We start from the raw sequence: 167,157 nt of genomic DNA, 5'->3' as shown, positions 1-167,157 counted from the left end.
GTTTTTTTGCCTCATCGTTCAGTTTTCAAAGTCCGATATGAAAAATAATGGTCGGGAAGACAGGATTCGAACCTGCGACCCCTTGGTCCCAAACCAAGTGCTCTACCAAGCTGAGCTACTTCCCGAAAAGTGCACCCTGAGAGATTCGAACTCCCGACCCCTTGATTCGTAGTCAAGTACTCTATCCAGCTGAGCTAAGGGTGCATAATAAGTGCGGTCGAGAGGACTTGAACCTCCACAGTGTTGCCACCACTAGGCCCTCAACCTAGCGCGTCTACCATTCCGCCACGACCGCAAATTATGCTATTTGATGTTTCTTATATGAAAAAATTGGAGCGGAAGACGGGATTCGAACCCGCGACCCCGACCTTGGCAAGGTCGTATTCTACCACTGAACTACTTCCGCATAAATATAAATGGTACGGGTGAAGGGACTTGAACCCCCACGTCAAAGACACTAGATCCTAAATCTAGCGCGTCTACCAATTCCGCCACACCCGCATAAAAAAATGGTGTGTCATGCAGGATTCGAACCTGCGACCCTCTGATTAAAAGTCAGATGCTCTACCAACTGAGCTAATGACACAAATAGTATGAAGTTAAAAATAAAATGGGGCGACTGATGGGAATTGAACCCACGAATGCCGGAATCACAATCCGGTGCGTTAACCACTTCGCCACAACCGCCATATTAAGATGGTGCCGGCAACAGGAGTCGAACCCGCGACCTACTGATTACAAGTCAGTTGCTCTACCAGCTGAGCTACACCGGCAGGTGTAATGGTGGCTTTGGACGGAATCGAACCGCCGACACGAGGATTTTCAGTCCTCTGCTCTACCGACTGAGCTACAAAGCCATACTAAAAAGTTTCGGTAAATAAAAATGGCGGTCCTGACGGGATTCGAACCCGCGATCTCCTGCGTGACAGGCAGGCATGTTAACCGCTACACCACAGGACCGTGGTAACTTGACGACTTCTATAATACTATATCAATCAGTCAAAATTGTCAAATACTTTATTAAAAAAGTATGCCTGGCAACGTCCTATCCTCACAGGGGGAAGCCCCCAACTACTTTCGGCGTTCAAGTGCTTAACTTCCGTGTTCGGCATGGGAACGGGTGTGACCACTTGGCTATCGTCACCAGACGACGGGCTCGCGCCCTCAAAACTGAAGTCATCAACAAGATCATCTGCTAGAACAAGGCCTCGACCGATTAGTATCACTCAGCTCCGCATGTCGCCATGCTTCCACCCGTGACCTATCTACCTCATCGTCTCTGAGGGGTCTTTCTTGATTACTCAAAGGGAAATCTCATCTTGGAGGGGGCTTCATGCTTAGATGCTTTCAGCATTTATCCCGTCCGCACGTAGCTACCCAGCGATGCTCCTGGCGGAACAACTGGTACACCAGCGGTGCGTCCATCCCGGTCCTCTCGTACTAAGGACAGCTCTCCTCAAATTTCCTGCGCCCACGACGGATAGGGACCGAACTGTCTCACGACGTTCTGAACCCAGCTCGCGTACCGCTTTAATGGGCGAACAGCCCAACCCTTGGGACCTACTCCAGCCCCAGGATGCGATGAGCCGACATCGAGGTGCCAAACCTCCCCGTCGATGTGGACTCTTGGGGGAGATCAGCCTGTTATCCCCAGGGTAGCTTTTATCCGTTGAGCGATGGCCCTTCCATGCGGAACCACCGGATCACTAAGCCCGACTTTCGTCCCTGCTCGACTTGTAGGTCTCGCAGTCAAGCTCCCTTCTGCCTTTGCGCTCTACGAATGATTTCCAACCATTCTGAGGGAACCTTTGGGCGCCTCCGTTACTGTTTAGGAGGCGACCGCCCCAGTCAAACTACCCGCCTGACACGGTCCTCCAGCCGGATGACGGCTGCGAGTTAGAGACTCTATGCATGAAGGGCGGTATCCCAAGGGTGACTCCTCCGAAGCTGGCGCTCCGGTCTCGACGTCTCCCGCCTATCCTGTACATCATGCACAAAGCCTCAATATCAGGCTGTAGTAAAGCTCCATGGGGTCTTTCCGTCCTGTCGCGGGTAACCTGCATCTTCACAGGTACTATGATTTCACCGGGTCTCTCGTTGAGACAGTGCCCAAATCGTTACGCCTTTCGTGCGGGTCGGAACTTACCCGACAAGGAATTTCGCTACCTTAGGACCGTTATAGTTACGGCCGCCGTTTACTGGGGCTTCGGTTCAAAGCTTCGCTTGCGCTAACCCATCCCCTTAACCTTCCAGCACCGGGCAGGCGTCAGCCCCTATACGTCATCTTGCGATTTAGCAGAGACCTGTGTTTTTGCTAAACAGTCGTTTGGGCCTATTCACTGCGGCTCTACTCATGTAGAGCGTCCCTTCTCCCGAAGTTACGGGACCATTTTGCCGAGTTCCTTAACGAGAGTTATCCCGCGCGTCTTAGAATTCTCATCCCGCCTACCTGTGTCGGTTTACGGTACTGGCACCTTCCACCTCACTAGAGGCTTTTCTTGGCAGTGTGAAATCGTGACCTTCGTCCCTACGGGACTCCGCATCGTTCCTCGACTTTGGTGCCTGACGGATTTGCCAATCAGACGGTCTCGAAACTTACACATGCACTTCCATCCGCATGCGTCACTATCCTCCTGCGTCCCCCCATTGTTCAAACGGTGGATCGGTGGTACAGGAATATCAACCTGTTATCCATCGCCTACGCCTTTCGGCCTCGGCTTAGGTCCAGACTAACCCTGAGCGGACGAGCCTTCCTCAGGAAACCTTGGGCTTTCGACGGAGGGGATTCTCACCCCTCTTTTCGCTACTCACACCGGCATTCTCACTTCCAAACGCTCCACTGCTCCTTACGGTACAGCTTCACAGCGGTTTGGAACGCTCCCCTACCATTCCTTACGGAATCCGCAGCTTCGGTGGTATGTTTAGCCCCGTTACATTTTCGGCGCGGCGCCACTCGACTAGTGAGCTATTACGCACTCTTTGAATGGTGGCTGCTTCTAAGCCAACATCCTAGCTGTCTAGGCAGCGCCACATCCTTTTCCACTTAACATACACTTTGGGACCTTAGCTGGCGGTCTGGGCTGTTTCCCTCTTGACTACGGATCTTATCACTCGCAGTCTGACTCCCGAGTATAAGTTGCCGGCATTCGGAGTTTAACTGAATTCGGTAACCCTGTGGGGGCCCCTAGTCCAATCAGTGCTCTACCTCCGGAACTCTCAACCTCGAGGCTAGCCCTAAAGCTATTTCGGGGAGAACCAGCTATCTCCAGGTTCGATTGGCATTTCACCGCTACCCACACCTCATCCCCGCACTTTTCAACGTGCGTGGGTTCGGACCTCCAGTCAGTGTTACCTGACCTTCATCCTGGACATGGGTAGATCACCTGGTTTCGGGTCTACGACAACGCACTATGGCGCCCTATTCAGACTCGCTTTCGCTACGGCTCCGCCTCATCAGCTTAACCTCGCGCGCTATCGTAACTCGCCGGTTCATTCTACAAAAGGCACGCCATCACCCATTAACGGGCTCTGACTACTTGTAGGCATACGGTTTCAGGATCTATTTCACTCCCCTTCCGGGGTGCTTTTCACCTTTCCCTCACGGTACTGGTTCACTATCGGTCACTAGGGAGTATTTAGCCTTGGGAGATGGTCCTCCCGGATTCCGACGGGGTTTCACGTGTCCCGCCGTACTCAGGATCCACTCTGGAGGGAAAACAGTTTCAGCTACAGGGCTGTCACCTTCTTCGGCCGACCTTTCCAGGTCGTTCACCTACTGTCTTCCTTTTTGACTCCGTATAGAGTGTCCTACAACCCCGGAGAGCATGCTCTCCGGTTTGGGCTGTTCCCGTTTCGCTCGCCGCTACTCAGGGAATCGCATTTGCTTTCTCTTCCTCCGGGTACTTAGATGTTTCAGTTCCCCGGGTCTGCCTCACGCTACACTATGTATTCATGTAACATGTCCCATCCCATTACGGATGGTGGGTTCCCCCATTCGGAAATCCTCGGATCAAAGCATACTTACTGCTCCCCGAAGCATATCGCTGTTCGTCGCGTCCTTCATCGGCTCCTAGTGCCAAGGCATCCACCGTACGCCCTTCATACCTTGATCTAGCATTTTGGTATTCTAAGAACACACGTCTAATGACATGGTTATAAAAATTTGATGTCTTGTTGATGTCTTCAGTTTTCAAGGTGCGAGTGTCTCTTGCGAGACTGAGAGACGAGCTCTCAAAACTGAACGATGGGCATGTCCCGTAAGGGACGTTTTCCTTAGAAAGGAGGTGATCCAGCCGCACCTTCCGATACGGCTACCTTGTTACGACTTCACCCCAATCATCTACCCCACCTTCGACGGCTGGCTCCTTGCGGTTACCTCACCGGCTTCGGGTGTTGCAAACTCTCGTGGTGTGACGGGCGGTGTGTACAAGACCCGGGAACGTATTCACCGCAGTATGCTGACCTGCGATTACTAGCGATTCCGACTTCATGCAGGCGAGTTGCAGCCTGCAATCCGAACTGGGAACGGCTTTCTGGGATTGGCTCCACCTCGCGGTCTCGCTGCCCTTTGTACCGTCCATTGTAGCACGTGTGTAGCCCAACTCATAAGGGGCATGATGATTTGACGTCATCCCCACCTTCCTCCGGTTTGTCACCGGCAGTCTCCCTAGAGTGCCCAACTGAATGCTGGCAACTAAGGATAGGGGTTGCGCTCGTTGCGGGACTTAACCCAACATCTCACGACACGAGCTGACGACAACCATGCACCACCTGTCACCCTTGTCCCCGAAGGGAAAACTTGATCTCTCAAGCGGTCAAGGGGATGTCAAGAGTTGGTAAGGTTCTTCGCGTTGCTTCGAATTAAACCACATGCTCCACCGCTTGTGCGGGTCCCCGTCAATTCCTTTGAGTTTCAGCCTTGCGGCCGTACTCCCCAGGCGGAGTGCTTAATGCGTTAGCTTCAGCACTGAGGGGCGGAAACCCCCCAACACCTAGCACTCATCGTTTACGGCGTGGACTACCAGGGTATCTAATCCTGTTTGCTCCCCACGCTTTCGCGCCTCAGCGTCAGTTACAGACCAAAGAGTCGCCTTCGCCACTGGTGTTCCTCCACATCTCTACGCATTTCACCGCTACACATGGAATTCCACTCTTCTCTTCTGTACTCAAGCCTTCCAGTTTCCAATGACCCTCCCCGGTTGAGCCGGGGGCTTTCACATCAGACTTAAAAGGCCGCCTGCGCGCGCTTTACGCCCAATAATTCCGGACAACGCTTGCCACCTACGTATTACCGCGGCTGCTGGCACGTAGTTAGCCGTGGCTTTCTCGCAAGGTACCGTCAAGGTACGAGCATTACCTCTCGTACTTGTTCTTCCCTTACAACAGAGTTTTACGATCCGAAAACCTTCATCACTCACGCGGCGTTGCTCCATCAGACTTTCGTCCATTGTGGAAGATTCCCTACTGCTGCCTCCCGTAGGAGTCTGGGCCGTGTCTCAGTCCCAGTGTGGCCGATCACCCTCTCAGGTCGGCTATGCATCGTCGCCTTGGTGGGCCATTACCCCACCAACTAGCTAATGCACCGCAAGGCCATCCCAAGGTGACGCCGGAGCGCCTTTCATCATCAGACCATGCGGTCTGAAGAACTATTCGGTATTAGCTCCGATTTCTCGGAGTTATCCCAATCCTTGGGGCAGGTTCCTTACGTGTTACTCACCCGTCCGCCGCTCATTCCCTTCACTTCCCTCCGAAGAGTTCCGTGAGCTTCCTGCGCTCGACTTGCATGTATTAGGCACGCCGCCAGCGTTCGTCCTGAGCCAGGATCAAACTCTCCATAAAGTGTTTGACTTGCTCGTTGTGTGACCGAAGTCACGTTGACGAAGCTTGCGCTTCATTCATTGTTTGTATCCGAAGATACGTTTTTTTGCCTCATCGTTCAGTTTTCAAAGTTCGTCCGCGCCTGTTTTGGCGACTCAATTAGAATACCAAGTCTGAAACAATAAGTCAACAACTTTTTGAAAGAAGTTTTTTCTTGTTTCCGGCAGTGCGCTCATCCTCTTAAGGACAAGAATTAATATACCACGATAATTACAACCTGACAACTCTTTTATTAAATTAATTTTAAAAAGAAGATAAAAGAAGGCTACCTCCCCATTACTAGGCGGTAGCCTTCCTCTTTTTTCATTATAAGCGAACAGTCGGTAGCGAGACACGTCGTTTCTTCGCTTCTCTAATATAGAAGTAATAAACGGATTCAGCCAGCTTCATTTGAGCTTCGAGATCACCGTAGTCATCGTAACTGATTTCAAGCAAACGGCGTTTCATCAAGTAGTTTTCTTGTGCCTGCGCCAGTTCCCGAAGAAAACGTTCATCATATTCGCTCCGGATTTTTTTCCGAAACCAATTCATAACTCGCGTCTTCCCTCCATGGCACGGGATAACGTTACTTCATCCGCGTACTCTAAATCACCACCGACCGGAAGACCATGGGCAATCCGGGTAACACGAATACCCGTCGGTTTCAGCAGTCGGGAAAGATACATGGCTGTCGCTTCCCCTTCAATGTTCGGATTCGTTGCCAAAATGATTTCTGTAATGGCTTCATCCGCCTGCAAGCGCGTCAATAAGCTCGATACATTGATATCTTCAGGACCGATTCCTTCCATTGGACTGATTGCCCCGTGTAAGACATGGTACAACCCTTGATAGTCCCGCATCTTTTCCATCGCGATGACATCCCGTGAATCTTGAACGACACAAACGATTGTCCGGTTACGGTGTTTATCAGAACAGACGTAACATGGATCTTTATCTGTGATATTCCCACAGATGCTGCAGTACGAAATATCACGCTTTGCGCTTACAAGGGCCTTTCCGAACATCAGCACATCGTCTTCTTCCATATCAAGGACATGGAACGCAAGACGGACAGCCGTTTTCGGACCGATTCCTGGTAACTTCGTAAAACTTTCGATTAAGCGGCTGATTGCTTCAGGATATTGCAATTCGTTTCCCCCTACAGTTTAAAACATTCCCGGCATGTTCATTCCTTGTGTAAATTTACCCATCTTACTCGAAACGAGTTCATCCACTTTTTTCAAAGCATCATTCGTAGCCGCTAGAACGAGATCTTGAATCATCTCAACATCGTCCGGATCAACGACTTCTTCTTTAATGATGACATCGATGATATTTTTATGACCATCTGCTACGACTGAGACCATTTCGCCACCGGCCGTTCCTGTCACCGTCAAGTCCTTTAACTCTTCTTGCGCTTTCGCCATATCTTTTTGCATCTTTTGCATTTGTTTCATCATATTGTTCATATTCCCCATACCACGCATAATTCTTCCTCCTCTAACTGAAATTAGTCTTCGAATTCTACGATATCACCAAATCGTCCGAGCGTCTCGGACAACAATCGATCTTCTTCCGATTCGACTGCCACTTCTTTCTCTTCTATATTACTACTATTTCGTTTCGCAACAAACTCTGCTTTTAGTTCTTTCCAGTCACTATCGAGAATCGCAAGAATTTGACGTTTGACGCCACAGACCTCAAACAACGCTTCTTCAATGACGAAACGCGTCCGTTCGTTGGTCATGACCTGTTCAAAGTGCCATCCTTTTCCGTTATCGAATTCAATCAGCAACGTATCCTCTGAGCACAAGACCGGTTTACTTTCGTGTACCAAAGAATAAATCGGACCATCTTGTTTCAGAATCAATTTCAAAATGGCATCCCAACGTTCTTGAATCTCAAGAAGCTGCGTCTTCTCTGCACGACTCAACATTTGCCGAATTCTTTCCTTCGCAATCCGTACTGTCGGTCGGGCTTGTTTTCGCTTAGCGGGCTGTTGGGCAGGGGCTCCTTCGGCAGCCGGGACTCCGGTCACTTTTAACTGATGCATCTGTTCCTTCAGTTCCCGTACCTCTTGTTGCAAACTTTGCATGATTTGTCCTGTCGTCCGTCCTTGTTCCGCGATCTGAATGAACGCAATCTCGACTAGAACACGGGGATGGTTCGTCAAACGCATCTGCTGCTGGCAGTCATGTAACTGTTCAATGACATGGAAACATGTTTCTGTCTCGATCGTCTCGACGAATGTCTTGAACGCTTCCGTCGGTCGAGCCCGTTCCAGTAAATCAACTGCTGTCGGAGACGTTTTGAGTAGCAATGTATCACGATAGAAAAACACCAAGTCTTCAACGAAACGCTTTAAGTCTTTTCCTGCACGTTGCATTTTTTCAAGCGTCTGCAACAACTGGTCGACTTGATGAGCTTGCAGGGCATTGGCGACCGCGAGCAATGCTTCATCCTCGACCGCACCCGTCACTTCTAATACGGCATCATCATTTAAGTCTCCATTTGAAAAGGCAACTGCTTGATCGAGCAGACTTAATGCATCCCGCATTCCGCCATCCGCAGCCCGGGCAATCAATCGTAACGCCGTTTCCGTGTAGCCGATCGTTTGATCCGACAAGATGTACTGCATCCGTTCCATTAATTGATCCACTTCATGACGTTTCACATCAAAACGTTGGCAACGTGAAATAATCGTCGCCGGAATTTTATGCGGTTCTGTCGTTGCCAGGATGAAAATCGCATGTGCCGGCGGTTCTTCCAATGTTTTTAATAACGCATTGAAGGCACCGGTCGATAACATATGGACTTCATCGATGATATATACTTTGTACGCTGCTTCCGATGGCGGATATTTGACCTTATCCCGGATTTCACGGATTTCATCAACACCGTTGTTGGACGCGGCATCGATTTCAAATACATCAGGACTTGATCCTTCTGTAATCGCCCGACATGTCGGACATTCGTTGCATGGTTCATTTACAGGCGCTTTTTCACAGTTGATTGCCTTCGCAATGATTTTTGCCAGACTTGTTTTCCCCGTCCCCCGTGGTCCAGAGAACAGATAGGCATGTGACATCCGTTCTTCCATCAAGGCGTTTTGAATCGTCCGGGTAATGTGGGCCTGTCCGACGACTTCATCAAAACGTTGCGGCCGGTACACCCGATATAATGCTTGATAGGCCAAGTTTGCGCCTCCTCTATTTATAATCCTCTTTCTATTCTACCTAAAAAAGTCTACAACCGGAACCGGCTGTAGACTTGTTATCTAAAATTAAACTGCCGCGCACCATATTCTGAAATAGGTTCAACATGCGTTACTCACGCAGCCTGCTCAGTCCAAGCACTCCTGCGGCACACAGAGAGCACCACTTAAGGCTGCTTCCTTCCGGACCTGACCTGGTTCATGGGTATCTGTTGCGCAGGACTCAAACGTCAACGCTACTTACGTAAGGCAGACCACACCAATCCTATCCCTCGATATGGAATTCAGTCTCGCTATAGCGGATTGCGAGTGACAGGGAACCGCTACATCCCCACCTAGCACGGCAAATGGTTTATCGTATTTTAGTGGCACTTGTTTCGAGTGCTTTTTCATTATACTGTTTCATCGGTCCCGTTGCAACCCATTGCCCGTTTCTGTTGTTTCTTTTTCGCCCGAAGCTCCCGGAAAAATGTAGTCAGCATCTCGCCACACTCCTGTTCAAGGACACCACCTGTCAATTGTGACACATGATTGAACCGGTCATCCTGAACCAGATTCATCAACGTTCCGCAACAGCCGCCTTTCGGATCGACCGCTCCGAAGATGACGTGTTCGATCCGCGACAGCATGATGGCTCCGGCACACATCGGACAAGGTTCGAGTGTCACATAGAGTTCGCATCCTTCGAGACGCCAGTTGGCGAGCTTCCTGCAGGCTTCTTCGATCGCTAACAGCTCTGCATGCGCCGTCGCCTGATGATTCGTTTCCCGGTGGTTATAACCGGTCGCGATCACCTCATCCCCTTTAACAATGACACAACCAATCGGGACTTCTCCGATGGCTTTTGCTTTTTTTGCTTCCTCAATGGCAAGGTGCATATAGTGTTCATGCCGTTCCATCATCACACTTCCTATCTTTACAAAAATTCTCTCCGGGAAACTTCGGCAGGTGCCCCTGCTTTGTGCTAAAATATGAATTGCACTTTGCTGAACGGAGGGTAATTGAATATGTTCATAACGGTTGAAGGACCCATTGGTGTTGGAAAAACTTCACTTGCTAACGCCATCAGTCACCATTTCTCATTTTCTATGTTACGCGAAATCGTCGAAGAAAATCCCTTTCTTGGAAAGTTCTATGAAGACATTGAAGAATGGAGTTTCCAAACGGAAATGTTCTTCCTGTGTAATCGCTTTAAGCAACTCGATGATATCGAACGTCACTATCTCAGTAAGCAACGCTCTGTCGTCGCTGATTATCATATCTTTAAAAATCTTATTTTTGCCCATCGTTCTCTGAAAGTCGAGCACCTCGATAAGTACGAACAAATCTATTCGATCCTGACAACGGATATGCCTAAACCGGATGCCGTCATTTATTTAGATGCAAGCATCGACACATTGATGAAACGTGTTGCTTTACGAGGACGTGAGATTGAAGAAAACATGTCACGTGCTTACCTCGAACAACTGGCAGCTGATTACGAAACGTTCGTCACGGATTATCAATTCAAACATCCGGAAGTGAAAGTCATCCGTTTCAACGGAGATGAACTCGACTTCGTCAAACGTCCGGAAGATTTAGAATATGTCCTGACAAAGATCCGCAATGAATTATATGAAGGAGCGAACCACGCATGAACTCGAAGTTACGCGAAAAGTACAACATCCCGGCAGACGCCGTCATCACGATCGGCGGAATGGTCGGTATCGGTAAATCGACGATTACAAACGGTCTAGCAGACTCACTTGGTTTCCGGACATCTCTTGAAAAAGTCGATACGAACCCTTACCTCGACAAATTTTATCATGATTTCGAGCGGTGGAGCTTCCACTTACAAATTTACTTCCTTGCTGAACGCTTTAAGGAACAAAAGAAAATCTTCCAATACGGTGGCGGCTTTATTCAAGACCGTTCGATTTACGAAGATACAGGTATCTTTGCGAAGATGCATTTTGAAAAAGGAACGATGTCGCCAACAGACTATGAAACGTACTCGAGTTTATTTGACGCGATGGTCATGACACCGTTCTTCCCGCATCCGGATCTCCTGATTTATCTCGAAGGATCGTTTGAACAAGTTTTAGAGCGGATTCGTTTACGCGGACGCGAAATGGAACAACAAACGCCAATCGAGTATTGGGAAGAAATGTACGAACGCTATACGAACTGGATCAATAACTTCACGATCTGCCCTGTCCTTCGTCTATCGATTGACGAATACGATTTGTTGAACGAACCGGAATCCATCGAACGGATTTTATCAAAAATCGACAAACAACTTGAAGTTGCCCGCACAGCTAAAATCCGCTAATCCAAAAGCCCGTCGACGGTTAGGTCGACGGGCTTTTTTTCATGCTACGGTTACTTGTTCAATTTGAGCCCGGTGATGCAAATCGTGTTGCATCATGGCACCTAAAAAGTCGAGAAGCGAAATCGTTTTTCCTTTTGACGTGAATGTATCCGTCAACCGGTCTTCCGGAATCAGTTCAACGGCACGGTGCAACCGGTCACGGCTGACTAAAAATTCATCAATCGTCAAAATCCGTTGTTGTTCCCGGCTCATTTTTGCAGCCTCTTCGTTAACAGCCTCGCTGTCCGGTTTCACACGGAACGGCTCATTGGCCAAAATATATGGCAAGCGTTCCGCGACAAGGAACCGGTCCCACGGCGATAAATGACCAATGATTTCAGCGACTGTCCATTTCCCTTCCGCATAAGGTGTCCGCCATGCTTCTTCCGGTATATGTTCAAGACCACGAACAAAATCCATCGTGTCCTGATAATGCGTGAGTAACGTTTGTTTAGTGAGTGTCATAGTTGCTGCTCCTTTTTCTGTCTAAGATGTAGGAAAACATAGCATGCCACTCTCGATGGAAGCAATAAAAAAGCACCTCACCATGAATGGGAGATGCTTATATAAGCGGAGTCGGTGGGATTCGAACCCACGCGGGCCTTGCGACCCCTAACGGATTTCGAGTCCGTCCCCTTCAGCCGGGCTTGGGTACGACTCCATGTTACATGTAATTTTAGGTAAAAAAAAAGAAGTGGAGGAGGCGGTGGGATTCGAACCCACGCACGGCTTTCGCCGCCTGACGGTTTTCAAGACCGTTCTCTTAAACCACTTGAGTACGCCTCCAAGTTATATGTAGTTTTCAGGTAAAAAAAAAGAAATGGAGGAGGCGGTGGGATTCGAACCCACGCACGGCTTTCGCCGCCTGACGGTTTTCAAGACCGTTCTCTTAAACCACTTGAGTACGCCTCCGTACTTATAATTGCGCGTCGTGTTGTACGAGCGCCTTCCTGACATAAATTATGATAGCATCTTGGTTTTATTGTGTAAAGCCTTTTTCTAAAAAAACTTTTTAAAAAATCAGAAGGGGGAAATCTCCCCCTTCCTACTTATTCTTGAATGACTTCAAGACCACCCATGTATGGACGAAGTACTTCTGGAATAACAACTGATCCATCTGCTTGTTGATAGTTCTCAAGAATTGCCGCTACCGTCCGTCCGACTGCAAGTGCAGATCCGTTTAACGTATGGACGAATTCCGGTTTGGCATTCGCTTCCCGACGGAAACGGATTTGTGCCCGGCGCGCTTGGAAATCTTCAAAGTTTGAGCAAGAAGAAATCTCACGGTACACACCTTGGCTCGGCATCCAAACTTCGATGTCATATTTCTTCGCAGCTGTGAAACCAAGATCTGCTGTACACATGCTTAAAACTTGATACGGAAGTTTGAGTAATTTCAGCACGTCTTCTGCTTGTCCTGTCAATAACTCAAGCTGTTCGTATGATTCTTCCGGTTTGACGAAGCGGACCAGTTCCACTTTGTTGAATTGGTGCTGACGGATCAAACCGCGGGTATCACGGCCGGCAGAACCTGCTTCAGACCGGAAACATTGGCTGTAGGCTGCATAACCGATTGGTAATTGATCGGCTGACAGGATTTCTTCCCGGTGCATGTTCGTCACCGGTACTTCTGCTGTCGGGACAAGGAAATAGTTGGTGTCTTCGACTTTGAACGCATCTTCTTCAAATTTCGGAAGCTGTCCTGTTCCTGTCATAGAATCGCGGTTGACCATGAGTGGCGGAAGAATTTCCGTATAGCCGTTTTTATCCTGGTGTAAATCCATCATGAAGTTGATCAATGCCCGCTCGAGACGTGCACCGGCACCGCGGTAAAAGACGAATCGGCTGCCCGTTACTTTTCCGGCACGCTCGACATCAACGATTTTTAATTGCTCCATCAAATCCCAGTGCGGTACAGCTTCAAAATCAAATGCCGGTTTATCGCCGACTTCGCGGATGACGACATTATCGTCTTCCGTAGAACCGATTGGGACACTGTCATGGGGAATGTTCGGAATCCCAAGCAACAACAGGTTTAGTGTCGCTTCGACTTCACGCAATTCTTCATCAAGCGCTTTGACTTCATCGCCGACTTGACGCATCGCCGCAATCGCCTCATCCGCATTTTCTTTGTTGCGTTTCAGTTCTGCGATTTTTTTTGTTGCTTCATTGCGTTCTGCTTTTAGAACTTCTGTTTTCGCAATCAGTTCCCGGCGCTTTTCATCAAGTGCGAGGAACCGGTTCATGTCCGTCAAATCTTCCCCCCGGTGTGCTAGTTTTTCTTGGATTGCGTCAAAATCCTGACGCAGACGTTTAATATCAATCATCTTATTTCCTCCTTTTTTTCAATAAAAAAAGGCAATCCATCCCTCTCCGGTTCTAAAAAACCGAAGAGGGACGAATCACCTGGATCCGCGTTGCCACCCTCATTGCTAGTCGTACTAGCCAACTCTAAAGACGCGATAACGGGCGTACCCGCACCTTGTTCGCAAGGTGTGTGATCCGGCTCGATTCAAAGTATCCTTCTGACTAGTTCGCACCACCCACTAGCTCTCTTAACAGAATAAATGCTTCTACTTGGTCCGTTCATGACATCATTATGAGATTAGCTTTACTTTACACTATCCCCTTTAAGGTTGACAAGGGTTGGTTGATGAATCGCTTGACTGATTTTTTTGGACCAGGCCGAAACTGCACGGAACAAACGTGTCTGGAAGCTCGCCAGTTCAACTTTTTCAGCACTGGTTACGACAGCCTGAGGAACGGAAAAGCCGGGCAAGTACCGTCCGGCGTCCTCCACTTGGACCGTTCCGATGGCTTCACCCCGCTTTAAAGGGGCTTCGGCTTTTGAAAATTGAAAGACGGGCGTCTGGGGTTTCGGCTGATTTTTTAATACCGTCACGTATAAAGCTGTTTTCGTCACAACATCATAACGGGCTTGTTTTGCCCCTCGGATCGGTAAGGCGCCTTTAATTTGTTCTCCTTTTCCGTAATACGTCAACGGTTCAAAAGAAGAAAAACCATAATCGAGCAATTTTTTCGTTTCGGCGAATCGGGCTTTATCCGATTTGGTGCGCATGACGACCGAAACGAGCGTTAAATTCCCACGGGTTGCGACACTCGCAAAACAGTAACCGGCAAGATCCGTCGTTCCAGTCTTCATTCCCCGCATTCCGCTGTATACATACGGTTGACGCGGCAACATCTTATTGGAGTTTTCCACCTTCGCTCCATTGATTGTAATGAATGAACGTTTCGTCACATCTAATACATCCGGATAGTCTTGAATGTAACGGATGATCAAAAGCGAAATATCCATCGCCGTCATCAAGTTCGTTCCCGGTAATGTCGCATCGACAGCATCCAGTCCGGATGCATTTGCATATTCCGTGTCTTTCATTCCCAGTGCGGCCGCCGTTTCATTCATCCGTTCGACGAATTGTTTTTCCGTTCCAGCCATGACTTCTGCCAACAGGACGGCAGCATCGTTAGCCGATTTAATGAAGGCCGCATCATACAGTTCCCGAATCGTATACGTTGTTTTCCGAATCGGTAACCGGGCAATTCCTTGTGTTTTCGCAAGTTTCAACACTTTTCCACTTGGTCGAACCGTTTGATTCCACGACAGTTTTTTCTGCTCAATTTGCTGACGCACTAGATAAAGTGTCATCAATTTTGTCATCGAAGCCGGCGGTAACGACAACTCAGCCTGTTCAGCCAATAAGATCTTACCTGTCACAGCATCGACCATTATGTAAGATTCCGCCTGAATGTCCGGTGTTTCCGCATAGCCTGTCATCGGTGACAAATCAGCTGTCAGTATAAGTACACTCAGGAAGAGTGTGAAAAGACGTTTCATCGGTCCTCTCCTTCAAATGATGTTCTATCTTTTCAGTGTAGCACAAAAAAAGAAACCGACAGCCGGAAACTGACGGTTTCTCTGTTGCTTTTGATCAAACAGAAACAGCATTACGCTGTCTGATTTTTTGAATGAAATAGTCATGAAGACGTCGGTCTGACGTTAACTCCGGATGGAAGGAGCAGGCGAGATGGAGGTCCGTCTCGACGGCAACGGCCGCTGTTCCCAGCGTAGATAAGACGCGTACGCCTTCTCCGACCTGTTCGACAAAAGGAGCTCGGATGAAAACAGCTTCGATATCCTGCCCTACGCCTTCGACAATCAAAGATGTCTCAAAACTGTCGACTTGTCGCCCAAACGCATTTCGCTTTACTGTCATCGGGATGGCTCGTAAATGGGCAGGACTTTCACTCAATTCACTTGCCAGTAAAATCATTCCGGCACATGTACCGAACATCGGTAACGTATCAATTTGAAGCCGCAAGACATCGAGCAATCCATAGCGATCAATCAACCGGCGTATCGTCGTTGATTCCCCGCCCGGTAAGATTAAACCGTCGATCCCGTCCAAGTCCGCAGCCGACTTGACGATCATCGTTTTGACTCCGAGTGTATGAAGCATCTCCTGATGTTCCCGGACCGCGCCTTGGACACCTAATACACCAATTACCATCCGCGTGGTGCCATCCGTTCTTCAAACGGCATCGACGTCACATCGATTCCTTTCATCGCTGTGCCCAGTCCTCTCGAAAGATGGGCAATCCGTTCGAAATCATCTTTATACGTCACGGCTTCGACGATAGCTTTCGCCACGCGTTCCGGATGTTCCGATTTAAAGATACCAGAACCGACAAACACACCATCGGCTCCGAGATGCATCATCAAGGCGGCATCGGCCGGCGTCGCAATTCCACCCGCTGCAAAATTGACGACGGGAAGACGCCCTGCTGCTTGAATCTGTTGTAATACTTCGTAAGAGGCTCCCCACTCTTTACTGCGTGTCATCAATTCATCGGGTTGTGAATGAAGAATCTGCTGAAGTTGCGCTTGAATCTTCCGCATATGACGAACAGCTTCCACGACATTGCCCGTCCCCGGTTCCCCTTTTGTCCGGATCATGGCCGCTCCTTCTGCAATCCGTCGTGCTGCTTCCCCTAAATCACGTGCTCCACAGACAAAAGGGACTGTAAACGCCGATTTCAACAAATGATATTCTTCATCTGCCGGCGTCAGGACTTCACTTTCATCGATAAAATCAACACCTAATGATTCAAGAACCCGTGCTTCCACGATATGTCCGATACGGCATTTCGCCATCACCGGAATCGACACGGCCTGCAAGACGTCTTCTGTAATGAGTGGATCAGCCATCCGGGCCACTCCACCGTCACGCCGGATGTCCGATGGTACCCGTTCAAGTGCCATGACTGCCACCGCACCGGCAGCTTCTGCGATTTTAGCCTGCTCCGCATTCACGACGTCCATGATGACACCACCCTTTTGCATTTCGGCCATCCCTCGTTTGACACGATCTGATCCTTGTTGTCGCTCCATCATTTTGAACTCCCCCTAGACATTGATAGTATTTCCAATCGCTGATACTTTTTAGTATATTCTTCGTTGACTATTTTAAAAGTATCAGTTTATGATGAATTAACCAGGTCAGTGAAAAGGAGACAATCTATGGACATGTTATCGTTTGAGTTAGTACGGGAGGGAAACCGTCCGTTGTATGAACAGCTGTATCAACAAATACGTCAGGAAATCATTGAAGGACGCCTGGCCTACGGGACGAAATTACCGTCAAAACGAAAGCTTGGCCAGTTTTTAAATCTCAGCCAGACGACCATTGAACTGGCTTATCAACAATTGGTCGCAGAAGGATATGTCGAATCCGTTTCCCGGAAAGGTTACTTCGTCTTAGCGTATGAAGAGCTGGCGTATGTTAAAACAACACCTTTGCCGACAAGCCAACGGACAAATCAAAAACCGACCATGCGGTACGATTTTCACCCAAGTAAAATCGACGGCTCCTCTTTTCCTTTTTCACGTTGGCGAAAACATGCCAAGGATGTCATCGATGAACAACATCAATCACTCGTCTCCCTCGGACATCCGCAAGGTGATTTAGCGTTACGTCTTGAGATTGCGACGTATCTTTATCATTCACGAGGGGTCGTCTGTTCTCCAGAACAGATCATCATTGGTTCCGGCGTCGAACAACTTCTGCCGCAAATCATCTTTTTGTTAGGAAAATCGACGACTTATGGTATTGAAGATCCAGGGTATCATGCGACACGCTTAATCCTTGAAAGTCATGAACGAAAGACCATTCCGATTCCTGTCGACCAAAACGGTTTAACGATTCATTCTCTGATTCAAAGTCCAGCCGATGTGATGTATGTGACACCAGCCCACCAGTTTCCGTCCGGCAGTATTCTGTCTGTCAATCGACGCCGGCAGCTGCTAAACTGGGCAGCTGAATCGGATAGCCGTTATATCATTGAAGATGATTATGACAGTGAATTCCGATACAGTGGAAAATCAATTCCTTCCTTGCACAGTATGGACAGTGAGCGGGTGATTTACCTGAGTACATTTTCAAAATCGTTAATGCCGTCCCTTCGAATCGGATATATGGTGCTGCCCCGCCCTTTACTAGAAAGATATCAAACTGAATTTCCGTACTACACGTGCAGTGTCTCCCGATTTGATCAAACGATTTTGACACGCTTCATGAAAGAAGGCGACTTTGAGAAACATTTGAACCGGATGCGAAAAATCTACCGTCGGAAACTCGATGTCGTCGTTCACGCTCTCCGGGATGTTCCGTTTCTGCGATTGACGGGGGAAAGCGCCGGCCTTCATATCGTCCTTTCCGTCTCAAACGGAATGGACGAACAGGAGTTACTGCGACGGGCGAATGAATCTTCCATTCAAGTGTATGGTTTATCAGATTATGCCCAACTTCCGTTATCCACAGTTCATCCACAGATTGTTCTCGGATTTGCAAGTCTGACAGAACAACAGTTGAATCAAGGGCTTACTGAGCTCGTTTCAGCTTGGCAGTTACAGTAAGTTTATCCACAAGGTTATCCACAAAAAACCCTGCGACCTTCATTGGCCGCAGGGTTTTGAATTATTGACGCGTATAGTTTGAAGCTTCTTTTGTAATTTGAATGTCGTGAGGATGGCTTTCCTGTAAACCTGCACCTGTCATCCGGATAAACTGTGTTTCTTCACGTAATTCTTCAAGTGAAGCAGAACCACAGTATCCCATTCCTGAACGAATGCCTCCAACGAGTTGATAAACAGAGTCACCCAGTTTACCACGATATGCCACACGACCTTCGATTCCTTCTGGAACAAACTTCTTGTCGGCTTCTTGGAAATAACGATCTTGGCTACCGCGCTTCATTGAAGCTTCCGATCCCATACCACGATACGTCTTGAATTGACGACCTTGGTAAATTTCCATTTCTCCCGGACTTTCCTCTACACCAGCAAGCAAGCTACCCAACATGACAGCATGACCACCTGCTGCGAGTGCTTTGACGATATCCCCTGAATACTTGATTCCACCATCGGCGATAATCGAGACACCGTGCTTGCGGGCTTCTGTCGCACAATCAAAGACAGCTGTAATTTGCGGAACCCCGACTCCTGCAACGACACGTGTCGTACAAATTGATCCCGGTCCGATTCCGACTTTGATGACTGAAGCACCTGCTTCAATCAAATCACGTGTCGCTTCAGCTGTCGCCACGTTTCCTGCGATGATTGGCAATTTCGGATATTCATCACGAAGTTCACGTACCTTCACGAGAACCCCTTCTGAGTGACCGTGCGCCGTATCGACGACCAATGCGTCAACTCCTGCATCTACGAGGAACTTGGCACGAACCGATGCATCTTTTGTGACACCGACAGCTGCTGCAACGAGCAGACGTCCAAATGAATCTTTTGCTGCATGTGGATATTGCTCAACTTTTTCAATATCCTTTGTTGTAATCAATCCTTTTAAAACACCGTTCTCATCAACGAGTGGCAATTTTTCAATCCGATGTTTGTGGAGAATCTGTTCTGCTTCTTCTAAAGAAGTACCGACTTTTGCTGTAACCAGTTCTTCTGTCGTCATGACGGTTTCGATGACGGTAGAGTAATCTTTTACGAAACGAAGATCACGATTCGTTAAGATACCGACCAGTTTACGCTCCGTTTCATTATTGACGATCGGAACACCGGAAATTCGGTATTTGCTCATCAAATATTCAGCATCATAGACTTGTCGTTCTGGCGTGAGATAAAAAGGATTTGTAATGACACCATTCTCAGAACGCTTAACACGATCCACATGCTCGGCTTGATCTTCCATCGACATATTCTTATGAATGACGCCGAGACCCCCTTGACGTGCCATTGCAATGGCCATTGGAGCTTCTGTTACAGTATCCATTCCAGCACTGATTAAAGGGATGTTTAATGTAATCCCTTCGCATAATGTTACTGACAAATCAACATCTCGCGGTAAGACACTTGAACGACGTGGTACGAGCAAGACGTCATCAAACGTCAAGCCTTCTTTAGCAAATTTGTTCTCCCACATGTTATCCACTCGCTTTCTCTTCTATAAAAGAATATTGATGTTATGGTAACAAGAGAGAGGTGTCATGTCAATGACTCCACCAATAATCAGAACAATCAGAAGTTTCACATAACACAAAAAGACCGACCTGCAAAATGCAGATCGGTCCTTCACTTGCCTGGCAACGTCCTATCCTCACAGGGGGAAGCCCCCAACTACTTTCGGCGTTCAAGTGCTTAACTTCCGTGTTCGGCATGGGAACGGGTGTGACCACTTGGCTATCGTCACCAGACGACGGGCTCGCGCCCTCAAAACTGAAGTCATCAACAAGATCATCTGCTAGAACAAGGCCTCGACCGATTAGTATCACTCAGCTCCGCATGTCGCCATGCTTCCACCCGTGACCTATCTACCTCATCGTCTCTGAGGGGTCTTTCTTGATTACTCAAAGGGAAATCTCATCTTGGAGGGGGCTTCATGCTTAGATGCTTTCAGCATTTATCCCGTCCGCACGTAGCTACCCAGCGATGCTCCTGGCGGAACAACTGGTACACCAGCGGTGCGTCCATCCCGGTCCTCTCGTACTAAGGACAGCTCTCCTCAAATTTCCTGCGCCCACGACGGATAGGGACCGAACTGTCTCACGACGTTCTGAACCCAGCTCGCGTACCGCTTTAATGGGCGAACAGCCCAACCCTTGGGACCTACTCCAGCCCCAGGATGCGATGAGCCGACATCGAGGTGCCAAACCTCCCCGTCGATGTGGACTCTTGGGGGAGATCAGCCTGTTATCCCCAGGGTAGCTTTTATCCGTTGAGCGATGGCCCTTCCATGCGGAACCACCGGATCACTAAGCCCGACTTTCGTCCCTGCTCGACTTGTAGGTCTCGCAGTCAAGCTCCCTTCTGCCTTTGCGCTCTACGAATGATTTCCAACCATTCTGAGGGAACCTTTGGGCGCCTCCGTTACTGTTTAGGAGGCGACCGCCCCAGTCAAACTACCCGCCTGACACGGTCCTCCAGCCGGATGACGGCTGCGAGTTAGAGACTCTATGCATGAAGGGCGGTATCCCAAGGGTGACTCCTCCGAAGCTGGCGCTCCGGTCTCGACGTCTCCCGCCTATCCTGTACATCATGCACAAAGCCTCAATATCAGGCTGTAGTAAAGCTCCATGGGGTCTTTCCGTCCTGTCGCGGGTAACCTGCATCTTCACAGGTACTATGATTTCACCGGGTCTCTCGTTGAGACAGTGCCCAAATCGTTACGCCTTTCGTGCGGGTCGGAACTTACCCGACAAGGAATTTCGCTACCTTAGGACCGTTATAGTTACGGCCGCCGTTTACTGGGGCTTCGGTTCAAAGCTTCGCTTGCGCTAACCCATCCCCTTAACCTTCCAGCACCGGGCAGGCGTCAGCCCCTATACGTCATCTTGCGATTTAGCAGAGACCTGTGTTTTTGCTAAACAGTCGTTTGGGCCTATTCACTGCGGCTCTACTCATGTAGAGCGTCCCTTCTCCCGAAGTTACGGGACCATTTTGCCGAGTTCCTTAACGAGAGTTATCCCGCGCGTCTTAGAATTCTCATCCCGCCTACCTGTGTCGGTTTACGGTACTGGCACCTTCCACCTCACTAGAGGCTTTTCTTGGCAGTGTGAAATCGTGACCTTCGTCCCTACGGGACTCCGCATCGTTCCTCGACTTTGGTGCCTGACGGATTTGCCAATCAGACGGTCTCGAAACTTACACATGCACTTCCATCCGCATGCGTCACTATCCTCCTGCGTCCCCCCATTGTTCAAACGGTGGATCGGTGGTACAGGAATATCAACCTGTTATCCATCGCCTACGCCTTTCGGCCTCGGCTTAGGTCCAGACTAACCCTGAGCGGACGAGCCTTCCTCAGGAAACCTTGGGCTTTCGACGGAGGGGATTCTCACCCCTCTTTTCGCTACTCACACCGGCATTCTCACTTCCAAACGCTCCACTGCTCCTTACGGTACAGCTTCACAGCGGTTTGGAACGCTCCCCTACCATTCCTTACGGAATCCGCAGCTTCGGTGGTATGTTTAGCCCCGTTACATTTTCGGCGCGGCGCCACTCGACTAGTGAGCTATTACGCACTCTTTGAATGGTGGCTGCTTCTAAGCCAACATCCTAGCTGTCTAGGCAGCGCCACATCCTTTTCCACTTAACATACACTTTGGGACCTTAGCTGGCGGTCTGGGCTGTTTCCCTCTTGACTACGGATCTTATCACTCGCAGTCTGACTCCCGAGTATAAGTTGCCGGCATTCGGAGTTTAACTGAATTCGGTAACCCTGTGGGGGCCCCTAGTCCAATCAGTGCTCTACCTCCGGAACTCTCAACCTCGAGGCTAGCCCTAAAGCTATTTCGGGGAGAACCAGCTATCTCCAGGTTCGATTGGCATTTCACCGCTACCCACACCTCATCCCCGCACTTTTCAACGTGCGTGGGTTCGGACCTCCAGTCAGTGTTACCTGACCTTCATCCTGGACATGGGTAGATCACCTGGTTTCGGGTCTACGACAACGCACTATGGCGCCCTATTCAGACTCGCTTTCGCTACGGCTCCGCCTCATCAGCTTAACCTCGCGCGCTATCGTAACTCGCCGGTTCATTCTACAAAAGGCACGCCATCACCCATTAACGGGCTCTGACTACTTGTAGGCATACGGTTTCAGGATCTATTTCACTCCCCTTCCGGGGTGCTTTTCACCTTTCCCTCACGGTACTGGTTCACTATCGGTCACTAGGGAGTATTTAGCCTTGGGAGATGGTCCTCCCGGATTCCGACGGGGTTTCACGTGTCCCGCCGTACTCAGGATCCACTCTGGAGGGAAAACAGTTTCAGCTACAGGGCTGTCACCTTCTTCGGCCGACCTTTCCAGGTCGTTCACCTACTGTCTTCCTTTTTGACTCCGTATAGAGTGTCCTACAACCCCGGAGAGCATGCTCTCCGGTTTGGGCTGTTCCCGTTTCGCTCGCCGCTACTCAGGGAATCGCATTTGCTTTCTCTTCCTCCGGGTACTTAGATGTTTCAGTTCCCCGGGTCTGCCTCACGCTACACTATGTATTCATGTAACATGTCCCATCCCATTACGGATGGTGGGTTCCCCCATTCGGAAATCCTCGGATCAAAGCATACTTACTGCTCCCCGAAGCATATCGCTGTTCGTCGCGTCCTTCATCGGCTCCTAGTGCCAAGGCATCCACCGTACGCCCTTCATACCTTGATCTAGCATTTTGGTATTCTAAGAACACACGTCTAATGACATGGTTATAAAAATTTGATGTCTTGTTGATGTCTTCAGTTTTCAAGGTGCGAGTGTCTCTTGCGAGACTGAGAGACGAGCTCTCAAAACTGAACGATGGGCATGTCCCGTAAGGGACGTTTTCCTTAGAAAGGAGGTGATCCAGCCGCACCTTCCGATACGGCTACCTTGTTACGACTTCACCCCAATCATCTACCCCACCTTCGACGGCTGGCTCCTTGCGGTTACCTCACCGGCTTCGGGTGTTGCAAACTCTCGTGGTGTGACGGGCGGTGTGTACAAGACCCGGGAACGTATTCACCGCAGTATGCTGACCTGCGATTACTAGCGATTCCGACTTCATGCAGGCGAGTTGCAGCCTGCAATCCGAACTGGGAACGGCTTTCTGGGATTGGCTCCACCTCGCGGTCTCGCTGCCCTTTGTACCGTCCATTGTAGCACGTGTGTAGCCCAACTCATAAGGGGCATGATGATTTGACGTCATCCCCACCTTCCTCCGGTTTGTCACCGGCAGTCTCCCTAGAGTGCCCAACTGAATGCTGGCAACTAAGGATAGGGGTTGCGCTCGTTGCGGGACTTAACCCAACATCTCACGACACGAGCTGACGACAACCATGCACCACCTGTCACCCTTGTCCCCGAAGGGAAAACTTGATCTCTCAAGCGGTCAAGGGGATGTCAAGAGTTGGTAAGGTTCTTCGCGTTGCTTCGAATTAAACCACATGCTCCACCGCTTGTGCGGGTCCCCGTCAATTCCTTTGAGTTTCAGCCTTGCGGCCGTACTCCCCAGGCGGAGTGCTTAATGCGTTAGCTTCAGCACTGAGGGGCGGAAACCCCCCAACACCTAGCACTCATCGTTTACGGCGTGGACTACCAGGGTATCTAATCCTGTTTGCTCCCCACGCTTTCGCGCCTCAGCGTCAGTTACAGACCAAAGAGTCGCCTTCGCCACTGGTGTTCCTCCACATCTCTACGCATTTCACCGCTACACATGGAATTCCACTCTTCTCTTCTGTACTCAAGCCTTCCAGTTTCCAATGACCCTCCCCGGTTGAGCCGGGGGCTTTCACATCAGACTTAAAAGGCCGCCTGCGCGCGCTTTACGCCCAATAATTCCGGACAACGCTTGCCACCTACGTATTACCGCGGCTGCTGGCACGTAGTTAGCCGTGGCTTTCTCGCAAGGTACCGTCAAGGTACGAGCATTACCTCTCGTACTTGTTCTTCCCTTACAACAGAGTTTTACGATCCGAAAACCTTCATCACTCACGCGGCGTTGCTCCATCAGACTTTCGTCCATTGTGGAAGATTCCCTACTGCTGCCTCCCGTAGGAGTCTGGGCCGTGTCTCAGTCCCAGTGTGGCCGATCACCCTCTCAGGTCGGCTATGCATCGTCGCCTTGGTGGGCCATTACCCCACCAACTAGCTAATGCACCGCAAGGCCATCCCAAGGTGACGCCGGAGCGCCTTTCATCATCAGACCATGCGGTCTGAAGAACTATTCGGTATTAGCTCCGATTTCTCGGAGTTATCCCAATCCTTGGGGCAGGTTCCTTACGTGTTACTCACCCGTCCGCCGCTCATTCCCTTCACTTCCCTCCGAAGAGTTCCGTGAGCTTCCTGCGCTCGACTTGCATGTATTAGGCACGCCGCCAGCGTTCGTCCTGAGCCAGGATCAAACTCTCCATAAAGTGTTTGACTTGCTCGTTGTGTGACCGAAGTCACATTGACGAAGCTTGCGCTTCATTTATTGTTTGTATCCGAAGATACGTTTTTTTGCCTCATCGTTCAGTTTTCAAAGTTCGTCCGCGCCTGTTTTGGCGACTCAATTAGAATACCAAGTCTGAAACAATAAGTCAACAACTTTTTGAAAGAAGTTTTTTCTTGTTTCCGGCAGTGCGCTCGTCCTCTTAAGGACAAGAAATAATATACCATGGGATTTATTATTGTACAAGTGTTTTTTTATAAAAAAAGAAAAACTCTTTTTTCCATCGAATTTATGACGAAAAAGAGAGCGTTTCTTCTATATATAGTACACATGAAGCTGGCCTTTAATCCATAAGCTGAATGATGTTCAGTTGCCGTTCCTCGATCAAGTCTTTAACAATACGCTGATTATGTTCTTCATACGTAATCACCGGGCGGTCAAATACACTATTTTTTCGGAGGACCGTTGCAATCTTCCCGTTACTCATCAAGACGCGATCACCTGATTCTATCGGTAATAATAACTGTCCAAGAAGCATGACATACTTCGAATCGTACTGCATAGGTCGCGCTTTTAAATGACAGTACGCATCATAGACCTTATAAGCTTCACGGTATGGGCGCCAACTGGTCATGGCTGCAAAGACATCCGCTACGATGAACAGTCTCGTATGATCCATGATTTTATCCCCTTTGACTTTCAAAGGATATCCGGAACCGTCCAGCCGCTCATGATGTTGAACGATCATCCGTTTCACTGTATCGGAGATGATGTTCTCTTTTTGTAAAGCTTGGAACGCCATCGCAGGATGACGGTGAAAGATTTCTTGTTGCATCGCTTCATACCGCTTTGTGTGACGCCATTCCATGATACGGGCCAATCCACAGTCCGCAAAATAGGACGCCACCCATAAATCATGAATCATCTTGCGCTCTTTTCCGGCTGCTTCCGCAAGCAATTGAGCAATCGCTCCCCGGTAAATTGCATGTCGCACGGTGTACGCTTCTGTTCCTCGCTCCAGGAAGTACGGTAAGATATCTTCCCGTCGCACCAGATCCGGCATGGATTCCTTCACCCATCTCAACGCATCATAGACATTTGGAACTAATCCTTGCTCCCAGGAAGTGAATACCTGATTGTAGGTTTCAATCAACGGATCAAATAGACTGTCTTCTGCTATCTCTTCCAGTTCCTGATCGGTCATCGATGCTTCCATCATCCCTTCAGGCCGTTCCTCGATATCTACTTCTTTAATCAAAAATCGTTTGATTCGTCGTAACTCATCTGCTCCAATCTTTTTTCCAGCTTCAACGATTGGAATATCCGTATGTAAAAACAGAGACTCGGTTATCCGGTCACCAAGAATAAGTCGCTCACTTGCCACGCGCATCGTTGTCTCGTTCCTTCCCTTGAGTGATTTTTTAGAAAAACAGCAGAGTAAAGACAAGATTGTCCCCACTCTGCTGTACATCGTTCTACTTCGTTTTATTCTTCTGTCGGCTCAGCATCGCTGTTCATCTCAGAAGTTGAAACGGTCTGTTCTTCCAAACTCGTTTCGCCTTCTTCTAATACAGCATTTTCTTCCTCGACAGCATCTTCTTTTTTCAGTTTTGCAACTGTCGCCACACGATCGCCTTCTTCGATTCGAATCACTTTGACCCCTTGTGCGTTACGTCCGACACTTGAGATGTTTTGTGAATCGGTCCGAATGACGATGCCGCTTTCCGTCATGATCATGATGTCATCATCGACATCAACAATCCGGAGCGCAACAATTTGTCCGACACGGTCTGTCACTTTACTGGCAATCAATCCTTTACCACCACGTGACTGGGTGCGGAACTCTGTCATTGGTGTCCGTTTCCCGAAACCTTTTTCCGTAATGACGAGTACATCCTGCTCATCACGGGCCAGTTCCATTCCGATGACGATAGCGTCTGCCGATAAGTTCATCGCTTTGACGCCTCGAGCACCACGTCCCATTGAGCGAACGTTCGTAATTGGGAAGCGGATAGCTTTTCCGGTATTCGAGACAGTAAAGACCTCATCTTCCGTCGAAGCAAGACGAACCGATGTCAATTCATCATCTTCAAACAGACGAATCGCAATCAATCCATTTTTATTGATCCGGGCGTAAGCAGATAACGGTGAACGTTTGACCCGACCTTTGCGTGTCATAAAGATCAACGATTTCTGTTCATCCTGCATCACTTCTTCTGCATCGAGCGCTTCTTCCGGTTCTTCAAGACTGTCCGGTGCCTCTTCCGAAGTGACTTCGACATCAATGATGTTCTCGGTCGCTTCCGCTGCCTCTTGTTCTTCAAGGTAACGTTTGAAGTTGACCGGAATCATCGTTTCGACCTTCTCATCGCGTTCGATTTGAATCAAGTTGATGATTGGTACACCTTTCGAAGTCCGGCTCATCTCCGGTACTTCATACCCGCGAATCCGGTAGACTTTTCCACGATTCGTAAAGAAGAGAATCGTATCATGTGTCGAACACGACAACAGACGGGTTACATAATCCGTATCGTTCGTGCCGATTCCTTGGACACCGCGTCCGCCACGGCGCTGCGCGCGGTACGAATCCGTCGTCAAGCGTTTGATGTAGCCGCTGCTCGTCAACGTAATGATGATATCTTTTTCCGGAATCAAATCTTCATCTTCGAATTCGATGTGGTCCATCCGAATTTCAGTCCGGCGTTGATCGTTGAAGCGTTCTTTCACTTCTTCGAGTTCTGTCCGGATTAATTCAAGCAAAACTTCATCGCTTTCGAGAATTGTTTTAAGTTCCGTAATCAATTGCATGATTTCGTCATACTCCGCATCAATCTTCTCACGTTCAAGTCCCGTTAACCGCTGCAGGCGCATATCAAGAATCGCCTGTGATTGTTTCTCGGATAAGGCAAACCGGTCCATCAACTGTTCCCGGGCAGCATCCGCTGTCCGATTGGCACGGATGATCTTGATGACTTCATCGAGATGATCAAGGGCAATCCGTAAACCAGCTAAGAGATGTTCCCGTGCTTCTGCTTTCTCGAGATCAAACTGCGTCCGGCGACGGACGATTTCTTTTTGGTGTTCGAGATAGTGATACAACATTTCTTTCAGCGTCAATGTACGCGGACGGCCACTGACGATTGCCAGCATGTTCACACCAAATGTCGTCTGCATCGACGTTTGTTTATAGAGGTTGTTAAGAATGACACTCGCGTTGGCATCACGGCGAATCTCCATGACGATACGCATACCGCGGCGATCGGATTCATCACGTAAATCAGTGATACCTTCGATTTTCTTCTCACGGACGAGATCGGCAATCTTTTCAACGAGACGGGCTTTGTTGACCTGGTACGGCAACTCCGTCACGATGATCCGTTCACGATCTTTTTTCGTCTGCTCGATTTCGGCTTTTGCCCGAACGATGATCGATCCGCGTCCGGTTTCATAAGCACGTCGGATTCCGCTGCGTCCCAAGATCTCACCGGCTGTCGGGAAATCTGGTCCTGGAATATGCTGCATCAGTTCGGAAATCGTGATGTCCGGATTATGCGACAAGGCAAGGACACCATCGATGACTTCACCGAGTTGGTGTGGCGGAATGTTCGTCGCCATCCCGACCGCAATCCCGCTCGAACCGTTGACGAGTAAGTTCGGGAAGCGGGATGGTAACACTTCCGGTTCCCGTTCCGATCCATCGTAGTTATCTTTGAAATTGACGGTATTTTTATTGATATCGCGAATGATTTCCATCGCGATTTTTGACATACGGGCTTCCGTATATCGCATGGCAGCGGCTGAATCGCCGTCGACAGAACCAAAGTTTCCGTGACCATCGACGAGTTCATACCGGTAACTGAAGTCCTGCGCCATCCGAACCATCGTGTCGTAAACAGCAGAATCACCGTGCGGGTGATACTTACCGATGACTTCACCGACGATACGGGCAGATTTCTTATGCGGTTTATCCGCGCGGATACCAAGGTCATTCATCGCATATAAAATACGACGATGACCCGGTTTTAAACCGTCACGGACATCCGGTAAAGCACGTGCGACGATAACGCTCATCGCATAATCCATGAAGGATGTACGCATTTCTTGACTGATGTTGATATCTTTAATGATCCCTTGTTGATCGGACATTCGTATGGCCACCCTCTCTATTCAACGTTAAATATCCAAGTTCTTCACATAGTGGGCGTGCGACTGGATAAAGTCACGACGTGGTTCTACCTGGTCTCCCATCAAAATGTCAAAGACCTCATCTGCTTCGATCGCGTCCTGTAATTCGACACGCAGCATTTGACGACCACTCGGATCCATCGTGGTTTCCCACAGTTGCTCCGGATCCATCTCACCGAGACCTTTATAACGCTGAATGTCGTATCGTGCGTTTTCCGGAAGTGCTGCTAATGCTTCGTTCAACTCACGTTCGTTGTGAACGTACGTGATGTTCTTGCCTTGTTTGATTCCGTAAAGCGGCGGTTGCGCAATATAGACATAACCGTGCTCGACAAGCGGACGCATGTAACGGTAGAAGAATGTCAATAACAGTGTCCGGATGTGGGCACCATCGACGTCGGCATCGGTCATGATGATGACTTTGTGATACCGGGCTTTTTCGATATTGAATTCAGAACCGATACTTGTTCCGAGCGCCGTAATGATCGTCCGGATTTCGTTACTGCCGAGAATCTTATCCAGGCGTGCTTTTTCGACGTTCAAGATTTTACCTCGAATCGGTAAGATGGCTTGGAAATGACGATCACGTCCAGATTTCGCTGAACCACCCGCCGAGTCACCCTCAACGATGTAGATTTCGGAAATCGTCGCATCACGTGATGAACAGTCGGCAAGTTTCCCTGGAAGTGAACTGACTTCAAGGACCCCTTTGCGTCGTGTTAATTCACGGGCACGTTTCGCAGCCATCCGGGCACGGGACGCCATCATTCCTTTTTCAACGATGGCACGGGCACTTGTCGGGTTCTCCATCATGAACTGTTCAAAGGCGGACGAGAACAACGTATCCGTTGCCGTCCGTGCATCCGAGTTCCCGAGTTTCGTTTTCGTCTGTCCTTCGAACTGTGGATTCGGGTGTTTGATCGAGACGATCGCTGTCATCCCTTCACGCACATCTTCCCCGGACAACGTACCGTCCGCCTCTTTCATCAGACCGAATTTTTTCGCATAGTCATTGATGACACGTGTCAAAGCCGTTTTAAAACCGGTTTCGTGTGTTCCACCTTCATGTGTCGGGATATTGTTCGTGAACGAGTAGATGTTGGCTGCAAAACCATCGTTATATTGCAATGCCACTTCGACTTCAATCCCGTCCCGGTTACCGTGAACATACACCGGTTCTTCGTGGACGACTTCTTTCGAACGGTTTAAATGCTCGACGTACGACTTGATTCCGCCTTCGTAATGGAAACTGCGCGTAATCGGTTCGTCCGCACGATCATCCGTAATCTCAATCGTCAGTCCTTTATTTAAGAATGCCAGCTCACGAAGTCGTGTCGCAAGCAGATCATAATCGTATTCGAGTGTTTCCTGGAAGATTTCATCATCCGGGAAGAAACGGATCATCGTCCCGGTTTCTTCCGACGTACCGATAATCTCTAAATCCGCAGCAGGTACACCGCGGTGATACGCCTGGTAATACAGTTTTTCATTCCGTTTGACGAAAACTTCAAGCTTCGTCGAGAGTGCGTTAACGACAGATGCCCCAACACCGTGAAGACCACCGGATACTTTGTATCCGCCGCCGCCGAATTTACCGCCGGCGTGAAGGACTGTCAGGATGACTTCGACTGCCGGACGTCCCATTTTTTCCTGGATATCGACCGGGATTCCCCGTCCGTTATCTTCAACCAGAATCGAATTACCCGGTTCAATCGTAACTTTGATCGTATCGCAATACCCTGCAAGTGCTTCATCGATCGAGTTATCGACGATTTCCCATACTAAATGGTGAAGCCCCTTCGATGCAGTCGATCCGATATACATACCCGGACGTTTCCGAACGGCTTCTAGACCTTCAAGCACCTGAATCTGATCGGCACCGTACCCTTGTTCTAATTCCATATCTTCATGATTACTCATCGGTTTTCTCACCTACTATTTCTTTGTATGATGTCTCTTCCAAAATGACGGCCCCCTGTTTCACGTGGAACAACTTCGCCTGTTTGATCGTTTCATGTGCGATTCCATCGACACTCGTGGTCGTCAGAATGGTTTGCACTTTTTGTTGCATCGTATCGAGCAAATGGGTTTGACGATGATCATCGAGCTCGGATAAGACATCGTCGAGAAGTAGCAACGGATATTCCCCCACTTCTTCATGAATCAATTCAATCTCTGCTAATTTCAAAGAGAGTGCTGCTGTCCGTTGTTGTCCTTGTGAACCATAGGTCTGGACATTCCGACCGTTGACTTCCATTTCGAAGTCATCCCGATGCGGACCGAACAGGGTCACACCTCTTCGGATTTCGTTTGTCTTTATTTTACCAAACTTCTGCACGTAAGAAGCAGTCATTCCTTCAACATCGAGCAAATCATTGCTAAATGTATCCGAACGGTAAATAAGGACGAGCTGTTCCTGTCCACGACTGATTCCTTCATGAATCGGACGTGCCCACTTTTCCAGCTGGGCAATGAAGTGATGACGGCGCTGAACGATTTTAACGGCAAGCGTAATCATCTGCTCCGTCAAGACATCGAGGAACGTCTCATCTCCACCTTTGATCGATAACTGTTTCAGCAATGCATTCCGCTGTTTGAGAACTTTTAAATACTGACTGAGTTCATGTAGATAGACCGGACTGACCTGACCAATTTCCATATCCAAAAAGCGACGTCTGATTTGTGGACTGCCTTTGACGATGTGTAAGTCTTCTGGTGCAAACAGCACGATATTCAACGCACCGACATAATCACTGAGCCGGCGCTGTTCGAGATGATTCAGCTTCGCTTTTTTACCGCGACTCGAAATCGCGATTTCCTGCGAGTGAGATCCTCTTTTTTTATGAATCCGTCCTTCGACACGAGCTGTCTCGGCATCCCACTGGATCAATTCTTTGTCATGCGTCGTCCGGTGAGACTTCGCAAGGGCAAGAACATAAATCGCTTCCAGGAGATTCGTCTTCCCTTGCGCATTCTCCCCAATCAGCACATTCGTCTTTTCGGAAAAAGATAATTCCAACGACTCATAGTTGCGATAGTGACTGAGCCGGACCGAATCTAGTCGCACGTTAGTTTCCCTCGTTCTTAATGATGAACTGACCGTAATCTTCTACGTCAATCACATCTCCATCCCGTAATTTACGACCACGTCGCTGATCGACTTCACCGTTGACAAGAATGGGTACCTCGGCGAGGAACGGTTTAGCTTGTCCACCGCTCGAGATGATATCAGAAAGTTTCAGGAACTGACCTAATGTGACATATTCTGTTGAAATCTTGATTTGATTCATGGTTTGACTCCTCCTACCTACATATTATAAATGACGTACTCTTTATTGTACTAAAAAACTTACGATTTGGCAAAATGAACGAACGTATATACGGATTTCAAAAAAAGCCCAAGGAACATAGAGGGTTCCTTGGGTATGAATCACGCTGTTCGAACAGGAAGAATCAGTTGCAGGACGTTGTCTTGGTCAACCGGATGCAGGATGAACGGTCGGATCGAACCGGTGAACTGGATTTCGATATCCGTTGCGTCGAGTGCCTTTAACGCATCCATCATATACTTCGAGTTGAACGAGATTTTCAGCTCTTCTCCTTCAAGCGATAAGATACTGACTTGTTCCGACACTTTACCGACTTCCGGTGAGTGCGAAGAAATTTCGACTGCCGTCGTGCCTTCTGCTGCGAACTTGATGACGTTGTTGCGGTCTTCCCGTGCAAGCAGTGACGCACGGTCGATTGCTTGAAGTAATTCCTTTGCATTCATGCGGACTGCTGTCCGGTACTCTTCCGGAATCAAACGGGATGTATCCGGATAGTTGCCGTCAAGCAGACGCGAGAAGAATAAGACGTGTTTCATCTTAAACAGGATCTGTTGATTCGTAATCGTAATGTCGACGTGACCATCACTAAGTAATTTGGATAATTCGTTTAAGCTTTTTCCCGGTACGATGACGTTTTGGAACGAAATCTCATTGTCCGTCTCAAACTGGGCCCGTCGTAACGCCAGTCGGTGACTGTCTGTCGAGACGCATGTCAGGATGTCCTTGTCCGCCGAGAAGTTAACACCCGTCAATACAGGACGTGTTTCCTGTACGGCGACGGCAAAGCTCGTTTGACGGATCATTGACCGTAACAAATCAGCCGGTAAACGGAACTGTTGTCCGCCGTCGACTTGCGGTAAGCGCGGGAATTCATCCGGATCAAGTCCGTTCAAGTGAAATTCTGCCGTACCTGATTGAATCCGTGTCATGAAGTTGGGTGAAACTTCAAGGATTACTTCGTCTGTGGGTAACTTCTTGACGATATCCCCAAAGAAGCGGGCATTCAAGACGACACTGCCTGCACGATGGACCGTAACATAGGAAGTACCGTTCTCTTCTGCATAGATGGTCCGTTCGATTGAGATTTCTGTATCGCTTCCTGTCAGCGTCATACCGTCTCCGTGGGCTTCGAGTTTGATTCCCGTTAAGATCGGAATCGTTGTCCGGGATGAAACAGCTTTTGCTACATCTTGAATTGCTTGGATTAAAGTATCCCGTTGAATTGTAATATGCATATTGTCGTTAAGCTCCTCTCAAAATGGGCGTTACATCATCATAACATAATAATATATTTTTTTAATAATAGTATTAGGGGCTGTGGATAGTGTGGATAAGTCGGTGGATAACTTGGTATAGAGCCAAAACGCGTGTGGATAACTTGTGGATAACTAGCCTCTTTTATCCACAGCTTATCCACAGGTTTACGAATGTTTCAATTCATGCTTAATTTGTTCGATGACTTTTCCCGTTTCTCCATCCGATTTGACAAGTGTACTGATTTTTTCGTGTGCATGAATGACGGTCGTGTGATCACGTCCCCCAAACTCCTCACCAATCTTCGGTAATGAGCTTTCTGTCATCTCCCGCGACAGGTACATGGCAATCTGGCGTGGAAAAGCAATCGACTTCGTCCGTTTTTTAGCTTTTAAGTCATCAAACGGCAGATTAAAGTGTTTACTGACCGATTCCTGAATATCACGAATCGTGACCTTGCGCGGTTCACTCGCCGGCATGATGTTATGCAACGCTTCAGCGGCAACATTCGGATCAATGGTGCGTCCGACCAGGTTGGCGTAAGCAATGACGCGGGTTAAGGCCCCTTCGAGTTCGCGAATGTTCGTATCGATCTGGCTCGCGATGTAGAGCATGACTTCATTGGAAACATCCAGTTGTTCCGCATTCGCTTTTTTACGAAGGATGGCAATTCGTGTTTCAAGATCCGGTGGTGTGATGTCTGTAATCAAACCCCACTCGAAACGGGAACGCAATCGGTCTTCAAGCGTCGGAATTTCTTTAGGTGGACGGTCACTCGAGATGATGATTTGTTTCTGATCGTTATGCAAGGCATTAAAGGTGTGGAAAAACTCTTCCTGCGTCTGTTCTTTTCCGGCGAGGAACTGAATATCATCGATTAACAGAACGTCGATGTTGCGGTATTTATTGCGGAACTGAACCGTTTTGTTATCCCGAATAGAGTTGATGAAGTCGTTCGTAAACTGTTCAGAGGAAACGTACGCGATTTTTGTCCCCAGCTTCTGGTCCTGAACATATTGACCAATCGCATGCATCAAGTGCGTTTTCCCCAGTCCGACGCCACCATAGATGAAAAGCGGATTATACGCTTTAGCCGGGGCTTCCGCTACAGCTAACGAAGCAGCGTGTGCAAAACGATTCCCCGATCCGATGACAAACGTATCGAACGTATATTTTTCATTCAACTGTCCGAGTTCACTCATGACCAAATCATCGGAGGACTTACGGGCCTTTTGTGTTTTAGTCTTCGCCGGTGCGACTTCGATCACTTCTTCTTCCTCATTTTGACGATCGAGCATATGTTTTGCCTGACCTTCCTCGATAAACTGAATATCAAGCCGGCTTCCTGTCACTTCTTCGACGGTATCTTCTAATAGAGATAAGTACTGACGTTCCAACCAGGTGACGGTAAATGCGGCTGGTGCCGAGACGATTAACGTCGTGCCGTTGAGCGTGACCCCTTCGGTAGACTTTAACCACATGTCGTAACTCGCTTTTGGGGTACGTTGTTCTTCCTCGATTACAGATAATACATTGTGCCAAAGTTCGGCAGCGTTTTTCATAAATACCCCCCTTTTTCTATCATGATATAAAAAACTATACACAGCTTTATGCACAGGACAAGGTTAATGAAGGAACACGACTTATCCCCAGAACATAAAAACTGTGGATAACGTTATCCACAGGGGCTGATTTCTGTGTATAAAGTTATCCACAGGTTGTGTATAACTTGAAGAATCAATTTGTCTTACGTTCTTGTTATGCACAATTAGTGTATCAAATGAAATGAGGTCTGGCAATGCTTAGAACGATTTATCCACAAGTAAATCCACATATACACAGGTAGTTACCCACAGGCTGTGGACAGTGTGGATAAACTGTGGATAAGGTGTGTATAACTTTTCGAAAGAGGAAGCGTTCAGAAATAGTTATGCACAAAATGAAAAAAGTGGCGTTAAAAATTATAAAAACAAACCTTGACGTTGATTTTAAAAAATACTATTGTAGACAAAGTGATGAGTTATCCACGGAAAGTGTGGATAGTGTGGATAAGTCTGTGGATAGTTTGAAAAAGGGATTGTTTGATTCGTTTTCCATTCCATCCGATCGACAAATCGTATCGTATGATATGAAACCGACTGGGGAATCCTATTTTCACGAATCCTGTCATTTTTTGCTGAAAATGCTTGTGATAATTCTTCTGAACTTTCATTGACAAGGTCACTTTTGCTTTATATAATATACAAGACTGCCTTAAAGTAGAAAACGATGATTTTTATAGAGTAATTTTTAAAGGAGGTGCAGACTAATGAAACCAACTTTCAACCCAAACAACCGTAAGCGCAAAAAAGTTCACGGATTCCGTGCGCGCATGGCAACGAAGAGTGGCCGCCGGATCTTGGCTGCTCGCCGTCTTAAAGGCCGCAAAGCCTTGACTGTATAATCGAGCGATGATGAGATCACTTCTGGCGCTGCCTGAAGTGATCTTTTTTTTGTAGTTTTAAGGGATGTTCGTGCTTTTGTCACAAGACCCCTCTCGCAGAGCGGGTTTGTTCTATGATATGATGAAAGACGACGAATTTTCGTGATGACAGGATGGAGTGTGATCAAGGTGAAGAAGGAATACCGCGTCAAGAAAGACAAGGAGTTCCAAGCGGTGTTTACTCGGGGAGCCTCTGTCGCAAATCGGCAATTTGTCGTATATGCACTAAAGAAAGAGCAGCAAACTCACTTTCGGATTGGTTTATCGGTGAGTAAGAAAATCGGGAATGCCGTTGTCCGTAACCAGGTTAAACGGTATGTACGTGAAGCATGCCAGCTTCATGAAGCCTCGCTGGCCCCGAATTATGATTTTGTGATCATCGCACGCAATCCGGCTGCGAAGATGACTGCTCAAGAAGTTGCTGACAGTTTACGCCATGTCTTTAAACGATCCGGTGTATGGAAGCGACAGGTAAAATAAACGTGTAGTATATCCTGTTGATTTGTAGCGGCCACTCGCCTGCTTCTATATATAGATAGAACTTCGAGGACCGACCACGTGTAAACATTACTAGGAGGAATTATGAACAAGAGAACTAAGATTTGGCTGACTCTCGGATTGATGTCCGTACTCGCGGTCGTTTTATCCGGTTGTACACCTGGGACATACGGAACAGGTGAACCGATTACTGGTGACACAGAAGGCTTCTGGAAACATTACTTTGTTTGGCCGATGGCTTGGCTCATTCGTGAAATTTCGCATTTCTTTAATGGGGATTACGGAATCGGAATCATCGTCACGACGTTACTTGTTCGTCTCGTCATCTTGCCGTTGATGATCAAACAAACGAAAAGTATGGGTGGTATGCAAGTTATCCAGCCAGAAATGATGAAGCTTCGTGAGAAGTACAGTTCGAAAGATCAGGAAACACAGCAGAAACTGCAACAGGAAATGATGAAGCTGTACCAAGAGCACAATGTCAATCCGCTTGCCGGCTGTTTACCGATCTTGATTCAAATGCCGATTTTGATTGCTTTCTATAACGCAATCATCTATACACCGGCAATTTTCCAACACACGTTCCTCTGGTTCGATCTTGGAAAACCGGATCCGTATTTCATCTTACCGATTTTGTCTGCTATCTTTACGTACTTGCAGCAAAAACTCTCGATGGCTGGACAAGATGATAATCCACAGATGAAAATCATGTTGTATGTCTTCCCGATCATGATCTTCGTCATGGGTGTAACGTTACCATCAGCCTTGTCGCTGTACTGGGTCGTCGGTTACATCTTCTCGATCATCGTCACGATTGCAATCATGAAGCCAATGCGTGAGAAAATCAAAGCGCAGACGGAAGCAACGATTGCTTCAAAACGCGAACAAGAAGCGGCGAACGCTGCTCCTGCTCCGAAAAAACCGAAAAAGAAACGTTAACAATAAGTGAGAGCGATACTCCGTTTTACAGAGTGTCGCTCTTTTTCTTTTGCGCTATTTCGTGTATAGTTGTCACGTTATACCCATTTAAATAGTCCTGAACATTAAATATAGAAAAGATTGCAGAAAACGAGGTGTGAATAACTGATGATGGAATTTGATACGATAGCCGCCATTTCGACGCCGATGGGTGAAGGCGCGATTGCGATTGTCCGTTTGTCCGGTCCTAAAGCAGTCGAAACAGCCGATCGCGTCTACCGTGGTGCCAACCGGTTGAAGGAAGTCCCGACACATACGATTCATTATGGAAAACTGGTTGAACGGACGACAGAACAAGTCGTCGATGAAGTCATGGTCAGTGTCATGCGGGCACCGAAAACCTTTACGCGGGAAGATGTCGTCGAACTGAATTGTCACGGCGGAATCGTTGCCGTCAATCGGGTGCTCGAACTGATCCTCGAACAACCGGACGTTCGTCTCGCAGAACCGGGTGAATTCACGAAACGGGCTTTCCTGAACGGTCGGATTGACTTGTCCCAAGCAGAAGCCGTCATGGACTTGATCCGGGCGAAAACGGACCGGGCGATGACGGTCGCGGTTGGTCAAATCGAAGGACGCTTGTCAAAACTGGTCCAGGATTTACGGGAACAATTGTTGCAGACGATTGCTTCGATTGAAGTCAACATCGACTATCCGGAATATGATGCCGAAGAAATGACGCAGCAAATCGTCCAAAAAGATGCGGGTGAAGTTCGCCGTATTCTAACGGAACTGTTGTCGACGGCGCGACAGGGAAAAATCCTGCGCGAAGGCTTGTCGACCGCGATCATCGGACGTCCGAATGTCGGGAAATCGTCTTTGCTCAACACATTGGTGCAAGAAGCAAAAGCCATTGTCACGGATATTGCCGGGACGACACGGGATACGATTGAAGAATACGTCAATGTCCGCGGTGTCCCGCTGAAATTAATTGATACGGCCGGTATCCGGGAAACAGAAGATATCGTCGAGCGGATGGGTGTCGAAAAATCGCGGCAAGCATTAAACTCAGCCGACTTGATTTTACTCGTCTTAAACGGAAATGATGCATTGACGGAAGAGGACGTCTTATTATTCGAAGCAATTCGGGGGATGAACGCCATCATCATCGTCAATAAAAGTGATTTGACACAAGCGATCGATTTGACGCGTGTCAATGAACTGGCAGAGGGCCGTCCCGTCGTCACGACATCACTGCTCGAAGAAGCAGGTGTTACCGATCTTGAGGCAGCCATTGCCTCGCTCTTCTTTGAACAAGGGGTCGAGGGTCAGGACATGACGTACGTCTCGAATGCCCGTCACATTCAACTCATTAAACAGGCGAGTCAGATGATTGAAGATGCACTCGGTGCGGCAGAAGCGTCGATGCCGATTGACATGGTCCAGATCGACTTACGCCGGGCGTGGGATACACTCGGTGAAATTAATGGAGATACAGCGCAAGACAGTTTACTCGATAAATTGTTCTCGCAATTTTGTTTAGGGAAATAAACGTTGTCAGGTTGTTGATTTTTAAAAGGAGGAACCACAGTTATGGCTTATCAAGCAGGCGAATTCGATGTCATCGTCATCGGAGCCGGTCATGCAGGGATTGAAGCATCTCTTGCAGCCGCTCGTATGGGTTCAAAAACCGTCATGTTGACGATGAACCCCGACATGGTCGGATTCATGTATTGTAATCCGTCAATCGGCGGTCCGGCAAAAGGAATCGTCGTCCGGGAAATCGATGCCCTCGGCGGAGAAATGGCACGGGCGATCGACGCGACGTACATTCAAATGAAAATGCTTAACACCTCAAAAGGTCCTGCTGTTCGTGCACTTCGGGCACAGGCAGATAAATTCGAGTATCAAAACCGGATGAAAAAAGCGCTCGAAGACGAACCGAATCTGTTATTACGCCAAGCACTCGTCGAGCGGTTAATCATCGAAGACGATACGTGTGTCGGCGTCGTCACGAATACAGGAGCCGAGTACCGGGCAAAAGCGGTCATCATTACGACCGGCACATTCATGCGCGGGAAAATCATCATCGGTGAACTGTCTTATGAGAGTGGTCCGAACAACCAGATGCCGTCGGTCAACTTGTCGAAACATCTAGAAGAACTCGGCTTCGAGCTCGCCCGTTTCAAAACGGGTACACCACCCCGAATCGACGGGAAAACGATCGATTATTCGAAAACGGAAATCCAACCTGGAGATGAAGTGGCGTTGCCGTTCAGTCATGAAACGACACAAATGATCACGGAACAGATTCCATGCTGGTTGACGTATACAACGGAATATACCCATCAGTTGATCGATGCGAATCTTCACCGTTCCCCGATGTTTTCCGGGATGATCAAAGGAACGGGTCCGCGTTACTGCCCGTCGATTGAAGATAAAGTCGTCCGGTTCAGTGATAAACCGCGTCACCAGATCTTCCTTGAGCCGGAAGGGCGTGACACGGAAGAAGTTTACGTCCAAGGACTTTCAACGAGTCTGCCGGAAGACGTTCAACATGATATTTTACGGTCGATTCCGGGTCTTGAAAAATCAGAAATGATGCGTCCCGGTTATGCGATCGAATATGATGCGGTCGTTCCGACACAACTTTGGCCGACGCTTGAAACAAAACGGATTGCCGGACTATTCACGGCCGGACAAATCAACGGGACAAGCGGCTACGAAGAAGCAGCCGGACAAGGCATCATGGCCGGCATCAACGCGGCACTGAAAGTTCAGGAAAGAGATCCGCTCATTCTGTCGCGTTCACAAGGATACATCGGTGTCATGATCGATGATCTCGTCACAAAAGGAACGAACGAACCGTACCGTCTCTTGACGTCACGTGCCGAATACCGGTTATTGTTGCGTCATGACAATGCGGATTTACGTTTATCCGATATCGGACATGAGCTCGGACTGATCAACGAAACAAGACACGCGAAACTGGCCGAGAAAAAAGAAGAAATCAAGCGGGAAATGAAACGACTCGAAAAAGTCGTCATCAAAGCAACGAGTGAGGTCAATGAACGGTTGACGGAAATCGGTGTTTCTCCGTTAAAAGAGGCATTACATGCCATCACGTTACTGAAACGTCCGGAAATCACGTATGCGATGATTGCAGAAATGACACCGGCGCCGGTCGCTCTTTCTCCGGAAGCAGCGGAACAGGTCGAAATCCAGGTCAAATATGCGGGATACATCGACAAACAGCTCGATCAAGTCGAACGGATGATGCGGATGGAGAAAAAACGGATTCCGGAACGTCTCGATTACGATGTCATCAGTGGTCTTGCGATTGAAGCAAAACAAAAACTAAACCAAGTGCGTCCGCTCTCGATCGGACAGGCATCACGGATTTCAGGTGTCAATCCATCTGATATTTCGATTTTGCTTGTCTATATCGAACAAGGCCAATACGCATTGACTGCGGAGTGAAGAGAATGAATCAACAGCAATTCGTAACCGCATTAGCGGAGCAAGGACTCGAAGTCTCAGATCATCAATTGCAACAGTTCCGTAAATACTATGAACTGCTTGTCGAATGGAATGAGAAAATGAATTTGACGGCCATCACGGATGAAGAAGGTGTTTATTTGAAACACTTTTATGATTCGATCACAGCCGCATTCTACTTTGACTTCACGGAAGTCGAAACCGTCTGTGACGTCGGTGCCGGTGCCGGTTTCCCGAGTCTGCCGATTAAAATCATGTTCCCGCATCTGAAAGTCACAATCATTGACTCACTCAATAAACGAATCGGGTTCTTGAACATGCTCGCGACGGAACTTGAACTCGAAGGAGTCGCCTTCCATCATGGTCGGGCGGAAGAATTCGGGAAAAATAAACAGTTCCGGGAACATTTTGATGTCGTGACAGCGCGTGCCGTTGCCCGGATGTCGGTTCTTGCGGAATACTGTTTACCACTTGCGAAAGTCGGCGGGCAATTCGTTGCCTTAAAAGCTGCGAAACTGGGTGAAGAACTGGAAGAGGGCGCGACAGCCTTGAAGGTGTTAGGTGGAAATTTGCGGGAAAGTTTCCAATTCCAATTGCCAGGAGAAGAAAGTGAGCGTAATATCGTAATTGTCGATAAAAAACGATTAACACCCGGGAAATATCCGCGTAAAGCAGGTACACCGGCAAAAGATCCACTGGGTTAAACACCGTTTCACGTGAAACGATGACTGATGAAGGCGAGGTACACCAACGTGAAGAATGCAATTGCCAAACTGCTCGGTAAGGGAGGACAAACCGTTTCCCTAGAGCTGGATCCACAAGATACCGTCCGTGAGCTCAAGTTAACGGAATTGGTCGCCAACCAGTTCCAACCGCGGACCGTCTTTGACGGGGAACGGATTACCGAACTAGCGACTACGATTGAAGAACATGGTTTACTGCAACCGATTGTCGTCCGAAAACAAGGCGAAGGATATGAAATCATCGCCGGCGAACGTCGTTTTCGGGCTGTTCAATCGCTCGGATGGGAGACGATTCCCGCTATCATTAAACAGATGACAGACGAGACGACGGCTGCCCTCGCACTCATCGAAAATCTACAACGTGAAGAATTGACACCAATCGAAGAAGCCGAAGCATACGCGCGGTTGCTTGCCATGCAAGAAATCACACAGGAAGTGTTGGCGCGCAGACTCGGACGGAGCCAGTCGACGATTGCGAATAAGCTTCGTTTGCTTCGGTTACCGGAAACGGTTCGTGAAGCTCTGAAACAACGGAAAATCACGGAACGTCATGCGCGGGCCCTCCTGCCGTTAAAAGCAGCTGACTTACAGCTTCAGGTTTTGATTGAAATCATTGAACGGGAATGGAACGTCAAAGAGACGGAACAACGGGTTGAACGGTTGTTGACACCAAAAGTTCCTAAAAAACGTCATAAAAGTTTTGCCCGGGATACACGAATTGCATTGAACACGATTCGTGATTCCGTCGATATGATTGAACGGACCGGTTTGACGGTCGAAAAAGAAGAAGTGGATTGTGAAGAATATGTCGAGGTGCGGATCCGCATCGTGAAGGCACGTCCGTAAACTAGCGGTCGTGCCTTCCGCTACGTTTAGGAGAGATTAGCATGAATGAAATACCGATTGGAGCAATCCGGCCGAATCCGGGGCAACCGCGGAAACAGTTCCACGAGAAAGCGTTGGCAGAACTCGCCAACTCCTTGACACGCCATGGAATGATTCAACCGATCGTCGTTCGTCCACGTGAGGGGTTTTACGAAATCATCGCCGGCGAACGACGTTATCAAGCTGCAAAACAAGCCGGATTTAATCGTGTTCCGGTCTTGATTATTGAAGCGAATGAAACCCGTGTCATGGAACTGGCATTGATCGAAAATATCCAACGTGCCGATTTGAGTGCGATTGAAGAAGCGATGGCGTACGCCGAGATGCTCGAAGAGTTTAACATCACACAGGCAGAGCTTGCGAACCGGGTCGGAAAAAGCCGTTCCCACATCACGAACAGTCTCCGTTTACTGCAGTTACCGGTTGAGGTCCAGCAAGCCGTCATGGAAGAACGGTTATCGATGGGACATGCACGGGCTTTATTATCCTTAAAGCATCCACTGAAGATCGAACGGATGGCGGAACGTGTCATGCGTGAAAATTGGAATGTCCGGCGCCTCGAACAGGAGTTGCGTGAAAAAAAACAGGTGCGTCCGGTAACTAAGCAGTCAACCGAACTGGATTTCATCGAAGAAACGTTACGGGAACGGATTGGGGCGACTGTCCGCATTAAGATGACGAAACAAGCTGGAAAACTCGAAATTGATTTTACGGACGAGGACGATTTAAACCGAATTCTCGAACTGCTTTTATCTGAAGAAGATTAACAGCAAAGGATCCATTCCAGTATGGTACTTGGAATGGATCCTTTTTTTGAAACTTACAGGATAAAGGAAAGGAGAAACACTGCCCTTAAATTGAACGTGGTGTGAAGGAGATGGTCGTACGTGTTGTCTCAGCTGCTAATTTCGTATCGAGCAAGGCAAAACTATCAGCGACGAGTTCAGCCAACGCATAAACAAGATGGAGGCGTGTATTTTGAAGGATCATCATTTCCATAAAGCCACTGACATTGACGACAGCTTTAATATTAAAATCACCGACAGCCGGTAATTCTTTTTGGACACCGGCACCAGGAGCAAGCGGACCTTCCGAGAAGAAGACATGACCGACACTTGAAAGGCGGCCGAGACAGGCATCGATGGCGATGACGAGCGGACGGTAATGTGTCGTTTGAATCGAATGAATGGTTTCGGCCAGATTCAATGCATGGACCGGTTTGGCTAATGTCCCATAGACATGCATGTTCGCAGGTCGGTTTTTTTCCAAAAAAGTACCGACGAGCGGTCCGAGAGAGTCACCTGTCGATCGGTCGGAACCGATACAAACGAGGACGACGGGACGGTTTTCCTTCATGGCATTGACCTGTTCATGTAATTGTTCCGCCAGTCGTTCCTTAGCGAATGGTTCCGTATATTCTAAAAAGAAAGAATAGGGCTTTTTTTCGTGAGAATGAAAACGGAAATTCATCTGGATCATCCTTTCTTCTCCTGATGTCAGCATCCTGGTGTCGTGGTGAGAGTGAAGGCGTTCTGTAATGATTTTCCTTTCCCGGTTTTTGTGAAAATCTAACGTCAAAATCGGTTCTTTGGTTGAAAGTCATTTAAAATCACGTATACTGTCGTAATAGAGAGAAGTCGAAAGGATGGAGAGAATGGCTACCAATAAAGACGTACAGGATTCAGTCGCCCAGGTTGACCGGATTCTAGACCAAGTCATGGACGCAGACATGTGGATCCGCTTTGGATTGAAGTTATTGATCGCCCTGATTATCATCGCCGGTTTTTATGTACTGATGCGTATTTTAACAGGTGCGGTTTCGCGATTATTTACGATTCGAAAAATCAATGAGCATGATTCATTGGCGCAACGCCAAAATGAAACGTTGTTGAAACTGCTCCAAAATGCTATCCGTTATGTTCTTGGAATCGTCATGCTCTTGACGGTCCTCAGTCAGTTCGGAATCAACATTACAGGTCTTGTCGCCAGTGCCGGTATCGCCGGTCTTGCCATTTCGTTTGGGGCAAAGAACCTGGTTCAGGATATCATTACCGGGGCCTTCATCATCTTTGAGCGACAGTTTAAAGTCGGTGACTTCGTCCGTGTCGGTTTGATTGAAGGGGTCGTCACAGAACTCGGAATCCGGACGACGAAGTTAAAAGGATTGAATGGAGAAATCCACATCATTCCGAACGGACAAATCTTACAGGTGACGAACTTTTCCGTCGACAACAGTTTTGCTTTAGTCGATGTGCAAGTATCGTATGAAGAAGATTTGGAACGGGTCGAACAGGTCTTGCATCAAATTGCTAACACGACGACGGAAAAATATACCGACATGTTTATCGAGCCGATCCAAATGCTTGGCGTCCAGACACTTGGACCGTCAGAAGTCGTCTACCGCCTGATGGCAGAAGTGCCACCGATGCAACATTTCCAGGCCGGTCGTTTGATCCGGAAAGAACTCAAGCAGGGACTCGAACTGGAAGGAATTAAGATTCCGTATCCACGGATGGTCATGATGAATACAGAACAAGGGAATGGTGGTCAAGCCGATGATGCCAAAAACGTACAATCTTCATGATTATGTCGAAATGAAAAAACAACATCCTTGCGGAACGAACCGTTGGCAAATCATTCGTGTCGGGATGGACATCCGCATTAAATGTCAAGGATGCGGAGCGAGTATCCTGATGCCGCGCCGCGACTTCGATAAGCGTTTGAAAAAAGTCTTACCTGAATGAATACGAGCAAACCCCTGGCGACCGGAAAAGGTCTTCAGGGGTTTGTTGCTGTTCCTTTAATCAAATACAAGACTGCTTTAAACTACAGCAAAACGTACATGAAACAATCTTGTCTTAAAAAAAGAAGACACATCTCCTTGCTTAAAAAAATTGAACTATCTATAATTGTGAAAGATGTGCTGACGTGGTGTAATCATTCTACCCACTGCGGCCGCTAGCACGGATTTCCTAGGAAATACCGAAAAGGAGGAATTCCAAGTGGGATTAACAGCCGGAATCGTTGGCTTACCAAACGTAGGAAAATCAACACTTTTTAACGCAATTACACAAGCAGGCGTCGAGGCGGCGAACTACCCGTTCGCAACCATCGATCCAAACGTCGGTGTCGTCGAGGTGCCTGATGCACGTCTTCGTAAATTGACAGAACTCGTCAATCCGAAGAAAACGATCCCAACCGCATTCGAATTCACGGATATCGCCGGAATCGTCAAAGGAGCTTCAAAAGGAGAAGGGCTGGGAAACAAATTCTTAGCCAACATTCGTGAAGTCGACGCCATCTGTCAGGTGGTCCGCTGTTTCATCGACGAGAACATTACACACGTTTCAGGAAAAGTCTCACCAATCGACGATATCGAAACAATCAATCTTGAATTGATCCTTGCCGATCTCGAATTGGTTGAAAAACGGATCCAGCGTGTCCAAAAACAAGTGAAGTCACGCGATAAAAATGCAGCGGGCGAACTGGAAGCACTTGAAATCGTCTTGGCGTTACTGGAAGACGAAAAACCGGCACGTCTTGCTGAGTTAAATGAAGATCAGGCAGCGATCGTCAAGCATTTCCAATTGTTGACGATGAAACCGATGCTTTATGTTGCAAACGTCGGTGAAGACGAAGTCGCAGACGCCGACAGCAATGAAAATGTGCGGTTAGTTCGTGAATTTGCAGCGAAAGAAGGCGCAGAAGTCATCATCATCTGTGCCCGGATCGAAGAAGAGATTGCTGAGCTTGAACCGGAAGAACGCCAAGAGTTCCTCGTTGACCTCGGAATCGAAGAATCCGGTCTGGATCAGTTGATTCACGCAGCGTACAACACGCTTGGTCTTGCGACGTACTTCACAGCCGGTGAAAAAGAAGTTCGTGCCTGGACGTTCAAAAAAGGCATGAAAGCACCACAATGTGCGGGTGTCATCCACTCGGACTTCGAACGCGGTTTCATCCGTGCGGAAGTTGTTGCTTACGAAGATTTAGCAGCTGCTGGAAACATGGCGACCGTGAAAGAACAAGGCCGTTACCGTTCTGAAGGGAAAGAATATGTCTTCCAAGACGGCGATGTCGTCACATTCCGCTTCAATGTTTAAGAGAAGCGAACGAATCGTTATTGCATAAACCAAAATACTTTGATAGTATTAACAAATGTGAGTAATGAATTATTGCTCCTTGCTCGATGAATCGAGCCGCCAGTCCAAGAGGAGGTGACAGATATGCGTAAATACGAAGTACTTTACATCATCCGTCCGGAAGTTGATGAGGAAGCACGAAAAGCTCTAGTTGAGCGTTTCAACAAAGTCCTCACTGACAACGGTGGTACAGTTGAAAAAACAACTGAAATGGGTAAACGTCGTTTTGCTTACGAAATCAATGATATGCGTGAAGGTTTCTACGTTCTTCTTAACGTGACTGCTGAACCAGCAGCTACAAAAGAACTTGACCGTCTCATGAAGATCAGTGACGATATCGTTCGCTTAATGATCACAAAAGACGAGAAATAAGCTGAAACAGGAGAGTGATTCTGATGATTAACCGCGTCGTTTTAGTCGGTCGGTTAACTCGTGACCCTGAAATGCGTTATACGCAGAGCGGGATTGCGGTAACGCGATTCACACTCGCTTGTGACCGTCCGTTTACAGGACAAGATGGGAAGCGAGAAGCTGACTTCATCGATTGCGTCGTTTGGCGCAAGCAGGCAGAGAACGTTGCTCAGTATTTGAAAAAAGGGAGCCTCGCAGGAGTTGAGGGTCGCCTTCAGATTAGTAGCTATGACGATAAAGATGGTCAACGTCGTTATCGTGCAGAAGTCGTCGCGGATAGTGTTCGATTCCTAGAATCACGCAATGCAAGCCGTTCTTCCGATAGTGATAGCTACTCTTCAAATTCAAATACAGGTGGAAACGGAAATGCTGCAGGATGGGGTTCACAGCAACAGCAGAACAACTCTTCCTCGCCAGCACCCGCTTCATCTTCATCGAATTCGGGCTTCGGCGCTGATCCGTTCAGCGGCGGCAGTTCGATCGATCTTTCAGACGACGACCTTCCATTCTAATGGGAGCGTCGGACTGAAAAATTTACTCTAAAAAGGAGGTTAATCACATGGCACGTCGTCCAGGTGGAAAACGTCGTCGTAAAGTATGTTACTTCACGTCGAACCACATCACTCATATCGATTATAAAGACGTAGAACTTCTAAAACGTTTCATTTCGGAACGCGGTAAGATTCTTCCACGTCGTGTGACTGGTACTTCAGCGAAATACCAACGTCCACTTACAATCGCAATCAAACGTTCACGTCAAATGGCTTTAATTCCATACGTAGCTGACTGATTACGGTCCAGCGCTTTTCCTTTTCGAAGGAAAGGCGCTTTTTTTCGCTTCGCTTTCAACCGGTCCGCCTTTTCGGTTATAATATACAAGTTACCGAATTTTTCATACGAGTATATTTAGTATACAAGGAGGACGCGATGGGGTTAGGTCAGCAAGTATCACCTGAACGAGAACAGCGCTTTTTTCGCTTCGTTCCGTATCTATTAATCGTGGCTCTACTTTTTGTCATTGCCGTCGATCACCCAATCATCGCAGCGGTTGGAGCCGTCTTGACGACGGCACTGTTTGTCCTTCATCTTTTGGAGGAACGACGTGGTCGGAAGTCATGGGAAAGCTACGTCGCCGGTATATCGATCCAGGTCGAAGACACCGGTCAAGATGCTTTGACGAACATGCCAATTGGAATTTTACTTTATGATGAAGAAGCACGTGTTACCTGGTTCAATGATCCGATGCGTGAGATTTTTGAGGACCTTGCCATGGGACACGTTCTGACGGATCTTGATCCCTTATTCGTTGAAATGATTGGCGTCGATGAGGATCAGGCGACGCTTGAAATCGGCGAATCAGTTTACCGTGTCTTTTCAAACAGCGAAAACCGGACTTTCTATTTGTTCGATATGACAGAAGAAGCCCAGGTCGAACAGCAACTGGTCGATAATCAGACGGTCATCGGTGTCATTTATCTTGATAACTATGATGAGATGACACAAGGGATTGAAGATCAGCTTCGCAGTGAATTGAACAGCCGGGTCACCCAGTTGTTAAATCACTGGGCCGCGGATCACGGCACTTACATTAAACGGACCGCTTCCGACCGTTATTTCATTGTGACGACGGAAGAGAATTTACGGATTTTGGAACGATCGAAATTTACGATTCTTGATACCGTCCGGGAAGAAACGAGTCAACGTGGTGTTCAGCTGACATTGTCGATTGGTATCGGATGTGGCAGTGATCCGATTCCGGCACTCGGTTTGATGGCTCAATCGAGTCTCGATCTGGCCTTAGGCCGCGGCGGTGATCAGGTCGTCATCAAGCGGGACGGGAAAGTTCGTTTTTATGGCGGGAAAACCAATCCGACAGAAAAACGGACACGCGTCCGGGCACGCGTCATTGCCAACTCGTTGCGTGATTTGATGCAGGAGTCGAGCCGCGTCCTCATCATGGGGCACCGGAATCCGGATATGGATTCCCTGGGCGCCTCAATCGGGATTTTAAAACTCGCCGAGATGAACGATAAAGAAGCCCATATCGTTCTTCCGGAAGCTGAAATCGGACAAGGAATCCGGCGGATGATGAATGAAATCAGCCAGGAACCGAAACTCGAGACCCGTTTCGTGAATGCGTTCCAAGCAGATCAATTGATTGATGATCAGGCGCTCTTGATTATCGTCGATACCCACAAACCTTCCCTGGTTGTCGTACCGGCCTTGCTGGAGCGTTTTGAACGGATGGTCGTCATCGACCACCATCGACGGGGAGAAGACTTTATTGAAGAACCGGTTCTCGTTTATCTTGAACCGTATGCGTCATCGACATCAGAACTGGTCACAGAGCTGATCGAGTATCAGCCGACGAATCAGAAACTGGCAATGCTTGAAGCGACAGCCTTGCTTGCCGGAATCATCGTCGATACGAAAGGCTTTACGCTACGGACCGGTTCCCGGACGTTTGACGCCGCTTCCTATCTGCGTTCGCAAGGAGCGGATACGGTTTTGGTTCAGGAGTTCCTCAGTCAGGACCTTGAGACATACGTCGAACAATCGCATATCCTCGAGCGGACGGAAGTTTACGCCGCCGGGATGGCGATTGCGACGGCTGAGCCCGGCGTCATCCATGATCAGGTCCTGATCGCCCAAACGGCGGATCAGCTGCTATCGCTCCAAGGAATCCGCGCGGCGTTCGTCATCGCGGAATTGCAGGACGGCAGAACTGCCATCAGTGCCCGTTCACTCGGTGAAGTGAACGTCCAGCTGATTATGGAGACACTTGGCGGTGGCGGTCATTTAACCAATGCAGCGACACAGATGACCGAATCGGTTCTGACCGTCGCAACCGAATTAAGAAAAGCGATTGACCACTATTTAGAAGATGAGACAAAAGGAGAGGAAACAGAATGAAAGTTATTTTCTTACAAGATGTAAAAGGCCAAGGTAAAACAGGAGACGTCAAGGACGTCGCTGACGCATATGCAAATAACGTATTGTTCAAAAAGAAATTGGCACGTCCGGCTACAACGGGAAACCTGAAGCAGCATGAAGCACATGAGCGTAAAGCGGCAGAAGAAGCGAAACAAGCGTTACAAGATGCGCAAGCATTGAAAGAAAAGATTGAAAAAGAAACGATCATCGTTTCAACAAAAACAGGTGAAGGCGGTCGTGTCTTCGGTTCTGTCACAAGCAAACAGATTGCAGATGAGTTGAAACAGATGGGGTACAAGATCGATAAACGTAAAATCGAACTCGAGCACCCGATCAAGACACTCGGCGTGACGAAAGTACCACTGAAACTGCACAATGAAGTCACAGCAACGTTAAATGTCCAGGTTAAAGAAGCGTGAGTAGAAAAGGGGACCGGTGATGAGTGATGTAATGCAAAATACGCCCCCCCAGAGCATTGAGGCGGAACAAGCCGTCCTTGGGGCGATCATGATCGATGCGGATCGACTGATCAGTGCGTCCGAACGATTATTGCCACAAGATTTTTATCGTGCGGCCCATCAACGGATTTTTGAAACGATGCTTGTGTTGTCGGATCGCGGAGAAGCCATCGATCTCGTAACCGTTACGGCGGAACTGAGTACGCTTGGCATCCTCGAGGAAGTCGGCGGTTTGCCGTACCTCGGTGAACTGGCGGAAGGGGTTCCGACTGCCGCAAACATCAATTATTACGTCAATGTCGTCGATCAAAAGTCGACCTTGCGCCGATTGATCCGGACCGCTAATGAAATCGTCACGGATGGTTATGAACGGCAAAATGAGGTCGACGTCCTGCTCAATGAAGCAGAACGGAAGATTCTCGAAGTATCACAAGGAAAAGGCAGTGCCAGCTTCATTCCGATCTCGGATGTTCTGACGAGTGCCTATGCGACGATTGATAAATTGCATAAACAGAGCGGTGAGACGACCGGGATTCCAACCGGCTTCCGTGATCTCGACAAAGTGACGGCCGGATTCCAGCGCAATGATTTAATCATCGTAGCCGCCCGTCCGTCTGTCGGGAAGACGGCTTTTGCCTTGAACATCTCGCAAAACGTCGCGACCCGTGCCGATGAGAATGTCGCCATCTTCAGTCTTGAGATGGGAGCGGAGCAGCTCGTCATGCGGATGCTCTGTGCAGAAGGCAATGTCGATGCCCAGCGTCTTCGGACCGGACAGCTTGAGGACGAGGACTGGGGCAAGTTATCGCTTGCGATGAGTAGTCTGTCACAAGCCGGCATCTACATCGACGATACACCGGGTATCCGTGTCAACGACATCCGGGCGAAATGCCGCCGTCTGAAGCAGGAACATGGTCTCGGGATGATCATGATTGATTACCTGCAGCTGATTCAAGGAAACGGCCGTTCAAGCGATAACCGGCAACAGGAAGTCTCTGAGATTTCCCGGTCCTTGAAGTCGCTCGCCCGTGAACTTGAAGTCCCCGTCATTGCGTTATCGCAGCTGTCACGGGGCGTTGAAAGCCGGCAGGATAAACGGCCGATGATGTCCGATATCCGGGAATCGGGAGCAATCGAGCAGGATGCGGATATCGTTGCCTTCTTATACCGCGACGATTACTACAATAAAGAAACGGAAGATGCGAACACGATCGAAATCATTATCGCGAAACAGCGGAATGGTCCGACCGGTACCGTCAAACTCGCTTTCCGGAAAGAATTTAATAAGTTCGTGGATCTCGAACCGAATAATTCCTATGCACCACCCGCCTAAATGGCTTAAAAACGCTTCCGTCTTCTGAGACAGAAGCGTTTTTTTAATCGTTATGTTTGAATATCTTGAAGAGAAAGGAAAAAAACGAATTAAAACCGTCTTTTAAACGAACGAAAAAGAATTGTAACATTTAATTGTTCGGTATTTGGTTGACTTCTGTTTTTTTCCGCGTTACACTTAGTCGTGGTTTTGAATCGTACGTGGAGGTGGATGAGAATATGTCATCAGTAGTAGTAGTCGGAACACAATGGGGCGACGAAGGAAAAGGAAAGATTACCGATTTTCTTTCGAAAAAAGCCGATGTCGTTGCTCGTTATCAAGGTGGAGACAATGCCGGACATACAATCGTATTTAATAATGAGACGTATAAGTTACACTTGATTCCATCAGGAATTTTTTACTCAGACAAGAAATGTGTCATCGGGAACGGCCTTGTCGTCAACCCGAAATCGCTCGTCAAGGAATTGAAGTATCTGCACGATCGTGGTGTTTCAACGGATAACTTACTGATTTCGAATCGGGCGCATGTCATCTTGCCGTATCATCAGTTGCAAGATCAACTCGAAGAAGAAGCAAAAGGCGACGCGAAAGTCGGAACGACACTTAAAGGAATCGGACCGTGCTACATGGATAAAGCAGCACGAATCGGAATCCGGATGGCTGATTTACTCGACAAAGAAACATTCGCCGAAAAACTAAAAATCGTTCTTGATCAGAAAAACCGGATGTTCACGAAGATGTATGATGCGGAAGCGATTGCTTTCGATGATATCTTCGAAGAATACTACGCATACGGTCAAGAGTTTGCGAAATATGTCTGCGATACATCAGTCGTCGTCAACGACAGCCTCGATAAGGGCGAAAAAGTCCTCTTCGAAGGGGCACAAGGTGTCTTACTCGACCTTGACCACGGGACGTATCCATTCGTTACATCATCTAACGCATCAGCCGGCGGTGTCGCTTCAGGTGTTGGTGTCGGTCCAGCCCGGATCGATCACGTCGTTGGTGTCTGTAAAGCATACACGTCACGTGTTGGTGATGGTCCGTTCCCGACAGAGCTGTTTGACGAAATCGGTCATCACATCCGGGAAGTCGGTCGTGAATACGGAACAACGACAGGCCGTCCACGCCGTGTCGGCTGGTTCGATTCAGTCGTCGTCCGTCACTCACGCCGGACAAGCGGTTTGACAGATCTTTCATTGAACTCAATCGATGTCCTGACAGGTATCGAGACGCTTAAAATCTGTACGTCGTATGAGTTTAACGGCAAACAGATCGATGAGTATCCGGCAAGTTTCCGCGATCTCGAAGCATGTGTCCCGGTTTATGAAGAGCTACCGGGCTGGAAAGAAGACATTACGCACATCCGCAAGTTTGAGGATTTGCCGATCAATGCGCAGAACTACGTTAAACGGATTGCAGATTTGACGAACATCTCCCTCGTGACATTCTCAGTTGGACCGGGTCGTGAACAAACGGTCGTTCTCCGTGATTTGTACGAAGAAGCTTAATGGTTGAAAAGTGGCAGTTCCGGATTTGAAATCTGGAGTTGCTTTTTTTATCTCTAATCAAGCGAAATCATTCACAAAATAAAGTGAACGAGCGTATACTAAAGGTAATGTTTCACGTGGAACGCACGATGTAAACGTATGATGAAGTCAACAGAGTGGCGTCGGGAGTTTCCGTCGCCACCTTTCTATATGCCTGAAAAACAGGTAAAATAGATTGAATAGAAATTATTAAGGGGGAACACCCAGTGACGGAACGTAAAATCCTCGTCGTCGATGACGAGCAACCGATTGCCGATATATTAAAATTTAAATTAGAAAAAGAAGGTTATAGTGTCGCCGTAGCAAATGATGGAGTGGAAGCACTCGAGAAAGTCGAAGAGTTTAAGCCCGATTTGATTTTGCTCGATATCATGTTGCCCTTGATGGATGGAATGGAAGTTTGCCGGGAAGTCCGGAAAACATCAAAAGTCCCGATCATCATGTTAACGGCAAAGGATTCTGAAATTGATACGGTCCTTGGCCTGGAGCTTGGTGCAAATGATTACGTGACGAAACCATTCAGCTCGCGCGAATTATTGGCACGGGTGAAGGCACACTTACGAAACGTCAATACGGTCGAAGCGACACCGGCAAATGCAGGACCGGGTCCATTGAAAGTAGGAGAACTGTATATCGATACGAATTCTCATACCGTCACACGACAGGATCAAAAAATCGAACTGACACAACGTGAGTTTGAACTGTTGCATTACTTGGCGAAAAACATCGGTCAAGTCATGACGCGTGAACACCTGCTCCAAACCGTGTGGGGATATGATTACTTCGGTGACGTCCGGACCGTTGACGTCACTGTGCGCCGTCTGCGAGAAAAAGTCGAAGATAACCCGAGTACACCAATCTATATCATGACCCGCCGTGGTGTCGGCTATTATCTCCAAGACGGGGAGAATGAATAACGATGTTAAAAGGAACGAACTTCTTCAAATCGATCCAGTGGAAACTTGTCGTCATTTATGCGTTGTTGATCTTAGTCGCGATGCAAGTCATTGGGGTTTACTTCGTTCGTTCTCTTGAAAAACAGTACATTACGAACTTCTCAAAATCTGTTGAAGACCGGGCCGGACTTGTTGCGTACAATGTCGGGAAGGAATTCGATAAGACAGGCGATGATGAGGCCTCCAAACGGCAGTTGTCTGAATCTCTTGGACAACTGCTGTCTGAGTTTAGTAGTGGCTCGACGTCAAGGAACGATATTCTCGAAGTACAAATCATTGATCAGGACTCGATCATTCAAGCGACGTCCGACGAGGACAATCAGTCAGCGGTCGGACAACGGGCGACGAATTCACTGATTAAAAAAGCACAAGCTACGAGTTCCTCCCGTGTCGATACCGTCCTCGATCCGACGACGGAAGACAAGATTCGGATCTTTGCAGTCCCCGTTACCTCGGAACGGACAGGTGCAACGACCGGGATGATTTACGTCCGGGCTTCGATGGAGTCGATTTATTCTCAGATGCAGCAAGTCACACGCATCTTAGCAACGGGGACAGTGATTGCACTTGTCATCACCTCGATTCTCGGTGTCCTGTTATCAAGGACGATTACACGGCCTATTTCGGATATGCGGCGCCAGGCAATCGAGATGCGGCGCGGGAACTTCTCGCGGAAGGTTAAAGTCTATTCCGATGACGAAATTGGTCAGTTGGCACGTTCCTTTAATGAACTGACGGATGAATTACTCGAAGCGAATGCGACGACGGAAGCCGAAAGGCGGAAATTGACGAGTGTCCTTGAAAATATGACGGATGGTGTGATTGCGACGGACCGGACGCTACGTGTCATCCTGATGAACGACCAGGCGAAGGATATCGTCGGTGTCGATGAATCCGGTATCGTCGGGACGAATTTAAAGGATCTACTCGCGCTCGGAGACGACTTTATGATTCCGGAAGACGGCACGATGCCGCCCCGTTTGCTTGATTTTAGCAGCGAGGACGAACTGTTCCTTGTCCGGGCCTTCTTCTCACCGGTCAAAAAACACAGTGGACCGATTACCGGTATGATTATCGTCCTGCATGACGTCACGGAGCAGGAACAAGTCGAGCAGGACCGCCGTGAGTTCGTCGCGAACGTCAGTCATGAACTCCGGACACCGCTGACGACGATGCGGAGTTATCTCGAAGCCTTAGCGGAAGGTGCGTACCAGGATGAAGAACTGGCGCCACGGTTCCTGGAGACGACACAAAACGAAACGGAGCGGATGATCCGCCTCGTGACCGATCTGTTGCAACTGTCGAAAATGGACAGCAAGGAATACAAGATGAACAAAGTCCGGTTTGATTATATTCAATTCTTAAATGATATTCTCGATCGCCACGATATGACGAAACCGGAACGGATTCAGTTCCGCCGCAAGATCATGAAACGGAAAGTCTACATCCGCGGGGACCAGGATAAGTTGATTCAGGTCGCGGATAATATCTTAACGAACGCGATCAAGTATTCACCGGAAGGCGGTACGATCACCGTCCGGACGATGTTACGGGCGAAACGGATCGTCATCAGCATCAAAGACGAAGGAGTCGGGATTCCAAAAGCGAACCTGCAGAAAATCTTTGAACGCTTCTACCGGGTCGATAAAGCACGGGCACGGAAGATTGGTGGAACCGGACTCGGTCTTTCGATTGCCAAAGACGTCGTTTCGGCACACGGTGGTGACATTTGGGCAGAAAGCGAATGGGGACGCGGGACAACGATTTACTTTACGCTTCCATACGAGGTGATCGAAGAGGTGGATATCGGATGACGAAACAGCGACTGAAATCCATCGCTTTGATTCTTCTGGTCAGTGCCTCAATCGTGCAAACCGCCATGTTATGGACGTATCATCCGAGCAGCGAGTCGATTGAACAGGAACAGGTATCGTTTAATGAAATCGATACCTCAAAGACGGTCGAAGGAAATCAGCTGATTAATCCGGAGTTGGTCATCTATTCGAACGGTGAAAGTGCCTATCAGACCCAAATCATCGGTCGGACGATTCTGAACCGGATTGGCGCCTCGTTTGATGTCGGTGTCCTGGTTTTGACCGATAAGGCGTCAGATATTCCGGTCAGCAAACGGAGTGTCGAGATGATTTTCCCGACGCCGATCAGTTCAAAGATGCTCGAGGAGTTGCTCGGGGAAAAACAAATTGCGATGTCAGAGCCGATCAAACGGCTCTATCTGCTCGATTATGAAGGACCGATCCTTCGACTGGAGTCGACGACGGGACGATTTAAGGATTTTAAATTAATCGGGGATGAGACGGTCTTAAAACGTCTATTCGCCTATGATAAGAAAAAACCGATGACGAAAGTCGAGCTCAAGGGCGGTGACTACACGTATGTCCCAAGCGGCGCGACGAAACTGGAAGAAGTATTCGTCTACGATGATGTTTCACAGGATCCGAAGCCGCTCAGCCGGATCGAGAGCGCGTTCTTTACGGAAAACTCGAACGTCCAACAAATCAAGAGCCGGGATGACCTGGACGTTTTGACGGACGGTGTCAGTGTTTCGACCTACGACCGGGATTATAATGCGTTCCGTTTTAATACATTGTCTCCGAACACCCAAACCTCGTCCGTCGATTACAGTACAATCGTCAGTTACATCAACATCCATGGCGGATGGCTCGATCCTGTGACACAACGCAGCGGTTTCCGCTATTACTTTGATCAGATGTCGAAAGCGGAAGAGGAACAGGCGGCGACGTTCCGATTGTATTTGAACCGATACCCGATTTTTGGTGAAACAGGACCGTTACTTGAACAACCGGACTTTGATCTCGCGACCATCAAAGTAACGTTCGAAGAAAATCAAATCCGTTCGCTCAGCCGCAGTATGATTCGGGCGGATCGGAAGCTGTTGCTCCGGGAAACGACATTGCCATCCATCGATCAGATTGAAAAACAGCTTCAATCCGCCGACATGTTGGATGAGATTTCCGGTATTCGGATGGGATATGAAATGACGTACGAAATTGAAACGAGTCGTTATGCCTTGTTTAAGCCAAATTGGTTCGTCAAACGAAACGGAAAATGGACCACGGTTGATCAAGCTATCGGAAAAGAGGGATAATGTTTCATGGATTGGAGTAAAGCAAAAACGTTACTGATTTTGACGTTCCTGATCCTGAACGCCTATCTTGCCGTTCAGTTGATGGACCGAATGATTGATCCCCGAATCGTCACGACGAATGCGGACGGGAAAACTGTTTTGAAAGAACGAAAAATTGATGAAAAGAAACTGCAGACCGTCTCGAAAGAAATTGGTTATTTGACGGCGGAAGTCGATACGAGTTCATTGGCTCCTAAACCAGGCTCTTCGATCCAAGATGCCGTCACATCCGTCAAAAATCAAATCGAGTGGTCGGTTCGTCTGACGAAGCCGTTCCCGCTCGAAGCGAAAGCAATGCGGGATTCGGCAACATCGTTTGTCCAATCGTCGGCTGCATACGGGACCGACTACACGTTTTGGAAGTATGACAGCAAACACAATGAGATGACGTTCGTTCAGACGTATAAGGAACAACCGTTATACTCGACACCGCAACAGTCGCGAGAGGATGACGCGATGATTGGTCCGTCGTTACTTGTGCTCCAGTTGAACGAGCAGAAGGAAGTCGTCAGCTACAAACAACGTCACTTAAACAAAGTCGTCCGTCAGGCACAGGATGTCACGTTATTATCGGCGAGTGAGTCCGTCATTCAACTGTCGGAGCAGGGATTATTCCCTGCTTCGAAACGAATGACGAGCCAAAAGCTCGGTTATTTCTGTCTTGTGACAGAAGGAACAAAATCGGTGCAGATTTTACCGCCGACGTGGCAGATTGAACTGAACGGAGAAGAACTGTATTTCGTCAATGCGATCGACGGCGGAGTCCAGACCATCGAACGGCTTGATACCGTTTCAGAGAAATGAGGAATGCACGATGAGCCTACACTACAGCGTCCTTGCCAGTGGCTCGACGGGGAATGCCCTCTATATCGAAAGTGAACAGACCCGCCTGCTCGTCGACGCCGGCCTGACCGGAAAAGCGATGCTCGCCCTGTTCGACCAGATTCACCGGTCGCCGGATCAGATTGACGGTTTGTTCGTCACCCATGAACATTCGGATCATATCAAAGGCGTCGGCATCATGGCGCGGAAGTACAACATCCCGCTTTATGCGAACGAAAAGACGTGGGCGGCGATGGAAGCGAAGATCGGCAAAATCGATCCGGCGCTGAAGTTCCTCTGGGAAGTCGGTGAGGTCAAACAGTTTGGCGACATCGAAGTCGAATCGTTTAACGTCAGCCATGACGCGGCCGACCCGATGTTCTTCCAGTTCGCCCATGAAGGAAAACGACTCGCCCACATCACGGATACGGGTTACGTCTCGGACCGGATGAAAGGTGTTATCCGCGGAGCCGATGCCTATATCTTTGAAGCGAACCATGATATCGGGATGCTTCAGATGGGGCATTACCCGTGGAGCGTTAAACGGCGGATCCTCGGTGATTATGGACACGTCTCGAACGAAGACGCGGCGATCGCGATGAGCGAAGTGCTCGACGACCGGACGAAACGGATCCACATGGCCCACCTGAGTAAGGACAACAACATGAAGGAACTCGCCCGGATGAGTGTCTCGCAGACGCTCGCGAGCCGCGACGTCGACCTCAGCAAAATCCAGTTGCTCGACACGGATCCGGTCATTCCGACACCGCTTTTGAAGCTTTGATTATGGGAAATTACTGAATATGCTCAAAAGACCCCCACATTTGGCTAACTCGCCACGTGATGGGGGTATACTTGTGTAAAGAGAGTCTAGAAGGAGGCATGTGTCGATGGATCGACCAGAAGAACCACGGAACGAATCAGATCAGCCTTACGCATCGACCGATGAGACAAGCAGCTTTCTGCCGCGGCGACCAAATGAAGACGAGCCGGTCAGTCCCTATCGTGAATCATATGAAGAAGAACCACCTGCACCAAAACGCCGCGGCGGCGGGAAGGCCTTTTTTGTCGGCCTGATCGGCGGGATCATCGGTGCTCTGTTGATTGCCTTGATCGCCTGGCCGTTTGTCCGTGATGAGATGACGAGTCCGGCACCGGTCTCGACGGCAACACCGGAACAAGCCGCATCAAACGCGACGGAATCGGAAAACGATATCGTCAGTGCCGTCGGTCAGACGAAGGAAGCGGTCGTCAGCGTGACGAATCTGCAAAGTTCGTTCCAAGGTGCCGATCAGGAGACCGGTGCCGGATCGGGTGTCATCTACAAAAAAGACGGCAACAAAGCCTATGTCGTCACGAACTATCACGTCGTCGAAGGTGCGAGCCGTCTGTCGGTTACGTTGTCCGACGGAACGGCACTCGAAGCGAAAGTGCTCGGGGAAGATCCGACATATGATTTAGCCGTGTTATCGATTGATGCATCAAAAGTGACACAAGTCGTGAAGCTCGGAGATTCGGATACGTTACGTGCCGGGGAGACGGTTCTTGCAATCGGGAATCCGCTCGGGATTTTTGCGAACTCGGTCACACGTGGTGTAATCAGTGCCCAGGAGCGGACGGTGCCGGTCGATACGAACAAGGACGGACAGCAGGACTTCAACACCGAAGTCATCCAGACCGATGCCGCGATCAATCCGGGTAACTCGGGCGGCGCGCTCATCAATACGTCCGGTCAATTAATCGGAATCAACTCAATGAAGATTGCCGAAGCAAGCGTCGAAGGGGTCGGTTTTGCGATTCCAATCAACGAAGCATTGCCGATTATGCGTGATCTCGAACAAAACGGTGAAGTGATTCGTCCGCAACTCGGGATTCAGATCCGGGACGTTCAGGAATTCCCAAGCGGGTTCCGGGAAGATCGTCTGAAACTGCCGAGTGACGTCAACCGCGGGATTGTTGTTGTCGGTTTGACGAAAAACAGCGGAGCAGCAAAAGCGGGGATGAAAGAAAATGATGTCATCGTTGAGATCAACGGAAAAGACATCAGATCATTTGCTGATTTGAAAAGTGTCCTCTATCGTGACGCTAAAGTCGGCGACAACGTCAAAGTGACGTTCTACCGGGGCGGCGAGAAGCAGACACTCGATGTCAAACTGTCGGCGCAAGCGGCGACGGTACAATAACAGATTCAGATCAACTACTCGTATGCGTGCGGGTAGTTTTTTTGTGCACAGAAAAGATGGTGTCTCCGGTTCTCATCGTGATTCGCGGTCACGCGCTTTCCTCAGGCGAGGAACAAGCCGCGGGCTTCTTGCCTGTCGGTGTCGATGCCCGGTTCTCGTTTTCCTCTGACAGCGCGGGCGAGCCGCGCTTTTTCCTGTAGGAGTCGTGTGCAGCGGACACGATGAAGTGATTGGTGGTAAGGGAGGAAGCAGATCAAGGAAGTAATTCCAAAGAAGAGGTGTGGATAACTTTTTTCGGCCGGGGGAAGTCAATTTTTGTTATACTGGTAGCGGATAAATGTGGATAACTTAAAAGGAGGAAAAGACCTGTGGATAAATATGTCTGTTTAGAACACGTCGAGTTAGCGCTCGACGAAGTAGTCGATGAAACGGAAGAGTACCCGATTTTAGAAGAGGTACCGGCAGAGAAAAACGTCACGTGCGAGTACTGTGACCAACCCGCGACATATCTTGTGTCAAGCAAAAAATAATTATCAACATGTGGACATGTGGATAACTCTGTGGATAACTCCTGAATTTTCTGTCAGAAAGCGAGAAAAATGATGCAAATTACCATTATCACGGTCGGAAAGCTGAAAGAGAAGTACTTGAAGCAAGGGATTGCCGAATATATGAAACGGCTTGGCGCCTATTGTTCGATTCAAGAAATCGAGGTGCCGGATGAAAAAGCACCGGAACAATTAAGTGACGCCGAGATGCAGCAAGTGAAGAAAAAAGAGGGCGAACGGATTTTAGCGAAGATCGGACCTGATGTTCATGTCTATGCACTTGCTATTGAAGGAAAGCAACGGACGAGTGAACAGTTTGCGACAGAACTCGATCGACTGGCGACGTACGGCAAAAGTAAAATCGCGTTTGTTATCGGCGGATCGCTTGGTCTGGCACCGGAAGTCATGCAGCGGGCGAACGATACGATTTCCTTCTCGAAGATGACATTTCCCCATCAATTGATGAAGATGATTCTGTGTGAGCAGATTTACCGGGCATATCGGATTAATCGAAATGAGCCGTATCATAAGTAAAAATCAGGTCGCAAATCTTTAATATGGTTTGTGGCCTTATTTTTAAGTACGGAAATGTTTACATAGCCATCAATATAAATCGCAAGAAAAACATGGCTTATGATGCAACAGTAAATTAACTATTAAAGGAGTGATTGAAATGAAAGAAAAACGCAATAATACTAATGAAAGTTCAAAATTGCAGGAGGATAATGACCAAGAGGTTCTTACAGGAATGGAAATGTTTCTTCAAAGAGCCAAACTACCGAAAGCAAAAATAGCTGAGTTTGATGAAGTATTTAGAATGAAGTTAATGGCTACTCCAGAACTCGGAAAAGACATATTGAATTTTATCGTCAATCTCTCTGATCAGAATCAGAAAGTACATGATAAGGTGATTTCTGTTCATCAAACTACGATAGATCATTTGTTTAAAAGATTAGATAAAGAGCATATAACTGAAGAAGAAATCGGAATGATTTATGGGGAGCTACGATTTTTAACAGAACAGGTCGATAAAGCGAGAAAAGAGTGGAAAGATACTGTAGAAAAAATTGCTGCTGGCACTTTAATGTTAGTTACTAGTGCTTTTGGAACCTATATTGTTAATAAATTAAGTAATAAAGGTAAGAATTAAAGTACTGAACTTCAAAGACTTAAATGTCGAATTATCGTTAGATCAGAATTGAAAGGATTATATATTTGGATAAATTTGTATTGATAATAATGTAGTAATTCTGAATACTATATCTAAAAATGAGGAGTTTGCAAGATGCAAAAATTGGTTCTAAAAATGTTTACAGTTTTATTGATGATTGGTGTATTAGTCGTATGTGGCATTCTGTTCTTTAAACCGTCTATAATCTCTACCAGTAAAAGTTCTGATACCGCATTGGTAAAAGAACAATTAGTTGAGTTATCTGAATGGACTACTTTGAAATATGAGTACAGCAAGGTAATAATCAGTCGAAGCAGTAAAAATGTACCTTTGATTGATCTTAAATTAGCTGAAGCAATCAAGTTAATTGAATACGATGGTTATTTGAAAGCAGGTACAGACTTATCTAAGCTACAGCTGTCTTATAACGAGACAACAAAGCAATTATTAGTTAAGGTACCGAATTCAAAGATACTTGATAACGTAGCAGATACAGACACAGCAAAGGTAACGGATGTTAAAGGTGATCTATTTTCAGATTATCAATCGCAACAAATTTTTGATGATATCAACAAAGAAAAAAATAAAATTGAAAAGAAAAAAATCGAGCAAGGATTTTTAGAAGAGGCAGATGTAAGAATTCAAAAATTATTAACGTCTTTCCTCAAGACAAATGGATATAGTAAAGTAACAATTGAATTTTATTAAATGAATTACACAAGACGATCATGTGTTAGATGATCGTCTTTTTTAAACGATGAATAGAAATAACGCAACAAGAGGAATCTCTTATTCATAATCAATAAGGTTAGTAGAAAATTTCTCATCCTTGGAGAAAATCCTTCGGTGGTACAATCAGTCCTCCAGTATATTTTTGCTTTCAAAGAAGCATCTAGTACCATTCCCTGAGCGAGAAAAATTGCGCAACTTCAATATAATCTGTCTGCTTCAAAAGGAGAGTTGCCAATGAATGCCTCGAATGGACTCCACAAACTCTGGAGAGAAGAAATAGATAATTCGAAACTACCGGAGGTAATAAAAGGAGTAGTTTTCTCAGCAAAAAACTATTAAAAACAAAACAAACACTGTACTGGAGGTCGCTCATGAACTGGATTGAACTAAAAGAGGAATCAGAAATCAGGGAATTACTTGAGGACTTTGGTTATTTTCATGATGGCTGTTTGAAGGAGATGCATATGTGGACCGAAACGTATGTTGATGAGGGTCTGACGATGGCTGTTCCAAGCGAATTAGATACAAACGTCAAACTGTTATTTCAGCGCCAGTTTAAAAACCCGTCCGCGATTGAATTATGGTTTGAAGGTGTAACAGGAATTCATATCCTTCCGACACCAGAAAATTTCGCCTCGATACTTTTTGAGGCTATCATTTTAAAACAGAACGATACTTATTACTGGTCAGATGATATTGATTTCGATCCGAGCACTATCGAACAGAACGTAAGCTGGATATCAGCTAAAAAACTTAGATGGAGAGAAAGAAATGATTGGATGGGAAAACAGCATCGATATGGGAGTAAGGAATAAAAATGAAGCACCTTTTGTTTTAGGATTTCATCAATTAAATTTAGGTCATATTCAAAATCAATACTAAATAAAAAGTGCGCTTGAAAAAATAACCGGTGAGGTGAGAAGGCATCATGTCATGGAAACACCAGATGTATTTACATATTTATGCTCAGCATACCAATCATCAAGAATCCTTTATTGTTGGCAATAAACAAGCATTATTGAAATTAAGAGATCTGATCGATGAAGCGCTGGTTGAAACTACGGCTGCTGAAGGCGGCTTTTTCTCATCAGATGATGAAGGGTACGAAGTTTACATTGGTCTGGTCAAAAATCAGGAAGTGTTTCAGTCATTGGAAATGCCCTATACGGAGCAGTTTGGGGATCGGAATGATCAAAGACATTTTATCAATTTGAAAAATGATCCTAATGCACCTTATGATCCGATCATTCTTTTCAAAGAAACGAAGCCATCAGAAGAATGACGTGTATTCTTCTGCTTTTTTATATTCTTATTTCTTAACTAAAATGGACTTAATAGGTACAAATCATCAAATGATTGCCGTCGAGATCTTTAAGATTGAACCAGTGACCGTGTTCAATTTCTGTCGTCAATTCGATGCCTTTATTCTTCATATATGTATAAGATTGTTCGATATTGTTTGTATTAAAATGAAAAAGTGGCGTATTGAGAATGTTGTCTGGTGAAAAAATTTTGCTGTCTAACATGATGTCTACACCATTCATCGGAATGACGTACAGGTGACCACACAAAATCTCACTGTCGGATGTAAGCCGAGCAGATCACAGTACCAATCTCGGGATTTTTCGATGTTACTGACGGGAATGAAGATGGTCCCGACCTGAGTTAAAATCGGATTCATAGGCAACCTCCTTATTTTGAAAGCACTATACCATCTAAGTAGTCCCGCTCATTTGAAAAATATTTGTTTGCGATCAAATCATTCGAAACTAGATATGTTCCGTGTAATTCGCCCCGCTTGATGCCGAAGTAACACGTATTTGGAGCTAGCAGACTGGTTTGTTTCTTGATGTTTTCCGGTGAGAGTTCAATCCAGTTCAATTCGTTTTCTGCAAGAGGAATGCGCGCCGCAAAAATGGAATGATCTTTGTGAATGGAGACAATCAAATCTTTGGTCTTTAGTTGCGCTGGATTGACATGGGCTAAAATCGGGTCAGCACACGTTGCAATAAATCCACCAATCGTAGTAGATTCAGATGCTTGAATGAATTCATAAATCATGACGTTGCCTCCTTATACATAATGGTCAATCTACCTTCTTTTTTTTTGTTAACATTGCTATAACTACACCAAAAGTGACCGTAATCAAACCGATAAAACCCTGTGGGATGTTCCCATACAACAACATGAAAATACCGGCACTGCTTATCGCTACACCTGATCCAATCAAAACTTCTCTCATACAGAACTCCCTTAAATAAATTATTTGATAAATAATTCTCATCATGAATCAAATATATTCGATAAATAGGAGCAACATCAATCGACGTATTTTTAATATTTAGTAACGAGTAAGTGAAAAACGTATAACGACCTGTAGATTATTTAGGATAGCGTATGTATTTTCGCTGCCCTTCAATTATTGGTTTATTTTCTTCTATCATTTTATTGTAATTCAAGGTGATCATCGTTTCAAAATCGTCATCTATGATAAGGTTCAGATTGTCCATACTCTTACGCATTTTCCTAGGGTTACCACTAATACCTTGAACGAATTTTTTAGATTGTCGATCAAGTTTTCTCCATTGTTTTGTTGTCTTTAAAAAAGAAGAGAAGGCATGTATTTCATCATTGTTATCAAGTAAAATTTTTAAATTTAAATATTGATAAAGTGTCAATAAATTTGCTGCTTCCTGTGTTTTAATAATGTCTTTCATAAAGATTTCCCGACGTATTAATACATCAGTCTCATAATATTGCTTATATTCAGTTACTAATGAAAATATTTTTTGTTGATTTTTCCAAAGCTCTGAAAATGCTTCTTTTCCAGTCAATACAGATAAATTAGAGTCATCAACAGGTATACTGAGCGGTTGTGTAAAATAGTTTGCATTAATTTTTAAAAAATCTTTGCCGATATCAAGTACATTATGATTTAAGTCGGCAAAAATCGACAAGTGTCTTTGAGCCTCTAGTGCCTCGTCGAGCTTTTCATCACCAATTGTCAAATATGCTGTTGCCACAGGAGCATTATTCTTAGTAAATCCAGCCATATAATAAGGCGTTCCATTTACCATCCAATAAACCGGATTAACAAACGCTCCCTCTGTCCATTTCTTATACTTTTTTACTTTTTTCATGAGCAGTTTAGTAACTGAATCATCCATTTCTATATCGCCTCCTTTGAATATTATTACCAAATAATAGCACTATCTAAACTATGGGTATGTGAATTCCGTGTTTAAGAACTGAGATAGTATTTTTAAAATATGTTGTAATAAAAAATCCCTTTATAAAGATAAGCAGATTCATTTAACTGCTCGTTTTATAAAGGGAGATATCAAAAGAATTATATTATTTTATACTTTTTATGTCCGTTCCAGCACTGTCGCGAGCATCCGGTGAACGACTTCGTGATCGCGGATATCATGCAGCTGATAATCCTTGCCGGGTAACGTGTAAACGTCGGTTGAGCCGACATATGAGATGGCGAGTTCGAGTTTGCCATCTTCCTGGCAGGTCGTCCGCAGTTCCAGTTCGCCGCTGATGACGCCGACTTCATTCGTCATCACACCATGCGTGGCGGTAAAAGTAGAGGTTTTCGTTTCCATCGAATCGACTCCTTCTTAGTATGTACAGGTGTTCAGCATCGTTTGCAGTGCTGTTTTTTCAGAGGATTGGAGACTTAAGCCCCAACGACTTTTCGTATTGATCCACATCTTCGAGTACGCACAGCTTGCGCCGGCACGGGTTGGTTTCCATGTCGATGGATCCTGGTCACCTTTTGAACGGTTCGAGCTTGCAGAGACGGCAATCAATTGCGGACCGTTGAGGTCGTTTGCGAATGCCTGACGTGTCGTTGTCGTCCAGCTGCTTGCACCCGAACGCCATGCTTCCGCGAGCGGCACGACATGATCGATGTCGAGATCGGACGGGTTCGTGAATGTCAGTCCATCATAATAACTGTACCATGAGCCGGACGTAACCGGACAGCTTCCGACGTAAGAATCCGCATCGCGTTTCAAGACGACTTGACGCGTATCACAACCGCTTCCTTGGCTGCTCCAATGTGGGAAGAGATCACGGGAGTAACCGGTCATCGTACTTTCGGTTTTGACTGTCAGTGCGTTGAGCTCAGATTGAGCCGTCGCTTTTGACGGGATGCCGGACGGGAGTGCGGAAACGGGTGAGAGATCGAACTGAAACGCAGTGAGAAACAAAACAAACGATACGGCGAGTAGCTTGATTTTCTGGAACATGAATTGCCTCCTCTTATGTAAGTATGATGAGAGAATCCTCTCAACTCACTCAGTATGCCACCGAATATTTTGGATAGGGTTAAAATAATGTAAACATTACAAAAGTTGAATACTTTTGATTAAAAATATTTTTTTAAAAATAAGACTAAAGTAATATAAAAAAGAAGTTACTTGGAAAAATTAAAATTGCGGAGACTTTCAACATAAAAAAATTCAACTCTTGTATAGTAAAGGGGTACCTCTGTTCGATTTGGACAGGAGGCACTCCTTTTTTAGGAGCCACGAGGAATTCAAACGCCAAGGAGCTGAAACGTTATCATGAACAAACAAGACATCAGTGATATCCGTCGCCATTTTAAGGTCGATTCGGAACTACTTAAAATCAACGAAATTTACAATGTATATATCCGCAAGGAAACGAGTGAAATCTTCTATGAAGAAAGCCGTCCGTTCGCCTTTCTCGAACTCGAACAACAGGAGCTGTTCCTAGCGAACTTCAAGAAAGTCCTGACCGGGAAACTCGACATCAAGTTGTTTGAAGTTAAGTTCCAGCAGCCAGAAGAAGGCGCGACCGGACATACGCAACAACTGTTGTACGAAGGACTCTACACGGAAGAGACGGAAGACTGGACGGAACAGATGCAACAAATTGCGCTGAAGATGGTCCAGGACGTGCAGTACGACAATGATATTGTCGTCACGTTCATCCGCGGACAGTACTACAAGACGACAAAACGGCAGGAAGACGAGACGGAGGTCAACAAAAACGATGAAGTTTATACGACTCCGTTCATTCTCAGCAGTCTCAATCAGACGGAACTGCCGAAACAATCGCTTGTCTTCGACTACGTCGATCTCGAGTTCAAGTCGAATCTGCTGATCAACCCGGTCATCAAACTTGCGTCACCAATCGGTGGCTTTTTATTCCCCTGCTTCACGGATAATGCGGCGGACGTCAACCGTGTCCTTTATACGGCAAGCAAGCCGAATAAACCGGACGTTTTGTTCATCGAAAACGTCCTGAACGGCGAACAAATCGTGACGGCAGAAGAAGACAAAGCGGTATTTGAAGAAATCGTCAAACTGGTCATCGGCGAATCAGTCGATTCAAAAACGCTTGCGGGTGTCTATGAGGAAGTCAATCATCTGCTCGTCGTTGAGGACGAAAAGGAAGACGAGCCGGAAGACATCCCGATGCTGGACGTCAAAGAAGTCGAACGGGTCTTAAAGGCGAGCGGAATCGAAGACGTCAGTACGGAACAGGTCGAACGGGCCTTCAAAACAGTCATCGATGATACGACATACGAAATGAAGGCGAGTAACATCGTCCCGAACTATGAAGCGAAATCAATTAAGATCAATACGAAAGTCGCGAACATCTCGGTCAGTGCGCAGGATTTGAAGTACATCAAGCAGGTCAATTACAACGGCAAACAATGTCTGCTGATCGAAGTCGAGGAAGATACCGTCATTGACGGCTTTACACTCGTTTCGGAAGAAAATATTTTAAGTTAAGTCAAAAAAGCCACTCGTTTCACGTCATTCCGACAAGGAAAACACGTGAAAGACAAGTGGCTTTTTTTGAATCATCCAGAATGATTGATTAATCGGATAAAGATGCGTATGATTGGTTTTGTAAGCGGTATCTTTTAACGAAAAGAGATATCCGATATTTTTTAATTATTTACGAAAGCGGTTTCGATACTTATTTTTACAAATGAATGATCTCTTATAAGCACGTCAGGAATTCGATAAAAGGAGGAAGAAACATGGGACAGAAGTATCAGCAATTGGTCGACCGGTTAGCGCAAAAAAAGACCGGCGAACGGCAGGATGGTGTCGAAGTCGTCATCAAACCGGTGCCGGACCGGCCGGAAAGCGGCGTACTTGATCCGCGCGTTTTAGAAGTCATGATGCAGCAACAGCAGGACAGTTCACCGGCCGGTCCTTTTTCACTCGAAGCAGCGCGGGCCGGGATGGGGTGGGTCAACACCGACCTGACAACGACAGACATCACGACGGAAGACATCATAATTCCAAGTGCGGAACAACCGATTCCGGCACGAATCTATCGTCCCCGGTCGACGGAACCATTACCGGTGGTTGTCTATTTCCACGGCGGCGGCTTTTTCGGCGGAACGCTTGAACCGGTTGAACATCCTTGCCGGTTGTTGGCGGAACAAGCGAATGTCGTCGTGATTTCGATCGATTACCGACTCGCACCGGAACATCCATTTCCAGCCGGTCTGAACGACTGTTTTACGGCCGTCAAATGGGTTTATGAACAGGCGGAAGAGCTCGGAATCAGCCGTACACAACTGGCTGTAGCCGGCGACAGTGCCGGCGGGAACTTAGCGACGGTCTGTGCCCTGCTTGACCGCGAACAACAGACTGAGATGATCCAGTACCAAATCCTGCTCTATCCGGTCGTCAATCTCGCGGCTCTGCCGACGGATGATTTCAACTGGCGTCTTGACGCATACGAGATGAATGAAAACCGGAAACTCCTTGAAGGAATCGTCACAGCCCTTGAAGACACGGATGGACTGTTGAACCGGTTGTACCTGCAAGGGACGACGGACGTCCAGGATCCACATGTCTCTCCGCTCTTCAGCGACAAGTTGGCAGGACTGCCTGACGCATTGATCATCACGGCGGAATACGATTACCTCCGTCTCGAAGGCGAAGCCTATGGGCGGAAACTCGCGCGGTCAGGCGTCAAAACAAAACGCATTCAATACAACGGCATGGATCATGCCTTTATCGAAAAGCTCGGGCAGTATCCGCAAGCGGAAGACTGCATCACGGAAATTGCAAACGGTCTGAAGAAACGGTTTGCGACTACACAACCAACAGGAGGATAAATCGATGACGACATATACATTAGATTGGAACGCCTATACGGCACTGGCAAGGCAGACGGTCGCAGAAGGAGCGGTCCTGCTGAAAAATGACAAGCAGACGTTGCCGCTGCCTGCGGGAACAACAGTCTCGGTGTTCGGACGCAATCAGTTCAACTATTACAAAAGCGGAACGGGGTCCGGCGGAATGGTCAACGTCACGCACGTGACAAGTCCGCTCGAAGCGTTGCAACAACATCCGGATGTGACGGTAAACCAGTCGTTGCTCGACGTCTATGAAGTCTGGCTGAAAGATCATCCGTTTGATAAAGGCGAAGGCTGGGCGGCGGAACCATGGTCACAGGAAGAAATGCCGGTTACGGATGAAGTCGTCGCAGACGCAGCGTCGCAATCGGACGTTGCCATCATCATGATTGGCCGGACGGCCGGTGAAGACCGCGATAATACAGCGAATCCCGGCAGTTACCTGCTGACGGACGTCGAGTTGACACTGATTGAGAAAGTCTCCGGAGCATTTTCGAAGACGGTTGTCCTGTTAAACGTCGGCAATGTCATCGACATGCAGTGGGCGTTTGATTTTAACCCGAGTGCAATCCTGTACGGATGGCAAGGCGGAATGGAAGGCGGCAACGCCTTGATCGATCTTTTGACGGGAGCGGTCACACCATCCGGAAAACTGCCGGATACGATTGTCCGTTCGCTCGATGCCTATCCGTCGACGCCATACTTCGGTCATGAAGACCGGGCGATTTACAAAGAAGACATCTATGTCGGATACCGTTACTTCGAGACGTTTGCGAAAGACGACGTCCTCTATCCGTTCGGGTTTGGTTTATCCTATACGACGTTTGATGTCGTAACGGATACGGTCGACATGACGGAGCAACAAGTCACGTTAACGGTCACCGTCACGAACACAGGGACGTGTAGCGGGAAAGAAGTCGTCCAGGTGTATCTTGAAAAACCACAGGGACAACTGGGTAACCCGGCACGGGGACTCGTAGCCTTTACGAAGACGCAACAGCTCGAACCGGGGCAACAGGAGACGGCAACGTTGACGGTGCCTCTGACGGAATATGCAAGTTACGATGATGCCGGCGTGACCGGACATAAATCGTCTTACGTCATCGAAGCGGGTGCTTATCATCTGTACGCCGGAACGGACGTCCGGACAGCGGCGCATGTGGCAACACAAACGATTGAGACGTTACGTGTCGTTGAGACGTTAAGTGAAAACATGGCACCGGTCACGGCATTCGACCGGTTAAAGCCGCAACAGACAGAGACCGGATATGACGTGACGTATGAAGCGACACCACTTCGGACGATTGATCCGGAAGCCCGCCGTTTAGCCGAACGACCGGCAGCACGCACGTATTCGGACAACCAGGGACTGACCCTGAAGGATGTCTACGAAGAGAAGACGTCGCTCGACGTGTTCCTCGATCAGTTGATGGATGAGGATCTTGCGGCGATCGTCCGCGGTGAAGGAATGAACTCCCCACGCGTTACTCCGGGAACGGCAGCGGCGTTTGGTGGCGTGACCGACCGGCTGACAGCGTTCGGGATTCCGGCAGCCTGCTGTGCCGACGGTCCGTCCGGCATCCGGATGGATATCGGAACAAAAGCTTTCTCACTGCCGAACGGAACGCTCGTCGCCTCAACGTTCAACGTCGATTTAGTCGCGGATTTATTTGAGATGACAGGGCTTGAACTCCGGAAAAACGGCATCGATACGTTGCTTGGACCGGGGATGAACATTCACCGTCATCCACTCAACGGCCGGAACTTCGAATACTTCTCGGAAGATCCACATTTAACGGGGATGATGGCTGTCGCCCAGCTCGACGGGATGCACCGGGTTGGCGTGACCGGAACGCTGAAGCATTTAAGTGCCAACAATCAGGAATTCCATCGTCATGATCTCGATTCGATCGTCTCGGAACGGGCGTTACGGGAGATTTATCTGAAAGGATTTGAACATGCCATCAAACGGGGACAGGCATATGCGATCATGACGACATACGGTGCCGTCAATGGTCTGTGGACCGCCGGCTTGTATGATCAGAATACCCGGATTCTCCGCGACGAGTGGGGCTTTGACGGTGTCGTCATGACCGACTGGTGGGCGAAGATCAATACGGAAGAAACGGAAGCCAACCGGCAACAGACGGCGACGATGGTCCGTTCACAAAACGATCTCTACATGGTCGTCGGAGAACCGGGGGCGAATCCGTTTGAGGATGATACGCTGTCGTCGCTTGCAGACGGGACGTTGACACGGGCGGAGTTGTTACGGAGTGCGGCGAATATCTGTCAGTTCATCCTGCAGTCACCGGTCATGGAGCGGACGCTTGGTCAGGAATCAACGGTTGAGGTCACCGGATTGCCGGAAGAAACGGATGATCTGAACGAACAGGCGGTGACGCATCAGCAACTTCAGAGCGGCGTTCCGATCGTTTTCGACGAACTCGATACGTCGACCGGAAGCAGCCACGTCTTTGCCGTGACGGCGGAAGAAACGGGGATGTACCACGTCACGTTCGAAGCCCGGTCGTATGCCGGGGAACTGGCACAGATGCCGGTGACCTTGTTTGCGAACAACATGCCGGTCGCAACGTTTACGTTTAACGGCACGAACGGCGAATGGGTGACGCAGACGAAAGATGTCTTCGTCTTTAATCCGCACAACTACTTCAAATTGTACTTTGCGCTTGGCGGGCTTGAGCTCAAAAACATCACCTTTACGTTAACGGAATCGTTCCATATGAAAAACGGGTAAACTAAACACCAGGCAGTCAGTTGCTGTCTGGTGTTTAACGCGTTTAAAAGGAGGACCCGATGCAATTCTCAAAAATGAAAAAGCAGATATTATCGTTCGTCGCACCACAGCTTCAGCAGCGTATAAATCTCTATGCGACAGTCGACCGTCGTTTTCACGATGGTGAAGCTCGAGTTTGGATGACGCTGGACGGAAAAACTTTTTTTAAGGCGGAGGATTTACGGTTTACATTAGAGTCAGATCGTCGTTATGAGTTGGCGAAGGCACGATTACCTGAAAAACCCGTCTGTTTTACACTGGATATCTTTCAATCGGATTGGTACAAGGCATCGAGTGAATTAAATGAGCAGATTGAACGTGAGTTGGAGGAAGAGGGATGGCATGCTAGTTACGGCGTACAACAGGATTTGTTGCTGTATCCGACGCTCTCGATTGAAGAGGCGTTGACGCATCCCCATGCCTTCATCCGCGGCTTTGCGTTGCTCGATCGGCGCGTCGGGAAACGGCGCTTGGAACGAGTGACATGCGATACACCGTTTGAATTCACCTGTTTAAAGATTCGACTTGAAGCGGAATCCAACTAACGACAAAGAAAAGAGCAAGGCGCGATGCCTTGCTCTTTTGCATGTTCAATTCAAATCTTTAAATCGAAAACGAATTAACAGCGTGAATGCCTTCTTGTTCGACGAATTCGTCAAGCAAAGCACGGACATCGTCTGTTGAATTCGTATCCATCAGACGGGCGCGTAATTCGCTCGCCCCGCGGAAACCGCGGACATAAATCTTGAAGAACCGGCGGAGCGGTTTGAAAAGACGCGGTTCGAATTCAGATGAATACTGATCATGTAAGTCGAGTTGCAGACGCAACAGATCCAGTAATTCTTCGCTCGAATGGTCTTTCTTTTCAACTTCGAACGCGAACGGGTTATGGAAAATCCCGCGTCCGATCATGACACCGTCGACACCGTACTGCTCGACGAGTTCAAGACCGTGTTGACGGTCGTTGATGTCTCCGTTGATCGTCAAGAGTGTCTGTGGTGCCACTTCATCGCGGAGCTTCTTGATTTCCGGAATCAGTTCGAAATGGGCCGGGACCGCACTCATTTCTTTACGCGTCCGCAGGTGAATCGACAGGTTGGCGATGTCCTGTTCAAGAATGTGGCGTAACCAGTCATGCCATTCTTCGACTTTGGAATAACCGAGGCGTGTCTTGACGCTGACCGGCAGACCGCCGGCTTTCGCTGCTTGAATCAGTTCAGCGGCGACGTCGGGGCGGTTGATCAGTCCCGATCCCTTTCCGTTGACGGCGACGTTCTGAACCGGGCAACCCATGTTGATGTCGATTCCCTTAAAGCCCATTTCCGCCATCCCGATACTCATTTCACGGAAATATTCCGGTTTGTCGCCCCAAATATGGGCGACCATCGGCTGTTCATCTTCCGTGAACTCAAGGCGTCCGCGGACACTCTGTTTGCCTTTTGGATGACAGTAACTTTCCGTATTCGTAAATTCAGTGAAGAAGACATCCGGACGTGCCGCTTTCGCGACGACGTGACGGAAGACGACGTCCGTGACATCTTCCATTGGAGCAAGTACAAAAAATGGTCGTGGCAGGTCCTGCCAAAAGTTGTTTTTCATCGTATATAAAACCCTTTCCTTAAGGTAATTCGTTTTGCACAATTAAAATTTCATCAACTATACACTTTAAGCGTAATGAGGAAAAAGTGCAAGCGGATGGTTTAGGAAAGGGGCGGCACCGGATAATGAATCAAGGCGGTGGCCGGTGTGACTTGTCCGTTCGATTGTTTGTAGATGATATGCTTTGCCGACAACTCGGTCGGTGACTTCAGACCGGCAGCAGCGGTCAGATTATATAACCCTTCCCGGAGCGAGATGATGTAGTTCGTCACCCGGAAACTTTTTTCATCGACGATCAGCGCTTGTTGGAGTTTCGGATCGGTCGTCGCGACTCCGACCGGACAATGGTTCGTGTGACAGACTTGCGCCTGGATGCAACCGACGTTAAACATCAGACCGCGGGCGATGTTGACGAAATCGGCACCAAGCCCTAAAGCGACCGCAATCTTATCGGCACTGATCAGTTTGCCGGAAGCAAACAGTTTGATCCGGTCGCGGATGCCGTGAGCGACCAGCAACTGATGCAGATACGGCAGGGCCGATTTGAGCGGTAAACCGGCCGCATCCGCAAGTTCCTGGAACGACGCACCGGTTCCGCCTTCTCCGCCATCAATCGTAATGAAATCCGGATGTTTTCCGGACGTTTCCATGTAAGAGACGAGTTCATGCAGATCGTTTAGATTACCGACGACCAGTTTGATGCCGACTGGCTTTCCGCCGGTTTCCCGTAATAGTTCAACAAAAGCAAGCATCTCTTCCGGCGTCTGAAATTCGTTGAAACGGTTCGGGCTGTCGATGCTGACACCGGCTTTGACGTTCCGGACGGCCGCGATTTCCGCCGTGACTTTCTCGCCTTCGAGATGACCGCCCCGTGTTTTTGCACCCTGCGCCAGTTTTAGTTCGAAGGCTTTGATTTGCATCAGTTCACTTTTCTGTTTGAATTGTTCGAGCGAAAAAGAGCCGTCTTCCGTCCGGACACCAAATAGTCCCGGACCAATCTGGAAGATGATATCCACGTCACCTTTTAAGTGATAGTCGGACAGTCCGCCTTCACCGGTATTCATCCAGGTTCCCTGCGCCTGGCCGAGACCGATTGATAGTGCCGTAATCGCCCGGTCACCGAGCGCACCGAAACTCATCGCCGACTGACCGATTAGTCCGAAGACTTGAAACGGATGACGGCAGGTATGCTCCCCAATGATCGGAGCGTCAGCGGCAGGAAGTAAAAACGGTGCAATCTGCTTTTCGACCAAGTGTTCCTTACGGGTCAGGAGATTATCCTGATCAAGTTGATAGAGATGAGTCGTAATTTTATGTTGATTATCGATCCGCAGTTCCTGACGGTTCGTCGGAAAAAGGGCATTTTGCAAATAAAAGCCGGCTGCCTCAAAATCACGTTCGGAACCAAATCCCATCGTCCGCGTATTATATTTACCGGCCAGAACCGCGGTTTTATAATCATTCCGGGAAAACGGTTTGTCTTCATTGTTGTTTAAGAATAAGTACTGCCGAAGTTCAGGACCGATTTTTTCAAGGATGTAACGGATTTTTCCGAGAACGGGAAAGTTTCGTAAGATGGAGTGCTCCTGTTGTTTATGATCAATGTTCCACAGATAAAGCCCAAGCACTAACGGAACGAAGATGATGAGTGAGATCAATGTCAGGATAATCGTCAGAATGATGGTATCAGTCGACATAGGAGTGCCTCCTTCAGGAGTGGGAGCGGCGGGACGATGAAGAGGGAAAACCAAATATGTTAGTCGAATAAGGTAAAACAAGACGGTTCTATCAAGATACCACTTGCCTAAAGAATACAAACCTAACGGATAAGATAAAGGAGAGGATGATTTCTTATGCATACACTGTACATGAAACAGAAAGTATTCAGTTTACGGGGACGATTTTCGATTCAAGATCAGCAGGAACAGGACGTCTATCTCGTCGAAGGCAGCTTTATGAAGCTGCCGAAGACTTTTTCAATCTCGACGGTTGATGGTGAGGAAGTCGCCGTCATCACGAAAAAAATGCTCAGCCTGTTGCCGAAGTTTTTTATCGAAGTCGACGGGGAAACACTGACAATCGAGAAATCATTTACGTTCTTTAAAGACCGCTATACGATTGATGCGGCAGATCTCGAAATCGACGGAGACTGGTTGGATATGGATTTTGAAATCAAGCGTCACGGCGAAGTCGTCGGAAGTGTCGAGAAAAAATGGTTCACGTTTGGTGACAGTTATGAAATTCAAGTCTTTGATCCGGACATCGAGAAGATTTTGATTGCGCTTGTTGTCGCTATCGACTGTGTCAAAGAAGATGAAGAATCCAGTTCGTCGTAAGAAAGCACTCAGGAGAGGAAACGGATATGAAACAGCTTTTGATGAAACAGTCGTTTGAATGGAATCGCCGATTTACGGTTGCGGATGAAGCCGGACAGATCGCATATGAAGTAAGAGGACAGTTGTTCCAGATGCAGAAACACTGGCAACTCGTGCACGAAGGATCCGAAGTCGGTCGGGTGACGAAACAGACGTTCAGTATGTTGCCTCACGTCCTGATTGAACTGGACGGGCGTGTCGTTGCAACGATTCAAAAAACCAGATTTGTGATGTTTTCGAATTACCGGATTGACAGCCGGGAGTTGCATGTCGACATCAACTGGGCGACGATGACGTTCAGCGTCATGTATCAGGGAAATAAAATCGGGCAAGGCAAAAGACGGTGGGTCCGCTTCGGCAAACAATACGAATTGACACTGCTCGACGACACGGCAGAACAACTGTTTTTGAGTGTCGTCCTCGGCCTTGACCGGGTGAAAGCCGATAAGACGGTTTCGACGCTATTTTCAGATGACTGGACGAGGGGGAAGAAATAAATGGAACGATGGGATATTTATACGGCAGATCGCGTAAAAACAGGCCGGACCTGGCCGCGGGGGACGGAGTTAAAAGACGGCGATTACCATCTTGTTGTGCACGTCTGTCTGTTTAACGAACAAGGACAAATGTTGATTCAGCAACGCCAGCCGTTCAAAGAGGGCTGGTCGAACATGTGGGACCTCAGTGTCGGCGGAAGTGCGACGACTGGTGACACGAGTCAAATGGCTGCCGAGCGCGAATTGTTCGAGGAACTCGGACTATCGCTGTCATTCGAAGGACGGCGTCCACAGTTGACGGTGCCGTTTGAAGTCGGATTTGACGACTATTACTTAATTGAAACGGAAGTCGATTTGACGACCTTGACGTTACAGGAAGAAGAAGTCCAAACTGTCAAATGGGCGACGGAAGAGGAAATCATTACCGGGATTCGGAAAGGAGTCTTTATTTCCTATCATGAACCGTTGATTCGGTTGCTGTTCATCCTGCGCAATCAATACGGTGCGCATCAAAAATAAACAATCCCCAGGTCGCAGGCGACACTGGGGATTGTTTGCAATCAGGCTGTTTTTTTCGAAGCCGGAACCGATTGTTTCGGTTTGGTTTCCGGTAAAAAGAGACTAAAGATCAGGTAAGTCGAACAGCTGAGGAAAAAGACGACCATCGACGCCGTATAAGCCATCTGACCGAGCGTGTAACTCCAAATAATCGTAAAGATGGTTTGGGTTGCCTACGCAATCGCCCAGAACAGGCCGAACAAGACGGTGATCTTTTGTGGTGTCATACCCTTCATTTCGTGGGCCAGATTCATGAAAATCGGATACTGAATGTACATCGCGAACCCAGAGACGAAAGCAAAGATATACGAGACGAGCGGTGATATGTTGCCAAACGCAACCGTGACGATGAAGCTGCCGATCATCACGAAGCCGCTGATCAGAAGAATCGGTTTTCGCGGTGTCCCGCGGCTGCCGATTTTCAGACCGACGAAGGTTCCGATAATACCGGCACCGGAGACCAGCAGATTAACGAGCGATCCGTTTAACTCAGTATACGTGTCAAACACCGGTTTGAGTCCGACGAGCGACAGGATGTAAAGTGTCAGGAAGCCGCCGAACGCGATCGCATACTTCCATAAGAAGCTGTCTTTAATCGCATCCCGGTAGCCGTAAGCCGTGACGACTTCGTTTTGATCGCTTGCCGTATTTAAGTCAAATTCTTCACTAAAAATCAACCAGGCGAGGAACAGAATCGCTGTCAAAGCAGCAAAAATCGTTAACGGCAGCTGCCAGTTGTTCGTGAATTGTGTCGCAAAAAACGTAAACAGTAACGAGACGACAAACGCACCGACATTATACGAGACGGTATTGAGCGCATTGATCCGCAGTTTTTCCGTCGGATCGCTGATGTAACGGGTGACGACCGGATTCATGTAGACAATGACCATCGAGCCGCCGAGACCCATGACCATCCGTGCCGCCGTATAGGCCCAGTAGTTCGGCAGATAAATGGCGACGATGGACATCATCAGAAACAACAGGGCGAGCATCGGTGCTTTTTTAGGTCCCAGTTTCATCAAAATCAGTGCCGCCAAAATGTTCGCGAAGACGCGGGCCGTCGTGATTGAATAATTGACGAGTTGTGAAATCAACGGGTCAACGGTCCGGTCTCCGAAGAAATGAGCCGTGATTTGCGGGGGTAATGAGGAACCGGCGACCCAGTTCATGGCGAACGTCGCATAGGCGAACCAGAGGACAGCCATCATCAAATACCCTTTTCGTGCATGATTAGATTGTGTAGACATAACATACCCCTTCTTTTCTTAAGACAAATCCCTGTCTGACAGGGATTTGAACTACTTCACTTTGTTATAAATTCGTTAAATGTAGTCGAGTTCGAAGGGGAAGTAAAATAGATAATTCTTATGTTTCCTATAAGATAAAAGAATAGGTAAAAAGTCGTCAGATGCATTTGGTGAATACTTGAAAAAATGACGTTTTTCCTTCAGTCTGTTTGCTCATTGAAAGGCAAGCGTTCGAAAGTCAGACCCTCAGAGTTTTTGACGAGACGATAGATATCCGGGTTACGCAACTGTTCCCAGTCCGGATAGCCAAAATTTGAATCGATGGATTTTAACAATAGAGCCATCGCGTTTCCGTGCGTCACCAATACGGTGTGACGGGCAGGATGAAGAAATGCCTCATGGAGGACAGATGAGGTCCGTTCCATTGCTTCACGACTGGATTCACCACCGGGAAATCGGAGCTTGAGATCGGAAAATGTCGCTTTTAAGTCAGCCCGCCAGTCATTTAACGAAGAAGTACTGAGTATACGTTCCTGCAACCGATTCTCCAATTCGATTGGACAATTATACATAGTGGAAAGCGGAAAAACAGTGTCGTATGCGCGTCGAAATGGACTCGATAAAATCCGGTCAATCGGAATGGATTTAAAAAAATCAGCGAGTAATAGCGCTTGTTTTTGACCTTGTGGCGTCAACGGAGCATCGGCTGCTTGTCCGGTTGCTTCACAATGTCGGATAAGATAATAGGTCTGCAATGTAAGTACCTCCTCTAGATGTAACCATATGAAAGAGTTCTGGTAATAGAATGGAAAATCCTCTTTCAAGTTATGAAAGAAGAAATGAAAGAATTTGATAAAACGGTTGACAAACGATCATAAGATTACTAGTATTAGAAACAATTCAGGTGATTATGTCACCTCAGCAACCGAATAAAAAGAGAAAGCTATGATTGTCATGGGTCAAACTATGGCAGGAGCAGCTTCTGGAGAGACCGTGTAAACGGCGCCGAAGGGTTCACAATCTCAGGCAAAAGGACAGAAGAGTACTAAATCTTTATTTTTTTGTGTGGGCTTTGCCGACCGGAAAATGATTATTTGCTATTCTGATGATTTTTTTGAGATTGGACACCCGTCCAGTCTCTTTTTTTGTTGGACTGACAGAACAGTCTGACCGGGGGGGAAACAGAGAGATCATCAAAGGAGGAGTTCAGGTTTGGAACAGCAAGGATTAAAGCGGGATTTATCGAATCGTCATGTCCAATTGATTGCGATTGGTGGAACGATCGGAACAGGGTTGTTTTTAGGATCGGGGAAAGCGATTCAGCTGGCCGGTCCATCGATCGTATTTGCTTATCTGCTTGTCGGGATTGCGATTTTCTTCGTCATGCGGGCACTCGGAGAGTTACTGTTGTCAAAAGCCGGTTATCAGTCCCTGACGGATATCGCGGAAGATTATCTCGGACCGCGCGCCGCGTTCGTAACCGGCTGGACGTATTGGTTCTGCTGGATCATGACGGCGATGGCCGACGTGATCGCCGTCGGTGTTTACGTCAAATACTGGTTTGATATCCCACAATGGATTCCGGCCGTTATCGCCCTGTTGATCTTACTCGGCTTTAATCTCCTGACGGTCAAACTGTTCGGAGAACTCGAGTTTTGGTTCGCCTTGATCAAAGTCGTCACGATTTTAGTCTTGATCGGCGTCGGAATCGTTTTGCTCGTGATCGGCTTTAATACGGATGCAGGACCGGTCACGGTCAAGAACTTGTGGCAGCACGGCGGGATGTTCCCGAACGGTGTCACCGGATTCCTGTTGTCGTTCCAAATGGTCGTCTTCGCTTATGTCGGAGTGGAACTGGTCGGAGTCTCGGCCGCCGAAACGGCTGATCCGAAAAAGAACATTCCGTCCGCAATCAATAAAATTCCGTTACGGATTTTGTTCTTCTACGTCGGTGCCTTGCTTGTCCTCTTGATGATCAATCCATGGACCGGACTGAACGCAACGGAAAGTCCGTTCGTCAAGACGTTTAGTCTGATTGGGATTCCGGTCGCGGCCGGAATCATCAACTTCGTCGTTCTGACATCAGCCGCATCTGCTTGTAACAGCGGAATGTTCTCGACGAGCCGGATTCTCTATAATCTCGGGAATCAAAAACAGGCACCTCAATCATTTTCGAAGCTCAATAAAAATCATGTGCCGGCGAATGCGTTGTTCGTCTCGACGCTGGTCGTCTCGGGTGGGGCTCTGTTGAGTAAATTACTTCCGGGACAAGCGTTCAGCATCGTGACGACGATCAGTGCGATCTGTTTCATCTGGGTTTGGGGCGTTATTCTCGTCTGTCACTTGAAATACAAGAAGACACAGCCTGAATTGCATGCTGCATCGACGTTCAAAGCGCCACTCACACCGTTCGTTAACTATCTTGTGCTCGGTCTGTTCACGCTGATCTTAATCGTCATGCTGGTTGCGGATGAAACACGTCCTGCGCTTCTCCTGACACCGGTCTGGTTCATCGGATTGTTTGTCCTGTATCAGCTGCGGACGAAAAAACATCAAAAAGCAGAACGTCATAGTGCATAATACATCAAGGAAATAAGTAAAGACCCGGCTCCCTGCCTTACTTGTCAGGGAGCCGGGTCTTATTTTTTGATACGAGACTCAGCGGTGAAATGTGCCATCCGCCAGCTGTTTCTTCAAGGCGGTCGCTTTTTTGCGAATCGCCTGCTGGTCCGCTTTGTCGCGTTTTGCCCACTGCCGGTACATCATCGACATCCGTTGGTTACCGGCGAAACGTTCCTCGTGCCGGGCGATGAAGTCCCAGTATAAGGCGTTGAAGGGACAGGCATTGTCGCCAAGCGCATCCTTCTGGTTAAAGGGACAGTTCCCGCAATAATCGCTCATTTTATGAATATAGTTTGCCGACGCAATGTACGGTTTTGTCGACAAGAGACCGCCGTCGGCATGCAACGCCATCCCGAGAACGTTCGGCAGGACGACCCATTCATAGGCATCGATATACATTTCGTTAAACCAGTCCGCTGTTTGTTGCGGGGAAATCTCAAACAGATTAGCAAAGTTCCCGAGCACCATCAGCCGCTGAATGTGGTGATTGTGCGCCGTTTCGACGACTGGACGCAGTGATTCCGCGACACACGTCATCGTTGTTTCGCCGTCCCAGAAGAAGTCCGGCAAATCTCGGTTGTGTTGCAGGACATTGACCTGTTCGTACCCCGGCATCTTACTTAAATAAACCGCCCGCATGTATTCGCGCCACCCGAGAATCTGCCGGATGAATCCTTCGACAGCATTAAGCGGTGCTTCCTGGTCTTCCAGTGCGGCCGCCGCCGCTTTGATGACTTCGTCCGGTGACAGTAAGCCGATATTGATCGACGAGGAGAGCAGGGAGTGGGATAACGTATCCTCTCCCGTTAGCATCGCATCCTGATAAGTGCCGAATGTCTCTAGCCGTTCCTCAATGAACCGGGCGAGCGCGCGCTGGGCTTCCGTTCGGGTAACCGGCCAGTGGAATGTCTCAAGCTGCCCCGGATGATCGGCAAATGACGTTTCGACTTTTTTCATGACGTCGCGTGTGATCTGATCCGGACGAAACCGGATCGGTACTTTAAAATCAACGCCGTCCTTCGCCGGTTTTCGGTTATCCGCATCAAACGACCATTTTCCGCCGAGTGGTTTGTTTCCGTTCATCAACAGGCGACGGTCTTTTCGAAGCTGCCGGTAAAAGCGATCCATCTTCCACGGTTTATCCCCAAGTAGTGCCACAGCTTCGTCCTGCGTCAATAAAAAGAGCGGAACATCGGAACAGATGTTGACGGTGATCGTTTTCGGGAGAGCGTCCTGAAATTTTTGCATGATACGGCGCATCGGTTCGTCTGTGATGGCTGTATAGAGCAGGTGTGTCGGTTTGTACTGCTTCTGGTGCTGCTTCCAAGCATCGTCAAACGAGTCCGCTTCCCGGTAATCGACTTTAAATCCTTTGTCCCGGAGTTCTTCTGCGAAATGACGCATCGCCGAAAAGATCAGCACCAATTTTTGTTTATGATATGCCTTCCAGGTCGAGCGGGACGTTGCTTCGACCATCAGGATGATATCTTCTTCTGGATCCGCTTCTGTCAGAAGCGGTAAGCTGTGATTGAGTTGATTGCCGAAAATCCAGCGCGTTGCCATGCACGTTCCTCCTTTTTCTTCTATAGGAGTATATAGCCCGTTTGCTGGAAAGTATGTCTTCGGATGTGTCCTATTACACTCGGAAGCCGATTTATTTTTAAGTGGAGACACCCAATATTTTAATTTATGAATGACCTGTGATAGGGTTATACTGGAAAGGTAAGTTGTCGTCATACGAGCGCTTTCAACTGGTATGACAGGTCCATAATATCAAACGGGGATAGGAAGGATATCATGAGCAGTATGCCTAAACAAACAGATGTTATTTTGATTGGTGCCGGAGTCATGAGCGCAACGTTAGGGGTCTTATTAAAAGAGCTTGCGCCGGACATGAAGATTAAAGTATTCGAGAAGTTAGCAAGTGCTGGGGAAGAAAGTTCAAATGAATGGAACAACGCGGGGACAGGTCACGCAGCACTTTGTGAACTGAACTATACGACGGAAAACACCGACGGAACGATCGACATCAGCAAGGCCGTCAAGGTCAACGAGCAGTTTCAGTTGTCGCGCCAGTTCTGGTCGCACCTCGTCAAAGAACAGGTGTTGCCGAATCCAAAAGAATTCATCATGCCGATTCCACATATGAGTATGGTCGAAGGGGCGGAAAACGTCACATTCCTGAAAAAACGATTGGAAGCGCTCTCAGCTAATCCGTTGTTCAAAGGGATGGAATTTTCGGAAGATCCGGAACAGCTGAAACAATGGATTCCGTTGATCATGGAAGGCCGGACATCACCGGAGCCGATCGCAGCAACTAAAATCGATTCGGGAACGGACGTCAATTTCGGAGCACTGACACGGATTCTGTTTGATCATTTAAAACAACTTGATGTCGAGATTAACTACGGTCACGGTGTCGAAGACTTGAAACGGGTCGACGGCGGCTGGGAAGTCAAAGTCAAAAACGAACGCGACAACCGGATTGAACATCATACCGCGAAGTTCGTCTTTATCGGCGGCGGCGGTGGAAGCTTGCCGTTGCTTCAAAAAACAGGGATTCCGGAGTCGAAACAGATTGGCGGATTCCCGGTCAGCGGCTTGTTCCTCGTCTGTAAAAACCCGGAAATCGCCGAGCGTCATCATGCGAAAGTCTACGGGAAAGCGAAAGTCGGTGCACCGCCGATGTCTGTCCCGCACTTGGATACACGTTACATTGACGGTCAAAAATCACTCTTATTCGGACCGTTTGCTGGCTTCTCGCCGAAGTTCCTCAAGACGGGATCGAATCTTGATTTAATCACATCGGTTAAACCGAACAATGTCTTGACGATGCTTGCGGCAGGCGCAAAAGAGATGGGACTGACGAAGTACTTGATCGAACAGGTCTTACTGTCGACGGAGCAACGGATGAACGAACTGCGTGAGTTCATTCCGAACGCGAAGACGGAAGACTGGGATGTCGTCGTTGCCGGTCAACGGGTGCAGGTCATCAAAGATACACCGCAAGGCAAGGGGACACTTCAGTTCGGAACAGAAGTCGTCAGTGCGGCAGACGGTTCGGTTGCAGCGTTGCTCGGCGCATCACCAGGCGCTTCAACAGCCGTACCGGTCATGCTAGAAGTGCTGGCCAAGTGTTTCCCGGATCAACTGCCTGGCTGGGAAGCAAAAATCAAAGAAATGATTCCGTCGTACGGCACGTCACTCGTCGCGAATCCGGAACTCTTTGATCAAATCCACGCCGAAACAACCAAAACACTTGAATTAACGGAAGCACAACCGATTCGTTAAACACATCATAAGAAGCAAAAAAAGCCCCGTTCTCTTGAAGAGAGCGGGGTTGTTTGTGTGAAATCAGCCGCGTTGACGGAAGAAACGTGTTTTCTTTAGGGCAATCCCGACTGGAATCGCGACGAGAATCCCGACGACGTTTTGTGTGATGTTACCCGGGATGGATAATGCTGGGGCTACCCAGTTGCTATATAAAATTCCTTCACAGATATAATAGACAGCGAGCATAGCGGGAACCGATGCAATCATAGCAAGCAGATTGACACCGGGCTTTGTTCCGTTACGTCCATATGTCCAAGCAATCCAACCGACGATGAATCCTTGTAAACCGCGACCGACAAAGGAGAAAGGCGCCCAAAGTGCCCAACCAGACATGATATCGAAAAGTCCCATTCCAACCGCGCCGGCAATCATTGCTGTCCGGGGTCCGAAGAGAATTGCAATCAGGAACAACATTGCTGTTCCCATATGGACAAGTCCACCATTTGCCGCGATCGGCAATTTAATATTAATGAAAAATGTAGCAACAAAAACAAGTGCAATCGACATTGAAGTGATGACGAGTTGCCGGGTACGAGTGCTTGAATACGGTGCTGCTTTTTGCATGTGTCAGACCTTCTTTATGATAGATTTTGAATACTCTCAATCTATCAGATAGCTGGACTAGCTAAAAGTATCAATTTCGAACAATTTATAGGGGTCAGTTCGAATCTGAATCTTTACTAATGAAAGTATCGACATCGACCTAAAAGAAGATTTTCCGTGACTTCTACGGGAAAAAGCGCGTTTACGCGCTGTCAGAGGCAGGCGAGACCCGGCTTTAAGACCTGTGGTCGCAAAAGCCGCGGCTTGCGCCTCGCCCGAGAAAAGCACGGGAAAAATTCTCTTTTGTTCGTAGCGATTCTGTTTATACTAGATTTTACAATCAAAAAACGCCTTGCCGAAGCAAGACGTTTTCATAATCAGTTACGAATCATATAATCGAAAGCACCGAGTGCTGCTGTAGCACCTGATCCCATCGAGATGATGATCTGTTTGTATGCACTGTCCGTACAGTCGCCGGCTGCAAAGACACCCGGGATGTTCGTTGCGCCATGACGATCAACGAGGATTTCACCGAACTTGTTGCGTTCGATCGTTTCGCCGAGCCAGTCTGTGTTTGGCACAAGACCGATCTGGACGAAAACGCCTTCGAGCTCGACATGGTGCTCAGCACCTGTTTCGCGTTCGACATACGTGATGCCGTTCACTTTATCCGTACCCGTGATTTCCTTCGTCTGGGCGTTGGCAACGACCGTGACGTTCGGAAGACTCGCGAGACGGTCTTGTAAGACCGCGTCCGCTTTCAGTTCCGGTGCAAATTCAAGCACCGTCACATGTTTGACGAGACCGGCCAAATCAATCGCCGCTTCGACACCGGAATTCCCGCCGCCGATAACCGCAACGCGTTTTCCTTCGAAGAGTGGACCGTCACAGTGAGGACAGTACGCAACCCCTTTGTTCTTGAATTCAAGTTCGCCCGGCACACCGATGTTACGCCAGCGTGCTCCTGTTGAGAGGATCAGACTTTTCGTTTTCAAGACCGCACCGTTTTCAAGCTCCAGTTCCACGAGGTCTTTCTTCTCAAGACGTGTCGCCCGTTGAAGGTTCATGACATCGATCCCGTACTCTTTGACGTGTTCTTCAAGACTCGCCACGAGTTTCGGACCTTCCGTATACTTCATGCTGATGAAATTCTCGATACTCATCGTATCCATGACCTGACCACCGAAGCGTTCCGCGACGATTCCCGTCCGGATTCCTTTACGTGCCGCGTAAATCGCAGCACTGGCACCGGCGGGACCGCCACCGACGACAAGAACGTCGTACGGGTCTTTGTCCGCAAAATCAGAAGCGTCGACACCTGTACCGAGTTTCGCGAGAATCTCTTCGAGCGACATCCGACCGTTTCCGAAGGCTTCGCCGTTGACGAAGACGGTCGGGACAGCCATGATTTCTTTTGCTTCGACTTCTTGTTTAAAGGCACCGCCGTCAATCATCGTGTGGCTGATGTTCGGATTCAGAACACTCATGACGTTTAGGGCTTGAACGACATCAGGACAGTTGTGGCAACTGAGACTGATGTACGATTCGAAATGATACGTTTCTTTAATGCCTTTGATCTGTTCGATCAGTGCGGCGTCGACTTTCGGCGCGCGACCGCTGACTTGAAGTAACGCCAAGACGAGGGACGTGAACTCGTGACCGAGTGGAATCCCGGCAAACGTAATCCCGCTCTCTTCACCGACACGGTTGACGCTGAAGCTTGGTGTCCGCGGCAAGGCCGCCTGTTCGATGCTGATGCGTGGTGACATGCTCGCGATTTCTTCGACGAGCTCGCTCATCTCAAGAGAAACGGAGTCTGTCCCGGCGCTGACCGCGAGGACAAGATCTCCTTCCAATAAATCGAGGTATTGAGCGAGTTGTGCTTTAATATCTGCTGCTAAAGCCATCTCAAATCCGCTCCTTAAATTTTTCCGACGAGGTCAAGGCTCGGTGTAAGTGTTGCAGAACCTTCTTCCCATTTCGCTGGGCAAACTTCGCCTGGGTTGTTGCGTACGTATTGTGCTGCTTTGATTTTGTTGACGAGTGTACTTGCGTCACGACCGATTCCGCCAGCGTTGATTTCAACAGTTTGGATGACACCGTCCGGATCGATGATGAACGTTCCGCGGTCTGCAAGTCCGTCTTGCTCGTTTAAGACTTCGAAGTTACGTGAGATGACGTGTGACGGGTCACCAATCATGACGTACTCGATTTTACCGATTGTTTCTGAAGTTTCGTGCCATGCTTTATGTGTAAAGTGCGTGTCTGTTGAAACCGAGTACACTTCAACGTCAAGTGCTTTGAGTGTTGCGTATTGGTTTTGAAGATCTTCGAGCTCAGTCGGGCAAACGAATGTAAAGTCTGCTGGGTAGAAACAAACGACACTCCATTTTCCACGAAGGTTGGCATCTGTAAGATCGACGAACTCTCCGTTGTGGAATGCTGATGCACTAAATGGTTTTACTTCACTTCCGATTAAAGACATGATAAAAATCCTCCTGTTGGGTTCTATTTAAGAATCTGTTCTAGTAGAAAGAAAAAAACTGTATCTATCACACTAGAATAATTCTAATCTAATACTAATTTCATATAACCGCTTAGTTTTGTCAAGACATAACCTGCAATTTCCTATTCTGATAAATAAAGTGTGAACAAAAAAAGAACTCCTATTTCCTTAAATGAAACAGGAAATAGAAGCTGTATAAGTTATTGCCATTCCGTATGGAACGTTCCTTCGCGATCGGTCCGGGCATACGTATGGGCGCCGAAATAATCACGTTGGGCTTGCAGGATATTCGCGTTGGAGTTAGCCGTCCGGTAGCTGTCGTAATACGTCAGCGACGTGCTGAGACACGGAGCAGCGAGTCCGGATAATGCACTTTCAGCGACGACCTGACGCAGTGCCGTTTGATAGTCTTGCACTTTGTCCGCGAAGTACGGCGCGAGCATCAGGTTCGCAAGCGACTCGTCCTTCGCAAAAGCATCACTGATGACATTGAGGAACTCAGCACGGATGATGCAGCCGCCACGGAAAATCAAAGCGATTTCCTCGAGGCGCAAGTTCCAGTCATACAGTTCGGATGATGTTCGGTACTGTGTGAAACCCTGCGCGTAAGCCGCGATTTTCCCCATGTAGAGGGCTTGGCGGATCCGTTCGATCCAGACTTCTTTATCGAGCGTCTCACGGGTTTCCGGTCCACCGAGGACGGCAGCAGCGGCGACACGTTCTTCTTTGACAGCCGAGAGATAGCGGGCGAAGAGGGCTTCCGTGATGATGGACGAAGCAATCCCGTTATCAATCGATTGCATACTCGTCCATTTGCCTGTCCCTTTTTGACCGGCTTGGTCCAAGATGACATCGATCAACGGAAGACCGGTCTTATCATCTTTTTTGCGGAGAATATCGGCCGTAATCTCGATCAGATAACTTTTCAGCTCGCCTTCATTCCAAGATGCGAAGACATCCGCGATTTCTTCAACGTCGAGTCCAAGACGGACCCGGAGGAAACTGTACGCTTCCGCGATCAGCTGCATGTCGGCGTATTCGATCCCGTTATGGACCATCTTGACGAAATGACCGGCCCCTTTTGGTCCGATGTAGACGCAGCACGGCTCACCGTTCACTTTGGCGGCAATCTTCGTTAAAATCGGTGCGACTTGCTCGTACGCTTCTTTTGTTCCGCCCGGCATGATGGCAGGACCGGTCCGGGCACCGACTTCACCACCGGAGACACCGACACCGATATATTCGATCTTGTGTTGTTGCAATTGAGCAAAACGACGTTCTGTATCATGGAAATGCGAATTCCCACCATCCATGATGATGTCGCCTGCTTCAAGATGCGGAATCAGAGACTCGATGACCGAATCAATGGCGCTTCCCGCCGTGACCATGACGAAAATTTTCCGTGGACGGGCAAGGGATTGGACAAAATCTGCCACCTCGTAATAAGGATGTAGCGACAATCCTTCGTTATGTGCCATTAAGTCATCCGTTAAATCACGGGTGTAGTTATAGACAGCGACATCTTCCTGACGGCTTGCCATGTTGAGGGCGATGTTGCGCCCCATGACGCCGAGTCCGATGACTCCGATTGAATGTAGCATAGTGTACCGACTCCTTTTTTAGACGACGAGACTGAGCAGGAGAACGAATCCAAGTCCGAAGACGGAAATGATTGTCTCAAGTAAGGTCCACGTCGCGAAAGTTTCTTTCATCGTTAATCCGAAATATTCTTTAAACATCCAGAATCCGGCATCGTTGACGTGTGAAGCGATCAAACTGCCGGCTCCTGTCGCAAGGACGACAAGTGCGAGATTGACATCCGATTGACCGAGCAACGGAATGACGAGCCCGGCTGTCGTCAGTGAAGCGACGGTTGCCGAACCGAGTGAAATCCGTAAGATGGCGGCGATGATCCAGGCGAGTAAAATCGGTGATAATGTCGTATCTTCAAACATCTGAGCGACGAACTTACCAACACCGCCGTCAATCAGGACCTGCTTGAAGGCACCACCGCCGCCGATGATCAGTAGCATCATCCCGATTTGTGTGATGGCCGTCGTACAAGAATCCATGACGGTTTTGATCGGAATTTGGCGTGCCAGTCCCATCGTGTAGATGGCGACGAGTAAGGAAATCAACATCGCTGTTGACGCGTTTCCGATGAATTGAACAGCAGATAAAACAGAGTTACTTTCCCAACCAAGCGTTTTTTGCAATAACGTTAAAATCGTTGCGATGGACATCAGGAGGACAGGCAGCATCGCTGTGAAAACACTGATCCCGAAACCTGGTGTCTCGTCTAAATTAAATTCTTTTTGTTCCCCGAGTGACGCAATGTTGCCGGTTTTTTTGAATGATTCCGGTGCGATCCGTTTCGCGATTTTTGTAAAGATTGGTCCTGCAATGATGACGGTCGGCACGGCCACGATAAAGCCGTATAAGAGAACTTGTCCCAGATCGGCCCCGTACTCCCCGGCGATGACGGTCGGGCCCGGGTGTGGCGGAAGAAAACCGTGTGTGACGGAAAGAGCAGCGACCATCGGAATCCCGAGATACAGGATCGAGACACGCAACTGACGTGAGATCGCGAAGACGATTGGAATCAATAAAACCAGTCCAACTTCAAAGAATAACGCGATCCCGATGATGAACGAAGCGACAACGACGGCCCATTGGATGTTCTTTTCCCCAAACTTCGCGACAAGCGTCATCGCGATTCGTTGCGCACCCCCTGCGTCGGCAATCAATTTTCCGAGCATGGCACCAAGTCCGAAGATCAAGGCGAGGTGACCAAGCGTTCCGCCGAGACCGGCTTCAATCGTCGTGACGATTTGATCAAGCGGCATTCCGAGCAGTAAAGCGACGACAAACGAGACGATGATTAACGAAACGAACGTATTTAATTTTAACCCCATAATTAAAACGAGTAACAGAACAATCCCGATGGCAACAATGACTAATGGCATGTGACTTCCCCCAAAAACGTTAAATTAAATTTCTTTTTGAATCAAACCCCGTTGATACGTAGCGATGCGTCGGTAATCGGTTTCGAGAACGCGCGCCAAACTGATGAAGATCGGTAACAACTGACGGTATTCGTGCATTGCTTCCTCATTCGGCACATGGCGATGTGTATCGCCGATCATATCTGCTGCCACCTCGAACGAATCGACTTCCCCTGTCGCATACAATCCGAGAATACAGGCCCCGAGACATGAACTTTCAAAACTTTCCGGAATGACGACTTCTGACTCGAAAATATCCGCCATCATTTGACGCCACACTTCAGAACGGGCGAACCCCCCGGTTGCCTGAATCCGTGTGACCGGACCATCCATACATTCGATTAACGCCAGGAAGACAGTGTACAAGTTATAAATGACACCTTCCAGGGCGGCCCGAATCATATGTTCCTTTTTGTGCGATAACGTCAAGCCGAAGAACGAACCGCTGACATCCGGGTTCCAAAGCGGAGCCCGTTCGCCCGACAGATACGGATGGAACAGTAAACCGTCTGATCCCGGACGGACGCGTTCGGCGATTTTCGTCAGGACGGCATATGGATCAATGCCAAGACGTTTCGCGGTCTCGACTTCCGCCGAGGCCAGTTCGTCACGAATCCAGCGTAAGACCATGCCGCCGTTATTGACCGGTCCACCGATGACCCAATGGTTTTCGGTTAAGGCGTAACAGAAGATCCGGCCTTTTTCATCCGTTTGCGGACGGTCGATGATCGTCCGGATGGCGCCGCTCGTTCCAATCGTAATGGCGATTTCGCCTTTCCGGATCGCATTGACGCCGAGATTCGACAGGACGCCGTCGCTTGCCCCGATCAGAAACGGTGTTGCCGGATTCAAGCCGGTTTGTTTGGCATAATCCGCTGACATGTCGGTAAAGGACGTCGTCGTCGAAACCGGTCGCGACAATTTGGTTGCATCAATGCCTGCGACCTGCAACGCTTCCGCATCCCATTCGAGATCATGGATGTTGAATAAACCGGTCGCTGAAGCGAGTGAATGGTCGATGACGTATTGTCCAAACAGACGCTGGAAGACAAATTCCTTGATGCCGATGTATTTTTTCGTTCGCGCGGCAATGTCCGGATGTTCTTCGACGAGCCAGCAAATCTTACTGAGCGGCGACATCGGATGGACCGGAGTTCCGGTGCGGTGATAAATCGAGTAACCGTACTGTTCCTTGATTCGGTTCGACCAGACTTCGCTCCGGCTGTCAGCCCACGTGATGCAGGCGGTCAGCGGTTGATCGTGTTCATCCATCGCAATCAAGCTGTGCATCGCACTGCTGAAGGCGACGAACTTCGGTTGCTCCGTCGGATGTTGTTTCGTCATCAACCGGATGCTTTCGAGCACGGCATGGAAAATTTCTTCCGGATCCTGTTCCGCCGTCGAACGATTCGGGGTATGCAGCGGATAACCGACATTCGTTTGTCCGACGACTTCCCCTTTTGTCGTAAAGAGTACGGCTTTGGTGCTCGTCGTCCCGATATCAATCCCTAACATGTGTTCAGTCATGTGGTTCGACTCCTTTCGTCATCAGTTGTTGCGATTTCCATAAATCCTCAACTTCTTGCACATCATCGAAGTTCTGATGGAGCGAAGCAATCATTCGTTTGCGGTCGCCAGTTTCGATTGCTTCGATGTAGAGTGCATGGTTCTCGAGAATTCGGTCAAAATCTTCGATGTCGTCTTCGATTCGTTGACGCATCGACAGCAGGATGAAGCTTTCCATGACAGGTTTGAGATTCTGCCACATCATGCTGACGTATCCGTGGTCAATCGACCGGATGATTGTTTCATGGAACAGAACATCCTGATATGAAAATTCATCTGCGTCTTTGTATTTGACGGCAATCTTCATCATTTCAAGCACCTTGCTTAGCTCCCGAACCAAATCCTGACGATTCATCTTAACAATCCGCTCGAAGACGAACGTCTCGATTAAAAGACGGACATCGTAAATTTCCTGGATGTCTTGTTTGGACAGTCCGACGACAACGGCGCCCATCCGTTCCAGCCGGATGATGCGTTCTGACGCCAACACCTTCAGGGCATCCCGGACAGGAGATCGGCTGACGGAAAAATCAGCGGCTAATTTGTTTTCAGATAAGACGGTACCGCTCTCAATCTTGCCGGAAATGATCCGCATGCGCAGTTCATGGGCGACACGATCACCGGCGGAGGCTTTTGATAACCATTTAATCGGGTATAAAAGATCGGACATAAAAAACACCCTCTTTGTCGAATAAGTATACTTGTATACAAGTAGTATAAACGAGGAAAACTAAAATGCAAGCGCTTTAATTAAATTGTCATCTTTATCAAAATTGCGGCTTTTCGATGTGATAGGCTAGAGAACGAAAGCGTAGAACAGATTGTAAGACATCAGTCAGATGGAGGGATAAAATAAATGAAAATTTTAGTAGTCGGTGCAGGAGCCGTCGGAGGTTATTTCGGAGCCCGGTTGGCGGAAAAAGGGGAAGATGTCACATTTTTAGTGCGTGAACGCCGGTTTGAAGAATTGTGTGCAGGACTTCATGTCAAAAGTCTTCATGGGGATATTACCTATTCTCCGCGCCTGATCCGGACCGGAGAAAAAGGAACGTTTGATGTCATTCTTTTATCGACCAAGGCTTATCATCTGGAGCAGGTGTTAGAGGACATCAAACCGTTCGTCGCAACTGATACATATATTTTGCCGTTGCTAAACGGAATGGCACATTTAAAGCAACTGGAGCAACACTTCGGAGCGGAACGTGTACTGGGCGGACTCTGCTTCATCGAATCAACGCTTGATGCACAAGGACACATCGTACAGACGAGTCCGTCCCATCATTTATTATTCGGTCCGTTACCGGGAACCCGGCCAGACCGTTTGGAAGAACTGAAGCAGCACCTAGAGGGGACACTAGCGCCGATTAAATACTCGGACTCGATTACCAGCGATATGTGGAATAAGTATCTGTTCATCACGACGTTTTCCGGTGTGACGTCGCTTTTCCGTTCAGCAATCGGTCCGATTCGTTCGCAGGAAGAAGGAATGATGATGATCCGCCGCCTGGCAACGGAAGCCAAAGAAGCGATGGAACGCCAAGGTGCTGTGTTCAGTGATGGGATTGAACAGATCCAACAGCAACAGATCGCACAAATGGATGAAACGATGAAGTCGTCCTTACAACGTGACATGGAGAAAGGTAATGAAGTCGAGTCAGCTCATTTGTTCGGCACACTTCTTTCGAAAGATGAAGCGACGCAAGTGATGTTGCCGGCGATTTATGCAAATCTCGAAATTTATCGTATGTCGAGAAAAGATGTTTAACTAGTTGTTATATAGGGAATATTCGTTAGGTTGTATTGAGCCTATATTTTTCATAATCCACAATAATGTGTAGTTTTCAGCTATTCGTTGACTTGCTGAATTGCATTCAACTATCCTTGAAAAGACAAGATGGTTAAAAAAGCAAAATATATTTTATATTTTTTAAATGAAAACAGAAGTGAGAGGGGAATTATTTTACATGAAACGTATTATTATCCGTGCGGGTATGACACCGTTTGAACAGTTCGACGCAGAATATTTGATGAAGCATAACTCAATCGGAGGGAACGTCGGAAACCTGATTTATCAATACAGTATTTTCCGCACCTTGATGACAGAGGGCACGACGATCACACCGGATTACTACTACTATGAAGAAGAGCGTGCAGATGAAATCAATGCGAACTTCGATTTATATGTCATTCCACTCGCTGATGCATTCCGTAAAGAATTCGTCCCGACACTTCGTAAATATACAAAATTGATTAAAAAACTAAAGATTCCGGTCGTCGTCATCGGTGTCGGTTTACGCGCACCGTTTGAAGCGAATTTAAACGACGGTTTCTCATTTGATGAAGACGTTAAAGCGTTTGTCAGCGCAGTTCTTGAGCGCTCAAGCATGCTTGGACTTCGCGGCGAAATCACATCAAAATATTTGACGCGTCTTGGTTTCCGCGAAGGAATCGATCACAAAGTCATCGGTTGCCCATCGATGTATGCGTTTGGTCGTGATTTGAAAATTCGTGAAACGAATATCACAAAAGATTCAATGATCGGTGTCAACTCGTCACGTCTTGCACCGCAAAACGTCCTTAACTTCATCACACGCGGAATGGAAGAGTACCCGAACCACTACTTCATCCCGCAATGGATGAAAGAGTTGCGTTTGACGTACACAGGAACACATCCGATTGCTGACTTATCCGTCACGAACTATCCGGTCAAGATGTCGGATCCGACTTACATGAACGACCGTGTCCGCTTCTTCTTAAACGCGCAGACATGGATCGACTTCTTGAAAGAAGCTGACTTCAGCTTCGGAGCACGTCTTCACGGTAACATCACGGCAACACTTGCCGGAACGCCAAGTATCCTGATTCCGAAAGATGCACGGATGCGCGAATTAACGGATTATCACCAATTGACACACATTTGGGCAAATGACATCACAGACAGCACACGCTTGTCGGATGTGATTGAGTCGGCTGACTTCCAAAGTCCGACACGTGTTCAAGCACGTAACTTTGATAACTTCGTGGAATTCCTGAATACAAATGATCTAGAACACATCTACAAAGAAACGAACTATCCGGAGAACGTTCCGTTTGATCGTGAAATGGCCAAAGCAGAGTTGCTTCCGGTCGTTAAACCGATCACAGGAATCAGTATCGAAGAAGCTGTTTCACGTTTTGAATCATACTTCCCAGCAGAAGAACAAAAAATCGTGGCAGCTCAAAAACGCGATAAAGCGAAAATGGCTGAAAAAGATAAGAAAATCAAATCACTTCAAGGCAAGTTGAACAGTCAAACAAAAGAAATGAAGCATCAACAAGGCACATTGAACCGGAAAGCGGTTCGCATGGCATTGAAGACAGCTGATTTGTTTGCGAAGAAATAAGCGACAGACGTCTTATACCGTTTTGGTGTAAGGCGTTTTTTTTTACATGATAAATTCTGAATTGTGTTGACAATTCAAAACAGGGTTGGTACTGTTATGAAAAATTACATTCTTATCCAGAGAGGTGGAGGGACTGGCCCTTTGAAGCCTCAGCAACAGGTCGAAAGATACTGTGCTAATTCCTGCGGGTGTTGTACCCGATCGATAAGCTTCCTTTGATTGTCGACCGACGCACCCATGCATGTGGGTGCGTTTTTTTTTAGTTTAACGAGAAAAAGAGGAGTGTGGAGGAGCAATGAAAGAAGGAACGTTTCGGCGGAAAATGGAATCCCGGCATATCGTCATGTTGTCACTCGGCGGTGTCATCGGGACCGGATTATTTTTAAGTACAGGCTATACGCTCGAGCAGGCCGGTCGGGTCGGCACGATTTTATCTTACCTGGTCGGAGCGCTGGCGGTTTATCTGGTAATGCTTTGTCTAGGGGAGCTGGCGGTACATATGCCGGAGACGGGTGCCTTTCACAGCTACGCGACGAAATATATTGGATCCGGAACAGGCTATACCGTCGCCTGGCTTTACTGGCTGACTTGGACGGTCGCGCTCGGTTCGGAATTTACGGCAGCCGGTTTATTGATGCAACGCTGGTTTCCGGATGTTCCGGTCTGGCTGTTCAGTGCTTTATTCGTCGTCATGATTTTAGGCATCAATGTCTTGACGGTCCGCTTGTTCGCGGAAGTTGAATTTTGGTTTTCTGCCGTCAAGGTGCTGACGATTTTAGTGTTCATCGTCTTAGGAACAGCAGCAATCGTCGGATTCTTGCCCCTCGCGGACGGCTCACAAGCACCGCTTCTCGCTCCGTTGACGGAGGGGGGCCTGTTTCCGAACGGAGCGTTCGCGATCTTGATGACGATGCTTGCCGTTAACTTTGCCTATTCCGGAACAGAGTTAATCGGGATTGCAGCAGGTGAGGCGGTCGATCCGAAACGGACGGTTCCTCTCGCCATTCGAACAACAGTCTTCCGGCTCGTCTTATTTTTTGTCGGGACGATCATTGTTCTTGCGATTCTGTTACCAAATGATTCAAAAGGAGTGCTTGAAAGTCCATTCGTTGCTGTGTTTGAACGGATCGGTCTTCCGTTTGCAGCAGACATCATGAACTTCGTCATCCTGACCGCGATTTTGTCAGCAGCGAACTCGGGTCTGTATGCCGCATCACGGATGCTCTGGTCTTTATCCGATCAACGGATGATTACGCCGTACTTTTCTAAATTAAATGCGAGCGGAGTGCCGATACGTGCCGTTCTCTTCAGTATGCTCGGTGGTCTGCTTGCCCTGTTCTCCAGCGTCTATGCACCGGGTTCCGTCTACATTGCGCTTGTCTCGATCTCGGGACTGGCAGTCGTCGTTGTCTGGATGAGTATCAGCGCCTCACAGTTCATGTTCCGCAAGCGCTATCTGCAAGAGGGGCATGATCTAAACGATTTGGTTTACCGGACGCCCTGGTATCCGTTTGTACCGATTCTGTCGTTTTTAATGTGTTTGGCTTCATTGATCGGAATCGCCTTTGATCCGACGCAACGGGTCGCCCTCTATTTCGGGGTTCCGTTTATCGCGGTCTGTTACATCGTTCATCATCTGACAAAAACATCATGGAAACGGAGTGTGGAAGATGTCAAAGAACAACAATCCAGTTGAACAACTGTTAAAAGAAAAACCCTATATTTTATTGGACGGAGCACTGGCGACGGAACTTGAACGCCATGGGAGAAATCTCGATGATCCGCTTTGGTCGGCCCGGGTACTGCTTGAAGAACCGGAACAGATTCACCGCGTCCATGCGGATTATTTTAAAATCGGGGCGGATTGTGCCATCACGTCCAGCTACCAAGCGAGTGTCGCCGGCTTCAGCAGCCGGGGGATTAAAGAAGAGGAAGCGATTGAACTGATGAAACAAACGGTCTATCTGGCACAGCAGGCGCGTGCGGAAACCGGACCGGCAGCGGATCACGCTTTGATTGCGGGATCGATTGGTCCTTACGGTGCCTATCTTTCGGACGGATCCGAATACATCGGTCATTACGGAGTCGACGATGCGCAACTTGAAGCTTTCCACCGTCCTCGTCTGGAAGCGTTAATCGCGGCAGGTGCGGACGTGTTGGCATTTGAGACGATTCCCTCCTTGCAGGAAGCCGAAGTGCTGTTCCGGCTGCTCGAAGAATTTCCGGATCAGTCGGCCTGGCTTGCCTTTTCCCTGCGTGACGCAACACACATCAGTGAAGGAACACCGTTGAGTGAGTGTATCAAGGCATTAGGGGAGCACCCGCAACTGGCGGCAATCGGCGCGAACTGTTTTCCGGCATCGATTGCGACAGAGTTCATCACGACATTAAAACAACTGACCGATGTACCGATTATCGTCTATCCGAATTCCGGTGAGCAGTATGATCCGGTCAGTAAGACCTGGTCCGGTGAAGCAGTGTGTACGGCTTTCGAAGACATTGCTCCGGAATGGTATGCCGCAGGTGCCCGGTTGATCGGCGGATGTTGCCGTACGACACCCGAGCAGATTGAGCGGATTCAACAGAAGGTGACAATCGGTTAACCGGAAGTCATGTCTAATAAGGACAAAAAAAGAGAGCGGAATTTTGCATCCGTCCTCTTTTTAGACTGATATTTCGTATTTTCAGAAACTCACCGTTCCCGTAACGCTTGGTTGAACTGTTTCAGCAACCGACCGAACGATTCGGCATCTTCATCCGGCCAGTCATGTAATAACCGTTCGATGCTCGTTAAACGGGCTGTCCGGTAAGTTTCGAGCTCTTGTTGACCGTAATCTGTGATGTTGTAAAAGAAGGCCCGGCCGTCTGTCGGGTCTTTTATTTTTTCGACTAATTTTTTCTGATCGAGCGCAGCCGCTTGTCGGCTGACGGTCGAGACGTCGAGTTGCAACTCACGGGCAAGGGTTTTGACACCGACTTGACCGGAGTCAGATAACTGGCGCAAGAGTAAATAGGAAGCACGGTCCAGGTTCCGATTATCGGCCGTTGCCGTCGTTAAACGACGAATAAGAATCGCCAGTTCCAGTTCAATTGTTTCCAGGGATTGATTCGACATATTGTCACCTCTCATTAGCATTCATTGCCCTCATCATTACGCACGGGCTGTCCTCTGTCAATCAAAGGCAGGCTTCTTGACAGGATTATAGTTGTATTATACAATCATAAATGTTATTTAATTGTATCGTGAAACTTGTTGTTATGAACTTATTTTAATTACAGCGTCTGATGAAGGAGAATTCTGATGAAAGCTTATCAATCGATGAAAGAAACCGTCATTACGGTCAATGAACAGGATACGATCCGGACGGTAGTAGAACGTTTTATCACATCCGGTATCAGTGGGGTTCCGGTCGTCAACGGAGAGCAGGAAGTCGTCGGCTACATCAGCGACGGCGATATCATGCGGGCCATCGGCAAACATAAAGACATCATTGTCGATACGTTTTTATATGTCGATGTCATCAAAGGCGATGATGAAAACTATGAAGAGCGCGTCCGTCACATCCTGACGCGTCCTGTCATGGACATGGCACGCCGGAAAGTCGTGACAGCGACGACAGAAACCGAGATGGAAGAAATTGCAGCGACACTCGGTTCAAAACGAATTAAAAAATTACCGATTCTAAAAGACGGCAAGCTCGTCGGAATCATCAGTCGCGGTGACGTCATCCGTCATTCGTTTAAACAGTTTATTTAAGAAAGAAGGATTTATATGGCTCTTGCGGAAAAAACAACGACACTTGCGCCTGAAACAGTTCTATCGGAAAGCAAACACGGTTTACTGCATCAACCGATTGCTGTTTGGGCGGTATTCTTTGCCAGTATCACGGCATTCATGGGAATGGGGCTCGTCAATCCGGTCCTACCGACGATTGCCGAAAACCTCGAAGCATCAAAAAGTGAAGTTACGCTACTATTTACAAGTTATAACGCCGTCATGGCATTTGCGATGCTGATTACCGGCGCGATTTCTTCACGGATTGGTCAAAAGGGGACATTGATGCTCGGGATTGCGGTTATCGCAACTGTTGCCGGTTTTGCGTCACAGGCCGACAGTATTTGGACACTTGTCGCGTTACGCGGCGGTTGGGGACTCGGGAATGCACTGTTCGTCGCGACAGCACTCGCAGCGATTGTTTCCCTTTCATCCGGTGGAACAGCAAAAGCGATCATCTTATATGAAGCGGCAGTCGGTCTCGGGATTTCAATCGGTCCACTGCTCGGTGGAACACTCGGTTCGATCACATGGCGCGCGCCTTTCATGGGTGTTGCGACGATCATGGTCATCGCGTTCCTCGTGTTGTTATTCCTGATGCCGAAACCGGTCGCAACAGCGACACCAGCGAAAAAGATTTCATTGATTGCACCGTTCCAGGCCATGAAACACCGGTCTTTACTGACACTTGGAATCGTTGCAGCCTTGTATAACGTCGGCTTCTTTACGATCATGGCCTATGCACCGTTCGTCATGAAATTACCGGCAAAAGGGCTCGGCTTCGTCTTTCTCGGTTGGGGGATGTTGCTTGCTCTGACATCCGTGTTAACAGCACCAAAATTAAAACAATGGCTCGGCACCATTAAAGCAATGGTACTGATGCTTCTCTTGTTCGCCGTCTTGTTATTGTTAATGGGGATCTTTACGGAAACACCAGCTGTTGTCATCGTCTGTGTCATTCTTGCCGGGGCAGTTCTCGGGAATAACAACACTTTGATTACGACAGCCGTCATGGATGCAGCACCGGTCGAACGTTCGACGGCATCCGCTGCATATAGTTTCTTACGTTTTCTCGGGGCAGCTATCGCGCCATTCATGGCCGGTAAATTGTCTGAAATCTATAATGCTAACCTGCCGTTTTATGTCGGCAGTGCGTTCGTCTTACTGTCTGTCGTCATCATCGGGGTCAATCTCAAACACATTCGTCATATCGATACGACAGACAGCGGGCATTAATTTTAAACAGTAAACGAAACGTCCTTTCCTTCGCTGAATCCGCGGAAGAAAGGACGTTTTTTTGGTGACATCAGAACTTCGGATACGTCTTTTCGAGGAAAGCGACCGAATGGACAATCAGTTCTCTTAAGACAAGCAGATCAACATCTGCTAGTTTAGTGATAGAGATACAGCTTTTTCCGCTCTTATGTGTCCCGAGACGTGCGAGATACTGCTCCCGATCGACACCGGTCGCAAGATAGAGACTGATTGTCGTTTTTCTCGGAGAAAATCCGACCAGGAACGATTCTCCCTGATGACCGGAAGGATAACGATACTGGTAATGTCCACAGCCAACGATGTTTTCTCCCCACATGACGGCTGGTTCCCCCGTCATTTCTTCAAAAATCTGCCGCAATTGCTCGCAGTCCGTCCGTTTTGACAATGGCGTAATCGTACTCAAAAAGGTATCGACACTCTGAGTGGTCGGTAACGTTTTTTGTGAATCACTCATTCGGAAGTCTCCCTTCGCAGGATGGCAACACTCATTTTCAATTCGATAGTAAACGATTCCCTGTCTGACAGGCATTCATTCAAAAAGAGGTGATTCTGTTGAAACATACAATCTCGTTTGCAGGATATGACGAAACGTTGGCGTGGCACATCATGGAAGTCGATCCGGCACACGCTGCGCTACTCATTCATGTCTGGTATCAAGCGGAAAAAGTACATCAGATGACGGTAAGCTTTTCGGAGTATGACCGGTTTGCGCATGAATTTCTTAAGGTACATGAACAGTTTCCGGGAAGTATCTCGTTCGAAAAAGGAGACTTTACATTGGAGCTGACGTACGACCGGCTGGGGCACGTCCGGATTAAATGGAGTCTTGCCGGTGAAGCGACACACGTTCTGGCGTCCGATCAAAGTTATATCGGACAGGCCCTGGCTTCAATCGGCGTTTATATGTAGAAATCCTCCATCTGTCTGGGAACAGATGGAGGATTTTTCAGGTAGAGGAGTGCAGCGCAAGACGCGTACACAACTCAATCGTTTCCGCATACTCTGACAGCGGGATTGACTCATCGATTTGATGTGCCAGCCGGAAATCGTGGAACGAAGCGACCGCAATCGGAAAGCTTCGGGCCGCCTGACTGAACATCGCACCGTCTGTTCCGCCCGGAATCGCGACGCGTGTTGTCGGCTGTTGCCGGATGGATTCCATCGTATCTGCGACAATCTGTAAGAACGGATCGTCACGGTCTGTTTCGCAGGACGGAATATCCTTAATGACTGTCACCTCCATCGAAAAGCTATCGTCCTGTTGAGACAGACGTTGGTTCACTTCTTCCAGTGCTTGTAAGACCTGTTCCCGTCCAAATCCCGGAATCGTTCGGATGTCCATATAAAACGCGGCTTTACTCGGAATGACGTTCGGACCTTCGCCGCCTGTAATCGACGTGATGGAAGCGATGACCGGACCAAGATCCGGGTGACTTTGATCGGTCATCGTAAACCGGCCGGATTTGATTTCACGGATGACACGATACAAATCATCGATGGCGTTTTGACCGAGCTGTGGTGAAGAGCTGTGCGCACTTTTTCCGGTGCAGGATACTTCGACACCGACGACCCCTTTTTGCGAATAACCGAGAAAACCGCTCGTCGGTTCTGTAATCAGCAGCGCGTCTAAATCATCGGCGTCACCACGTTCTGTCAAATGACGGGCGCCGGTCATACCGTTTTCTTCATCGGATGTAATCAACAATTTTAGACGGTTCGGCAAGTCATCACGTTGATTTAATTCGATCATCATACTGACCATCGCCATGACACCGGACTTCATATCGGAGGCACCACGTCCGTAAATCCGTCCGTCCTCGATGACACCGCCGAACGGATCTTTTGTCCATTCACTGATTTTAACCGGTACCGTATCGAGATGACCGGAGAAGCCAATTGTTTTCGGATGAACGGCAGCAGCACCGGCCTCGACCGTGGCGACAAGACAAATCCGTTTCGGAGAGACTTCAATCCAGTCTGTCTGGACACCATGAGAGGTCAGTAATTCATAGACATAGGTTGCGACGTTCTCTTCCCCGTCGTGTGGATTAGTGCTTGGAATTTGTAAACAGCGTTGCAAATAAGTAATCGGTTCTGTAAGCATAATTTCTCCTCCTTTACTGTCTTGTTCCCGTTTTCAGGTAGTTGCGTGAGGTGAACGAATGGCCAAAACATTTAAGCGCACCGAATTTCTTAGGCTCAAACCGTTTGAAAATGAACAAAAAAACACGATTCCTGAATCAGGAATCGTGCTGAACAGAAAATCAAAGCCGTTATTCAGCATCTGTTTTCCATTTGTCGTCGATTAACATTTCGCCCGGCCACGTGTACGCCATGATGCCGCCGTCGGCCGTAATGTCTTCACCGGTGACGTAAGAGCTGTCATCTGACGCAAGGAACAGGGCGACCGTCGCCATCTCACGCGGTTTGCCGAGACGGCCGAGTGGAGTAATCCAGGCGTTGGCATCGCGGAACTGTTTACCTTGTTGTTCTTCTTTTCCACCGACGAGTGTATCGATGAGCGGTGTTTCAATCGTCCCTGGGGAAAGCGAGTTGACGCGGATGCCATCGCGGGCATAATCAATTGCCATCGCCCGTGTGAAGTTGGCAATGCCGCCTTTTGCAGCATTGTAGCCGGAACGGTTCAAGTCGGCTGCACGCCCCGACATCGATGATGTATTGATGATGGATCCGCCGTTCTTCAGCATCAATGGAATGACGAATTTACTCGTTAAGAACGTTCCGCGTAAATCGACGGCGATGATTTGATCAAACAGTTCGATCGGGTATTCATGCACCTTTCCTCCCTGTTGATCAATTCCAGCATTGTTAAACAAGACGTCGACCGTTCCGTATGTAGACTCTAGATGGTCGGCGAGTTGTTTGACGCTGTCGACTTGTGAGACATCGACATGAACGGCTTCTGCCTTCCCGCCGGCTTCCTTGATTTTCTCTACCGTTGCTTGTGCTTTTTCAAGCTCGACGTCCGCGCAGACGACTGTCGCTCCCTGCTCGGCAAAGACAAGTGCCGTTGCCTGCCCGATTCCTGTCGCTGAGCCGGTAATGACGGCCACTTTGTTTTCAAGTCGTTTCATCAAAAATCTCCTCCTAAAAAATAATATCCGATGGTGTAGCTTACCTTACGAATCATTCCCTGCATCAATCGGGCTAAACCCATCGAACTGTCTAACGTTTTTAAGGAACGGGAATAACTCAAACAGGAAAGCGCAACACGAAAGGAATGAGAACGCTGACATCAGAACAACGGAAATCAGCAAAAAAACTCTTAACCGAAGCCGTTCAGCATCAAATCGAGTTAACGAATGGACCGATGAAAGAGGAATTGATAGAAAGAACGACACCTGTCTTATGGTTCGGTGATGCCGCAAAAAAGAGTTGGCTGACAGTGGCGACGAATCCGTCAGCCGGACAGTTTTTAAAAAAGGATGGAACGCTGCGGTTTGACTCGACCGGACCGTTCTTTTTACTGAATCCGGGCATGTCGTTGGAGGCATATCTGACAGACATCCACTTGGAACAAAGCATCCGTAAATTCAATGACTATTTTCAACAAAAGGATGTCTATAAAACATGGTTCGGAAAAGAACAGGGCGGGAAGCTGGAAGGGTTCTTAAACGGACTGGGTGCATCCTTGTATGATGGTTCTCTGCAGTCTGTCATTCACACGGACTTCTTTCCACTTCCGACGAAACGGTATATGGGAAAGATTTCGATGCGGCACGAACTGGAAGAAACCGTTTTTGGACAAACCTTTTTTTTGAAACTGGTGCCATTGTTTTCATTACACGGGATTATCTTGCTTGGACGGGAGCACACGGACCGTTTTCGGAAGCTTGATCCGAGTGTTGCGTGGCAAGAACCCGTTCCACTAACCGATTATCCGGATGCTGTCGTCGAATTTGGTTATTCGGCTGAACTGAATCTGCCGATTATCGGACTTCATTTTAAACCGAGCGAACAGTTCCTTGGTCTCGGCAGCCGCGTCGATGAAAATGGGCGAAGTCATGGGACATACGGCTCGGCGAATGGACTGCGGGAAATCGGAGAGCATGTCCGGAAAAAACTCGCTGAATTCTACCCAGTAGAGGATTGACAGTCGTTTTCATATCCGTAATAATGGAAATGAATTAGCACTCTATTGTATAGAGTGCTAAAAGTAAAAGGGGGTATCGAAAATGGAAACGAAACAATTTAAAGCCGAATCGAAACGATTGCTCGAAATGATGATTCATTCCATCTATACACACAAGGAAATCTTTTTACGTGAGTTGATTTCGAACGCCAGTGACGCCATCGATAAAATTTATTATAAAGCGTTGACGGACGAGACAATCACGTTCGACAAGGAAGCCTACAAAATTACGATTGAACCGAATAAAGAAACACGTCAACTGATTTTGCGCGATACGGGAATCGGGATGACAAAAGAAGAACTTGAAGAAAACCTCGGAACGATCGCGAAAAGCGGATCGCTCGCCTTTAAAGCGGAGAATGAATTAAAGGACGGCCATGACATCATCGGACAGTTCGGTGTTGGTTTCTATTCCGCCTTTATGGTCGCCGATACCGTTACGGTCGTGACGAAACCCTTTGGCAGTGATGTCGCCTACAAGTGGGAGTCACGCGGAGTCGACGGGTATACGATTGAAGAGGTCGAAAAAGAGACGGTCGGAACAGACATCACACTTCATATTAAAGCCAACGAAGAAGAAGAGAACTACGATGAATATTTAGAACCGTACCGCCTCCGGACCATCATCAAGAAATACTCCGACTTCATCCGCTATCCGATTGAGATGGCGGAGACGGAACAGCGTCCGGTCGACGGATCAGACGAAACTGAGTCCGTTACGGTCATGAAGACGGTCAACAGCATGGTGCCGATTTGGCGAAAAAACAAACGGGAGCTGACGGATGACGATTACCGCAACTTCTATCAGGAAAAACGATACGGATTTGACGCACCGATCAAACACATTCATATCAGTGCTGACGGAGCCGTCCGTTATCAGTCCATTTTGTTCATTCCCGAGCAACCGTCGTTTGATTATTATTCAAAAGAGTTCGAAAAAGGACTCGAACTGTATGCGAACGGTGTCTTAATCATGGAAAAATGCAGCGATCTCTTACCGGATCACTTCAGCTTCGTCAAAGGAATGGTCGATTCGGAAGACTTATCGCTCAACATTTCGCGTGAAATGTTGCAACACGACCGTCAGTTGAAGTTGATTGCGAAGAATATTCAAAGCAAGATCAAGACGCAGCTCGAAGCCTTGTTGCGTGACGACCGCGAAAAATATGAGACGTTTTACCAAGCATTCGGCCGTCAATTAAAGTTCGGTATCTATAACGATTACGGGATGCAAAAGGACACGGTGAAAGACCTTGTTCTGTTCCATTCGGCTAAAGAGAAAAAATTAGTGACGCTTGCAGAGTATGTCGCCGCGATGCCGGAAGATCAAAAGTATATCTATTACGCGTCAGGCGAAAGCACGGACCGGTTGGATAAGTTGCCGCAATCAGAGCTCGTGAAAGATAAAGGCTTCGATATTCTGTACTTTACGGAAGAAATCGATGAGTTTGCCATTCAAATGCTTCTTAACTATGAAGGAAAAGAGTTTAAGTCTGTCACGAGCAGCGACCTCGGAATTGAACAGACGGAACAGGCGGAAACGACCGAGACACAAGCCGAGATGTTTAAAGCGATGCAGGAGGTACTGGCAGGACAAGTCAAAGAAGTCAAAGCCTCGACCCGCTTAAAATCACATCCGGTCTGCTTTGCAACGGATGGTGCAGTATCGATCGAGATGGAGAAAATCCTCAAAGCGATGCCGAACAACCAGGACGTCGCCGCCGTCAAAATCCTGGAATTAAATACATCACATGATGTGTTCCGGGCGATTGAATCAGCGTACGTTGAAGACCGTCCGAAATTTGAGCGGTACACGAAGTTGATGTATCAACAAGCATTATTGATGGAGGGACTACCAATCGAAGATCCGGTCGCGTTTGCGAACGAAGTCTGCGCATTAATGGTCTGAAATTAAAAAAAATCGTATAAAGAAAGCCGGACCCGATGAATTCATCAGGTCCGGCTTTTTGGATGGTGTGTTTACTGCATCTTACTCCGAACGTAGCTGCGACGGGACTTCGCCGCGTCGTGACAGGACGTTCAGCATGACGAGGAAAATCACGAAGGCGATCAGGGCACCGATGAAGCCGAATAGGGACGAACCGGTGACACCGAGTACGAGATATCCGACAGCCGACGTCACTGCACCAATCAAGGCATATGGCAACTGGGTCGTGACGTGATCAATATGATGCGAACCGGCACCGGTCGAACTGAGAATCGTCGTATCGGAAATCGGTGAACAATGGTCCCCGAAGACAGATCCGGCAAGAACAGCAGCAAGTGTTGGTAACAACAGACTTGGATCAACCGCCATGATCAAATCGGCTCCGATCGGTAACATGATTCCGAACGTCCCCCAACTCGTTCCGGTCGAGAATGCCATGATACTGGCAATCAAGAATAGAAGGAACGGCAGATAAGAAGCGGGAATCGATTTGCTGATGAAACTTGCGAGATAATCCCCGGTCTTCATGTCACCGATGACCGCGATGATCGTCCAGGCAAACAACAGAATAACGACAGCGGGCCACATCGATTTCATGCCCGCCCAGATACTGATGCGGTAATCACGTGCCGGAATTTTCCGACCGATCATCATCAGGAACGCAACGACTAAACTGATGATGACACCAGAAACAAGTGAGCGCGTCACGTCTGTTGCTTCAAAGGCGCCGATTAACGAAAAAGGCCGATCGTCAGCCGCAAGTGCCTGGGCACCTGTCCAAAGAAGGGCTGTGATGGTCGCAATGACTAACACGACGATTGGAACAACCAAGTCACGGACTTTACCGCCATCGTGTTCCTTGACTTCTTCTGCCATCCCCATTGGTGTCCCTTTGTTGGCGTCAAACAATTCACCTTGTAAGGCCCGCAACTCGTGCGTCCGCATCGGTCCAACGGCAATTCCCGTATAGGCGATGTAGAGTGTCAGTAACAAAGCGAAGATGGCGTAGAAGTTTAACGGCACAATCATCAGGAACGCACTGAACGCCGAGTAATCAGTGATTGAATGGGTCGTCAAGATTCCTGCGATAATCGAGATGATGAAGGCACCCCAGCTCGATAATGGACTGATGACACAGACCGGTGCAGCGGTGGAATCGATGATATACGCCAGTTTGGCGCGCGAGACACCGCGACGATCCGTTAACGGACGACTGACATTTCCGACGGCCAGACTGTTAAAGTAATCATCGATGAAAATCAAAATACCTAATCCGAAAGCGGCAAGCCTTGCACCACGTGCCGTCTTGACATGTGTCGTCGCCCATTCGCCGAAAGCACGGGCACCGCCGGATGTTTGTATCAGTGTAGACAAGACACCGAGTAACAGTAAGAAAACGAGTAATAAGACATTCCATTCATTTAACGCACCGTCTGCCCAAAACAGACTGAAGATGTTTTTTCCGAGATAAACAACGGTATCCACCGGATTGAAGCTGTGAAGCAGTAAGGCACCAATCAAAATGCCGACACCAAGTGAAATGACGACTTTTCGTGTGACAATTGCTAAAACGATGGCAACGATTGCCGGGACAAGCGCAACGATAGAATCTGAATAGTTGACCATTGTTGTGGTTCCTCCTCCTTTTTTAGAAGATGAGACCCGTTGCACAGAAAAAAGCAAGGGCACCGGCAACAAAGCCGACACCCTTGCTGGATGCGTCTTTCTTAGCCGAATTGGAGCGCTCCATACAACATGCGTATGGCAATCGAACGGGTCTTTCCCGATTCGACCAGCATGGTCACGTCTGACACGTGACGATACTTCGGCGGCATCACCTTTCTTTGATCGTCTTCGTTGTCATCCTCAGACCAAATACTCATCAACACCGCGCCTCTACCTCATCGATAGAATAGTCATATTCTTTTTATAGGAAAATCTTATCCTATTTCTTTTAAAAAATTAAGGCTGTTTGTTAAGTATCGAAGTAGGAAGTTAACTGCTTCATCAAATAGTCTTTATTTTCTTCAAACTGTCGCTTCCGGTGTCCATTTGCACCAGAAGGATGCGGGAAACCAAATAATACAGTATGTTTTTTAATTCGTCCCTGATGAAGCAATGTCCGGACAGTTGACTCGACGACACGTCCGAACGGGACCAAAATGACAGGGGCGGGTAACTGATTCAATTCCGCTGCGAAGTGCTCATACGCGTAATGTTGCAGCAACGGTGTTCGGTCAATCTTTGGTTGATGTCCCGTATAATTTTTGTCCCGGTAAAAAACAGGATGTCTCAGAATCGAAGTCGTGTGCAACAGATTCTGATTTGCATGAAATAAGGTGGCTGTTGAAGGAATATTCAGCAGACGATTTAATTCGAGTTCATCTAACATTATTGTCAAATTACGCCGCATGGGACCGGCGAAACTGGCACTGTATTTGACGATTTTCGATGCTTCTTCGATTGTTGCACCATGGTGGAAGGCATCAGCCGCTTCTTCATAAGCAATGCGCATTTGTTCAAATCCTGGTGTGATGCCAATGAAGACTATTTTGGCAGAGCGATTGATATATTCTCCGATTGGTGAGTAGTAAACGGATAATTCCTGTTCCTGTTGTAATAGGAAACCGTCTGTGAACAAGTCCTGGCGCGTCAAGGACCGATCAATCGGTAAGGCGCGGATGGCCTGTTCAAAAATCGATAATGAATTCAGCATGATAAGTCCTCTCTCTTTCTGTATTGGACCTATGATAACAAATAATGGTATTACATACAATTTAAACCCATATCAATATAGTGAGGGGTCTCTTAAGAATAAAAAAACCTTGCGACCAAATTGGAGGCAAGGCGGTTCTGACATGAATTATAAAGAAGTTCGTTCTTTGACAGAAGCCACTTCATACGTGATGATTTCACTTCCAAGCATTGGAGATTCTTCTTGTTTGCCGTCTGACGGTGCCGGACGCTTATGTGACTCTTTAAAATCATCACTGTTCCGCCATACTTCAAAATCCTTCATGTCTTCCCAGTACATGTTGACGTTCATTTCATCGTGTTCTTCGAGACCTTGTGTCAGTAAAACTTCGACACGAACAAATCCCTTCATCGAGTCAAGACCACTCGGACGGGTAAAGCGTGGTGCGAGTGCTGCTGCCATTCCTTTTTTGACTTTAATCCGATTCGTAACAACGATCATTGGATAGTCCCCCTTATAGAATGAAATGCTTACATCCATAGTATAGTACGATGAAACCAACAATGCTTGAAAGAAGGAATCAAATATGAATGAAAAAGAGTACGAAGAACGGCTACGCATCGAGACGATTGATATTCAGCATCTTTATAATGCATTCAGCCATTATAACCGGTACGAACCGACGCCTTATGCAGCGCTGGAGGAATTATGTGCCGTCTATCCCTTCGATTATACGGATACGGTCATTGATTTCGGCTGCGGAAAAGGACGGTTGAACTTTTATCTGCATGATCGGTTTGATTGTTCCGTCATCGGTGTTGAGATGAATGGACAATTTTATGAAGATGCCCTTATGAATCAAGCAACTTACATGAAAAAGATGAAGCGACGTCAAGGCAGCATCCGTTTTGAACATACGTATGCGGAAGCTTATCCGATTCCGGATGATGTCACGAAATGTTACTTTTTTAATCCGTTTTCCGTCCAAATTTTCATGAAGGTTGTCGATCAAATCTTAGCATCCGTTGAACGGCGTCCGCGTCCGCTCGATTTGATTTTGTATTACCCGGCAGACGAATACCGGTATTATTTAGAGCATCAGACGATTTTCGAACAGGTGGAAGAAGTCCGTCTGAAAGAACTTTTCCAAAAAAATCACGACGAACGATTCGTGATTTATCGGGTGGATTTGTCCCAAGAAGTACCAAAACGGGTATAAGGTACTAACGGCAATCACCAGAAAAGTGAGGCGATTCGGATGATTCATTTGCAACACGTGACGAAAGAATTTGCGCCGAAACGAGGTTTATTTGATGTCAGTTTTACGGTCGAACCGGGTATGGTGTTCGGCTTTATCGGACCGAACGGAGCCGGGAAATCAACGGCAATCCGGCAATTGATGGGGCTGATTCAAGCAGACTCCGGTCATGCGACCATCGGTGGATATGACTGTTGGAACCAATCACAGGAGGTAAAACGAATTGTCGGTTATTTACCGGGTGAGATTAATTTACCGGGTGATTTTACGGGTGAACAGGTCCTGCATTTGATGCAGCAACTCCATCAAAGCAAACCGGAACGTCAATCGGCGTTGCTGGAACAGTTTCCCTTCGAAACGAAAACGAAAATCCGGAAGATGTCGAAAGGGATGAAACAAAAGTTGGCATTAGTCGGCTGCTTCATGAAGGATGCCCCGGTCTATCTGCTTGACGAACCGACCAGTGGACTTGATCCCTTGATGCAGGAACGTTTTTTAAGCTTGATTGACAACGAACGGCAACGCGGGAAAGCCATTTTGATGAGTTCACATCATTTTCCGGAGATGGAAAAATCGTGTGACCGGGCCGCATTGATTAAAGAAGGACGAATCATCATCGAGTCGGATATCCATGAGCTGGTCCGTTCGAGCCGAAAACAGTACACGATTGAATTTGGTCTCGAAGCACATGCTGAACGGTTTGCACTTCAAATTGGAAGTCAACGCGTTCAAAATCATGTTTCCTTTTTCACAAGCAACGAACGGACGTTGAATCAAATCATCCGTCTTTTAACCGAATATGATGTCCGGGCGATTCAAACTTCGGCAGATGACTTAGAGCATGTCTTCTTACATTATTATAGTGAGGAGGAATCACCATGATGACGATCATTTGGTCGTTACTCAAGCATAACGGGAAGCCGATCACGGCCTATGCAGTCGGGACGAGTCTGTATTTATTGATGCTTGCCGCACTCTATCCGTCGATGATGAAGACGGGGTTGCTGGAAGCGAAGCTCCAGGCACTGCCACCGGAAGTTTTAAAAGCTTTCCAATACGATAAAGTGACCGGTTTTGATAACGTTCTCGACTTACTCGGCGGAAATTATTACGGACTGATTTTTCAAATCATCGCGTCTTTATTTTTATTGTCACTTGCTGCGCGCTTACTGGCACGGCCAATTGATAACGGTGAACTGATTTTATACTTGGCTGCTCCGATTACGCGTCATCAATATACGGCATCGGCAATGATTGTAATGCTACTCGCCAGTACATGCCTGGTGTTATGCAATACGTTTGTTTTAGTAATGGCTGACTGGTTTGTTTCCGGGGTTTCGATTGACGGTATGACACTCGTCCGCTTTCAAGTGAATGCACTCTTCCTACTGTATGCCATCGGTGGGTTCACGTTGTGTATCGCCACCTTATTTGATGACGAACGGCGTGCCTTTTCGATCGCTGGCAGTGTCCTTGTGCTGTCGATTGTCCTGACGATTGGAGCCGGTCTCAGTGAAAAAACGGACTGGATGCGTTACGGCTCGATTTTCAGTCTGTTTAACACCCAGCAATTATTAGAAGGAACCCGTCACTTCTTTTGGCATCTCCTGATATTAGTGGGTATCAGTGTATTGTTCCGTATCGGTGCGTTTATAAGTTTCCGTAAGCGCAGTTTGTCGATTTGACACAACTGGACCGTAAAATAAGCCAAAGCGGACGTGGAAATTTACAGAAAGTGAACATTTAGGATTTGAACGTTGCGTAAGCGGCTGATTTTTACTAAGATAAAGGAATGTTATAGTTCTGGAAAAAGAAATGAGGTCTCTCTAATGAATAAACCGTCCATTTATGGATTAACACTTGAGCAGATGACTGAATGGTTATCGCATCAAGGTCACAAACCGTTCCGAGCAAAACAAGTTTGGGATTGGTTGTATCGTAAACGTGTCACTACTTTCGCAGAAATGACGAATGTCAACAAGGATTGCCTTGAGTTGTTAGATCAGAGTTTTGCGATTAATTCGATGACAGAAGCCGTGAAACAGGAATCGGCAGATGGAACAATCAAGTTCCTCTTCAAATTATATGACGGCAGCTTGATCGAAACGGTCTTGATGCGTCATAAGTACGGTCTGTCTGTCTGTGTCACGACACAAGTCGGGTGTAACATCGGCTGTAGCTTCTGCGCAAGTGGCTTGATTAAGAAGAGCCGTGATCTCTCTGCTGGAGAAATCGTCGAGCAAATCATGAACGTTCAGCATCACCTCGATGCTGTCGGTAAAGAAGAGCGTGTCAGCCACGTCGTCGTCATGGGTATCGGTGAGCCGTTTGATAACTTCGACAACATGGTCGATTTCTTGAACGTCATCAAAGATCACAACGGTCTTGCAATCGGTGCGCGTCACATCACGGTTTCGACAAGTGGACTCGCAGATAAAATCTACAAATTCGCAGATTTAAAACTTCAAGTCAACCTGGCGATTTCATTACATGCGCCAAACAACGAACTCCGGACACAAATCATGAAAATCAACCGTGCGATTCCGCTCGAGAAATTGATGCCTGCCATCGATTACTACGTCAAGACGACGAACCGGAAAATCACGATCGAGTACATCCTTTTACGTGGCGTCAACGACCAGAAAGCCCAAGCGATCGAGCTTGCGAAATTGTTCGAAGACAAACGTCATTTGACGTACGTCAACTTGATTCCGTACAATCCGGTCGACGAGCACGGTCAATATCAACGCAGTACGTCAGAAGATATTTCAACGTTCTACGACACGTTGAAAAAGAACGGTCTCAACTGTGGTGTCCGTCTTGAACACGGTACGGATATCGATGCCGCATGTGGTCAGCTCCGCAGTAAACAAATCAAAAAAGATACAGTCGCAGCAAAATAAGCAAGTGGAGCTTCCTGTCACTCTGACGGGAAGCTCTTTTGACGTTCTGTTGAAAGTAGCGCATAATGAGAGGTCACGTCTGATTCATTCATCGAACCAACACATAAACTATAAAAATAAATGAGGTATTCTTATGTCTAAAAAACCATTCACTGATTTTCAGCTCAGTACACCGATTCTAGAAGCGATCGAACAGCTCGGCTACCATACACCGACCGATGTCCAACAAGCAGTTATTCCGGTCGCTTTGTCGGAAAAAGATATCATCGTCAAATCACGGACCGGCAGCGGGAAGACGGCATCGTTCGGGATTCCGCTCTGTGAGCTCGTCGAGTGGGAAGAAAACAAACCACAGGCGTTGATCTTGACACCGACGCGCGAACTGGCCCTGCAAGTCACGGAAGATGTCATGAACATCGGTCGTTATAAACGGATCAAAGCAACAGCCGTTTTCGGCAAACAGCCATTCCGGGGTCAAGTTGCAGAACTCAAGCAAAAAACACACATCGTCGTCGGAACACCGGGACGGGTGCTCGATCATCTGGAGCGCGGCACGTTATCACTTGAAAAAGTGAAATACCTGGTTCTTGACGAGGCAGACGAGATGCTCAACATGGGCTTCCTCGATCAAGTGGATACGATCTTAAAACAATTGCCGAAACAGCGGACGACCATGCTGTTCTCTGCGACGTTCCCACAGGACATCCATCAGCTGAGTGACCGTTACATGCAGTCACCGAAGGAAGTCGAAATCCTGACAAAGGCAACGGAAATTGCAGAAATCGAACACAGTTATATTACGGTAACCGATAAAACGAAATTTGCGGTCCTCAAAGATGTCACGGTCGTCGAAAATCCGGACCGGTGCATGATTTTCTGCCGGACGAAAGAACATGTCGATTTCGTCGCCCAAGGGTTGGCATCAATGGATTATCCGGTCGAAAAAATTCACGGCGGAATGGAACAGGATGAGCGTCTTGCTGTCATGAAAGCCTTCCGGGCAGGTGAGTTCCGTTATCTCGTCGCGACAGACGTCGCAGCACGTGGCATCGATATTGAAAACATCACACACGTCATCCAGTACGACATGCCGGTCGAAAAAGAAAGTTATGTGCACCGGACAGGCCGGACGGGACGGGCAGGAGCGCTCGGAAAAGCAATCAGTTTAGTGACCGAGTCCGATATGCGCCGTCTGCGTGAAGTCGAACAGTACCGTGGTGAGGCCATTGAAAGACGCCAGGCACCGACTGAAAAGGAACTGATTCGGACAGCGGATGCGTTTGAAGAGAAAATTACGACGGCTGATGTCCGGGCTTCGAAAACGGAACAGCTGAATGCCGATATCATGAAGCTCTATTTTAACGGCGGGAAGAAAAAGAAACTGCGTGCCGTTGATTTCGTCGGAACGATTGCGAAAATCGAAGGCATGACCGCGCAAGACATCGGAATCATCACGATTCAGGATACCGTCACGTACGTGGAAATCCTGAACGGAAAAGGTCCGCTCGTCTTGCGGGCGATGAAGACAACAAAAGTCAAAGGTAAACAGTTGAAAGTGTACGAAGCGTTCAAAAAATAAATGGCAGCAGCCGTCTCAAGAGACATCACTCTCTTAAGACGGCTGTTTTTTGTGTCAGGTGCTGTCCGAGATAAAGACCGCTTGCAGCTGCTTGTGACAGGGAGTGCGTCACACCGGAGCAATCGCCGATGGCATACAGTCCCGGAAGATCCGTTTCAAAGACCGGAGACGTCGACAACACCGGGGCATAAAATTTTCCATCCACACCGTACAGTAACGTATCCGGAGAGAGTGGCGTCTCGAGGAGGTGTTCAAGTCGGTCCAGAAATTCCAACAAGACCGTGATGTCGGTATCGGGCACTTCCTCGATCAGATTTCCGGGTGTCGCTTCCAGGGTCGGTCTGACTTTATTTTCAACGAGAGCATGTGGCTGTGTAGAGTGACCGGCACGCAAATCATCAAGCCGTTGCACGACAATCCGGTCCGTCCCTTGGTTGATGCGTCCGATGACGGAAGCGGCATAGTGATTCGCTTCTCCGAGTGTCGCAAAATAACGCGGTAAAAACAGCGTGAAGTTCAAGTTGGTCGTTCCGGACTCCTGTTCGCGAAAATTCTGACCGTCCGGCATGACGAGACCCTCCTGATGTTTGCGGATGATTCGTCCTTTCGGATTCATGCAGTACGTGACCGCCGTTCCGGCTGCTGACGCATAGGCCAATTTTGTTTCGAATGTATCCTGTAACAGTGTCCGGAATGCCGTTTCCTCCATCTCGATCCGGATGCCGAGGTCGAGACGGGTTTTATTTTGAACTAATCCAAGCGTTTGCAGTTGTTGCTGCATCCAGGTCGTACCGGAACGTCCGGTCGCGAAGACGACGCGTTGACTCGAAAATGTTTCGTGTTCAGTCGTGAGCAGAAATCCGTCCGCTTGCTGTTCGATTGTCGCAACAGCCGTCTCAAAACGAAAGGTAACGTATTGGTGAAGTGCGGCTTCGAGCTGTCTTAAAATCCGTTCCGATAGTGATGTCCCTAAATGCCGGACCGTCGTTTCGATTGTTTCAAGACCGGCTGCTTTTGCCCGGGTTGCTAGCACAAAATTTGCCGTCGAATACGATTCGACTTCATCCGCGCCGTAACGACACAAGAGGGCATCGACCTGTTGCATCAGGTGGAGCGTTTTCTCCGTTCCTAGCTTCCCGGCGAGTTCGCCGCCGAATCCGGCAGAATAGTTGTATTTTCCTTCCGATTTTCCGAGTCCGCCAAAACCAAGATAGGTTTCTTGCAGTGTACGTTGGCCAAGCGGTTTTCCGGCATCAATCACTAAGACGGTCTGACCGTGTTCCATCAGTTCATGGGCCAAAAAGATGCCGGCGACGCCGGCACCGATAATCGTCACATCATACATCGTTTGACCAGCTCCTTTTTGTTAGTATACAAAAAAACCGGATTCCTGTTGAGGAATCCGGAACTCGAAAACGATTATTTCCAGTCTGTGATGTCGTTGATCGGTAGACGGACCGATGGGTAACCGGCGTCAACTGCTTTTCCAATTGAAAGGAGCATGACAGGGAGGTAACGGTCTTTATCCATACCGAATGCTTCCGCGATTTGGTCTTTTTCGTAGCCACCAATCGGGTTCGTGTCATAACCGTGTGCACGTGCCACAAGCATCAATTGCATTGAGACGAGACCTGAATCAATCAAGATGCTGTCCCGAAGTGTATCTGTATCTTCCGGGCTGTAGAAGCCTTTGATGGCAGGGACTTGGCGGTCACGGACTTCTAGCGGCATCAAGCCTTTTTCAACAGCCATATCATAGATTGTATCGATGCTGTCGACTGCATTCATATCACCAAAGACCGCGATGACAGCAGATGATGTCTCGACTTGGACTTGATTGAATTTAGCGAGTGGAGCAAGCGTCGCTTTTCCTTCTGCACTGTCGATGACAAGGAAACGCCATGGTTGCATGTTGACAGAAGACGGAGCAAGTGTTGCTTCTTCAAGGATTTGTGTCATTTCTTCTTTTGAAATCTTGACGTTTGTGTCGTAGTTGCGGATTGAGCGGCGTCCTTTAACGATTTCCATAAAGTCTGTAGTTGTTTGAGTTGTCATAGTAATAATCTCCCTTTTTGTTTGTTCTCTATTTTTGGTTAGTACGGGTACTACTTATTTCCAGTCTGCGATGTCGTTGATCGGCAGGCGAACCGACGGGTATCCTGTGTCGACTGCTTTTCCGATTGATAACAGCATAACTGGTACGTAACGGTCTTTTTCCATGCCAAACGCTTCAGCGATTTGATCTTTTTCGTAACCGCCGATTGGGTTCGTGTCGTAACCATGCGCCCGGGCAACGAGCATTAATTGCATCGAGACGAGACCTGAGTCGATCAAGATGCTGTCTTTGAGTGCGCTGGCCGGTACGCTTTCGTACATACCTTGAATCGCCGGTACTTGACGATCGCGGACTTCTTGCGGCATGAGTCCTTGTGCGACTGCTGTATCGTAGATATTTTCAAGTTGATCAATCGCCTTCATGTCACCGAAAACTGCGATGACAGCAGATGATGATTCAACTTGAACCTGGTTGAACTTAGCGAGTGGAGCAAGCGTCGCTTTCCCTTCTGCACTGTCGATGACGAGGAAACGCCATGGCTGCATGTTGACAGAAGACGGAGCGAGTGTCGCTTCTTCAAGGATCTGTGTCATTTCTTCTTTTGAAATCTTGACGTTTGTGTCGTAGTTACGGATCGAGCGGCGTCCTTTAACGATTTCCATGAAATCAGTCGTAGTTTGTGTAGTCATTTGAAAATCTCCTTTTTAGTTAACGGTTGTTTTAGGTAAGGTGAGGGCATTTGTTTCAATCCGTTGGATCATCTGTGCCAGCTGGTGTTGTTCGTCTGCCGTGAATCCTTCAAGCAGCTGTTCGAGGAATTCATCTTTTTGCTGACGTAACCGGGTAATCCGGGTCGCACCTTCTGGCGTCAGTGAAACGAGAATGACGCGGTTATCTGTTGCAGAACGGACCCGTTCAATCATCCCGTTCGTTTCGAGATGTTTTAAGTGTCGTGTTACCGCTGCATTATCAACGTTAACCCGTTGTTGCAACTCTTTTTGACTAATGGTCGCATCGACCTCGAGTTGGGCTAATAGGTCCATCCGGGTTTGGCTGAAGCCGTCCGTACAGAGGTCAAATTTTTGAGCAATCGTCTTATTGACAGAGACGAGTGCATAAATCAGTCGTCCTTTTTCAGTACAGGAAATACTCAAGTTCATCACATCCTTCCCTTCGTTCGAAAAATCCTTGACGCATCAAAGATTGATATGTAAACGAATATAACGTGTCTACTTTCATGACGCAACTAATATGCTTCATCCACAAAAAAAGATACCATTTCCTGTGAAATGGTATCGAGTCAGACGACTTAACTGATTTTTTGTTGTTTCCGGGGAATCGTTCCGGCATCAATCGCAGCAATCATCCGACGGAAATGCCCCAACCAAAATTGAAGGAACGGGCCGATCAGGAAAATCGATAAGATCGTTCCGAAGAACACGGGTCCTCCGAGCAGCCAACCGATGCCGCAAGCGGTGATTTCCATGAATGTCCGCATCATCCGGATGGACGTACCGAACCGTTCAGCGAGCGTCAGTGTCAGTCCGTCCCGCGGCCCGGCACCGTACCCGACAGCAACATACAGACCCGCTCCCATCCCGATGATGAAGATGCCGGCAATCAGCCAAAACGTGTTCTGCCACAGGGAAGAAAATGAGGGCAGGAGACCTGAACCAAGAACGAGATTCATGAACACCCCGACGAAAATCGCGTTGACGAGTGTGCCGACCTGGGGTGTGATCCGGTCGAGCAAGTATTTGACGAACACCAATAACAATCCGACAAGAAGGATGATTGTACCGACGGAAAACGGTGTTTTATTTTGAAGACCAAGGTGAAGAACGTCCCAGGTCGAGACGCCGAGTTGTGCCGTGATCATCATCGATGAACCGACAGCGAGTAAAAAAAGGCCAAATAAAAATAATGCCCATTTCAGGAAAGAACGTAACAGCCAAGACGTGTGAATGGTCTGCTTCATGAATGGAAGACACCTCGTTTCAAAATCAAATTGATTCATTAACTGTACCATGTTTGATGGAGGAAACTAAAGGAAATCCGATATTTTCCATCCTGAGATGGAGGGAATCCGTCCTGCTTATCCGTATACTGATAAAAAAGGAGGTCAGTCGATGAGAAAAATCCGCCATTTGATCCGTTTTACATATCTTGAAGCCATCTGTTGTGTGTTCCCGGTCGCGATTTTCTTGGCGCTTGCGACATCCCGCTATCTGCCGGCGGAGCCGATTGCCCGCTATGATTTGCTTTTAATTTGGTGTCTCCTCGTACAAATCGTTTTACTTGTCACGCGTTATGAAACAAAGGAAGAGTTTAAATTGATTTTAATATTCCATGCGATTGGACTCGGACTTGAGCTGTTTAAAGTCCAGGTCGGCTCCTGGAGTTATCCGGAGGATGCCTTCAGCAAAGTGTTGGGTGTTCCGCTCTATGCCGGCTTCATGTATGCAAGTGTCGCCAGTTACATCTGTCAGGCATTTCGTCGTTTTGATCTCCGCATTACACAGTTTCCCCGGCCGCTGTTTGCTTTAGCGACTGGTCTGCTCGTGTACGCTAACTTTTTTACCCATCATTGGTTGTTTGATTTTCGTTGGATTTTGATGGGGATTGTCGCTCTCATCTTTTATAAGTCCTGGGTCTATTTTCGTCTGGATGAGACTGTCTACCGGATGCCGCTCGTTCTTTCGTTTGGTCTGATTGCCTGGTTTATCTGGCTGGCGGAAAATATCGTGACCTTTTTTAAGGGTTGGGTGTATCCGAATCAGCAGGATGGATGGGAGCTGGTCGACTTCGGGAAATTATCGTCCTGGTTTTTACTTGTCATCATCACGATTTTGATTGTTTCCGTCGAAAAATACCGGCTCGGTGATCCGTCAATCGAAATCAAATCATAACCTTATCAAAAAAATAACCCGGTCTTTTTTTGACCAACCTACACGAAAGTCCCTTGCTATAGTTGAAAAAAAGCAAAGGGGTTGTTGAAGATGATGCAACAAATCGTGGAACGGGCGAAGGCGTTGGTCGCCGGTAAAATGCAAGTAGTCGAAACGGCGGAAGAATGGGATTTACTGCTCGAGGAAATCCGGGGAATCGATGAATGGGTGCAGATGTCGCGTTACTATACACCTTCTGAAAAGTTGGACTTCACGTGGAACGAAACAGAAGAAGACGTCACATTCGAACAATCTGTCATTCCTCCAGCACAGATCAATCCTGTCATCGAACAACGTTACGCCTATACGTTTGTCCGTGAATTAAAAGATGGTTCTTTACGGGAATGGCCGAACAGTCATATCTCGGAAACAGAAATCCGGCAATGGAATCTCGAACATGGAATGGAAATCCGTGTCCAAGTCGTACATCAGGACTCCCGCCGGACGACACTTGAAGTGATGGCTGTTGTCGCGACTGACCGGATGAAGCCACTGTCGGAACGAATCGTTTTTGAAAAATGTATCGTTAAAAATCACGGTATCATTGAATCGACGGTCGAAGGAGCATTAAAGGATGAGACGGGAAAACCTTTTTACTATGCGACACCACTTGAAGACATGCGCTTCTTCCATCTGAAAGAAGGACAGCTCGTCGATCTCGTCATGTGGAAAGGTCGTCCTGAAACACTGACGATTGCCTGGAAATATGCGTTCCAATATCAAGAGCCGACAGTACAACTGTTAGAGACGTCAAACGATCCAACAGCACCAGGGCCTTCGTCAGTTGAACCGACTCACGAATCAGCCGTCAAAAAGTCGGGATGCTATCTGAAGCAAATGAAACGAAAATCGAAAGTAAAACAGGAACAGAAAACGCGCCGGATTCGTGAAAAGAAATCCCGACCGTTGACACCACTCGTCACGACGTCCGTACCGGGGCAGCCCATCGACTTCCTCGATAAGGAACCACTTGATTTTGCACCATTTGAAAGCATGCGGCTGGTCATCGTCGGCAATGAACAGCAAGCACCGGTCTATCGGACATTTTTCGAAAAAACAGGTATCGAGTTGATCCATCTGTCGGGTGATGCCCAATCAGCGAAGAAGATTGCCAGTCTCGCGAAAAAGACCGATGCGATTGTCGTCATCACGAGCCGTGTATCCCATGCGGCTTCAGCACACGTCATCGCGCAGGCGAAGAAACATGATATTCCGTTTGCGATGGAGCGGCTCGACGGACGACGTTCGTTGTATACGGCATGCCAGCGCCAACTTGAAAAAGCACGCTTAAATCAGTTAAAAACAGGAAAATCCTGAAAAAAGGTGAAACTCCTCTCTTCATGAGCCGTAAATAGAGATAGAACTTATTTTGAGGAGGATCATATTCATGTCATCACAATTAAAAAAATCAGCAAAGGAAGCATTAAGCGGTCGTTGGGGCTTTACGGTCTTGATGTTTTTATTATTCGCAATTCTGCAAGTCATTCCGGAACTACTGTCGTCTGATTATGACGAACCTTTCCAGACGATTGACTTCCTCGGATTGATTGCAACGATCTTATTACTCCCACTTGGTGCAGGATGGGTCTGGTTCTCACTTTCTATCGCACGGGGAGAACAAACAAAAATCAGTGATTTATTTGAGCCCTATAAATATTTCATAAAAGTTGTCCTGCTTTCAATCGTCCAATTTGTATTCTTGTTCCTATGGGCATTGTTATTGGTTGTACCGGCCATTATCAAATCATTTTCGTATATGTTAACTTACTACATTTTGCGGGATGAACCTTCGATTGGTGTATTGGAAGCAATCACCCGGTCACGTCAAATGATGGATGGACACAAAATGGAAGCTTTCCTGTTGATTCTATCGTTCATCGGCTGGTTTTTCCTTGGATTGATTACGATCGGAATCGGATTCTTGTGGATTATTCCTTACGTCAGCGTCACGCTTGCAAAATTCTATGATCGGATCCGCGGCGAAGAAGCACCCGTCGAACAATCGACGTTTGTTGCCCCATATTAAGACGAGGAGGATGAGAGCTTAGCTCTCGTCCTTTTTTTGAATATCTTTTTAATTCCGATTGGAAAACAAGGTTTAATGATTGCTTTACTCTGCTAAAAAGTGTACGATAATTCCAATAATTCTTATCAAGAGAAGTCGAGGGAATGGCCCGAAGACACTTCAGCAACCCCGCTAGCAGCGGAAGGTGCTACTTCCTAAAGGAATCTTTTCCTTTACAGATAAGAGCAGACATGATTAATCCGTCGCTCTTTTCGATTTTCGAGAAGAGCGACTTTTTTTTACAAGGGGGATATGACGGATGGAGTATGGATTTTGGTTACCGATTTTTGGCGGATGGTTACGGAATGTCGAGGACGAACAGATGCCGGCGACATTCGATTATGCGAAACAGGTCGCACAAACGGCTGAACAAATCGGGTTTTCAACGACCTTGATTGCGGAATTGAACTTAAATGACATCAAAGGACTTGAAGCACCAAGTCTTGAAGCCTGGACGACGGCAGCGGCGATTGCCGCGACGACGGAACGACTGGAAATCATGACAGCGGTCCGTCCGGGGTTCCATAATCCGGCGACGACCGCGAAGATGGCAGCAAACATCGATCAACTTAGCCACGGGCGCTTTACGTTAAACGTCGTCTCTGCCTGGTGGGAAGAAGAAGCGCGGCAATACAACGGGATCTTCACAGCTCACGACGAACGCTACGCGCGGACGGAAGAGTTTGTCACGATCATGAAAGGATTATGGGCAGATGCTTCGCCGTACAGCTTCGACGGGAACTACTATACGCTCGAGAAGACGCAACTGCATCCGAAGCCGGTTCAACGACCGGGCATCAAGTTGTACGCAGGCGGGGAAAGTGAAGCCGGCAAACAAACCATCGTCAATCATTGTGACGCTTATGTCATGCACGGCGGAACAGTGGAAGAAGTGTCCGTTAAGATTGAGGATATGAAGGCGCGCCGACAAGCGACAGGGCAACCGCCGCTTGAAAGTTTTGGATTGGCTGCTTATATCATCTGCCGCGATACGGAAGAAGAGGCTATTCAAGAATGGCAACGAATTACGGACGTCAAGGAAGACAGTGCCGGATACGCCGGGTACGACGACTTCGTCAGCAAATCACAACTCGAACAGCAGGTAAAACGGAACGATTATTCGGTCTCGAACCGCGGACTCCGTCCTGATTTGATTGGAACACCGGAACAGATTGCCGAACGGATTCTTGCGTTTGAGCAGGTGGGTGTCTCCTTATTATTACTTCAATTTTCACCACAACTGGAAGAAATGGAACGCTTCGCGCGCGACGTCATGCCGCTTGTCGAAGAAAAACGAAAGGTAGGTCAAACCAAATGACAAAAATTCATATCTTACACGAAAACCAGGAATGGACGGACCATTTAATTAAACGACTCGAGGAACTGGAGTTGCCGTATGAACAGTGGCATCTCGATGAAGGACAGGTCCCGCTTGATGAAGTCCCGCCAGAAGGCGTCTTCTACAGCCGGATGAGTGCGTCGTCGCATACGCGCGGGCACCGCTACGCCCCGGAACTGACGGAAGGGGTACTCGCGTGGCTAGAGGAACACGACCGGACTGTCTTTAACGGAACACGTGCCTTGCGTCTTGAAGTGAGTAAAATCAATCAGTATACGGCCCTTCGAAAAGCCGGTATCCGGGTTCCGAAAACGACAGCTGCCGTCGGGCGTGATCAAATCGTCGAAGCGGCGAAAAACATCGGCGTGTCCTCGTTTATCACGAAACACAACCGTGCCGGAAAAGGACTTGGTGTCCAGTTGTTCCATTCGATCGAAGCACTTGAGACATATCTTGATGGACCAACGTTTGATGAACCGGTCGACGGGATCACGCTGATTCAAGAATATATCCAGGCACCGGAACCGTACATCACGCGCTGTGAGTTCGTCGGCGGGAAGTTTGTTTATGCTGTCCAGGTCGACACATCAGAAGGATTTGAACTGTGCCCGGCAGATGCCTGTGTCATTGACGACTTGTTCTGCCCGGTCGGGGAAGATGCCCCACAAACACCGATGAAGTTTAAAGTCGTCGACGGATTTAATGATCCGATCATTCAAAAGTATGAAGCCTTCCTGCAAGCGAACCAGATCGCGGTCGCCGGCATCGAGTTCATCAAGGATGCGGATGGAACAATCTATACGTATGACGTCAATACGAATACGAATTACAATTCAGACGCGGAAGCAGCTGCCGGTAAGTTCGGCATGCTCGAACTGGCGAAGTTCCTCGGTGCGGCCCTTGAACGTCAGACTGTAAAATAATCATCACGGACCGATTAAAATAAGCCAAATACCCTGCATGTGTGTAGTCTGAAGTTAGAACTGCACACATCAGGGTATTTTTCAGTAAAAGGAGGTGTTGGGATGGTAACGTGGCATGAAGAAAAGAGACTGGATGTTCCAATCGAGGAAGCCTGGCATATCTTTGATCACGATCGGTTACAACGCCTGATTCCAGGTGTCGTCCAGCACGATGTGATCGAACGGAAACCGGGTGTCGTCGGTTCGACATACCGGCAAACGTATATGCAGGGGAATCGCCTCGAGACATATATCGTGACGGATTTTGCCTATACAAATCAACCGGATTTCAAACAAAATACGATTGGATTTACGCTTGCCAAAATCTTTAAGCTCGAGATGACCTTTACGTTGAAGCGGCTCGACGAAAAAAGTTGTCAGCTGATTTATACCGGGAAAAACGAAGGGGCGAATTTCGTCGGACGAAGCCTGCTGTCGCTTGGCGGCGAACGGGAAACGGAAAAAATCGTGCAAGGGTTACTCCGTCGTGTGGAAGAAGAGGCAAGTCAAATGCGTACATGATCAATAAAGGCATCTACTCGACTGGAGCAGATGCCTTTCGTTTGGTTTTACAAAAAAGAGTATGTCTTATCCTAAAGCTGTTAAAATTTTTGCGACTTGTCGATCGGCGGTCATCTCCGAAAGTAGCATCCATCTCACTCCGGTCAGAACTTGGTCTCCCTCCGGGCGCTCTGGATCATATCCCAAAATCGGTTCGCGTGAATCGATCTGTCTGACTAAAAAGCAGATCTCTTGTCCGTTTGCGTGAGTTTCTGAGTAAAGAGGTTTGATGATGCGGATGGCGAGATTCACTTCCTCTTGCACCTCCCGAATGACCGCTTGTTCGAAGGTTTCATTTTCCTCGAGCCCCCCTCCGGGTAATGTCCAGAAACTTCGATCGTTTGTCTCAAGACGGACCATCAAAATCTGATTGTTCTTAATCAAAGCTGCGCAGGCACGGTGACGCACATGATTTCCTCCTCTGTTCCGATTCATACGTTTAGTGTACAAAAAAGAGACCCAATCCGCTAGGACAGGTCTCTTGTAGATTGAATTAGTTTGTTGCGTACAACGTAGACAATTGTTGTTGAACAGACTCGTTGTTGAGGTATTCATCGTATGTTGTTTCTTTATCGACGATACCGTTTGGTGTCAATTCGATGATCCGGTTTGCAATCGTTTCAACGAACTGATGGTCATGCGAACTGAAGAGCATCGCGCCTTTGTAAGCGATCAAACCATCGTTAAGTGCCGTGATCGATTCGAGATCCAAGTGGTTCGTCGGATCGTCGAGGACAAGAACGTTTGAGCCGCTGAGCATCGCTTTTGATAACATACAACGGACTTTTTCTCCCCCGGATAAGACAGACGCTTTTTTCATGACTTCTTCACCGGAGAAGAGCATCCGGCCGAGGAAACCACGGAGGAACGTATCGCTCTCGTCAGCCGGCGAATACTGGCGCAACCAATCGAGAATCGTTTTGTCCGAACCTTCGAAGAAAGCGGAGTTATCTTTTGGCAGATAAGATTGTGACGTCGTGACGCCCCATTTGAATGTTCCGCTGTCCGCTTCCATCTCACCCATCAGAATTTTGAAGAGTGTCGTGATCGCGATGTCATTTTGGCTGATAAAGACGGCTTTATCCGTTTTGTTTAACGAGAAACGGACATTATCAAGGACTTTGACACCATCGATTGTTTTCGAAATGCCGTCGACGATCAACAGATCGTTTCCGATTTCACGTTCCGGTGTGAAGCCGACGAACGGATAACGGCGTGACGACGGACGGATGTCGTCGAGTGTAATTTTATCAAGCAACTTTTTCCGTGATGTCGCCTGTTTCGCTTTGGAAGCGTTCGAGCTGAAACGGGCGATGAAGGCTTGAAGTTCTTTGATTTTTTCTTCTTTTTTCTTGTTTTGATCGCCTGCCATACGTGAAGCGAGCTGACTTGACTCATACCAGAAATCATAGTTTCCGATATACAGTTGGATTTTCCCGTAATCGAGATCGGCCATATGCGTACACACGTTGTTGAGGAAGTGACGGTCGTGGGAAATGACGATGACCGTATTTTCAAACCCGATCAAGAACTCTTCAAGCCATTTAACGGCTTTCAGATCAAGACCATTGGTAGGCTCATCGAGCAACAGAATGTCTGGTTTACCGAACAAGGCTTGGGCAAGCAATACTTTAACTTTCTCTCCGCCTGTTAATTCAGCCATTGTTTTCGTATGCAGGTTTTCTTTAATACCAAGACCTTGTAAAAGCATTGCCGCTTCCGACTCTGCTTCCCATCCGTTCATTTCTGCGAACTCACCTTCGAGCTCGGCAGCACGCATGCCGTCTTCGTCCGAGAAGTTTTCTTTCATATAGATAGCATCTTTTTCTTTCATGACTTCATAAAGGCGCTTATGCCCCATCATGACCGTTTCGATGACTTGGAATTCTTCATATTCATAGTGGTTCTGGCGAAGGACACCAAGGCGTTCGCCCGGCGTGATGATGACGTCTCCTTGCTGGGCTTCGATATCACCGGCAAGAATTTTAAGGAATGTTGATTTACCGGCACCGTTTGCACCGATGAGACCGTAGCAGTTGCCCGGTGTGAACTTGATGTTGACGTCTTCGAATAATTTACGGTCCGCAAAGCGGAGACCGACGTTTTGTACTGTAATCATATAGAGATGAACCCTCGTTTCTAGTGTGTGATGTGCTGTTACGAGTGTACCACAAAATGATACGTCTCGTTTCAAGGACAAAGTTCTTTACATCTTAGACCGGATTGCGCAATTTAGCAACCATGCTTTTAAACAAAATGAAACATTTTCCAATCTGAAGCGTAAGAGTAGGTACAACATTCATGAAGGAGGAGGACGGCGTGGCAACACTTTTTACGTTATTATTTTTTGCACTGATCGTCTTGCTGGCCATTGAACTGTATAAGTATATTCAGGATAAAATTGATAAAGGAGACTCAAAATGAGAGAAATCAAACCAAAAAAACGTATCAGGCCGTCGATGATCATCGCAGGTGTGATTGTCGTCGCACTTCTTGCGATGACACCATTTATCGTCGAACAAATCGAACCGGGACAGGTCGGTGTCGTCTATAAACCGTCAAGCGGTGTCCAGGACGAGACACTCTCTCAAGGTTGGCATATCGTTTCGCCAATCACACGCGTCACCGAGTATCCGATCCGGACACAGACGAAATCACTCGACAATATGACACTGGCGACAAAAGACGGGAAAAATATCGTTGTCGACTTTACGTACAGTTTTTCGGTTTCACCTGACCAGGTGACGGAAGTCTTTAATAAATTTGGTCCGATTGAAATTGATGAGATTGCAGCCGGTTACTTAAAACAACGTCTTTATGATGCGTCACGCGAACAGATTTCGAAAGTTACCGTTCTCGAGTTATTCGGGGAACAGTCCGGAAACGTCTCGACGAGTATTCAGACACAGTTTGCCGAAGACGTCAAAAAGATTGGATTTATCATCGAGGACGTCGCACTCGGAGCACCTAAACCGGATGCGAAAACACAGGAAGCGATTGATGCGCGGGTGAAAGCCTCACAAGAACTCGATAAAAAGAAGACGGATCTTGCGATTGCGAAAGCAGAAGCAGAACGTCTGCGGGTAGAAGCGAAAGGGGCAGCGGATGCCCGACTCATTGAAGCGCAGGGTCTTGCGAAAGCGCAAAAAGAATTACAAAAAACATTAACGGAAGAAATGATTCAGTATGAAGCCGTCAAGAAGTGGGACGGGAAATCACCACTCGTCAGCGGATCGGGCAGTATGGTCCAATTGCCGATTCCAGATCAGCAAACAACAACAGAAGAAAAGTAAATCCATTTGGTTTGATAACGCGTATCTATCGTCTGGAGAAACCATATAGATCATGAAAAAAGCAGATTCTCATAGCGAGAATCTGCTTTCGTTTTATTGTCTTATTTGGTTGACTGAGCAAATCGTTCAGCAATGGCCACAACGACTTCCGTTGCCTTCACCATATTGTCGACAGAGATGAACTCGAACTTCCCGTGGTAGTTTTCGCCACCTGTGAAGATGTTTGGTGTCGGGAGTCCCATGTACGACAGTTGCGAACCGTCCGTCCCGCCACGGATTGGTTTGATAATAGGTGTGATACCACGTGACTCCATCGCCGCATGCGCGATATCAACGATTTCCATATGCGGTTCGATTTTTTCACGCATGTTGTAATATTGATCATTTAGTTTGATTTCAACGCTTCCTGCGCCATATTTCTTGTTCCATTCTTCGACTAAAGCCGTCAGGAAGTGTTTCCGGGCTTCGAACTTAGTCCGGTCAAAATCACGGATGATGTACTGGGCCGTTGTTTTTTCGACCGAACCTTCAAACGAAATCAAGTGGTAGAATCCTTCGAAACCGTCTGTAAATTCAGGTGCTTCATCACCCGGTAACCGGTTCTGAAAAGCCATCGCATGTTTTTGCGAGTTGACCATCTTGTCTTTCGCCGTCCCTGGGTGGACGTTTGTTCCGTGGAAGACGATTTCGGCAGCAGCTGCGTTGAAACTTTCATATTCAAGTTCACCGAGCGGACCACCGTCAACCGTATAAGCGAATTTCGCATCAAAAGCAGCGACGTCAAAATGATGCGGACCACGTCCGATTTCTTCATCCGGTGTGAAGGCGACACGAATCCGGCCATGTTTGATTTCAGGGTGCGTGAGGAGATGATGCATCGCGGTCATGATTTCGGCGATTCCGGCCTTATTGTCTGCGCCGAGCAATGTCGTGCCATCTGTTGTCATCAACGTATGCCCGACGTAGTTTTTAAGTGCAGGAAAATCCTTTGGTGACAGGATGACAGGAATGGTTGGGTTAAGCACCAGGTCTTCTCCATCATATCCTTCGACGATTTGCGGATTGACGTTTGTACCCGTGAAATCAGTCGCCGTATCCAAGTGGGCTAAAAATCCGATTGTCGGAATGTCCGCATCGGTATTGGCAGGAAGGGTCGCCATGACATATCCGTTTTCATCGACGGTCACATCACTCATGCCAATTTCCTTCAGTTCGTCAACAAGCAGACGAGCGAGCGTCCATTGCCCGTCTGTTGTCGGAACGGTCGTACTTGCGTAGTCAGACTGTGTATCGATTTTCGCATATGTAGTCAAACGACGAATCAAATCATGTTTCAAAGAAAAAACGTCCTTTCTGAGTTAAGGTAGCTTCATCATAGCACGAAGTAGGAATGTTAGAGTATTCTGAAACAGGATAAGCTGATTTGAAAAAAAAGGGGGATTTTTTATGAAAGCCTATGTGGTAGAACAGTATGGAAAAGACGCTGCACTAACAGAAAAAGACGTCACACTCGAACAAATGGGGAACTATGATTTGAAGATTAAAGTGGAAGGTACGAGCCTGAATCCACTGGACACAAAAATGTTTTTTGGTCATGTGGCGGCAGCTCCTGCAACTGGAATTCTCCAGGGAGATGTTACGGGGAAAATCATTGAAATCGGAGAGAGTGTGACGTCTTTTTCTATCGGCGATCACGTCATCGCATTTGGCGGCGGACTCGGTAACCGGTCCGGGGCACTGGCGGAGCAGATGTTGGTTCCTGAAAAGATGGCCGTACTCAGACCAGAGAATCTGGATATTGCAACAGCAGGTTGTCTGCCGGTCATCAGTCTGACAGCGATGGAAGTGTTGAAGGAACGGGCAGCTGTTCATCAGGGGATGCGCTTATATGTAGCAGGTGGAACGGGTGGAGTCGGACACCTTGTCGGACAACTGGCTAAACATTATGGATGTGACGTGACAGCGAGTGCTTCAAATGATGAGAAAGCAACGTGGTTAGAACAACACGGTATTCGTCCGCACCGGTACCGGGATGAATCAGCCGAACAATTATTAGCGCGTCTCGGTCATGATGGATTCGATGTCATCGTTGATACCGTCGGCGGAGATCATTTGCAGGAGTCGTTCATCCTTGCGAAGGAACGCGGGAAAATTATTTCCATCGCCACCCGGACGACACAGGATTTGACACCGATGCACAGTAAAGCACTGACGCTCGAAGCCGTCTTTGTTGCTCTTCCATTACTGAAAGGGAAAAAGGAAGAAATGGTACGTCAACAGCAGCATCTGGCGGAAGTCGCACAACTCGTCGCGGATGGAGTCATCGATCTTGTCATCGAAGAGCAGGTGCCGCGTCAGCTTGATGCATTGAATGCGGCCTATCAAACCTTTGATCAGCGGTCACATTTCGGAAAGATAAGTGTCCTTTAAAGGGAAGCTCATTTTCCTAAGAATAATGATTCGATATTCATTTTACTTTTCCTTTTAATCCCAAAAAAAAATCTGCTGATGAAAAAATCATCAGCAGAATCATGAATCATATGCTTATTTACGACGGACCAACACAGATTTTGAAGCTGTTTCTTTTAAAGAAGCATGTTCCGGGAAGTCTTCTAAAGGAGTACTTTCCCAAATGATTTCGTATGTTTGACGTAATTTTTTAAATGCTTGATCGACCATCTTCATGAAGCGGGCTTGGTCAAATAAAGGACAGTCTGTCGTGATCAGCAATAAACCGCCACGATGGGTCATGTGGATCGTTTGTTGAATCAAAGCGGGTAAGTCGACCTCAGCCCGGAAATGACGAGCCTGTGTTTTGACAAGAATCGGCGGATGAACGATGACGAAATCAAAGCGTGTTTTTTTGTCGGCTTGATCGATATAGTCAAAAGCATCTTGCACAAGAATGGTCTGTGTTGCGGGATCGAGTTGATGCAATTCCAATTGTTCGATGGTCTTGTTACGGCTTCGTGTTGAAAAATCAACGCTTGTCGTCTCGGTTGCACCACCGAGCAGGGCAGCCGCTGTTAACGTACCGGTGTCAGAAAACAGATTCAGGACACGCCGGTCTGCAGCATGTTGTTTGACGACGGAACGGAGTTCACGCTGCTGAATATCAAGACCGGTGCGCATGCCGGCATCGAGATGATACAGCAGAGGGATTCCGTTTTCCTGCAAGACTTCCGGGAAATCACCGCGTTCACCGGCTAAGAAATCGTCACCTTTGACCGGTTGTCCATCAATCTGGAAAGCCCGTTTTTCATAAATGCTCTTAAAATGGATAAGTGATTCGAGCGCCGATACGATATCGGCTTTAAACGAGTAGATACCTTCGTTTTCAAACGTAATCAGATAATGGTGATCAAAACAATCGATCGTCAGACCGCCGATTCCGTCTCCTGAACCGTTGAACACACGGAACGTATCAATTAAATCATTCTCAAAAAAATCATTTCGACGATCGAGGGCAGCCTCGATTTTTTCTTTGAAGAAGGTTTCGTCGATGTCTTGCAGTTCATCAGTCGTCAGTAACCAACCGATCCCTTTTTCCTGCTTGCCAAAATAACCGGTTGCAAGGTATTCTTTATCTTCTGTTGTCAACCGGAGCAAGGCACCGGCTTCTTTAAGATGGTTGGTTTTTTGGAACAGTTCTTTATACAGAAGCGGTTGTCCGTCTTTAATTTGTTCAAGGGCTGTCGTTTTAACGACAACCGGATAAATTTCACGTGGCACACGATTTCCTCATTTCTAATTGTGGATAAGTAGTAAAAGTATAGCATATGGAAAGTTATCCACATGTGGATAATTTGAATAAAAAATGATTGAGGCAAATAGCTGTTGGTGTGGATAACTTTTGTAAAAAAAGAGTCACCTCTTTTCCATGCGCTTTCCTCAGGCGAGACATAAGCCAGAATGCTCAATTCCATGGAATCGAGCATCGGGTCTTATTTGTCTCTGACAGCGCAGATTCCTGCGCTTTTTCCTGTAGGAGTCGCATGAAAGAAGTGATCCTTTTTCATGAGTCGTAGTTTAGGATAAACATAAATGATTGACTAAAGAGAGGATGAATAGCATGTCAAAAAAGACAATTTCCGTTGTAGGTGCAGTAGTTACTAATTCAAAAAACGAAATTCTGTGTGCTCTTCGCAGTCCTGTCATGTCATTACCAAACTTATGGGAGTTTCCGGGCGGGAAAATCGAACTGGGTGAACGTCCGGAAGAGTCTCTCCGCCGCGAAATTCAGGAAGAGTTAAATTGTACGATTCAAGTAGGTAATCACATCGAAACGACACGACATGAATACGACAAAGTAATTGTTGAGTTATCGACTTTTCAATCAACGATTGTATCAGGTGAACCTCAAGCACTGGAACATGCCGAATTACGATGGGTACCCGTCAAACAGTTAGATTCTTTAGACTGGGCTCCGGCAGACATTCCAGCTGTTCAAAAAATCATGAAAGCTTTTTCCACGAAATAAATTCTTCGCTTGTTAGAGGTTCTTTTAAAATCCACTCCACATTAATCGGTTTTGATCCGTGACTGCTTTTGTGAATCAGTTCACCGAAGTACGTAAAGGGCAGGGAACGACCTTGCTCCTTTTCAGCTTTTCGAATAAAGAGATGAATTTTGATTCCGCGTGCTTCGTGGTGGCGGTAGAGTTCACCAGATTTTCCGGTTGCTGTAGCGATACTTTGCGATTGCCAGTGGAAATGGTCTTTATCAATAAAGTAGTCTTGATAATTCAACTGATCTTCAATCGATTCATTTTTGTGTAAATTCACGAATAATACATAATCGTCTCCGGCTTGTGCGACTCCTTCACGCCATGAACCTTCCTGGCTTGGAGATTGTAATAATCGTTGGATGACAGAACGACTGTATGTCATTCTCGAAATCAGCGATTGAGAGCTAGTCAACCAGTTTTCGCCTCCGGAAAGTTGCTCAAATGAGTGGAGGCCTGCCTGGATCAACTCCTGCAAATAGTCGACTAACTCTGGTGACGATGCTAAAACCCGGGTCATCTCTTCCGAGAAGGCATATTCACTAGTGGCAGATTCAACGAGCAAAATAATCCGATCGTGTTTTAAAGAAGTAGACCAGCGATTAAACAAATGCTGAATCAAAGGCAAACGATGTGTTAAGGCTTCCGCTGAAACGGCAAAACGGATTGCTGTCGATTGAATGACATCATCAGCTGAAATGGTTTGTTGGTTGAATAGTAATTGAATCATCAACAAGCTGAACGGTTCGCGGATCGGGAACCAACTTTCGATATGTTGAAGAACACGTCGTGTATCCGGATTAAGCAATAAAGCCACTTCTTCATCGGTCGCTACTTTTTCCAGTTGTTTTAATCGCAGGACACTTTTCCACTGCTGAATAATGGTTTCGATTGCCGGTGCGTCCGGATGCGTGACCAAATCGTTTAATGATGGTGTGTCGCCGATCATTGTCATAAGCCGCTGATAACTTTCGCGTAACTGTTTACTGGCTGAGAACTCGATTTTTTTCATTTGTTCAATGATGAAGGTCTCTGTCACACGATCCAAAATCGCCAAGGAACCTTCAGGCAAAATCGGGAAATGGTTTTGAACCGCATTGGCGACATGATAACGGTCGATGGAATGGAAAGATTGCTGACCGGATAAGACAAGTGGTGCGACAAAAGCGCGTTGGCTGTTGCCGATGAAGTCTAAAATCGTAACGTATTCTTTAGATTCATGTTTACGCAAACCGCGACCGAGTTGCTGGATAAAAATCGTCGGCGATTCCGTAGGACGTAAAAACAGCATGACGTTGATTTTAGGGATATCGACACCTTCATTGAAAAGATCAACGGTAAAGATAAACGATAGCGGATCCCGGTCATCTTCCAGCCGTTGAATGGCGTGTTCCCGTTCTGCTTCCGTTTGTTTACTTGTGATAGCCAGTGACTCGATTTGGTGCTTGTTAAACTCAGCAGCCATGTATTCGGCATGATCAATATTGACACAAAAGCCGAGACCGACTTGATTTGCGCCGCTGTGACCAAACTTAGTCATCATCTCAAGAATATACTCTGTTCGAGATGAACGTTCGAGTGCTTCCACTAAATCTTTTTCAATGTATAAACCGTTTTTTTGTGGAATGGCTTCATAATCAATCGCTTCATCATCTTGAATACCAAAGTAATGGAACGGTGTTAATAAGTCTTGGGCCAATGCATCGTACAATCGAATTTCGTATGCAATATTGTGGTCCACTAACTTAAAGATATTTAATCCGTCCATTCGTTCCGGTGTTGCTGTAATGCCGAGTAAAAATTGCGATGTAAAGTAGTTGAGGATTTTTTGGTAAGACTCGGAAGCAGCATGGTGAAACTCATCGATGATGATGTAATCAAAAGTGTTTGGATCGAATTGTTCCAAATGAATTTCTTTTGAAAACGTTTGAATGGTCGCAAAGATAAATTGTTTATCAAGATCTTTTTGATTTGCTTGATAACGACCAAAAGTAGCATCGCCATCTGTGAAAATCTTTTTGAATGTTTCTTCAGCTTGAGATAACAGTTTTCCACGATGGGCAACGAATAGAACACGTTTGGCATCAAACTGTTTCACATCAAAGGCAGCCAAATAAGTTTTTCCTGTTCCCGTTGCTGCAATGACCATGGCTTTTGTTTGTTGCTTTAACCGTAAACGGTGTAATTGTTCCAAAGCCGGAAGCTGCATCTCATTTGGCTGAATTACTTCGTATTCAACAGGAGGCTCTGCAACGCGGTCATTGACGATAAACTGTTTGATTTTCGGAGCGTCTAAATGGTGTTGTTCATATTGATCTAAAATTGCTGAGGTGCAGGGAATGGCTTCGTTACTGTTCCAAAGATTATTAAACAGAGTTTGCGCTTGAGAAACTAAAGACGTGAGAGGAGAATGGGGAATTCGAACATTCCACTCCAGTCCGTTGGTTAAAGCAGACTTTGATAAATTGGATGAACCGATAATCGCACTATGTAAATTAGTTTCCCGCGTAAATAAATAAGCTTTTGGATGGAAAGCCTGATTTTTTTTGATCGGTTCGTAAATTTTAATCTCGATATTTTTAAACTGCATCAGGGTACGTAATGCTTTGGCTTCCGTAATGTTCATATAAAATGAAGTTAAGATACGAATCGGTTTATTGATCCGTTCCGCTTCTTGAAATGAAGGGACGAGTGTTTGAATTCCGGAATGGCGTGTAAAGCTGACCATCCAGTCGGCAGATTGGGCTGTTGATAATTCATCAATCAAGTGATGTAACAGTTTTTCCTGATTTTCCTGTCCCGGTGCAATTAAATCCCAAGCTCTTAATGATTTTTCATAATGTACAGGTGTCGCAGTAGAAGATATTAATTCACGATGCAAGGGCGTAGCCAAAAGCGGTTCATCTAATGCAGAGAGCCAACGGTTTGTGGTTTCAATCATTTCCCCGGTCAGTTGATTGTGTTGAAGTTCAACAATCGATTTATAGAAGAGTTCATTTAAGTGTGTTAGTAATTCGGCGGTATAATCTGCCGGTTGAATCGGAGAGCTTTTTTCAAAAGGATGAGATTCAGTATTTTGACTGCGTAATTTTTCTTGAAACGATGACATCTGATGACCTCCAATAAATTCCAAACTAAGTTCAGTATACGAAGGAACTGAAAATTGTGCAGCAAGAATCTAATCAAAAATAAAAGACCTCATTTCAATAAAGAAATGAAGTCGTACTGTATCAGCATACATCGAAAAGAATCCTCAGCCTTCCAACTCCACGACCGCCTCTAACGAAACCTTCACATTACCGGCCAGTGCGCGCGTAATCATACACGATCCTTCTGCTTTTTCAGCCAGACGGCGTGCTTTTATCAAGTTCGCTTCGGTGGTCTCTGCCGGCAGAATCAGTGTCGGGCGGTGAATGATCGCATCATACGTGAAGACACCATTCGTGACGTCAACGATTCCTTCCGATTCCATCGTCAGTGACACTTTCGGAATGTTGTTCCGTTCCAGCATGGCAGCAAGTGTAATGATGTAACAGGTTGCTGCTGCGCCAAGTAACATCTCGTCCGGATTGGTACCGACACCGGGACCGTCCATTGCGTCCGGAATTGAAATCTTGGTTTTTAATTCGCCGGTTTCGATTTGTCCGACGTCGTTGCGGTTGCCAGGCCAGTCTGCTGTCAGGTGAAAATGATGTTTCATATGAATCGCCTCCTGTTTCTTTATCATACGGACCTTGCCGAAGATTTTCGCTTAATCTGCTCAAAGCAACACCACGCCAAGTCCTCCTGGCGTGGTGTTTTGGTCTCAGCTGAAGATTTGATCGATTTGACGAATTTCGTCTTCCGTTAATTCGACATCGAGTGTCCGGATTGTATCCGTAACCTGTTCGGCCCGTTTCGCCCCCGGAATGATGGCATCGATGCCGTCCTGTGCCAAATACCAGGCGAGGACGATATGCGCGACTTCGGCATCTTTTGCTTCTGCAATCGGACGCAACAAGTCGACTTTTGCCAGATTATCTTTAAAGACATCCTCCTGGAACAGTGGATCGTTTTTCCGAAGATCATCAAATTTCGTTTCGGCATCGTATTTTCCGGCAAGCAGACCGGCAGCAAGCGGGAAGTACGGTACGAATGAAATGCCGTGTTCGCGGATGTACGGTAAAATCTCTTTTTCGGCATCGCGTTTAAAGAGATTGTATTCTCCTTGATAAACGTCGACGTGACCGTCTTTATTCGCTTCCTTTAATTGTTCGAGTGAGAAGTTCGAGACACCGATTGCCCGGATTTTACCTTCTGCTTTCAGCTCAGCAAGCGCTGCGACGGCTTCGTCTTTTGGTGTCGTCTCGTCTGGAAAATGAATGTAATACAGATCGATATAATCTGTCCGCAAACGTTTCAGACTGTCTTCGACCGCTTGTTTTAAAAAATCGGGTGAGTTGTTCATGACGACTTTTCCGTCAACTAGTTGGTGGGCTCCTTTTGTCGCGAGAATGACTTCTTCACGTTCCACGGTTTCACTCCACACTTCACCAACCAATTCTTCCGAACGTTCCGGACCATAAATATAGGCTGTATCGAGGAAATTAATGCCATTCATCAAAGCGACGCGGACAAGATCACGACCGGCCTGCTCATCGAGGTTCGGATAGAGGTTGTGTCCACCGACGGCATTCGTTCCAAGACCGATAGGGTTGACTGTTAAATTGGATTTTCCGAGTTTGACTGATTTGTTCATGACTGATGATTCCTCCTTAGACGATATCAAGTGCTTCTTTTTTAGTTGGTGCCGGGAATGCTTCATCGAGTGCTGTATATTCTTCGTCGGTTAACTCGACTAACGCGGCTTTCCCGTTTTCTTCCACGTGTTGTGCCTGCCCGGCTTTCGGGATGGCGATGACGTCACCGCTACGAATCGCCCAGGCCAGTAGAATTTGTGCCGGTTTGACGCCATGTTCTTCCGCAAGACGTTCGACGGTCGGATGATCCAGCAACTGCTCCCGTAAGCTGCCGCCTTCTGCGAGTGGGCAATAGGCCATGACCGGAATGCCGTGTTGTTTTAAGAGCGGAATCAATTCATACTCGATACCACGCGAACCGAGATGGTACAGCACCTGGTTGACGGCGCATTGATCGCCTTTATCAAGAGCGAGGAGTTCTTTCATATCTTTGACATCAAAGTTTGAGACACCCCACCGGCGGATTTTACCTTCTGCTTTTAATTGCTCGAGGCCGTCGACCGTTTCCTGAAGCGGGATGCTGCCGCGCCAGTGCAATAGATAAAGATCCAAGTAATCAGTACCAAGATTTTCAAGTGTCTGTTCACATGCTGCACGCAGTTTTTCGCCGCCGGCATTATGCGGGTAAACTTTTGAGACGAGGAACACTTCATCACGTCGTTCTTTCAGCACTTCTCGAATCAGCTTTTCAGAAGCGCCTTCTCCGTACATTTCAGCCGTATCAATCAATTCCATCCCGCTGTCGAGTCCGACATGCAAGGCTTCGATTTCAGCCTGACGCTTACTTTGGTCTTCTCCCATACGCCATGTCCCTTGGCCAAGTGCACGAACATGCGTCTGATCCGGAAGTGTTACGGTCTTTTGTTTCAGTGCCGCCAGTATGACGGTCCGTTCTGTCTCATTCATCTCAGTTCCTCCTTTAAAAAGCACAATAGTAGGGTTTACCACTGATGTGACAGAAAAAAACGTCTGCTTTCCAAATGAAAGGAAAGCAGACGCCATTACCAATGCTCGAGTAACGGTCCTTGTCGTCCGTAAACGGGATCCGTCTCGGGACGTTCAACCTGAGCAATCCGCTTCAAGTTATCCGGTCGTTCACACGGATCACCGGTTAAGGTATCGTAGTCTTGGCCCTTTGGATAGGCACCGACGACTTGAAACTTCTGGCTTGTGTGTAAAGCCCTGTGGCCCGTACCGGCAGGCAGGACGACGACATCGCCGGCGGTTAACGTAAATGTTTTTCCAAGCGGTCCGCCGAGCTGAATGCTGGCGTGTCCTTCAAGAATGCCGATGACTTCGTGGGCGACACTGTGATAATGGTGAAAATCAAAAATCCCATCCACCCAGCTGTTTTTCCAGTTGTGCATATTAAAAGTCTCTTCAATAGAAGAAGGATCGTCAAAAGCATGTCGATAAATAAGTACAGGTAAATTAGGATTATTGGGGATTTCGCCATCATCCTCGAAATAAAAAGTCTCGACGTTCATAGATGAACTCCTCTCTGATGTCAAAATGATACATTTTTTTACCCGGAATATAACTTCCTTAATCGTCCAAGCATCTTAATGGAGAATGGGAAAGGAAGGTGCTACGATACTTGAGTTAATGAAATTTTAGAGGAGGCCTTCCAATGATCGCCATTGAAGCAAAATTAGAAGTACAACCTGCAAAACGTCAAGAGTTTTTAGAAGCTACAAAAACATTGATTGAAGGGTCACGGTTAGAAGCAGGTAACATCAGTTATGATTTATTCCAAAGCATCGAAGACGAGAATATCTTCATGATGATTGAGAAATGGGAAGATCAAGCAGCAATCGAAACGCACAACACAAGTGCCCATTTCGGTCAGTTCGTGGCATTTGCCCAAACAGCACTTGCGAAACCATTAGACGTTCAATCATTTAATGCGTGAGTAAGACTCGAAAAACCTGACTACGGTCGGGTTTTTTATTTTTCTTACAGTTTTAATATATTACAAAAAAATTAAATGATGAAATAGACTGTTATTTTTTCCATAAATAGGGCATTATCTCTTAAGAGAGTCAAAATTTAAAGGTAGGTCAGGAGGCAAATGGATGAATGAACGGAAACCACAGGCAGATGCTTCGGAGCGCTCCTTCTTCAAGATGCCTCACACGTACGCGATTATCATGGGGATTCTACTGATTGCGGTCATTTTGACGTATACATTACCAGCAGGTCAGTTTGACCGGGAAAAACAGGACGGACAAACGGTCGTCATTGACGGGACGTATCGTGCAGTCGAATCCGCGCCTGTCAACTTCTTTGGTTTGTTTGAAGCCATTCCAAAGGGGATGGAGGCAGGTGCCGCCATCATCTTTTATATCTTTTTGGTTGGTGGTGTTTTTGGTATCATCCGGCAAACGGGTGCTATCGAATCCGGCATCAATCAACTGATCAATCGTTTTGGTCAAAAAGGACATATTATGATCCCGATGACGATGTTTGTCTTTTCAGTCGCCGGTGCGACAATCGGAATGGCGGAAGAAACCATCATCTTCGTCCCAATCGGCATTATGTTGGCACGGGCACTTGGCTATGATGCGATGACAGGGGCGGCGATTGTCAGCCTCGGGGCAGCCGTCGGTTTTGCCGGAGGCATGCTGAATCCGTTTACGGTCGGTGTCGCGCAGTCGATTGCTGAAGTACCGTTATTTAGTGGGCTCGGTTACCGGACTGCAGTTTATCTTGTCTTTTTAGTCGTCACGATTCTATATGTCATGAACTATGCACAGAAGGTCAAAAAAAATCCGGAACAGAGTCTTGTGCATGATCTTGAGAAACACCGAAAACAAGAAACGGCGACCACTTTTTCCCGATTTTCGAAAAAACATCTGTTTGTTCTAGTGGTGCTTGTCGGCGGAATCACGCTGAATGTCATCGGTATTTTTGAATGGGGTTGGTATTTGACGGAACTGACGGCATCGTTCCTGATCATAGGTCTACTTGCCGGTATCGTTACGATGGGCGTCAACCGGACATTCGAAAGTTTAATTGACGGAGCCAAGGCGGTCACATTCGGTGCCTTGATCGTCGGTTTTGCCCGGGCGATTGTTGTCATCCTAGAAGACGGACGGGTCATTGATACCGTGATTTACGGTTTGTCGAATGCCGTCGGTCAGTTACCGACTTCTTTAGCTGTCATTGGTATGTACATCGTCCAGTTGATTACGAACTTCTTTATTCCATCGGGAAGCGGACAGGCGGCGACAACGATGCCGATCATGGCGCCACTGGCTGATTTGCTCGGAATTGAGCGGCAAGTCGCGGTCCTCGCCTTTCAGTACGGCGATGGATTGACGAATATGATTTTCCCGACGAGTGCCCACTTAATGGCGTTCCTGGCGATTGCCGGTATTCCATATGAAAAATGGCTGCGGTTTGTCTGGAAACTGTTTGCGATCTGGATTGTTCTTGCGTGTGGTGCATTACTGCTCGCAGTAGTTCTCGGAATTCAATAATCAAACCCGACCTTTCGTTCGAAGTGAACGGAAGGTTTTTCATATGCAGGAAACGGGAATTCTTACGACGAACGGGTATGTATGATAATCGAGGGGGATTTTAGACAGATGACTTATTCAATCGTTGGGTATTGTGAAAAAGAGCAGGCGTGGGGTGTAGCGGTTCAGTCGAAATTTTTAGCGGTCGGCAGTGCCGTACCTTTTGCGAAAGCCGGTGTCGGAGCGATTGCGACCCAGTCGTTTGCAAACACGACATACGGTCCGGAAGGATTACGGATGATTGAAGAGGGAAAATCAGCCGACGAAGTCCTGAAACGTTTGACGGAAGCCGATGAAGGATGGGCCGATCGCCAAGTCGGAATCGTGGATGCGTCAGGTAAAAGTGCGACGTTCACGGGAGAAGGATGTAACGATTGGGCAGGCGGGATTGCGGGAAAACACTTCGCGGCACAAGGAAACATCCTTGTCGACAGCAATACGGTCAAAGAAATGGCGCGTGTGTTCGAGACGACAGAAGGACCACTGGCAGAACGGTTGCTTCGGGCACTTGCGGCCGGTCAGGCAGCAGGTGGAGATTCACGGGGCATGCAGTCTGCAGCATTGTTAGTCGTCAAAGAAGGCGGCGGTTACGGTGGTTTTAATGACCGGTACATTGATTTGCGCGTCGATGATCATGCGAGCCCGATTCAGGAACTGGAGCGGATTTATCAGTTGCATACACTCTATTTACAACCAAGCAAGCCGGAAGAAATCAAACCGATTGATGATGCGCTCGAATCGGAGTTGATGGATAAGCTGCTTGAACTCGGATACCGTGGTTCGTTTGCGGAAGCGTTCCGGACATATCTGCATACAGAAAACTTCGAGATGCGGGAACAGACGGATCGATCGATCGATACACGCGTTCTGGCTTATCTCCGGGCACAATAAAAAGAAGCGGCTTTGACTGTTGTCGAAGCCGCTTCTTTTCGTTCATCAGCCAGATGTGGCATGCGTCCGGACCGGTACTTTGTAGCCGGTCGCAATAAACCGTTCGAGTTCTGGCTCAGACTTGGCGTTCAGACCGACTGTTCCGTCCCCTTTGATGGCGACATTCGCCAGACGGATCCGCTCGATGTTCGGACCGATCGTGATGCCGTGTTTGGCCGAATCTTCAATCCGGACATCGATTAATCGGACATCTTCGGCCCGGTTATCGCCCCCGAATATCTGAATATCCGTTTTGGCTTGTCGGAATCCGCTCATCTTGACCTGGCTCAGCGTGACATTCCGTGCTTTATATTGAATCCCGATCATCGGCTGTTCCTGATAATCATAATACGGATCACCGAGCACCGTGAAATCATGAATGACAACATTTCGATAGGCAGAGACGATAAGAGCCCGTGGCTTCGAGTTTTGATACAGCGGCGTATATTGTGGTGTCTGGGCAATCAGTCGGGTCGCAATGATATTGTATGCCGTTTGTGATGTCGGATCCGTCGCTTGATGATGACCGATATGACGGAAGTTAAATGACCGGTGATCATCGACAGACAGATGCCCGACGATTTTAACAGTCGATGCGGCGGATGATGTCGCGTGCGCCTTGATTTCAAGACCACCGAAGCAGCGGGTCGTCGCATTGTTAAATAACCAGACATCCCGGGAACCGTCATCGATCTCAATCCCGTTTGAGTTCGAGAAGCCGACCGCATGGGCACGACCGCTCGGGTCATGCATGAAACAGTTCGAGATGAACAGATGGTCACTGTGATGGGTCGTAATCCCGTCGTCACCAAATCCGGATCCGGTCAGACCGTCGAACCAGATGAACGAACTGCTGAGATTGGCCCGTGCCCCGTCGCCGTTATAGTTGTAGTACGGAGTTGAAATATCAAAGCAGTGTAATCCCGGATTCACCGCATCCACGTCAAAGACCCACCCGTACGTCACGTGCGCATAGGTCAAGCAACTGGAATGATTGCCCCACGTACTGCTTTTTTTGGCGTCACCGATCCGCTCGATGTTCCAATCCAGCGTCATCCGTTCGACGAGCAGATGATGATTGCCGAGTAAGTAGTTTTGATTCGTAATCAACCGGCGTCCTTTCGGTGCCGCGTCATGCAGTTTTAAAATCGTCTGTCCTTTTCCGTCCCCGGTCAAAATCGTATAACTCGGCAGGCGGATGCCGCGGACAAGATACGTGCCGGCCGGAACGTGGACTTGCCGGTGTCCGTCCGCGAGTGCTTCCTTAAAAGCGAGCGTATCGTCGGTCACGCCGTCACCAATCGCCCCATAGTCTTTGACATCGACTTTTTGGACGTTGCTGATCAATTGCTCGAATTCATACGTCAGCCGTCCGAACCAGCTGGGCCGGATTTCATCCTGTTCACTGACGAACGCTTTCGTCAACGGAAGGATGTGTTTATCCCGATCCGTCAAAAAGAGCGGTGAAATCAAGGACCGGAGATACCGGCTCGGATGAGGTGTGCGGCGCGGCGCGACAAACGGACTGTCTTTCATCAGTTGTTCCGCCCGGAAGACGGCCTCGCCGTTTGATTTTGTTTCGGTATATTCTGCAATCAGTTGACCATTCTGATACGGATCATGTGTTTCATCTAATCTCAACATGTAGAAACCCCTCTCTAAAAATCACTCTTTTCCTTTTCCCGTCCCGTTTAGGATTAAAGCTCTTTTCTCTAAAAAACAAAAAATTCCGATAATTAGGGTTGAACTCGTTTATAATGGATAAAAATGACATTAACGAGGTGGGGACATGCGTTTTCGAAGTCGATTGCTTATTTTGATAGGTGTGGTCATTTTAGGACTTGGTATTATAAAACCGTTGGCTGAGGCAGGGTACAGTGCTGCGCAAAAGATCGAAGTGTTTCCGGGTGGCGGTCAGCCGAGTTGTGTAAGCAACTGTGAATCTGAACCGTTGACGTTTTGGTGGTCATACTTATTTAAGAAAAAAGAATTGCCGCCCGGACAAGTTAAATATGGATATGAGACGGATGAAAAAGGTGATGGTGGGGGTGAACCACGAAAAGAAAAATTCATTTCACTTGGATCTCATTCGTTTTCAAAAGGCGAAGGCAAAGAAGGCGAAAGTGGCTTTCCCTATCTATTGATCGCGATTAGTCTCGCCGGTTTGACCGGACTATTTCTGATTGTTCGGCGTTTCCGAAAACGAAAGAAATGGGACAATACTGAAAACGAGTTAGTACCACGTTCGGTTCGAATAAAAAAACGCCTGGAAGAAACGGAACCAAAAGACGAACTGCCGCCATTACCGGTCGAACAGGTCCGGCAACAGGTTGTCTTGTTTAACCGTCATCTTCCCCAAAAACTGAAGCGTCGCGAAACCGAGTCATTCCGGGAATGGTTTGCACGGATCGGTTTTCAACCATCCCCTGAGTTGCGACAGCTGTATGAGGCGGTCCGCTATGATCCAAATCAATCGTCTGATGTGACGAAGACGGTGCTGACAGACATCGAACAGGACTTTTCCGATTATCTCGGACGATTCAAATGAAACCTTTTCGGACGGACAGGCGTACAGGTTAAAAGAACGTTATCAGGAAACGGGGGATTGAAGAGATGTATTTAGCAGATGCCGTGAAATTAAAAAGTATCTTACGGAAACAACTCGAACAGCTGGTCGAGGAAGTGGACCGGATTGCGTTTGTTGATCTTGAAAAAGGTGAGGCTTTACCGACCGCTCAGGAACGGACGCTACTGGATGTCGAGTCAGCGATGGATGAAGTCCGGCGGGATATGCGGACACTCGACCGGTTAGTCTATGCGGCAAATTTATCGACGATGATCGAGACGACGGAAGGTGAAATGCCGCTCGTCGAAGCGATTGAACTGGCAACGCAACTCCGGGCAAAGGCAACACAATTCCAAGAACTTGCTGCTCGTCCGAAACGCGAATTCCAATACGGATTTGAAGGAACGACCGTCATTCGGCATTCCCTGTACGATCCGGATGCGTACCGGATTAAAGCGCAGGAAATCGAGCGGTCAGCGCACCGGATCTCGAATGCGATCAATGCTGCCAATTACCGGACGGAGATTGATTTTGACGGTACACGTTATATGTAAGCCTTGATCAGGTGAGACTCCTGATCAAGGACGGCGCTTCTGACACAAACCTCTTCCAATCGGGAATCTCGACGGCCACGGCACACCAATGACCCATGACCGATGACATGTTTACCTGTCACCCGTGACTACCTGCGGAAAACCAGTTTCTTTTCGTCAGACGCCAAAAACCGCGAATGCTTCGGCATCGCGGTTTTTTCATGGGAATCGGACAAGAACAGGTATGCCGGGGACAGTGTTCGGGTATAGCTTACTGGAAGTCATTCATGGAAGGGGACTTGGATATGAAAGATACATTTAAAGCATTTGTTATTCGGGAACAGGATGGGGAATTTACAGGAACACTGGAAACGAAGCACATTGCCGACTTGCCCGAAGGAGATGTCTTGATCCGCGTCGACTATTCCTGCATCAATTATAAGGATGCACTGTCGGTTACGGGCAACCGGGGAGTGACGAAAGAATATCCGCATATACCGGGAGTGGATGCAGCAGGACATGTCGTCACGTCAACTGATCCGCGGTTTCAAGAAGGGGAAGCGGTTGTCGTCAACGGTTTTGATTTCGGGATGAATACGTCCGGTGGTTTTCAAGAATACATACGTGTTCCGGGGGACTGGATCACACCATTGCCGGACGGATTCACGACCTTTGAAGCAATGGCTTACGGTACAGCAGGATTAACGGCCGCTCAATCCATCGACGAACTTTTGCAACGGGTCAAGCCGGAGGACGGACCGGTTCTCGTGACCGGTGCAACAGGTGGTGTCGGTAGTATTGCGGTCGCACTCCTTCTGAATTTGGGGTTCGTCGTCCATGCAGTCACCGGCAAAGCGGCGGAAACTGATCGTTTGAAACGAGAAGGCGTGGCAGAAGTCTTGTCCCGGCAATCGTTTTTGGATGAGACGACCCGTCCGTTGAAAAAAGGTACGTATGCCGGCATCATCGATACGGTCGGAGGACCGTTGCTTGCCTCCGTCATTCGGTATGTTCAATACGGTGGACTGGTTACGACATGCGGGAATGTCGGAGGAGCTGAGATGACGTTGACGGTGTATCCGTTTATCTTGCGAGGGGTTCGGTTGATCGGGATTGATGCTGTTCAACTTCCGATTGCTGAACGGGTGCGTCTGTGGCATCAACTGGCGAATGACTGGAAACTGCCGATTCGGGAGTGGGTCGATACAAAAAGCCTGAGTGAGATTTCAAACGTCGTCGCGTCACTTCTTGACGGAACCCATCAAGGCAGAACTGTCATCGAAATTTAACCACTGCCGGCACAGCATTCGGTGGTATAGTGATTAAAAAAGTGTCTAGGTCAATTCAGGAGGAACAATAGATGAGTCAAAATGAACAACAGAAAGAACAAGAACGGTTATCCCGGAAAGAACGCCGGAAGCAAAAGCGGAATCGCCGGAGCGTTGCGTTGGGCGGTATTTTGGCGACTGTCCTGATTGTCGGCGGATGGGGTTATATGGTGTCGACGAATGATGCCAGCCAAGCGACGTCGACCGTCGAGTCACCTAAAACGACCGGAGGCGAACAAGAGAAAGAAGCGAAAGATACGAAAAAATCAGCGTCGGCCGAGCAAAAGAAAAAAGAGAAGAAAGCCAAGAAAAAGACAGATAAACCAGAAATCAGCCAAGCTGCATGGGTCACACGTCCTTTTGCGGATGTCTATCAGGATGCCAATCGGAGTAGCGTTATCTATAAAGCTGATTTAGGGGATGTCTATGAAATTTTAGATGCGGAGAACGGGATGGTTCACTTGAAATTGAGTGATGCTATCGAAGGTTATATTCCGGAAACGGATGTCCGGATGGATGTTCCGTCGTCCGTAAAAGACAAGACATTGCTTGAGACATTATCACAAGTCGTTGCCAATCAACCGATCGAGAAGCCGGAACAATACCTCGGGCAGCCGCTCGAAAAATTCGAAGCGAAGTACGGTAAGCTCGGGAATACGCAAAAAGATGCCGTCAACACGTATCACTTCTCAAATGCGGGTTATCTGCTTGTCGTATCCGACGGAATCGTCGAAGCGATCGACTGGACGAATGCATCAGCCTCCGGTCTGTCGGCTTTAGGGGAACCTGTCGTTGAAACGAGTTACGGTACATGGTACCAGGGTGAGAAATTACAATTGAAAGCTTTCCCGGACAATGGATCAACGCGACTTCGTCTCGCGCGTGACCCAGGGAAATAAACCGGAACGGTCTGTCTTTGACAGATCGTTTTTTTTCGTAAAAAAAACCTCCCGAGTCATGGACTCAGGAGGTCGAAAATCCTTGGGAGGAAGTTTTCTTAGTAGACGCCGACAGCATCAAATGATTTCGCTGCTGCTGTTGCTTCTGCACTTGTTGAACCGTAAAGGTCTTTCGCTGATTGAACGACTGCTGCGCGGAGCGAGCTGAAGTTCGAGTTCGGAGTCAAGTAAACGCTGAGGGCACGGTAGTAGATTGCGCCGAGTTTCGGTACGCCGACACCAGTGACTGTGACACCAGTGTGTGTTCCACCGTTACCGAGAAGGTAAGCGGCTTTGTTGACGATACCTGAGTTCGTGTGGACACCACCGTTATCCTGTGTACCTGTGTAGCGTTTTGAGTAGTGGTCCGGATCGCCGTAAGCAGCCGGGTTAGACATCGAACGGAGTGCGTCGCCGCTGACACCAGGTGTATAGATGTCTTCTCCTACGAGCCAATCAAAGTTCGATCCGACTGAGTACTCAGCAACTGTTCCCATGATATCGGAAACGGCTTCGTTGATGGCACCCGATTCATTTTGGTAGACGAGTCCAGCTGTGTATTCTGTGACGGCATGCGTCAATTCGTGGGCAACGACGTCAAGTGCACCAGAGAGGTATGTGAATGTTGAACCGTCTCCATCACCATAGACCATCTTCGTTCCATCCCAGAACGCATTGTTGTAGCTCGTTGAGTAGTGGACAGAAGAGTTCAATGCAGCACCTGCGTTGTCATAACTGTTGCGGCCGTATGTGTTTTTGTAGAAATCATACGTTTTCACTGCGTTAACTTGTGCGCTTACAGCGGCACGGTCGTAGGTTGTATTGAATTGGTTATCGAGATCCGCCCAAAGCGAACCTGGAAGTGTGTTACGGTTTTTCGCATCGTACGTGTAGATTCCTTTACCGCGTGTTGAATCCTGCAGGTAATAGTAAGAACCGCTCTTCACCGTGTTGAAGGTTGCAGTTGTTCCGAGAACTGTCGTACCTGTACCGACTGAAGTCGTTCCGGTTACTGTGTTGACTGGTTTTGCGTGAGCGAGTTGATCGTATTTATTAAGAACTTTACCTGAATTCGCATCGATGAAGTAAGTCCAGCGTGATGGCTCTTTGCCGGCGAGGACAGTTGATGTGACCTTGTAAGCATAGACCGCATCGTCTTTGACTGGATAGATGACGAGTTCTGCTTTAGGAGCCACTTCGAATTCTGTTGCTTTGATGGCTTTTTGATAAAGTTTAAGTGCTTTTTTCTCAGAAAGTGATGCTTTTTTAGCGAGACCAGGTTTGCCTTTAACGTTGATAGCATCATTTACGACTGCTTTCAAAGTACCGTCTTTCGCAACATTTCCGACGACGACACTACCAAAGACAGGGACGCCATCCACTTCTTGTTGGAGACGTACGATCTGTGAAGATCCGTCTTTTTCGACATTCTGGACAGAGAAGTCACCTTTTTTGTTGACGTACTCTTTAACGATTGATGCAGCTGGTTCTGATGAAGCTTTCGTCAGTTTACCAGTTTGAAGACCTTCTGCTCCGACGACTGTAGGAACGACAAGTACACTTGCGACAAGCGATGTAGCGAGAAACTTTTTCAAAATAAATCGCCTCCTTGTTTGGGTTGAGTCTAACTATGCCAAAGAAAAGGAAAAGCGAGAATAAGGCGTTCGTATTAATTAGAATTTTCTGAATATAGTACTTAATACCCTGACTGAATAGTTAAGTGACATAAAAAAAGTTAAGAGAACATAAAAAAACCGCTTAAGATAGCGGTTTTAAAGGATACGTTGATAGAGATGATGTGTATTGTCACGTGTCTCGTCAATTTTAAAATTCAGCGGATCCAGTGTAATACCATGCTTCTGCGCAAAGCGCTGCATCTTCTCAAACGATTTCCAAATCTCAATGTCAGACCCTTCATGTTTCCAAAAAATATAACGGGCCGGAGGAATGTGATGTCCTTTCATCCCTTTAGGAATATGCTCAAGCGATTCTACCGGAAGACCGATACACTGCATATGTTTTGTCCCGCGTTGTCCAAGTGACAAATCAAGTGGATAACTTCCCGGTTCAGCGGGAATTTCATGCGAGCGTCGTGAAAATTCACGCCACAGTTCCGGCATAAGTGCATGTAATTCATTTTCTTCGCATGTCAAACCAAGTCCGACAACATATAATTCGTGACGATCGACAATTTTAGGGTGCATAAGAAACTCCTTTCATGAAAATCAAGAGGCGCTGATAACAGGAGGTCTCTTCAAATCAAGAAACAGTTGTGTAAAGGAAGCATCCCATTGTGTCCCGCTGCCTTCTTCCAAAATGGCGAGTGCTTTTGCAACGGGCATTCCTTTCCGGTAAGGGCGATCGGATGTCATCGCGTCATAGGCATCAGCAATCGCCATGATCCGTCCGAAGACAGGAATCGATTCTCCCGCCAAACCTTCTGGATAACCTTTCCCATCGTAACGCTCGTGATGGTACTTTACCCCGGGAAGAATCGGTTGTAACTTCTCCGGGAGATGAACTTGCGATAAAATATGCACGCCGATGACGGGGTGTTGTTTGATTTTGTCGAACTCGTCATCGGTCAAGCGTCCTTCCTTCAATAACACATCATCCCGGATTCCGATTTTTCCAATGTCATGTAAAAGGGCGGATTTACGCAACAGCTCGACTGAATCATCGGTCAAGCCGGCAGCGCGGGCAATCTCAACCGAATATTCCGCGACGCGTAATGAGTGTCCGGCGGTATACGGATCCCGGGCATCAAGTGTCGCAGCAAACAAGGTAAACAAACTGTCGAGCAACTGTTCGTTTTCCTGATCGCGGCCTTGGATACCTTCGACCATCAAGTTGAAGCCGCCGACTAATTGAGAGAATTCATCGGAAAAAGGATTGTTGATCGTGTTCAACTGACCCGATTCAATCTGGGCAACTCCTTCTTGCAAAGCCAGGATCGGTTTTTGAATATTTTCATATAGAAGCAAACTGCAAAATGTCGCAAGACAAAGGATGACGATTAAGATTAAGGTCGACCAACTCCAGTAGGAGCGCAGGCTCTCGTTCTCTGTCAACTGGACGGCAGAAGCGAGAACGAACAATAAAATCGGGAAGACACCAATGATCAGTGTACTGATTAACATTTTTTGCCGGAGGCTGATGAAGTCCTTTTTGGTCAAGATAAGCTCACCATGACCATATTGTTGCGATTGAACCGTTAATTCTGCCAACATGGATTCCGTGACACGATACGTTAAGAAAAATTCGATTAAAGCATGCAAGATGGCAACGAGAATGGCACCAAAGCAAGCAAGACCGATCAGATAATACGGCATTTCGAGCCAGTTGAAATGAATGGCGAGTGCCGTTAAGGAAGAAGACGGAATCGATAATCCAAGGAAATGAGGTCCGAGAATACGTTTAATGGTCAGTAACGGAAAACGGTGAGTCGTCCGAAAAGCAGCAGTAAGTTGTGCTTGGCTCGGAGTCGATGTCTGAAAGAATTGATAGAGCGGACGCATATGTTTTCGATAGATCGTATATTCGAAGCTAAACATTAAAACAACAGAGAGAAACATGATTGTCAGCAAAATTACACGTTCTCGTGCATCGAATGTCAACGTTTCGAAAATAAATAGACAGCCGACACCGAACACAGCGACAAAGGATCCAATCAAGTAATTCTTCAAAAGTTGTCGTTCGAATTTTTGGAGAGGTGTCATGAGTTGCCTCCTTTTGAATTAAGTCATGTATGTAGCGTATCGCGATACGTAACCGACAATCTGTTCTCTTTTAAAAAATGAGGGGAACGATTGATGAACGGTTTATTATTAATATCGGTCAATTTCCGTAAAAATGAACTAAATTCCAAAAATAGGTATAGTTACAAAGTACTAATTGTTCTAAAAGTAATTGATTAAGCAACTAAAACAATATATGATTTGAATATTCAGAAAAGTTATCTCGGTCATGCTTTTCACTACTACATAGGGGGTCAGTTCACGTGGGAAAAAAGAAACAGCTTAGCTTAGCCGTCTTATCCGGAATCACGGCAGCCGCATTTGCCGTTGGTCCAGTTTTACCTGGTGGGAAGGTAAAATCTGTTGAAGCTGCTGAAAAAGCAGTAGCCGGTGCACCGATGGATTTAAACACGGTTGATCAGGAACGTCTATTGAAAGTGCTTGAAAAACGTGGGGTCGTCTCAAAAGCTGCATCTGCAGCAGAAAAACAAAAAGCCGTTCAAAAGTATCTTGATAAAAAGGCGAACGGGAAACCGGAAGCCGATCATGATCATGAGACGGAAAAAGAAGCGAAATTTGATCAAAAAACAAAGGATTTCTTGACGAAACAAAAAGATCAACTGGCGAAACAACTCGCTAAAAATCACAATAACTACAAAAAAGGTAAAAAAGATGGGTTTGTCAAAGTCGATAAAGCCAAACAAGCAGCTTACAACGGTGCTACCCGGACAGACAAAGTACTCGTCTTACTTGTCGAATACAGCGACTTTAAGCATAACAATGTCGTCCAAGAACCGGGATACATGTATTCGAAGGACTTTAACCAAAAACATTATCAAGACTTGATGTTCGGAGATAAAGAATTCGAGCTGTTCAACGGCGATAAGGTCAAGACGTTCAAACAATATTATGAAGAACAATCCGGTGGCAGCTACTCAGTCGATGGGAAAGTATCGAACTGGTTAACAGTACCGGGTACGGCAAAAGATTATGGTTCAGACAATCCGAAAGGCGGCAATGATAACCTTCCGGGCGCAAAAGGACCACGCGGTCTTGTTAAAGATTCATTGAATGCAGCGGTAAAATCCGGCATTAACCTTGCAGAGTATGATCAATTTGATCAGTACGATTTAGATGGTGACGGCAACCAGAATGAGCCGGACGGTCTCGTCGATCACCTGATGATTCTTCATGCCGGAACAGGACAAGAAGCAGGCGGCGGAACGCTCGGCGACGACGCAATCTGGTCGCACCGTTGGACACTCGATGGAGTTTATCCTGTTGCGAATACAACTTCAAATTCTACAAACTGGGGCGGCAAGATGGCAGCCTTCGATTATACGGTTCAACCGGAAGACGGTGCAGTCGGCGTCTTCGCTCACGAATTCGGACACGATCTTGGACTTCCGGATGAGTACGATACACAGTATACAGGTCAAGGTGAGCCGGTTGCTTCATGGTCGATCATGAGTGGCGGTAGCTGGAACGGTAAAATTGCCGGAGCAGAACCGACAAGCTTCTCACCACAAAATAAAGAGTTCTTCCAGAACGTCATGGGCGGAAACTGGGCGAACATCCAGAACGTTGATTTCGATTCACTTTCAAAAGCGGGAACGGCTTCGTACCTCGATCAAAGTGTCACGAAATCAAAAAATCCTGGAATTATCAAAGTTAACTTACCGAAAAAGCCGGTTAAAGGAATCGCTCCAGCTTTCGGTAAAAAGTATTACTACAGCACAAAAGGAAATGATCTCCACACGTCAATGACATCACCAGAGTTTGATTTGACGGCTGCGACATCTGCGAAGTTTGACTACAAAGCATACTTCGATGTTGAATTCGATTATGACTTCTTGAAAGTCACAGCAACAGCTGGCGGCGTATCAAAAGTAATCGATGTCATCGGTGACGAGGATACGGACGGCGATCAACGCGCTGAATCTTCAAAAGGTGCATGGGTCGACAAATCATATGACCTCAGCGAATTTGCCGGTAAAAAGGTTACATTGACGTTCGACTACACAGGGGATGCCGGTCTTGCCCTCGATGGTTTTGCGCTTGATAACGCAAAATTGACAGTCGACGGAAAAGTCGTCTTTGAAGACGATGCAGAAGGTACTCCGAAATTTAAATTGGACGGTTTCGTGGCTTCAGATGGTTTCAGCTATGCGGACAACGCATACTACCTCGAATGGCGGAACTATGCAGGCTCAGATAAAGCACTTGAGCATGCACGTGGCGTGAAATACAACACGGGTCTCGTCGTTTGGCATGCCGATAGCAGCTTCACAGACAACTGGGTTGGCGTTCACCCGGGTGAAGGATTCCTCGGTGTCGTCGATTCACATCCAAAAGCAATCGTTGGAACACTCAAAGGACAACCAGTCGTCACAGGAAGCACACGTTACCAAATCGCGGATGCGGCTTTCAGCTTCGACAAAGCACCAGCATGGCTCATCGACTCGCCATCACGTGGTCTTTACGATTACAAAGGACTTTCTGGCGTAACGAAGTTTGATGATTCTAAATCGTATATCGATCAATTGATTCCGGATGCAGGAAAACTGCTCCCGAACAACGGTCTTAAAGTACAAGTCATCGGTGAAGCGAAAGATAACTCTGCTGGAGCAGTCTGGATCCACCGTTAAGAAAAAGGAGCAGGTTCGGAGCAATCCGAATCTGCTTTTTTTTAGTTCGAAAAGTGGAATCAATTGGTAAATTATTGGTCAGACAACTTGACTTTTAAAGCGCAATCATTTTATACTGACGTTAGCTTAATATTGTTATTGTCACTACTGATTCACATTGCGTCACGAACAATCTTTTCGTCGCTCCATGTATTTCGGGACAATAATGAATTTCTTTCATATGCGTGGCATATGTATTAAGTAATTTATTTTTGGAGGTTGTTCCCATGAACACAGGTAAAGTAAAATGGTTTAACGCAGAAAAAGGTTTCGGTTTCATCGAAGTTGAAGGCGGAGAAGACGTATTCGTACATTTCTCAGCAATCACTGGTGAAGGTTTCAAATCACTTGACGAAGGTCAAGAAGTTGAATTCGAAATCACTGAAGGCGCACGTGGAGCACAAGCTGCTAACGTCGTAAAACTTTAATCTTAACTTTTCAATCGTCCTTTTTCGAAAGGGCGATTTTTTTAATGAGTTAATATCTTGAATTCAAGATATATATGCGCTATACTGACGGTACAAACTATTCATTCAGAAAAGGACGTGGCAAACATGGAATTACTTGGTATTCATCACGTATCGATTTTAACGGGAATGGCGGAACGGAACTATCAATTCTATACACAGGTTCTTGGGATGCGTCTGATCAAAAAGACGGTCAATCAGGACGATACGACATCGTATCATCTGTTTTATGGAGATGCAGAAGGGAATCCGGGAACGGATCTGACTTTTTTTGATATTCCCCATTTAGGGACCGGTGTACCCGGTGCGTCAAGCATCTCGTCGACATCACTCCGGGTCAAAACAACAGCATCCCTTCAGTTTTGGGTAGAGCGCTTTACGCAACAAGGCGTCGATCATGATTCGATTGTCGAACGGGCGGGGCGTCAGACGCTGGCGTTTCGTGATCAAGAAGGAACCCGGTTGATTCTTGTCGCAGAAGACGGGGAACAAGGTGTTGCAGGAGGCGTGCCGTGGAAACACGATGAAATTCCGGCTGAACATGCAATCGTCGGCTTAGGTGCCGTGACGCTGACCGTCAATGATCCGGAACCGACCGCTCTTGTCTTAACCGAAGTTCTTGGCTTTAAGAAAATCGGCAGTTATCCATCGCTGGCCGGTGATTTTGCGGAGATTGACGTCTACTCGACGGGACAAGGTGGAATCGGGGCAGAAGTTCATCTCGAAGCTCGCCCGGATCTCGACCGGGAACGGCTCGGCCGTGGCGGCGTCCACCATGTAGCGTTCCGTGTACCGAACAGTGAAGAGTATGACTTATGGGTGAAACGATTGAAAGAATACCGTCTGCCAAACTCAGGGAAAGTCGACCGTCACTATTTCCAGGCGCTCTATTTCCGCGAACCGAATCATATTTTGTTTGAATTATCGACGGATACACCGGGATTTGCAACGGATGAATCAGTCGAAACCCTCGGTGAGACATTAGCTCTGCCGCCATTTCTCGAACCGCAACGGGAGCAAATCGAAGCCCGTCTCCGCCCACTCGAAATCTGACAATCCTGTGACACAGGTCACAGACTGACGGGCGTCCCGTATACTAAAGACAGGAACCAGGAAAAAGGAGTGACGGGATGTTAGGAACTACGTTAGGTCAATTTCGATTGATTGCGATTTTAGAAGGTATTTCATTTTTAGTCTTACTGTTGATTGCCATGCCCTTAAAGTATATGGCAGATATTCCGGAAGCCGTTTCAGTCGTCGGAGCCATGCACGGTGTGTTATTCGTCATGTATGCACTATGGCTTGCTGTTGTTAAATTCAAATACCGTTGGTCGTTTGTAAAAGCAGGGATCGCCTTTATCGCTTCGTTCATTCCATTCGGGACATTTGTACTCGATCGAAAGTTAAAACAGGAAGCAACAAACGCGTAAATTGTGTATACTAGAAAAAGCACGGCTGTGGATAACTGTTTTTGTCGATTCGAAGCAGGTTATCCACAGCTTTTTTCTGTGGATAATTTTTAGGAGGATACTATGTCAACATTTGAAGCACTACACATTCAAGAACAATGGGTAAAGAAATTACAAAAACAAGGCATCAAACAACCAACGCCGATTCAAGAGCAGGCGATTCCGCATTTGCTCGCCGGTCGTGATTTAATAGGAAAAGCACAAACCGGAACAGGGAAGACGCTGGCGTTTCTTCTGCCGATTCTCGAACAAATCGATTTAGACAGCAAAACGGTCCAAGCGTTGATCGTCGCACCGACACGTGAACTCGCACGTCAGATTGCAGATGAAACACACAAGTTAATCCGGAACATGGAAGATATCCGTGCGCTGGCTGTATACGGTGGACAGGATGTCTTCAAACAAATCCAACGTCTCGGTCGCATGCCACAAATCATCATCGGGACGCCGGGGCGGATTTTGGATCACGTTGGTCGCGGAACACTTGATTTGAGTGAATTGAAGACGCTTGTTTTAGATGAAGCGGATCAGATGCTGCAAATCGGATTCTTACCGGAAATCGAAGATATCATTGCAGCAGCACCAGTTGATCGTCAGTTCGTCATGTTATCAGCGACGATGCCGGAAAAAGTCGAGCAACTCGCGAAAACGTATTTGCGTGATCCGATTGAAGTCCAAGTCGAGGCAGAAAAAGTAACGGTCGATGCAATCGAACAGTTCGTCGTCGAGACGACGGACCGTCGGAAACAGGCGACACTCCGGACGATGCTTGACGAGATGCGTCCTTATGCCGCCATCATCTTCTGCCGGACACAACGCCGTGTCAGCAAGCTGAATGAAGAATTACAGATGCAAGGGTATCCGACGGATGAATTGCACGGTGGTTTGACGCAAGGGAAACGTGAAAAGGCGATGGCGAAGTTCTATCAAGGAAAAACACCATTCCTGATTGCGACAGACGTTGCATCACGTGGTCTTGACGTGACTGGTGTCACGCACGTCTTCAACTACGATTTACCGGACGATGCGGAAAGTTATGTTCACCGGATCGGTCGGACAGGTCGTGCCGGAAACGACGGCGTAGCGATTTCAATCGTCACACCACGTGACGGTCGCAGTTTCCGTGATATGGAACGCGAACTGGGTGTCGAAGTGACGCCGATTGTCGTCGAACTTTCGGATGAAATGATTCGTGCACAGCACGATCAAAGTAAAGGAACGAAAAAACCGGCGGAAGGTCGCGGTAACACACGCCGCTCGAGCAACCGTCGTCCAGGCCGTGATCACCATAAATAAGTAAGTAAAAATCCCCTTTTCTCCATGGATCTTTTGGAGGAAAGGGGATTTTTTATTTGGCGTACACCATCTGTCCGCCGAGATGACCGGTATAAGCGAGTAAACCGCTTCCGACAACAGCAACAATCAGGCTCAGCATAAGCATTGTTTTTTTGTTGGAACGGTAGCCGAGCAACAGGAGAACAAAGGCAATTCCAAAGGCAACGAGACTGAACAAGGCGAAATTTTCATGATTCGAGATGGCAGCGTGTGTTGCACTGCTCAGGTTGGTTTCTGCATATTCTTCTGCTCCGTCACCGGATAAATACGCTGCGACGCCGGACAACAGGCCGGCAAATAAAGTGATGAGGACAAATAATTTTAACTGGACCCATTTCAAACTGAATAGTAATAAGAGTGTTGCGAACAGTAAAAGAGCGATCGGTGCATGAACGAGCAGGGGATGAAGTGGTACGCCACCTAACATAAGATAACCTCCTTGATAAGTAATAAGAACATACTGTTACTTTAACCGGGTTATCTGACAGTTAGCTGACGGTCATTAAGAAAGTGGAAAAAGAATCGTGAAGCGTGTTCCGGTTTCGGGTGTGGATTCAACCAAGATAGCGGCTTGATGTGTATCGGCAATCGATTTGGCGATGGCGAGCCCGGTTCCGGTACCATGGCGAGAGTGGTCACCGCGGAAGAACCGTTCAAATATCTTATCGTGATTTTCCGATGGAATGCCGATTCCGTGATCAGCGATAGTTAATCGAACACCGGTTGACGTCTGTTGCAGTTGAACTTCAATATCAGCATCGCTGTAAGCAACGGCATTTTCTAAAAAAATCGTCAACAAACGGATTAATTGATTGGCATCTCCCTTGATCAACAGGTGAGGTGTGACGGTCAAAGCCAATGTCCGATCGACCAACGTATGTTTAAACCGTTCAGAAGTCTGCGTGACGAGTGTGCTTAAATCGACCGGGCTCATGGATCCGGGTTGACCGGACATTTCTTTTTGACACTATCGGTGTTAGCCGGTCTACTCGGTTCATTCCCGGCATTGAGAAAACAAAAGGCACGTCTGCATAATATTCACCTGTACAGTGGCTGGGCCGGATTATTGGCGATTGTGCTTCATGCGACGCTGATCGTCGTCGATACGTATGCTCCTCTGAGTTTACTTGAAATTCTGATTCCGGGAACGGCATCCTATGAGCCGCTTTGGAATGCCTTTGGAACGATCAGTCTGTACCTGTTTGGTTTTGTCTTGGTTACTTCTGATTTCTTGAAAGAGGCGCTCGGAAAAACATTATGGAAATTAACGCACTGGCTTGTCCTGCCGGCCTGGCTCTTGATGACGCTTCACGGGATATTCATCGGGACGGATACAGGAACACTTTTCACGACCATTTGGTATGCCTGTTCGACACTGACATTGTTTACACTGATTTTGTACCGGATGCAGGTCCGTCCGAAAACAGCAACACCTAAAAAGCAAGCGTCCTCACTAGTGAAATGAGGACGCTCGTTTTTTAGCGTTGTCTTAACCACGTGGTCCAAGCCTGAAAGGCATCTTCCCGATTGTCGATATAGTTGTGATCACTATCGACAATGATTTGTTCAAAGGCGCTGGCATCCTGAAGCAAGTCATGATGAAGTGATTTGATGGACGTCTCATCACGTTCCGACGTCACAAGTAAGGCGGAACGTGTTCCGAGTTGTTCTTTCAGTGACAGCAGGTTCCACGTCGCATGATGTCGTTTTAGTTCGTCGAGCAGTATGTCGCCGTCGGTATGCGACAGGAACTGGGCTCCGCGGCTCAAGACGCCTTGTAACGCCTCTTCATGTTCCGGATAATCGAGTACCAGTTGACCGATCAAACCGAAGTTGAATGGAGAGATACCGATGTAATGCGCAATGTCCGGAACATCGACGAACGCATGAAGTCCGGCAAAGCCGCCCATACTGTGGCCGACGATTGAAATCTGATCTACTGAGATATCGTGTGCTTGCGTAAAGGCGGGAGAAATGACATGTTGCATGATGGCAGTCGCATCTTCAAGGACATGTTGGAAACGGAATGCTCCCGGACTGCCAATCGTTCCGCGGTAAGACGTCACAAGGACGTGAAAGCCAAGGTTTTGTAATTGAACCGCCCAGTCCATGTTCAATTGTTTCCCGGGGAATCCATGAAACAGGACGATGAGTGGGGCAGGAGCAGCGAGCGCAGGAGAGTAGAGACGGCAAAATAACGACTCGTCCCCGCCGCTCGGAAGTTCGAGTAATGATAAGTTGGCTTTTTTAGTGATGGTTTCCATGACATCCACTCCTTCAGAAAAAGTTGCATCTGCCATTTAGTTTGATACAAATCGCTGAACAAGGCAATGATTAAGTCTATGAATTAAATGGAAGCACAAAAAAAGACGGAACGCAGGACTCGATCTAAAATCGAGTCCCGGCCTTCCGTCAGATGGTGTTTACCTTTAGAACACTTTTGTCGTCCACGATTCACAATTCCATAAATCCGTTGCGACGGCTTCGTAAAATTCAGGTTCGTGTGAAATCAACAGAACCGTTCCTTTATACTCCTGAAGAGCCCGTTTGAGTTCTTCTTTTGCTTCGACATCCAAGTGGTTGGTGGGCTCATCGAGAACAAGAATGTTGGATTCTGTGTTCATCAATTTACAAAGGCGGACCTTCGCTTTTTCCCCACCACTGAGGACTTCGATTTTCGATTCGATGTGTTTCGTCATCAGACCGCATTTCGCGAGCATAGCCCGGACCTGCTGCTGTGTCAGAGACGGGAATGTGCCCCAAATCTCTTCGATACACGTATTCGAATTTTTTTCCTTGATCTCCTGTTCGAAGTAGCCGATGTGAAGATTTTCTCCACGTTCGACTGTACCGGAAACCGAAGGAATCTCACCAAGCAGACTTTTGAGTAACGTCGACTTCCCGATACCATTTGCCCCGTGTAACGCGATTTTTTGACCGCGCTCAATCATCAAGTCAAGCGGACGGGAAAGCGGCTCATCGTATCCGATGACAAGTCCTTTCGCTTCGAACATCAACTTACTTGGTGTCCGGGCTGTCTGGAAATGAAACTCAGGTTTCGGACGTTCCTGCGCGAGTTCGATGACATCCATCTTATCGAGTTTCTTCTGACGGGACATCGCCATGTTCCGTGTCGAGACACGGGCCTTATTTCGGGCGACGAAGTCTTTCAGCTCGGAAATTTCCTGCTGTTGACGTTTAAAGGCTGACTCATGTTGCTTCTTCTTCGCCTCATGGACAGTCAGGAAGTTGTCGTAATCACCGACGTAACGATTGAGTCCTTGGTTTTCCATATGGTAAATCAAGTTGATGACACTGTTCAAGAATGGAATATCGTGTGAAATCAAGATGAACGCATTTTCGTAATCATTGAGGTAACGTTTCAACCATTCGATATGTTGCACATCCAAGTAGTTGGTCGGCTCATCGAGTAACAGGATGTCTGGTTTTTCAAGCAACAGCTTCGCGAGCAGGATTTTTGTCCGCTGTCCGCCGCTTAGTTCCTGGACATCACGATCGAGACCGATCTCATCAAGACCTAGACCGCGTGCGATTTCTTCGACTTTCGCATCAATCGTATAAAAATCATTGTTCGTCAAGATGTCTTGTAAGACACCGACTTCTTCTAACATTTTTTCGAGTTCGTCTGGTTCGACTTCACCCATTTTTGTATACAGATCATTGATTTCCTGCTCGATGTCGAACAAGTATTGGAATGCTCCTTTTAAGGCGTCACGAATCGTGAGTCCTTTGGAAAGAACAGCATGCTGATCCAGATAGCCGACACGAACGTGTTTCGCCCATTCGACTTTTCCTTCGTCTGGTTCGAGCTGTGAAGTAATGATGTTCATGAACGTCGATTTACCCTCACCGTTTGCTCCGACAAGACCGATGTGTTCCCCTTTTAACAGACGAAACGAGACATCTTCGAAAATCGCACGATCGCCAAAACCATGGCTTAAGTTTGATACCGTTAAAATACTCATAGTTACTCCCTTATTTCACGAATTCAATTAGACGCCTGTCCGTTTTTTCTGGTTGTTCGTTTTTTTCGTTTTTTGGCTTGTCATTTGTTTTGTTTCTGTTCCGCGCAAACCGGTCGGACGTTTTGTCTGTGATTGTTTTTTTGCTTTTAATTGTTCAATCATTGCTTCTTGAAGAGACAATTTTTTTGGTTGTTCGCTCATGTGTGTTCACCTCGATTAATTCGTTCTTATCCTCTAGTATGCCAAAAAAAACCTGTCTTGAAAACGAACTATACTTAATTCTTTCATTAAATGATTTCTTCGCCTAAATAAATCACGTAACAATTTCGGTCTAAATCGACTTCACAGCTGTCTCGTTCAAAGACGCCGTGATCGGGTACGCTCAATTTATCTTTAACTAAAAAGCGCATGGCCTGGATATGATTCGGGACGGTCACTGTCTTGATGACCGGATGTGAAGCACTTTCCTGGAAGCGTCGGAATTCGAGATGAATCTGGTGCGGCGGATAGACACGGTCCGCCGGATCACGGGGAGACGCTTCCACATGATCGACGATTAACTGATCGTATTCGCCGTCCATTTCATTGGAACGCAACTCATATAAGTGACCTTCGATGATATGAAATTCGCAAAGTTGATGCGCAATGATTTCCTCCGGTTCAATGGCAAAGCGGCTGTATTGATAAATTGATTTGAACTCATTTTGATCTTCGACATAATAGGCAAGTGACATTTGATTTCCTCCTCAAGTCTTCTTCGTTATTCTACTGGCATTAACAAAAAAAGTTCCGGAACGACTTAGAAACTTTTTTGGTGGAAAAAGCGTATACTTAGAATAACAAATTGTGATGAGAGGGGTATGCGATGTGAGTTGGATGAAGCAGGCAACACTTGCAGCTACGTTATTAATCGGAACGACGCTCAGTGGATGTGGATCGGACAATGCAAAAGCGGAACGTCCGGATGATCCGGATTGTGATGATTATGAATATGATAACGATGAAGGTGTTTGGTATTGTGATGATTCAAGCTCGACACACTCGGGGTTCTTTTACTGGGGAGGAAGTTACTTTGCTTCACGCGCCTTGATGCATAGTGCGATGCGAACGAAAGGGTACACACCCCGATCAAAGGACGTCAAAAGTTATAATGCCAAGACAAAAGGATTTGGGACGGGGTCATCGTCCGGCTTCTTCGGCGGATGAGGACACGACAGGAATTGTACGGGGATATCGACGCTTTTTGGGATGTGCTGGATGGGGAAATTTACGCTTTGGCGGAAGTGATGCCCGTTTCGAACGAGACGATTCAGGCATTGCGGACAGCGGCACGAGAAGCGTATACCATCTTTGAAAAAGTGATTCCGATTCTTTGGACGATGGATGACGACGGATTAATTGAACTTGGTTTTCCAAAGGATGCTTTACCGTTTTTACGGTTACAGACGATGCGTCCTTTATCAGTCATCAGCCGCTTCGATTTCATTGTCACAAATCATCGGATTTCGATCATGGAATGGAATGCGGATACGCCGACATTCATTAAGGAGTCCTTTGAAGTCAATGATCGGATTGCGCGAAAAGTGGGTTTTCGATCAATTAATGACGGACAAGCGAAACAGTTGGCGGACAGCGTTGATCGTGCGGTGAAGGCGGCAAGCCACAGGATTCGTCACGAACAGCCGCACGTCGTCTTCACGTCACACGGAGACAACATCGAAGACCGGTGGACGACAGAGTATCTGCAACAATTTGTTGCCGGTGCTACATACTGTCCTCTTGACGAACTTGAGATACGGGCAGAAGATGGGTTGTATGACCAACAGGGACGGCGAATCGATATTCTGTACCGGCAGACGTTTCCGATTGAGATGGCTTTACTCGACCGTGATGAAGACGGAACAGAGCTGGGACATTTGTTGCTGCAGCTCGTCGAGATGGGATTGCTTGAAATCATCAATCCACCGTCGGCTTTTCTGATGCAGGCAAAATCGGTCTTGGCCTTGATTTGGCTCTTGCATGAAACAGACCATCCTTATTTGACCGGGCGTGATCATGAGATTATTGCTCAGTATTTCTTACCGACCTATTTGAGTCCGGAGCCGTTTTTACGTCAAAATCAGGCATTTGTTGAAAAACCAATCTTTGGACGGGAAGGGGATACGGTTACTGTCCGTCAAGGGGACGGGAATGTCCTGTTCAGCAACGAACAACGTTCATTCAGCGATCAGTCTGCCGTGTATCAACGTTATCAGGAATTACCGATATGGTCATTAGAAGATGAAACAGAAGTCGCATATATGTTTGGTGTATTTGTGCTTGGCGGGCGACCGAGTGCTGTCGGGGTGCGGGCAGGTGAACGGATTACGGGGAATCGATCTTATTTCTTACCGATCGGACAACGTGAAAATCAAGAGGAGGATGGATGATGAAAGCAGCTATTTTAGGAGCGACTGGTTTAGTGGGGCAAGAACTGGTCGATCAACTATTGGCGCATGATGAATATCAGGAAGTACATGTTCTCGTACGTCGTCCGATGAATCGATTTCATCAAAAACTCGAAGAATGGGTGATTGATTTTGATCATGTGACGGAAATCGAATTACCGGAAGTCGACCACGTTTACTGTGCGCTGGGGACAACGATCAAACAGGCTGGGTCGCAAGAAGCGTTTCGTCTCGTGGATTATACATATCCAATTGAAGTGGGACGGGAATTGCTTGATCTAGGGGCTACTCGATTTGCTCTGATTTCGGCACTCGGCGCCCATCCGAATGCGAAAACATTTTATAACCGTGTCAAAGGGGACGCGGAAAATGGATTACGCGTACTCGGTTACGATGCCTTACTTATTTTCCGCCCTTCGTTATTGTTAGGCGAGCGGGATGAATTCCGTTTTGGCGAACAGGCGGCGGCCCGGGTATCCACTGTGTTACGTCCATTGTTGCGGCGCAGCCCGTACGCACCGATTGAAGCGGCGAAGGTCGCGCAGGCGATGATTCATCATACGCTGCATGAACCACCAGGAGTAACGATTGTTGAATCAAAAGAGATGCAGACTTGAGTGAGCGGATTTTTCGTATCACTCTTTTTTGTGTACCGAAATTAATATTTGACTCCTCAAATGATTTACGGTTGAATGATATAGTGCTGTCTCACAAACAAAAAAAGAAGTGAGACAATTCAGGCAAAACAGTGTATTTGCGTTCAATTCGTTCGTTCATGCTTATCGTTTGGGGAAAGCGGGAAAAAGATTGGACAATGTGCACATATCGAAGGTAGACGAAAGGAGCCGTTCATATGGCAGAGTTTGATCGCGATCAGGTCTACAAGACTGTTCCGCAAAAAGGATTCTTCGGAAATCCAAAAGGACTGTTCACGTTATTCTTTACTGAGTTTTGGGAGCGCTTCTCCTACTACGGGATGCGTGCCATCCTTATCTATTATATGTACTACTCTGTAAAAGATGGTGGTCTTGGAATCGACGAAAAAATGGCGTCTTCCATCATGGCGATCTACGGATCATTAGTTTATATGTCCGGTGTCATCGGCGGATGGATAGCCGACCGTTTATTAGGAACATCACGGACTGTATTTTACGGCGGTGTATTGATTATGACTGGACATATCGTTCTGTCCTTACCGGCAGGCGCTACAGCACTGTTCTTCTCAATGGGTTTGATTGTAATTGGGACAGGGTTATTGAAACCAAACGTTTCAAATATTGTAGGTGATCTGTACAGCAAAACGGATAGCCGACGTGATGCTGGTTTTAGTATTTTTTATACAGGAATCAATGCAGGTGCATTCTTATCTCCGATTATCGTAGATGGAGTGCGTTTGCAGGCAGGTTTCCATGCCGGTTTTGCTGTTGCGGCAGTAGGTATGTTTTTAGGACTGATTGTCTTTGTATTGACAAAGAAAAAAAATCTCGGACAAGCTGGTCAATACGTATTAAATCCGATGTCAAAAGAAGAAAGAGTACACTTTTATAAAGTAGTTTCTTTCGCTTTGATTGGTATTGTGGTTCTTGGCTGGATTGCTTCAACAATCGGTTGGTTGACGATTAATACGTTTTCGTTTGTTGTGACGATTCTTGGAGTCATCATTCCAGTCTTTTACTTCTATTTTATGTTGCGTAGTCCTAAAATTAATTCTGATGAAAAATCAAGATTGTATGCATACATTCCATTATTTTTGGCAGCTGTTATTTTTTGGGCCATTCAAGAACAGGGAACATATGTATTATCTAAATTTGCCGATCAACGTACGGAGTTAAGTTTCCTCGGATATGAATTTAGCCCGGCACTTTTCCAATCCGTCAATCCGCTGTTTATTATTGCACTAGCACCAGTCTTTGCAAGTATCTGGATTAAGCTTGGGGATCGCCAGCCGACAACACTTCAAAAGTTTTCGTTTGGTTTAGTATTTGCCGGCTTATCCTTCATCGTCATGATGATTCCAGGTCTATTGTTCGGAACAGAAGGATTGGTCAGTCCGCTTTGGTTAGTATTTAGTTTTCTGCTAGTTGTGATCGGTGAACTTCTTCTTTCTCCAGTCGGTTTATCGGCGACGACAAAACTGGCTCCATCTGCATTTTCGGCACAGACGATGAGTCTATGGTTTATGACAAATGCTACAGGACAAGCCGTTAATGCTCAAATCGTTAAGTTTTATGATCGTGATACGGAAGTCATGTATTTTGGTATCACAGGCTTAGTTGCAGTGTTCTTCGGATTGCTACTGCTTGTTTTTTCGAAAAAACTCCAAGTTCTCATGAAAGGAATCCGTTGATTTTATACTGATGAGGTATGGAAAATGGTCTGTTTCAATGCTTCTGGTATTGTGAGACTCAATCGAATAAAAAAAGGTACTGTACAACGTCTACTATGACAGACAGTTAAAACAATCAAACTGTCTGCTATAGTAATGATTTTTATTTTTCGTGATGAATATTTTACTTCGAAAATAGATCAAAAAAACTCCATATTCGTACGAGGGTACTGAAAAACTTTAAAAGAAAAAAAGGCGATTGACCCGACTAACTCGGAAATCAATCGTCTTTTCTCTTGATCACGCTCAAAGAGCACGAGGTTTTTCAGTGCTCTCTATTCATACTGGAGTTGTTTTATAGGATTTCTGTGTAAGCTGTTATTTAGTAATACTGATCTTACCTTCTACATTATATTTTTTTTTGATTTTAATTGTTTTTGTTTTTCCCGTCTTACTACGATGACCATCTGTAGTAAACCATTGATTGTATTTTTGTGTATAGTTCTTGTACACAATACGAGTCTTAAAAGTGCCTTTTTTCCCTTTTGGAATGTATTTTTCAGAATTCACCGTTATAGTTTTATCTTTACCGAAGAAT

The 167,157-nt window shown here is 47.5% G+C and carries 149 protein-coding genes, 13 tRNA genes, 6 rRNA genes, 1 other RNA gene, 1 pseudogene, 4 riboswitches and 1 other annotated feature (1 of these 175 cut by a window edge); of the genes and pseudogenes, 82 read left to right on the top strand and 88 right to left on the bottom strand.

The window, feature by feature from the left end:
• Positions 1-48: 48 nt before the first annotated feature.
• The 19 genes from HNY42_RS01485 to tadA all read right to left on the bottom strand — a co-directional run bounded on the left by HNY42_RS01485 (position 49) and on the right by tadA (position 9,969).
• A tRNA-Pro gene (locus HNY42_RS01485) sits at positions 49-125 on the bottom strand.
• Between the two features lie 5 nt (positions 126-130).
• Positions 131-204 (bottom strand) — tRNA-Arg (locus HNY42_RS01480).
• An 8-nt stretch (positions 205-212) separates the two neighbouring features.
• Positions 213-295, bottom strand: a tRNA-Leu gene (locus tag HNY42_RS01475).
• A gap of 36 nt (positions 296-331) precedes the next feature.
• A tRNA-Gly gene (locus HNY42_RS01470) sits at positions 332-406 on the bottom strand.
• Positions 407-417: 11 nt separating this feature from the next.
• Positions 418-501: transfer RNA gene (locus HNY42_RS01465), tRNA-Leu, on the bottom strand.
• A 9-nt stretch (positions 502-510) separates the two neighbouring features.
• Positions 511-586: transfer RNA gene (locus tag HNY42_RS01460), tRNA-Lys, on the bottom strand.
• A 25-nt stretch (positions 587-611) separates the two neighbouring features.
• Positions 612-687, bottom strand: a tRNA-His gene (locus HNY42_RS01455).
• 10 nt (positions 688-697) lie between these two features.
• Positions 698-773, bottom strand: a tRNA-Thr gene (locus HNY42_RS01450).
• Positions 774-781: 8 nt separating this feature from the next.
• Positions 782-857: transfer RNA gene (locus HNY42_RS01445), tRNA-Phe, on the bottom strand.
• A gap of 27 nt (positions 858-884) precedes the next feature.
• A tRNA-Asp gene (locus HNY42_RS01440) sits at positions 885-960 on the bottom strand.
• Between the two features lie 72 nt (positions 961-1,032).
• Positions 1,033-1,148 (bottom strand): 5S ribosomal RNA (rrf, locus tag HNY42_RS01435).
• Between the two features lie 48 nt (positions 1,149-1,196).
• Positions 1,197-4,111 (bottom strand): 23S ribosomal RNA (locus tag HNY42_RS01430).
• A gap of 165 nt (positions 4,112-4,276) precedes the next feature.
• Positions 4,277-5,838 (bottom strand): 16S ribosomal RNA (locus tag HNY42_RS01425).
• Together the 16S, 23S and 5S rRNA genes with 10 tRNA genes alongside form the textbook arrangement of a ribosomal RNA operon.
• Before the next feature lie 345 nt (positions 5,839-6,183).
• Positions 6,184-6,408, bottom strand: a complete 225-nt coding sequence (locus tag HNY42_RS01420; protein ID WP_026827023.1) for a YaaL family protein — start codon at positions 6,406-6,408, stop codon at positions 6,184-6,186.
• On the bottom strand, positions 6,405-7,004 hold the full coding sequence (gene recR, locus HNY42_RS01415; protein WP_012368933.1) for a recombination mediator RecR: 600 nt from the start codon (positions 7,002-7,004) through the stop codon (positions 6,405-6,407). The genes HNY42_RS01420 and recR overlap by 4 nt, the downstream gene beginning before the upstream one ends.
• Before the next feature lie 18 nt (positions 7,005-7,022).
• Positions 7,023-7,343, bottom strand: a complete 321-nt coding sequence (locus HNY42_RS01410; RefSeq protein ID WP_012368932.1) for a YbaB/EbfC family nucleoid-associated protein — start codon at positions 7,341-7,343, stop codon at positions 7,023-7,025.
• Between the two features lie 23 nt (positions 7,344-7,366).
• Positions 7,367-9,052 carry a DNA polymerase III subunit gamma/tau gene (gene dnaX, locus HNY42_RS01405; protein WP_131973726.1) on the bottom strand — a complete coding sequence of 562 codons (1,686 nt, stop codon included), beginning with the start codon at positions 9,050-9,052 and terminating at the stop codon, positions 7,367-7,369.
• Positions 9,053-9,147: 95 nt separating this feature from the next.
• Positions 9,148-9,414: signal recognition particle sRNA large type (gene ffs, locus HNY42_RS01400), an RNA gene on the bottom strand.
• Positions 9,415-9,462: 48 nt separating this feature from the next.
• Positions 9,463-9,969 (bottom strand): tRNA adenosine(34) deaminase TadA, encoded by a 507-nt coding sequence (gene tadA, locus HNY42_RS01395; protein WP_131504504.1) that lies wholly within the window; start codon positions 9,967-9,969, stop codon positions 9,463-9,465.
• A gap of 108 nt (positions 9,970-10,077) precedes the next feature.
• Between tadA and HNY42_RS01390 the strand changes: the two genes are divergently transcribed.
• Positions 10,078-10,707 carry a deoxynucleoside kinase gene (locus HNY42_RS01390; RefSeq protein ID WP_131504505.1) on the top strand — a complete coding sequence of 210 codons (630 nt, stop codon included), beginning with the start codon at positions 10,078-10,080 and terminating at the stop codon, positions 10,705-10,707.
• Positions 10,704-11,381 carry a deoxynucleoside kinase gene (locus tag HNY42_RS01385; RefSeq protein WP_012368928.1) on the top strand — a complete coding sequence of 226 codons (678 nt, stop codon included), beginning with the start codon at positions 10,704-10,706 and terminating at the stop codon, positions 11,379-11,381. Before HNY42_RS01390 ends, HNY42_RS01385 begins: the two co-directional genes overlap by 4 nt.
• Before the next feature lie 39 nt (positions 11,382-11,420).
• Here HNY42_RS01385 and HNY42_RS01380 read toward each other — a convergent pair whose 3' ends face one another.
• From HNY42_RS01380 to pdxS, 8 genes are all read right to left on the bottom strand, one after another.
• Complete coding sequence (locus HNY42_RS01380; protein WP_131504506.1) at positions 11,421-11,885, bottom strand: DinB family protein; 465 nt, start codon at positions 11,883-11,885, stop codon at positions 11,421-11,423.
• A 106-nt stretch (positions 11,886-11,991) separates the two neighbouring features.
• Positions 11,992-12,081: transfer RNA gene (locus HNY42_RS01375), tRNA-Ser, on the bottom strand.
• 34 nt (positions 12,082-12,115) lie between these two features.
• Positions 12,116-12,206, bottom strand: a tRNA-Ser gene (locus HNY42_RS01370).
• Between the two features lie 35 nt (positions 12,207-12,241).
• Positions 12,242-12,332: transfer RNA gene (locus HNY42_RS01365), tRNA-Ser, on the bottom strand.
• A gap of 137 nt (positions 12,333-12,469) precedes the next feature.
• Positions 12,470-13,747 (bottom strand): serine--tRNA ligase, encoded by a 1,278-nt coding sequence (serS, locus tag HNY42_RS01360; protein WP_188004967.1) that lies wholly within the window; start codon positions 13,745-13,747, stop codon positions 12,470-12,472.
• A gap of 63 nt (positions 13,748-13,810) precedes the next feature.
• Positions 13,811-14,019, bottom strand: a binding site (T-box leader).
• A gap of 12 nt (positions 14,020-14,031) precedes the next feature.
• Positions 14,032-15,279: a D-alanyl-D-alanine carboxypeptidase family protein gene (locus HNY42_RS01355; RefSeq protein WP_188004966.1), complete on the bottom strand. Its 1,248-nt coding sequence runs from the start codon at positions 15,277-15,279 to the stop codon at positions 14,032-14,034.
• Positions 15,280-15,373: 94 nt separating this feature from the next.
• A complete protein-coding gene (pdxT, locus tag HNY42_RS01350) occupies positions 15,374-15,952 on the bottom strand; it encodes a pyridoxal 5'-phosphate synthase glutaminase subunit PdxT (RefSeq protein ID WP_131973723.1) in 579 nt (192 codons plus the stop codon).
• Entirely contained in the window at positions 15,946-16,833 is an 888-nt protein-coding gene (gene pdxS / locus HNY42_RS01345; RefSeq protein ID WP_188005395.1) for a pyridoxal 5'-phosphate synthase lyase subunit PdxS, read from the bottom strand. The genes pdxT and pdxS overlap by 7 nt, the downstream gene beginning before the upstream one ends.
• A 129-nt stretch (positions 16,834-16,962) precedes the next feature.
• Between pdxS and HNY42_RS01340 the strand changes: the two genes are divergently transcribed.
• Complete coding sequence (locus HNY42_RS01340; protein ID WP_131973721.1) at positions 16,963-18,357, top strand: MocR-like pyridoxine biosynthesis transcription factor PdxR; 1,395 nt, start codon at positions 16,963-16,965, stop codon at positions 18,355-18,357.
• A 61-nt stretch (positions 18,358-18,418) separates the two neighbouring features.
• Here HNY42_RS01340 and guaB read toward each other — a convergent pair whose 3' ends face one another.
• The 11 genes from guaB to dnaA form a co-directional block, all read right to left on the bottom strand.
• Positions 18,419-19,885, bottom strand: a complete 1,467-nt coding sequence (gene guaB, locus HNY42_RS01335) for an IMP dehydrogenase (RefSeq protein ID WP_188004965.1) — start codon at positions 19,883-19,885, stop codon at positions 18,419-18,421.
• A gap of 155 nt (positions 19,886-20,040) precedes the next feature.
• Positions 20,041-20,156, bottom strand: a 5S ribosomal RNA gene (gene rrf / locus HNY42_RS01330).
• Between the two features lie 48 nt (positions 20,157-20,204).
• Positions 20,205-23,119: ribosomal RNA gene (locus HNY42_RS01325) — 23S ribosomal RNA — on the bottom strand.
• 165 nt (positions 23,120-23,284) lie between these two features.
• Positions 23,285-24,846, bottom strand: a 16S ribosomal RNA gene (locus HNY42_RS01320).
• A 360-nt stretch (positions 24,847-25,206) separates the two neighbouring features.
• Positions 25,207-26,253 carry an HD-GYP domain-containing protein gene (locus HNY42_RS01315; RefSeq protein ID WP_188004964.1) on the bottom strand — a complete coding sequence of 349 codons (1,047 nt, stop codon included), beginning with the start codon at positions 26,251-26,253 and terminating at the stop codon, positions 25,207-25,209.
• A 95-nt stretch (positions 26,254-26,348) separates the two neighbouring features.
• Entirely contained in the window at positions 26,349-29,009 is a 2,661-nt protein-coding gene (gene gyrA, locus HNY42_RS01310) for a DNA gyrase subunit A (RefSeq protein WP_188004963.1), read from the bottom strand.
• A gap of 27 nt (positions 29,010-29,036) precedes the next feature.
• Positions 29,037-30,950, bottom strand: coding sequence for a DNA topoisomerase (ATP-hydrolyzing) subunit B (gene gyrB, locus HNY42_RS01305; RefSeq protein WP_200868725.1), 1,914 nt, complete (start codon positions 30,948-30,950; stop codon positions 29,037-29,039).
• A gap of 10 nt (positions 30,951-30,960) precedes the next feature.
• Positions 30,961-32,115, bottom strand: coding sequence for a DNA replication/repair protein RecF (gene recF, locus HNY42_RS01300; RefSeq protein ID WP_131973588.1), 1,155 nt, complete (start codon positions 32,113-32,115; stop codon positions 30,961-30,963).
• A gap of 1 nt (position 32,116) precedes the next feature.
• Entirely contained in the window at positions 32,117-32,338 is a 222-nt protein-coding gene (gene yaaA, locus HNY42_RS01295; RefSeq protein ID WP_012368917.1) for a S4 domain-containing protein YaaA, read from the bottom strand.
• A gap of 140 nt (positions 32,339-32,478) precedes the next feature.
• The gene (dnaN, locus tag HNY42_RS01290; protein WP_012368916.1) at positions 32,479-33,612 is read right to left on the bottom strand and encodes a DNA polymerase III subunit beta; all 1,134 of its coding nucleotides are present in this window, start codon (positions 33,610-33,612) and stop codon (positions 32,479-32,481) included.
• A gap of 186 nt (positions 33,613-33,798) precedes the next feature.
• Positions 33,799-35,193 (bottom strand): chromosomal replication initiator protein DnaA, encoded by a 1,395-nt coding sequence (gene dnaA / locus HNY42_RS01285; RefSeq protein WP_188004962.1) that lies wholly within the window; start codon positions 35,191-35,193, stop codon positions 33,799-33,801.
• A 746-nt stretch (positions 35,194-35,939) separates the two neighbouring features.
• Between dnaA and rpmH the strand changes: the two genes are divergently transcribed.
• The 8 genes from rpmH (at position 35,940) to HNY42_RS01245 (ending at position 43,422) form a co-directional block, all read left to right on the top strand.
• Positions 35,940-36,074 carry a 50S ribosomal protein L34 gene (gene rpmH, locus HNY42_RS01280; protein ID WP_012371910.1) on the top strand — a complete coding sequence of 45 codons (135 nt, stop codon included), beginning with the start codon at positions 35,940-35,942 and terminating at the stop codon, positions 36,072-36,074.
• Between the two features lie 168 nt (positions 36,075-36,242).
• The gene (rnpA, locus tag HNY42_RS01275) at positions 36,243-36,593 is read left to right on the top strand and encodes a ribonuclease P protein component (protein WP_012371909.1); all 351 of its coding nucleotides are present in this window, start codon (positions 36,243-36,245) and stop codon (positions 36,591-36,593) included.
• 102 nt (positions 36,594-36,695) lie between these two features.
• Positions 36,696-37,550 (top strand): membrane protein insertase YidC, encoded by an 855-nt coding sequence (gene yidC, locus HNY42_RS01270; RefSeq protein ID WP_114596777.1) that lies wholly within the window; start codon positions 36,696-36,698, stop codon positions 37,548-37,550.
• Positions 37,551-37,697: 147 nt separating this feature from the next.
• Positions 37,698-39,080: a tRNA uridine-5-carboxymethylaminomethyl(34) synthesis GTPase MnmE gene (mnmE, locus tag HNY42_RS01265; protein WP_304999546.1), complete on the top strand. Its 1,383-nt coding sequence runs from the start codon at positions 37,698-37,700 to the stop codon at positions 39,078-39,080.
• A 42-nt stretch (positions 39,081-39,122) separates the two neighbouring features.
• Complete coding sequence (gene mnmG / locus HNY42_RS01260; RefSeq protein WP_131973585.1) at positions 39,123-41,009, top strand: tRNA uridine-5-carboxymethylaminomethyl(34) synthesis enzyme MnmG; 1,887 nt, start codon at positions 39,123-39,125, stop codon at positions 41,007-41,009.
• 5 nt (positions 41,010-41,014) lie between these two features.
• Complete coding sequence (gene rsmG, locus HNY42_RS01255) at positions 41,015-41,731, top strand: 16S rRNA (guanine(527)-N(7))-methyltransferase RsmG (RefSeq protein WP_131503625.1); 717 nt, start codon at positions 41,015-41,017, stop codon at positions 41,729-41,731.
• A 48-nt stretch (positions 41,732-41,779) separates the two neighbouring features.
• Positions 41,780-42,616, top strand: coding sequence for a nucleoid occlusion protein (gene noc, locus HNY42_RS01250; protein ID WP_131973583.1), 837 nt, complete (start codon positions 41,780-41,782; stop codon positions 42,614-42,616).
• 41 nt (positions 42,617-42,657) lie between these two features.
• On the top strand, positions 42,658-43,422 hold the full coding sequence (locus tag HNY42_RS01245) for a ParB/RepB/Spo0J family partition protein (RefSeq protein WP_131503623.1): 765 nt from the start codon (positions 42,658-42,660) through the stop codon (positions 43,420-43,422).
• Between the two features lie 85 nt (positions 43,423-43,507).
• On the opposite strand, the gene yyaC is transcribed toward HNY42_RS01245, so the two are convergent.
• Positions 43,508-44,134, bottom strand: coding sequence for a spore protease YyaC (gene yyaC / locus HNY42_RS01240; RefSeq protein ID WP_370528970.1), 627 nt, complete (start codon positions 44,132-44,134; stop codon positions 43,508-43,510).
• 175 nt (positions 44,135-44,309) lie between these two features.
• Here yyaC and HNY42_RS01235 point away from each other — a divergent pair, with 175 nt between their 5' ends.
• From HNY42_RS01235 to HNY42_RS01130, 22 genes are all read left to right on the top strand, one after another.
• Complete coding sequence (locus tag HNY42_RS01235) at positions 44,310-45,239, top strand: mechanosensitive ion channel family protein (RefSeq protein ID WP_131503622.1); 930 nt, start codon at positions 44,310-44,312, stop codon at positions 45,237-45,239.
• Positions 45,211-45,399, top strand: coding sequence for a DUF951 domain-containing protein (locus tag HNY42_RS01230; protein ID WP_012371900.1), 189 nt, complete (start codon positions 45,211-45,213; stop codon positions 45,397-45,399). Before HNY42_RS01235 ends, HNY42_RS01230 begins: the two co-directional genes overlap by 29 nt.
• Positions 45,400-45,657: 258 nt before the next feature.
• On the top strand, positions 45,658-46,758 hold the full coding sequence (gene ychF, locus HNY42_RS01225; RefSeq protein ID WP_026827041.1) for a redox-regulated ATPase YchF: 1,101 nt from the start codon (positions 45,658-45,660) through the stop codon (positions 46,756-46,758).
• A 123-nt stretch (positions 46,759-46,881) separates the two neighbouring features.
• Positions 46,882-47,169: a 30S ribosomal protein S6 gene (rpsF, locus tag HNY42_RS01220; RefSeq protein WP_012371898.1), complete on the top strand. Its 288-nt coding sequence runs from the start codon at positions 46,882-46,884 to the stop codon at positions 47,167-47,169.
• A gap of 23 nt (positions 47,170-47,192) precedes the next feature.
• On the top strand, positions 47,193-47,720 hold the full coding sequence (locus tag HNY42_RS01215; protein ID WP_012371897.1) for a single-stranded DNA-binding protein: 528 nt from the start codon (positions 47,193-47,195) through the stop codon (positions 47,718-47,720).
• Between the two features lie 47 nt (positions 47,721-47,767).
• On the top strand, positions 47,768-47,998 hold the full coding sequence (gene rpsR, locus HNY42_RS01210) for a 30S ribosomal protein S18 (protein WP_012371896.1): 231 nt from the start codon (positions 47,768-47,770) through the stop codon (positions 47,996-47,998).
• A 137-nt stretch (positions 47,999-48,135) separates the two neighbouring features.
• Positions 48,136-50,121, top strand: a complete 1,986-nt coding sequence (locus HNY42_RS01205; protein ID WP_131973580.1) for a DHH family phosphoesterase — start codon at positions 48,136-48,138, stop codon at positions 50,119-50,121.
• On the top strand, positions 50,118-50,561 hold the full coding sequence (gene rplI, locus HNY42_RS01200) for a 50S ribosomal protein L9 (RefSeq protein WP_012371894.1): 444 nt from the start codon (positions 50,118-50,120) through the stop codon (positions 50,559-50,561). The genes HNY42_RS01205 and rplI overlap by 4 nt, the downstream gene beginning before the upstream one ends.
• Before the next feature lie 19 nt (positions 50,562-50,580).
• Entirely contained in the window at positions 50,581-51,933 is a 1,353-nt protein-coding gene (gene dnaB / locus HNY42_RS01195; RefSeq protein ID WP_012371893.1) for a replicative DNA helicase, read from the top strand.
• 218 nt (positions 51,934-52,151) lie between these two features.
• Positions 52,152-53,444 carry an adenylosuccinate synthase gene (locus HNY42_RS01190; protein WP_131503619.1) on the top strand — a complete coding sequence of 431 codons (1,293 nt, stop codon included), beginning with the start codon at positions 52,152-52,154 and terminating at the stop codon, positions 53,442-53,444.
• A gap of 245 nt (positions 53,445-53,689) precedes the next feature.
• Positions 53,690-54,400, top strand: a complete 711-nt coding sequence (gene yycF, locus HNY42_RS01185; RefSeq protein WP_026827044.1) for a response regulator YycF — start codon at positions 53,690-53,692, stop codon at positions 54,398-54,400.
• Between the two features lie 2 nt (positions 54,401-54,402).
• Complete coding sequence (gene walK / locus HNY42_RS01180) at positions 54,403-56,253, top strand: cell wall metabolism sensor histidine kinase WalK (protein ID WP_114596768.1); 1,851 nt, start codon at positions 54,403-54,405, stop codon at positions 56,251-56,253.
• Positions 56,250-57,566 (top strand): YycH family regulatory protein, encoded by a 1,317-nt coding sequence (locus HNY42_RS01175; protein ID WP_131503618.1) that lies wholly within the window; start codon positions 56,250-56,252, stop codon positions 57,564-57,566. Before walK ends, HNY42_RS01175 begins: the two co-directional genes overlap by 4 nt.
• A gap of 6 nt (positions 57,567-57,572) precedes the next feature.
• The gene (locus tag HNY42_RS01170; RefSeq protein ID WP_114596766.1) at positions 57,573-58,409 is read left to right on the top strand and encodes a two-component system regulatory protein YycI; all 837 of its coding nucleotides are present in this window, start codon (positions 57,573-57,575) and stop codon (positions 58,407-58,409) included.
• Positions 58,410-58,419: 10 nt separating this feature from the next.
• Positions 58,420-59,211: an MBL fold metallo-hydrolase gene (locus HNY42_RS01165; protein ID WP_026831603.1), complete on the top strand. Its 792-nt coding sequence runs from the start codon at positions 58,420-58,422 to the stop codon at positions 59,209-59,211.
• A 106-nt stretch (positions 59,212-59,317) separates the two neighbouring features.
• Positions 59,318-60,610 carry a trypsin-like peptidase domain-containing protein gene (locus HNY42_RS01160; RefSeq protein ID WP_188004961.1) on the top strand — a complete coding sequence of 431 codons (1,293 nt, stop codon included), beginning with the start codon at positions 59,318-59,320 and terminating at the stop codon, positions 60,608-60,610.
• A 368-nt stretch (positions 60,611-60,978) separates the two neighbouring features.
• Positions 60,979-61,140, top strand: coding sequence for a CxxH/CxxC protein (locus HNY42_RS01155; protein ID WP_012371885.1), 162 nt, complete (start codon positions 60,979-60,981; stop codon positions 61,138-61,140).
• Positions 61,141-61,212: 72 nt separating this feature from the next.
• Positions 61,213-61,692: a 23S rRNA (pseudouridine(1915)-N(3))-methyltransferase RlmH gene (gene rlmH / locus HNY42_RS01150; RefSeq protein ID WP_131503628.1), complete on the top strand. Its 480-nt coding sequence runs from the start codon at positions 61,213-61,215 to the stop codon at positions 61,690-61,692.
• Positions 61,693-61,831: 139 nt separating this feature from the next.
• Positions 61,832-62,308 carry a hypothetical protein gene (locus tag HNY42_RS01145; RefSeq protein ID WP_188004960.1) on the top strand — a complete coding sequence of 159 codons (477 nt, stop codon included), beginning with the start codon at positions 61,832-61,834 and terminating at the stop codon, positions 62,306-62,308.
• A 135-nt stretch (positions 62,309-62,443) separates the two neighbouring features.
• Positions 62,444-63,037, top strand: coding sequence for a DUF4230 domain-containing protein (locus tag HNY42_RS01140; RefSeq protein WP_188004959.1), 594 nt, complete (start codon positions 62,444-62,446; stop codon positions 63,035-63,037).
• Positions 63,038-63,432: 395 nt separating this feature from the next.
• On the top strand, positions 63,433-63,876 hold the full coding sequence (locus tag HNY42_RS01135; protein ID WP_188004958.1) for a hypothetical protein: 444 nt from the start codon (positions 63,433-63,435) through the stop codon (positions 63,874-63,876).
• A 113-nt stretch (positions 63,877-63,989) separates the two neighbouring features.
• On the top strand, positions 63,990-64,343 hold the full coding sequence (locus HNY42_RS01130; protein ID WP_188004957.1) for a hypothetical protein: 354 nt from the start codon (positions 63,990-63,992) through the stop codon (positions 64,341-64,343).
• Positions 64,344-64,392: 49 nt separating this feature from the next.
• Here the strand turns inward: HNY42_RS01130 and HNY42_RS01125 are convergent.
• The 5 genes and pseudogenes from HNY42_RS01125 to HNY42_RS01105 all read right to left on the bottom strand — a co-directional run bounded on the left by HNY42_RS01125 (position 64,393) and on the right by HNY42_RS01105 (position 67,320).
• Positions 64,393-64,742 (bottom strand): annotated as a pseudogene (locus tag HNY42_RS01125) (VOC family protein).
• Between the two features lie 11 nt (positions 64,743-64,753).
• Positions 64,754-65,122 carry a hypothetical protein gene (locus tag HNY42_RS01120; protein ID WP_188004956.1) on the bottom strand — a complete coding sequence of 123 codons (369 nt, stop codon included), beginning with the start codon at positions 65,120-65,122 and terminating at the stop codon, positions 64,754-64,756.
• Positions 65,123-65,442: 320 nt separating this feature from the next.
• The gene (locus tag HNY42_RS01115; RefSeq protein ID WP_188004955.1) at positions 65,443-66,228 is read right to left on the bottom strand and encodes a hypothetical protein; all 786 of its coding nucleotides are present in this window, start codon (positions 66,226-66,228) and stop codon (positions 65,443-65,445) included.
• A gap of 201 nt (positions 66,229-66,429) precedes the next feature.
• Complete coding sequence (locus tag HNY42_RS01110; RefSeq protein WP_188004954.1) at positions 66,430-66,672, bottom strand: hypothetical protein; 243 nt, start codon at positions 66,670-66,672, stop codon at positions 66,430-66,432.
• 15 nt (positions 66,673-66,687) lie between these two features.
• Positions 66,688-67,320, bottom strand: coding sequence for an HNH endonuclease family protein (locus tag HNY42_RS01105; RefSeq protein ID WP_026831610.1), 633 nt, complete (start codon positions 67,318-67,320; stop codon positions 66,688-66,690).
• Positions 67,321-67,638: 318 nt separating this feature from the next.
• Between HNY42_RS01105 and HNY42_RS01100 the strand changes: the two genes are divergently transcribed.
• From HNY42_RS01100 to HNY42_RS01085, 4 genes are all read left to right on the top strand, one after another.
• Entirely contained in the window at positions 67,639-68,835 is a 1,197-nt protein-coding gene (locus HNY42_RS01100) for a DUF4317 domain-containing protein (RefSeq protein ID WP_188004953.1), read from the top strand.
• 254 nt (positions 68,836-69,089) lie between these two features.
• Complete coding sequence (locus tag HNY42_RS01095; RefSeq protein WP_131973569.1) at positions 69,090-70,184, top strand: alpha/beta hydrolase; 1,095 nt, start codon at positions 69,090-69,092, stop codon at positions 70,182-70,184.
• Between the two features lie 4 nt (positions 70,185-70,188).
• Positions 70,189-72,963, top strand: coding sequence for a glycoside hydrolase family 3 protein (locus HNY42_RS01090; RefSeq protein ID WP_131973568.1), 2,775 nt, complete (start codon positions 70,189-70,191; stop codon positions 72,961-72,963).
• A 59-nt stretch (positions 72,964-73,022) separates the two neighbouring features.
• Positions 73,023-73,547: an SF0329 family protein gene (locus HNY42_RS01085; protein WP_131973567.1), complete on the top strand. Its 525-nt coding sequence runs from the start codon at positions 73,023-73,025 to the stop codon at positions 73,545-73,547.
• A gap of 58 nt (positions 73,548-73,605) precedes the next feature.
• Here HNY42_RS01085 and HNY42_RS01080 read toward each other — a convergent pair whose 3' ends face one another.
• Together HNY42_RS01080 and HNY42_RS01075 are read right to left on the bottom strand one after the other, a co-directional pair.
• Positions 73,606-74,601: a tRNA dihydrouridine synthase gene (locus tag HNY42_RS01080; RefSeq protein ID WP_012371870.1), complete on the bottom strand. Its 996-nt coding sequence runs from the start codon at positions 74,599-74,601 to the stop codon at positions 73,606-73,608.
• 101 nt (positions 74,602-74,702) lie between these two features.
• A complete protein-coding gene (locus HNY42_RS01075) occupies positions 74,703-76,298 on the bottom strand; it encodes an FMN-binding glutamate synthase family protein (RefSeq protein ID WP_188004952.1) in 1,596 nt (531 codons plus the stop codon).
• Positions 76,299-76,454: 156 nt separating this feature from the next.
• Between HNY42_RS01075 and HNY42_RS01070 the strand changes: the two genes are divergently transcribed.
• Genes HNY42_RS01070 through HNY42_RS01060 form a run of 3 tightly spaced genes read left to right on the top strand, consistent with a single transcriptional unit; the run spans position 76,455 to position 77,992 of the window.
• On the top strand, positions 76,455-76,937 hold the full coding sequence (locus HNY42_RS01070) for an LURP-one-related/scramblase family protein (protein ID WP_188004951.1): 483 nt from the start codon (positions 76,455-76,457) through the stop codon (positions 76,935-76,937).
• Positions 76,938-76,963: 26 nt separating this feature from the next.
• Positions 76,964-77,473 (top strand): LURP-one-related/scramblase family protein, encoded by a 510-nt coding sequence (locus HNY42_RS01065; RefSeq protein WP_131973564.1) that lies wholly within the window; start codon positions 76,964-76,966, stop codon positions 77,471-77,473.
• Positions 77,474-77,992: an NUDIX hydrolase gene (locus tag HNY42_RS01060; RefSeq protein WP_131973563.1), complete on the top strand. Its 519-nt coding sequence runs from the start codon at positions 77,474-77,476 to the stop codon at positions 77,990-77,992.
• 212 nt (positions 77,993-78,204) lie between these two features.
• Here HNY42_RS01060 and HNY42_RS01055 read toward each other — a convergent pair whose 3' ends face one another.
• Together HNY42_RS01055 and HNY42_RS01050 are read right to left on the bottom strand one after the other, a co-directional pair.
• Positions 78,205-79,278: an MFS transporter gene (locus tag HNY42_RS01055; RefSeq protein WP_131973562.1), complete on the bottom strand. Its 1,074-nt coding sequence runs from the start codon at positions 79,276-79,278 to the stop codon at positions 78,205-78,207.
• A gap of 200 nt (positions 79,279-79,478) precedes the next feature.
• On the bottom strand, positions 79,479-80,033 hold the full coding sequence (locus HNY42_RS01050; protein WP_188004950.1) for a histidine phosphatase family protein: 555 nt from the start codon (positions 80,031-80,033) through the stop codon (positions 79,479-79,481).
• A gap of 217 nt (positions 80,034-80,250) precedes the next feature.
• A riboswitch (glycine riboswitch) is annotated at positions 80,251-80,326 on the top strand.
• Positions 80,327-80,490: 164 nt separating this feature from the next.
• On the opposite strand from HNY42_RS01050, the gene HNY42_RS01045 reads away from it, so the two are divergent.
• Positions 80,491-81,858 (top strand): amino acid permease, encoded by a 1,368-nt coding sequence (locus HNY42_RS01045; RefSeq protein WP_131973560.1) that lies wholly within the window; start codon positions 80,491-80,493, stop codon positions 81,856-81,858.
• A 78-nt stretch (positions 81,859-81,936) separates the two neighbouring features.
• Here the strand turns inward: HNY42_RS01045 and HNY42_RS01040 are convergent, their stop codons facing one another.
• Positions 81,937-83,463 (bottom strand): cryptochrome/photolyase family protein, encoded by a 1,527-nt coding sequence (locus HNY42_RS01040; RefSeq protein WP_131973559.1) that lies wholly within the window; start codon positions 83,461-83,463, stop codon positions 81,937-81,939.
• Positions 83,464-83,697: 234 nt separating this feature from the next.
• Here HNY42_RS01040 and HNY42_RS01035 point away from each other — a divergent pair, with 234 nt between their 5' ends.
• Positions 83,698-85,191: a malate:quinone oxidoreductase gene (locus HNY42_RS01035; RefSeq protein ID WP_188004949.1), complete on the top strand. Its 1,494-nt coding sequence runs from the start codon at positions 83,698-83,700 to the stop codon at positions 85,189-85,191.
• 63 nt (positions 85,192-85,254) lie between these two features.
• Here the strand turns inward: HNY42_RS01035 and HNY42_RS01030 are convergent, their stop codons facing one another.
• From HNY42_RS01030 to HNY42_RS01000, 7 genes are all read right to left on the bottom strand, one after another.
• Positions 85,255-85,797: an ECF transporter S component gene (locus HNY42_RS01030; protein WP_012371862.1), complete on the bottom strand. Its 543-nt coding sequence runs from the start codon at positions 85,795-85,797 to the stop codon at positions 85,255-85,257.
• Positions 85,798-86,153: 356 nt separating this feature from the next.
• Positions 86,154-87,683, bottom strand: a complete 1,530-nt coding sequence (gene ahpF / locus HNY42_RS01025) for an alkyl hydroperoxide reductase subunit F (protein ID WP_026827068.1) — start codon at positions 87,681-87,683, stop codon at positions 86,154-86,156.
• Positions 87,684-87,697: 14 nt separating this feature from the next.
• Positions 87,698-88,261 (bottom strand): alkyl hydroperoxide reductase subunit C, encoded by a 564-nt coding sequence (gene ahpC, locus HNY42_RS01020; protein ID WP_012371860.1) that lies wholly within the window; start codon positions 88,259-88,261, stop codon positions 87,698-87,700.
• A gap of 221 nt (positions 88,262-88,482) precedes the next feature.
• Positions 88,483-89,883 carry a decarboxylating NADP(+)-dependent phosphogluconate dehydrogenase gene (gene gnd, locus HNY42_RS01015; RefSeq protein WP_188004948.1) on the bottom strand — a complete coding sequence of 467 codons (1,401 nt, stop codon included), beginning with the start codon at positions 89,881-89,883 and terminating at the stop codon, positions 88,483-88,485.
• A gap of 18 nt (positions 89,884-89,901) precedes the next feature.
• Positions 89,902-91,248, bottom strand: a complete 1,347-nt coding sequence (locus HNY42_RS01010; RefSeq protein ID WP_188004947.1) for a GntP family permease — start codon at positions 91,246-91,248, stop codon at positions 89,902-89,904.
• A gap of 24 nt (positions 91,249-91,272) precedes the next feature.
• Positions 91,273-92,814: a gluconokinase gene (gene gntK, locus HNY42_RS01005; RefSeq protein ID WP_188004946.1), complete on the bottom strand. Its 1,542-nt coding sequence runs from the start codon at positions 92,812-92,814 to the stop codon at positions 91,273-91,275.
• Complete coding sequence (locus tag HNY42_RS01000) at positions 92,807-93,523, bottom strand: GntR family transcriptional regulator (RefSeq protein WP_131503591.1); 717 nt, start codon at positions 93,521-93,523, stop codon at positions 92,807-92,809. The genes gntK and HNY42_RS01000 overlap by 8 nt, the downstream gene beginning before the upstream one ends.
• A gap of 186 nt (positions 93,524-93,709) precedes the next feature.
• On the opposite strand from HNY42_RS01000, the gene HNY42_RS00995 reads away from it, so the two are divergent.
• The 4 genes from HNY42_RS00995 (at position 93,710) to mmuM (ending at position 98,839) form a co-directional block, all read left to right on the top strand.
• Positions 93,710-94,618 (top strand): ketopantoate reductase family protein, encoded by a 909-nt coding sequence (locus HNY42_RS00995; RefSeq protein WP_188004945.1) that lies wholly within the window; start codon positions 93,710-93,712, stop codon positions 94,616-94,618.
• Positions 94,619-94,817: 199 nt separating this feature from the next.
• Complete coding sequence (locus tag HNY42_RS00990) at positions 94,818-96,236, top strand: polysaccharide pyruvyl transferase family protein (RefSeq protein WP_188004944.1); 1,419 nt, start codon at positions 94,818-94,820, stop codon at positions 96,234-96,236.
• 109 nt (positions 96,237-96,345) lie between these two features.
• A riboswitch (SAM riboswitch) is annotated at positions 96,346-96,447 on the top strand.
• A gap of 84 nt (positions 96,448-96,531) precedes the next feature.
• Entirely contained in the window at positions 96,532-97,932 is a 1,401-nt protein-coding gene (locus HNY42_RS00985; protein ID WP_188004943.1) for an amino acid permease, read from the top strand.
• Entirely contained in the window at positions 97,907-98,839 is a 933-nt protein-coding gene (gene mmuM / locus HNY42_RS00980) for a homocysteine S-methyltransferase (RefSeq protein WP_188004941.1), read from the top strand. The genes HNY42_RS00985 and mmuM overlap by 26 nt, the downstream gene beginning before the upstream one ends.
• A gap of 89 nt (positions 98,840-98,928) precedes the next feature.
• Here the strand turns inward: mmuM and HNY42_RS00975 are convergent, their stop codons facing one another.
• Positions 98,929-99,351 (bottom strand): MarR family winged helix-turn-helix transcriptional regulator, encoded by a 423-nt coding sequence (locus HNY42_RS00975; RefSeq protein ID WP_188004938.1) that lies wholly within the window; start codon positions 99,349-99,351, stop codon positions 98,929-98,931.
• A 186-nt stretch (positions 99,352-99,537) separates the two neighbouring features.
• Here HNY42_RS00975 and HNY42_RS00970 point away from each other — a divergent pair, with 186 nt between their 5' ends.
• Both HNY42_RS00970 and HNY42_RS00965 read left to right on the top strand, forming a co-directional pair.
• Positions 99,538-99,993 carry a CBS domain-containing protein gene (locus HNY42_RS00970; protein ID WP_131503587.1) on the top strand — a complete coding sequence of 152 codons (456 nt, stop codon included), beginning with the start codon at positions 99,538-99,540 and terminating at the stop codon, positions 99,991-99,993.
• Positions 99,994-100,008: 15 nt separating this feature from the next.
• Positions 100,009-101,247 carry an MFS transporter gene (locus tag HNY42_RS00965; protein ID WP_188004936.1) on the top strand — a complete coding sequence of 413 codons (1,239 nt, stop codon included), beginning with the start codon at positions 100,009-100,011 and terminating at the stop codon, positions 101,245-101,247.
• 70 nt (positions 101,248-101,317) lie between these two features.
• On the opposite strand, the gene HNY42_RS00960 is transcribed toward HNY42_RS00965, so the two are convergent.
• Positions 101,318-101,740 carry a DUF1801 domain-containing protein gene (locus tag HNY42_RS00960; protein WP_188004934.1) on the bottom strand — a complete coding sequence of 141 codons (423 nt, stop codon included), beginning with the start codon at positions 101,738-101,740 and terminating at the stop codon, positions 101,318-101,320.
• Positions 101,741-101,838: 98 nt separating this feature from the next.
• On the opposite strand from HNY42_RS00960, the gene HNY42_RS00955 reads away from it, so the two are divergent.
• Positions 101,839-102,195, top strand: a complete 357-nt coding sequence (locus HNY42_RS00955) for a hypothetical protein (protein WP_188004932.1) — start codon at positions 101,839-101,841, stop codon at positions 102,193-102,195.
• A 37-nt stretch (positions 102,196-102,232) separates the two neighbouring features.
• Here the strand turns inward: HNY42_RS00955 and HNY42_RS00950 are convergent, their stop codons facing one another.
• Positions 102,233-103,390 carry an ArgE/DapE family deacylase gene (locus HNY42_RS00950; RefSeq protein WP_188004930.1) on the bottom strand — a complete coding sequence of 386 codons (1,158 nt, stop codon included), beginning with the start codon at positions 103,388-103,390 and terminating at the stop codon, positions 102,233-102,235.
• Between the two features lie 169 nt (positions 103,391-103,559).
• Positions 103,560-104,381, bottom strand: coding sequence for an SDR family oxidoreductase (locus tag HNY42_RS00945; protein ID WP_188004929.1), 822 nt, complete (start codon positions 104,379-104,381; stop codon positions 103,560-103,562).
• 146 nt (positions 104,382-104,527) lie between these two features.
• Between HNY42_RS00945 and HNY42_RS00940 the strand changes: the two genes are divergently transcribed.
• Entirely contained in the window at positions 104,528-105,400 is an 873-nt protein-coding gene (locus tag HNY42_RS00940; RefSeq protein WP_188004927.1) for a hypothetical protein, read from the top strand.
• An 82-nt stretch (positions 105,401-105,482) separates the two neighbouring features.
• On the top strand, positions 105,483-107,348 hold the full coding sequence (gene htpG, locus HNY42_RS00935) for a molecular chaperone HtpG (RefSeq protein ID WP_188004926.1): 1,866 nt from the start codon (positions 105,483-105,485) through the stop codon (positions 107,346-107,348).
• 81 nt (positions 107,349-107,429) lie between these two features.
• Here the strand turns inward: htpG and HNY42_RS00930 are convergent, their stop codons facing one another.
• The 3 genes from HNY42_RS00930 to HNY42_RS00915 all read right to left on the bottom strand — a co-directional run bounded on the left by HNY42_RS00930 (position 107,430) and on the right by HNY42_RS00915 (position 110,583).
• Positions 107,430-109,013 carry a Na+/H+ antiporter NhaC family protein gene (locus HNY42_RS00930; protein ID WP_188004924.1) on the bottom strand — a complete coding sequence of 528 codons (1,584 nt, stop codon included), beginning with the start codon at positions 109,011-109,013 and terminating at the stop codon, positions 107,430-107,432.
• Between the two features lie 105 nt (positions 109,014-109,118).
• A riboswitch (Lysine riboswitch) is annotated at positions 109,119-109,294 on the bottom strand.
• A 68-nt stretch (positions 109,295-109,362) separates the two neighbouring features.
• A complete protein-coding gene (locus HNY42_RS00920; RefSeq protein ID WP_188004921.1) occupies positions 109,363-110,103 on the bottom strand; it encodes a uracil-DNA glycosylase family protein in 741 nt (246 codons plus the stop codon).
• A gap of 147 nt (positions 110,104-110,250) precedes the next feature.
• The gene (locus tag HNY42_RS00915; protein WP_188004920.1) at positions 110,251-110,583 is read right to left on the bottom strand and encodes a heme oxygenase; all 333 of its coding nucleotides are present in this window, start codon (positions 110,581-110,583) and stop codon (positions 110,251-110,253) included.
• 85 nt (positions 110,584-110,668) lie between these two features.
• On the opposite strand from HNY42_RS00915, the gene HNY42_RS00910 reads away from it, so the two are divergent.
• From HNY42_RS00910 to HNY42_RS00890, 5 genes are all read left to right on the top strand, one after another.
• Positions 110,669-111,301 carry a methyltransferase gene (locus HNY42_RS00910; protein WP_188004919.1) on the top strand — a complete coding sequence of 211 codons (633 nt, stop codon included), beginning with the start codon at positions 110,669-110,671 and terminating at the stop codon, positions 111,299-111,301.
• Between the two features lie 39 nt (positions 111,302-111,340).
• The gene (locus HNY42_RS00905) at positions 111,341-112,222 is read left to right on the top strand and encodes an ABC transporter ATP-binding protein (RefSeq protein ID WP_131503577.1); all 882 of its coding nucleotides are present in this window, start codon (positions 111,341-111,343) and stop codon (positions 112,220-112,222) included.
• Positions 112,219-113,025: an ABC transporter permease subunit gene (locus tag HNY42_RS00900; protein ID WP_188004918.1), complete on the top strand. Its 807-nt coding sequence runs from the start codon at positions 112,219-112,221 to the stop codon at positions 113,023-113,025. The genes HNY42_RS00905 and HNY42_RS00900 overlap by 4 nt, the downstream gene beginning before the upstream one ends.
• A 144-nt stretch (positions 113,026-113,169) precedes the next feature.
• Positions 113,170-114,243 (top strand): dual-specificity RNA methyltransferase RlmN, encoded by a 1,074-nt coding sequence (gene rlmN / locus HNY42_RS00895; protein ID WP_131503575.1) that lies wholly within the window; start codon positions 113,170-113,172, stop codon positions 114,241-114,243.
• 133 nt (positions 114,244-114,376) lie between these two features.
• Entirely contained in the window at positions 114,377-115,822 is a 1,446-nt protein-coding gene (locus tag HNY42_RS00890) for a DEAD/DEAH box helicase (protein WP_114596721.1), read from the top strand.
• A 25-nt stretch (positions 115,823-115,847) separates the two neighbouring features.
• Here HNY42_RS00890 and HNY42_RS00885 read toward each other — a convergent pair whose 3' ends face one another.
• From HNY42_RS00885 to HNY42_RS00865, 5 genes are all read right to left on the bottom strand, one after another.
• On the bottom strand, positions 115,848-117,167 hold the full coding sequence (locus HNY42_RS00885) for an NAD(P)/FAD-dependent oxidoreductase (protein ID WP_188004917.1): 1,320 nt from the start codon (positions 117,165-117,167) through the stop codon (positions 115,848-115,850).
• Between the two features lie 74 nt (positions 117,168-117,241).
• Complete coding sequence (locus HNY42_RS00880; protein WP_131503572.1) at positions 117,242-117,877, bottom strand: nitroreductase family protein; 636 nt, start codon at positions 117,875-117,877, stop codon at positions 117,242-117,244.
• A gap of 54 nt (positions 117,878-117,931) precedes the next feature.
• Positions 117,932-118,567 carry a nitroreductase family protein gene (locus tag HNY42_RS00875; protein WP_131503571.1) on the bottom strand — a complete coding sequence of 212 codons (636 nt, stop codon included), beginning with the start codon at positions 118,565-118,567 and terminating at the stop codon, positions 117,932-117,934.
• A 15-nt stretch (positions 118,568-118,582) separates the two neighbouring features.
• The gene (locus tag HNY42_RS00870) at positions 118,583-119,038 is read right to left on the bottom strand and encodes a MarR family winged helix-turn-helix transcriptional regulator (RefSeq protein WP_131503570.1); all 456 of its coding nucleotides are present in this window, start codon (positions 119,036-119,038) and stop codon (positions 118,583-118,585) included.
• Between the two features lie 149 nt (positions 119,039-119,187).
• Positions 119,188-119,856 (bottom strand): YczE/YyaS/YitT family protein, encoded by a 669-nt coding sequence (locus tag HNY42_RS00865; protein WP_188004916.1) that lies wholly within the window; start codon positions 119,854-119,856, stop codon positions 119,188-119,190.
• A 151-nt stretch (positions 119,857-120,007) separates the two neighbouring features.
• Here HNY42_RS00865 and HNY42_RS00860 point away from each other — a divergent pair, with 151 nt between their 5' ends.
• The 6 genes from HNY42_RS00860 (at position 120,008) to HNY42_RS00835 (ending at position 125,714) form a co-directional block, all read left to right on the top strand.
• Positions 120,008-120,787 carry a DUF817 domain-containing protein gene (locus HNY42_RS00860; RefSeq protein ID WP_188004915.1) on the top strand — a complete coding sequence of 260 codons (780 nt, stop codon included), beginning with the start codon at positions 120,008-120,010 and terminating at the stop codon, positions 120,785-120,787.
• Between the two features lie 90 nt (positions 120,788-120,877).
• On the top strand, positions 120,878-122,143 hold the full coding sequence (locus HNY42_RS00855; RefSeq protein WP_188004914.1) for a DUF2325 domain-containing protein: 1,266 nt from the start codon (positions 120,878-120,880) through the stop codon (positions 122,141-122,143).
• 70 nt (positions 122,144-122,213) lie between these two features.
• Positions 122,214-122,852 (top strand): DUF975 family protein, encoded by a 639-nt coding sequence (locus HNY42_RS00850; RefSeq protein ID WP_114596714.1) that lies wholly within the window; start codon positions 122,214-122,216, stop codon positions 122,850-122,852.
• A gap of 119 nt (positions 122,853-122,971) precedes the next feature.
• Positions 122,972-123,077: riboswitch (SAM riboswitch) on the top strand.
• Positions 123,078-123,150: 73 nt separating this feature from the next.
• Positions 123,151-124,209 (top strand): LLM class flavin-dependent oxidoreductase, encoded by a 1,059-nt coding sequence (locus tag HNY42_RS00845; protein ID WP_188004912.1) that lies wholly within the window; start codon positions 123,151-123,153, stop codon positions 124,207-124,209.
• Positions 124,206-125,153 (top strand): ATP-grasp domain-containing protein, encoded by a 948-nt coding sequence (locus tag HNY42_RS00840; protein WP_188004911.1) that lies wholly within the window; start codon positions 124,206-124,208, stop codon positions 125,151-125,153. The genes HNY42_RS00845 and HNY42_RS00840 overlap by 4 nt, the downstream gene beginning before the upstream one ends.
• A 102-nt stretch (positions 125,154-125,255) precedes the next feature.
• On the top strand, positions 125,256-125,714 hold the full coding sequence (locus tag HNY42_RS00835) for an SRPBCC family protein (protein WP_188004909.1): 459 nt from the start codon (positions 125,256-125,258) through the stop codon (positions 125,712-125,714).
• 66 nt (positions 125,715-125,780) lie between these two features.
• Here HNY42_RS00835 and HNY42_RS00830 read toward each other — a convergent pair whose 3' ends face one another.
• Positions 125,781-126,161 carry an NUDIX domain-containing protein gene (locus tag HNY42_RS00830; protein ID WP_188004908.1) on the bottom strand — a complete coding sequence of 127 codons (381 nt, stop codon included), beginning with the start codon at positions 126,159-126,161 and terminating at the stop codon, positions 125,781-125,783.
• Positions 126,162-126,246: 85 nt separating this feature from the next.
• A complete protein-coding gene (locus HNY42_RS00825; RefSeq protein WP_012371821.1) occupies positions 126,247-127,872 on the bottom strand; it encodes an ABC-F family ATP-binding cassette domain-containing protein in 1,626 nt (541 codons plus the stop codon).
• A 301-nt stretch (positions 127,873-128,173) separates the two neighbouring features.
• Here HNY42_RS00825 and HNY42_RS00820 point away from each other — a divergent pair, with 301 nt between their 5' ends.
• The gene (locus HNY42_RS00820) at positions 128,174-129,046 is read left to right on the top strand and encodes a prohibitin family protein (protein ID WP_012371819.1); all 873 of its coding nucleotides are present in this window, start codon (positions 128,174-128,176) and stop codon (positions 129,044-129,046) included.
• A gap of 101 nt (positions 129,047-129,147) precedes the next feature.
• Here the strand turns inward: HNY42_RS00820 and pepT are convergent, their stop codons facing one another.
• Positions 129,148-130,383 (bottom strand): peptidase T, encoded by a 1,236-nt coding sequence (pepT, locus tag HNY42_RS00815; protein ID WP_188004907.1) that lies wholly within the window; start codon positions 130,381-130,383, stop codon positions 129,148-129,150.
• 109 nt (positions 130,384-130,492) lie between these two features.
• Here pepT and HNY42_RS00810 point away from each other — a divergent pair, with 109 nt between their 5' ends.
• Positions 130,493-131,476 carry a zinc-binding dehydrogenase gene (locus HNY42_RS00810; RefSeq protein WP_188004906.1) on the top strand — a complete coding sequence of 328 codons (984 nt, stop codon included), beginning with the start codon at positions 130,493-130,495 and terminating at the stop codon, positions 131,474-131,476.
• 114 nt (positions 131,477-131,590) lie between these two features.
• On the opposite strand, the gene HNY42_RS00805 is transcribed toward HNY42_RS00810, so the two are convergent.
• Positions 131,591-132,778 carry a class I SAM-dependent rRNA methyltransferase gene (locus HNY42_RS00805; RefSeq protein ID WP_188004905.1) on the bottom strand — a complete coding sequence of 396 codons (1,188 nt, stop codon included), beginning with the start codon at positions 132,776-132,778 and terminating at the stop codon, positions 131,591-131,593.
• A 340-nt stretch (positions 132,779-133,118) separates the two neighbouring features.
• Between HNY42_RS00805 and HNY42_RS00800 the strand changes: the two genes are divergently transcribed.
• Positions 133,119-133,526 carry a (deoxy)nucleoside triphosphate pyrophosphohydrolase gene (locus HNY42_RS00800; protein WP_131503557.1) on the top strand — a complete coding sequence of 136 codons (408 nt, stop codon included), beginning with the start codon at positions 133,119-133,121 and terminating at the stop codon, positions 133,524-133,526.
• Here the strand turns inward: HNY42_RS00800 and HNY42_RS00795 are convergent.
• The 5 genes from HNY42_RS00795 to HNY42_RS00775 form a co-directional block, all read right to left on the bottom strand.
• Entirely contained in the window at positions 133,501-136,659 is a 3,159-nt protein-coding gene (locus tag HNY42_RS00795; RefSeq protein ID WP_188004904.1) for a DUF3427 domain-containing protein, read from the bottom strand. The two genes, HNY42_RS00800 and HNY42_RS00795, sit on opposite strands and share 26 nt — an antisense overlap.
• A 144-nt stretch (positions 136,660-136,803) precedes the next feature.
• Positions 136,804-137,250: an OsmC family protein gene (locus HNY42_RS00790; RefSeq protein WP_131973525.1), complete on the bottom strand. Its 447-nt coding sequence runs from the start codon at positions 137,248-137,250 to the stop codon at positions 136,804-136,806.
• 105 nt (positions 137,251-137,355) lie between these two features.
• Positions 137,356-138,288: an aldo/keto reductase gene (locus tag HNY42_RS00785; RefSeq protein ID WP_131503554.1), complete on the bottom strand. Its 933-nt coding sequence runs from the start codon at positions 138,286-138,288 to the stop codon at positions 137,356-137,358.
• Between the two features lie 16 nt (positions 138,289-138,304).
• The gene (locus tag HNY42_RS00780; protein WP_255508407.1) at positions 138,305-139,195 is read right to left on the bottom strand and encodes an aldo/keto reductase; all 891 of its coding nucleotides are present in this window, start codon (positions 139,193-139,195) and stop codon (positions 138,305-138,307) included.
• Positions 139,196-139,290: 95 nt separating this feature from the next.
• A complete protein-coding gene (locus HNY42_RS00775) occupies positions 139,291-139,656 on the bottom strand; it encodes a cupin domain-containing protein (RefSeq protein WP_370528965.1) in 366 nt (121 codons plus the stop codon).
• Positions 139,657-139,919: 263 nt separating this feature from the next.
• On the opposite strand from HNY42_RS00775, the gene HNY42_RS00770 reads away from it, so the two are divergent.
• The 3 genes from HNY42_RS00770 to HNY42_RS00760 all read left to right on the top strand — a co-directional run bounded on the left by HNY42_RS00770 (position 139,920) and on the right by HNY42_RS00760 (position 142,701).
• On the top strand, positions 139,920-140,201 hold the full coding sequence (locus HNY42_RS00770; RefSeq protein WP_188004902.1) for a putative quinol monooxygenase: 282 nt from the start codon (positions 139,920-139,922) through the stop codon (positions 140,199-140,201).
• Positions 140,202-140,364: 163 nt separating this feature from the next.
• A complete protein-coding gene (locus HNY42_RS00765) occupies positions 140,365-141,771 on the top strand; it encodes a YfcC family protein (protein ID WP_188004901.1) in 1,407 nt (468 codons plus the stop codon).
• A gap of 108 nt (positions 141,772-141,879) precedes the next feature.
• Positions 141,880-142,701: a DUF1028 domain-containing protein gene (locus HNY42_RS00760; protein WP_188004900.1), complete on the top strand. Its 822-nt coding sequence runs from the start codon at positions 141,880-141,882 to the stop codon at positions 142,699-142,701.
• Positions 142,702-142,746: 45 nt separating this feature from the next.
• Here the strand turns inward: HNY42_RS00760 and HNY42_RS00755 are convergent, their stop codons facing one another.
• A complete protein-coding gene (locus HNY42_RS00755) occupies positions 142,747-144,384 on the bottom strand; it encodes a glycoside hydrolase family 55 protein (RefSeq protein WP_188004899.1) in 1,638 nt (545 codons plus the stop codon).
• A 145-nt stretch (positions 144,385-144,529) separates the two neighbouring features.
• On the opposite strand from HNY42_RS00755, the gene HNY42_RS00750 reads away from it, so the two are divergent.
• The 4 genes from HNY42_RS00750 to HNY42_RS00735 all read left to right on the top strand — a co-directional run bounded on the left by HNY42_RS00750 (position 144,530) and on the right by HNY42_RS00735 (position 148,066).
• Entirely contained in the window at positions 144,530-145,288 is a 759-nt protein-coding gene (locus HNY42_RS00750) for a hypothetical protein (protein ID WP_188004898.1), read from the top strand.
• A gap of 65 nt (positions 145,289-145,353) precedes the next feature.
• On the top strand, positions 145,354-145,860 hold the full coding sequence (locus HNY42_RS00745; protein WP_131503546.1) for a hypothetical protein: 507 nt from the start codon (positions 145,354-145,356) through the stop codon (positions 145,858-145,860).
• 284 nt (positions 145,861-146,144) lie between these two features.
• Positions 146,145-147,128 carry a YhdH/YhfP family quinone oxidoreductase gene (locus HNY42_RS00740; protein ID WP_131503545.1) on the top strand — a complete coding sequence of 328 codons (984 nt, stop codon included), beginning with the start codon at positions 146,145-146,147 and terminating at the stop codon, positions 147,126-147,128.
• A 71-nt stretch (positions 147,129-147,199) separates the two neighbouring features.
• Positions 147,200-148,066, top strand: a complete 867-nt coding sequence (locus HNY42_RS00735; protein WP_131503544.1) for a hypothetical protein — start codon at positions 147,200-147,202, stop codon at positions 148,064-148,066.
• Between the two features lie 98 nt (positions 148,067-148,164).
• Here the strand turns inward: HNY42_RS00735 and HNY42_RS00730 are convergent, their stop codons facing one another.
• The 3 genes from HNY42_RS00730 to HNY42_RS00720 form a co-directional block, all read right to left on the bottom strand.
• On the bottom strand, positions 148,165-149,700 hold the full coding sequence (locus HNY42_RS00730) for a M4 family metallopeptidase (RefSeq protein WP_131503543.1): 1,536 nt from the start codon (positions 149,698-149,700) through the stop codon (positions 148,165-148,167).
• A 177-nt stretch (positions 149,701-149,877) separates the two neighbouring features.
• Positions 149,878-150,309, bottom strand: coding sequence for a GyrI-like domain-containing protein (locus HNY42_RS00725; protein WP_131503542.1), 432 nt, complete (start codon positions 150,307-150,309; stop codon positions 149,878-149,880).
• A 21-nt stretch (positions 150,310-150,330) separates the two neighbouring features.
• Complete coding sequence (locus tag HNY42_RS00720) at positions 150,331-151,824, bottom strand: HD domain-containing phosphohydrolase (protein ID WP_131503541.1); 1,494 nt, start codon at positions 151,822-151,824, stop codon at positions 150,331-150,333.
• Between the two features lie 281 nt (positions 151,825-152,105).
• On the opposite strand from HNY42_RS00720, the gene HNY42_RS00715 reads away from it, so the two are divergent.
• The 5 genes from HNY42_RS00715 (at position 152,106) to HNY42_RS00695 (ending at position 157,761) form a co-directional block, all read left to right on the top strand.
• Positions 152,106-154,490, top strand: a complete 2,385-nt coding sequence (locus tag HNY42_RS00715; protein ID WP_188004897.1) for an immune inhibitor A domain-containing protein — start codon at positions 152,106-152,108, stop codon at positions 154,488-154,490.
• A 266-nt stretch (positions 154,491-154,756) separates the two neighbouring features.
• Positions 154,757-154,957, top strand: a complete 201-nt coding sequence (locus HNY42_RS00710; RefSeq protein ID WP_012371797.1) for a cold-shock protein — start codon at positions 154,757-154,759, stop codon at positions 154,955-154,957.
• Positions 154,958-155,083: 126 nt separating this feature from the next.
• Positions 155,084-156,049 (top strand): ring-cleaving dioxygenase, encoded by a 966-nt coding sequence (locus HNY42_RS00705; protein ID WP_131503539.1) that lies wholly within the window; start codon positions 155,084-155,086, stop codon positions 156,047-156,049.
• Between the two features lie 77 nt (positions 156,050-156,126).
• Complete coding sequence (locus tag HNY42_RS00700) at positions 156,127-156,426, top strand: DUF3817 domain-containing protein (protein ID WP_131503538.1); 300 nt, start codon at positions 156,127-156,129, stop codon at positions 156,424-156,426.
• 102 nt (positions 156,427-156,528) lie between these two features.
• Positions 156,529-157,761: a DEAD/DEAH box helicase gene (locus tag HNY42_RS00695; RefSeq protein ID WP_131503537.1), complete on the top strand. Its 1,233-nt coding sequence runs from the start codon at positions 156,529-156,531 to the stop codon at positions 157,759-157,761.
• 52 nt (positions 157,762-157,813) lie between these two features.
• Here the strand turns inward: HNY42_RS00695 and HNY42_RS00690 are convergent, their stop codons facing one another.
• Both HNY42_RS00690 and HNY42_RS00685 read right to left on the bottom strand, forming a co-directional pair.
• Positions 157,814-158,227 carry a DUF2231 domain-containing protein gene (locus HNY42_RS00690; protein ID WP_131503536.1) on the bottom strand — a complete coding sequence of 138 codons (414 nt, stop codon included), beginning with the start codon at positions 158,225-158,227 and terminating at the stop codon, positions 157,814-157,816.
• Positions 158,228-158,302: 75 nt separating this feature from the next.
• Positions 158,303-158,755: a sensor histidine kinase gene (locus HNY42_RS00685; RefSeq protein ID WP_251138787.1), complete on the bottom strand. Its 453-nt coding sequence runs from the start codon at positions 158,753-158,755 to the stop codon at positions 158,303-158,305.
• A 6-nt stretch (positions 158,756-158,761) separates the two neighbouring features.
• Between HNY42_RS00685 and HNY42_RS00680 the strand changes: the two genes are divergently transcribed.
• Positions 158,762-159,265 carry a ferric reductase-like transmembrane domain-containing protein gene (locus HNY42_RS00680; RefSeq protein ID WP_255508403.1) on the top strand — a complete coding sequence of 168 codons (504 nt, stop codon included), beginning with the start codon at positions 158,762-158,764 and terminating at the stop codon, positions 159,263-159,265.
• 13 nt (positions 159,266-159,278) lie between these two features.
• Here the strand turns inward: HNY42_RS00680 and HNY42_RS00675 are convergent, their stop codons facing one another.
• The 4 genes from HNY42_RS00675 to HNY42_RS00660 form a co-directional block, all read right to left on the bottom strand.
• Positions 159,279-160,064, bottom strand: a complete 786-nt coding sequence (locus HNY42_RS00675; protein WP_131503530.1) for an alpha/beta hydrolase family protein — start codon at positions 160,062-160,064, stop codon at positions 159,279-159,281.
• Between the two features lie 165 nt (positions 160,065-160,229).
• Positions 160,230-161,786 (bottom strand): ABC-F family ATP-binding cassette domain-containing protein, encoded by a 1,557-nt coding sequence (locus HNY42_RS00670; RefSeq protein ID WP_012371786.1) that lies wholly within the window; start codon positions 161,784-161,786, stop codon positions 160,230-160,232.
• A gap of 27 nt (positions 161,787-161,813) precedes the next feature.
• Positions 161,814-161,987 (bottom strand): hypothetical protein, encoded by a 174-nt coding sequence (locus tag HNY42_RS00665; protein ID WP_012371785.1) that lies wholly within the window; start codon positions 161,985-161,987, stop codon positions 161,814-161,816.
• A gap of 86 nt (positions 161,988-162,073) precedes the next feature.
• Complete coding sequence (locus HNY42_RS00660; protein WP_114596682.1) at positions 162,074-162,520, bottom strand: hypothetical protein; 447 nt, start codon at positions 162,518-162,520, stop codon at positions 162,074-162,076.
• A gap of 142 nt (positions 162,521-162,662) precedes the next feature.
• On the opposite strand from HNY42_RS00660, the gene HNY42_RS00655 reads away from it, so the two are divergent.
• The 4 genes from HNY42_RS00655 (at position 162,663) to HNY42_RS00640 (ending at position 166,580) form a co-directional block, all read left to right on the top strand.
• Positions 162,663-162,992 (top strand): hypothetical protein, encoded by a 330-nt coding sequence (locus HNY42_RS00655; protein ID WP_114596785.1) that lies wholly within the window; start codon positions 162,663-162,665, stop codon positions 162,990-162,992.
• Complete coding sequence (locus HNY42_RS00650) at positions 162,989-164,215, top strand: glutathionylspermidine synthase family protein (RefSeq protein ID WP_131973513.1); 1,227 nt, start codon at positions 162,989-162,991, stop codon at positions 164,213-164,215. Before HNY42_RS00655 ends, HNY42_RS00650 begins: the two co-directional genes overlap by 4 nt.
• Positions 164,215-164,850 carry an NAD(P)H-binding protein gene (locus HNY42_RS00645; protein ID WP_034769584.1) on the top strand — a complete coding sequence of 212 codons (636 nt, stop codon included), beginning with the start codon at positions 164,215-164,217 and terminating at the stop codon, positions 164,848-164,850. Before HNY42_RS00650 ends, HNY42_RS00645 begins: the two co-directional genes overlap by 1 nt.
• Positions 164,851-165,086: 236 nt before the next feature.
• Entirely contained in the window at positions 165,087-166,580 is a 1,494-nt protein-coding gene (locus tag HNY42_RS00640; RefSeq protein WP_188004896.1) for a peptide MFS transporter, read from the top strand.
• Between the two features lie 357 nt (positions 166,581-166,937).
• On the opposite strand, the gene HNY42_RS00635 is transcribed toward HNY42_RS00640, so the two are convergent.
• Positions 166,938-167,157, bottom strand: the final stretch of a protein-coding gene (locus tag HNY42_RS00635; protein ID WP_188004895.1) for a hypothetical protein. It continues 290 nt past the right edge of the window; only the last 220 of its 510 coding nucleotides appear in the window; the start codon falls outside the window, past its right edge; its stop codon occupies positions 166,938-166,940.

This window comes from Exiguobacterium sp. Helios (assembly GCF_014524545.1).
Taxonomy (GTDB): Bacteria; Bacillota; Bacilli; order Exiguobacteriales; family Exiguobacteriaceae; genus Exiguobacterium_A.
This window is presented reverse-complemented; position numbering and strand designations above follow the sequence as displayed.

Coding starts and splice junctions, on each gene's coding strand:
- HNY42_RS01420 (WP_026827023.1), bottom strand. CDS start 6,408: ATGAATTGGTTTCGGAAAAAAATCCGGAGCGAATATGATGAACGTTTT.
- HNY42_RS01410 (WP_012368932.1), bottom strand. CDS start 7,343: ATGCGTGGTATGGGGAATATGAACAATATGATGAAACAAATGCAAAAG.
- tadA (WP_131504504.1), bottom strand. CDS start 9,969: ATGGAACGGCATGAACACTATATGCACCTTGCCATTGAGGAAGCAAAA.
- HNY42_RS01390 (WP_131504505.1), top strand. CDS start 10,078: ATGTTCATAACGGTTGAAGGACCCATTGGTGTTGGAAAAACTTCACTT.
- HNY42_RS01385 (WP_012368928.1), top strand. CDS start 10,704: ATGAACTCGAAGTTACGCGAAAAGTACAACATCCCGGCAGACGCCGTC.
- HNY42_RS01380 (WP_131504506.1), bottom strand. CDS start 11,885: ATGACACTCACTAAACAAACGTTACTCACGCATTATCAGGACACGATG.
- serS (WP_188004967.1), bottom strand. CDS start 13,747: ATGATTGATATTAAACGTCTGCGTCAGGATTTTGACGCAATCCAAGAA.
- HNY42_RS01355 (WP_188004966.1), bottom strand. CDS start 15,279: ATGAAACGTCTTTTCACACTCTTCCTGAGTGTACTTATACTGACAGCT.
- pdxT (WP_131973723.1), bottom strand. CDS start 15,952: ATGGTAATTGGTGTATTAGGTGTCCAAGGCGCGGTCCGGGAACATCAG.
- pdxS (WP_188005395.1), bottom strand. CDS start 16,833: ATGGAGCGACAACAAGGATCAGATCGTGTCAAACGAGGGATGGCCGAA.
- HNY42_RS01340 (WP_131973721.1), top strand. CDS start 16,963: ATGGACATGTTATCGTTTGAGTTAGTACGGGAGGGAAACCGTCCGTTG.
- guaB (WP_188004965.1), bottom strand. CDS start 19,885: ATGTGGGAGAACAAATTTGCTAAAGAAGGCTTGACGTTTGATGACGTC.
- HNY42_RS01315 (WP_188004964.1), bottom strand. CDS start 26,253: ATGCGCGTGGCAAGTGAGCGACTTATTCTTGGTGACCGGATAACCGAG.
- gyrA (WP_188004963.1), bottom strand. CDS start 29,009: ATGTCCGATCAACAAGGGATCATTAAAGATATCAACATCAGTCAAGAA.
- gyrB (WP_200868725.1), bottom strand. CDS start 30,950: ATGGAATTAGAACAAGGGTACGGTGCCGATCAGATTCAGGTGCTTGAA.
- yaaA (WP_012368917.1), bottom strand. CDS start 32,338: ATGAATCAAATCAAGATTTCAACAGAATATGTCACATTAGGTCAGTTC.
- dnaN (WP_012368916.1), bottom strand. CDS start 33,612: ATGCATATTACAATTCAACGGGATACTTTAATCCAAGCAATTCAAGAT.
- dnaA (WP_188004962.1), bottom strand. CDS start 35,193: ATGAAAAACGCTGCCGAACTTTGGCACAATGTATTATCTGTAATCGAG.
- rpmH (WP_012371910.1), top strand. CDS start 35,940: ATGAAACCAACTTTCAACCCAAACAACCGTAAGCGCAAAAAAGTTCAC.
- yidC (WP_114596777.1), top strand. CDS start 36,696: ATGAACAAGAGAACTAAGATTTGGCTGACTCTCGGATTGATGTCCGTA.
- mnmE (WP_304999546.1), top strand. CDS start 37,698: ATGATGGAATTTGATACGATAGCCGCCATTTCGACGCCGATGGGTGAA.
- mnmG (WP_131973585.1), top strand. CDS start 39,123: ATGGCTTATCAAGCAGGCGAATTCGATGTCATCGTCATCGGAGCCGGT.
- rsmG (WP_131503625.1), top strand. CDS start 41,015: ATGAATCAACAGCAATTCGTAACCGCATTAGCGGAGCAAGGACTCGAA.
- HNY42_RS01245 (WP_131503623.1), top strand. CDS start 42,658: ATGAATGAAATACCGATTGGAGCAATCCGGCCGAATCCGGGGCAACCG.
- yyaC (WP_370528970.1), bottom strand. CDS start 44,134: ATGATCCAGATGAATTTCCGTTTTCATTCTCACGAAAAAAAGCCCTAT.
- HNY42_RS01235 (WP_131503622.1), top strand. CDS start 44,310: ATGGCTACCAATAAAGACGTACAGGATTCAGTCGCCCAGGTTGACCGG.
- HNY42_RS01230 (WP_012371900.1), top strand. CDS start 45,211: ATGATGCCAAAAACGTACAATCTTCATGATTATGTCGAAATGAAAAAA.
- rpsF (WP_012371898.1), top strand. CDS start 46,882: ATGCGTAAATACGAAGTACTTTACATCATCCGTCCGGAAGTTGATGAG.
- HNY42_RS01215 (WP_012371897.1), top strand. CDS start 47,193: ATGATTAACCGCGTCGTTTTAGTCGGTCGGTTAACTCGTGACCCTGAA.
- rpsR (WP_012371896.1), top strand. CDS start 47,768: ATGGCACGTCGTCCAGGTGGAAAACGTCGTCGTAAAGTATGTTACTTC.
- HNY42_RS01205 (WP_131973580.1), top strand. CDS start 48,136: ATGGGGTTAGGTCAGCAAGTATCACCTGAACGAGAACAGCGCTTTTTT.
- rplI (WP_012371894.1), top strand. CDS start 50,118: ATGAAAGTTATTTTCTTACAAGATGTAAAAGGCCAAGGTAAAACAGGA.
- dnaB (WP_012371893.1), top strand. CDS start 50,581: ATGAGTGATGTAATGCAAAATACGCCCCCCCAGAGCATTGAGGCGGAA.
- HNY42_RS01190 (WP_131503619.1), top strand. CDS start 52,152: ATGTCATCAGTAGTAGTAGTCGGAACACAATGGGGCGACGAAGGAAAA.
- walK (WP_114596768.1), top strand. CDS start 54,403: ATGTTAAAAGGAACGAACTTCTTCAAATCGATCCAGTGGAAACTTGTC.
- HNY42_RS01175 (WP_131503618.1), top strand. CDS start 56,250: ATGACGAAACAGCGACTGAAATCCATCGCTTTGATTCTTCTGGTCAGT.
- HNY42_RS01170 (WP_114596766.1), top strand. CDS start 57,573: ATGGATTGGAGTAAAGCAAAAACGTTACTGATTTTGACGTTCCTGATC.
- HNY42_RS01165 (WP_026831603.1), top strand. CDS start 58,420: ATGAGCCTACACTACAGCGTCCTTGCCAGTGGCTCGACGGGGAATGCC.
- HNY42_RS01160 (WP_188004961.1), top strand. CDS start 59,318: ATGGATCGACCAGAAGAACCACGGAACGAATCAGATCAGCCTTACGCA.
- rlmH (WP_131503628.1), top strand. CDS start 61,213: ATGCAAATTACCATTATCACGGTCGGAAAGCTGAAAGAGAAGTACTTG.
- HNY42_RS01145 (WP_188004960.1), top strand. CDS start 61,832: ATGAAAGAAAAACGCAATAATACTAATGAAAGTTCAAAATTGCAGGAG.
- HNY42_RS01140 (WP_188004959.1), top strand. CDS start 62,444: ATGCAAAAATTGGTTCTAAAAATGTTTACAGTTTTATTGATGATTGGT.
- HNY42_RS01135 (WP_188004958.1), top strand. CDS start 63,433: ATGAACTGGATTGAACTAAAAGAGGAATCAGAAATCAGGGAATTACTT.
- HNY42_RS01130 (WP_188004957.1), top strand. CDS start 63,990: ATGTCATGGAAACACCAGATGTATTTACATATTTATGCTCAGCATACC.
- HNY42_RS01120 (WP_188004956.1), bottom strand. CDS start 65,122: ATGATTTATGAATTCATTCAAGCATCTGAATCTACTACGATTGGTGGA.
- HNY42_RS01115 (WP_188004955.1), bottom strand. CDS start 66,228: ATGGATGATTCAGTTACTAAACTGCTCATGAAAAAAGTAAAAAAGTAT.
- HNY42_RS01110 (WP_188004954.1), bottom strand. CDS start 66,672: ATGGAAACGAAAACCTCTACTTTTACCGCCACGCATGGTGTGATGACG.
- HNY42_RS01105 (WP_026831610.1), bottom strand. CDS start 67,320: ATGTTCCAGAAAATCAAGCTACTCGCCGTATCGTTTGTTTTGTTTCTC.
- HNY42_RS01100 (WP_188004953.1), top strand. CDS start 67,639: ATGAACAAACAAGACATCAGTGATATCCGTCGCCATTTTAAGGTCGAT.
- HNY42_RS01095 (WP_131973569.1), top strand. CDS start 69,090: ATGGGACAGAAGTATCAGCAATTGGTCGACCGGTTAGCGCAAAAAAAG.
- HNY42_RS01090 (WP_131973568.1), top strand. CDS start 70,189: ATGACGACATATACATTAGATTGGAACGCCTATACGGCACTGGCAAGG.
- HNY42_RS01085 (WP_131973567.1), top strand. CDS start 73,023: ATGCAATTCTCAAAAATGAAAAAGCAGATATTATCGTTCGTCGCACCA.
- HNY42_RS01080 (WP_012371870.1), bottom strand. CDS start 74,601: ATGAAAAACAACTTTTGGCAGGACCTGCCACGACCATTTTTTGTACTT.
- HNY42_RS01075 (WP_188004952.1), bottom strand. CDS start 76,298: ATGTCGACTGATACCATCATTCTGACGATTATCCTGACATTGATCTCA.
- HNY42_RS01070 (WP_188004951.1), top strand. CDS start 76,455: ATGCATACACTGTACATGAAACAGAAAGTATTCAGTTTACGGGGACGA.
- HNY42_RS01065 (WP_131973564.1), top strand. CDS start 76,964: ATGAAACAGCTTTTGATGAAACAGTCGTTTGAATGGAATCGCCGATTT.
- HNY42_RS01060 (WP_131973563.1), top strand. CDS start 77,474: ATGGAACGATGGGATATTTATACGGCAGATCGCGTAAAAACAGGCCGG.
- HNY42_RS01055 (WP_131973562.1), bottom strand. CDS start 79,278: ATGTCTACACAATCTAATCATGCACGAAAAGGGTATTTGATGATGGCT.
- HNY42_RS01040 (WP_131973559.1), bottom strand. CDS start 83,463: ATGGCAACGCGCTGGATTTTCGGCAATCAACTCAATCACAGCTTACCG.
- HNY42_RS01035 (WP_188004949.1), top strand. CDS start 83,698: ATGAGCAGTATGCCTAAACAAACAGATGTTATTTTGATTGGTGCCGGA.
- HNY42_RS01030 (WP_012371862.1), bottom strand. CDS start 85,797: ATGCAAAAAGCAGCACCGTATTCAAGCACTCGTACCCGGCAACTCGTC.
- ahpF (WP_026827068.1), bottom strand. CDS start 87,683: ATGGCTTTAGCAGCAGATATTAAAGCACAACTCGCTCAATACCTCGAT.
- ahpC (WP_012371860.1), bottom strand. CDS start 88,261: ATGTCTTTAATCGGAAGTGAAGTAAAACCATTTAGTGCATCAGCATTC.
- gnd (WP_188004948.1), bottom strand. CDS start 89,883: ATGCTACATTCAATCGGAGTCATCGGACTCGGCGTCATGGGGCGCAAC.
- HNY42_RS01010 (WP_188004947.1), bottom strand. CDS start 91,248: ATGCCATTAGTCATTGTTGCCATCGGGATTGTTCTGTTACTCGTTTTA.
- gntK (WP_188004946.1), bottom strand. CDS start 92,814: ATGACTGAACACATGTTAGGGATTGATATCGGGACGACGAGCACCAAA.
- HNY42_RS01000 (WP_131503591.1), bottom strand. CDS start 93,523: ATGTCCGATCTTTTATACCCGATTAAATGGTTATCAAAAGCCTCCGCC.
- HNY42_RS00995 (WP_188004945.1), top strand. CDS start 93,710: ATGAAAATTTTAGTAGTCGGTGCAGGAGCCGTCGGAGGTTATTTCGGA.
- HNY42_RS00990 (WP_188004944.1), top strand. CDS start 94,818: ATGAAACGTATTATTATCCGTGCGGGTATGACACCGTTTGAACAGTTC.
- HNY42_RS00985 (WP_188004943.1), top strand. CDS start 96,532: ATGAAAGAAGGAACGTTTCGGCGGAAAATGGAATCCCGGCATATCGTC.
- mmuM (WP_188004941.1), top strand. CDS start 97,907: ATGTCAAAGAACAACAATCCAGTTGAACAACTGTTAAAAGAAAAACCC.
- HNY42_RS00975 (WP_188004938.1), bottom strand. CDS start 99,351: ATGTCGAATCAATCCCTGGAAACAATTGAACTGGAACTGGCGATTCTT.
- HNY42_RS00970 (WP_131503587.1), top strand. CDS start 99,538: ATGAAAGCTTATCAATCGATGAAAGAAACCGTCATTACGGTCAATGAA.
- HNY42_RS00965 (WP_188004936.1), top strand. CDS start 100,009: ATGGCTCTTGCGGAAAAAACAACGACACTTGCGCCTGAAACAGTTCTA.
- HNY42_RS00960 (WP_188004934.1), bottom strand. CDS start 101,740: ATGAGTGATTCACAAAAAACGTTACCGACCACTCAGAGTGTCGATACC.
- HNY42_RS00950 (WP_188004930.1), bottom strand. CDS start 103,390: ATGCTTACAGAACCGATTACTTATTTGCAACGCTGTTTACAAATTCCA.
- HNY42_RS00945 (WP_188004929.1), bottom strand. CDS start 104,381: ATGAAACGACTTGAAAACAAAGTGGCCGTCATTACCGGCTCAGCGACA.
- HNY42_RS00940 (WP_188004927.1), top strand. CDS start 104,528: ATGAGAACGCTGACATCAGAACAACGGAAATCAGCAAAAAAACTCTTA.
- htpG (WP_188004926.1), top strand. CDS start 105,483: ATGGAAACGAAACAATTTAAAGCCGAATCGAAACGATTGCTCGAAATG.
- HNY42_RS00930 (WP_188004924.1), bottom strand. CDS start 109,013: ATGGTCAACTATTCAGATTCTATCGTTGCGCTTGTCCCGGCAATCGTT.
- HNY42_RS00920 (WP_188004921.1), bottom strand. CDS start 110,103: ATGCTGAATTCATTATCGATTTTTGAACAGGCCATCCGCGCCTTACCG.
- HNY42_RS00915 (WP_188004920.1), bottom strand. CDS start 110,583: ATGATCGTTGTTACGAATCGGATTAAAGTCAAAAAAGGAATGGCAGCA.
- HNY42_RS00910 (WP_188004919.1), top strand. CDS start 110,669: ATGAATGAAAAAGAGTACGAAGAACGGCTACGCATCGAGACGATTGAT.
- HNY42_RS00905 (WP_131503577.1), top strand. CDS start 111,341: ATGATTCATTTGCAACACGTGACGAAAGAATTTGCGCCGAAACGAGGT.
- HNY42_RS00900 (WP_188004918.1), top strand. CDS start 112,219: ATGATGACGATCATTTGGTCGTTACTCAAGCATAACGGGAAGCCGATC.
- rlmN (WP_131503575.1), top strand. CDS start 113,170: ATGAATAAACCGTCCATTTATGGATTAACACTTGAGCAGATGACTGAA.
- HNY42_RS00890 (WP_114596721.1), top strand. CDS start 114,377: ATGTCTAAAAAACCATTCACTGATTTTCAGCTCAGTACACCGATTCTA.
- HNY42_RS00885 (WP_188004917.1), bottom strand. CDS start 117,167: ATGTATGATGTGACGATTATCGGTGCCGGCGTCGCCGGCATCTTTTTG.
- HNY42_RS00880 (WP_131503572.1), bottom strand. CDS start 117,877: ATGACAACTCAAACAACTACAGACTTTATGGAAATCGTTAAAGGACGC.
- HNY42_RS00875 (WP_131503571.1), bottom strand. CDS start 118,567: ATGACTACACAAACTACGACTGATTTCATGGAAATCGTTAAAGGACGC.
- HNY42_RS00870 (WP_131503570.1), bottom strand. CDS start 119,038: ATGAACTTGAGTATTTCCTGTACTGAAAAAGGACGACTGATTTATGCA.
- HNY42_RS00865 (WP_188004916.1), bottom strand. CDS start 119,856: ATGAAGCAGACCATTCACACGTCTTGGCTGTTACGTTCTTTCCTGAAA.
- HNY42_RS00860 (WP_188004915.1), top strand. CDS start 120,008: ATGAGAAAAATCCGCCATTTGATCCGTTTTACATATCTTGAAGCCATC.
- HNY42_RS00855 (WP_188004914.1), top strand. CDS start 120,878: ATGATGCAACAAATCGTGGAACGGGCGAAGGCGTTGGTCGCCGGTAAA.
- HNY42_RS00850 (WP_114596714.1), top strand. CDS start 122,214: ATGTCATCACAATTAAAAAAATCAGCAAAGGAAGCATTAAGCGGTCGT.
- HNY42_RS00845 (WP_188004912.1), top strand. CDS start 123,151: ATGGAGTATGGATTTTGGTTACCGATTTTTGGCGGATGGTTACGGAAT.
- HNY42_RS00840 (WP_188004911.1), top strand. CDS start 124,206: ATGACAAAAATTCATATCTTACACGAAAACCAGGAATGGACGGACCAT.
- HNY42_RS00835 (WP_188004909.1), top strand. CDS start 125,256: ATGGTAACGTGGCATGAAGAAAAGAGACTGGATGTTCCAATCGAGGAA.
- HNY42_RS00825 (WP_012371821.1), bottom strand. CDS start 127,872: ATGATTACAGTACAAAACGTCGGTCTCCGCTTTGCGGACCGTAAATTA.
- HNY42_RS00820 (WP_012371819.1), top strand. CDS start 128,174: ATGAGAGAAATCAAACCAAAAAAACGTATCAGGCCGTCGATGATCATC.
- HNY42_RS00810 (WP_188004906.1), top strand. CDS start 130,493: ATGAAAGCCTATGTGGTAGAACAGTATGGAAAAGACGCTGCACTAACA.
- HNY42_RS00800 (WP_131503557.1), top strand. CDS start 133,119: ATGTCAAAAAAGACAATTTCCGTTGTAGGTGCAGTAGTTACTAATTCA.
- HNY42_RS00795 (WP_188004904.1), bottom strand. CDS start 136,659: ATGTCATCGTTTCAAGAAAAATTACGCAGTCAAAATACTGAATCTCAT.
- HNY42_RS00790 (WP_131973525.1), bottom strand. CDS start 137,250: ATGAAACATCATTTTCACCTGACAGCAGACTGGCCTGGCAACCGCAAC.
- HNY42_RS00785 (WP_131503554.1), bottom strand. CDS start 138,288: ATGAACAAATCAGTCAAACTCGGAAAATCCAATTTAACAGTCAACCCT.
- HNY42_RS00780 (WP_255508407.1), bottom strand. CDS start 139,195: ATGAATGAGACAGAACGGACCGTCATACTGGCGGCACTGAAACAAAAG.
- HNY42_RS00775 (WP_370528965.1), bottom strand. CDS start 139,656: ATGCACAACTGGAAAAACAGCTGGGTGGATGGGATTTTTGATTTTCAC.
- HNY42_RS00770 (WP_188004902.1), top strand. CDS start 139,920: ATGATCGCCATTGAAGCAAAATTAGAAGTACAACCTGCAAAACGTCAA.
- HNY42_RS00765 (WP_188004901.1), top strand. CDS start 140,365: ATGAATGAACGGAAACCACAGGCAGATGCTTCGGAGCGCTCCTTCTTC.
- HNY42_RS00760 (WP_188004900.1), top strand. CDS start 141,880: ATGACTTATTCAATCGTTGGGTATTGTGAAAAAGAGCAGGCGTGGGGT.
- HNY42_RS00755 (WP_188004899.1), bottom strand. CDS start 144,384: ATGTTGAGATTAGATGAAACACATGATCCGTATCAGAATGGTCAACTG.
- HNY42_RS00750 (WP_188004898.1), top strand. CDS start 144,530: ATGCGTTTTCGAAGTCGATTGCTTATTTTGATAGGTGTGGTCATTTTA.
- HNY42_RS00745 (WP_131503546.1), top strand. CDS start 145,354: ATGTATTTAGCAGATGCCGTGAAATTAAAAAGTATCTTACGGAAACAA.
- HNY42_RS00740 (WP_131503545.1), top strand. CDS start 146,145: ATGAAAGATACATTTAAAGCATTTGTTATTCGGGAACAGGATGGGGAA.
- HNY42_RS00735 (WP_131503544.1), top strand. CDS start 147,200: ATGAGTCAAAATGAACAACAGAAAGAACAAGAACGGTTATCCCGGAAA.
- HNY42_RS00725 (WP_131503542.1), bottom strand. CDS start 150,309: ATGCACCCTAAAATTGTCGATCGTCACGAATTATATGTTGTCGGACTT.
- HNY42_RS00720 (WP_131503541.1), bottom strand. CDS start 151,824: ATGACACCTCTCCAAAAATTCGAACGACAACTTTTGAAGAATTACTTG.
- HNY42_RS00710 (WP_012371797.1), top strand. CDS start 154,757: ATGAACACAGGTAAAGTAAAATGGTTTAACGCAGAAAAAGGTTTCGGT.
- HNY42_RS00705 (WP_131503539.1), top strand. CDS start 155,084: ATGGAATTACTTGGTATTCATCACGTATCGATTTTAACGGGAATGGCG.
- HNY42_RS00700 (WP_131503538.1), top strand. CDS start 156,127: ATGTTAGGAACTACGTTAGGTCAATTTCGATTGATTGCGATTTTAGAA.
- HNY42_RS00695 (WP_131503537.1), top strand. CDS start 156,529: ATGTCAACATTTGAAGCACTACACATTCAAGAACAATGGGTAAAGAAA.
- HNY42_RS00690 (WP_131503536.1), bottom strand. CDS start 158,227: ATGTTAGGTGGCGTACCACTTCATCCCCTGCTCGTTCATGCACCGATC.
- HNY42_RS00685 (WP_251138787.1), bottom strand. CDS start 158,755: ATGTCCGGTCAACCCGGATCCATGAGCCCGGTCGATTTAAGCACACTC.
- HNY42_RS00675 (WP_131503530.1), bottom strand. CDS start 160,064: ATGGAAACCATCACTAAAAAAGCCAACTTATCATTACTCGAACTTCCG.
- HNY42_RS00670 (WP_012371786.1), bottom strand. CDS start 161,786: ATGAGTATTTTAACGGTATCAAACTTAAGCCATGGTTTTGGCGATCGT.
- HNY42_RS00665 (WP_012371785.1), bottom strand. CDS start 161,987: ATGAGCGAACAACCAAAAAAATTGTCTCTTCAAGAAGCAATGATTGAA.
- HNY42_RS00660 (WP_114596682.1), bottom strand. CDS start 162,520: ATGTCACTTGCCTATTATGTCGAAGATCAAAATGAGTTCAAATCAATT.
- HNY42_RS00655 (WP_114596785.1), top strand. CDS start 162,663: ATGAAGCAGGCAACACTTGCAGCTACGTTATTAATCGGAACGACGCTC.
- HNY42_RS00650 (WP_131973513.1), top strand. CDS start 162,989: ATGAGGACACGACAGGAATTGTACGGGGATATCGACGCTTTTTGGGAT.
- HNY42_RS00645 (WP_034769584.1), top strand. CDS start 164,215: ATGAAAGCAGCTATTTTAGGAGCGACTGGTTTAGTGGGGCAAGAACTG.
- HNY42_RS00640 (WP_188004896.1), top strand. CDS start 165,087: ATGGCAGAGTTTGATCGCGATCAGGTCTACAAGACTGTTCCGCAAAAA.